At 32.3% G+C, this 230,686-nt stretch carries 204 protein-coding genes and 3 tRNA genes (2 of these 207 cut by a window edge); 106 read left to right on the top strand and 101 right to left on the bottom strand.

Annotation, left to right across the window (positions count from 1 at the left end; genetic code table 11):
- Positions 1-77, bottom strand: the start of a protein-coding gene (locus tag CELLY_RS04525; protein ID WP_013620478.1) for a thioredoxin family protein. Its footprint begins 553 nt before the window's first position; 77 of the gene's 630 nt are visible here — the first part of the coding sequence; the start codon lies at positions 75-77; its stop codon lies off the left edge, out of view.
- Between the two features lie 290 nt (positions 78-367).
- Here CELLY_RS04525 and CELLY_RS04520 point away from each other — a divergent pair, with 290 nt between their 5' ends.
- Positions 368-952 carry a Crp/Fnr family transcriptional regulator gene (locus tag CELLY_RS04520; RefSeq protein ID WP_169309916.1) on the top strand — a complete coding sequence of 195 codons (585 nt, stop codon included), beginning with the start codon at positions 368-370 and terminating at the stop codon, positions 950-952.
- Here the strand turns inward: CELLY_RS04520 and CELLY_RS04515 are convergent.
- Together CELLY_RS04515 and CELLY_RS04510 are read right to left on the bottom strand one after the other, a co-directional pair.
- On the bottom strand, positions 922-2,274 hold the full coding sequence (locus CELLY_RS04515; protein WP_013620476.1) for an alkaline phosphatase family protein: 1,353 nt from the start codon (positions 2,272-2,274) through the stop codon (positions 922-924). The two genes, CELLY_RS04520 and CELLY_RS04515, sit on opposite strands and share 31 nt — an antisense overlap.
- Before the next feature lie 74 nt (positions 2,275-2,348).
- Positions 2,349-5,510, bottom strand: coding sequence for a TonB-dependent receptor (locus CELLY_RS04510; protein ID WP_013620475.1), 3,162 nt, complete (start codon positions 5,508-5,510; stop codon positions 2,349-2,351).
- Positions 5,511-5,712: 202 nt separating this feature from the next.
- Between CELLY_RS04510 and CELLY_RS04505 the strand changes: the two genes are divergently transcribed.
- Together CELLY_RS04505 and CELLY_RS04500 are read left to right on the top strand one after the other, a co-directional pair.
- Positions 5,713-6,276, top strand: a complete 564-nt coding sequence (locus CELLY_RS04505) for a DNA-3-methyladenine glycosylase I (protein WP_013620474.1) — start codon at positions 5,713-5,715, stop codon at positions 6,274-6,276.
- Between the two features lie 52 nt (positions 6,277-6,328).
- Positions 6,329-6,868 carry a hypothetical protein gene (locus CELLY_RS04500; protein WP_148228885.1) on the top strand — a complete coding sequence of 180 codons (540 nt, stop codon included), beginning with the start codon at positions 6,329-6,331 and terminating at the stop codon, positions 6,866-6,868.
- Position 6,869: 1 nt separating this feature from the next.
- On the opposite strand, the gene CELLY_RS04495 is transcribed toward CELLY_RS04500, so the two are convergent.
- From CELLY_RS04495 to CELLY_RS04475, 5 genes are all read right to left on the bottom strand, one after another.
- Positions 6,870-7,847: a LuxE/PaaK family acyltransferase gene (locus CELLY_RS04495; protein WP_013620472.1), complete on the bottom strand. Its 978-nt coding sequence runs from the start codon at positions 7,845-7,847 to the stop codon at positions 6,870-6,872.
- A gap of 102 nt (positions 7,848-7,949) precedes the next feature.
- Positions 7,950-8,282, bottom strand: a complete 333-nt coding sequence (locus tag CELLY_RS04490; protein WP_013620471.1) for a T9SS type A sorting domain-containing protein — start codon at positions 8,280-8,282, stop codon at positions 7,950-7,952.
- 160 nt (positions 8,283-8,442) lie between these two features.
- Entirely contained in the window at positions 8,443-8,754 is a 312-nt protein-coding gene (locus tag CELLY_RS04485) for a T9SS type A sorting domain-containing protein (protein ID WP_013620470.1), read from the bottom strand.
- 202 nt (positions 8,755-8,956) lie between these two features.
- Entirely contained in the window at positions 8,957-11,182 is a 2,226-nt protein-coding gene (locus tag CELLY_RS17145) for a hypothetical protein (RefSeq protein ID WP_013620469.1), read from the bottom strand.
- Positions 11,183-11,275: 93 nt separating this feature from the next.
- Positions 11,276-14,101, bottom strand: a complete 2,826-nt coding sequence (locus tag CELLY_RS04475) for a TonB-dependent receptor (protein ID WP_013620468.1) — start codon at positions 14,099-14,101, stop codon at positions 11,276-11,278.
- Between the two features lie 179 nt (positions 14,102-14,280).
- Between CELLY_RS04475 and CELLY_RS04470 the strand changes: the two genes are divergently transcribed.
- Positions 14,281-14,970, top strand: coding sequence for a response regulator transcription factor (locus CELLY_RS04470; protein ID WP_013620467.1), 690 nt, complete (start codon positions 14,281-14,283; stop codon positions 14,968-14,970).
- Positions 14,970-16,025 carry a sensor histidine kinase gene (locus tag CELLY_RS04465; RefSeq protein WP_013620466.1) on the top strand — a complete coding sequence of 352 codons (1,056 nt, stop codon included), beginning with the start codon at positions 14,970-14,972 and terminating at the stop codon, positions 16,023-16,025. The genes CELLY_RS04470 and CELLY_RS04465 overlap by 1 nt, the downstream gene beginning before the upstream one ends.
- Here the strand turns inward: CELLY_RS04465 and CELLY_RS04460 are convergent.
- The gene (locus CELLY_RS04460) at positions 15,950-17,053 is read right to left on the bottom strand and encodes a glycosyltransferase family protein (RefSeq protein WP_034646077.1); all 1,104 of its coding nucleotides are present in this window, start codon (positions 17,051-17,053) and stop codon (positions 15,950-15,952) included. The genes CELLY_RS04465 and CELLY_RS04460 overlap by 76 nt on opposite strands.
- Before the next feature lie 70 nt (positions 17,054-17,123).
- Here CELLY_RS04460 and trmB point away from each other — a divergent pair, with 70 nt between their 5' ends.
- The 7 genes from trmB (at position 17,124) to CELLY_RS04425 (ending at position 21,776) form a co-directional block, all read left to right on the top strand.
- Complete coding sequence (gene trmB / locus CELLY_RS04455; RefSeq protein WP_013620464.1) at positions 17,124-17,795, top strand: tRNA (guanosine(46)-N7)-methyltransferase TrmB; 672 nt, start codon at positions 17,124-17,126, stop codon at positions 17,793-17,795.
- A 3-nt stretch (positions 17,796-17,798) separates the two neighbouring features.
- Positions 17,799-18,431 (top strand): LysE family transporter, encoded by a 633-nt coding sequence (locus CELLY_RS04450; protein WP_013620463.1) that lies wholly within the window; start codon positions 17,799-17,801, stop codon positions 18,429-18,431.
- A 1-nt stretch (position 18,432) separates the two neighbouring features.
- Entirely contained in the window at positions 18,433-18,768 is a 336-nt protein-coding gene (locus CELLY_RS04445) for an MGMT family protein (RefSeq protein ID WP_013620462.1), read from the top strand.
- Between the two features lie 158 nt (positions 18,769-18,926).
- Positions 18,927-20,069 (top strand): Mrp/NBP35 family ATP-binding protein, encoded by a 1,143-nt coding sequence (locus tag CELLY_RS04440; RefSeq protein ID WP_013620461.1) that lies wholly within the window; start codon positions 18,927-18,929, stop codon positions 20,067-20,069.
- A gap of 4 nt (positions 20,070-20,073) precedes the next feature.
- Entirely contained in the window at positions 20,074-20,313 is a 240-nt protein-coding gene (locus CELLY_RS04435) for a NifU family protein (protein ID WP_013620460.1), read from the top strand.
- Between the two features lie 75 nt (positions 20,314-20,388).
- Positions 20,389-21,447: an NAD(P)/FAD-dependent oxidoreductase gene (locus tag CELLY_RS04430; protein ID WP_013620459.1), complete on the top strand. Its 1,059-nt coding sequence runs from the start codon at positions 20,389-20,391 to the stop codon at positions 21,445-21,447.
- The gene (locus CELLY_RS04425) at positions 21,447-21,776 is read left to right on the top strand and encodes a 2Fe-2S iron-sulfur cluster-binding family protein (protein ID WP_013620458.1); all 330 of its coding nucleotides are present in this window, start codon (positions 21,447-21,449) and stop codon (positions 21,774-21,776) included. The genes CELLY_RS04430 and CELLY_RS04425 overlap by 1 nt, the downstream gene beginning before the upstream one ends.
- 80 nt (positions 21,777-21,856) lie before the next feature.
- Here the strand turns inward: CELLY_RS04425 and CELLY_RS04420 are convergent, their stop codons facing one another.
- Positions 21,857-23,596, bottom strand: coding sequence for an ABC transporter ATP-binding protein (locus CELLY_RS04420; protein ID WP_013620457.1), 1,740 nt, complete (start codon positions 23,594-23,596; stop codon positions 21,857-21,859).
- 158 nt (positions 23,597-23,754) lie between these two features.
- Between CELLY_RS04420 and CELLY_RS04415 the strand changes: the two genes are divergently transcribed.
- The 3 genes from CELLY_RS04415 to CELLY_RS04405 all read left to right on the top strand — a co-directional run bounded on the left by CELLY_RS04415 (position 23,755) and on the right by CELLY_RS04405 (position 28,843).
- Entirely contained in the window at positions 23,755-25,938 is a 2,184-nt protein-coding gene (locus CELLY_RS04415; RefSeq protein WP_013620456.1) for an acylase, read from the top strand.
- 6 nt (positions 25,939-25,944) lie between these two features.
- Positions 25,945-27,027, top strand: coding sequence for a TPM domain-containing protein (locus tag CELLY_RS04410; RefSeq protein ID WP_013620455.1), 1,083 nt, complete (start codon positions 25,945-25,947; stop codon positions 27,025-27,027).
- A gap of 130 nt (positions 27,028-27,157) precedes the next feature.
- Positions 27,158-28,843 carry a helix-turn-helix domain-containing protein gene (locus CELLY_RS04405; RefSeq protein WP_013620454.1) on the top strand — a complete coding sequence of 562 codons (1,686 nt, stop codon included), beginning with the start codon at positions 27,158-27,160 and terminating at the stop codon, positions 28,841-28,843.
- Between the two features lies 1 nt (position 28,844).
- On the opposite strand, the gene CELLY_RS04400 is transcribed toward CELLY_RS04405, so the two are convergent.
- On the bottom strand, positions 28,845-29,477 hold the full coding sequence (locus tag CELLY_RS04400; protein ID WP_013620453.1) for a hypothetical protein: 633 nt from the start codon (positions 29,475-29,477) through the stop codon (positions 28,845-28,847).
- A 201-nt stretch (positions 29,478-29,678) separates the two neighbouring features.
- On the opposite strand from CELLY_RS04400, the gene CELLY_RS04395 reads away from it, so the two are divergent.
- On the top strand, positions 29,679-30,569 hold the full coding sequence (locus CELLY_RS04395; protein ID WP_013620452.1) for a DMT family transporter: 891 nt from the start codon (positions 29,679-29,681) through the stop codon (positions 30,567-30,569).
- Positions 30,570-30,572: 3 nt separating this feature from the next.
- Here CELLY_RS04395 and CELLY_RS04390 read toward each other — a convergent pair whose 3' ends face one another.
- The 6 genes from CELLY_RS04390 to CELLY_RS04365 form a co-directional block, all read right to left on the bottom strand.
- Entirely contained in the window at positions 30,573-31,355 is a 783-nt protein-coding gene (locus CELLY_RS04390) for a DUF3050 domain-containing protein (protein WP_038507265.1), read from the bottom strand.
- 125 nt (positions 31,356-31,480) lie between these two features.
- Positions 31,481-31,819 (bottom strand): avidin-fold protein, encoded by a 339-nt coding sequence (locus tag CELLY_RS04385; protein WP_013620450.1) that lies wholly within the window; start codon positions 31,817-31,819, stop codon positions 31,481-31,483.
- Positions 31,820-31,824: 5 nt separating this feature from the next.
- Positions 31,825-32,817, bottom strand: coding sequence for a UDP-3-O-(3-hydroxymyristoyl)glucosamine N-acyltransferase (gene lpxD, locus CELLY_RS04380; RefSeq protein ID WP_013620449.1), 993 nt, complete (start codon positions 32,815-32,817; stop codon positions 31,825-31,827).
- Between the two features lie 108 nt (positions 32,818-32,925).
- Positions 32,926-33,381: a tRNA (cytidine(34)-2'-O)-methyltransferase gene (locus tag CELLY_RS04375; protein ID WP_013620448.1), complete on the bottom strand. Its 456-nt coding sequence runs from the start codon at positions 33,379-33,381 to the stop codon at positions 32,926-32,928.
- 63 nt (positions 33,382-33,444) lie between these two features.
- On the bottom strand, positions 33,445-34,512 hold the full coding sequence (locus tag CELLY_RS04370; RefSeq protein WP_042256634.1) for a phosphotransferase enzyme family protein: 1,068 nt from the start codon (positions 34,510-34,512) through the stop codon (positions 33,445-33,447).
- Positions 34,497-35,384, bottom strand: coding sequence for a nucleotidyltransferase family protein (locus CELLY_RS04365; protein ID WP_013620446.1), 888 nt, complete (start codon positions 35,382-35,384; stop codon positions 34,497-34,499). The genes CELLY_RS04370 and CELLY_RS04365 overlap by 16 nt, the downstream gene beginning before the upstream one ends.
- 379 nt (positions 35,385-35,763) lie before the next feature.
- Between CELLY_RS04365 and CELLY_RS04360 the strand changes: the two genes are divergently transcribed.
- On the top strand, positions 35,764-36,921 hold the full coding sequence (locus CELLY_RS04360; protein WP_013620445.1) for a homogentisate 1,2-dioxygenase: 1,158 nt from the start codon (positions 35,764-35,766) through the stop codon (positions 36,919-36,921).
- 49 nt (positions 36,922-36,970) lie between these two features.
- On the opposite strand, the gene hutG is transcribed toward CELLY_RS04360, so the two are convergent.
- Positions 36,971-37,918 (bottom strand): formimidoylglutamase, encoded by a 948-nt coding sequence (gene hutG / locus CELLY_RS04355; protein ID WP_013620444.1) that lies wholly within the window; start codon positions 37,916-37,918, stop codon positions 36,971-36,973.
- A gap of 127 nt (positions 37,919-38,045) precedes the next feature.
- Between hutG and modA the strand changes: the two genes are divergently transcribed.
- The 4 genes from modA (at position 38,046) to CELLY_RS04335 (ending at position 40,977) form a co-directional block, all read left to right on the top strand.
- The gene (gene modA, locus CELLY_RS04350; RefSeq protein WP_013620443.1) at positions 38,046-38,816 is read left to right on the top strand and encodes a molybdate ABC transporter substrate-binding protein; all 771 of its coding nucleotides are present in this window, start codon (positions 38,046-38,048) and stop codon (positions 38,814-38,816) included.
- 80 nt (positions 38,817-38,896) lie between these two features.
- Complete coding sequence (locus CELLY_RS04345) at positions 38,897-39,652, top strand: ABC transporter permease (protein WP_013620442.1); 756 nt, start codon at positions 38,897-38,899, stop codon at positions 39,650-39,652.
- Positions 39,653-39,655: 3 nt separating this feature from the next.
- Positions 39,656-40,300, top strand: coding sequence for an ATP-binding cassette domain-containing protein (locus CELLY_RS04340; RefSeq protein ID WP_013620441.1), 645 nt, complete (start codon positions 39,656-39,658; stop codon positions 40,298-40,300).
- Positions 40,301-40,419: 119 nt separating this feature from the next.
- Complete coding sequence (locus CELLY_RS04335) at positions 40,420-40,977, top strand: helix-turn-helix domain-containing protein (RefSeq protein ID WP_013620440.1); 558 nt, start codon at positions 40,420-40,422, stop codon at positions 40,975-40,977.
- Between the two features lie 70 nt (positions 40,978-41,047).
- On the opposite strand, the gene CELLY_RS04330 is transcribed toward CELLY_RS04335, so the two are convergent.
- The 8 genes from CELLY_RS04330 to hutH form a co-directional block, all read right to left on the bottom strand.
- Positions 41,048-41,935, bottom strand: a complete 888-nt coding sequence (locus tag CELLY_RS04330; RefSeq protein ID WP_013620439.1) for a DUF808 domain-containing protein — start codon at positions 41,933-41,935, stop codon at positions 41,048-41,050.
- A 227-nt stretch (positions 41,936-42,162) separates the two neighbouring features.
- Positions 42,163-42,236 (bottom strand) — tRNA-Asp (locus tag CELLY_RS04325).
- 76 nt (positions 42,237-42,312) lie between these two features.
- Positions 42,313-43,236, bottom strand: a complete 924-nt coding sequence (locus tag CELLY_RS04320; protein WP_013620438.1) for a DUF58 domain-containing protein — start codon at positions 43,234-43,236, stop codon at positions 42,313-42,315.
- A gap of 3 nt (positions 43,237-43,239) precedes the next feature.
- A complete protein-coding gene (locus CELLY_RS04315) occupies positions 43,240-45,801 on the bottom strand; it encodes a M1 family metallopeptidase (protein ID WP_013620437.1) in 2,562 nt (853 codons plus the stop codon).
- 80 nt (positions 45,802-45,881) lie between these two features.
- Entirely contained in the window at positions 45,882-46,199 is a 318-nt protein-coding gene (gene trxA / locus CELLY_RS04310) for a thioredoxin (protein ID WP_013620436.1), read from the bottom strand.
- 160 nt (positions 46,200-46,359) lie between these two features.
- Positions 46,360-48,363, bottom strand: coding sequence for a urocanate hydratase (locus tag CELLY_RS04305; protein ID WP_013620435.1), 2,004 nt, complete (start codon positions 48,361-48,363; stop codon positions 46,360-46,362).
- 38 nt (positions 48,364-48,401) lie between these two features.
- Entirely contained in the window at positions 48,402-49,640 is a 1,239-nt protein-coding gene (gene hutI, locus CELLY_RS04300; protein ID WP_042257289.1) for an imidazolonepropionase, read from the bottom strand.
- Between the two features lies 1 nt (position 49,641).
- Positions 49,642-51,222: a histidine ammonia-lyase gene (hutH, locus tag CELLY_RS04295; protein WP_013620433.1), complete on the bottom strand. Its 1,581-nt coding sequence runs from the start codon at positions 51,220-51,222 to the stop codon at positions 49,642-49,644.
- A gap of 78 nt (positions 51,223-51,300) precedes the next feature.
- On the opposite strand from hutH, the gene CELLY_RS04290 reads away from it, so the two are divergent.
- Genes CELLY_RS04290 through CELLY_RS04280 form a run of 3 tightly spaced genes read left to right on the top strand, consistent with a single transcriptional unit; the run spans position 51,301 to position 53,294 of the window.
- Positions 51,301-52,194, top strand: a complete 894-nt coding sequence (locus tag CELLY_RS04290) for a LysR family transcriptional regulator (RefSeq protein WP_013620432.1) — start codon at positions 51,301-51,303, stop codon at positions 52,192-52,194.
- A gap of 36 nt (positions 52,195-52,230) precedes the next feature.
- A complete protein-coding gene (locus CELLY_RS04285) occupies positions 52,231-52,707 on the top strand; it encodes a hypothetical protein (protein ID WP_013620431.1) in 477 nt (158 codons plus the stop codon).
- Between the two features lie 35 nt (positions 52,708-52,742).
- The gene (locus tag CELLY_RS04280; RefSeq protein WP_013620430.1) at positions 52,743-53,294 is read left to right on the top strand and encodes a nitroreductase family protein; all 552 of its coding nucleotides are present in this window, start codon (positions 52,743-52,745) and stop codon (positions 53,292-53,294) included.
- A gap of 3 nt (positions 53,295-53,297) precedes the next feature.
- Here the strand turns inward: CELLY_RS04280 and CELLY_RS04275 are convergent, their stop codons facing one another.
- Together CELLY_RS04275 and CELLY_RS04270 are read right to left on the bottom strand one after the other, a co-directional pair.
- Entirely contained in the window at positions 53,298-54,233 is a 936-nt protein-coding gene (locus CELLY_RS04275; RefSeq protein ID WP_013620429.1) for a M28 family peptidase, read from the bottom strand.
- Positions 54,234-54,243: 10 nt separating this feature from the next.
- Positions 54,244-54,762: a DUF456 domain-containing protein gene (locus CELLY_RS04270; RefSeq protein WP_013620428.1), complete on the bottom strand. Its 519-nt coding sequence runs from the start codon at positions 54,760-54,762 to the stop codon at positions 54,244-54,246.
- Between the two features lie 165 nt (positions 54,763-54,927).
- On the opposite strand from CELLY_RS04270, the gene CELLY_RS04265 reads away from it, so the two are divergent.
- From CELLY_RS04265 to CELLY_RS04185, 18 genes are all read left to right on the top strand, one after another.
- On the top strand, positions 54,928-55,296 hold the full coding sequence (locus CELLY_RS04265; RefSeq protein WP_013620427.1) for a BlaI/MecI/CopY family transcriptional regulator: 369 nt from the start codon (positions 54,928-54,930) through the stop codon (positions 55,294-55,296).
- Between the two features lie 2 nt (positions 55,297-55,298).
- Positions 55,299-56,675: a M56 family metallopeptidase gene (locus tag CELLY_RS04260; protein ID WP_013620426.1), complete on the top strand. Its 1,377-nt coding sequence runs from the start codon at positions 55,299-55,301 to the stop codon at positions 56,673-56,675.
- Between the two features lie 17 nt (positions 56,676-56,692).
- Positions 56,693-58,423, top strand: a complete 1,731-nt coding sequence (locus tag CELLY_RS04255; RefSeq protein ID WP_013620425.1) for a M56 family metallopeptidase — start codon at positions 56,693-56,695, stop codon at positions 58,421-58,423.
- Complete coding sequence (locus CELLY_RS04250; RefSeq protein WP_013620424.1) at positions 58,416-59,573, top strand: tetratricopeptide repeat protein; 1,158 nt, start codon at positions 58,416-58,418, stop codon at positions 59,571-59,573. Before CELLY_RS04255 ends, CELLY_RS04250 begins: the two co-directional genes overlap by 8 nt.
- Positions 59,574-59,698: 125 nt before the next feature.
- Positions 59,699-60,718 carry a LacI family DNA-binding transcriptional regulator gene (locus tag CELLY_RS04245; protein ID WP_013620423.1) on the top strand — a complete coding sequence of 340 codons (1,020 nt, stop codon included), beginning with the start codon at positions 59,699-59,701 and terminating at the stop codon, positions 60,716-60,718.
- Positions 60,719-60,824: 106 nt separating this feature from the next.
- Positions 60,825-61,517, top strand: a complete 693-nt coding sequence (locus tag CELLY_RS04240; RefSeq protein WP_013620422.1) for a glycerophosphodiester phosphodiesterase — start codon at positions 60,825-60,827, stop codon at positions 61,515-61,517.
- Positions 61,517-62,797, top strand: coding sequence for a BaiN/RdsA family NAD(P)/FAD-dependent oxidoreductase (locus CELLY_RS04235; protein WP_013620421.1), 1,281 nt, complete (start codon positions 61,517-61,519; stop codon positions 62,795-62,797). The genes CELLY_RS04240 and CELLY_RS04235 overlap by 1 nt, the downstream gene beginning before the upstream one ends.
- Complete coding sequence (locus CELLY_RS04230) at positions 62,794-63,336, top strand: DUF1697 domain-containing protein (RefSeq protein WP_013620420.1); 543 nt, start codon at positions 62,794-62,796, stop codon at positions 63,334-63,336. The genes CELLY_RS04235 and CELLY_RS04230 overlap by 4 nt, the downstream gene beginning before the upstream one ends.
- A 74-nt stretch (positions 63,337-63,410) precedes the next feature.
- Positions 63,411-64,493 (top strand): diphosphomevalonate decarboxylase, encoded by a 1,083-nt coding sequence (mvaD, locus tag CELLY_RS04225; protein WP_013620419.1) that lies wholly within the window; start codon positions 63,411-63,413, stop codon positions 64,491-64,493.
- A gap of 23 nt (positions 64,494-64,516) precedes the next feature.
- On the top strand, positions 64,517-65,452 hold the full coding sequence (locus tag CELLY_RS04220) for a mevalonate kinase family protein (protein WP_013620418.1): 936 nt from the start codon (positions 64,517-64,519) through the stop codon (positions 65,450-65,452).
- A 21-nt stretch (positions 65,453-65,473) separates the two neighbouring features.
- The gene (locus CELLY_RS04215) at positions 65,474-66,379 is read left to right on the top strand and encodes a geranylgeranylglycerol-phosphate geranylgeranyltransferase (protein WP_013620417.1); all 906 of its coding nucleotides are present in this window, start codon (positions 65,474-65,476) and stop codon (positions 66,377-66,379) included.
- Positions 66,379-67,329 carry a carbon-nitrogen hydrolase family protein gene (locus CELLY_RS04210; RefSeq protein ID WP_013620416.1) on the top strand — a complete coding sequence of 317 codons (951 nt, stop codon included), beginning with the start codon at positions 66,379-66,381 and terminating at the stop codon, positions 67,327-67,329. Before CELLY_RS04215 ends, CELLY_RS04210 begins: the two co-directional genes overlap by 1 nt.
- 56 nt (positions 67,330-67,385) lie before the next feature.
- Positions 67,386-67,583 (top strand): hypothetical protein, encoded by a 198-nt coding sequence (locus CELLY_RS04205; protein WP_013620415.1) that lies wholly within the window; start codon positions 67,386-67,388, stop codon positions 67,581-67,583.
- Entirely contained in the window at positions 67,583-68,599 is a 1,017-nt protein-coding gene (locus CELLY_RS04200) for a hypothetical protein (protein WP_013620414.1), read from the top strand. The genes CELLY_RS04205 and CELLY_RS04200 overlap by 1 nt, the downstream gene beginning before the upstream one ends.
- 142 nt (positions 68,600-68,741) lie before the next feature.
- Positions 68,742-68,900, top strand: a complete 159-nt coding sequence (locus tag CELLY_RS17045; RefSeq protein WP_013620413.1) for a hypothetical protein — start codon at positions 68,742-68,744, stop codon at positions 68,898-68,900.
- A complete protein-coding gene (locus CELLY_RS04195; protein WP_013620412.1) occupies positions 68,897-69,922 on the top strand; it encodes a PQQ-binding-like beta-propeller repeat protein in 1,026 nt (341 codons plus the stop codon). Before CELLY_RS17045 ends, CELLY_RS04195 begins: the two co-directional genes overlap by 4 nt.
- A 464-nt stretch (positions 69,923-70,386) precedes the next feature.
- The gene (locus CELLY_RS04190; protein ID WP_013620411.1) at positions 70,387-71,457 is read left to right on the top strand and encodes a hypothetical protein; all 1,071 of its coding nucleotides are present in this window, start codon (positions 70,387-70,389) and stop codon (positions 71,455-71,457) included.
- Positions 71,458-71,646: 189 nt separating this feature from the next.
- A complete protein-coding gene (locus CELLY_RS04185) occupies positions 71,647-72,477 on the top strand; it encodes a pseudouridine synthase (RefSeq protein ID WP_013620410.1) in 831 nt (276 codons plus the stop codon).
- A 136-nt stretch (positions 72,478-72,613) separates the two neighbouring features.
- Here the strand turns inward: CELLY_RS04185 and argH are convergent, their stop codons facing one another.
- From argH to CELLY_RS04110, 15 genes are all read right to left on the bottom strand, one after another.
- Complete coding sequence (gene argH, locus CELLY_RS04180; protein WP_013620409.1) at positions 72,614-73,888, bottom strand: argininosuccinate lyase; 1,275 nt, start codon at positions 73,886-73,888, stop codon at positions 72,614-72,616.
- Between the two features lie 25 nt (positions 73,889-73,913).
- The gene (locus CELLY_RS04175) at positions 73,914-74,978 is read right to left on the bottom strand and encodes a M20 family metallo-hydrolase (protein ID WP_013620408.1); all 1,065 of its coding nucleotides are present in this window, start codon (positions 74,976-74,978) and stop codon (positions 73,914-73,916) included.
- Position 74,979: 1 nt separating this feature from the next.
- A complete protein-coding gene (argB, locus tag CELLY_RS04170) occupies positions 74,980-75,759 on the bottom strand; it encodes an acetylglutamate kinase (protein ID WP_013620407.1) in 780 nt (259 codons plus the stop codon).
- A 2-nt stretch (positions 75,760-75,761) separates the two neighbouring features.
- A complete protein-coding gene (locus tag CELLY_RS04165; protein WP_013620406.1) occupies positions 75,762-76,700 on the bottom strand; it encodes a Rossmann-fold NAD(P)-binding domain-containing protein in 939 nt (312 codons plus the stop codon).
- Complete coding sequence (locus CELLY_RS04160; RefSeq protein WP_013620405.1) at positions 76,700-77,833, bottom strand: aspartate aminotransferase family protein; 1,134 nt, start codon at positions 77,831-77,833, stop codon at positions 76,700-76,702. Before CELLY_RS04160 ends, CELLY_RS04165 begins: the two co-directional genes overlap by 1 nt.
- Positions 77,834-77,835: 2 nt before the next feature.
- Positions 77,836-78,633, bottom strand: a complete 798-nt coding sequence (gene proC / locus CELLY_RS04155) for a pyrroline-5-carboxylate reductase (protein ID WP_013620404.1) — start codon at positions 78,631-78,633, stop codon at positions 77,836-77,838.
- Positions 78,634-78,663: 30 nt separating this feature from the next.
- Positions 78,664-79,638, bottom strand: a complete 975-nt coding sequence (gene argC, locus CELLY_RS04150) for an N-acetyl-gamma-glutamyl-phosphate reductase (RefSeq protein ID WP_013620403.1) — start codon at positions 79,636-79,638, stop codon at positions 78,664-78,666.
- Positions 79,639-79,644: 6 nt separating this feature from the next.
- Complete coding sequence (locus CELLY_RS04145; protein WP_013620402.1) at positions 79,645-80,829, bottom strand: argininosuccinate synthase; 1,185 nt, start codon at positions 80,827-80,829, stop codon at positions 79,645-79,647.
- Positions 80,822-81,448, bottom strand: a complete 627-nt coding sequence (locus CELLY_RS04140) for a GNAT family N-acetyltransferase (RefSeq protein WP_013620401.1) — start codon at positions 81,446-81,448, stop codon at positions 80,822-80,824. The genes CELLY_RS04145 and CELLY_RS04140 overlap by 8 nt, the downstream gene beginning before the upstream one ends.
- Before the next feature lie 208 nt (positions 81,449-81,656).
- Complete coding sequence (mptB, locus tag CELLY_RS04135; protein ID WP_013620400.1) at positions 81,657-83,030, bottom strand: polyprenol phosphomannose-dependent alpha 1,6 mannosyltransferase MptB; 1,374 nt, start codon at positions 83,028-83,030, stop codon at positions 81,657-81,659.
- Positions 83,031-83,209: 179 nt separating this feature from the next.
- On the bottom strand, positions 83,210-84,694 hold the full coding sequence (locus CELLY_RS04130) for a cellulose synthase family protein (RefSeq protein ID WP_013620399.1): 1,485 nt from the start codon (positions 84,692-84,694) through the stop codon (positions 83,210-83,212).
- A 2-nt stretch (positions 84,695-84,696) separates the two neighbouring features.
- The gene (locus CELLY_RS04125) at positions 84,697-85,386 is read right to left on the bottom strand and encodes a glycosyltransferase family 2 protein (RefSeq protein WP_013620398.1); all 690 of its coding nucleotides are present in this window, start codon (positions 85,384-85,386) and stop codon (positions 84,697-84,699) included.
- Entirely contained in the window at positions 85,386-85,871 is a 486-nt protein-coding gene (locus CELLY_RS04120) for a toxin-antitoxin system YwqK family antitoxin (RefSeq protein ID WP_317043125.1), read from the bottom strand. The genes CELLY_RS04125 and CELLY_RS04120 overlap by 1 nt, the downstream gene beginning before the upstream one ends.
- Positions 85,872-87,452: a 4Fe-4S binding protein gene (locus CELLY_RS04115; protein ID WP_013620396.1), complete on the bottom strand. Its 1,581-nt coding sequence runs from the start codon at positions 87,450-87,452 to the stop codon at positions 85,872-85,874.
- An 11-nt stretch (positions 87,453-87,463) separates the two neighbouring features.
- Positions 87,464-88,807 carry an NAD(P)/FAD-dependent oxidoreductase gene (locus CELLY_RS04110; protein ID WP_013620395.1) on the bottom strand — a complete coding sequence of 448 codons (1,344 nt, stop codon included), beginning with the start codon at positions 88,805-88,807 and terminating at the stop codon, positions 87,464-87,466.
- A 215-nt stretch (positions 88,808-89,022) separates the two neighbouring features.
- Between CELLY_RS04110 and CELLY_RS04105 the strand changes: the two genes are divergently transcribed.
- From CELLY_RS04105 to CELLY_RS04080, 6 genes are read left to right on the top strand one after another with little or no spacing between them, the layout of a single operon-like run.
- A complete protein-coding gene (locus tag CELLY_RS04105; protein ID WP_013620394.1) occupies positions 89,023-89,742 on the top strand; it encodes a DUF547 domain-containing protein in 720 nt (239 codons plus the stop codon).
- Positions 89,743-89,779: 37 nt separating this feature from the next.
- Entirely contained in the window at positions 89,780-90,655 is an 876-nt protein-coding gene (locus tag CELLY_RS04100; RefSeq protein ID WP_013620393.1) for a hypothetical protein, read from the top strand.
- Positions 90,656-90,701: 46 nt separating this feature from the next.
- On the top strand, positions 90,702-91,703 hold the full coding sequence (locus tag CELLY_RS04095; RefSeq protein ID WP_013620392.1) for a glycoside hydrolase family 113: 1,002 nt from the start codon (positions 90,702-90,704) through the stop codon (positions 91,701-91,703).
- Positions 91,690-92,424, top strand: coding sequence for a hypothetical protein (locus CELLY_RS04090; RefSeq protein ID WP_013620391.1), 735 nt, complete (start codon positions 91,690-91,692; stop codon positions 92,422-92,424). Before CELLY_RS04095 ends, CELLY_RS04090 begins: the two co-directional genes overlap by 14 nt.
- A 6-nt stretch (positions 92,425-92,430) precedes the next feature.
- Entirely contained in the window at positions 92,431-93,693 is a 1,263-nt protein-coding gene (locus tag CELLY_RS04085) for a BamA/TamA family outer membrane protein (protein WP_042256621.1), read from the top strand.
- A 25-nt stretch (positions 93,694-93,718) separates the two neighbouring features.
- A complete protein-coding gene (locus CELLY_RS04080) occupies positions 93,719-94,735 on the top strand; it encodes an N-acetylmuramoyl-L-alanine amidase family protein (protein WP_013620389.1) in 1,017 nt (338 codons plus the stop codon).
- Here the strand turns inward: CELLY_RS04080 and CELLY_RS04075 are convergent.
- From CELLY_RS04075 to CELLY_RS04045, 7 genes are all read right to left on the bottom strand, one after another.
- Complete coding sequence (locus CELLY_RS04075; RefSeq protein ID WP_013620388.1) at positions 94,732-95,430, bottom strand: TIGR04283 family arsenosugar biosynthesis glycosyltransferase; 699 nt, start codon at positions 95,428-95,430, stop codon at positions 94,732-94,734. The two genes, CELLY_RS04080 and CELLY_RS04075, sit on opposite strands and share 4 nt — an antisense overlap.
- The gene (locus CELLY_RS04070; protein WP_013620387.1) at positions 95,417-96,163 is read right to left on the bottom strand and encodes a DUF547 domain-containing protein; all 747 of its coding nucleotides are present in this window, start codon (positions 96,161-96,163) and stop codon (positions 95,417-95,419) included. The genes CELLY_RS04075 and CELLY_RS04070 overlap by 14 nt, the downstream gene beginning before the upstream one ends.
- A 44-nt stretch (positions 96,164-96,207) precedes the next feature.
- Positions 96,208-97,023 (bottom strand): purine-nucleoside phosphorylase, encoded by an 816-nt coding sequence (locus tag CELLY_RS04065; protein ID WP_013620386.1) that lies wholly within the window; start codon positions 97,021-97,023, stop codon positions 96,208-96,210.
- Positions 97,016-97,669 carry a TIGR04282 family arsenosugar biosynthesis glycosyltransferase gene (locus CELLY_RS04060; RefSeq protein ID WP_013620385.1) on the bottom strand — a complete coding sequence of 218 codons (654 nt, stop codon included), beginning with the start codon at positions 97,667-97,669 and terminating at the stop codon, positions 97,016-97,018. Before CELLY_RS04060 ends, CELLY_RS04065 begins: the two co-directional genes overlap by 8 nt.
- Positions 97,650-98,147, bottom strand: coding sequence for a rhodanese-like domain-containing protein (locus CELLY_RS04055; protein ID WP_244847048.1), 498 nt, complete (start codon positions 98,145-98,147; stop codon positions 97,650-97,652). Before CELLY_RS04055 ends, CELLY_RS04060 begins: the two co-directional genes overlap by 20 nt.
- A gap of 282 nt (positions 98,148-98,429) precedes the next feature.
- Positions 98,430-98,717: a GIY-YIG nuclease family protein gene (locus tag CELLY_RS04050; RefSeq protein ID WP_013620383.1), complete on the bottom strand. Its 288-nt coding sequence runs from the start codon at positions 98,715-98,717 to the stop codon at positions 98,430-98,432.
- Positions 98,718-98,766: 49 nt separating this feature from the next.
- Positions 98,767-98,839, bottom strand: a tRNA-Phe gene (locus CELLY_RS04045).
- Between the two features lie 100 nt (positions 98,840-98,939).
- Here CELLY_RS04045 and CELLY_RS04040 point away from each other — a divergent pair.
- The 7 genes from CELLY_RS04040 to CELLY_RS04010 all read left to right on the top strand — a co-directional run bounded on the left by CELLY_RS04040 (position 98,940) and on the right by CELLY_RS04010 (position 106,661).
- Complete coding sequence (locus CELLY_RS04040; protein ID WP_013620382.1) at positions 98,940-99,668, top strand: type III pantothenate kinase; 729 nt, start codon at positions 98,940-98,942, stop codon at positions 99,666-99,668.
- Positions 99,669-100,946, top strand: coding sequence for a BamG family beta-barrel-assembly machinery protein (gene bamG, locus CELLY_RS04035; RefSeq protein WP_013620381.1), 1,278 nt, complete (start codon positions 99,669-99,671; stop codon positions 100,944-100,946).
- A gap of 37 nt (positions 100,947-100,983) precedes the next feature.
- Positions 100,984-102,372, top strand: a complete 1,389-nt coding sequence (locus CELLY_RS04030; protein WP_013620380.1) for a hypothetical protein — start codon at positions 100,984-100,986, stop codon at positions 102,370-102,372.
- A 1-nt stretch (position 102,373) separates the two neighbouring features.
- Positions 102,374-102,979, top strand: coding sequence for an LPS export ABC transporter periplasmic protein LptC (gene lptC / locus CELLY_RS04025; RefSeq protein ID WP_034646145.1), 606 nt, complete (start codon positions 102,374-102,376; stop codon positions 102,977-102,979).
- Positions 102,976-103,176, top strand: coding sequence for a hypothetical protein (locus tag CELLY_RS04020; protein ID WP_013620378.1), 201 nt, complete (start codon positions 102,976-102,978; stop codon positions 103,174-103,176). The genes lptC and CELLY_RS04020 overlap by 4 nt, the downstream gene beginning before the upstream one ends.
- Positions 103,177-103,178: 2 nt before the next feature.
- Complete coding sequence (locus CELLY_RS04015) at positions 103,179-104,468, top strand: hemolysin family protein (protein WP_013620377.1); 1,290 nt, start codon at positions 103,179-103,181, stop codon at positions 104,466-104,468.
- A 90-nt stretch (positions 104,469-104,558) separates the two neighbouring features.
- Positions 104,559-106,661: a peptidylprolyl isomerase gene (locus tag CELLY_RS04010; RefSeq protein ID WP_013620376.1), complete on the top strand. Its 2,103-nt coding sequence runs from the start codon at positions 104,559-104,561 to the stop codon at positions 106,659-106,661.
- A 53-nt stretch (positions 106,662-106,714) separates the two neighbouring features.
- On the opposite strand, the gene CELLY_RS04005 is transcribed toward CELLY_RS04010, so the two are convergent.
- A complete protein-coding gene (locus CELLY_RS04005; RefSeq protein WP_013620375.1) occupies positions 106,715-107,638 on the bottom strand; it encodes a GYDIA family GHMP kinase in 924 nt (307 codons plus the stop codon).
- Positions 107,631-108,950 (bottom strand): hydroxymethylglutaryl-CoA reductase, degradative, encoded by a 1,320-nt coding sequence (locus CELLY_RS04000; protein ID WP_013620374.1) that lies wholly within the window; start codon positions 108,948-108,950, stop codon positions 107,631-107,633. Before CELLY_RS04000 ends, CELLY_RS04005 begins: the two co-directional genes overlap by 8 nt.
- Positions 108,951-109,211: 261 nt before the next feature.
- Here CELLY_RS04000 and CELLY_RS03995 point away from each other — a divergent pair, with 261 nt between their 5' ends.
- Positions 109,212-110,744, top strand: coding sequence for a peptide MFS transporter (locus tag CELLY_RS03995; protein WP_013620373.1), 1,533 nt, complete (start codon positions 109,212-109,214; stop codon positions 110,742-110,744).
- A 78-nt stretch (positions 110,745-110,822) separates the two neighbouring features.
- Here the strand turns inward: CELLY_RS03995 and CELLY_RS03990 are convergent, their stop codons facing one another.
- From CELLY_RS03990 to CELLY_RS03980, 3 genes are read right to left on the bottom strand one after another with little or no spacing between them, the layout of a single operon-like run.
- On the bottom strand, positions 110,823-111,551 hold the full coding sequence (locus CELLY_RS03990) for an MIP/aquaporin family protein (protein ID WP_013620372.1): 729 nt from the start codon (positions 111,549-111,551) through the stop codon (positions 110,823-110,825).
- Between the two features lie 4 nt (positions 111,552-111,555).
- Entirely contained in the window at positions 111,556-113,052 is a 1,497-nt protein-coding gene (gene glpK / locus CELLY_RS03985) for a glycerol kinase GlpK (protein ID WP_013620371.1), read from the bottom strand.
- 37 nt (positions 113,053-113,089) lie between these two features.
- The gene (locus tag CELLY_RS03980; protein ID WP_013620370.1) at positions 113,090-114,670 is read right to left on the bottom strand and encodes a glycerol-3-phosphate dehydrogenase/oxidase; all 1,581 of its coding nucleotides are present in this window, start codon (positions 114,668-114,670) and stop codon (positions 113,090-113,092) included.
- A 108-nt stretch (positions 114,671-114,778) separates the two neighbouring features.
- Between CELLY_RS03980 and CELLY_RS03975 the strand changes: the two genes are divergently transcribed.
- Positions 114,779-115,534 (top strand): DeoR/GlpR family DNA-binding transcription regulator, encoded by a 756-nt coding sequence (locus CELLY_RS03975; protein WP_034646232.1) that lies wholly within the window; start codon positions 114,779-114,781, stop codon positions 115,532-115,534.
- Here CELLY_RS03975 and CELLY_RS03970 read toward each other — a convergent pair.
- From CELLY_RS03970 to surE, 5 genes are read right to left on the bottom strand one after another with little or no spacing between them, the layout of a single operon-like run.
- Positions 115,531-117,534 carry a ComEC/Rec2 family competence protein gene (locus tag CELLY_RS03970; RefSeq protein ID WP_013620368.1) on the bottom strand — a complete coding sequence of 668 codons (2,004 nt, stop codon included), beginning with the start codon at positions 117,532-117,534 and terminating at the stop codon, positions 115,531-115,533. The two genes, CELLY_RS03975 and CELLY_RS03970, sit on opposite strands and share 4 nt — an antisense overlap.
- Before the next feature lie 3 nt (positions 117,535-117,537).
- Entirely contained in the window at positions 117,538-118,095 is a 558-nt protein-coding gene (locus tag CELLY_RS03965) for a C40 family peptidase (protein WP_013620367.1), read from the bottom strand.
- A gap of 54 nt (positions 118,096-118,149) precedes the next feature.
- Complete coding sequence (lpxB, locus tag CELLY_RS03960) at positions 118,150-119,274, bottom strand: lipid-A-disaccharide synthase (RefSeq protein WP_013620366.1); 1,125 nt, start codon at positions 119,272-119,274, stop codon at positions 118,150-118,152.
- A 16-nt stretch (positions 119,275-119,290) separates the two neighbouring features.
- On the bottom strand, positions 119,291-119,575 hold the full coding sequence (locus CELLY_RS03955) for a hypothetical protein (RefSeq protein ID WP_013620365.1): 285 nt from the start codon (positions 119,573-119,575) through the stop codon (positions 119,291-119,293).
- Positions 119,565-120,347: a 5'/3'-nucleotidase SurE gene (surE, locus tag CELLY_RS03950; RefSeq protein ID WP_013620364.1), complete on the bottom strand. Its 783-nt coding sequence runs from the start codon at positions 120,345-120,347 to the stop codon at positions 119,565-119,567. Before surE ends, CELLY_RS03955 begins: the two co-directional genes overlap by 11 nt.
- 216 nt (positions 120,348-120,563) lie before the next feature.
- Here surE and CELLY_RS03945 point away from each other — a divergent pair, with 216 nt between their 5' ends.
- The 3 genes from CELLY_RS03945 (at position 120,564) to CELLY_RS03935 (ending at position 124,068) form a co-directional block, all read left to right on the top strand.
- Positions 120,564-122,690 (top strand): carboxy terminal-processing peptidase, encoded by a 2,127-nt coding sequence (locus CELLY_RS03945; protein ID WP_013620363.1) that lies wholly within the window; start codon positions 120,564-120,566, stop codon positions 122,688-122,690.
- 117 nt (positions 122,691-122,807) lie between these two features.
- Entirely contained in the window at positions 122,808-123,164 is a 357-nt protein-coding gene (locus CELLY_RS03940) for a lipocalin family protein (RefSeq protein ID WP_013620362.1), read from the top strand.
- Positions 123,165-123,261: 97 nt separating this feature from the next.
- Positions 123,262-124,068, top strand: a complete 807-nt coding sequence (locus CELLY_RS03935; RefSeq protein WP_013620361.1) for a DNA/RNA non-specific endonuclease — start codon at positions 123,262-123,264, stop codon at positions 124,066-124,068.
- Here CELLY_RS03935 and rodA read toward each other — a convergent pair.
- From rodA to CELLY_RS03900, 7 genes are all read right to left on the bottom strand, one after another.
- Positions 124,065-125,348, bottom strand: a complete 1,284-nt coding sequence (rodA, locus tag CELLY_RS03930; protein ID WP_013620360.1) for a rod shape-determining protein RodA — start codon at positions 125,346-125,348, stop codon at positions 124,065-124,067. The genes CELLY_RS03935 and rodA overlap by 4 nt on opposite strands.
- 35 nt (positions 125,349-125,383) lie before the next feature.
- Positions 125,384-127,264, bottom strand: a complete 1,881-nt coding sequence (locus tag CELLY_RS03925) for a peptidoglycan D,D-transpeptidase FtsI family protein (RefSeq protein WP_013620359.1) — start codon at positions 127,262-127,264, stop codon at positions 125,384-125,386.
- Positions 127,261-127,770: a rod shape-determining protein MreD gene (gene mreD / locus CELLY_RS03920; protein ID WP_013620358.1), complete on the bottom strand. Its 510-nt coding sequence runs from the start codon at positions 127,768-127,770 to the stop codon at positions 127,261-127,263. Before mreD ends, CELLY_RS03925 begins: the two co-directional genes overlap by 4 nt.
- Positions 127,770-128,582, bottom strand: coding sequence for a rod shape-determining protein MreC (mreC, locus tag CELLY_RS03915; protein ID WP_013620357.1), 813 nt, complete (start codon positions 128,580-128,582; stop codon positions 127,770-127,772). Before mreC ends, mreD begins: the two co-directional genes overlap by 1 nt.
- Before the next feature lie 65 nt (positions 128,583-128,647).
- Complete coding sequence (locus tag CELLY_RS03910; RefSeq protein WP_013620356.1) at positions 128,648-129,676, bottom strand: rod shape-determining protein; 1,029 nt, start codon at positions 129,674-129,676, stop codon at positions 128,648-128,650.
- A gap of 56 nt (positions 129,677-129,732) precedes the next feature.
- Positions 129,733-131,265: a bifunctional phosphoribosylaminoimidazolecarboxamide formyltransferase/IMP cyclohydrolase gene (purH, locus tag CELLY_RS03905; RefSeq protein WP_013620355.1), complete on the bottom strand. Its 1,533-nt coding sequence runs from the start codon at positions 131,263-131,265 to the stop codon at positions 129,733-129,735.
- Positions 131,266-131,360: 95 nt separating this feature from the next.
- Positions 131,361-131,813, bottom strand: coding sequence for a GAF domain-containing protein (locus CELLY_RS03900; RefSeq protein ID WP_013620354.1), 453 nt, complete (start codon positions 131,811-131,813; stop codon positions 131,361-131,363).
- A 177-nt stretch (positions 131,814-131,990) separates the two neighbouring features.
- Between CELLY_RS03900 and CELLY_RS03895 the strand changes: the two genes are divergently transcribed.
- From CELLY_RS03895 to CELLY_RS16965, 3 genes are all read left to right on the top strand, one after another.
- Positions 131,991-132,395 (top strand): HYC_CC_PP family protein, encoded by a 405-nt coding sequence (locus CELLY_RS03895; RefSeq protein ID WP_013620353.1) that lies wholly within the window; start codon positions 131,991-131,993, stop codon positions 132,393-132,395.
- Between the two features lie 123 nt (positions 132,396-132,518).
- The gene (locus CELLY_RS03890) at positions 132,519-134,768 is read left to right on the top strand and encodes a TonB-dependent receptor (protein WP_013620352.1); all 2,250 of its coding nucleotides are present in this window, start codon (positions 132,519-132,521) and stop codon (positions 134,766-134,768) included.
- A 12-nt stretch (positions 134,769-134,780) separates the two neighbouring features.
- The gene (locus CELLY_RS16965) at positions 134,781-135,134 is read left to right on the top strand and encodes a heavy-metal-associated domain-containing protein (RefSeq protein WP_013620351.1); all 354 of its coding nucleotides are present in this window, start codon (positions 134,781-134,783) and stop codon (positions 135,132-135,134) included.
- 74 nt (positions 135,135-135,208) lie between these two features.
- Here CELLY_RS16965 and groL read toward each other — a convergent pair whose 3' ends face one another.
- The 7 genes from groL to miaB all read right to left on the bottom strand — a co-directional run bounded on the left by groL (position 135,209) and on the right by miaB (position 142,033).
- A complete protein-coding gene (groL, locus tag CELLY_RS03880) occupies positions 135,209-136,843 on the bottom strand; it encodes a chaperonin GroEL (protein ID WP_013620350.1) in 1,635 nt (544 codons plus the stop codon).
- A gap of 105 nt (positions 136,844-136,948) precedes the next feature.
- Positions 136,949-137,227, bottom strand: coding sequence for a co-chaperone GroES (locus CELLY_RS03875; protein ID WP_013620349.1), 279 nt, complete (start codon positions 137,225-137,227; stop codon positions 136,949-136,951).
- A 140-nt stretch (positions 137,228-137,367) separates the two neighbouring features.
- Positions 137,368-137,718: a preprotein translocase subunit SecG gene (secG, locus tag CELLY_RS03870; protein WP_013620348.1), complete on the bottom strand. Its 351-nt coding sequence runs from the start codon at positions 137,716-137,718 to the stop codon at positions 137,368-137,370.
- A gap of 3 nt (positions 137,719-137,721) precedes the next feature.
- Positions 137,722-138,765 (bottom strand): hypothetical protein, encoded by a 1,044-nt coding sequence (locus CELLY_RS03865; protein ID WP_013620347.1) that lies wholly within the window; start codon positions 138,763-138,765, stop codon positions 137,722-137,724.
- Positions 138,766-138,769: 4 nt separating this feature from the next.
- Positions 138,770-139,300 (bottom strand): LptE family protein, encoded by a 531-nt coding sequence (locus tag CELLY_RS03860; RefSeq protein ID WP_013620346.1) that lies wholly within the window; start codon positions 139,298-139,300, stop codon positions 138,770-138,772.
- 4 nt (positions 139,301-139,304) lie between these two features.
- Positions 139,305-140,585 (bottom strand): sigma-54 interaction domain-containing protein, encoded by a 1,281-nt coding sequence (locus tag CELLY_RS03855; RefSeq protein WP_013620345.1) that lies wholly within the window; start codon positions 140,583-140,585, stop codon positions 139,305-139,307.
- A gap of 5 nt (positions 140,586-140,590) precedes the next feature.
- Positions 140,591-142,033, bottom strand: coding sequence for a tRNA (N6-isopentenyl adenosine(37)-C2)-methylthiotransferase MiaB (gene miaB / locus CELLY_RS03850; protein WP_013620344.1), 1,443 nt, complete (start codon positions 142,031-142,033; stop codon positions 140,591-140,593).
- Between the two features lie 143 nt (positions 142,034-142,176).
- Here miaB and CELLY_RS03845 point away from each other — a divergent pair, with 143 nt between their 5' ends.
- From CELLY_RS03845 to CELLY_RS03805, 9 genes are all read left to right on the top strand, one after another.
- Positions 142,177-142,938, top strand: a complete 762-nt coding sequence (locus tag CELLY_RS03845; protein ID WP_013620343.1) for a hypothetical protein — start codon at positions 142,177-142,179, stop codon at positions 142,936-142,938.
- A 59-nt stretch (positions 142,939-142,997) separates the two neighbouring features.
- Positions 142,998-144,230, top strand: coding sequence for an LVIVD repeat-containing protein (locus CELLY_RS03840; protein WP_013620342.1), 1,233 nt, complete (start codon positions 142,998-143,000; stop codon positions 144,228-144,230).
- Between the two features lie 118 nt (positions 144,231-144,348).
- Complete coding sequence (gene topA, locus CELLY_RS03835) at positions 144,349-146,859, top strand: type I DNA topoisomerase (RefSeq protein WP_013620341.1); 2,511 nt, start codon at positions 144,349-144,351, stop codon at positions 146,857-146,859.
- Between the two features lie 6 nt (positions 146,860-146,865).
- On the top strand, positions 146,866-148,023 hold the full coding sequence (locus CELLY_RS03830) for a formimidoylglutamase (RefSeq protein ID WP_013620340.1): 1,158 nt from the start codon (positions 146,866-146,868) through the stop codon (positions 148,021-148,023).
- A gap of 114 nt (positions 148,024-148,137) precedes the next feature.
- Positions 148,138-149,496 (top strand): T9SS ring complex lipoprotein PorK/GldK, encoded by a 1,359-nt coding sequence (gene porK / locus CELLY_RS03825; RefSeq protein ID WP_038504899.1) that lies wholly within the window; start codon positions 148,138-148,140, stop codon positions 149,494-149,496.
- Between the two features lie 63 nt (positions 149,497-149,559).
- Positions 149,560-150,213 (top strand): type IX secretion system motor protein PorL/GldL, encoded by a 654-nt coding sequence (porL, locus tag CELLY_RS03820; protein ID WP_013620338.1) that lies wholly within the window; start codon positions 149,560-149,562, stop codon positions 150,211-150,213.
- Positions 150,214-150,264: 51 nt separating this feature from the next.
- Entirely contained in the window at positions 150,265-151,824 is a 1,560-nt protein-coding gene (porM, locus tag CELLY_RS03815) for a type IX secretion system motor protein PorM/GldM (RefSeq protein ID WP_013620337.1), read from the top strand.
- A gap of 78 nt (positions 151,825-151,902) precedes the next feature.
- Positions 151,903-152,802 carry a type IX secretion system ring subunit PorN/GldN gene (porN, locus tag CELLY_RS03810; RefSeq protein ID WP_034646186.1) on the top strand — a complete coding sequence of 300 codons (900 nt, stop codon included), beginning with the start codon at positions 151,903-151,905 and terminating at the stop codon, positions 152,800-152,802.
- A gap of 111 nt (positions 152,803-152,913) precedes the next feature.
- Positions 152,914-153,975, top strand: a complete 1,062-nt coding sequence (locus CELLY_RS03805) for an NAD(P)/FAD-dependent oxidoreductase (RefSeq protein WP_013620335.1) — start codon at positions 152,914-152,916, stop codon at positions 153,973-153,975.
- Here CELLY_RS03805 and CELLY_RS03800 read toward each other — a convergent pair.
- Positions 153,959-154,357 (bottom strand): DUF983 domain-containing protein, encoded by a 399-nt coding sequence (locus tag CELLY_RS03800; RefSeq protein WP_013620334.1) that lies wholly within the window; start codon positions 154,355-154,357, stop codon positions 153,959-153,961. The genes CELLY_RS03805 and CELLY_RS03800 overlap by 17 nt on opposite strands.
- Before the next feature lie 65 nt (positions 154,358-154,422).
- Here CELLY_RS03800 and CELLY_RS03795 point away from each other — a divergent pair, with 65 nt between their 5' ends.
- Both CELLY_RS03795 and CELLY_RS03790 read left to right on the top strand, forming a co-directional pair.
- Entirely contained in the window at positions 154,423-156,333 is a 1,911-nt protein-coding gene (locus CELLY_RS03795; protein ID WP_013620333.1) for an ABC-F family ATP-binding cassette domain-containing protein, read from the top strand.
- Positions 156,334-156,488: 155 nt separating this feature from the next.
- Complete coding sequence (locus CELLY_RS03790) at positions 156,489-157,316, top strand: leucine-rich repeat domain-containing protein (RefSeq protein WP_013620332.1); 828 nt, start codon at positions 156,489-156,491, stop codon at positions 157,314-157,316.
- 132 nt (positions 157,317-157,448) lie between these two features.
- On the opposite strand, the gene CELLY_RS03785 is transcribed toward CELLY_RS03790, so the two are convergent.
- The 5 genes from CELLY_RS03785 to CELLY_RS03765 form a co-directional block, all read right to left on the bottom strand.
- A complete protein-coding gene (locus CELLY_RS03785; RefSeq protein WP_013620331.1) occupies positions 157,449-160,388 on the bottom strand; it encodes a serine hydrolase domain-containing protein in 2,940 nt (979 codons plus the stop codon).
- 12 nt (positions 160,389-160,400) lie between these two features.
- Complete coding sequence (locus CELLY_RS03780) at positions 160,401-161,852, bottom strand: sodium:solute symporter (RefSeq protein WP_013620330.1); 1,452 nt, start codon at positions 161,850-161,852, stop codon at positions 160,401-160,403.
- 4 nt (positions 161,853-161,856) lie between these two features.
- Entirely contained in the window at positions 161,857-163,410 is a 1,554-nt protein-coding gene (locus tag CELLY_RS03775; protein ID WP_013620329.1) for a glycoside hydrolase family 10-like protein, read from the bottom strand.
- A 111-nt stretch (positions 163,411-163,521) separates the two neighbouring features.
- Positions 163,522-165,234, bottom strand: a complete 1,713-nt coding sequence (locus CELLY_RS03770; protein ID WP_013620328.1) for a RagB/SusD family nutrient uptake outer membrane protein — start codon at positions 165,232-165,234, stop codon at positions 163,522-163,524.
- A gap of 17 nt (positions 165,235-165,251) precedes the next feature.
- Positions 165,252-168,476: a SusC/RagA family TonB-linked outer membrane protein gene (locus CELLY_RS03765; RefSeq protein WP_013620327.1), complete on the bottom strand. Its 3,225-nt coding sequence runs from the start codon at positions 168,474-168,476 to the stop codon at positions 165,252-165,254.
- Between the two features lie 280 nt (positions 168,477-168,756).
- Between CELLY_RS03765 and CELLY_RS03760 the strand changes: the two genes are divergently transcribed.
- Positions 168,757-169,506 carry a DeoR/GlpR family DNA-binding transcription regulator gene (locus tag CELLY_RS03760; protein ID WP_013620326.1) on the top strand — a complete coding sequence of 250 codons (750 nt, stop codon included), beginning with the start codon at positions 168,757-168,759 and terminating at the stop codon, positions 169,504-169,506.
- A gap of 73 nt (positions 169,507-169,579) precedes the next feature.
- Positions 169,580-170,398 carry an N-acetylmuramic acid 6-phosphate etherase gene (locus tag CELLY_RS03755; RefSeq protein WP_013620325.1) on the top strand — a complete coding sequence of 273 codons (819 nt, stop codon included), beginning with the start codon at positions 169,580-169,582 and terminating at the stop codon, positions 170,396-170,398.
- 9 nt (positions 170,399-170,407) lie between these two features.
- On the opposite strand, the gene CELLY_RS03750 is transcribed toward CELLY_RS03755, so the two are convergent.
- From CELLY_RS03750 to nirB, 5 genes are read right to left on the bottom strand one after another with little or no spacing between them, the layout of a single operon-like run.
- The gene (locus CELLY_RS03750; protein ID WP_013620324.1) at positions 170,408-170,770 is read right to left on the bottom strand and encodes a DUF7009 family protein; all 363 of its coding nucleotides are present in this window, start codon (positions 170,768-170,770) and stop codon (positions 170,408-170,410) included.
- Between the two features lie 10 nt (positions 170,771-170,780).
- Positions 170,781-172,628 carry a PAS domain-containing sensor histidine kinase gene (locus tag CELLY_RS03745; RefSeq protein WP_013620323.1) on the bottom strand — a complete coding sequence of 616 codons (1,848 nt, stop codon included), beginning with the start codon at positions 172,626-172,628 and terminating at the stop codon, positions 170,781-170,783.
- 27 nt (positions 172,629-172,655) lie between these two features.
- A complete protein-coding gene (locus CELLY_RS03740; protein WP_013620322.1) occupies positions 172,656-173,243 on the bottom strand; it encodes a DUF4202 domain-containing protein in 588 nt (195 codons plus the stop codon).
- Between the two features lie 23 nt (positions 173,244-173,266).
- On the bottom strand, positions 173,267-173,647 hold the full coding sequence (gene nirD, locus CELLY_RS03735; RefSeq protein WP_174258348.1) for a nitrite reductase small subunit NirD: 381 nt from the start codon (positions 173,645-173,647) through the stop codon (positions 173,267-173,269).
- Positions 173,648-173,676: 29 nt separating this feature from the next.
- Positions 173,677-176,190, bottom strand: a complete 2,514-nt coding sequence (nirB, locus tag CELLY_RS03730) for a nitrite reductase large subunit NirB (protein WP_013620320.1) — start codon at positions 176,188-176,190, stop codon at positions 173,677-173,679.
- 130 nt (positions 176,191-176,320) lie between these two features.
- On the opposite strand from nirB, the gene cobA reads away from it, so the two are divergent.
- From cobA to CELLY_RS16625, 18 genes are all read left to right on the top strand, one after another.
- A complete protein-coding gene (cobA, locus tag CELLY_RS03725; protein ID WP_013620319.1) occupies positions 176,321-177,091 on the top strand; it encodes a uroporphyrinogen-III C-methyltransferase in 771 nt (256 codons plus the stop codon).
- A gap of 58 nt (positions 177,092-177,149) precedes the next feature.
- Entirely contained in the window at positions 177,150-177,875 is a 726-nt protein-coding gene (locus CELLY_RS03720) for a Crp/Fnr family transcriptional regulator (RefSeq protein WP_013620318.1), read from the top strand.
- Positions 177,876-178,102: 227 nt separating this feature from the next.
- Positions 178,103-179,476 (top strand): CmpA/NrtA family ABC transporter substrate-binding protein, encoded by a 1,374-nt coding sequence (locus tag CELLY_RS03715; protein WP_013620317.1) that lies wholly within the window; start codon positions 178,103-178,105, stop codon positions 179,474-179,476.
- A 29-nt stretch (positions 179,477-179,505) separates the two neighbouring features.
- Entirely contained in the window at positions 179,506-180,606 is a 1,101-nt protein-coding gene (locus tag CELLY_RS03710; RefSeq protein WP_013620316.1) for an ABC transporter permease, read from the top strand.
- An 18-nt stretch (positions 180,607-180,624) separates the two neighbouring features.
- Positions 180,625-181,470, top strand: coding sequence for an ABC transporter ATP-binding protein (locus tag CELLY_RS17160; protein ID WP_013620315.1), 846 nt, complete (start codon positions 180,625-180,627; stop codon positions 181,468-181,470).
- Positions 181,471-181,482: 12 nt separating this feature from the next.
- Positions 181,483-182,310 carry an ABC transporter ATP-binding protein gene (locus CELLY_RS17155; protein WP_013620314.1) on the top strand — a complete coding sequence of 276 codons (828 nt, stop codon included), beginning with the start codon at positions 181,483-181,485 and terminating at the stop codon, positions 182,308-182,310.
- Positions 182,311-182,351: 41 nt separating this feature from the next.
- Positions 182,352-183,635 (top strand): alginate export family protein, encoded by a 1,284-nt coding sequence (locus tag CELLY_RS03695; RefSeq protein WP_013620313.1) that lies wholly within the window; start codon positions 182,352-182,354, stop codon positions 183,633-183,635.
- A 128-nt stretch (positions 183,636-183,763) separates the two neighbouring features.
- Positions 183,764-184,432, top strand: a complete 669-nt coding sequence (locus tag CELLY_RS03690) for a response regulator transcription factor (RefSeq protein WP_013620312.1) — start codon at positions 183,764-183,766, stop codon at positions 184,430-184,432.
- 179 nt (positions 184,433-184,611) lie between these two features.
- Complete coding sequence (locus CELLY_RS03685) at positions 184,612-188,142, top strand: nitrate reductase (protein ID WP_013620311.1); 3,531 nt, start codon at positions 184,612-184,614, stop codon at positions 188,140-188,142.
- Positions 188,143-188,152: 10 nt separating this feature from the next.
- Positions 188,153-189,589 carry a rubredoxin gene (locus CELLY_RS03680; RefSeq protein ID WP_013620310.1) on the top strand — a complete coding sequence of 479 codons (1,437 nt, stop codon included), beginning with the start codon at positions 188,153-188,155 and terminating at the stop codon, positions 189,587-189,589.
- Positions 189,590-189,704: 115 nt separating this feature from the next.
- Positions 189,705-190,109, top strand: a complete 405-nt coding sequence (locus CELLY_RS03675) for a DUF2452 domain-containing protein (RefSeq protein WP_013620309.1) — start codon at positions 189,705-189,707, stop codon at positions 190,107-190,109.
- A 9-nt stretch (positions 190,110-190,118) separates the two neighbouring features.
- Positions 190,119-191,237 carry an FAD-binding domain-containing protein gene (locus CELLY_RS03670; RefSeq protein ID WP_013620308.1) on the top strand — a complete coding sequence of 373 codons (1,119 nt, stop codon included), beginning with the start codon at positions 190,119-190,121 and terminating at the stop codon, positions 191,235-191,237.
- 27 nt (positions 191,238-191,264) lie between these two features.
- Positions 191,265-192,032, top strand: coding sequence for a M90 family metallopeptidase (locus CELLY_RS03665; RefSeq protein WP_013620307.1), 768 nt, complete (start codon positions 191,265-191,267; stop codon positions 192,030-192,032).
- Between the two features lie 77 nt (positions 192,033-192,109).
- On the top strand, positions 192,110-192,238 hold the full coding sequence (locus CELLY_RS16875; protein ID WP_013620306.1) for a DUF2256 domain-containing protein: 129 nt from the start codon (positions 192,110-192,112) through the stop codon (positions 192,236-192,238).
- On the top strand, positions 192,235-193,719 hold the full coding sequence (locus CELLY_RS03660) for a cryptochrome/photolyase family protein (protein WP_013620305.1): 1,485 nt from the start codon (positions 192,235-192,237) through the stop codon (positions 193,717-193,719). The genes CELLY_RS16875 and CELLY_RS03660 overlap by 4 nt, the downstream gene beginning before the upstream one ends.
- Positions 193,720-193,759: 40 nt before the next feature.
- On the top strand, positions 193,760-194,335 hold the full coding sequence (locus CELLY_RS03655; protein WP_013620304.1) for a Crp/Fnr family transcriptional regulator: 576 nt from the start codon (positions 193,760-193,762) through the stop codon (positions 194,333-194,335).
- An 82-nt stretch (positions 194,336-194,417) separates the two neighbouring features.
- Positions 194,418-194,957, top strand: coding sequence for a GlcG/HbpS family heme-binding protein (locus CELLY_RS03650; protein ID WP_013620303.1), 540 nt, complete (start codon positions 194,418-194,420; stop codon positions 194,955-194,957).
- Position 194,958: 1 nt separating this feature from the next.
- On the top strand, positions 194,959-196,485 hold the full coding sequence (locus CELLY_RS16625; protein ID WP_013620302.1) for a Dabb family protein: 1,527 nt from the start codon (positions 194,959-194,961) through the stop codon (positions 196,483-196,485).
- Between the two features lie 113 nt (positions 196,486-196,598).
- On the opposite strand, the gene CELLY_RS03640 is transcribed toward CELLY_RS16625, so the two are convergent.
- From CELLY_RS03640 to CELLY_RS03625, 4 genes are all read right to left on the bottom strand, one after another.
- Positions 196,599-197,348 carry a LytR/AlgR family response regulator transcription factor gene (locus CELLY_RS03640; RefSeq protein ID WP_013620301.1) on the bottom strand — a complete coding sequence of 250 codons (750 nt, stop codon included), beginning with the start codon at positions 197,346-197,348 and terminating at the stop codon, positions 196,599-196,601.
- 1 nt (position 197,349) lies between these two features.
- Positions 197,350-200,256: a sensor histidine kinase gene (locus CELLY_RS03635; RefSeq protein WP_013620300.1), complete on the bottom strand. Its 2,907-nt coding sequence runs from the start codon at positions 200,254-200,256 to the stop codon at positions 197,350-197,352.
- Between the two features lie 108 nt (positions 200,257-200,364).
- Positions 200,365-201,690: a hypothetical protein gene (locus tag CELLY_RS03630; RefSeq protein WP_042256572.1), complete on the bottom strand. Its 1,326-nt coding sequence runs from the start codon at positions 201,688-201,690 to the stop codon at positions 200,365-200,367.
- Positions 201,691-201,759: 69 nt separating this feature from the next.
- A complete protein-coding gene (locus CELLY_RS03625; protein WP_013620298.1) occupies positions 201,760-204,243 on the bottom strand; it encodes a choice-of-anchor D domain-containing protein in 2,484 nt (827 codons plus the stop codon).
- A 176-nt stretch (positions 204,244-204,419) separates the two neighbouring features.
- Between CELLY_RS03625 and CELLY_RS17335 the strand changes: the two genes are divergently transcribed.
- The gene (locus tag CELLY_RS17335) at positions 204,420-204,551 is read left to right on the top strand and encodes a Dabb family protein (protein ID WP_425304595.1); all 132 of its coding nucleotides are present in this window, start codon (positions 204,420-204,422) and stop codon (positions 204,549-204,551) included.
- Positions 204,552-204,642: 91 nt separating this feature from the next.
- On the top strand, positions 204,643-205,356 hold the full coding sequence (locus tag CELLY_RS03620) for an SDR family oxidoreductase (protein ID WP_013620297.1): 714 nt from the start codon (positions 204,643-204,645) through the stop codon (positions 205,354-205,356).
- An 85-nt stretch (positions 205,357-205,441) separates the two neighbouring features.
- Here the strand turns inward: CELLY_RS03620 and CELLY_RS03615 are convergent, their stop codons facing one another.
- The 6 genes from CELLY_RS03615 to CELLY_RS03590 all read right to left on the bottom strand — a co-directional run bounded on the left by CELLY_RS03615 (position 205,442) and on the right by CELLY_RS03590 (position 210,787).
- Positions 205,442-206,608: an outer membrane protein assembly factor BamB family protein gene (locus tag CELLY_RS03615; protein ID WP_052306516.1), complete on the bottom strand. Its 1,167-nt coding sequence runs from the start codon at positions 206,606-206,608 to the stop codon at positions 205,442-205,444.
- Complete coding sequence (locus CELLY_RS03610; protein WP_013620295.1) at positions 206,536-207,744, bottom strand: MFS transporter; 1,209 nt, start codon at positions 207,742-207,744, stop codon at positions 206,536-206,538. Before CELLY_RS03610 ends, CELLY_RS03615 begins: the two co-directional genes overlap by 73 nt.
- 118 nt (positions 207,745-207,862) lie before the next feature.
- On the bottom strand, positions 207,863-208,435 hold the full coding sequence (locus tag CELLY_RS03605) for a Crp/Fnr family transcriptional regulator (protein WP_013620294.1): 573 nt from the start codon (positions 208,433-208,435) through the stop codon (positions 207,863-207,865).
- A 255-nt stretch (positions 208,436-208,690) separates the two neighbouring features.
- Positions 208,691-209,107 carry a hypothetical protein gene (locus CELLY_RS03600; protein ID WP_013620293.1) on the bottom strand — a complete coding sequence of 139 codons (417 nt, stop codon included), beginning with the start codon at positions 209,105-209,107 and terminating at the stop codon, positions 208,691-208,693.
- 241 nt (positions 209,108-209,348) lie between these two features.
- Positions 209,349-210,404, bottom strand: coding sequence for a TM2 domain-containing protein (locus CELLY_RS16865; RefSeq protein WP_081457527.1), 1,056 nt, complete (start codon positions 210,402-210,404; stop codon positions 209,349-209,351).
- A 310-nt stretch (positions 210,405-210,714) separates the two neighbouring features.
- Positions 210,715-210,787 (bottom strand) — tRNA-Met (locus CELLY_RS03590).
- 241 nt (positions 210,788-211,028) lie between these two features.
- Here CELLY_RS03590 and CELLY_RS03585 point away from each other — a divergent pair.
- From CELLY_RS03585 to CELLY_RS03570, 4 genes are all read left to right on the top strand, one after another.
- On the top strand, positions 211,029-212,507 hold the full coding sequence (locus tag CELLY_RS03585) for a Na+/H+ antiporter NhaC family protein (protein ID WP_013620292.1): 1,479 nt from the start codon (positions 211,029-211,031) through the stop codon (positions 212,505-212,507).
- A gap of 50 nt (positions 212,508-212,557) precedes the next feature.
- Positions 212,558-213,442 (top strand): GTPase Era, encoded by an 885-nt coding sequence (gene era, locus CELLY_RS03580; RefSeq protein WP_013620291.1) that lies wholly within the window; start codon positions 212,558-212,560, stop codon positions 213,440-213,442.
- Between the two features lie 52 nt (positions 213,443-213,494).
- Complete coding sequence (locus CELLY_RS03575; RefSeq protein ID WP_013620290.1) at positions 213,495-214,103, top strand: hypothetical protein; 609 nt, start codon at positions 213,495-213,497, stop codon at positions 214,101-214,103.
- A gap of 124 nt (positions 214,104-214,227) precedes the next feature.
- Positions 214,228-215,745: a choice-of-anchor I family protein gene (locus CELLY_RS03570; RefSeq protein WP_013620289.1), complete on the top strand. Its 1,518-nt coding sequence runs from the start codon at positions 214,228-214,230 to the stop codon at positions 215,743-215,745.
- A gap of 54 nt (positions 215,746-215,799) precedes the next feature.
- On the opposite strand, the gene CELLY_RS03565 is transcribed toward CELLY_RS03570, so the two are convergent.
- On the bottom strand, positions 215,800-216,312 hold the full coding sequence (locus CELLY_RS03565) for a hypothetical protein (RefSeq protein WP_013620288.1): 513 nt from the start codon (positions 216,310-216,312) through the stop codon (positions 215,800-215,802).
- Between the two features lie 78 nt (positions 216,313-216,390).
- Here CELLY_RS03565 and der point away from each other — a divergent pair, with 78 nt between their 5' ends.
- Positions 216,391-217,695, top strand: a complete 1,305-nt coding sequence (gene der, locus CELLY_RS03560) for a ribosome biogenesis GTPase Der (RefSeq protein ID WP_013620287.1) — start codon at positions 216,391-216,393, stop codon at positions 217,693-217,695.
- A 42-nt stretch (positions 217,696-217,737) separates the two neighbouring features.
- Here der and CELLY_RS03555 read toward each other — a convergent pair whose 3' ends face one another.
- Complete coding sequence (locus CELLY_RS03555) at positions 217,738-218,763, bottom strand: LacI family DNA-binding transcriptional regulator (RefSeq protein WP_013620286.1); 1,026 nt, start codon at positions 218,761-218,763, stop codon at positions 217,738-217,740.
- A gap of 188 nt (positions 218,764-218,951) precedes the next feature.
- On the opposite strand from CELLY_RS03555, the gene CELLY_RS03550 reads away from it, so the two are divergent.
- From CELLY_RS03550 to CELLY_RS03530, 5 genes are all read left to right on the top strand, one after another.
- The gene (locus tag CELLY_RS03550; RefSeq protein WP_013620285.1) at positions 218,952-221,546 is read left to right on the top strand and encodes a TonB-dependent receptor; all 2,595 of its coding nucleotides are present in this window, start codon (positions 218,952-218,954) and stop codon (positions 221,544-221,546) included.
- An 83-nt stretch (positions 221,547-221,629) separates the two neighbouring features.
- A complete protein-coding gene (locus tag CELLY_RS03545) occupies positions 221,630-222,931 on the top strand; it encodes an MGH1-like glycoside hydrolase domain-containing protein (protein WP_034646437.1) in 1,302 nt (433 codons plus the stop codon).
- Between the two features lie 11 nt (positions 222,932-222,942).
- Positions 222,943-224,589, top strand: a complete 1,647-nt coding sequence (locus tag CELLY_RS03540; RefSeq protein ID WP_013620283.1) for a sodium:solute symporter family protein — start codon at positions 222,943-222,945, stop codon at positions 224,587-224,589.
- A 1-nt stretch (position 224,590) separates the two neighbouring features.
- Positions 224,591-225,778 (top strand): glycerate kinase, encoded by a 1,188-nt coding sequence (locus CELLY_RS03535; RefSeq protein ID WP_013620282.1) that lies wholly within the window; start codon positions 224,591-224,593, stop codon positions 225,776-225,778.
- A gap of 88 nt (positions 225,779-225,866) precedes the next feature.
- Entirely contained in the window at positions 225,867-228,620 is a 2,754-nt protein-coding gene (locus CELLY_RS03530; protein WP_013620281.1) for a TonB-dependent receptor, read from the top strand.
- Positions 228,621-228,704: 84 nt separating this feature from the next.
- Here the strand turns inward: CELLY_RS03530 and CELLY_RS03525 are convergent, their stop codons facing one another.
- The 4 genes in view from CELLY_RS03525 to CELLY_RS03510 are tightly spaced (at most 40 nt apart) and all read right to left on the bottom strand, a layout consistent with a single transcriptional unit that may run on beyond the window.
- Positions 228,705-229,493, bottom strand: coding sequence for a TPM domain-containing protein (locus CELLY_RS03525; protein ID WP_034646441.1), 789 nt, complete (start codon positions 229,491-229,493; stop codon positions 228,705-228,707).
- Entirely contained in the window at positions 229,474-229,911 is a 438-nt protein-coding gene (locus CELLY_RS03520; protein ID WP_013620279.1) for a TPM domain-containing protein, read from the bottom strand. Before CELLY_RS03520 ends, CELLY_RS03525 begins: the two co-directional genes overlap by 20 nt.
- Before the next feature lie 8 nt (positions 229,912-229,919).
- Positions 229,920-230,519: a LemA family protein gene (locus tag CELLY_RS03515; protein WP_013620278.1), complete on the bottom strand. Its 600-nt coding sequence runs from the start codon at positions 230,517-230,519 to the stop codon at positions 229,920-229,922.
- Positions 230,520-230,559: 40 nt separating this feature from the next.
- Positions 230,560-230,686 carry the 3' end of a MerR family transcriptional regulator gene (locus CELLY_RS03510; RefSeq protein ID WP_013620277.1) on the bottom strand. 203 nt of this gene lie beyond the right edge of the window, so the window shows 127 of its 330 coding nt (coding positions 204-330); its start codon lies off the right edge, out of view — the gene reads right to left on this strand; the stop codon is at positions 230,560-230,562.

Here is a 230,686-nt window from a genome sequence, read left to right as displayed (position 1 = left end):
GTATATGTGCTTGCAGTAGAAATAGCTTCTGTAATAAGCGATGTTACACTGCTGTTTAATGTATTTGTTGTACTCATAACTAAACTTGTTCTTTTGTTTTTCAAAAATAGGTTGTAAACTATTTATATAAGATGATAATCGTCATATTGGTAGTAGAAAATTATAAAAACTTACAATGTATGTTGTTAGGATAAGTTTAACAGTGTTGTGTTACAATTATTTAACATAGTAGAGTAAACTTAAACTTTAAATAATAGATTTCTAACATAGAAAAAATAGATTTGATTTTTTAAAAAATAAATAAAGTTTTATGCAGGTTTTACGTCCGGATTTTAGAAGTCAAAAAAAATTTTTGTTGTATGAATTTTTGAAAAAAGAAGTAGGTGATGATACGCTAGGAAATTTTGTTACCGAAATTATTTACAAAAAAAATGCCTACATATACCAGCCACCAATAGTTGAAAATTATATTTATGAAATTGTTTCAGGAGCTGTTAAGTTAGGAGGATACTCAGAAAAGGGAGAGGAGTATACTTATGATATTATACATACGGGAGATTTTTTTGGTAATTTAAAGTACCTAAACGGTCAGTTTTCTGAGTATGCTAAAACCTTAGTGGATGTAAAAGTTAGGTGTTATGATTTAAATTTTTTTAAAAATGAAGTAAAGGGGAATCCAGAAGCAGCTGAATGGTTTTTTGCTTACTTAACTAAGAGGTGGTGCTTAGCAGAAAAAAAATTATGTAAAGTAAATGAGCGTTCTATAATAGGTAAATTAAATTTTTTAAAAACCGTTTATACTATAGATGTTTTGGATGTAAAAGGTAAAGTACACAATATACATTGTTTGCTAACACAAAAAGATAAGGGTGACCTTATTGGAGCCACCCGACAAACTATTGCTAATGCTTTAAAAAATAATCAGTTTACTTTAGATAAAATTCCAGGGTAAAGAATACCGTCTTTTGCGGTAAAATTTAGTTTAAGTAACTGGCTAATTACAGGAGCCACATCTTCTAATCCCATTTTTTCTATGGTTTTACCTTTGTTAATACCTGCTCCAAAAGCAATAAAACCAGTTTCTATTTCTTTAAAGTCTGGAAAAAAACCGTGTGTACCTCCTCTTCTAGGAGATAGTATGTTGCCATTAGTTCTAGAAGACATTGCAATGCCAGGTATTGGAGCTAAAGCTAATACAGCATTTGGGTCTGCACCAATTTTATCTAGTTCTTCTCTATTTACCACTCTAAATAATTTTTTAATATTATCAGGTAAATTATTTAGTTTATTGCGGACTTTTTCAATAGTTTTTTTGTCTTTTTTATCCTTTACCATTAAAAAAGCAGAAGCTCCGGATGTATGAAAAGCAGCTTTCCAATTTCCTCTATCTTTTTTATCTTCCATTAAACCTTCCTCAACCAACCAAATGTTAGGGTTTAATGCAGAATGTATATCTACAAAACCGTGATCGCCAGTAATAATAAATGTTGTTTTATCTTCTATACCTGCTCTTTTAGAGGCTTCCATAATTTTACCAATAGCCCTATCTACTGCTGCAATAGAAGTGTATACTTTTTCGCCATCTCTGCCTTGCTCATGCTGAAAATGATCTACAGCAAACAAATGAATAGAAATAAAGTTTGGCTTATATTTTTCAAGCGTATAAGCAGCCATCTCTCCAATTCTATCTTCTCTATTTAAATAATCGCCATTAAATGTATTCTTATTTAATTTTCCCAGTACTTCTTCTTCCATTTCAGCTAAAAAACCTTTAGGAGTTTCAAAATCACGCATAGGTTTAATGCTACCGTAGCCTCCTTTTAAATACCAGTATTCTGGTATGTTATAGTTTACATCTGCGCCTACAGACACAGGCCAAAGAAAGCTAGCGCTTGTTTTGTTAGCTTCTTTAACAGCGGTCCAAAGTGTTTTTGTTTTTATAAGGTTGTTTTCCCAGTACCAACGGCCAGTTTGCCCTTTGTCTTCAAAAGGACTATTGTAGTAAATACCGTGTTCTTTTGGGTAAGCACCTGTAATTAATGTAGTGTGTGATGGGTATGTTACAGAAGGAAAAATACCTCTAACTCCTTTAGCAGAAACCCCTTCTTTAACCATTTTTTTTAAATTAGGAGCAGGCCATTTTTCTTCTAAATAAAAATCTGGTCTAAAACCATCTACAGAAATTAAGATTACATGTTCTGTGATTTGCTTTTCTTGAGCCTCGCAAATTTGAGCGGTAATTATAAGGCTTAGTATGTATATAATTTTTTTCATATCATTTTTTAAAATGAAGGGTTTGCTTAATTTAATCAGCAAACCCTTCCACTATTAAACAAAAATTAAAATTCTTAATTAAAGGTATATCTAGCTCCTAATTGTAACCTCCAAGGAGTTCCGTTTATAGGTTCTGTTCCGCTAGAAGTTTGTACAGAATAATCATAGTTTTGGTTTGTTTGATCAAAACCAGTTATTCTCATTAAATTTCTATTTCCAAAGTTGTGAGACTGTCCCCAATCTTTATTTAGCATATTGGCAAAGTTGAAAATATCCATAGATAGTTCTAAACCTTGTTTTTTGTTTTTAGTTTCAAAACGTTTTTGCAATCTTAAATCTACTACAGCAGAAAAAGGATTTTTTCCACCGTTACGCTCAGCAAAACCACCATAACTATCTTTAAGGTATTCTTTAAAACCATCTGGAGTTTCTGGGTCATTTAATATTTGGTTATAGCTATCTATAATAGATTGAGGAGTGCTTGGGTCATTTGGATCAAAAATGTAAGCAACATCATTACTTAAGTTAAAGTCACCGTTAGCACTAGTATTGCTGTTTACTTTAAAAGTGTATCTAGTACCTCCTTGGCCAATTACTTTTGCGCCTAATGTAAAACCTTTCCAGGTAGGTGTAGCACCGTTTACAACCAGTTTAGTATCAAAATGGTTATCTGCAAAACCATAATTTAAATCTCTAGGATCTCCAGATACTGGTAAAAAAGTAGAGGTGTTGGCAACACAGCAGTTGTAAGATGAGTTGTCTTTAGATCTATTAAAAGTAGCACTTGCGTTTAGGTAACCATCTTTACCAATTTGCGCAGAACCCTCTAATACAAAAGCAAGATTGTCTAACACACCATCAGAAGTCATTACCAAAGTTCTACCAACTTGGTCAGATATTCTAGAGTTTTTCCAGTCTGTAGATCCGTTTTCTGTAATTGTATTTGCAGGTACAAAAACCTCTCTTCCTTGTTCTGTAACAAAATAAGGCTCTTTAACTAAATTGGCTTCTTGGTATGTGTAGTTGTTTTTAGTATGACTAAACAAAGCATTAAAACCAAGGCTGTATTTGCTGCCAAAAAAGTGAGTATAGCTTAAGTTAGCTTTGTATGTTGTTGGTACTTCAAAATCTTTACCCACAGCATTTATTGTAGAAAAAGGAGTAACGCCAGCAGGTACACCAGGTACAGTGTTAGGGTTGTTTCTGTACGATGGAAAATCTGGCGTAGGAACATTGCTACCAGTAACATCTATAGCGCCTAAAAGTGTACCACTATTTTGAATGTTGTTTACTTGTGCGTAGTAGTGAGGTTGAGCAGAAAAAACGCCTCCTCCTAATTTAAACACATCTTTATTTTCTCCTTTTAAGTTGTATGTAAGCTGAAACCTAGGCTGTATGTTATTGTAATCGTCTAATTTTTCATTTGTATGTATACCTAGCTCTTGGTCTACTACCGGATTGTATTCTGCAGCATCTAAAAATTTAGTGGCATCCCAACGTACACCGGCTACCAAGTTTAAATCTGGAGTAATATCAAAATCTACTTGTGCAAATAAAGATAAATCTAAAACGGTTTGTTTAACAATTGGTAAACCTTGTAAAGGTACTTCTCTAGCGTATCTAGAAGGAGTTAAGTTCTCAAAATCATCTAAAGAATCAAAATAAAAACGACCATTTTGCTCGTTAGAAAGTAATGTCTCTAATGAGGTAATCATGTTATCTGTACCAAAGGTAAAGTTTGCATTATCTGTATTAATGTAGGTAGTATTTGTAAACTGTATTTGGTTTTCTACATTAGTTTCAGGAGAATAACGTTGCCCACCTAACTGTACACTTTTAGTGCTGTTGTTACCGTTTGGTAAAACAGAAGTTACTTGTACTATTGCTCTTGGTATATTAGATGACGGCAGTTGTGAGCTAGGTGTATAAGCTCTTTCTGCGTGCTGGTACTGAAACTTAAACTCATTAGTTACAGTAGGGCTAAACATAGAACGTAAAGAAAGCATAGTACTATTTTCTTTAGATGCAAAATCTGAATATGTTTCTGCTAATTCTATACTAGAGTTATCACTAACACTAAAAGGATTGTCCCATTTGTTGTATAAGTTACGTAGTGTAAGTCTATGCTTATCATTTATTTGCCAATCTAAACGAATAAAAAGGTTGTTTGCTTCTGTTTCACGGTCAAACTGACCTATTTGTTGTTGGTCACCCAAGCCATAAGAGTTTCTACCAATACTTAAATAGCGGTCTAAATTGTCTTGTGTTATGCCTAATCTGTTTTCATCATCTGTACTTTGTATATCAGCAATATATCTTGGTTCCCCAGCATCTTGCCTTTCATAAACAGCAAAAAAATGAAGCTTGTCTTTAATTATTGGTCCGCCTAAGCTAACACCATACTGAGAATTGTAAAAATCTGCAGTACGCTCTTGACCTTGAATGTTGTATTTACTTTGTAGACCATCTGCTCTGTGGTAAAAGAAAGTACTACCTTTAAATTCATTAGTACCAGATTTGGTTACAGCAGAAATAGATCCTCCGGCTTGCCTACCTTGTGTAACATTATAATCATTAGTAGAAACTTCAAATTCTCTAATAGCTTCTTGTGATATTGTGTACGGTCCGCTACCAATGTCGCCAGCAGTTAGTTGGTTTCTTGCATTTGTACCATCAATAGTTACATTGGTAGAAGTTCCTCTTTGTCCGCTTAAATTATAGCTTCCGCCACCTTGTAGTGGAGATAAACTAGTTAAACCAGTAAAGTTTCTTCCTTCTGTAGCAAGTTTTTTAATTTGCGTTGCGCCAATTTTAGTAGAAGCACCAATTTGTTCAATTCTTTTAGATAAACTGTTAGATGATACTACAACTTCATTTAATGTTGTAGAAGACTCTTGTAGTTCAAAATTAATAGTAACTGCATCACTTAAATTAAGCATAATGCCTTCTCTAACAGATTCTGAAAAACCTAGGTATTTTGCCGTAACCTTATATGGTCCGCCTAATGGGAGTTGTTGAAATTTAAAATCGCCATTTTCATTTGTTAATGTACCAGAGATAAAGCCTGTAGAAATATCTTTTATCACAATTTCTGCGCCCATAAGAGGTTCTCCAATATTATCTTTTACAGAGCCCTTAATAGTTGCATTTGTAGCTTGTGCATAGGAGTTAAGTGATGTTCCTAGTAAAATAAATAAAGCTATTACCCGTAAGTAATTCTTGTATTTTGTTTCCATTTTTTATAGTTTGTTATTTAATTGGCTGCAAAAGTAGTGGCAGCAACAAACTGAAAAATGTTAGTTTTTAACATTAAAGGTAGACTTAACTTTAACTTTAAATTTTGGTAATACTACTTTTGTCAACTACTTTTTAGAATATTCACTTTATTGTGTTTTTTTTACTTGTAGTTTTATATTTTAATTTTAAGTATTTATTCAAATGGAAAAACACAGATGTGGTTGGTGTGTAGGAGATGATTTGTATGAGGCATATCATGACAAAGAGTGGGGAACTCCTGTAAAGGATGATAAATTGTTATTTGAGTTTTTAATTTTAGAAACTTTTCAGGCTGGGTTAAGTTGGATAACAATTTTACGTAAGCGAGAAAATTTTAGAAAAGCCTTTGATAATTTCGATTATAAAAAAATTGTAAATTACAAACAAGATAAAATAGATGCTTTGTTACAAGATGCAGGTATTATTAGAAATAAGCTAAAAGTGAACTCTGCTATAACCAATGCAGCTGCTTATATTAAAATACAAAAAGAGTTTGGTAGTTTTAGTGCTTACATATGGAGCTTTGTAAACAACAAGCCAATAAAAAATGCGTTAACTAGTTATAAAGAAGGGCCTGCAAACACGCCTTTGTCTGACGCTATAAGTAAAGACTTAAAAAAAAGAGGATTTAAATTTGTAGGTAGTACGGTTGTTTATGCGTTTATGCAGGCAACAGGTATGGTTAATGATCATGAAATTAGTTGTTTTAGATATAATGAAGTGTAGTATGTTTAGATTAAAAAAGATTGGTTTCTCTGTTGTTCTACTTTTTTTTTGTGTGATAACAATTGTAGCGCAAAATAAAATAGAAAGAGAACACAGAATTTTAAAATCTCAGTTCCCAGAGGTTTTATATACTAAGGAAAAACTAGGTGATGATGTTAAAAAAATAAAATACTATAAGGAAGTTGGTCCGCAAGAAGTTGTGTATACTACCAAGTTTAAAAAGGTTAAGCTCCACTACCATATGCAATATTCTAACAATGGAGATTTACAAAATATTGGGTTTAGAATAAAGCAAGTAGATTTTCCTTTTGAAGCTTTTACGGCTATAAATAACCAATTGGTGTACTCTTATGATAAATTTAAAATTATAAGAATGTATCAGCAATATCCAGTACAATCTAAGGAAGATGAAGCTTCTGTACTTAAAAGTGCATTTATGAATTTAATGGAGCCTAATATGCAGTACAGACTTATTGTTAAGGGAAGAAAAGATGGTAAAAAAGTTCTAAAAGAATTCTGGTTTACGGCATCAGGATCTTTTGTAAAAGAAAGAAATATGCTGCCAGCAAATTATGATAGGGTTTTATATTAATTTACAAAACCAGTAAATTACAACCTCTAATATCAGAATTGTCAAACCTACCAATAATTTCAAAGCTTTGGTTTGTGTGTACTTTACCTAAATCTTGAGTAGCAATAAAAGCGCAAGAGTTTACATTTGCTAAGTCAATTACATTTATCCCTCCTGTTTTTCCATTTTTTTGAAGTGTTAATGGGTCTTCTGGATCTCTAGTTAAAATTTTCATCCAAGGTGGTGTATTAAAAATACCGTTTCCTTTAGAGTAACCTTGAGAAAGTAACTCGGTCATTCCGTACTCAGAATGTATTTCTGTAACACCAAACCCATTTTTTAACTCTTGGTGTAGTTCTTCTCTAATTAGTTCTTTTCTTCTACCTTTCATACCACCAGTTTCCATTATAATGGTATTTTTAAGATGTAAATTGTATTGCTCTGCCATATCTAACAAGGCAAAAGAAACACCAATTAAAAGTACTTGTGTGCCGTTTTCTTCTAGTAATTTTAATTTAGAAACAAGAGCGTTAATATTATGTAAGTAAAAGCCACTATCTGGGTGTTCACTTTTTTTAATAAGGTCATCTGCCATATAAATTAAAGAAGAACCTTTACGCTCTAAATATGATGGTAATAGCGCTAAAACACAATATTTTTTAATATCTCCGTAAAAATATTTAAAACCTTTTAGGTAACTATCTATATACACTTGTACGTTAGAAACATAATGTTTGCTTGTTACAGTGCCAGTTGTGCCACTACTGCTAAATGTAACTTCTGGCGTAGTGTTTTTTACAAGTACTTTTTTGGTTTTAAAAAACTGAATAGGTAAAAACGGAATATCTGTAAAATGGTTTACGTTGTGACTATTTTTATTTAAATGGTTGCAAAACTCACTGTAAACTAAATTGTTTTTATACTGAAAATTAAATACAGCTAGCGCAGCAGTATTAAAATCCTCTTTAGTTTTTATGTTAAAAATAGTTTCTGTATTCATTGTTGCAAATAATACTGCAAAAGTAAGCAACTACTTAGTTGTAAAAAACAAAAAGCCCTAACATATTGTTAGGGCCTTTATGTGGTTGTTTGGGCTTAATTTTTATTTCACGACTAATTTACGTGTCACTGTTTTTTTATTTTCTGTTACTTGCATTAAATACATCCCAGGAATTAACTTAGAGATATTTAATTGTTTAGCAATTAACCGTTGTTTTAAAACTACTTCACCAAAAATATTATAAACAACAATATCTTTAGCTTTGTTTTCTTTAGTAGTAATGTAAACGGTTCTGTCCGCTACCGGGTTTGGATATAGTTTAAAATCTGCAATTTGGGGAATATTGCTATTTTGCATAGGCAAGTTAACCACCTTTTCTTGGGCAGAAACTAGCAAGCAAAATGTCATTAAAAACAAAATGTAGATTTTCTTCATTTTTTGCTGATTTGGGATTAGCTCTGTAAATGTATGTTAAGTAAATACTTAAAAATATTTATTGTTGTGAAAAAGGATTATTTGTAGGTTAAATCACCTTTTTTTGTTTGTTAAGAAATAAATTTTGAAAAAGTACGTAGCTCGGATAAACTGCAAGTACTTATTTTATAATTAGTTTGCGAGTTGCAACTTTGTCTTTTTCAAAAACGCGAATTACGTATACACCTGCATCTAAATTAGATAAATTTAACTCTTTGCCAATTAATTTAGTTTCTAGTGCTTTATTTCCTAAAACATCAAAAATTAATATTTTTTTAGGGGCATTTTTCTTAGTACTAATGTATATTTTTCCACTAGTTACAGGGTTTGGGTAAAGCTTTAAACCTTCTATATCAGAGCTATTCTTGGCATCTTGCCCAAAAGCAACCACCGTAGAAAATACAAAGAATAAGACAAGGTATAAGTGTTTCATATATAGCTGTATGCAATAAATATACTACAAATATACTAAACTGAAACTTTTTACGTTACAATAAATTTAACATTTTCGATAAAAAGAAAAAACTTTAACAAATGAAAGAAAAAACATCATAATTTGTTGCGGCTGTTTAAGGTATAAAAAAAACCGCCTAAACTTAGTTTAGGCGGTTCATTTTAATGTATGTTTTTATGGCTTATAAACCAACTGTCCAACCAGTAGCCCAGTCAGGAGTAGCAGCGCCATTACCAGCACCAGTTGCAGTACCTTCTGTGTAGAAGTCTTGCTTAGCACCTGTGTAATCAGTTTCAACAAATCCAGTTGCTTTAGCGTCAAATTGGATGTTAGTAATAACTAAATCACCAGCTTCAATTCTTGTTGCTGCAGGAGCATCTGTACTTTTAACTTTAATTCCTAAATCAATTCCAGAAGTGTATAAGTTATCAATTGTGAATTTTCCACCACCTTCTTTGTAGTAAAGTGCACCTTCTGTAACAGGACCAACAACAGTAATGTTGCTTAATGTAGTTGTAGTTACAGGATCTACACCAACTGGCTCTTCTGCAAGGTTAGAACCTTCTATACCAGCAAAAGCAGCTCCAGAGATATACCAAAATTCTCCGTTACCATTCCATCCGTCAGCAAAGTCAATACCGTCATCACCAGAGTTAGTAGACACTAAGTATTTACCAGTAACAGTACCACCAAAGAACTCAATACCATCATCGTTACCGTTGTAAGACTGTACATACTCTACAGTAGTCTCAGAACCAACACCAAATAAAGATAAGCCGTTAAACTCTTTAGAGTTTGTAAAAGTTGCGCCAGTGTACTCTAAACGTAAGTAAGTAATAGAACCAGAATTATCATCTGCAACAGTACCACCATAAGTTAAATCTGCAACTTCAGAAGTAACAGCAGTACCTTTGTTTGTTGGAGCTTTACCACAAACAACTAAACCACCCCAATCACCAGGAGCAGGAGAAGCCTCACCAGAAGTCATAACTACTGGCTCTGTAGCAGTACCATTTACAAATATTTTACCACCTTGTGCAACTGCAATGTAAGAGCTAGTTTGTCCTGTAGCTTCAATAACAGTACCAGCAGGTATAGTTAACTCACCACCATCTAATATTTCTAATTTACTAGTAAGTAAGTATTTTACGTCTGCTTGTAAAGAAACAGCAGAAGTAATTGTACCTTCTAAGTTAGATTCTGTAACACCGCTGTTATCTAAACCTCTTGTCCAACCAGCAGCCCAATCAGGAGCAGCAGCACCATTACCAGCACCAGTTGCAATACCTTCAGATATAAAAGATTGGTTAGCACCAGTGTAATCTGTTTTTTCAAAACCATCTGCTACACTTGCAAACTGCATGTTAGTAATTTTTAAAGCTTCAGCTTCAATTCTTGTTGCTGCAGGAGTATCTGTACTTTTAACTTTAACACCTAAGTCTGTACCAGCAGTGTAAAAGTTATCTATTGTGAAGTTTCCGCCACCTTCTTTGTAGTAAAGAGCACCTTCTGTAACAGGACCAACAACAGTAATGTTGCTTAATGTAGTTGTAGTTACAGGATCTACACCAACTGGCTCTTCTGCAAGGTTAGAACCTTCTATACCAGCAAAAGCAGCTCCAGAGATATACCAGAAATCTCCATTACCATTCCAGCCATCAGCAAAGTCAATACCGTCATCACCAGAGTTTGTAGACACTAAGTATTTACCTGTTACAGTACCACCAAAGAATTCAATACCGTCATCACCACCGTTGTAAGACTGTACATACTCTACAGTAGTACCAGAACCAACACCAAATAAAGATAAACCGTTAAATTCTTTATCATTAGTAAAAGTTGCACCTGTGTATTCTATACGTAGGTATTTTATAACACCAGAATTATCATCACTAACAGTACCACCATAAGTTAAATCTGCAACTTCAGAAGTAACAGCTGTACCTTTGTTTGTTGGCGCTTTACCACAAACAACTAAACCACCCCAGTTACCAGGAGCAGGAGAAGCTTCACCAGAAGTCATAACTACTGGATCACTAGCTGTACCATTTACAAATATTTGACCTCCTTGAGCAACAGCTATATATGATGCTGTACCACCAGTAGCTTTAATTACAGTACCTGCAGGTATTGTTAATTTACCACCATCTAATATTTCTAATTTACCTTTTAATTCGTATTCTAATGAAGCATCTAAGGTTAATTCATCGCTAATTTCTCCTTCTAATGCTGTAGAAGCACATGGTTGACAAGAAGATCCTCCACAGTCAACTCCTGTTTCATCTCCATTTTGTATGCCGTCAGAGCAAGTATTTTTGTCGCCAGAGTCGTCATCACTACTACATGATACCATTACAGTTCCAAGAACTGAAGCGATCATCATAAATTTTAAGAAAGTTTTTTTCATTTTTCCGTTTGTTTAATAATTTAATGCGAATTAAGACTTTGGTTGTTAACCAGTTGTTAACTCAGTTTTATATAAGTGTAACTATACTATTAATTAAAAGTTATATGACAAAGAAAGTTTTACGTTAGCACCTCTTTTGTAAGATAGTACTGTAACATCTTGTTCGTCTTGGAATCTTTCTACAGATGGGTTTAATATATTTTTAGCAGAAAGTCCAATTCTAATGTTTTCATTTAGTTGTGCTTTTGCTATAAAATCTAAAGAACCAAAACCTTTATCAACCAAGTTGCCTTTTCCTTGTACTCCTAAAGCGTATATTCTGTCTGAAAAATAGTTGTAAGCAATTGTAGTTGTAATGTTTTTGTTTTTACTGTAGTCTTTAGAAAAGCTAATGTCTCCGTTTAGTAACAAATCAGATGCTCCAGTTAAGCCGTCTTCCTCATTAGAAAAGTTTACGCTTAATGGAAAGCCAGCAGCGGTAGTTTCTTCAATTATCTTATCAGGGTTTAGCTCTTGATTTGTATTCATGTAAGATGCATTAAAGCCTGCAGATAATACAGTTTTTAATACGCTGTCTTCAGTATCTTTTTCTGTAGCAAAAAGATCTTTTCTTACTTCTAGTTCTACACCGTATGCTTTTGCCCAGTCACCAGAGTTTACGTAGCTAATTACGTTAGATGCAGAGTTAATTGTAATTTCATTAATAGGGTTTTCAATATATTTACCAAAAACACCTAATGAAATAATTTCACTAGAGTTAGGGAACATTTCCCATTTTAAGTCAAAGTTGTAATCTGTAGAAGCGTATAAACTTGGGTTACCAGTGTAAGTTGTTGTAACATCTTCAAATAAGAATAATGCTCTTTCTTTAAATTGTGGTAAGGTATATGTTTTACTAGCTGCAAACTTTAAGTTTTGCTTATCGTTTAGTTCATATTTTAAAGATAAAGCAGGTAAAAATTCTGTTTTTTCAAATTCATTAGAATCTCCCGCTGGGTCTATAGATGTACTCCAATCTATACTTTGGTTAATTTGCTCTACGCGTAAACCTGCAATTAATGTAAATTTAGGATTAAAAGCATACTCTAAATTAGTATAAGCGGCGTGTATATCTTGGTTACCATTATAAGTTTGTGGTTGTAATGCAATTGGGTTATTGGCATTACCTCTAAAGGTACTTAAGCTAAATAAGCCTGCATTTAAGTTCTCTTGAGTAAAATAAGCATCTAAATTGTAAGGGTCAGTAATAATAGGTTGTGGTATTGTAGACCCATCATTATTTCTTGTATTTATATTAAAGTTAAATTGAGTAGCTTCAAAATCAACTTCTTTAAATCTTCCGCTATAACCAACAGTTAATTTACCGTCATATAAATCATCCTCATTTTTCTTAAACTTATAAGTTGCAGATAAATTAGCAGCTAATTCATCTTCAGTTAAGTCTTGATAAAACCTGTGGTTATCAGAGTTACTAATAGATCTACGGAAAGATTTTGGTCCGTTTGGCTCATCCCAATCATCAGGAGATAGTGTAGTTTGTTTTCTGTTAGGAATACTACTTTCTACAGTGTTGTATGATGCTCCCCAATTAACCTCTAATTGTTCTCCAATTTTATGATCTCCTAATAATTGATTTACAAAAAGAGAAGTTCTTTCAAAAGTTCCTCTTTGTATTAAACCACCGCCTTCTGGCGCGTAATCAAAAACATTAATAACACCATTGTATTCTTGTTGTTTTTGAGTAGAAGTGTTTACGTATAAAGAGTTGTATTTAATTGATGATCTACCTATTGTATAACCAATATTAGCCATTAATGTAGAGTTTGTGCTATACTCGTAACTAGTATAGTCAAAATCTTTAGCAATTAAGCCACTAGGAGAAGTGCTACCTCTTGCAACACCTTCTTTATATTTGTAGTCGTTATCAAAAGTACCAACAGCAAAAAAGCTTAATTTACTTTGCTCACCTAAGGTATAAGAATCGCCACCAGATAAAGATAGGCTAGTAACTATAGGTGTAGGAGCAGATTCTCTGTCCCAGCTGGTTGTGTAGTTGTAATTGTTTAATGGAAAATCTGGATAGTCATTAGTATAAAAACCATATACATCTGGGCCATCGTTTAAGTAAAAATCACTTTCGCCAATAGCTTCAGTGTTAATACCAGTACCAACTCCTAGTTGTAAAAAGCCAGATCCTTTATAGTTTTTTGAAGAAATATCAATATTTGCACCTGCAAAGTCACCGTAGTTTTTGGCGTTATATGTTTTATCAATACCAATATACTCAACAATATCAGTAGAAAAAATATCTAAATCAATGTTTTTTCTAGAAGGATTATTGGTTGGTAAAGGCAATCCATTCATTGTAGTAACGTTGTAACGATCTCCTAAACCACGTACAAAAACACTACCAGAACCTTCTTGTTTAGAAATGCCAGTTGTTTTGGTAACAGCAGTAGCAACATCACTAACACCTTTACGTGCTAATTCTTGTGCGCCAATTGCAGTTTTCATTTCTACAGCTTTCTTTTGATCTAGTAATAAAGCTGTTTCAGAATCTTTTCTTGTAACTGTTGTAATAACAATTTCATCTAACATCATTCCTTCGTTAGCTGCCATTGGTACATTTATTGTTGTAACCTTGCCAGCAACAATAGCTACATTAGGTATTTCTACAGTTTCATATCCAACATAACTAAATACTACGGTGTATGTACCCGGCTCTAAATTTGCAATCTCATATAAGCCATCAAAATCTGATGTTGTTCCTTTAGTCGTTCCTTTAATTAGTACGTTAGCAAATGGTAACGGGTCATTATTCATTTCTTTGTCGGTTAATTTCCCAACAACGCTTCCTGTTTCTTGTGCCTTTGATACTAAGCACGTTAGTAGGCAAAATGTCAATAATAAAAGTCTCATTAATTTCGTTTAATAGTTGGCGCAAAGAACGTGTCAACCTGTGAACGCGATGTTACCTATGTGTTAACAATTTAATTCTTAATTGTTATTTAAATGTTATGATATTAAATGAATGTTAAGCAGCTTTGAAGTATAAGTATTATCTTTACTTTTGGCGAACCAATCAATAAAATATAAAAATGAAAAAGAAGGATATTAAAATACTTTTAGTAGACGACGAACCAGACATTTTAGAAATTGTTAGTTATAACCTTTCGTCAGAAGGATATGAGGTTTTTACAGCAAAAAATGGGGTTGAAGCTGTTGCTAAAGCAAAGAAAAAACATCCTCACTTAATTATTTTAGATGTAATGATGCCAGAAATGGATGGCATTGAAGCTTGCGAAATTATACGCAACACACCTGGTTTGCAAAACACAATTATTACCTTTTTAACGGCTAGAGGAGAAGATTATTCTCAGGTTGCCGGGTTTGATGCTGGTGCAGATGATTGCATTACAAAGCCTATTAAGCCAAAAGTTTTGGTTAGTAAGGTAAAAGCTTTGTTAAGAAGGTTAAAAGAAGACAATGCTGCAGAGCAAGAAGATATAGTTAAAGTTGGTAACATTGTAATTAATAGAGAAGAGTACAAGGTTATTAATGATGGCCAAGAAATAGTACTGCCAAGAAAAGAGTTTGAGCTTTTAGCTTTGTTAACCTCTAAGCCTAATAAAGTGTACAAAAGAGAAGTTATTTTAGACAAGGTTTGGGGTAACGAAGTTGTTGTTGGTGGTAGAACTATTGATGTGCACATTAGAAAATTAAGAGAAAAAATAGGAGACGACCATTTTAAAACTGTAAAAGGTGTTGGTTATAAGTTTGTTTTATAATGGCAAAAAGACTAAAAAAGTCATATAAATTCGCATTCCGTTCGTCATTTTTTATTGTAATAACACTAACACTGTTGTTAGGATTATATATGTATTATGCAGCTACTGTAGAGTGGCTGTTTTTGTTATGTTTTGCACTTGTTAGCTTTAGTATATCGTTTTTAATTATACAGCATAGAGTAGAGCGTTTTATATACAGAAGAATAAAAAAAATATATGATGATGTTTCTTTACTAGAGTCTACTTCTTTTTCATCTGCTCCTATTACTACAGATATAAAAACCTTGACAGAGGAGATTGAAAAATTTGCCAAAGGAAAAAAAATAGAAATTGACACGCTTAAAATTAGAGAAGAATACCGAAAAGATTTTTTAGGTAACGTATCTCATGAGTTAAAAACACCATTGTTTACGGTACAAGGTTATATTTTAACGTTGTTAGATGGTGCTATGGACGATAAAAAAGTGCGCGAAAAATATTTAGAGCGTGCTAATAAAGGTGTAGAGCGTTTAATATACATTGTTAAAGATTTAGATATGATTACCAAGCTAGAGGCTGGTGGTTTAACAATGGAATTTGAAGATTTTGATATTGTAGAGCTCATACAAAATGTTTTTGATTTGCTAGAAATGCGTGCTGCTAAAAAGCAAATTACATTAACTTTTGATATGGAGTATAAAGAGCCAATACTAGTTAGGGCAGATAAGGAGCGTATGCAACAGGTGGTGTCTAACTTGTTGGTAAACTCAATAAAATACGGCCACACTAACGGTACTACAGAGGTTAGTGTAGAGAACCTTATAAAAAATAAAGTAATTGTACGTGTTACAGACAATGGCGAAGGTATATCTAAAGAACACCTATCTAGGCTTTTTGAGCGTTTTTACCGTGTAGAAAAAAGTAGAAACAGAGAGGTTGGTGGCTCTGGACTAGGTTTATCTATAGTAAAACACATTATAGAAGCACATAACGAAAAAATTTATGTAGAAAGTGTAGTCGATGTTGGATCTGAGTTTTCTTTTACTTTAGAAAAAATAGAGAATAAAGAAGAGTAGTCTACAGTACTTTTAAATTTGGTTAAACCTTTATAATCTTTCACTTTTTTTAATAATTCTAGTGTAAAGTCATCTTGTTGGCAAGTTGGTGCTATTTCTTTTTTATTTAATCTTTTGGCTAAATACTCCTGCTCAAACTGTCCAGGTGTTGGTATAAAAAACGCCTTTTTTTCTAGTTTGGCTAAATCCATTAAAGTAGTGTAGCCAGATCTGCAAAGTATTAGTTTGCTTTCGTTTATAGCGCGTTCTAAAGCTTTAGAACTCATAAAGTTGTATACAACAATGTTGCCTCTTAATGAAGATATTTTTTGCTCTTCCTCTATAATACCTTTTACAAAAAGTACATCATTAGGATAGCCAATAAGTTCATCAAATATTTTTTCTTCAAGCATAGAACGTTGTGGTTCTGGACCAGATAACAGCACCATTAAATCGTACTTTTTAGGTGTGTCAGTTTTACTAAACCTACTTAGTGGTCCCAAGTATTTAATTTTAAGGCTAGATTTTTTTAAATGGCCAAGTTTGCCAGATAGGTTAGGCTGTTTTTTAGTGTCTGGCACCCAACATTCATCAAATTTTTTAATAATATTTTGGTGCAATTTAGTGGTCATCCAAGTGGTGTTACCGGTCAGCACATTTAATTGGTGCGTAATAAAAACACTAGGTACTTTTTTGTAGCAAACACCTAAACGGTTGTCAGATATAATACCATCAATATTAAACTCTTTTACCAGTTTTTTAGTTTGTTTTTTCTCTTTTTGTATTGCTTTAAGCATTTTAGGAGAATCCCAAAGTAATTTTATTTTAAAGTTTTTTCCGTTTTTGGCATATTTTATTTTGTACGATGGCAATTCGTGAAACTCCAAGCCCGGAAATTCTTTTTTTAAAAGGTTAAGTGCGTCGCCATCAGAGGCAATAACAGGAGTAAAACCTTGGGTTAATAAAGCATTAATTATAGGAATACATCTTGTAGCGTGCCCTAAACCCCAGTTTAATGGGGCAACCAATATGCGTTTGCTTTTATTCATACCTATAAAGAAACTACTATAAAAACATAAATAGATTTCCTTAGCTTTGCCAAATCATTAAATTTATGTTGTGGGAAGTAAAAACAAGCTAAAGAGGTTTAAAGAAAATGAAACGTTTGATAACGTAATTCAGCCAACCAGAGAAGAAATAGTAGATGAAACATTTGCTTTAAAAGGCAAGTGGAATACTTTTTTTAAGAACGATAACCCAATTATACTAGAGTTGGGTTGTGGTAAAGGAGAGTATACCGTTGGTTTGGCAAAGCAAAGTCCTAACAAAAATTTTATTGGTGTAGACATAAAAGGAGCTCGTTTTTGGAGAGGAGCTAAAACAGCAACCGAAGAAAATATGGATAATGTTGGTTTTATTAGAACTCAGATAGAGTTAATAGATCAACTTTTTGCAGAAGGTGAAGTTTCTGAAATTTGGATTACTTTTCCAGATCCTCAAATAAAATACAAACGTACCAAGCACAGGTTAACTAACGAGGCTTTTTTAGCTAAGTATAGGCAAATATTAAAAGCAGATGGTGTTGTTAACCTAAAAACCGATAGCGAGTTTATGCACGGTTACACTTTAGGTCTTTTGCATGGTAAAGGTTTAGAGGTACTTTACGCAAATCATGATGTGTATAAAAATGAAGGAAGTCCAAAAGAAGTATTAGAAATTCAGACTTTCTATGAAAATCAGTATCTTGAGAAAGGAAAACCAATCACCTATATAAAATTTAGAGTCAATTAACCAATGACACACTTACTCATACTCTTTTTTGCAACATTTTCTGGGGCCTTTATGGCAACTGTGCCTCCTGGGTTGTTAAATATGAATGCTGCAAAAATTAGTGTAGAAAAAGGAAAGTTAAATGGTATAATATTTAGTATTGGCGTAGCTATAACGGTAATTTTACAAGCATACATAGCGGTAATAATATCTAAATTTTTACACAATAATCCAGATTTTGTTGGTGTACTGCTAAAAGTAGCTTTAGGAGTATTTGCCTTATTAGGCATTTATTTTTTTGCTATGGCAAAAGAGTGGATTAAACCTAAAAAGAAGGCCAAGCCTAAAATTAGTAAGCGTAATAGTTTTTTTAAAGGTGTTTTTTTAGCAGCAATAAACCTTCTTACAATTCCGTATTACAGTGGTATGAATGCAATGTGGAAGGCATCAGGCTGGATTAAATTTCAGGTTTGGGATATTTTGGTGTTTATACTTGCTGCAGGCTGTGGTACTTTTGCAGTGTTGTACTTATACACTGTTTATTTTAATAAACTAGAGAAAAAATCTAACGGGTTTTCTAAAAACTCTAATTACATTATAAGTGCCTTAATGCTGTTACTTTTTATTATAACTTTAATAAGAGTATATAATCATTAAAATGGCAACAGATAATCAGAATTTTTTTGAAAGAGTATATGCGGTAGCAAAACAAATACCCTATGGCAGAGTAACCTCTTATGGGGCAATAGCTAAATATTTAGGAGCTGCACGTAGTGCGCGTATGGTAGGTTGGGCTATGAATGCATCTCATTTAAAAGAAGAAATACCAGCCCACAGAGTAGTAAACCGTAAAGGGTTGCTAACAGGTAAGCATCATTTTGACGGAACCAACCTTATGCAACAGCTTTTAGAGAATGAAGGTGTTGTGGTTATAAACAATCAAATACAAAACTTAGAAACCTATTTTTGGGATCCTATAGAAGAACTAGAGTAGCCTTAGCTTTAAAATCTATATGCTGTCTAAATAATATATTTTAAACTTATAAAAGTATGTTATATTTCAATTCTGCTGCTTCTTAATCTCAGCCCTATACACTATCTTTGTAGTTTAGAATCAGTTTAAGTAAAAAGCTGAAAAAGAAAGTACTATAGATGAAGCTAAATAAACAAGATGTCTTAAAGGCATTAGAAAAGATAACAGTTCCTGGTGAAGGTAAAAATATGGTTGAAAGCGGAGCTGTAACCAATGTTATGGTTTTTGGTGATGAGGTAGTTGTAGATGTAACTATAAACAATCCTAGTTTACAAGCACGTAAAAAAACTGAGGTAGAAATTTTAAAAGCTATACACGCAGAAGTGTATGAAAAAGCTAAAATTAAAGTTAATATTAAGGTTGATGCAGAAGCTGCAAAGCCAAAAACTAACGAAATTAAAGGGAAGCCACTTCCTGGAATTAAAAATATTATAGCTGTTGCCTCTGGTAAAGGAGGTGTAGGTAAATCTACAGTAACAGCTAACCTAGCTGTAAGCTTAGCTAAAATGGGCTTTAAAGTTGGTTTGTTAGATGCAGATATCTACGGGCCATCTATGCCAATTATGTTTGATGTGGCTCAAGAAAAACCTTTAGCAGTAAATATAGACGGTAAGTCTAAAATGAAACCAGTAGAAAGTTACGGAGTTAAATTGCTATCTATTGGCTTTTTTACACAACCAAACCAAGCTGTAATTTGGAGAGGGCCAATGGCATCTAAAGCATTAAACCAAATGATTTTTGATGCACATTGGGGAGAAATAGACTTTATGCTTATAGATTTGCCTCCAGGAACAGGAGATATACATTTAAGTATTATGCAGGCAATGCCTGTAACTGGTGCTGTAGTAGTAAGTACACCACAAGAAATAGCTTTAGCAGATGCACGTAAAGGTGTAGCAATGTTTCAGCAAGATTCTATTAACGTACCTGTTTTAGGAGTTGTAGAAAATATGGCGTATTTTACTCCAGAAGAGTTGCCAAACAACAAATATTATATTTTTGGTAAAGAAGGAGCAAAACACTTATCAGAAGACTTAAAAGTGCCTTTTTTAGGAGAAGTTCCTTTGGTACAAAGCATAAGAGAAGCTGGTGATGTTGGTAGACCTGCAGCAATGCAAGAAGGTACACCTATAGAAACTGCTTTTAACGAGCTTACAAAAAATGTAGTGCAACAAGTGGTAAGTAGAAATACAGATTTGCCACCAACAGAGGCTATTAAAATAACAACTATGGCGGGTTGCTCGCCTGTTAATAAGCAATAAGAAAATGACAACAGAAGAGGTAAGAACTAACGTAGAGAAAGCATTAGAGGAAATCCGCCCATTTTTACAGAGTGATGGTGGTGATATTTCTCTAATTTCAATAGATAATGATACTTCTGTAAAAGTAAAGTTAGAAGGTGCGTGTGTTGGTTGTAGTGTAAACCAAATGACACTTAAAAGTGGTGTAGAAATGACCATTAAAAAGTATGTGCCACAGATTGAAGAAGTAATTAACGTTGGTTAATTTGTGCTGATAATTGTCATATTATAAGCATAATTACTTCTGTAATTTTACATTTATTTTTAAGACTACTTTTACATGATTAAGACAGATATATTAATTATAGGTGCTGGTCCAACAGGATTATTTGCTGTTTTTGAAGCCGGATTGTTAAAACTAAAGTGCCATTTAATAGATGCCTTGCCACAAGCAGGCGGACAATGTTCTGAGATTTATCCTAAAAAACCAATTTATGATATTCCTGGTTTTCCAGAAGTACTGGCAGGTGATTTGGTAGATAACTTAATGGAGCAAATAAAAGCGTTTCAGCCAGGTTTTACTTTGGGTGAACGTGCAGAAACTATAGATAAACAAGAAGATGGTTCTTTTATAGTTACAACAAATAAAGGTACAAAACACCACGCACCAATTGTTGCAATTGCAGGTGGTTTAGGTAGTTTTGAACCTCGTAAACCCTTGTTAGAAAACTTATCTAAGTTTGAGGACAATGGCGTTGCTTATATGATAAAAGATCCAGAAGTTTATCGTAATAAAAAAGTGGTTATAGCTGGTGGTGGAGATTCTGCTTTGGATTGGAGTATTTTTTTAGCTGATGTAGCTGCTGAGGTTACTTTGGTGCATAGAAGAAATGAGTTTAGAGGAGCTTTAGACTCGGTTGAAAAAGTGCAACAACTTAAAAATGCAGGTAAAATTAACCTTATTACTCCGGCAGAAATTGTTGGTTTAAAAGGAGATGATACACTTACTGCTGTAGAAATTAAAAAAACAGGAGAAGAAGAAAACCTTGTTTTAGAGGTAGATAATTTTATTGCTTTATTTGGTTTATCTCCAAAACTAGGTCCAATAGGAGATTGGGGATTAGAGATAGAGAAAAATGCAATAAAAGTTGATAATGCTTTAGATTACCAAACAAACATACCTGGTATTTATGCTATTGGAGATGTAAATACATATCCAGGAAAACTAAAGCTCATATTGTGTGGTTTTCATGAAGCTACATTAATGTGTCAGAGTGCCTACCAAAAAATATATCCAGATAAAAAATATGTTATGAAATATACTACCGTTGGTGGTGTGTCTGGTTTTGATGGTACTAAAAAAGAAGCGCCTAAAGCAGTTGTAAAAGCAATAGAATAATGAGTGATATTAAATTAAAAATAACAGACAGAGAAGGTGTTTTACACGAGGTAGATGCACCTACTGATATGAATATGAATTTAATGGAAGTTGTACGTTCTTACGAGCTTGCTCCAGAGGGTACAATTGGTATTTGTGGTGGTATGGCAATGTGTGCCTCTTGTCAATGTTATGTTAAGTCGGATCATGAGCTACCAGAAATGTCTGATGATGAAGATGCTATGTTGGCAGAAGCTTTTAATGTAGAAGATAACAGCAGATTAGGTTGTCAAATACATATGACGCCAGATTTAGATGGTTTAGAAGTTGAGTTGGCTCCAGAGAGTTAAAATCAATTTAATTAAAAATATAAAAAGCTCAAATTCTAAAATTAAGAATTTGAGCTTTTTACTTGTAATATTCTTCGTTATTATATTCTTGCTTGGTAGGTAAACAAGTTAAAGTAACGTCCTTCTTTAGCAATAAGTTCATCGTGAGTGCCGCTTTCTGCAATTTCACCATTTTCTATCACTAAAATCTGGTCTGCCTTGCGTATAGTACTTAGTCTGTGTGCAATAACAAAAGTAGTTCTGCCTTGCGTTAATGTGGCCAAACTTTTTTGTATTAAAGCTTCACTCTCTGTATCTAAATTAGAGGTGGCTTCGTCTAAAATTAATATTTTAGGATTGGCCAAAATAGCTCTAGCAATAGCAATACGTTGGCGTTGTCCGCCAGATAATTTAACTCCACGTTCTCCAATTAAAGTTTCTAAGCCATCATCAAATCTATCTGTAAATTCATTTACGTAGGCAGCTTCAACGGCGTTTAAAAGTTCTTCTTCTGTAGCGTTTGGTCTAGGAAAAAGGATGTTATTACGTATGGTGCCTTCAAACAAAAAGTCGTCTTGCAAAACCACACCTAAATGTTGTCTAAAACTGTTTAAGTCTATTTTAGATAAGTCGTTACCATCAATAGTAATTGTGCCGCCATCCGGATTTAAAAAACTTGCAGCTAAACCAGCAATGGTAGATTTTCCAGAACCAGAACTGCCAACCAAAGCAACCACCTTACCTGAGTTTACAGTAAAACTTACGTTGGTAATTACCTCTTTATCTTCTTCATAAGCAAAAGAGACGTTGTTAAAAGCTACATCACCTTTAATATCGTCTAATACAATTGTACGGTCTTTTTCATCTGCTTCTGCGGTCATATTCATAAGCTCCTCTGTACGGTCTAAACCTGCAAGGGCTTCTGTAAGCTGACTACCAACGTTACTCATCTGTACAATAGGGGCAACCATAAGTGCAAGTAAAAATGTAAACTGAAAATACTCACCCGTTGTTAAGTCACCTGTAATTAATAAATAACCACCATAACCCATCATAATCCCTGTTGTGGCAAGTCCTAATAAAAAAGTAGATGAGCTTGTCATTACAGCGGTTGCCGTTAAACTCTTTTTTACATTTTTATATAATTTAGCAACACCTTTTTCAAAAATTTTATTTTCTTGTTCTTCGGCGTTAAAACCTTTAATAACTCTAACTCCGCTTAAAGTTTCTGTTAACCTGCCTTTTACTTCAGCGTTTATTTTACCTCGTTCTCTAAAAACAGGGCGTATAATTTTAAATGCTTTTATAGAAATAAAGGCAAATAAAATTAAGGGTGCAAACGCCATTAGCGTCATTGTTAAACTAATTTGCACCAACAAAACAACAGATACTACAGCGGTAATAGTACCACCCACTAATTGTACCAAACCAGTGCCTATTAAATTCCGTACGCCTTCTACATCACTCATAATTCTAGATACTAATCCGCCAGACTTGTTATTATCAAAAAAACTAATAGGTAAAGACAATACTTTTTTCTGTACTTGCGCACGTAGTTCAGATATTAAATACTGTGCCTGTATACTTAATACTTTGGTAAGTAAAAATGATGTTATTGCTTGCACCAAAAAAGCAGCAATTACCAGCGCTACTAAAGTTTTTAAAAAGGGAATATCTTTATTTGGTACAATATCATCCATTAAATATTTAAGAGATATTGGAGCAACAAAACTTGCGGCCTTACTTATTACAATTAATAAAAGTCCTATAAAAACAAGTTTGCGTCTTGGCCAAATAATAGTTTTAAATGCGGTTAAAATGCTTACTTTCTTCTCTGCCATCGTTCTATTTTCAATTTGTATGCAAGGTAATTTAAATCTATGTTAATTTTAGTTATCTGCTTTTTTAATGAGGTTATCAACCTAAAAAAACCTTTAAAATTAGTTTTTAAAACAGAAGTCTAGTATTTTCACACAAACCATTTTAATAGTTCTTTTAGATGAAAATTAGCATATATACCCTTGTGTTTTTTAGCTTGTTAGTCGGTTGTAAACAAGCAACCAAACAAAATAAAAATGTAGATCGTTGGCAAGCACACGCAGATAACACCACTATAATTAGAGATACATTTGGTGTGCCACATATTTATGGTAAAACAGATGCTGATGCTGTTTTTGGCTTGTTGTATGCACAATGTGAGGACGATTTTAACCGAGTAGAACAAAATTACATATGGGCAACTGGTAGGTTGGCAGAGGTAGATGGTGAAGAAGCTTTGTATAGTGATCTGCGAGCTAAATTATTTATGACAGAAGAAGAGGCAATTGCTAACTACAATAAGAGTCCAGAATGGTTAAAAGAGTTGTGCAATGCATTTGCAGATGGTATTAATTATTATTTACACACGCACCCAGAGGTTACACCTAGGTTGTTGACAAAGTTTGAGCCTTGGATGCCAATGTATTTTAGTGAAGGCTCTATTGGTGGTGATATAGAACGAATTTCTACACGTAAAATAAAAGCATTTTATGAGGGTGATATGGAAATTCCTGAAGCAACAGAATTAAAAATTGAAGAAGAAAAAGCAGAGTTAGAACCGCAAGGATCTAACGGTATTGCAATATCTGGTAACTTAACACAGTCTGGCAATGCAATGCTTTTAATTAATCCGCATACCTCATTTTTCTTTAGGGGAGAAGTACACGTAGTTAGTGAAGAGGGTTTAAATGCATACGGAGCAGTTACTTGGGGGCAGTTTTTTGTGTACCAAGGGTTTAATGAAAAAACCGGTTGGATGCACACATCTACATACACAGATGTTATGGATGAGTTTAAAGAAACTATTGTAAATCTTAAAGGCGATTTAAAATACCAGTACGGAGAAGAACTTAGAGATGTTGTTGAAGATTCGGTTACCTTAAAGTACAAATCTGGTGAGTCTATAAAACAAAAAACGTTTAAAACGTACAGAACACATCACGGACCAATTACGCATAAAAGTGACGGAAAATGGACAGCCTCTGCTATGATGTGGGAACCTGTAAAAGCATTAGAACAATCTTACATTAGAACAAAACAAAACGGATACAAGGGTTTTAGAGAAATGATGAATATACGTACCAACTCATCTAACAATACGGTGTATGCAGATGCTGGTGGTAATATAGCTTATTTTCACGGTAATTTTGTGCCAGTACGCGATACTGTTTTTGATTTTACAAAGCCAGTAGATGGTAGTAATCCGCAAACAGATTGGAAAGGATTGCACACTGTAGATGAAAATATATTGCTTTTAAATCCTAAAAACGGATGGTTGCAAAACTGTAATTCTACACCTTATACTGCAGCGTTAGAAAACAGTCCAAAAAGAAAAAACTATCCTAAATATATGTCTAAAGACCAAGAAAACTTTAGGGGTGTACACGCAATACGTTTATTAACAGATAAAAAAGAGTACACATTAGATAGTCTTATAAAATTAGCACACGATCCCTATTTGCCAGCGTTTAAAGCTTTAATTCCTGGATTAGTAGAGGCATATGATACAACAGACAAAACAAAACTTTTAAGTTTGCCAATAGAGGAGCTACGCAACTGGGATTTTAAAACCTCAAAAGAATCTGTAGCAATGACACTGGCACACTATTACGGCACTATGTATGGTAGAAACGGGAAACGACCGCGTAAAATGAGTGATATGGAAGCAATGATTTATTTTGGATCTGCGTCACCAATGGCTGAGCGTTTGTCCGTTTTTAGAGCTGTAATAAAAAAGTTAGAGTCCGACTTTGGAACTTGGAATATTCCGTGGGGAGAGGTAAATAGGTACCAACGTTTAAATGGCGACATAAAACAAGCTTTTAATGATGATGAGCCAAGTGTTGCAGTTGGTTTTGCTTCTGGTCGTTGGGGAGCTTTAGCAGCCTATGGTGTTAGCTATACCAATAATACCAAAAAAATATATGGTACGCGTGGCAATAGTTTTGTTGCTGCGGTAGAGTTTGGAGAAAAAGTAAAAGCTAAAACAATTTTGGCAGGTGGACAAAGTGGAGATCCTGCTTCGGCACATTTTAACGATCAAACTGATGCATACATAAATATGCAATTTAAGACCGTAGCTTTTTATAAGGATGATGTTTTAAAACAAGCAGAAAAAACATACCATCCTGGAGAAGTAAAGTAATTGAATATGATTAAGAAAATAGTTTTTTTACTTTTTGTTTGTTTTACAGTTGTTGGTTCAGCACAAGATTATGAGTATCCTGTAATTAAAGATATAGTAACTGATAATGCAGGTATATTTGAGACAGAAGCAGCACAAGCTTTGCGTAATAAATTGACAAATTTTGAAACAGAAACAACTACGCAGTTGGTGGTGCTTACAGTTAATTCTTTAAACGGACAAAATATAGAAGATTTTGCAAATAAAACATTTAACCAAAATAAACTAGGGCAAGCAAAGGAAGATAATGGTATTTTAATTCTCTTTTCTAGTTTTGATAGAGAAGTTAGAATTGAAGTTGGTTATGGCTTAGAACCTTATATTACAGACATAGTGGCAAAACGAATTATAGAGGACACTATGATTCCTGAGTTTAAAGAAGGTGCTTATTTTACAGGAATAGACAAAGCTACAGACCAATTAATAAACTTTATTAAAAATCCCGGAGCACTAAAGAAGTTTAAAGAACTCATAAAAGAGAGAGATCGTAAGCAAGAAAGAATTGGAAATATATTACTACTCACCTTTGGTTTCTTTTTTTTGATTACAGGTTGTTTTGTTATTTATATTTCAGGAAAAAAGGGATTTAAAATTTTTAAAAAGTTTTTTACGGCAGAGATTGGACTTATCTTTTTTACAATAAACATACTAGTATATACAGTATATTTTTGTTTTGGTGTTGTATTGTTGGCAATTATTATTTTGACCTGTTTTAAAAAATATGGTTATCAGGTTGAACCATTCATAGAAACTAATTCCATTTTAATTTTTTGTGTTTCAATAGTATTATTTATTGCAACCTTAACAGTAATTACAATTAAAGATCTTGTTGTAAAAAATAAAACTAAATTATCTTTTTCGTTATTTAAAAGTGATTATGATTCTGTTATAAAAGCTATAAAAAGTATTGGTTCTTCAAATGGAAGAAGTGGTGGTTCTTCAAGTAGTTCATACAGTAGTTATAGCAGTAGTGGCTTTAGCAGTAGTTCTAGTAGTTTTTCTGGCGGAGGAGGAAGTTCTGGCGGCGGCGGCGCAAGTGGAAGTTGGTAGTGTAATTTGATTAAGATTGGTACGGGATTAAAACTACAGGAATTAGCACTCTAATTTTTATATCTTAAAATTTATAATGATATTGTGAATTGGAATAATAGTAAGATTATTCTAAATAACACACAAACCATTGCAACAACAAAAAGCTTTAGCATTATTAAAATCTGGTAAAAATGTATTTTTAACAGGTTCTGCAGGTACAGGTAAAACGTATGTTTTAAACCAGTACATTACCTATTTAAAAAAACGAAGAATACCTGTTGCTATAACAGCATCTACAGGTATTGCAGCTACGCATATGAATGGGATGACCATACACTCTTGGGCTGGTTTTGGTATAAAAGAACAACTTACCAGAGCTAATCTAAATTCTATGAAGGAGAAAAAGTACCTTAAAGAACATTTAGAAAATGCAAAAATTTTAATTATTGATGAAATATCAATGCTGCATAAAAAACAGTTAGATATGGTAGATACTGTTTTGCAATTTTTTAAAGAAAATGATGAGCCCTTTGGGGGCATACAAGTTGTGGTTTGTGGCGATTTTTTTCAGTTACCGCCAATTGGCAATCAAAATGAAAAAAGTAAAGATAAATTTGCCTTTATGTCTGCTGCTTGGGTTGCTGCTAAATTTAATGTGTGTTATTTAACGGAGCAATATAGGCAAGCAAATGAAGATGTTTTAAATACTATTTTAAATGAAATTAGAATAGGAAAAATATCTAAAAAAAGTATAGAAGAACTTAAAAAAGCAGAGCAGAATACGTTTAGTAAAGATGATGAGCCTACCAAATTGTTTACGCACAATTATGATGTAGATCAGATTAATAACGAGCATTTACTACAATTAAAAGGTAAGATAAAAAGATTTAAGGCTACCACTAAAGGAAACAAAAAACTGGTAGAAACTTTAAAAAAATCTGTTTTAGCTAAAGAAGAATTAGAGTTAAAAATGCATACCAAAGTTATGTTTGTGCGCAACAACCAAGAACAAGGGTATGTAAATGGTACACTAGGTACTATTGTTAGTTTTAATGATGATGGATTTCCGGTAGTAAAAACAGCCCAAGGAAAACGAATTTCTGTAAAGCAAGAGAATTGGGGTGTGCAGGACGATACCGGAAAAGTTTTGGCTAGTTTAGACCAAATACCATTGCGTTTAGCTTGGGCAATAACGGTACATAAATGTCAGGGTATGACGCTAGATGGTGCGCTCATAGACCTATCTAAAACTTTTGAAAAAGGCCAGGGTTATGTAGCTTTATCTCGTTTAAAAAATATTGAAAACCTAAAGTTATTAGGTTTTAACGAAATGGCTTTGCAGGTAGATGGACTAGCTTCTAAAGCAGACAAAAGATTTTTAGAACTATCTGATGAAGCAGATAAAAAATATGCCTTAGATAATTTAGAGGAAGAAGCGATTAAATTTGTAGTAGAGTGTGGTGGCTTAACCAATATAAAAGCTATAGAAAAGCACGCTAAAAAAATTATAGATAAGAAAATTAAAAAAGATTCTACCTATGATGTTACCCTAGATTATTTTAGAAAGAAACTAAGCATTGAAGAAATTGCAGATCAAAGAGGATTGTCTAGTGGAACTATAGCGGGACATTTAATTAAATTATGCAAAGATTACCCTGAAGAAGATTTTAGTTTTTATCAGCCTAAAGAACAAATAATTAAAGATGTAGAAAAGGCTAAAAGCAAGCAGAAAAAAGGAGAGCCTGTAAGTTTAAAAGCTATTTTTGAAGCCTTAAATAAAAAAGTAGATTATAACGATATTAAGCAGGCACTAGCTTTTATTGGTAGAGAGTAACTTACTCTTGTATTACAATAATAGTAGCTTTAGACCCTGTGGAAAGCAACCATTTTTTAGAAGATATCACTTTCCCGTTTTCATCATAAATGTTTACTTGTGCGGTATTTGGACCAGATGTACCTTGGTTTAATGCTTCAAAATCTATACGGTTAAAACCTTTTTTTAGTGTATAGTTTACTCCTTTAAAAGCGCCACCAAGCATTAAATTGTGCTCTATTACTTTTCCGTCTGCATAAATTTTTACGCGGTCACCATCTACATATTCGTGATCTCTACAAACAATACCAACAAATTTTCCGGTAGTTTTTACATCACCTAAATATTGATCTCCATGAAACGATTTAGAGTCTTTTTTTTCTTCAAAACCTAAACGAGGATTCAATTTAACATCACGCCCAGGTTTAACAAGTCTGTTGTCTGGAGTCATATCTATTCTAGGCTTCATCATAGAATCTAAAAAGTTTGTATTGTTAGGTTGCTTTTTAGGTTCTGGTATTATAATAGTTACAGGTGGTGCAGTTTTTACCTCTTTCTTTGCTTCAATTTTTAAAGGTATAACAGTCGTTTCCTGGGCTACAACTGGTGTAGCAAAAAACAGAATGGTTAATAATGTGAGTAATGAAAATCGCATTAAGTTACTTTAAAAATTTTAAGATAAAGATAGCAAATACCTTGCCATGTGGTAAATTTTTGTTGTTAAATTAACAGTTAAGAGTCATTTATTAGACAAACTACAAGTTTTTTTATAGGGTTAAGTTTTAACGCTAACTTTTTATAAAAAGTATTTTTTTATATCCTTTTTATTTTAAATTAGCCAGCTAATTTATGGCGTATGAAAAAGGCAAAAGTTGCTCTAGCTTTAGGTGTTTTATGCATCTCTATATTTCCTATTTTGGTTAAGTTAAACTTAACACCAGGTGTTATATCTGCTTTTTATAGGATGGCAGTAGCCACAGTATGTATTTTGCCATATGTTTTACTAACCAAACAGTTTAAAATTACAGCTAAAAAACCGTTTTACTTAGCAATGTTATGCGGAGTTATTTTTGGTTTAGATGTTGCTGTTTGGAACATAGCTATACAAGAGTCTACAGCTACACAAGCTACACTTTTAACCAATTTATCTCCGGTTTGGGTTGGTGTAGGGGCTTTTTTCTTTTTAAAAGATAAGCCTACTAATAATTTTTGGTTTGGTACCGTAATTGCAATTATAGGTATGGTGATGTTGGTTGGTTTTAAAACATTTGTTGCGTTAGATTTTAATTTAGCTTTTTGCTTTGCAGTGCTATCTGGTATGTTGTACGCAGTATATATGTTGCTAAGTAAAGATATTTTAAACCAAATAAATGTACTTACGTTTATGACAACAAGCTTGGTTGCATCTACTATATTTTTAGGGGTATTAAGTTACGCAATTAATGAGCCTTTTACGGGTTTTTCTAATGCAGGATGGTTAGTGCTATTGCTACAAGGTTTGGTGTGCCAGCTTTTAGCTTGGTTGCTAATTAGCTATGCAACTAAGCATATGCGCGCAACCAGAGTGTCGGTTAGTTTATTAGGACAAGCCATTTTAGCCTCTTTTTTAGCGTGGTTATTTTTAGATGAGGCTATTTCTACTCAGATGGTAGTGGGTGGTTTGGTATTGCTTTTTGGTATACGTATTACCTTTTACCAAAAAAGTATATTTGCTAAAAAAAGAGTTTTAAAAAGAAAATTGTCTTAGAAGTTATACTACTGCTACTGCATTTTTGTTAATTAGGTTGCTAATAGCATCCCATAAATTAATGCGCTGTTGTAGTGCTTCTTTGGCTACCGTTAAGGTTTCTTGCCACTTGGTGTCATCATTACCACATAACTCAGAAATCATTTGTAAAGATAGTGGTCCGTGCTCATCACCATCTAACTCTATATGTCTCTCTAAATAATACGTAAGTTTATTATAGTGTTTATTTTCACCATCAGCATTTTTAAGAATCTCAATAAACATATCAGGTATAAGATCTTCCCTGCCAAAAGTAAAAGCAGCGGCAATTAAATGTGGCTTATTGGTGTTAATTATTTTAAAAGTATAGTTTACAAAATCTGCTACAGTAGTGTCTAAGTTTACTTTTTTTAAGGCAGATGAAACAGGTTCTTTTTGAAGTATAAGATTGATAAAATTTTCAATAGAATTGGTGTTTGCTCCTATTTGATGCATTGCATCTAAGTACATTGTAAAATGACTTTTAGGTTCGCAAAGTTCATTAATGTCACTTTCTTCGCCGTGAACAATTTCATTAATAAAACGTGCTAATGTTGGATTACTAGCAGGTACCCAAGGAGTATCTGTACAGGTCAGATTTTTTTGTAACGCTTTTAAAAGAGACATAAAATCCCAAACCGCATAAACGTGGTTTTCCATAAAAACTTTAATGTCATTTACATCTTTTAAACTTGCATAAAGCTTGTGGTTTTGAAGCGCTTGTCTTAATTCAGAAATTTCATCTTCTATGTGCTCAATTCTGTTCATTCTTTCTAAAATTATATCTAACAATTGGTACTGTACTTTGCATACGCAAAAACAATAGTATTGGTTTTGCGCTGCAAAATTAATACATAGGTGTTATTTTAGATGAATTTTTATACAAAAAAACGCTATTCTTCATCTAAAATAGAGTTTCCTGTAGATTTGTCTCCAGAGGTCCATTGCCATTTTTCATGCAATCTAATTTTTCCATTTGGCAAAATTTCTGGTGTAGACGTACATTTTCCGGTCATTAATTGGTTGTTGGTATTTATCTGGTGGTATCTCATTTCTATAACACCAGTAGCATCAACCAAGCCAATTAAGTGTCCTTTTTTTATGTTACCACCTGCATAGTCAGCAGTTAAAATAGCACCGTTTTGTTTATATGTAAAAACGGTGTCATTAGAGGTTTCAGAATTTTTAGAACTATTAGCCGGTCTAAATATTTTACCGTTATAGTTTATCATTACTTCTAATTTCTACTAAGTTTTTTCATTACCACCCATTGTTTTAGCATATCTCTAGAATCTTGAGCAGGATAACCTAAAACAGTTTTGCCTGGGGCAATGTTACCCATAACACCAGATCCTGCGCCAACAATAGCGCCATCACCAATAGTAGTATGGTCTTTTATAGATGCACTACCACCAATAATAACGCCGTCTCCTAAAGTAACAGAGCCAGCTAAACCACTATGACCTGCCATAATACAAGACCTTCCCATAACACAATTGTGAGCAATTTGCACTAAGTTATCTATTTTACAACCATCACCAACAACTGTAGAACTAAATTTACCACGGTCTACACAAGAGTTGGCTCCAATTTCAACATCGTTACCAATAACAACATTACCAATTTGTGGTATTTTAACCAAACCTCTGCCATCATCACTTGGTCTGTAGCCAAAACCATCTGCACCAATACTTACGTTGATATGAAAAGTACAACGGGCACCAATTTCGCTACGTTCTCTAACAACAGTTCCAGGCCACATTACCGTTTGGTTGCCTACGGTAGAATCATCTAAAACAGTAACATTTGGGTATAAAACAACACCTTCCCCTAAAACAACATTTTTACCTATATAGCAGCCGGCTCCAATTTTACTTCCTACACCAATTGTAGCAGTACTGTCTATAACTGCTGTTGGGTGTATGTCTACATCAAAAACAGGTTTTCCAGGATCAAAAGCTTCTAAAAGTTTCGCTAAAGAAATGTCTGCATTTTTTACTTTTATTAGAGCAGTATTTTCTCTTGGCTCTATTTTTAAATTGTCATTTACAATAGCTACACTTGCGTTAGAATTTTTCCAAAGACGAACATATTTTACGCCACCAATAAATGTAATTTGATTTTCGGTAGCCTTTTCTATTTGTTCTGCGCCTTCTATTTTGTGTGTAGTGTTACCTACTAATTCTCCTCCTAAAAGTTCGCTGATTTCTTGTACTGTAAATGATTTCATTCTTAATTTATAAGGTATTATTGGTTAAGGTTATTTATTATGGAAAGCTTTAAAAGTACTTATAAAAAGTAATTAAAGTTTATATTTTGACTGTTTTTGTTATAAAAACTACAGTTTTTTAGATTTTATTGCATCGTAGATTACAATACTTACTGCATTTGCCAAATTTAGACTTCTTATATGTTCGCTAAAAAGGGGTATTTTGTAAAGGCTATTTTTGTGTTTTTCTACAACAGATGCGGGTAGGCCTACAGATTCTTTACCAAACACAAAAAACATATTATCTTCATAATCAATTTCATAATAGTTTTTTTCTGCTTTAGCAGATAAAAATGCGAACTTTTTATCAGAATGAACTTCAAAAAAATGAGTTATACTATCGTAGATTTTTAGGTCTAAATGCTGCCAATAGTCCAAACCAGCACGTTTAACCCTTTTATCATTTAACTCAAAACCAAATGGTTTAACCAAATGCAATGTAGAGCCAGAAGCCAGACTTAATCTTCCAATATTACCTGTATTGTTTGGTATTTCTGGTTCAAATAGTACAATGTTAAAGCTCATAAATAATTTTGCGTTTAAGCAAAGAAACGGATTGAATTTTTAAAATAAAAAGATTTGGTTTTATTAGCTGAATTTTTTCTTTAGAATAGCATTCATATAATCTACTTTGTCTAATGCTTTTTTAGAAAATTCAAAAAGACTAACACACCTATCTAAATTCTGATTAGGATAAGCAACCTTGTAGTAAGCATCATTCTGTAAATAATCTGTAAGTGCACGTAAGCCATGTATAAATGGCATAAACACGGTTCCCTGTGGTAAAGATGCTATTTCTTCTTTGGTTAATATACTGTTATGAGTGCTTAAACCGTCTACAAAGCTGGTAAAAAGGTCTTCACTAAAAGTTATTTTAGATAGGTCTTTCTCGTCCTCAGGAGCTGTATTTACAATAGTGCGTACGGCATCCCCAAAATCATAATAAAAATAACCTTTCATTAGCGTGTCTAAATCTATTAAACACAGAGCCTTATCTGTAGTTTTAGAAAATAAAATATTATTTAATTTGGTGTCGTTATGGCAAACTCTAATTGGTAATTCTGTAAAACAAAAATCTAGTAAATCTGGCAACAACTCTTCAGCAAATTCTATTGCATCTTTTGCGGCAGTTGTACGTTCCTTTTTAGCCTTTTCTAAAGCATCAAAAAACTGATTGTTTCTGTGTATTAAATTATGAAAATCCGGAATTGTATCTTGGTAATTTACAACATCTTCAGAACTTAAAAGCGAATGAAATTCGCCCACAATTCTACCAGCCTCAAAAGCAATATTATTACTTTTGGTGGTGTTATAAGTTGTGCTATTGTCAATATAAGAAAGTACTCTCCAAAAGCCATTTTCTTTATGGTAACTTGTGTCTTTTTTAGTCTTAACTACAGCTACACTACTATAATTTTTACTTTTAAGTACATGTAGTGCTGTTTCTATATTTTGCATTACGCCAGCTACATTTTTAAACACATTGTTGTTTATACGTTGTAAAATGTATGCAGGTTTGTTGGTTGTTAAAACCAAGTAAGTATCATTTATAAGTCCATTATTAATTGGCTCAAAAACGTACTCTTTTTTAGGAACAGAAAAATGACTTAATATTTTGGCAGGTTCTATTGGCATAGTTATTAGTTTATATTCCATAAATTATAAGGGTACTCCCCGTTATTAGTCATTTCTGCTAGTTTAGACACAGCCATTGCTCTGTCTTCTGCATAGGTAACGCCAAACCAATTGCTTTTAGAATTTACTACAGGTACATTTAATTTTTGATTACTAATCATTTCCTGAATAATAAAAGGCAAGAAAACTTCACTAGACTTAATTTTTTCTTCGTCTTGCAAGAATAATTTAAAAGCTTGCTCTATAGTTGAAAAAATAGATGTGTCACAAACCCAAAAATTCATACTAACTTCTTCGTTTCCTGTAAACTCAATTCCTGTATTGGTATCTACTATTTTTTCGCCTTGTTTTTCTAATTTCAAACGTTCTTCAACCTTAGTTAAAATACCATTGTTAATTTTACAAACACCTCTAGAAACAGAGCCGTGAGTAGACAATGTATCCTTTAGTGTGTAAGATATTAGTGCGTATGTATTAGCAGTACTAGCTTGCATAATTTTGGCGGCATTTTTAAAAGCTAAGCTACCATAAAAATCATCGGCATTTAATACTGCAAACGGACCGGTTATTACATTTCTAGCAGTCCAAACCGCGTGTGCAGTTCCCCAAGGTTTTAAACGTTCTGTAGTGTAACTTGTACCTTTTGGAACATCAGAAATTTCCTGAGCCAAAACATCTAATTTTACATTACTTGGTAGGCGTTTGGCTAAATGTTCTTGTAAAAAGGCAACCTTATCTTTTTTAGTAATAGCAACTATATGGGTAAAGCCATATTTAATAGCGTCAAAAATGCTAAACTCCATTAAAAATTCGTGATGGGGACCAAGATCATCAAATTGTTTAAGTTTTCCGTATCTGCTACCATTACCTGCAGCCATTAAAAGTAGTGTCATTTTTTATATTTTGTCTAACAAAAATAAGGTTTTGCAATGTGGCAATGGGTGGTATTTTAGTTAAATAGTATGGTATTTTTTGTTTTTTTGATTTAAAAATACAACCATAATTAGCTTTTAAAACGCTATTTTACGGTTAAAGTATTAAATATTAAAATGCTTTACTATCTTTGCGGCGTTGTGTTGTGTCTCAATTTTTTTTGAGGCAATGTTGAAAACCATTTTAGATGGTATCAACCAATGAAAGGCTTTCCTATTGGAAGGCTTTTTTTATATCCAAAACTCTTCAATTTATTAATTACATAATTTTAGGCTTATTTTTTAGATAAAGTTCAAATTATTGTACTTTTATTGTCTATTTACAAAGAACAATAGAAATATGCCGTTATATCATAAATTAGGTAAAATACCGCCTAAAAGACATACCATCTTTAAAAAAGAAGATGGCACTTTGCATTACGAGCAACTGTTTGGAACTATAGGTTTTGACGGAATGTCGTCCTTAATGTATCATAAACACAGACCAACTATGGTAAAAGAAGTTGGTGAAAGTATAGATGTGTCTCCAAAAGCTGCTGTGGCTCATAATATTAAATCTAGATTGTTAAAAGGTTTTGATATTAGACCAGAAGATGATTATTTAGAGAGTAGAAAAACTGTATTATTTAATAGTGATGTACATGTTGGTTTAGCTGCACCAAAAAAGTCGTTAACAACGTATTTTTATAAAAATGCAGATGCAGATGAGCTTTTGTTTATTCATGAAGGAACCGGAACATTAAAAACTATGTTGGGTGAAATCCCTTTTGAATACGGAGATTATATTGTTATTCCAAGAGGAATGATTTACCAAATAGAGTTTGATACAGAAGACAACCGTTTATTGGTAACAGAGTCTTACCACCCAATATATACACCAAAAAGGTACAGAAATTGGTTTGGTCAGCATTTAGAGCATTCTCCTTTTTGTGAGCGCGATTTTAAATTGCCGCAAAACTTACAAACGTATGATGAAAAGGGTGATTTTTTAATAAAAGTAAAAAAGCAAGGACAATTACACCACTTAACATACGCATCTCACCCGTTTGATGTTGTTGGTTGGGATGGTTACAATTTTCCGTATGCATTTTCTATACATAATTTTGAGCCAATTACTGGGCGTGTGCACCAACCGCCACCAGTGCACCAAACTTTTGAAACAAGCGCTTTTGTTGTTTGTTCTTTTGTGCCAAGGTTGTACGACTATCACCCAGAGTCTATACCAGCACCATACAACCACTCTAATATAGATTCTGATGAGGTTTTGTATTACGTAGATGGCGATTTTATGAGCAGAAAAAGCATAGATAAAGGCTATATTTCTTTACACCCAGCTGGTATACCTCATGGTCCTCACCCAGGTACTTACGAGGCTAGTATTGGCAAATCTAAAACTGAAGAATTAGCAGTTATGATAGATACTTTTAAGCCTTTGCAATTAACGCAATTGGCGTTAGATATAGATAATGGTACGTATTACCAATCTTGGATGGAGTAATGTGTTTTAAATTATAACATAAAAAAGGAGGTTTATTAGCCTCCTTTTTTTATATGGTATGTATAAGAGTATGTACCAAAGAGGCTGCTAATTTTGCAGTTTGGTTGTCAAGGTCATATTTTGGGTTCATTTCTGCAATGTCTAAACTAATGAGCTTGCCAGATTCTATAATGGTTTGTAAACATTGCAATGCAATATCAGGAGAAAAGCCCATTGGAGATGCAGCACTAACTCCGGCTGCATAAGCAGATGAAAAACCGTCTAAATCTACTGTTGTGTATACCACATCTACATTGGCTATAAAAGCAGAAATTTGTTCTAGTATTTTTATAGATTGATGTAGGTTAAAATCTTCATTTTTAATAACCGTAACCTTAAGTTCTTTTGCTGTTTTAAAAAGAGAAGCGTCATTGGCATCATCTCTAATTCCTAAACACAAATAATTAAACGGAATATTGTTGGTTTTACAATCTTCTGCTATTTGATAAAATGGTGTTCCAGAATTATTTCCATTTGTATTAGCTCTTAAATCAAAGTGAGCATCAAAATTAATAATACCAATAGTTTTGTGTTTTTCAACCGCATTTAAAATGCCATTATAATGTCCGTAAGCAATATCGTGGCCACCACCTAAAACAATAGGAAAAGTATTGTTTTTTAGTAAAGTAGTAACCGTATTAGCTAAAGTTTGTTGTGCTTGCTCCATATCATTATCAGCACAAAAAACAGTGCCAACATCTAAAAGCTGAGTATCTTTTTTTAAATGATTTGGCATTTTAGCCAATTGCCTTACAATAGCTTCTGGACCAGTAACAGCACCAACTCTGCCTTGGTTGCGTTTAACACCTTCATCACAAGCGTAGCTTAATATAGCAAAAGTTTTAGTGGTTTCTTGTTTTAAAGTATCTACGCAAATTACTTTTTCATGAAGATATAGATTGGCATTAGATTTTCGGCCTTGCCATAAAGAAGAATCTGGTTTTTTAAAGTTGTCCATTTTACAAATTTATAACTCAAAAGTAAGGTGTTATTTTAGTTTTTAAACTTCAAATTAAATAAAAAATAGATTAGACCAGGAAATACAATTGTTTTAGTGTAAAACTTTTAATTTAGTAGTTTAATTTATGCTAATGAAGTTTACTGGTACAACAAGAGTAATAGTGCTTGTATGTTTATTTTTTTTAATGATAGGCTGTAAAAACAAGCAGAATCAAAAAACACTATTAGTGTATTGTGCTGCTGTAGTAAAGCCTGTTTTAGAAGAAGTTGCAAAAGAATATTATAAAGAAACAGGTATACAAATAGATTTGCAATATGGAGGTTCTGGTACGTTATTGGCTAATATTAGAGTTGCCAAGCAAGGAGATTTGTACCTGTCTGCAGATGCAAGTTACATGCAGCAAGCAATTGCATACAATATAATACAGCAAAGTAAGCCATTAGTTGCTATAACTCCAGTATTGGCAGTTAGTGCAAATAACCCAAAAAATATAACAACTATTAAAGATGTGTGTAAAAAAGGTATTAGGTTTGGTATTGCTAACCCAGATGCGGCATCTGTAGGAACTGTAACTAAAAAAATACTGCAAGAATCTGGTAATTGGGATGCAGTTAAAAAATGCGTATATGTACAAATGCCAACAGTGTCTGACGTTGCTAATGCTATTAAACTAAATACTATAGATGCGGGTGTTATTTGGGATGTTACAGCTAACCAGTACAAAGAAATAGATGCTATAGAGTTAGCTAATTTTAAACAGCATAAAGAGCACGCAGTAATTGGAGTTTTAAAATGGTCTAAACAACAAACTGAGGCATTAAAGTTTACAGAATTTTTATTACAGAATGCAAAAAGTAAAAGTGTGTTAAAAAAATTAGGGTATAAAATGTACTAATATAATACGTAGTTATCAAAAAAGAAGAGCAACATATAAAACAGCATAAGGTTAGGTCTAACGTACCATTTTATTTGGTAATGGGCATTGTAGCGTCTACATATATAGTTTTAATATTAGCAATGGTGTTGGCCGATTTTTTTTATACCACACCAGATCATATTTTTAAGGCTTTAGCTAGTAAGGAAATACAGTATGCTATAAAATTAAGTTTGGTGAGCAGCACAATTACAATGTTGTTAAGCGTTATAGTGGCTATACCAATTGGCTATTTTATGGCGCGTTATAACTTTAAATTTAAAAAAATTATTGATGCTATTTTAGATATACCTATAGTGTTACCACCACTAGTGGTTGGTTTAAGTTTGCTATTACTTTTTCAGACAACGTTGGGGCAGTTTATAGAGAGTCATTTAAGAATTACCTATACAGTGTACAGTGTTGTAATAGCACAGTTTATGGTTGCTTGTGCCTTTGCTGTACGTACAATGTATGTTACGTTTTCGCAAATTAATAATAGACAAGAACAGGTTGCACTAACTTTGGGCTGTAACCAGAGACAGTCTTTTTTTTATATTTTACTACCACAAGCTAAAAGCGGAATTTTAACTGCAGCTTCTTTAGCGTGGGCAAGAGCTTTGGGAGAATTTGGCCCTATTTTAATTTTTGCAGGTGCTACAAGAATGCGAACAGAGGTGTTGCCAACCACAGTGTTTTTAGAAATGTCTGTAGGGAATATAGAAGCAGCTGTAGCTGTGTCTTTAATAATGATAGCATCTGGTTTTTTGGTGTTGCTGTTAGTTAGAATATATGGAACTAAAAAACATACTTTTTAGCCTATGTTACAATGTGTAGATTTAGAAATAGAACAAGGTGCTTTTAGCTTGTCTAATATTAATTTTAAAGTTGATAAAGGTGAGTATTTGGTGCTAATGGGTAAAACAGGTAGTGGTAAAACAACACTTATAGAGGCTATTTGTGGATTGCGAAAAGTAAAAAAAGGGCAAGTATTACTGCACTCTAATAATATAACAAACCTAGTTCCTGGTCAAAGGCAAATAGGATACGTGCCGCAAGACGGAGCTTTATTTTCTACAATGACAGTAGCAGAAAATATAGGCTTTGCACTAAAAATAAGAAAATGGCCTAAATTAAAAATTGAAGAAAGAGTGCAAGAGTTAGCTGTTTTATTAGGAGTAGAACAACTACTAAACAGAAGCGTAGATAACTTAAGTGGAGGAGAAAAACAACGTGTGGCACTTGGTAGGGCTTTAAGTTTTTATCCTCAAATTTTGTGTTTAGACGAGCCTTTAAGTGCATTAGACCAAGCTACAAAGTCAGAAATTATATTATTACTCCAAAATTTAGCACAAAAGTTACAACTTGTAATTGTTCATATATCACACTCAGAAAGTGAAGCTAAAAAACTAGCAACTAGTATTTTAAGTTTAAAAGACGGTATTTTAGAGAAGGTTAGTTTGTAGACTGTTTTTATTTTGTTAAATAAAACCCTAGCTGTAATACTAATACTATAAATAAATAATTCTTATTTTTGAGGTACATAAACTGTAGATAGTCATACTATTACACTAACCAATTATTTATGGATGACATTTTGATAAACATTGGCAGACAGCTAAAGCTGGCTCGCCAAAAGAGAAACTTAACCCTACAGCAAGTCGCCAAAAGAACGGGCGTAAGCGCAGGGTTAATTTCAAAGATTGAGAACCTTAGAACAACTCCCTCTTTACCGGTTTTGCTTAAAATTATGCAAACCTTGCAGATAGAGTTGTCTGAATTAGAACTTTCTTCTAGTATTGATGGAGATTATATTCTTATTAAAAAGGGTACAGGAACCAGAGAAGACCGAGAAGACTCTGAACAATTAGAGTATACACATTTATTATCTAATACTTCTAAAGGAGAAAGTATACGTGTATATTTAATAACGGTACTACCATTAGCGGTTAGAAAACCTATTTCTACCAATGCAAATGAACTTGTTTATGTGTTAAGTGGTTCGCCAACTTATACACTAAAAGGCAACGAGGTAACATTAGACCAAGGAGATTTATTATTTTTTGATGGTACCGTTGCACATGGTATATCTAACAAGTTTAATGAGCCTGCAGTATTGTTAAAAGTTTACTTACTGCATTAAATAGCTACAAGCTTAAAAAACAAAAACCTTCAGTTAACTGAAGGTTTTTTGTTTTGTATAAATATTATGTTTAATGTTTATCTTTCTTTTTGCCAAAAAGCTTTTTAAACAAGCCAATAATAGGTAAAGTTAAAAGTCCAATTACTAGTCCTAATAAAAATTCTTTTAGCATAGCTGGTAACGGAACATCTTCAATTAAGTGGTGTAAAAAGTCTATGTTGTGTGCAAATACGCCACCAGCAACAGAAAGTAGTGCTAGTGTGCCTACAACGGCTAAAAATTTAATTACCCAAGGTAAAGCGTTTACTAGCAGTCTGCCTACTTTGTCAGAAAAACTATTGTCTTGTTCGTTTAGGTTAATTAGTTTTAAACCAAATTCATCCATTCTAACAATTAGTGCAACTATACCATAAACACCAACAGTGGCAATAATGGCAATTACTGTTACCACCATTATTTGTGTAGAAATTGGCTGATCTGTAACTGTACCTAATGCAATAATTACAATTTCTACAGAAAGGATGAAATCTGTAAATATGGCCGATTTAATACGTCCTTTTTCAAGTTTTTGTAGTTCTTCAATAGTAATGTCTTCATCTAAAAGCTCATTACTCTCGTGTTTATGACCGGCTAAAAACTCATAAATTTTTTCTGCACCTTCATAAGCCAAATACAATCCGCCTAAAACAAGTATAATAGTTACCGCAATTGGTATAAAAGCACTTAATAAAAACGCAAAGGGAAGTATTATAAGTTTATTTAAAAACGATCCTTTTGTAATTGCCCAAAGCACAGGTAATTCTCTGTCTGATATAAACCCTGAAGCCTTTTCTGCATTCACCGCTAAATCGTCTCCAAGTATACCTGCTGTCTTTTTAGCAGCAACTTTACTCATTACAGCAACGTCATCCATAAGCGCTGCTATATCATCTAATAATGCAAAAAAACCTGATGCCATATATGTCTATCTTTTTTTAAAGTCTAAAATTAGAGTTTTTCTTTAAACTGATGAAGTCACAAATATAAATGATTAAAATAAAGTTTAATTTAGGAGAGATGTTTTGGCGAGTGATTTTGATAAAAAACAGAATTAGAGCTAAAAACTTTTATAAGATGATCTGATTTTTTTCACCTTAAAAAAGGTATAAAACCAAAAAAACCTTCAACAAATGTTGAAGGTTTTTGCGGTCTGGACGGGACTCGAACCCGCGACCCCCTGCGTGACAGGCAGGTATTCTAACCAACTGAACTACCAGACCGTGGCGTTTAGCGGTTGCAAATATACAGAGGTTATTTAATTCAGCAAAACTTTTTTGAAGAAATTTTCAAAAAAAATTAAAATTTTTGTCGCTCAACCATATACGTGTTAAAAACCGAAGCAAAATTTTTAGCAATATCTACGCCAACATATTTTATCTTGTATTGTGCGCATTTTAATTTAATGTCTGATAAGTAATTAGTTAGCTCTTTTTGGTAAGCTTCTTTTACGTTTTCAGCATATAAATCTATCTCTTGTTTGGTCTCTACATCTACAAAACGCTTTGGTGCATCATCAAAATTAAAAAAATGTTCTTTTTCTTTATCAAGGAGATGAAAAAGTACAACTTCATGTTTATTATATTTTAAATGTTGTAATGCTTCAAACAATTTTATGTCCTCTTCTTCGGTCTGAAACATGTCAGTAAAAAGAAAAACCAAACTACGCCTGTGCATTTTTTCGGCTATCTGGTGTAAATAGGTATATGTTTTTGTTTTTTGAGCCGGATTTTTATCTGTTACCACTTCTGTAAGCTTTGCCAACAACATTTGGTGGTGGCGTTCACTACTTTTTTCTGATACATAATAGTTGTAAGCATCAGAATAAATACTTAAACCAACAGCATCTCTCTGTTTTTTTAAAATATTCATTAATCCGGCAATGGCTAAAACGCCAAACCCTATTTTATTTAGGTTATTTACATCTAGTTTTTTTGTTTCAGGATAATACATAGAGGCAGAGTTGTCTAAGATCATATGACACCTTAAATTGGTTTCTTCCTCATATCTTTTAGTGTATAACTTATCTGTTTTTGCAAAAAGTTTCCAGTCTATATGCTTGGTGCTTTCTCCTTTATTGTAAATTTTGTGCTCTGCAAACTCGGCAGAAAACCCATGAAACGGACTTTTATGTATTCCGCTAATAAAACCCTCTACCACCTGTTTTGCTAGTAACTCTAGGTTTAGCAGTGGTTGCGCATTTAAATTGTCCTTTAGGTTCATAATTTACTTTTTTATGGTTTGCGCTCTTTCTAAATCATCTGTAGTTTGCAATAGTTTTTTTAGTAGAATAGGGTTAAAGTTAGGGTTTTTGCTTAAAAAATCTTCACGTATTTGGTAAGCATCTTTAGAGCTGTATTTACCAATACAACTTGCCAACCAGTTTTTTGGAAAAAATATATCTCCTGTAAGTTGCACCTCTTCTAACTTTTGTAAACATTTTGTCAAATGCTTTTTACTTTCATTTTGGCGTAGCGGATGGTGAATGTAGCTTAGTGCTGTTATAACCCAAGATTCTTTTTCTCTGTTTTTGGCATCAAATAATGAAACCATAAAAGCATCTCTTTGCTTTACATTGTTACTTATAGATGGTTGTAGCCATATAAATTTGGCAAGTTTATCTGGGTTGCTAATACGCTTTTCTTGTTCTTTTATAATTTCTGTAGCCTTTGGGTGCTTTTTTAAAGATAATTCGCTTGCAAGACTAGTGTAATCATCCTCATTTAAAAATAATTGTGGTATACTCAATTCTTTTGTCCAAATAGCGTGTAAATTTTCTAATGCTTTAGAAGATATGGCAAGCGATTTATACAGATTAAATATATCTTTTTTGAAAGCCTTTGGTTTAGAGCTATTTAATAATGCAAACAACTTACTTTCTGTTGTAGTCTGAATTTTTTCTTTATGTTTTTCTGATAAAAATTTCCAGTAAATATCTCTAGTTCTTCCTGTAATATAATTTAAAACAAGCTCATTTTTTTCTGATGCTACTCCGTTTAAAAATATATTAAAAGCATCTAAAGCTGGTACCTTATTATTTAAAAACACTTCATATAAATTTATATAGCTGTAACCACGAGCGGTAGCATCTTTAATTTCTTTTATTTTAGAAATATGAGCAACATTAACCGGAAAAACTCCATATCCAAAACCGTTAGCGTTGTATATAATTTGCTCTGGCTTTGCAAGTCCTATAGTTTCTTTTAGTTGAAGGTTTTTACTATTTATTGCTGCATTTATAGTTTTTACACTGTCTTTATACACAAGTTGTATAGCAAAAGATTGTGGCCATATTTTATCTGTACCATCTTCTGCCTTTTGCGTAATTGTAAAATTGGTTATTTTGTTATCCTTGTAGGTAATATTATCTGTAAAAACTGGTCTTCCAGGTTGGTTTACCCACACATTAGACCATTGTTTAATATCTACATCAGATTTTTTATCTAAAATAGAAACCAAGTCGTTCCAATCTGCATTGTCATTGGCATACGTTTTTATATACTCTTGCATTCCCTCTTTAAAAGCATCTTTTCCTAATACAGCTTCTAATTGCTGCATCATTATTGGTGCTTTGTTGTAAATAATACGACCATATAAAGAGCCTGCATTTTTTAAATTGCCCAAATGTTGCTTAATAGGATTTGTGCCTTTAGTACGATCTTCAGAATATGCACTAGGGTAGTGTGTCATCATAAATTTTAATTGATGATCTATATCTGGAAAAAGCGGATTCATAATCTTATCTGCCATAAAGTTGGCAAACACTTCTTTTAGCCAAACATCATCAAACCATTGCATAGTAACCAAATCTCCAAACCACATATGTGATGTTTCATGTGCAATTAACTTAGCACGAGATAACTTTTGGTTCTGCGTAGCATTCTTATCTAAAAATAAAGACGATTCTCTATATTGTATTGCGCCTACGTGTTCCATACCGCCATATTGAAAAGGAGGAATACTAGCAAAGTCCATTTTCTGAAAAGGAAAATCATAGTTGGTATAATCTATTAAAAAATCTAAAGACTGTTGGTGAATGTTAAAAACCTCATTTGTACTCTCTGCAATTTTTTCTTTATTATTTTCTCTGTATAAAAAGCGCATATCAAAAGCACCAGGGTTTTTTACTTCTTCAGAAAATTTACCAGCAACAAATGAAAACAAGTAAGTACTCATTTTATCAGTGGTATTAAAAATATGAGTAGTGTACTCTTCTTTTTCTATTTGTTCTTTTTCTGTACCACCGCAAAGCACTTTCCAATCTTTAGGAGCAGTAATGGTTAAGTCGTAAGTTGCTTTTAAGTTAGGTTGGTCTAAACACGGAAACAATGTGCTAGCCCTGTCTGGCACTAATAACGTATATAAAAACTCTTTGTTTCTGTTAAGTGATAACTCACCTGCGTTAAAAGAAATATCAATTTTATTTTCTCCTATTACTAATGCATTTTTATCTATAATTAAATGCTCGTTGGTATGGTTAATTGGAGTGCTTTTACCATTTACGCTAAGTGTTTTTAAATGATCTTTATTTTCATTAAAATCTAAAATTAGATCATATTGCAGGTCGGTAATGTTTGCAGCAAGTACTAATGTAGTAGGTATTGGATCTTCTTGACTTTTAGGAATAGAAAAATTTAGCGCATAATGCAAGTTCTTAATTTGTTCTTTTCTATAATTTGCAAGGTCTAAAGAAATTCCTTTTTCAACTTGTAAAGGTTTAAATTCTTTTTTTTGAGGACAACCAATTAAGGTTAAGGCTAGTAGTGTAAGGAGCGTAATTTTTTTCATAAATAAAAAAAGGTAAGTAGTAAAAATAAAAAAGGGTTTGACAAACGCCAAACCCTTTTTTATAATTGTATGTTTATAGACTATAATAAAGCGTCTATTGCGTCTGTGTAAACTTGTTTAGGAGAAACGCCAACTTGTCTGCTAACCATTTCACCACCTTTAAATACTAATACTGTAGGTATGTTACGTACACCATATTTAGCTGCAAATTCTTGGTTTGCATCTACATCTACTTTACCAACAACAGCTTTTCCTTCGTACTCAGAACTAACTTCGTCAATAATAGGACCAACCATTCTACATGGACCACACCAAGCTGCCCAAAAATCTACAACAACTGGTTTGTCACTTTTTAAAACAACTTCGTCAAAAGTTGCGTCTGTTATTTCTAATGCCATAATTTTATTTTTTAATATTATACAAAGTTAGTCAAATAAATTCCTATTTCCTTAACAACGAACTATACCTATTATCTATTGTTCTATTAATTATTTTTATAACAGAACATAAGGGGTATTGTTATTTTTTAATGTTTTAAAATTAATTGTAATTCTACGGCTACGCAAATAAATTATCTAATAAATGCTCTTCAACCAAATTAGGAACAGTAACCTTTAGTTCTGGTGTTCTTTTCATCTCTCGTTCTATGGCAAAAATAGCCTCTTTGTTACGTGCCCAGCTTCGTCTAGATATTCCGTTATTAACATCGTAAAAAAGCATATTTTTCAACTTTTTTGAAGCCTCTGTAGAACCATCTAACACCATACCAAAACCGCCATTAATAACTTCTCCCCAGCCAACACCGCCACCGTTATGTACAGATACCCAAGTTGCGCCTCTAAAACTGTCTCCAATTACATTATGTATGGCCATATCTGCGGTAAATTTACTGCCATCATAAATATTACTGGTTTCTCTAAACGGAGAATCTGTACCGCTAACATCATGGTGATCTCTACCTAAAACTACAGGGGCAGAAAGTTCTCCTGTTTTTATAGCTTTATTAAAAGCTTCTGCAATTTTAGCTCTACCTTCTGCGTCTGCATATAAAATACGCGCTTGTGAGCCAACAACCAGCTTGTTTTGTTCAGCTTCTCTAATCCAAGTAATATTATCTTGCATTTGTTGCTGAATTTCTTCTGGAGCGGTAGCCTTAATTTCTTCCATTACTTTTAAAGCAATAGCATCTGTTTTTTGTAAATCTTCAGGTTTACCAGAAGAACATACCCAGCGAAAAGGACCAAAACCATAATCAAAACACATAGGTCCTAATATATCTTGTACATAAGATGGGTACTTAAAATCTATATTGTTTTCTGCCATAACATCGCCGCCTGCACGCGATGCTTCAAGTAAAAAGGCATTGCCATAATCAAAAAAATAAGTACCATTTGCTGTATGCTTATTAATTGCAGCTACCTGTCTTTTTAAAGATTCTTGTACTTTTTGCTTAAAAGCATCAGGATTGGTACTCATTAACTCATTAGATTCTTTAAAAGAAATACCTGCAGGGTAATAACCACCTGCCCAAGGGTTGTGTAAAGATGTTTGATCTGACCCTAAATGAATAAAAATATTTTCATCATAAAAACGTTCCCAAACTTCTACAATATTTCCAATGTAAGCAATAGAAACAACCTCTTTATTCTCTTGTGCTTTTTTAGTTCTATCAACTAAATCGTCAATAGAGTCAATTAAAACGTCTACCCAGCCTTGTGTATGTCTTTTGGTGGCAGCTGCAGCATTAACTTCTGCACAAATAGTAATGCAACCAGCTATATTACCAGCTTTTGGTTGTGCTCCACTCATACCACCCAAACCAGCAGTTAAAAATATTTTTCCAGAAGGTGTTTCATTAGGTTGCAGTACTTTTCTAAAGGCATTCATAACTGTAATTGTGGTTCCGTGTACAATACCTTGTGGGCCAATGTACATATAAGAACCAGCAGTCATTTGTCCGTACTGGGTAACCCCAAGTGCATTGTATTTTTCCCAATCATCTGGCTTAGAATAGTTAGGAATCATCATACCATTAGTAACAACAACTCTAGGTGCATCTTTGGTAGAAGGAAAAAGTCCCATTGGATGACCAGAATAGATATGCAGAGTTTGTTCTTCTGTCATTGTTGCTAAATATTGCATAGTTAACAAGTATTGCGCCCAATTCTGAAAAACAGCACCATTACCACCATAGGTAATAAGTTCCTCTGGATGTTGTGCAACTGCAGGGTCTAAGTTATTCATAATCATTAATTGCAATGCAGCAGCTTGTGGTGTTTTTGCTGGATATTCTGATATTGGTCTGGCATAAATATCATATTTGGGCTTAAACCTAAACATATAAATACGTCCATAACTTAGTAGTTCATTAGCAAACTCTTTTGATAATTCTGCGTGCCAAGCAACAGGAAAATAACGTAAGGCATTTTTTAGAGCCAATTTTTTTTCGTCTAAAAAAAGAATGTCTTTTCTTTTTGGAGCGTGATTAGCATTTGTGGTGTAATTTTTTTTTGGAGGTAATAGAGATGGAATACCTTGCAGAATTTGAGATTTAAAATCCATTTTTTATATGTTATAATGAAGCTGAATTCGTTATTTTTTTAAGCTATTTTAGTTCCTTTTTTCCAAACCATATTTGGTTTTAGTTGTCCTTGTTGGTATAAAATTTCTTTATAGTTTGCTGTTGGAAAAGCAATAAAATCTGCCATAAACCCACTGTTTAACACACCTCTATCTTTAAGGCCTAGTGCCGCCGCAGCTCTAAAAGTAATACCAGATAAAACCTCTGCATTACTCAGTTTTTGAAAAGTTCCTAAGATTGAGGCTTGGGTAAGTAAGTCTCCCATAGGAGCAGAACCCGGATTGTGGTCACTAGCAATAGCAACTGCACCACCAGCATCTAATAACTTACGAGCAGGTGTAAACGCACAACCTAAACCAATACTAGCGCCAGGTAAAGCTGTAGCAATAACATTGCTTTTTGCTAAAATATTTATTTCTTCTGTAGTACTTGCTTCTAAATGGTCTGCACTTATAGCGTTAAAATCTACAGCCACTTTGCTACCACCTGTAGAAAACTGATCTGCATGTACCGTTATTGTAAAGCCCATTTCCTTTGCCTTTTTAAAGTAAGGTGCAATTACTTCTGCTGTAAAAGCACCTTCTTCAATAAAAGCATCAATTCTGGTTGTTAAACGTTCTTCTTTTAAAAGGGGGAAAAGGGAGATGCTTATTTCTTCTAAATACTCACTTGCCGTACCAGGGTAATCTTTAGGGTGCATATGTGCAGCCAAGCAAGTAGAGACTAAATCTGCTTTAATTCTGTTATCCACATTTTTTATAGCGCGTAGCATTTTAAGTTCTTCATAAACCGATAAACCGTAGCCACTTTTAACCTCTATAGTAGTAACGCCATTTTTTAAATGTTTGTTAGCTCTTTTAGTAATACCATCTTCTAATTCTAAAATACTAGCTTTTCTGGTTTGTGTTACTGTGTCCCAAATGCCACCACCAGCTTTAGAAATTTCTAAATAAGTTTTGCCGGCATTACGCATAGCATAATCATTAGCTCTGGTGCCACCAAAACAAATATGTGTATGAGAATCTATAAAACCAGGGAAGCAAACACTATCACCTATTACTTCTTCTAGCAAGGTATTTTTAATGTCTATTTGTTTTAATAACTCTTTGTATGTGCCAACAGCTATTATAGTATTATTTTCAACTATAATACCGCCATTTTCTATAACTACAAGTTCTTCATCCTTAACGGCACCTTTAACGGCAATGCCTGTCATTGGTAATAGTTGTGTAAACGGACCTATAAGTTTTTGTTTCATATTAGTAGATTTCAAATTCATCTGCAAACGGAATTTCCATTTCTAAATTTTCTCGTTCTTTTACCTCTTCAATAGCATTTAAAATGGTTTGGTTTTGTATCATTTCTATTCCTGCTTCAATATCGGTAGCAAACACACGATCTTTATCTGCAAAGGCAACTTTTTCTCTAATTTTTTTATGTACTTCTTCTAAAAATAAGCCCGATTTAAGTGGTTTTCTAAATTCAAAAGCTTGTGCAGCAGTTAGCATTTCTATAGCTAATATTTTTTCTACATTACCAATAACTTGTAGTGCTTTGCGTCCTCCAATAGATCCCATACTTACGTGGTCTTCTTGTCCTAAAGACGTTGGTATACTATCTGCACTAGAAGGAAAACAAAGACCTTTATTTTCACTAGCTAAGGCAGCAGTAGTGTATTGCAATATCATATAACCAGAGTTAATTCCGGTTTCATTCATTAATAATTTAGGCACTCCAGGGCTATTACCTTCTAAGGCTAAGTATATTCTTCGGTCAGATATGTTACCAACCTCAGACGCAGCTAAACAAGCATAGTCTAATGCCATAGCTAAAGGCTGACCGTGAAAACTACCACCACTAATTGTTAGTTCTTCATCTATAATAATAGGATTATCTGTAACCGAATTTAACTCAATCTCTAACAATTCTTTTAAATGCAACCACGCATTTCTAGATGCACCGTGAACTTGCGGAATACAACGCAAAGAATAAGGATCTTGTACCCTATTGCAATTTGCATGATCTTCCATTATCTCAGATCCTTTAAGCAAGCGTTTTACTTTTTTAGCAACATACATATTGCCTTTAAAAGGGCGTAATGCGTGCAGTTCATTATAAAATGGTTTAATAGAACCTTGCAAGCCTTCAATCATCATTGCACCAATAATATCTGCTTGTGCAAGGCAACTTTGCAATTTTTCTACCACTTTTACAGCGTGTGCAGCAATAAACTGTGTGCCGTTAATTAGCGCTAAACCTTCTTTAGGACCTAAGTTTATGCTTTGCATTTCTGTTTTATCAAACAAAGATGAGGTTTCCATAATCTCACCCATATAATTAACCTTACCCAAACCAATTAATGGTAAAAACAAATGAGAAAGCGGAGCCAAATCACCAGATGCGCCAACAGAACCTTGAGCCGGCACAACAGGAATAGCATCAGTATTTATATGCCATAAAATACGGTCTAAAGTTGCTTCTGCAATACCAGAATATCCTTGTGCAAGACTATTCATTTTTAAGATAAGCATAAGTTTAGCAATCTCTTTATCTATTGGTTCGCCAACACCAACACTATGACTTTTTAAAATGTTACTTTGTAATATTTTTGTTTCTTCTTTAGATATTTTAGTAGTACATAAAGGTCCAAACCCGGTGTTTATACCATAAACAGGATCTCCCTTTTCTACAATATTAGCAACAGTTTTACTGCTGTTTCTTATTTTTATACGAGAAAAATCTGAAATTAACCCTTTGGTTTTGCCTCTTGCAATTGAAAGAGCAATACCAGCCGTTAAATGATCTTCTCCAAAATTAAAGGTCTTAGGTGCGTTACGCATAGCATATATTTTAATACTATAAAATTATTGATTATGTTTGATGATTACCAATATCATATTTATCAATAATTAATAACTATGAGTTATCAAATAGAGTTACGCCATTTTAATTATTTTTTAGCTGTAGCAGAAGAATTACACTTTAGAAAAGCAGCAGAACGTTTGTTTATATCGCAACCAGGTTTAAGTAGACAAATAAAGCAAATGGAAGAAATTTTAGAGACACAGCTTTTTATTAGAAATAAAAAAAAGGTTTCCTTAACAGCTGCTGGAGTATACTTAAAAGATGAAATAGAGTTTATTTTAAACCATTTAGAGTTAACAAAACGACATATAAAATTGGTAAGTCAGGGTAAGTTTGGTGAGCTTAACATAGGTTTTTTGGGTTCTGCAATGCAAACCGTAATTCCGGATTTGTTATTAAAGCTGAAAGATGCTTTCCCAGAAATTAATACAAGTTTAGAAGAACTCTCTAACAATGCACAGTTAAATGCTGTTTTAAAAGATGGTTTAGATATTGGTTTTGTGCGTATGGTTAGGGTACCAAAGGGTTTGTGTATTAAACCAGTATTTAATGATACATTTTCTGTGGTTGTACCAGCAAACCATAAAATAACAGAAACTAAATTTAATGGAATGGAACAGTTTAAAGGAGAAAATTTTATTCTGTTTTCACAAGATTACAGTCCGCTGTATTATGATACGGTAATGAGTATTTGTGAAGATGCTGGTTTTACACCAAAGGTTTCTCATAAGTCTGTACATGCGCAAACTATTTTTACATTGGTAGAAAACAATTTGGGAGTTGCCATTGTACCTACATCTTTGCAACAAGGTTTTAATATGAATGTAAAATTTATAGAACTAAAAAAAATACCGCAGCGAGCCGTATTGTCTGTTATTTGGAAAGAAGACAATAGAAACCCGGTTTTAAAACATTGTATGCAGTTGTTGTTGGGTGATGAAAAATAGATATATTTGAAGTAAGTAATAACTCACAAATATTTTATGACTTTTTCAAAAAAAGAATTTTTATGGTTTTTAGGTGCTGTATTAACATCATTTTTAACCTTAGTATTGATATTTGGAATTGATGGATTTAAAGCTGATGAAACAATAGATATAAATATTCACGATACCTATTTTGTTTTTTCAAATACTCCTTTCTTTTGGTTTTTAGGAGCTCTTATTTTCTTTGTTATTTATTTTTTTAGAATGATAAGAGGGAAATTCAAAAATGTATTTGTAGGCATTTTAGTTCTGTTATTTTGTTTGGGGTTAATATTGCTGTTAAGTAAAATTATTTATGTTGTTGATTCTTTTTTACAATCAACCATAGGCTTTCAAGAAAGTGGAGGCGATAAAGAAATTTCTCCTGTAACTAAAATATTATCAGCCTTTACTAATGTACTCTTTGTAATTAAAGTTTTATTTTTACTAATACTATCTTATTCTGCCTACAGAATAGGTAAAACTAGAGGGTAGTTAAGTTTTATGTAAATTTTGATTAAAATTGAATTATGATTTTTGATATAATAAAGAAGAGGAGATCTGTGTTTCCTGCGCAATACAATAGCAAACCAATAGCTAAAGAATTAATTGAAAAGGTTTTGGAGGCAGGTAATTGGGCACCATCTCACAAAAAAACTGAACCTTGGCGTTTTAAAGTAATACAAGGAGAAACTAGAGCAAAACTAGGAATGTTTTTGTCTTTAAAATATATGGAAAACGACCCAAATCCAAAGAAATTTAAGGTAGAAAAACTAATAAACAATCCGCAAAAGGCAGGAGCAATAATAGCTATTTGTATGCAGAGAGACCCTAATGAGTCTGTGCCAGAATGGGAAGAAGTTGCGGCAACGGCAATGGCAGTACAAAATATGTGGCTTATGTGCACAGATTTAGGTATAGGTAGTTATTGGAGTTCTCCTGGCTTAATAAAACATATGGGCGATTTTTTTGCAATGGAAGAAGGAGAAGTTTGTTTGGGTTTCTTTTATATGGGGTACACAGATGATGAACTTCCGGAAGCAACTAGAGGTGCTGTTGAAGATAAAACAACTTGGCTTTAACTATTAGAGTTCCTTAATAGTAAAGTAGAGTTGCTGAATAACCGCACTCATCTTGTTTATGTTTAATGTTTCAAGAGAGTCCTTATTTGTGTGATAATTCTTGTTGCGGTAAAAAGAGGTATTGGTGATCATAACTGCTGGGTAATTTAAATTCCAGTAGTTTAAATGATCTGAAAAATCCACGCCAGTAACAAGAGAAGAGCCTTTAAAAGATACAGTAGGTATAAGTTTCTGTTTCTTCATTAAGTTTTCAATTTCAGCACCAAAATTGCCGCTTTTTTCATTTTGAACAACAGTTATAAAATTAGCACGATTGCCATAAATGGTGCTCATCTCTTTAATTGGGTAGGTTTGTGTATTGGGTTCGTCCTTATAATAACCAATCATTTCTAAGCAAATCATACCTTTTACGGTTATGTTGTTTTCCTTTAAGTAATTTGCATGCACATAACTTCCCATTTTCTCAGTTCTAAAAAAAGGAGGTTCTTCTAAAGTATAGGCAACAAAATCTATTCTATAATCAAGTTTCTCTTTGGCTAATAAACGTGCTAATTCTAATAATCCTGCAACGCCACTTGCATTATCATCTGCACCTTCTTGATCGCCGTATACATCATAGTGGGCACCAATAATTAACCGTTCTTTATATTCTGTGCCAATAGAGCCAAGGACATTTTTATAAGTTTCATTCTCAACCTTATATTCTTGGTAAGTAGTAGTGTCGCACACCTTAGCAAGTTCCACTTTAATGTAGCTAGCAATTGAGTTAAGAGTTTCTATATTTTTATAATTCCGGCTATTTTGTGTTTTTGTAATTTTTAGCAAGTCATTTTTAATACGTACCGTATCTATATTAGTTGCAGTTTGGGTGCTAACCTTTTTTTGTCCACAAGAAATTAAAAAGGAAAGTAGTAGAATGGCTGATAGTATTTTTTTCATACTTGTGGTTTTAATTATAAAAAAACGGAAACAACGCTTCACTATATTCCCATACTTTAGATACAAATAAACCAAGGTATACTATAGCAACAATAAATTTTAAAAAAGTACCTGTTAAAAAACCAATAAAGGAACCAAAAGCAGCTTTTAAAGCTGTTTTTTGGTCGGCTTTATTTAAAAGCTCACCTACTAAAGCACCAACAAAAGGCCAAACTACAATTCCAAATACTCCAAGAACAGGAAAAAATACAGCTACTAATAGGCCAATAGTTGTACCTATCATACCAGCTTTTGTGCCTCCAAATTTTTTAGTTCCAATTGCAGGAATAATATAATCTAATGCAAAAACTATTAGAGCTACGGCTAAAGTTATACCAAGAAAAACCCAATCGTTAGGTATAGCTTTGGTTAAATAAAGTACTAATAGACCCAACCAACTAATTGGAGGCCCAGGTAATACTGGTAAAAAACTCCCTATAATACCAGTTAGTATTAGAACAAAACCAATTATTAAAAGCGCTATATCCATACAATAGTTTACTTGTTTGACGAAGATAACAACAATTTGTTACAAATTTTTTACCTAAAAAATTAGTTTAAACTAAAATATTAGTTATATTAGCGAAAGAATATAAGATAAATAGTACTAATTTAATATTCAAAATATTCTAGAATATATATAAAATAAAAGAGAATGAAGCAATTAACAAAGGCAGAGGAAGAAATTATGCAAGTGCTATGGGAGTTAGAAAAAACAACTGTAGCAGCTGTTATAGAAAAATTGCCAACACCAAAACCAGCCTATAATACAGTATCTACTATTGTACGTATTTTAGAAAATAAAGGCTTTGTTGGCCACGAAAAATTAGGAAGAGGATATCTGTATTTTCCGTTGATAAAAAAAGCAGATTATAGCAATCAGTCTATAAATAAATTAATGGAAGGATATTTTCAAGGTTCATTTAAAAGTATGGTTTCTTTTTTTATGAAAAAGAACGATATGAGTTTATCTGAATTGGAATCTATTTTAGAAGATATTAAAGAGGACGATAAAAAAGAATAGTTATGATACAGTATATAGTTTTAGTAGTAACATTTCAGTTGTTGTTTTTGGCAATTTATGATTTGTTTTTAAAAAAGGAGACTTTTTTTCAAAGCAACCGGGTGTATTTAATAGGTACGTTTTTAGTGTCTTTATTTTTACCTTTTGTAAAGTTGCCAGTCTTTAAAACTGTAGTATCACAGCAATATGCAGCCATTGTTTTAGATGAAATTGTATTAACAGCAAATTCACCACAAGCTGCAGCAGAGAGCAGTTTTCCGTGGCTTAAAGTGGTATTTGTAATTGGCGTAGTAATATCATTTGCATTGTTTGTTTATAAAATTTATCAGATTATAAAATTGAAGCAAGCGGGAGAAAAGCAAAAATTTTCAGACTATATAAAAGTAACAATCCCAAAAAGTAATAATGCATTTTCATTTTACAACACTGTTTTTATAGGCGATGCGGTTACAAAAGAAAACGAAGAAGGCATTTTAGAGCACGAGTTAGTACATGTTAAGCAAAAACACACTTTAGATTTATTGTTTTTTGAGGTAATGCGCATTGCCCTTTGGTTCAATCCACTAGTATATATTTATCAAAACAGAATAGCAGAAGTACATGAGTTTATAGCAGACTCTAAAGTTAAAAAAACGAGTAAAAAAGAACAATACGAGTTATTATTATCTCAAATTTTTGAGACAAAAAATATCTCATTCATCAACCATTTTTATAAATCATCATTAATTAAAAAACGAATAGTTATGTTACAAAAATCAAAATCTGGTAAAGTTTTAAAGCTAAAATATTTAGCATTGGTGCCATTAGTTGCAGGTATGTTATTTTATACCTCTTGTGAAACAGAGAACAATGCTAAAATAGATGCGGTAGAGGCAAAAAGCGAAGTAAATACAACAGCTGCGTTAAGTGAAGTTGTTATTACGGCTCTAAAAATGCCAAGTTCATTTGAAACTACATCAGATTCAGAACTCAAAGAATTAGCACTTAATCGAGAAATAAAAAATACCGAAGTTTTTAATAAGGTTAATGGTGAATTAGTAGCTTTTTCTGAATTGGAAATTCTTCCAAGTTTTCCTGGTAGTGAAGAAGGAGTAAGCACTTTTGAAAGTTTTAATAAGCAAATGAGCAAACACATAAGAAGGCATTTTGCTTATCCAGTAGAAGCTCATGAAAAAGAAATACAAGGTGTTGTATCTATGAGGTTTATAATTGAAGAAGATGGCTCTGTAAAGAACTTACAAATGCGTGGTCCAGATGAATCTTTAGAAAAAGAAGCTGCTCGTATAATTAGTAGATTACCTAAAATGAATCCTGGGATGAAAGATGGTAAACCAGTTAAAGTTCCTTTTTCATTACCAATTACATTTAGATTACAGTAATAAAAATATATAAAACGATGGTACAGTACGTAATAGAAAGTCTTGCTTTTCAGTTAGTTTTTATAATTATTTATGATGTGTTTTTAAGAAGAGAAACCTTTTTTCAATGGAACAGATTGTATTTATTGGGTACGTGTGTGCTATCGTTTTTAATGCCATTAGTAGCTTTAGATATATTTAAAAGTAAGGTGCCAGATGCAGTTGCCGTTTACACACCATTTATGTTTTCTAATTACGATTTAGAAACAAATACAACTCTTTTAAATGAAACCAATGTAGCACAACAATTAACAATGCCTTGGTATGGTATTCTTTTTAGTATTGGAGTGGTAGTAGCACTTTTTTTATTTTTATTTAAAATACGTCAGCTTTACAAGCTACGTAAAAGAGGAGAAAAAACTGTTTATAGAGATTTTACAGAGGTTGTTTTAAAGCAAAGTAATAGTGCTTTCTCGTTCTTTAAAACCATTTTTCTAGGCGATGAAATAAAAACTAAAGAGTACCCTAATATTATTGCGCATGAGTTAGTACATATTAAACAAAAACATACGTTAGATTTATTGTTTTTTGAAGTAATGCGTATTGCCCTTTGGTTTAATCCACTAGTATATATTTATCAAAGTAGAATATCAGAAGTACACGAGTTTATTGCAGACGCTAAAGTGGCTAAGACTCATAGAAAAGAACAGTATGAGTTATTGTTGTCTCAAGTTTTTCAAACAGAAAATATCTCATTTATAAATCACTTTTTTTCATCATCATTAATTAAAAAACGAATTAAAATGTTACAAAAAAATCAATCTAAAAAAATATGGGCAAGCAAGTATTTGTTGTTGTTACCAACCATAGTTTGTATCCTTTTTTACACATCCTCTAAAGGTCAAGAAAAAGATACAGATAAAGAAAACGACATTATAGAAGTAAAAGAAGCTCCAGTTAAACAAGATGTAAAAGAAGTTCCTTTTTCTGTAATAGATGAAGTTCCTGTTTTTCCTGGTTGTGAAAATGCTACAGATAAAAGAGCTTGTTTTAATGAGCAAATGACTAAACACATAAGAAAACACTTTACATATCCAAAAGAAGCAGCAGAAAAAGGAATAGAAGGTAGAGTTTCTTCGCGTTTTGTTATACAAGAAGACGGCAAAATAGGTGAGTTGCAAACTCGTGGACCAGCTGTAATACTAGAAGAAGAAGCAATACGTATTATAAAATTATTACCAAATTTTAAACCAGGTAAGCAAAGGGGAAAAGCAGTAAGAGTTCCTTTTTCATTGCCAATTACATTTAGGTTAACGCCAGAGACTGATAAAGAAAAACTAACTAAAGATGTAAAAACAGCATTGCTGCGTAAAGAACAAGAAGAAAAGGACAGGTTGTATAAAGATGCAAAAGAAGTTCCTTTTTCTGTAATAGATGAAGTTCCTGTTTTTCCTGGTTGTGAAGATGCAACAGATAAAAAAGCTTGTTTTAATAATAAAATAAATGAACATATTAGAAAACATTTTAGTTATCCAGAATCTGCACAAAAAGAAGGAGTACAAGGTAGAGTTTCTGTGCGTTTTGTTATGATGGAGGACGGTAGCATTGGTAAAATTCAGATGCGTGGACCAGATGCTAGGTTAGAAGAAGTTGCGTTGAATATTATAAAAAAATTACCAAATGTTACACCAGGTAAGCAAAGAGGAAAAGCCGTAAAAGTTCCTTTTTTATTGCCAATTACATTTAAGCTGCAGAAAAAAAATGACTAAATTTTTTTATGCAATACAATTAATTGTTCTGTTTTTAACTTTAAAAGCTGGGGCGCAATCCTCGGCTTTTAAAATTGCAGACAGTTTGTATAATACTGGTAATTATACTGCTGCAATTAACCAGTATGCTAAAATAAATAATGCGAGTGCAAATCTTCAAATTGCAAAAGCATATAATGCTATTGGTAATTATGACAAAGCTATTGCTCAATACAATAGTGTTGTAACAAAAGATACAAGTTTATTGGTTGCAAGGTTTAACTTAGGTAAGCTGTATTTAAAAACCAATAAGTTTAAACAAGCAAATAGCCTTTTTGCTAAACTTGTAGCTATATCTAAAACTAACCCAGAGTACAGCTATAACCTAGCAAGATCTTTTAGTGCAATAAATGAAGATAAGAAAAGTGTACTGTGGTATAAAAAAACACTTGATGTAGATAGTACTCATTTACGAGCATTACAGCGCTTAAGTATACATTACGTAGGTGAACATGAAAACCATTTTGCATTAAAATATGCAGATAAAGGACTAAGTTTTTTTGAGAACGATCCTGTACTTATAAATGTAAAGGCATTAGCGTTATTTAATATGGGTAGTTATAAATTATCTATTAAATGTTATGAAAAATTACTAAGCCTAGGTAAAAAAGATCAAAAAGTATATCACAGATTAGGCTATGCATATAATAGTATAGAAAATTATGAAAAGTCTATAGAAAATTATAAGTTATTACTAGAGTATGATCTAGAAAACATAAAAGTTTTACGTATGATTAGTGAAGTGTACATGAAAGACAAAAAGCTAGATAGTGCAACGGTGTATATAAAAAGGGCAATAGAAGCACATTCTTATAAACTAGACAAAGAGTATGAGGTTGCTGCACGCATTGCTGTAAATAAGAAAGACTATAAAACGGCAATAAAATATTATAATATGGCTTATACTGAAAATCCAACTAAAGTATTGTATTTGTATCAAGCCTGTATTTATGCAGACAAATATTATAAAGATCCCAAGCTAAAGCTTAATTACTACACACAATTAAAGCAGAAATCAGAGTATAAAGGCTCTAATAGTCAGTATTTTGTAGTGTTTGCAGAAAAACGAATTTCAGAATTAAAGAGTGAGATTTTTGCGAAAGGCGAATAAATTCTGGTAGATAATTGTTAATTTCTTCAATCTAAGACAAATTTAAAATCACAATCTGCTTTTATTATTTTAGAATATTGTTTTTTATATGTACATTCATCTGTTAGAAAAAAACAAAGTTCATTTTGAAAAAAGTTATCACCCTTAAACACATAGCAAGAGAGTTAGAAGTGTCTATATCTACTGTTTCTAAAGCACTTAAAAATAGTGAAGAAATAAGCAGAGATACTAAAGAGCGTATACAAGCTTATGCAAAACTTTACAATTACAGACCAAACAATATTGCAATTAGCTTAAAAAATAAGCGAACAAAAAATATAGGGGTAATTATTCCAGATATTGTGCATCATTTTTTTACAACTGTGGTACGTGGTATAGAGAGTTATGCCAATTCTAAAGGGTATAATGTTATTGTTTGTTTGTCCGATGAGTCTTTTGATAAAGAAGTTATAAATATGGAAATGCTTGCCAATGGCAGTATAGATGGCTTTATCATGTCTTTGTCTGTAGAAACACAATTAAAAAACGATTACAACCACCTTAAAGAAATTACAGATCAAGGTATTCCTTTGGTTATGTTTGATAGGGTTACAGATGAAATTAAGTGCGATAAAGTAATTATTAATGATAGAGAAGGTGCTTACTTAGCAGTTAAAAAGTTAATAGCAAACGGACGTAAAAAAATAGCATTAATTACCACAGATAATTATTTAAGTATTGGTAAGCAGCGTACAGAAGGGTATTGTGATGCTTTACGTGACCACGGTTTAGAGGTAAATGAAAATTTAATTTTAAGTTTGCCTCAGATGAAAATGGATGAAAAAGCCATTAGTGATTTTTATGATAGAGAAGAGGTAGATGCTGTTTTGTGTGTGCATGAGTTATTTGCAATGTACAGTATGCGTGTAGCGCTTAAAAAAGGATTAAAAGTGCCAGAAGATATAGAATTTATTGGCTTTACAGATGGTAATTTATCTAAATACGCTTACCCAAGTTTAACCGCAATTGCACAGCATGGAGAGCAAATGGGAGAAATGGCTTCTAAAATGTTAATAGAGAAAATTGAAAGCGAAAAAGAAGAAGAAACCTATGTAACAGAGGTCTTACAATCTACATTGGTAGAGCGCGAGTCTACTAAAAATTAAGAATTTAAAACAGAAAGTAAAGGGCTAAAGCTAAGTTTTAGTCCTTTTTTTATGCAGTTTTTTTACAATTTTACTTTGTGTACTTTTACTATAAATACTTGTATGTATGATTAAAAAATTACTTGTTATTGGCCATAGAGGTGCCATGGGGCATAAGACCGAAAATACCTTGGCATCTGTTAAAAAAGCCTTAGAATTAAAGGTTGATATGATAGAAATTGATGTCTTTAAAATTAAGAGCGGAGAAATTATTGTTTTTCATGATGATGAGGTCAATAGGCTAACAAATGGTACAGGCAAGGTTGAAGATTATACGTGGCAACAATTGCAAGAGCTTACGCTTGTAGGTAATCATAAAATACCACTACTAACCACAGTTTTAGATACTATTAATGCTAAAGTTGCTGTAAATGTGGAGCTAAAAGGTGCAGGCACAGCAAATGATGTAAATGCAATACTAGAAGAGTATATTAATACTAAAAACTGGAAATTAGACCAGTTTTTTATTTCTAGCTTTAATTGGGATGAGCTAATAGCAATGAGAACAATTAATAGCAAAATAGCTATTGGTGTGTTAACAGAAGAAGATCCGTTACAAGCATTACCTATGGCAAAACAATTAAAGGCGGTAAGTATAAATGCAGATGAAAAAGATGTAACAAAAAATGTAGTTGAAGCTATACAATTACAAGGATTTAAATTGTATACGTATACTGTTAATGCTCCAGAAAATATAGTAAGGTTAAAAAATTTATTTGTAGATGGTATATTTACAAATTATCCAGAACGTGTATACTAATGTTTGATGTTATTATTATTGGCGGAGGCGCCGCAGGTTTTTTTACAGCAATACAAATTGCAGAACAAAACAGTAGCCTAAAAGTTGCTATTTTAGAACGTGGTAAAACAGTTTTAGCTAAAGTAAAAGTTTCTGGTGGTGGCAGGTGTAATGTAACGCATGCCGAGTTTAATCCGGCAGACTTGGTGCTAAATTATCCACGTGGGGAAAAAGAGCTTTTAGGACCTTTTCATAGCTTTTGCACAGGAGATACTATGGCCTTTTTTGAAGAAAGAGGCGTTCCTTTAAAAATAGAAGAAGACGGCCGTATTTTTCCGCAAAGCGACTCATCACAAAGTATTATAGACTGTTTTATTAATGAAACAGAACGTTTGGGCATTAAAGTAATGAAACTTTGTCCGGTTTCTAATATTGCTTATGAAGATAAAAATAAGCCAGAACAAGGATTTTTAGTAACTACTCCTAAAAAAGAATTTAAAGCTAAAAAAGTAGTTGTAGCAACAGGCAGTAATCCTAAAATATGGAACTTATTAGAAGGTTTGGGGCATAAAATTGTGCCGCCAGTACCATCGCTTTTTACATTTAATATAAAAGATAGTCGTATTACAGGTATTCCTGGTGTGAGTACCACAGCCAGAGTTACTGTTTTTGATTCTAAAAAAGGCAAAACAAAAGTATCTGGTAAAATAAAAACTACGGTTAGTAAAAAACCATTGTTAGAGGCAGAGGGTCCTTTGTTAATAACGCATTGGGGTATGAGCGGACCTGCAATTTTAAAATTATCTGCTTGGGGAGCAACGCTATTACACGCAAAAAATTACCAATTTGTGGTACAGGTAAATTGGTTGCCAGATATGGTTCCGGGTGCAGTTTTAGAGTATTTAAACTCGGTTAAAGAAACGGACCCCAAAAAAACAATTTTGCGTACCAAAATATTAGAAATCCCTAGGCGTTTATGGGTAAATTTGGTAAAAGCAGCAGACATAGATGAAACTGTAAAATGGGCTACAGCTACCAAAATACAGTTGCAAAATTTAGCAGACCAATTAACAGAAAGCGAGTTTTCTGTAAACGGAAAAAGCACCTTTAAAGAGGAATTTGTAACAGCAGGAGGCGTAGATTTAAAAGAAGTAAATTTTAAAACATACGAGAGTAAAGTGGCAAAAAACTTATTTTTTGCAGGCGAAGTTATAAATGTAGACGCCATTACAGGAGGTTTTAATTTTCAGAACGCGTGGACAGGTGGTTTTATAGCAGCACAAACAATAGCTAAATTATGATAACTTATATAGCGCTTTTAAGAGGCATAAACGTTAGTGGTAAAAATAAAATTGTAATGGCAGATTTAAAACAAATGCTATTACAATTAGGATTCTCTAATATTACAACCTACATACAAAGCGGTAATATTGTTTTTAGTAGTAAAGAGGTTGATGCAATTGTTTTATCAGAAAAAATACATAAACAAATTTTAAACACTTTTAAGTTAGATGTACCTGTTTTAGTATTGGCCTCATCAACCTTACAAACTATTTTTAATAACCACCCATACGCAGAGGAAGATGAAAAGCAAATTTATTTTGTATTGCTTAAATCTACGCCAAGTGCCGCACTTGTTGCAGAACTAAATAAAGGCACTTATGCTACAGAAAAATTTGTAGTAACCAATAATTGCGTGTACTTGTTGTGTTTAAATGGCTTTGGTAAGGCAAAATGCAATAACAATTTTTTTGAACGTAAATTAGGTGTACAAGCAACAACTAGAAACTACAAAACAATGGCTAAGCTTGTAGAAATAAGTAAAAATACAGAAGCTTAAAATTTATCTCTCATATTGCTAACAACCCAAATATGCTGGATATTTTCTTTTTATATTTGCTAAAATTTTAAAATATGACCCAAGAGGAGTTTGTACCCAAAAGCTATACAAATACAGTTTTAGAAGGTACGGTAAAATGGAAATCGCCCAGTAATATTGCCTTGGTAAAGTATTGGGGTAAAAAAGAAAACCAAATACCAGCAAACCCATCTATTAGTTTTACGTTAGATGCTTGTGCAACAACAACCTCTGTTACTTATAAAAAGTTAGATAGTAAGGCTGATAATTTTTCATTCGATTTATTTTTTGAAGGAAAACCTAAAGAAGATTTTAAACCAAAAATTGAAACTTTTTTAACTAGAATTGAAGCTTATCTTCCGTTTATAAAGGAGTATCATTTTAAAATAGAAACATCAAACTCTTTTCCGCACAGTAGTGGTATTGCTTCATCTGCAAGTGGTATGTCTGCTTTGGCATTGTGTTTAATGAGTGTAGAGAAAGAATTAAATCCATCTATAACAACAGCATTTTTTAATAACAAAGCATCATTTTTAGCACGTTTAGGCTCTGGTAGTGCTTGCCGTAGTATAGAAGGTCCGTTGGTACAGTGGGGAAACCACGCAAATACAAAGGGCAGTACAGATTTGTTTGGTATTAAGTACCCAAACGAGGTACATTCGGTTTTTAAAAATTACCATGATACTATTTTGTTAGTAGACAAAGGACAAAAGCAAGTAAGCAGTACAGTTGGTCATAATTTAATGCACAACCACCCATTTGCTAAAGAGCGTTTTGCACAAGCACATACAAATTTAGACGAGTTGCAAACAGTTTTTAAAGAAGGCAATTTAAAACGATTTGTAGAAATTGTAGAGAGTGAGGCATTAACGCTGCACGCTATGATGATGACAAGTATGCCGTATTTTATTTTAATGAAACCCAATACTTTGCAGATTATCAATAAGATATGGGAATTTAGGGCAATAAATAAGTCAAATATTTGTTTTACCTTAGATGCAGGTGCAAACGTACACGTATTGTACCCAGAAAACGAAAAAGAAGTAGTGTACCAGTTTATTAAAGATGAGCTTGTTGCATATTGTGAAAACGAGCAGTATCTTTGTGATAGAATTGGTTTAGGCGCTAAACAACTGTAAATTAGTAATAAGATATTTTTAAAATGAAAGGACCTTTATTTTACTCAAAAATTCTATTATTTGGAGAGTACGGAATTATAAAAGATTCTAAAGGACTTTCTATACCTTATAATTTCTTTAAAGGAGCATTAAAATCTTCTGATGAGTTGTCTGAAGAGGCAAAAAAATCTAACGAAAGTTTACAACGTTTTGCATTGTATTTAGAAAAAATATCTAAAGAAGACGATAGTTTTTCTTTTGATATTGAAGCTTTAAAAGCAGATGTAGAGCAAGGTATGTATTTTGATAGCTCTATACCACAAGGTTACGGCGTTGGTAGTAGCGGCGCATTAGTAGCGGCAATTTACCATAAATACGCGCATAATAAAATTACAGTTTTAGAGAACTTAACTAAAGATAAGCTATTAGTATTAAAAGGTGTTTTTGGGAAAATGGAATCTTTTTTTCACGGTAAATCTTCTGGTTTAGATCCTTTAAATAGTTACTTAAGCTTACCAATTTTAATAAACTCTAAAGACAATATAGAGTCTACAAGCATACCGTCTCAAAACAACCAAGGTACAGGAGCTGTATTTTTGTTAGACAGTGGTATAATTGGCGAAACCGCACCAATGGTACAAATATTTATGGAGCGTATGAAAGAAGATGGTTTTAGGCATATGCTTAAGGACCAGTTTATTAAACATACAGATGCTTGCGTAGAAGATTTTATTAACGGTAATGTAAAATCTTTATTTGGTAACATAAAGCAACTATCTCATGTTGTGTTAGACCATTTTAAACCAATGATTCCTTCTCAGTTTCATAAACTTTGGAAACACGGTATAGATACTAACAAATACTACTTAAAGCTTTGTGGTTCTGGCGGTGGCGGCTATATTTTAGGTTTTACAGAAGATATAGATGGCGCACGTAAAGAACTAAAAGATTACAACCTAGAAGTGGTCTATAACTTCTAAAAATAAAATTATATTTATTTTATGCTTAACAGAAAGAACAAACTTATAGTTTTAAAGTTCTTAAGTCTGTTTTCTGTAGTTAGAGGTTACAATATTTTGGTAATTGCTTTGGCTCAATATTTGGCATCAATTTATATACTAGCGCCAAACTTACCATTGCGTAAAGTAGTTTTTGATCTTAATTTATTTATAATAGTACTTGTCTCAGCAATGGTTATAGCATCGGGCTACATTATTAATAATTTTTATGATTCAGAAAAAGACCTTATAAATAAGCCCAAAAAAAGTATGCTAGACAGGTTGGTTAGTCAGCGTACCAAATTAACAACTTACTTTGTACTTAACTTTTTGGCTGTTTTTTTTGCCAGCTATGTATCATTTAAAGCGGTACTTTTTTTTTCATCTTATATTTTCGGAATTTGGTTTTATTCGCATAAATTGAAAAAAATACCATTTTTAGGTAATTTTATATCTTCTACATTGGCAATAACACCATTTTTTGTGGTTTTTGTGTATTATAAAAATTTTGAACCTGTAATATTTGTACACGCTATATTTTTGTTTTTACTCATTTTAGCAAGAGAAATGATAAAAGATTTGGAAAATATAGCAGGAGATTTAGCGCAAAATTACAAAACTGTGCCTGTACTTTACGGCGCAAAAACATCTAAAATTACAATTACTTTTTTAATAGTTTGTAGCTTAATACCATCTCTATTACTTATTTATAATTTTGATGTTGGCCATATGCACTACTACTTTAAATTGGCGGTTTTACTATTAATTATTTTTTTAATATTTCTGTGGAAATCAGATACCAAAAAGCAATACAATACATTACATAATATCTTAAAATTTGTAATTATAAGCGGTGTTTTTAGTATTTTGTTGGTCGATATAAATCTCGTCCTAAACAGAATTTTATAATGAACAACATTTTAAAAGTTGGTTTAGCTCAAATTTCTCCGGTTTGGCTAGACAAAGAGGCTACATTAAAAAAAATTGAACATACAATTGTTGCAGCCGCAGAACAAAAAACAGAGCTTTTAGTTTTTGGAGAAGCATTGTTACCTGGTTATCCTTTTTGGTTGGCACACACCAATGGTGCTTCATGGGATTTAAAAGTAAATAAAGAAATACACGCGCATTATGTGCGCAATTCTATACAAGTAGAGGCAGGAGAGTTAAACAGCATATGTACGTTAGCTAAAACTCATAAAATGGCTATTTATTTAGGTATTATGGAGCGCGCTAAAGACAGAGGCGGACACAGTATTTATTGTTCTTTAGTATACATAAATGAAAAAGGTGAAATAAAATCTGTACACAGAAAATTACAACCAACATATGATGAGCGCTTAACTTGGGCACCAGGAGATGGTAATGGTTTGCAAGTACACCCTTTAAAAGACTTTACGGTTGGGGGTTTAAATTGTTGGGAAAATTGGATGCCTTTACCAAGAGCAGCATTATATGGTTTGGGAGAGAATTTGCATATAGCAGTTTGGCCAGGTAGTGATTACAATACCAAAGATATTACACGTTTTATAGCACGTGAGTCTCGTAGTTATGTTATTTCTGTATCGTCTTTAATGAGAAAAGAAGATTTCCCTAAAAACACACCACATTTAAGTAAAATTTTAGAAAATGCTCCAGATGTTTTAGCTAATGGAGGCTCTTGTATTGCAGGTCCAGATGGTGAGTGGGTAGTAGCACCTATTTTACACAAAGAAGGAGTAATATGTCAAAAAATAGACTTTAATAGGGTGTATGAAGAACGACAAAATTTTGATCCCGTTGGGCACTACTCAAGACCAGATGTTACTAATTTACAGGTAAATAGAGAACGACAAAGTACTGTTACGTTTAAAGATTAATTTTTCAGTTTAATTATTTATTTAATGCTAATAGCTTAGATGAAATCCAATGGAGAATGGAAGGAGCAGAGTTTACTAAAGAAAAATTGACACAATGGATGACTGAAAATAAGTCCAGTATTAAAAATTTGGGATATGATAAGGTTAAATCTTTTTTTCCTTCAGATAACACAATAAATAGAATGAACTTTACTGATAAATTTATATCAAAATTCCAAGTTGATAGTTCTTATTATAATAAAATTTTTAAATAATGTACGAATTAAAAAAAATAAACAGTATAAAAGTATCAAATTTCCTAATTTATGAAAATGATATATATATATATAATGAATTTGAAAAAATCATATACAAATTAAAAGAAGACTATAATTTTGAGATCTTCCTACAAGATTCTGATCTTTTTTATTTGTCAATACAAGGTAATTTAATTCATATTATTAACAATAAGTTTTACAATATTGCTAAACAAAAAGTTATTTTTTTACGAGAAGTATTATTTGATGAAGGTGATTATTTAGAGTGTATTGGTCTTAATGATTCTCAAGTTATTCTTAAAAATTTTAAAAAGGATGGAACTCTTGAAATGTATAAGGTTAATGAAGATTTACATACTGTTTCAAGAATAAATTATATAGGGAATGTTTTTTTAATTATAGATAATGTATCAATTGAATTATATGAAGGAGGAATTCAAATTGTAAATATTTTATTTGGGAAAAAAATTTTGAAGCATTCCTATTCAGAACTTACAGGATCAAATAAAGCTAATTTACATAGTCAGGTTTTAAACAGTGATAGTAAGTTATTTTTTGTAATTACAGGAAATGATAAAAAAGGCCTTTTTGCGTTAGATATAGAGACAGGTGATGTGTTGAAGAAGTTTGATAATCTATGTTATGAAATTTTTAAAGATGGAGGTTATATCTATACCACCAAATTTGAAAATATACTTTGTAGGATTAATACTAGAACTTTAGAGCTTGAAGAATGGGATTGTAATGCTTTAATAGTAAAGAATGACTTTCATAGTATACACGACCACCGTTGTAATGTTATTGATGGTAAGTTTTGTTTTACTCAATCTCTTGGGGATAATAAATCAAAATTAGGAGTACTAGACTGGAAGAAAAAAGAATTAGTTTACAAATATAACTTTGAACCAGATAATGGAGCTATAGGAAGTATTCAAGTAAATAATACAAGAATGTTTGTCCATACTCAAGATAATACTCTCCATATATTCGAAAAAGAAGAAAAATCAATATAAAAACAAAAATCACCCCCGTTAGCGCGAGCGTCACGCTCGTGCCGTAACAGTATAAAGATAAATTAACAGTAAAAATAAGCAGTAGCAACACAAGCAATATGCTTACGCTAGCGATGGTAGAGTCTGTTTAAAAGATAACTTTATGAAAATGCTAAAATCTGATGAAGGCAGAAAGGCTTTGGAAGGTTTAGACAATGCTAAAAAGAAGTTATTTTTTAAAAATTATGATGAACTTATGGGTATCACAGATATTAATATTACCGAGTTTATAAATACAAATTTTTATAAAATTTTCGAATGAAATATTTAAAAAAAGAGGATAATATTCCTAGCGATTATGTTTTTTTGAGTAATAATTTTTATTACAAAAAAAATGATTCAATTCTTAAATACAATCTAAAAGTAGAATATTTATACATTGATGTTAATGAATCGTTTGCATTTGAATTTTTTAAATACAAATTTTTAATTAGAACAAGAGATAGTTTAAGGATTTATGAAGGTAATAATTTGGAATACGAAATAACCTTTGATAAAAGCAACATTAGACAAACTAAACTATTTAATAACCATAATATTTTAATTAGAGAAAATGATAATGACAATTGGTCATTATATTATTACCTATCAGGTAAGTTAATTTGGAAAAAAGAATGGATTGAAGATTCTCAATTATTTGTAATAAATGAAAGTTATTTTTTATCAAAAAATGAAAATTATTTAAGTTTTTGCAATTTATGGTCAGGAGAAGTGCTATGGAAATTAGATGTTTCTAAATTAGGAGAGTATCTACATTTAAAAGGTACAGAACATGAAGAATTACGTGTTGGTACTGTACATGAATTATACACTTACAATGCTATATTAGTAGCGCTATTGCGTAATGATACTATTATTGGTATTGATAGCGCTACAGGAGATGTGTTATGGCAAAAACCACTTTTTTTATTTATATCTAGACCAGTACAGTTAAATGATAAACTATATCATATTATTACTGGTGTTGATGTTAAAAATATGCTACAAGTATATGATTTGGCAACTGGCAAACTAGAACGTGAGGTAGAAATTACACACCAAGTTCTTAAGGAAAATACATTTTTTACCAAACGCTTTATTAATGATACGTATATAGCACTCACTGCTACCAAAACAGGTGAAATTTTAGTAATAAACCATAAAACCGAAATAGTTGAAGATTACGCTAAATTGCCAAACCTAAAAGAAAAAATACCTATAGACAATATACCGCAAGTTCATCAAAATAAAGTTTATCAGTTAGATGGAGAAGGAACTCTCTATATTCTTGAAAAAGAAGAATAAATTAGCTTAACTAAAGTGTAGTAGGAGCGTTGTAAAATTGAGTAAACTAAAATTGTATTCCAACTCAGATGTTACTAATTTACAAGTAAATAGAGAACGACAAAGCACTGTTACGTTTAAAGATTAATTTTTTAGTTTAATTATTTATTTAACGGCACAAGCAAGATGCTTGCGCTAGCGGGGCAGAGGGTGCATTTTCTGTAAAAACTAAATTATCAGATTATGAATGGAAAGTAAATCCTCTTAGAAAAAATGCCAATAAAAATAATTTAAAAGAACTTTGTAAAAAAGCATTTCAAAACACAGATGCTTCAAAAGGACTAACTAAGACACAGATTTTTAATAATATGAATGACGAATTAAAACAAAGTTTAAATCTTACAGGTTTAAATGCTCAATCAAAATTCACTGAACTAATTGATGATGTTAATTCTAACTTGTATAGTTTTATAAAATCAGAATAAATGAATTTTTACAAAAAAAAGGAGATATCGAAAGTAATTAAGTATTCGAAAAACAATAACTTATATTTTTTAACGAATAAAAAGTTATTTTTTAACGAAAAATCATTTTCGATATTTGACACACCTGTTGATGGTTTTGAAATATTTAATAATAAGGTATATATAAATGACTGGAATGGCAACTATAAAATTTATAAAACTTCTGGAGAAGTTATTGAAAAAGGAGAAGGAAAAGCATTTTTCCATTCAAGCAATTCATATTTAGGGTATCAATATCTAAAAGAAGGGAATATTCAAGAAGCATTGATTGATAAAAATGAAGTAATTCTTAACTTGGATATTATAGATAAAAAAAACTCCATTAATTTTTCAAATAAAAACATTTACTGTTGTTTAATAAACAACGAAATCTACGCCTATACTCTTCCTAAAGCAAAATTGCAATGGAAATTTGAATTATCAACACTAGGTAAGTTTGAAGACAGAGATGGCAACTTACAAAACTATGAAGTTCTTAAATTTATAGGCGCTTGGCAGAACTCTATATTAGTTGCTTGTTCTGGACAATTGGTTTTAGATATTAATAGTAAAACTGGTGAACTAAATAGAAAATGGCAAGCATTGCCTGGTTATGGAAGTTCTGCTTTTCAAGGGCGTTTGCAACATAAAATACCTTCTACTGATGGTTTTCAGCTGGATATTTCTAAATCGTACCTATACCACTTAGCAGGTGCTTTTTTAGTAACCATAAATTTAGTTACGGGCAAAGCAGATTATCAGTCATTAAAAAATACTTTAGAAGAGAACGTCTTTTCTGGTTTTAGATGGAGTACTGGCTACGCAGAAGATGAAACTCACATTTATACTATAGCAGAAATGAACCGTTTTGAGTTAGGTTTAGACTATATACCGCAATGTATTGTTGCTTTTAATAAAAAAACACTAAAAATAGATTGGCACTATAGGTTTGAAGGAGATTGGGTAAAAACTGATATTCCTCAACTAGCTAATAATAAACTATACCAACTTAGCGGAGATAACACATTGTATATTTTTGAAAAAGAAGAGTAAATTAGCTTAACTAAAGTGTAGTAGGAGAGTTGTAAAATTGAGTAAACTAAAATTGTATTCCAACTCAGATGTTACTAATTTACAAGTAAATAGAGAACGACAAAGCACTGTTATGTTTAAATATTAATTAGTTAAACTATTATATAGTTATTCAAATTCCTTTGCTACCTTTGCAAAAAATATAATACAATGGGTAGATCTGACTATAATAAGGACAGAAAATCTTCAGGAAAGGATAATGGAGGAACAAGAAAGAGGAATTTTACTGGTTCAGGTAAACCAAAAAGTACTCAAAAACCTTCAGATCCTAATTCTATAAGGTTAAATAAATATGTAGCTAATTCTGGAGTATGTTCTAGAAGAGAAGCAGATGTTTTTATTGCTGCTGGTAGTGTTACCGTAAATGGTAAAGTAGTATCAGAAATGGGGTATAAAGTTAAGCTTGATGATGTAGTTAAGTTTGATGGTAGACACCTTAATCCAGAAAAAAGAGAATACGTTTTACTAAATAAGCCAAAAGATTTTAGTACAACCGTTAGAAATGAACACGGTAAAAGAAATGTTGCTGGTTTAATTTCTAGCGCTTCTAAAGCTACTTTATTACCGGTAGATAAAATGGCTAAAGCATCTACAGGTTTATTGTTGTTTACTAATGACAAAGAACTTACAAGACGATTGCTAAACCCTAAAAATGGTTTGCGTAAAATATATCACGTAGAATTATCTAAAGCATTAAGTCCGGCAGATTTAAAAAAGATTCAAGACGGTTTGGCTATAGATGAAAAAGTAGTAAACGTACACGATATTAGTTATGTAGATAATGCACCTAAAAACCAAGTTGGTATAGAACTTTTTAGTAGTAGAAGTAATATTGTCACTAAAATTTTTGAACACTTAGGGTATGAAGTTGCTAAATTAGATAGAGTTGTTTACGGTGGTTTAACTAAAAAAGATTTACCACGCGGACACTGGCGTTACTTAACAAAACAAGAAGTTGTTAACCTAGGAATGGTTAATTAAAATGTAAAAGCTGTGTATGTAACACGGCTTTTTTATGCCTAATACTTTATAAGCTAATTTTTTTAAATAAAAATAAAACCCCTGATGTTCTAATGTTAGGGGTTTTATTTTGTTTTAGGGGAAAAGGTGTAAAATTTTAATCAATTAATTTATTTCTAATTTCTTGCAAGCATAAATTACCTAAACTGCCTTGGTGTGTGTGTTTAATATCTTTTTTAGGAGAAAAAGTACCTTCATTAATTTCTTTGCCCATTTTTTTATAAGCATCTCTAAATGGTATTCCGCTTAAAACCAACTCGTTTAACGTGTCTACACTAAATAAATAATCGTATTTAGGGTCTTCTAAAATGGCTTCATTTACACGTACTTCTTTTAAGCTAAAAGTCAGTATTTCTAAACAAGCTTTAATGTCTTGTATTGCAGGTATAATTACCTCTTTAACCAATTGTAAATCTCTGTGGTAACCACTAGGTAAGTTGTTTGTTATTAAAATTAACTGGTTAGGTATAGCTTGTAATTTATTGCATTTACCACGTATTAACTCAAAAACATCTGGATTTTTCTTGTGCGGCATAATGCTAGAACCCGTTGTAAGCTCATCTGGGAAAGAAATAAAATTAAAATTCTGACTCATATACAAGCAAATATCCATAGCCATTTTAGATAGGGTAGCAGCAACATTACTAATACCAAAGGCAGTAGCTTTTTCTACCTTACCACGTCCCATTTGTGCCGCTACAACATTGTATTTTTGAGTAGCAAAGCCCATTTCTTTAGTAGTAAAATCTCTGTCTATAGGAAAAGAACTGCCGTACCCAGCAGCACTACCAAGCGGATTTTGATCTGCTATTTTGTAGGCGGCATCAACAAAATACAAATCATCTATTAAGCTTTCTGCATAGGCAGAAAACCAAAGTCCAAATGAAGATGGCATAGCAATTTGCAAATGTGTATAACCAGGCAATAGCACATTTTTATATTTATCAGCAAGATTTAAAAGCAGGTTAAATAAAACTTTTACTTCGCTCTTAATTTCTTGTAATTCATCTTTTAAATACAAATGCATTGCAACCAAAACCTGATCATTTCTAGAACGTGCTGTGTGTATTTTTTTTCCGGTGTCACCTAATTTTTCGGTTAATACAAATTCTATTTTAGAGTGCATATCCTCAAAAGAATCTTCAATAACAAAAGAGCCTTCTTCTATGGTTTGTGCAATGGCATCAAGTTCTGCTACCAAATTCTCTGCTTCTTGTGCTGTAATAAGTCCTATTTTGCCAAGCATTTTTGCGTGTGCTTTAGACGCAATAACATCGTACTTAGCAAGTAGCAAATCTAACTCCCTGTCATTACCAACAGTAAAATGATCTATTTTTTTATCGGTACTAAATCCTTTGTCCCAAAGTTTCATAATCTTGTGTTTTTTAGGTAATTACTTATTGTAGAAACCCATTTAATATTTTAATGTATAAACCTATACCTTCTTCAATTTCGTTTACATAAATAAATTCATCTGCAGAATGTGATCTTGTGCTATCTCCTGGTCCTAGTTTTAAAGACTGACACGTAAGCGCTGCTTGGTCTGATAATGTAGGAGAACCATAAGTTTCTCTCCCTAAAGCAATGCCAGATTGTACTAAAGGATGGCTAATATCTATAGCTGATGAATTTAACTTTAAACCACGAGGAGTAATTTTGCAAGGAGCTTCTTTTTGCAGCATTTCTGCAACTTCTTTATTTGTGTATTTATCATTAACCCTAACATCTATAACCAAGTCTACCTTAGCTGGTACAACATTGTGTTGCTTGCCTGCATTAACTTGTGTTACTGTAAGTTTTACTTCGCCTAAAACATCAGAAACCTTATTAAAGGTGTAATTTTTAAACCACTCTAGTACTTTTATGGTATTGTAAATAGAATTGTCATTATTTGGGTGCGCTGCATGAGATGGTGTTCCTTTAACTTCGGCATCAAAAACAATAAGTCCTTTTTCTGCAATAGCCAACTGCATTAAAGTAGGTTCGCCAACAATAGCAACATCTATTTTTGGTAACTTAGGTAACAAGCCTCTTAAGCTATTTGGTCCGGCAGATTCTTCTTCCATAGAAGCCACCATAAGTATGTTATGGTTTAAGTTCTCTGCATTGTAGTAGTGAACAAATGTAGCTAGTAAAGACACCAAACAACCACCAGCGTCATTACTGCCTAAGCCATACAATTTACCATCTTCTATATGCGGATTAAAAGGGTCTTTTGTATAAGCTGAATTTGGTTTTACAGTGTCATGATGCGAGTTTAAAAGCAACGTTGGTTTGCTAGGATCCCAATGTTTATTTTTTGCATAAACATTGTTATTATCTCTAGTAAACGGAATGTTAAAACTTGTAAACCAGTTTTCTATTGCGTCTGCAGTTTTATCCTCCTCAGAAGAAAAAGACTGTATAGATATTAACTCCTTTAATAAATTTATGGCCTTTTCAGTAAGCAGTTTTTGTTCCATGTTATAGTGTTATAGTGGTGTAAAGCGTTTCATTTTTATCTAACATAGAAACATCTCCTATGCAAACCGTAGTTACTTTTTTGTGTAAAGCATTAAAGCAGTTTTCAAGTTTGGGTAACATACCATCTGCAATTACCTTACTATCTAAAAGTTCTTTATAGGTTTCTGTATTTATTTTTTTTACTACAGAATTTTCATTTGTTATGTCTAATAAAACACCTTTTTTCTCAAAGCAATAATACAAGGTAGTGTCATATAAACTACTCATAGCAATAGCAATTTCAGAGGCAATGGTATCTGCATTGGTGTTTAGTAATTGCCCGGATTTATTATGGGTAAGTGCACAAAAAACAGGCGTCCATTTATTTTGTAACATTGTATTAATGGCGTTGCTGTTAACAGCTACAATATCACCTGCAAAACCATAATTTATATCTTTTACAGGGCGTTTTACTGCTTGTATAACATTAGCATCTGCGCCACTTAATCCTATGGCATTGCAGTTTACACCTTGTAATTTAGACACAATGTTTTTATTAGCCAAACCACCATATACCATTGTAATTAATTCTAAACTTTGTGCGTCTGTAATTCGCCTTCCGTTAATAAGTGTAGATTCTATCCCTAGTTTTTTTCCAAGTTCTGTAGCTAATTTTCCGCCACCGTGAACTAATATTTTTAGACCTTCAATTTTAGAAAAAGCAGTTAAAAACTTACTCAGTTCTTCTTTGTTTTCTATTACGTTACCGCCAATTTTTACAATGGATAATTTTTGTGCCATAGTTATTGGTTTTCTAATATTTTTTTTAATGCTATTTGTGCAGCAAAAGTTCTGTTGTTGGCTTGTTCTATTACTAAAGATTGGTTGCTGTCTAAAACAGCATCTTCTACAATTACATTTCTACGTACAGGTAAGCAGTGCATAAATTTAGCAGCTCCTAATTTTTTTAAAGTAATTGTCCAGTTTTTATCTTGATTTAAAACCTGACCGTAATTTTGGTAACTACTCCAGTTTTTAACGTACACAAAATCGGCATTTTCTAACGCCTTTTCTTGGTCATATTCTATAGTAGCACCTTTTGTAATATTAGTATTTAACTCGTATCCTTTTGGGTGTGTAATTACAAAGTCAGCATCTTGCAAATGCATCATTTCTATAAAAGAATTTGCCACCGCATGTGGTAAAGCCTTAGGATGTGGAGCCCAAGAAAGTACAACTTTAGGTTTAGGTTTTGTGTTGTTTTCTGCCAAAGTAATAGCATCTGCCAATGCTTGTAACGGGTGTCCTACAGAACTTTCCATATTTAAAATAGGAACCGTAGCGTGTTTTATAAATCCGTTAATAACCAACTCTGCCTCGTCTTCTTCTTTATCTTGTAAATTGGCAAAGGCTCTAATACCAATAACATCACAGTACTGAGAAACCACTTGTGCAGCTTCTTTTACGTGTTCAGATTTGCCTTGGTCCATAACAGTGCCATCTGTAAATTCTAGTGTCCAACCTTCAGAACCAAAATTCATAACAATAACTTCCATACCTAAGTTTTGGGCTGCTTTTTGTGTGCTTAGCCGTGTTCTTAAGCTGTTATTAAAAAATAATAATACAATGGTTTTATCTTCTCCTAAGTTTTTATATTTCTTCGGATTTTTCTTTATTTCTAGGGCTTCATCAACCCAATTGGGTAGTGAATCTATGTTTGTTATGGATACGTAATTTTTCATTATAATTCTTTTAACTCTGCTTGTAAGGCATCAAAAAATACATCTATTAAAGCTGTTGTTATGTTTAGTGCAGGTAAAATACGTAATAGTGTTTTGTCTTTAGCACCGCCTGTAAATACAAACTGATTGTATATTAATTTTTTTCTAAGTTCTCCAACTTCAAAATCAAACTGAAGTCCTAGCATTAACCCGCGACCTTTTACTTTTTTAATTTGTGGTATGGTAGCAGCTTTTTGCAAAAAGTAAGAATTCATTTTAGCAGCATTGCGTATCAAATCTTCCTGTTCTATAACTTCTAAAACAGCTAAGCAAGCCACGCAAGCCAAATGGTTGCCTCCAAAAGTAGTACCTAACATACCGTAAGAGGCTTTAATTTTTTCTTGTATTAGAACACCACCAACCGGAAAACCATTGCCCATACCTTTGGCAATTGTTACAATATCTGGTTTTATGTTATGGTGCTGATAAGCAAAAAACTCACCTGTTCTTCCGTAGCCAGATTGTACTTCATCTGCAATTAAAACAACATTGTGTTTTTTACATAAAGCTTCTATTTTTTGGTAAAACTCTGTAGTAGGCTCGTCTAAACCACCAACACCTTGTACAGCCTCTAAAATAACCGCACATACATCATCTTTTTCAATTTCAATAGTAAAAGCTTCTATATCATTAAAGGCTAAAAAAGTTACTTTTTGTTGTTTGTTTATAGGCGCATTTATTGCAGTATTATCTGTAGCAGCTACAGCAGCAGATGTTCTGCCGTGAAATCCGTTATTAAAAGCAATAACTCTAGATTTGTTGGTGTAGAATGATGCTAATTTTAATGCATTTTCATTGGCTTCTGCACCAGAGTTACATAAAAACAAATTGTAGTCTGTACAGTTAGACAGTTGCACTAATTTCTCTGCTAACTCACCTTGTAATGGGTTTTGTACAGCATTGCTATAAAAGGCAATTTTATCTAATTGCTCTTTAATTCTGCGTACGTAATGCGGGTGAGAATGTCCTATAGAAATTACTGCATGGCCACCATAAAAATCTAAATATTCTTGAACTTTATCATCTATTACCTGGCTACCTTTTGCAGAAACAGGAGTAACATTATATAAAGGGTATACATCAAATAAATTCATACTTAATTTTTTACTTTAAACTCACTTATTTTATCAAACGAAGCTACAATTCCTCTAATTAAAGAAGAACTTAATCCTTGGTGCTCCATCTCATTTAAACCTTTAATAGTACAGCCCATAGGCGTTGTTACACGATCTATTTCTTGCTCTGGATGATTGCCAGATTCTATTAATAAACTAGCGGCACCGTTACACGTATGCATTGCCAATTCTTGTGCTTCTTTAGCATCAAAACCTAGTTGTATTGCTCCTTGTGTAGTAGCGCGTATTAGTCGCATCCAAAAAGCTATTCCGCTTGCGCATATAACAGTTGCAGCTTGCATTTGACTTTCAGGAATTTCTAACGAATGTCCCATTCTATTAAAAATGGCCTTAGCCAGTTCTATTCTTTTTTTTCCCATTTCGTTGCTACAAACGCAGGTCATAGATTGCCCTACAGAAATAGCTGTGTTTGGCATACTTCTAATAATATAGGTGTCTTTACCTAGTACAGCTTCAATTTTTTTAATGCTAAAACCAGTTATGGTTGATATTACAATATGCTTTTCTGTAAGCAAGTCTTTAACATCATTTAAAATAGCTTCAAAATGATTGGGTTGTACAGCAAAAATTAGGACATCAGAATTTTTTACTGCCTCTCTATTGTCTGCAGTAACAGTTACGTTGCCATAAGTTTTATACTCTTCAATACTTTCTGTACTTCTTTTTGTTAAGTACATTGTTGTTGCTCCATTAGAGTTTAAAATACCTTTTGCAATAGATAATCCTAAGTTTCCGGCACCTATAATAGCTAGTTTCATAGTTGGTTTTTTTATTTTTTTAGATTGATGTTAAAATGCGGATGCTTTTAGTTTTAAACCTTCATCTTCATTAAAACCGTACATTAAATTCATATTCTGTACCGCTTGCCCAGATGCACCTTTTAGTAAATTATCTATAGCAGATGTAACTAATAAATTGCCATTATGTAAGTGTAAGTGCAAATGGCATTGGTTGGTGTTTACTACTTGTTTTAAATGAATTTCTGTATTAGAAACATTTGTAAATTTCGCATCAGCATAAAAATTAGTGTATAGCTCATAAGCATCTTCTATACTACCTTTGTATTTGGTGTAAGCAGTTGCAAAAATGCCTCTGGCAAAGTTTCCTCTTTGCGGAAGAAACAGTAACTCTCCAATTTCATAGTTGTAGCTCATTAAACTTTCACCAATTTCACCTAAATGTTGGTGTGTAAATGGTTTGTACCAAGAAACATTATTATTTCGCCAACTAAAATGGGTAGAGTCACTTGGTTTTACACCAGCACCAGTACTACCAGTTACAGCATTTATATGCACGCTATTGTGTAAAATATTTGCTTTTGCTAATGGTAGTAATGCAAGCTGAATTGCTGTTGCAAAACAACCTGGATTAGCTATGTAATTAGCTGTTTTTATTTTGTTCTTATTGGTTTCTGGTAAACCGTAAATAAATTCTTTTTTGTTTAGAATAGCATCATTATGTAATCTAAAATCATTACTTAAATCTATAATTTTAGTGTTACTTGAAAATGAATTCTGTGTTAAAAAAGTGGTAGAGTTGCCGTGTCCCAAGCATAAAAAAACAAGGTCTACATTTAAATTTACATCACCAGTAAACTTAAGATCTGTTTGTCCTAATAAATCTGGATGTGCTGTTGTAATATCTTTACCAGCTCTAGTAGTACTGTAAATAAAATTTATGTTTGCTTTAGGGTGATTTAAAAGTAACCTTATTAACTCGCCACCTGTATACCCAGAACCACCAATAATACCTATGTTAATCATCCTATTTTAATTTTTATTTACGTGATTGTATATTTTACCAGAGTTAGATAAAATTTTAATAAATCCTTTAGCATCGTCAGCAGTCCATCCTTTATTCATTTCACCGTAACTACCAAAAGAAGCGTTCATAAGGTCGTGTTTAGATGCTATACCATTAAGCTCAAACCTGTACGGATGTAGTGTAACAAATACATCTCCAGAGACATTTTTTTGCGTGTCTTTAAGAAAAGCCTCAATGTTACGCATTACTTCATCTAAATAATTGCCCTCATGCAATAACATACCATAAAAATTACCTTGTTGTTCTTTTTGGTATTGTTGCCATTTTGTAAGCGTATGTTTTTCTAGTAAATGGTGTGCTTTTATAATTAGTAATGATGCAGCAGCCTCAAAACCAACTCTACCTTTAATACCAATAATTGTATCGCCAACGTGTATGTCTCTACCAATAGCAAATTTAGAAGCAACATCATTTAACTTAGTGATATTGTTAATTGGTTTACCTTGTTCATCATTAATTGCAGTAAGTTCTCCTTTTGTAAAGGTTAGTTTTACATCTAAAGGGTTTCTTTCTTCAAGCTGACTAGGGTATGCGGTGTCTGGTAGCGGAGAATGTGACGTAAGTGTTTCATCACCGCCAACAGAAGTTCCCCAAAGCCCTTTGTTAATAGAGTATTTGGCTTTTTCCCAAGGATAGTCAACACCATTTTCTTTTAAATATGCAATTTCTACTTCTCTAGATAATTGATTGTCTCTAATAGGAGTAATAATTTCTATTTCTGGTGCAATGATCTGAAAAATCATATCAAACCTAACTTGGTCATTACCAGCGCCAGTACTACCGTGAGCAATATATTTTGCGCCTATTTTTTTAGCGTGATTTACAATTTCTATAGCTTGTACAATACGCTCTGCACTAACAGACAATGGGTATGTGTTGTTTTTTAAAACATTACCAAAAATTAAATATTTTACAACTTTAGTGTAAAAAGTCTGCACAGCATCTATAGAAGTATAGCTGCTTGCGCCTAATTCTATGGCTTTCTTTTTAATGTTAGAAATTTCTTGTTTAGTAAAACCGCCAGTATTTACACTAACAGCGTGTACTTCAAAACCTTTGTCTTTTGATAAATATTTTGCGCAGTAAGACGTATCTAATCCACCACTATATGCTAAAACTAATTTACTCATCTTTATTTTTCTTTTTTAAGAACAATTGCTCTTTTATACTTTTTAATCTTTTAAATACTTTACCATCTACCTCTTTTTTTTGGGTAGCTTTTTGCTTTGCAGCAGGATCATATAACATCCCTGTACAAAGACACATTTTTTGTTCTGTTCTGGTTAATACATCAAAATTTTTACAAGTTTGGCAGCCTTTCCAAAATTCAGGGTCATCTGTAAGTTCAGAAAAAGTAACAGGCTTGTAACCAAGTTCGTAGTTCATTTTCATAACAGCTAAACCTGTAGTAATACCAAATATTTTTGCATCAGGAAATTTTTCTCTGGAGAGTTTAAAAATTCGCTCTTTTATTTTTTTTGCAAGTCCTAGATTTCTAAAATCAGGATGAACAATAAGTCCAGAATTGGCAACAAATTTATTATGTCCCCAAACCTCTATATAGCAAAATCCTGCAAATTTTTCTCCGTCTAAAGCAATAACAGCATTACCATTTTGTAGCCTTTTTAAAATATATTCTGGCGTACGTTTGGCAATACCAGTACCGCGTACTTTAGCAGATTCTGTTATTGTATCAGAAATTATTTGCGCATATTTTATATGCGATGCATTAGCAATTACAATTCTCATTGAATGTTGCTTTAATGTTAGTATTGTAAAATTTTATGTCTTGAAAAACGGAATTGGACTCACCTAATTCCAAAATAGAAGTAATACCCTTACGGGCGGCGGCGTGTAGGAACAAGCGTAGCTAAGGGTGTAGAAACCCCGCTAAAAAATAATATGTTTGTGTTGTTGCTCATTACAGGGTCAAATGTACAAATTATATTGAGCTAGCCTAATTTAGAAGTTTCTTTTTTGGATATAGTAGGTTTTGCCTTTTTAGTCTAAGTATTTCGTAAATAATAAAGCTAAAAATTGCAATATACTCAATAGTTAAAATTCCTAAATGCTCTTTAAAGTCCGGATTTGAATATGCCCAATAACTTAAAAAAACAGCGGCAGACCATAAAATAGCATATCTAAACTTGGTAAAAATACTTAATAAAACTAAAAAAATAATGTACCAAGGATGTATGGTTGTAGATATAAAATAATAAATGGTTAAAACCCATAACATACTGGTAAATAAGTTGGTAATGGTTTTGTTGTTTCTTAAAAAAGAGAAAAGTAATACCATAGCAATAGTTACATAAGGAGATATTTTGCCAAATGCTTTTATGGTTTCCCAATCTCTACTACCATTAGCTTCTGCTACCTTTTTAATTATGTTGTAAATGCTAGCGTTAAATTCAAAATTATTAAACCAAAGTCCTATTGTAGTAGCGTAATTATTTATAAATTCTGGTGAATAAAAAGGGAATAAGAGAACTAGAATAGTGGTGCCTATAATTACGTAAAAAGGAACAGCCTTTTTTATGCCTAAATGTCTAATAAATAGAGGTAAAAACATAAGCGGAACCAGTTTTACTGCTATAGATAATGCTAATATTGGAGCTGCAAGCAGGTATTTTTTTTGAGAAAGTAAATACATACTCCAAATAAAAAAGAAAAGCATTACACCTTCAAAATGAAGGTTTCCAGTTAATTCTATAACAACTAAAGGATTTAAAAAATACCAAAAGACTAGGTGTGATGATAAATTAAGGTGTGTTAATAATTTTCTGCCAAAGTATACAACACCAATATCTGCTAGGAGTATAATTATGCGCATTGTAATAATGCCACCAACCATACTTTTGCCAGAGAAAAATGCAGCTAAAGCAAATATAAGCTGATTTAAAGGAGGGTAGTTGCTAAAGTTCTTTGCGCTAATTTCTCCCATACTAGCGTATAAGTGAGCAGCATTATTGATACTAATTTTGCCTAGTTCTACAATAGTATCTGGTGTTTGTAGGTATGGGTTTAACCCTTGTAAAACCAATTCTCCGTCCCAAATAAACCTATTAAAATCCTGCGAGAGCATTGGCTCTACACATAAAAAAACAAGTCTAAATAGTATACCAGCAGTAAGTAAAAATTTAAAGTTCCATTTTTCAAACTGTATAAGTTTATAGCATATAAAAAATAGAGCAGTGGCTAAAGTAATAAGCTTAACAAAATCTGTGCGTACCAAATGGTAAGCAAAGGTGTAGTAAAAAAGTATGCTTGCAAGTGCTAATAATATAGGTATTTTGTGTAACCTATAATATGATAAAATTTTTACTTGCATTACAAAAATTATAATTTACATTAACTGCTCTAAAGTACTAAAAATTATACAATTCTTTTTTTCTAATTATTGGTGTTAGAAATATGATGTATAAAAACAATAGTCACAAAAACTAGCGTGTCCTAACAAAAAGTTAGTATAAATGTAAATTGAAAATACAGTGTTAGCTGTGTGCTAATTTATACTTTAGCTGTAAGCGAGTTAAAGAAAACGTATCCAAAGCCTAAAAATAGCATAAAATGGAACGGAAACAATCCAAAATCGTTTAAGGGAATTGCAGAGTACATACCAAACAAGAAATATAACATTAGGCCAAATTCCAATATCATATTAGGAGATAGCTTTTTAGTAAGGTATTTATTTCCTTTCCAGCTATCAGAAATATTATTTATATTAAATTTTGGAGTACGTACAAATTCACTTCTTTTACCTCTGTGACCTTCTAAAACAGCAAGTGTGTTGTGTAAAGAAAAACCAAGAGCTACAGAAAAGAATGTAAAAAAGAGTCTTACATAGTCTATAAACTTACTAAAACTGCTGCCTTGTATACTTTTAAATGTAAACCAGTAGCAAACAAATAGTATAACTGTACTTAAAATAAAAAAGCTTGTTACTTCAAAAACCCAACCTAAAGATTCGTTTCTGTTTTTAATATAAAGCATTGGTATACTTAAAAGAGCAACCAAAAACACACATAAAAACATTGAGCTGTTTAGCAAGTGCATTACACCGTGAAACTTAGTTTTAAAAGAGATGTTTTTAGCCGTAACAACGCTAACTACAGATTTTCTAAAGTTTTCTGCACCACCTTTGTTCCATCTAAATTGTTGAGAACGAGCAGCAGAAATAACAACAGGTAATTCTGCAGGTGTTTCTACATCTTCTAAGTATTTAAATTTCCAGTTTTTTAACTGCGCACGGTAGCTTAAATCTAAATCTTCAGTTAATGTATCACCTTCCCAGTTACCAGCATCAATAATGCAAGTTTTTCGCCAGATACCAGCCGTACCATTAAAGTTTATAAAGTGTCCTTTTGCATTACGGCCAACTTGTTCTAATGTAAAGTGTGCATCTAAAGCAAAGGCTTGTATTCTTGTTAAAACAGAATAATCTCTGTTAATATGTCCCCATCTAGTTTGTACAACACCTATTTCTTCATCTTTAAAGTAAATAACGGTTTTCTTTAACCAGTCTGAGTCTGGTAGAAAATCGGCATCAAAAATGGCAATAAAATCTCCTTTTGCAGATGTTAACCCTTCTTTTAAAGCACCGGCTTTGTATCCTTGTCTGTTAGTTCTTCTAATGTGTTGTATGTCTAAGCCAGTTTCTTGTAAGGCCTTTATTTGTCTTTCTGTTTCTATAACAGAGTCATCTGTAGAGTCATCTAAAACCTGAATTTCTAATTTGTTGCTAGGGTATTCTATTTTAGCAATGTTTTCTAAAAGTCTTTCTACAACATATTCTTCATTGTAAATAGGAAGTTGTATGGTTACATAAGGTACTTCTTTAGCATCTAAAAGATTGTATTTAGGAGCTTCTTTATTTCTTCTTCTGTACCCTAAATAATTAACAAGTAAGTTAAGTTGAGCTAAACTGTAGAAAAATATTAACAATAAAGCTAAACTGTATATACCTATAATTATGTATGTAATTGCAATTTCCATATTTACTTAAAACTGTATTTAAATATCCAACCAAGGATCTTTACACCGGCAAATATAGTACCTTTTACTGTGCCTGAGACCTTTGATACGCCAATTCTTTTTTTATAACGTACAGGAACCTCTAAATATTTTAACTTTTTCTTTAGAATTTTAAGTTGCATTTCAACAGTCCAACCATAGGTTTTGTCTTGCATATCTAGGTTTAGGAGCGTTTTGTACTTAATTGCTCTAAAAGGGCCTAGGTCTGTAAACTTAGCATTAAAAAAAATTTTCATTAATACCGTTGCGAGCCAGTTTCCAAACACTTGTTGGGGCGTCATACTACCTTTTTCTCTTCCTTTTTTTGTTCTGGCACCTACAACAAAGTCTACTTTGTTTTGCATAATTGGCGCAACAATTTTTGTTAATTCCTCTGGATAGTCAGAGTAATCTCCGTCTAGAAATACGATAATATCTGGTTTGTTGGATTTTTCAGCAATGTAATCCATACCTTTTAAACAGGCATAACCATATCCTTTTCTGTTTTCAGTAAGCACAGTAGCTCCTGCTTTTTCTGCATTGCCAACTGTATTATCTGTAGAGTTATTATTTACAACAATAATTTCGGAAACAATTGATGGTATATCTTTTATAACCTTGCCTATAGAATTAGCTTCATTATAAGCCGGAATAATTACGTTTATTTTTGTCATTACCTTAAATCGGATAAATTGTTTTCCTTTTTAAAACCTGCAAAACTAAACCATTCTTTAATTTTTTTGCCATTTTTATATTTTTCAGCAGATGAGAGCTTTTCATTTTTATATTTAAGACAGTAGCCATTTTTTACATCGTGGTCTAATTGGCATTTGTGATTTATTTTTCCATCACTGGTATAAAATAACCACCAACCTGTTTTGCTATTATTTTTATAATGGCCTTCTTTTTCTATTTTGCCATTGGCGCTGTAAATGTACCAATAGTTTTCTTTTTTATTATTGGTATAATGTCCTTGTTTAGCTAAAGTTTTATTCTCATTGTAAAATTTCCAAAAGCCATTTTTACTTCCATTTTTAAGCCAGCCTTCTGCTTTTAAAACACCAGAGGCATAATACTGTTTGCTATATTCTTTAGAGTCTGTATTGTTTGCACTAATAAATAATGCAATAGAAATAAGAAGTAAACGTAAATGCATCATTTATTTTTTATTTACTAATTCCATTAAATCTACATCATTACCCAATAAAACTTCAGTTGGGTTAATACGGCCTTCTTCTGGTCCGTTTTCTAGTTTTAAAACACCACGTGGACAAACAGCAGAACACACACCACAACCAACACAGCTAGAGCGTACAATATTTTCTCCTTTTTGTGCATATGCGCGTACATCTATACCTTGCTCACAATATGTAGAACAGTTACCACAAGAAATACATTGTCCACCATTAGTTGTAATTCTAAATCTAGATTTAAAACGTTGTACAAAGCCTAAATATGCAGCTAATGGGCAACCAAACCTACACCAAACTCTGTTGCCAAAAATTGGGTAAAAACCAGTGCCAATAACACCGGCAAAAATAGCTCCTATTAAAAGGCTGTATACATTTTGTACACTTTGTGTTTTTATGCCTAAAACAGTACTAGATTCGCTAAAAAAGCTATAAAGTGTCATAAGCGTCATACCAACAGCAAAAACCAATACGCCGTGTATTAACCAGCGCTCTACTTTCCAAGAAAATAAAGATTTACTAGAGTGTTGCCTGTATGGGTCTCCTAATGTTTCTGCTAAACCACCACAACCACATACCCAAGAGCAATACCATCTTTTACCAAAGAAATAAACCATAATAGGTACAATTACTAAGGTTAACGCAATACCCCATACAAGAATAAAAATACCAATACCACCGTTAGCAATAAGATCTTTTAAATTCCATTGAAAAAAGAAATCATAATCTAACGGAAATGCATTTTTAAAGTCGTAATAAGGCATTTGCAAGCGCACCATAATTTCTGGTATTAAGAATGCAAATACTATTTGAAAAAATAATACAGATGTTGTGCGGAATATTTGGTACATATTATGTCTGTATTTTATGTACATACGTACAGCCATAACTGTCATAACCACACAATACATAAAACCATACACAAACCAATGTCCTGCAGCATTTCCGCTAAGGGCTTCACTAATAGGGTCTACTAAAAATGTCCAGTTTACTGCGTACTCAGAATAAAAATATAGTATAATGTAAAAACTTACTAAAAAGAAGAAGACCAACCAAGCAATAAGTCCGCGGTTTGTAGCGCTTTTTAAATAAATACCATCATTTTTTATTCCTTTTTTGCCTAGTAAAACTACATTAGGTAGTATAAACATTAGAGCGCCAATAATACCAAGTCCAAAGGTTAAAAACCACATTGTACCTTTGTTTTCTGGTATAAAACCATAGCTAGATGATTTACGAATTGCTGCGGCCATATTGTCTCCGCTTGCGTATACTTTTTTACCCCATTCTTTATTTTTTATGTGCGTGGCATTTGCTTTGTCAATAGCATTGTTAAGTACAGGAGCTAAAAATGTAGCACTAGAAAAATCTTTGTCTATTAATTTGGTGCTAAGATCTTCAATTAATAGTTCACTTTTAATGCGTTGGCTACTAATTAGCTCATCAAAACCTTTTTGGTCTAGTTTAAAATTTCCTAAAAACGGAGTTACAGTAAAAATGCCTAATCCTATTAAAAAGATAACAAGGCCTAAATATTTAATTGTTTTCATTTTTTTATAATTTAAGCTATGTTGAATATTCTTTTTAAACTTTTCTTTTTTGCTGATAAATTTGAGTTGAATTCAGCATTGTACTTTGCTATAATTTCAGCTTCATACTGTTTGTAAAACTCTGGGTCAAAATTGGCATCTTTTAAATGTTGAAGCACAAATTCTATATCCTTTTTTTGAGTAAGCCATTTGTTAAAAACCTCGTGACGCATACGTATGCCAAATGTATTTATACCTAAAAATTCCTTTGTGTCTTTATGGTAGGCAACTGTAATGCAAATATTTTCTGTAGCGTGTCTCCAATGAAAATGCGCTTCATAATCTTGCTTATTACGCTCGCTAAAAACCCAGCCGTATGTTTGGTATTCTACATCTAAAAACTTTGCAGAATTAAACCAGTGTCCGGGTTTGTATTCTATTCTGTTGCCACAAATAGTTTGCGCAAGTGTTTCGCCCATCATTCTTCCGGTATACCAAACAGCTTCAATAGGTCTTCTGTTTCCTATGCCCTTGTGTTGTTCTGCACAATCTCCAATGGCATAAATATCTTTAATGTTTGTTTCTAAATAACGATTAACTTTTACACCGCGACCTAATTCTATACCAGATTCTTTTAAAAAATCTACATTAGGAGATACACCTGCTGTTAAACCAACAACAGTACACTCTATAGTTTCTCCTTTGTCTGTAGTAATAGCTTTAGCACGTCCGTTTTCATCGGCAATAATTTCTACTAAATTGGTGTTTAGGCGTAAATCTATATGATGGTCTAAAATATGTTCGTTAATAAGTTCAGATTCTCCTTTTGGTAAAACGCCATTCCAAAAACTAGTTTCTCTAACTAAAAAGGTAACCGGAATTTTACGTGTGCGCAGCATTTCTGCCATTTCTATACCAATTAATCCGCCACCAACTATTACAGCTCTTTTACACGTTTTATTATCCGGAGCATTTTTTTGTAGCTGTTCTAAATCTTGTTTAGAGTATAAACCTTGCACACCTTTTAAGTCTTGTCCTGGCCAACCAAATTTGTTAGGTTTAGAACCGGTTGCAATAATTAACTTATCATAAGAGATAGATGAATTTTCTAAATCTACCTTTTTGTTAGCGTGGTCTACATTGTTAACATATCCGTTTACAAGATCTATTCTGTTTTTTTTCCAAAACCAGTTTTCATAAGGCTGTGTATGTTCAAACTTCATATGACCCATATATACATACATAAGCGCAGTTCTAGAAAAGAAATACTCAGATTCTGCAGAAATGATCGTAATTTTTTTGTCGGATAATTTTCTAATATGCCTTGCAGCAGTTACGCCTGCAATACCATTACCAATAATAACAATGTGTTCCATAGATTTTAAAAATATTAAAGTTTCTGTCGGTGTATAAGAGCTAAACTTAACTGTTGGGTATCTATTTATATGGTTTCTAAATAAGAATAAACTTGATTTTCTTTTGTTATCAAAATGTGATACTTAACAAGTTACTTTGCTTAAAATTAATTTAATAGCGCTGTGTAGGTTTTAATATTAAATGTCGACACACCTATTAAATAACACCAAAAATTATGAAAACTATAACAAAAGCAACCGTAATACTGTTTCTTTTTGGTATTACCACGGTACAGGCACAAGCTACAGAAATCTTTTTTACTAAAGCTAATACTTTTTTTAATTCTTATGTGAGCAACGGTAAGGTAGCTTACCAAGAAATAAAAAAACAACCAAAACATTTAAATGAGCTGGTGGCTTTATTAAAAACAACCAATGTTACCGAAGATAACGTTAAAAACTATCAAGCATTTTGGATTAATGCATACAATATTAGTGTTATAAAAAATGTGGTAGAAAATTATCCGTTAAAAACCCCGTTAGATAAGGCTGGTTTTTTTGATAAAATAAAGCACAATGTAGCCGGTAAGGAACTTACGTTAAATGATATGGAGCATAAAATGTTACGCGCTGTTTTTCCTAAAGAAGCACGTTTCCATTTTGTATTGGTTTGCGCAGGACTTGGTTGCCCACCAATTATTAATAAAGCGTATATACCAAGTATGTTAGAAGACCAGTTGCAGAAGCAAACTGAGATAGCTATTAATAATCCAAATTTTATAATGGTAAATAAAAATAAAGTTAAGCTTTCTCAAATTTTTGAATGGTATAAGGGAGATTTTACACAGGGCGGTAAATCGTTAATAGACTTTGTAAACCTATACAGAAAGGAAAAGATAAACGCTAAAGCAAAAGTATCTTTTTACCCATACGATTGGACATTAAACAGGCAATAAAAACAAATAAGTAAAACAACAATCAACAACTAAAAATATGAAAAAAATTAAAAAAATAGCCCTAGCATTAGGATTACTAACAGTATTTGCAGGGTATTCTCAGGAAAATGATGATGTGCAAAAGAGTAATATACAACAATACACACCATCTAAATTAATAGGTAAGGGTAAGTTTGATATTAAATGGTTTAATAATATTTATACAGAAACTAAAAGTACATTTACAAGTGGTGAACAGCCTAGGCAAACCTTTTTTACATCTACCTTAGAAGGATATACAGGGGTAGGAGAAAATAATAGATGGAATTTAGGTGTAATATTAAAAATACGCTCTAATACAATTGGTGGAACCAAAACTTTAGATGCTTTAAAATTTAAGAATAAAGACGGGGTTGCTAGAGCTGGTTTAACATCATTTGCCCCATCTGTAAAGTTTGTGCCTTTTGAGTCTGTTGGTAATTTTTCTATTCAGAGTTCTTTGTATATACCTTTAGTAGATAACGAAACTGAGAATGGTGTTTTTCTAGATCAAAACGGATTTATTTGGCAAAACAGATTTTTTTATGATTATACTTTTCCAGGAGATAAGTGGCAACTATTTACAGAGTTAAATACAGAGCTTAATTTTGGCGACAAAGAAAAAAGTTTTGCAAATAACAGTTTAGGGTTAACTCCGGGTGTTTTTTTAAGTTATTTTCCTACTAGTAAGTTTACAGTATTGGCATTAGCACAGCACTCACAACGTTTAGACTTAGGAAACAATTTTAGTCAGAATTACACAGCATTAGGTGGAGGTACAAAATACCAGCTAACAAATGCGCTAAACTTAGAGTTGTTGTACACAAATTTTGTTGGAGGAGATAATACAGGCTTAGGAGAAACATTTAACTTGGGTTTAAGAGCAATTTTTTAAGTCTAAAATTAAATAGTGTAATTTAGGAGACTTAAAAATATGGTTTGTGAAAAAAATTGGTCTACTATTATTATGTTGTTTGCAGTTTTCTTGCAATAGTCAGGTTTCAAAAAAAATAAACGGAGTAAGTTTTGTGTCTTCTAGAGATAAGGTAACACAAAAAAATATTACTCCTATATTAACTATAAACGCCAATGCGGCATCTGTTATGCCATTTGGTTTTATAAGAGATATTAATGATTCGCAGTTAATTTTTAATTCGGATAGGCAGTGGTTTGGAGAGCGTAAAGATGGTATAAAACATTACACAGATATTCTGCATAAAAACGGAATAGGTGTAATGTTAAAACCGCAAATATGGATTAGGGACGGAAAATTTACTGGTACTTTAGAAATGGATTCTGAAGAACATTGGCTAACGTTAGAAAAATCTTATTTAAACTTTATACTTACCTATGCTACGCTGGCACAAGAGGTTAATGTAGATGTTTTTTGCATTGGTACCGAGCTAGAAAAATTTGTACTACAAAGGCCAGAGTTTTGGAGCAAGCTTATTGTAGAGGTAAAAAAAGTATATAAAGGTAAATTAACCTATGCAGCCAATTGGGATGAGTATCCTAAAGTGCCATTTTGGAGTAAATTAGACTATGTAGGTGTAGATGCATATTTTCCGCTGTCTAAAGAAAAGCATCCAACTGTAGCGCAGTTAAAACAAGGATGGCAGCCACATAAAAAGGCGTTAAAACAAATGTCGAGCTCTGTAAATAAGCCAATTTTATTTACAGAATATGGTTATAGAAGTATGGATTATACAGGCGAAAAACCTTGGCTGGTAGACCGTAACAAAACAAACGTAAACCTAGAGGCACAGTCTAATGCTACTAAAGCTATTTTAGAAATGTTTTGGACAGAAGATTGGTTTGCTGGTGGCTATGTTTGGAAATGGTTTATAGATCATGACAATGTGGGTGGCGAAGATGATAATAGGTTTACACCGCAAAATAAACCAGCGGAATTGGTTTTAAAACAATATTATGGATTTAAGTAAATTAAACTTTTTTCTTCTTTTTTTAATTTTGATAACCTGCGGTTGTTCTAAAGATAAACTAACCAATTTATCTACTTTGCAAGCAGTTTTAGATGAAGAAACTGTTGTTATAGATAATGTTATTGCATGCGCAGCCAGTGCAGATAAAGCACATACCGTAAATGTGTTTTTTTATCCTAGAGAGGGCGCTACTAATTTTAGGTATTTTGAGACAGAATCAATTAACGTAGATAAAAATAATTTTGAGTCTTACACAGAAAAAACACCTGAAATATTAGATGTTTTTAATGGTAAAATAAAACGATTTTTAGTCAATCCTATTCAAGAAAAATGGGTGATAGTTAGTTTTGTTGAGGATGGTAAAATGCATATTTGTAATCCAATTTATTTAAAACACATTAGCAAACCAACAGAAAAAATTAACACGTTAACTATAGATAACAGTACATCTACAATGCCAATTTTTTCTTGGAAAGACGGTATGTATACAGATTCTGCTATTTATTTTCAGGTAGTAACAGACAATGAAAACAATTTTTTGTCGGGCACATATACCTATGACAAAATGTTTAGGTATTACAAACTAGACAATGTAGTGCTAAACATTACAACTAAACAACCACCAACTTTAAATAAATCACTAACCTATGGTTTTACTTTAATGGCAGTTAGCCAAGATAATTGGGTAAACTTACTTACAGAAACCAGCTTTTCACCTTAAAAAACTATGAAAAAACTAGTCTCGTTACTTTGTTTGCTTTTTTGTACTATGGTTTATTCTCAAAATATAACTATAGCAGATGTTAGTTTTATTGGCGCTAAAAAAACTAAAATATCGTTCTTAAAAAAAGTGGTGCCAATTGTTGCTGGCTCTGTTACAGATTCTACAGCAATTTTAGAAACAGTTAATCAGTTAAAAAGGTTGCCATCTATAGCAAATGCTTCATTTAAATTACGCAAGAATACAGTAGGTAGTAGTTATAATTTGGTTTATATGGTAGAGGAAAATTTTACCATAATACCATTTGCTAATTTATACACGTCTTCTAATGACGATTTTGCGTTTAGGGTTGGTGTGCAAGAGTTTAATTTTACAGGACGCAATATTACTATAGGTGGTTTTTATCAGAAAGATATATTTAACTCTTATGGCTTGTTGTTTAGAGCTCCTTATTTATTTAGTGCAAATGCAGGTTTAGCTGTAAGCTATAACAATTTAAAAACACAAGAACCTATTTTTTTTGATGATACAACGGCAGATTATAAGTACCATAATGAAGCTATAGAAGTTTTAGGATTGTATCAATTTAACCAGCGACATAGTGTAGATTTAGGAATTAATTTTTTTACAGAAAAATATAACTACATACGTGGCGCAACTAATGAAAATGTGCCACAGGCATTAGATGTTAACAAATTCTCATACAAGGCTATATATAAATACAGCAATATAAAATACCATTACCAATATTTAGACGGGTTTAAAAGTACTTTAAACTCTCAGTACGTGCATAGCTCTACAAAAGAGTTAGATAATTTTTTGGTAGCTTTTAATGATTTTGTGTATTACAAAAGAGTAGGTGAGCGTGGCAATTGGGCTAACAGGTTAAGAGTTGGTTTGGCTACAAATGATGAAACACCTTTTGCGCCTTTTTCTGTAGATAATAATATAAACCTAAGAGGTGTTGGTAATATTATTGATAGAGGTACGGGGTCTATAGTTTTAAATACGGAGTATAGGTATACATTAATAGATAAAAATTGGTTTGTATTGCAAGGAAATACATTTGTAGATGCTGGTACATGGCGTAACCCTGGAGGAGAGTTAAAAGACTTTGTAAATTCTGATAATTTAAGGGTGTATCCAGGTTTGGGTGTGCGTTTTATTCATAAAAAGATTTTTAATGCCATTTTTAGGATAGATTATGGTTACGGAGTAACAAAAAATGCTTCAAAAGGGCTGGTTTTTGGAATTGGGCAGTATTTTTGATAATATTTGCTTAAAAGACCATTAAATGATATTGAAAAAAATACTTGTTTTAGTTGTAATGCTAGTTTTTAGTAGTGTTCAGCTATATTCTCAAGATAAAGAAAAAACGGTTGTGGCTCAAAAAGGAGAGGGTATTTATACTTTACTTCGTAAGTTTAATATGAGTCCGTCTAAATATTATTCAGATTTTATTGCTTTAAATAAAGATAATTTAAGAAACGGTAAGCATTTGTATGAGGGCAAAACATACATTATACCAGATAGACTAATAAAAGTAGATGGAAAGGAAGAGTTGCCAGCCATAGTAAACGGGTATCCTATTTTTGGAAAAAAACACGCTACAGTACAACGCAAAAGTAACAAGCTTAAAGGTGCTGTTTATTATTTAATTTCTGGGCACGGTGGGCCAGATCCTGGTGCTGTTACTAAATACGGAAAAAAACTAATTTCTGAAGACGAGTATGCTTATGATATAACATTACGTTTAGGTAGAGAACTAATTTCTCACGGAGCGTTGGTTTATATTATAATTAGAGATGAAAATGATGGTATTAGAGATGGTAAAATACTACCTGTAGATTATGATGAGGTTTGTTACCCAAATAAAACAATACCTTTAAACCAAGTGGCTCGTTTAAAACAACGTGTAGATGCGGTAAATGATTTGTACATAAAAAACAAAGGTAAATACCAAAGGTTAATTGTTACGCATATAGATAGTAGAAGTGTAGGGCAAAATATTGATGTTTTCTTTTACCATCATGAAAAAAGTAGTAACGGAAAAAGGTTGGCAGAGAGCATACATAAAACTTTTGACTCTAAATACAGAGAATACCAGCCAAACAGAGATTATACAGGTACTTTTTTAGATAGGAGCGGATTGTATTTGGTTAAAAACACAATACCTGCAATGGCTTATATAGAAATAGGAAATATTAAAAACAAAAAAGACCAAAAAAGAATATTAGTTGCAGAAAACAGACAAGCGCTTGCAAAGTGGATTAGCGAGGGTGTTTTGTTAGATCATTCTAGAAACAACTAATTAGCTATGTTTTTTTTGTAATAATTGTGTAATTCTTGCGGAGTTTTACCTAATATTTTTTTAAGGTGAATAACACCAAAATGATACTGTAATTTTACCATTCCTTTTTGTTGGTATTTACGTGCAGATGTAGTTACCTTGTCTTGTATTACACTAAAATTTGTGGCTTTATATAAACGCTCTATAAACTCGCCATCTTCATAAATAATATATTCTTCATTAAAACCATTTAGTTTAAAAAATAAATCCTTGGTAATAAATAAAGATTGATCACCGCCTCTGCAAATTTTATGGTTAATACGAGTAAACCAAGCAAAAAATTTTAGAAAAAAACTGTCACTGTCAAACTGCATTCTAAAGCTGCCAGCAAAGTTGTTTTTGCTAATAGAGTCTAATATTTTACAATCAAAATTATAAGGAGGAATAGTGTCTGCGTGTAAAAAATAAAGAATATCTCCGTTAGCCGCTTTTGCACCAGTATTCATTTGCTTGGCACGCCCTTTGTCTGAAGAAATTACAGTAACATTTAAACTAGTTGCAATAGTGGTAGTATTATCTGTACTACCACCATCTACTACTATTATTTCGTCTATTTGCTTAAATGTGCTACGTGTGTTAATTTCTTTAATTAATTTAGCAATAGATGCCTCTTCATTTAAAACGGGTATTATAATGCTTAGCTTACTTTGCTTCATTTAAGCTCCAATTATAATCTATATACTTAACCTTGGCACCATCTTTTACTTGTGTTGCAGAGTATTTGTTTATAAAACCAACTAAGGTTGTGTTCTCTGTAAAATCACTCTTAAACCATTTAAAAATTTCAGACAATTCTACTTTATTAGGGGTAATAACATTACGTTTTTTATCAGCAATAAAATCTATAGCCGCACTTTTTAACTGTGCGTCCATACTATCTGCTAAAAAGGCCTTGTTAACTAATTTAGGGCAAGAGTAAGATGCGCAGTTAATGGCAAAATGTATGCGAGGTTCATTCATTTTACGTAACACTTTGTGTTCTACATATCCTAAAGAATACATTTTGTTGCCAATGGCAACTACCTCTTTATCCCAAGGAGACTTAATGTCTTTAATGCTTTTAACAGGGTAGTTGTCTACTATTAGTTTAACAGTGCCAGCATTATAAAGGTTTATATAATAAGCAAGCTTATCGTTTTTAGACCAATTTTTGGCAGGAGAATTATCTTGCAATAGTTTAAGATAGGCCTCTAATTCTGCTTTGTTTTTTACAAAAGCTTTGTAATTAACGTCTCCGTTAGTATTTACATTTTTTTGTAATAAAGCATTCCACTTTTGGTGACTAGGAACTTTGTTAAAAGCTTTTTCAGTAATTTTTGGAGTTGAGCCAAAATAAAAGAAACCAACTAGTGTTAAAAGTATTGCTACTGCAGATATTTTATAAGCCATGTTAAAAGGTATTTTTTTAATTTGTCTTTTTTAGGTTTTAAAACTTACAACGTTTTAAGTAATTCTCTAAAAAGCTTAATCATTTTAGGCTCAGTTTCACTTGCTATTTTAATGATTTCTTTAATGTCTGCAGTCTCTAAATTATCTGGGTCGCACTCATCTGTTAAGACAGAAACGGCTACTATAGGTAATTTTAAGTGGTTTGCCACAATTACTTCTGGTACTGTACTCATACCTACGGCATCTGCACCAATAATTTTTAGCATTCTGTATTCTGCTTTAGTTTCTAGTTGAGGTCCTAGTACAGCTGCGTAAACACCAGAGTGCATAGTTATATTCTCTTTTTTAGCAATGTTTTTTATAGCGTTGCTCATTTCAGTGTCATACGGGTTTCCCATATCAACAAAACGCTCACCAAATTGAGAAACACCTTTAAAAGCTAGCGGAGAACCCCCTAAAAGATTTATGTGATCTTCTAATAACATTATGTCTCCTTTTTTAAAGTTTAGGTTAATAGCTCCGGCAGCATTAGAAATAAATAATTTTTTTATACCAAGCTTGTGCATTACGCGTATTGGATAGGTAACATCTTGCAGGTCATAACCCTCATACATATGAAAACGCCCTTGCATAACAACAACTGTTTTACCTTCTAGTGTGCCATAAATTAATTTTCCTGAGTGAAATTCTACAGTTGCTAAAGGAAAAAAAGGAATATGATTGTAATGTGCCTCAATAGGATTTTCTATTTCATTTGCTAAATTTCCTAATCCAGTACCTAAAACTATTCCAATTTCGGGAGCGTTAAAGCCTTTATTTTGTAAATACGCTACAGAATCTTCAATTTCTTGTTTAATCATTTTTTATGTTTTTTAAAAAAGGTTTAAAAGCATCAATGTCTTTTATATCTTCATAATAATCAACATCGTTTTTTGCTTCAAGTAACTTTATTTTTTCGTCTTTTAAGTTATTTAGTGTGTCTTTAAGCACAGTATTGGTTCCCCAATCTTTATTTTTAAAAACCGAACTATTAAGTTTTTTCATTCCTAATAAATAATAACCGCCATCAGTTGCTGGGCCTATAACAAAATCATTTTTAAGTAAATGGTCAAAAGCATTTTCTATATCTGTTGTGGTTATATCAAATAAATCGCTTCCAATAATAATAATATTTTTGTAACCATCTGCAAAACCTTGCTTAAAAGCATTCATCATACGGCTACCAAGATCGTTACCATTTTGTAATTTTTTATGATAAATATTATTGCTCCAAATGTCATTATCTCTAATGGCTACAGAGTAGTGTACTTGTTTGTCTGCATTTAAATTTTGAGTAATAGCAATAGTGTGGTTCAATAAAAATTTGTAAATATCTAAAGCAATTTTGTCTCCGGTTTTAGCTGCTAAACGTGTTTTGCATTTTCCTAGTTCTGGGTTTCTTGTAAAAATTAACAGTAAGTTTTTATTCAATTTGTTCAAAATATAATTAATAAATTTTCTCGGCATTGGTCACTAATTTAGACCAATACTTACTGTGTGTATGTAATTTATTTGTTATCGAGTTGTTATTGTTGTAAATGGGATTATTGTTGTTTTTCCACATAAAAATACCTCCGTATAGGTTTTTTACATTGGTATAGCCAGCTGCAATTAGTTTTTCTCCAATATCTTCAGAGCGTATGCCAATAGAGCAATATACTATAATCTCGGTGTCTTTATTTTGTATTTCAGATGTTACTTTGTTGATGTCAAAAAAATCATAGCCAACACAAATTGCATTTTTAATATGACTAATATTAAATTCAATTTCTTCTCTTGTATCTAATAAAACTACATTTTTTTTAGTTAAAAGTGAGTCTACAGAAATGTATGTGACACTCTCTGTGTTATTTTTTTTAAGTAGTTTTTTTATTGTTGGTTGTGCAGATCCTAAAAATGATATCAGTAAAAAAAGAACAATGTATAATGTAGGTTTTTTTATCACAAGTAAACGTATTTTAGGTAAAGATAAGTTTTTGTCTATTGTTATAAAACCATTAAAAAATAAAATAATGCTTGGTTTAAGAAAAAAATAAAGGGGCAGTGTATTTTTTAACCTATTTTTAAGCTTAGAAGTTTCTCCAATATAGAATCTATCAATAGATTTACTGTAAAGAAAATAGATAAAGAGCTGTTGCATAGGGTAAAGAAAAGAAAAAACCCGAACATTTCTGATCGGGTTTTTAAAGTGGTGCCTCCAGTCCCGACGCTTCGGGAGAACCAGGGGCTATTTATTGTTTAATATATCGTCTAAAATTTCAGGATTTTTAATCACTTTTAAAATAAACTTTTTGCTTTTCATTCTTTTAATAAATTTTTCAAGAAAAAGAGCATCTTGTTTAGAGTCGCATTTTTTTGAGAATACAATTTCCCAATCTTTAGCACTTTTAGTGAAGCTGCCTTTGTAATGCTGTTTTTGGTGTAGAATTAACCTATTTTTAAGATTAGAAGTTTCTCCAATATAGAATCTATCAATAGATTTACTGTAAAGAAAATAGATAAAGTGCTGTTGCATAGGGTAAAGAAAAGAAAAAACCCGAACATTTCTGATCGGGTTTTTAAAGTGGTGCCTCCAGGAATCGAACCAGGGACACATGGATTTTCAGTCCATTGCTCTACCAACTGAGCTAAGGCACCATGCCGTTAAGCGGGTGCAAATATAATTTCTATTTTCGTATATCCAAACAAAAATTGAAAAAAAGATTAAACTTTTTTTAATATTTATAATATTTGTAAAATGAATTTAATTGTTGATGCAGGGAATACCTCAGTAAAACTAGCGGTTTACAAAGGAAAACAACTTGTTTTTTCTGATGCCGTAGTGCTTAAAAATTTTTTAGATTTAGTAAAAGAAACTTTTTTGGCCTATCCAGATATTAAAGATGCTATTGTTTCATCTGTTGGTTTTTTAGGTGAAGAAGAGGTTACTAAGCTTGCCGTGTACTGTAATGTGCACACTTTAAGTGCGCTAACCAAAATACCTTTTAAAAACTTATATAGTACCCCAAAGACATTAGGAGTAGACCGTATTGCACTTGCTACAGCAGCGTTTTATAATAATGCAAGTGAGAATACTTTGGTTATAGATGCAGGTACTTGTGTTACGTATGATTTTATAGATAAAAACGGCGCTTATTTAGGGGGAGCTATATCACCTGGTGTAGCAATGAGATTTAAAGCTATGCATAATCAAACGGCTAAATTGCCATTATTAGATAAAAATGGTGAAATTGAGTTAATTGGGAATTCTACAACATCTTGCATGAAAAGTGGTGTAATTAATGGAATTTGTTTAGAAATTGATGGTGTAATTAAAGAATATAAGGTTAGATTTGCAGATTTAACAGTTATTTTAACAGGCGGCGACGCTCATTTTTTGTCAAAACGATTAAAAAATACCATATTTGCGCATTCCAATTTTCTCCTTGACGGACTTAATTATTTGCTGGAATACAACAAAGACTAAATGATAAGAAAAATAATTATTGCAATAGTATGCTGTATGGCAGGTACTATTTACGCTCAAAACGGCACAGTTTCTCCATACTCTTATTTTGGAATTGGAGATTTAAGATCTATAGGTTCAGTAGAAAATCAAATGATGGGTGGTATTAGTATGTATGCAGATAGTATACATATAAACCTAAATAACCCAGCGGCTTATGCTAGGTTAAGACAAACTACATACACTGCTTCTTTATCTAGAAAAGATATAAACTTTAAAGGGCAAAATTTATCAGATAACTCATCTGTAACTAATTTAGATTATTTAGCAATTGGTTTTCCAATTATTGATGACAGGTTGGGTGTAGGTTTTGGTATAAAGCCATTTACTTCTTCTGGTTACGAAATAGAGGAAAGCTTTACAAGCGCAGACAACGGAGAAATTACAAACGTTTTTTCTGGAGATGGCGGTGTAAATTCGGTTTTTTTCTCAGCAGGAGTTAAAGTAATAGAAGATTTTACGGTTGGTGTTACTGCTAATTATTATTTTGGTGTTGTAGACAGTAGAAGAGTGCAAGACGTGGAAGATGTACAATATGGTACTTTTGACTTTAGAAACTCTAGAGTAAACGGAGCAAACTTTAAAATATCTGCTAATTACACTCCAATGCTTACAGATAAAATAAGAATGAATACTTATTTTGGTGTAGAAACACAGAATAACCTATCTTCAGAGAACACAAAAACTATTGGTTCTTTTTCATCTAGTACAGGACAAGAAATAGAAACTATAGAAGTAGACTTAGATAATGCAGGTTTAGCTAACAGAGGTGTTACAATACCAACAACAACTACAGTTGGTTTAGGATTTGGTCAAGATAGAAAATGGTTTATTGGTACAGAATATAGTGCGCAAAACTTAGAAGATTACAGAGCCCCATTTTTTACAGTAGGTAATTTAACGTACAAAAATGCTTCTAAAATTGCTTTTGGTGGTTTTTATATACCAGATTATACTTCTTTTACAAGTTACTATAAAAGAATAACATACAGAGCAGGTGCAAGATTTGAGAACACCGGTATGGTTGTTAATAATGAAGATATTAAAGACTTTGGCATAACTTTTGGGTTAGGACTACCATTGAATGCAGTTAACGATCCTTTTTCTAATATTAACATAGGTTTTGAAATAGGAAAAAGAGGAACAACAAATGCAGACCTTATTCAGGAAAACTATTTTAAAGTTAACCTAGGAATATCTCTAAATTCTAAGTGGTTTAGAAAAAGAACAATAAATTAAAAAAGTTTATAACCATTAATAATAAAAACCAATTAAGATGAAAAAGAAACTTTACTTTATAGCGATTGCTTTTATAAGCGTTATGGGTGTAAGCTATGCTCAGGAAACAGCTGCTGCTACAGTTGATAAGTCGGAATGCTCAAATAACTTTCAATTATATGCACAGGATGCAAAAGTTAAAAATTATGATGCTGCATACGGACCTTGGAAAAAAGTTTATGATGTATGCCCAGATTATCATCAAGCAAATTTTCAGTACGGAGAGCGTATTTTAAAGCATAAAATAAAAAATACTTCAGGAGCAGAAAAAACTGAGTTTATAAATATGTTATTAGGCTTGTATGATAATTACATTAAATATTATCCTACAAAAACATCTAAGGCAGAAGTAATCATAGACAAGCAATTGTTAAAGTATGATAACAAAATGTCTACTGATGAAGAAGATTATGCTGCGTTAAAAACAGCTTTTACAGAAGATAGAGCTCACTTTAAAAGTGTAAAAGCATTATACTTATATTTTTCTAGCCTTGTAGACCTGCATAAAGCTGGTAAAGAGGAGTTACAAACTGTTTTTGATGTATATGATGATGTAACAGAAAAAATTGAAGAAGATAACAAAGCTTTAACTGCTAAAATTAGTACATTGTTAGCTAAGGAAGATGCGGGTACAATTACTAAAAAAGAAGCTAATAACTTAAGAGTTTACAGTGCAAACTCTGGTAACTATGGTAAAGTATCTGCTAGTATAGACTCTAAATTAGGAGATTTAGCTAATTGTGAAAACTTAATACCATTATATGAGAAAAACTTTGAGGCCAAGCAAAATGACCTTAAATGGGTAAAAAGAGCAGTAGGAAGAATGTATTCTAAAGATTGTTTAGATTCTCCAATGTTTAAAAAATTATTTGAAAAGCAATTGGCAATGGAGCCATCTGCAAGTGCTTACTTATACTCAGCTTCTTTAAAACTAAAAGCAGGTGATAGTAAAGGTGCATTAAGTGATTTTACACAAGCTAGTGAGTTAGAGACAGATCCTTACAAAAAGGCAGATATTCTATACAAAATTGCAGCTAGGTATAGCAGAATTAGCAAGTCTACATCTTACAAATATGCTAACAAGTCATTACAAGCAAACCCATCTAACGGAAAAGCTTACTTATTAATGGCGAGCTTAGTGTCTAGTAGTGCTAACGATTGTGGTTCTACTAAATTTGAAAAATTAGCTGTAAACTGGAAAGCTGCAGAATTAGCAAGAAAAGCAGGTAGAGTAGACCCATCATTAGGTTCTACTGCAAAATCTGCTGCTAGTAGATACTTGCAAAGAGCGCCTACTAAAACAGATATTTTTTCTAACAACATGCAAGGCAAAACAGTTAGCTTTAAATGTTGGGTTGGTGGTAGTGTAAAGGTGCCTAACCTATAAGATGATCACAAGAAAAACATATAAATTTTTAAAAAGCATTGCCATAATTTGTTTTATGGCAATGCTTTTTTCGTGTAAAGATAGCTACAAACGTGTAGGAGTAGAGGCAACTAAATTGGTGTATCCGCAAGGTGTTGCTAATGATTTAGTTTTTACGTACACAGAAACCAAAGACCCTGTTAAAAATAAAGAAGAGGTAACCTCTAAAGTTTTAGCAGTGTTAACAGCACCTGTTAGAGAAGATTTTAATAACTTAACATTTCCTAAAGAGGTATTTCCTAAGGGGCTGCAGGTAGAGTTTTTTGATGATAAAAACCAAAAAAGTATTATAACAGCAGATTATGGTATTAGTTATTCTTCTACAAAATTAATAAGTTTACGAGGTAATGTTGTTATACACACACATGATGGTAAACAGTTTAAAACACCACAGCTGTTTTATGATCAGGTTAATAAATGGATTTTTACACAAGAAAAATTTGAATTTATAAACCCAGAAGATGAATCTGTAATGTATGGTGAGGGTTTTGATTCTGATAAAGATTTAAAACAAGTTAATGCACATAAAACAACAGGCTTAAAAACAATAAAAGACGAGGAAATATGATGAAAATTTTAAGGTATACAGAGGTTTTGTATTTGGTAGTAGCTATACTGGCAACTTATAAAATGTATACACTTTGGAGAGCTAATGAGGACTATTTTTTATTTGCTTTTTTTGCAGTTATTTCTGTTGGTATGTTCTTTTTTAGAAGACACTACCGTAAAAAGTTTGAAAAAAGAAAACAAGATAACAACTCGTAACCTTGGTAACATCAATCATTATTATTGTTGTATCATTATTACTTTCTGCATTTTTTTCAGGAATGGAGATTGCTTTTATATCTGCTAATAGAATACATTTAGAAATAGAAAAAAAACAAGAAGGTTTTTTGCCTACTGTTTTATCTAAATTAACAGCAAAACCATCTAAGTTTATAGCTACAATGCTTATAGGCAACAATATTGCCTTGGTGGTATATGGTATGTATATGGGAGACTTACTTATGAGTTGGTTTGTAAACATGTTACCTACAAGTAGTAGCTTTTTAGATTTGTTGCTTACAGATTTTGGACTCCTATCACAAACTGTAATTTCTACATTAGTGATCTTAATTACGGCAGAGTTTTTGCCAAAAGTATTTTTTCAAATTTATGCCAATTCATTTTTAAAAGTATTGGCAATACCTGCATATTTTTTCTACGGATTATTCTCTTGGATATCCAATTTTGTAATTAGTGTGTCAGATTTTATCTTAAAAACTTTTTTTAAAACAGATGGTGATCATAGTCAGCTTGCGTTTAGTAAAGTAGAGCTAGGAGATTACATTACAGAGCAGCTAGAGACTGTTAATACTGAAGACGAGGTAGATTCTGAGATTCAAATTTTTCAGAATGCATTAGAATTTGCAGCTGTAAAAGCAAGAGAAGTTATGGTGCCACGTACAGAAATAGTAGCAGTAGAGCTTCATGATACTCCTAAAAATTTAACCAAATTATTTACAGAAACAGGTTTTTCTAAAATAATGGTTTATAAAGAAACTATAGATAATATAATAGGTTACGTGCATTCTTTTGAGCTTTTTAAAAAACCTAAAACCATAAAAAGTATTTTACTGCCTATAGAATTTGTGCCCGAAACTATGTTGGTTAGCGATATTTTAGATTCGCTTACAAAAAAGAGAAAAAGTGTTGCTGTAGTGTTAGATGAATATGGTGGTACAGCAGGTATAATGACGGTAGAGGATATAGTAGAAGAATTATTTGGAGAAATAGAAGATGAGCATGACTCTACAGATTTGGTAGAAGAGCAGTTGTCTGAAGATACATATAAGTTTTCTGCAAGGCTAGATGTAGATTATATAAATGAAAATTATAAGTTAGAACTTCCAGAGAGTGATGAGTATGAAACTCTAGGAGGTTTAATAGTAAACGAAACAGGAGAAATACCCGAAAAAGATTCGGAAATTAAAATTGAAAACTTCAATTTTAAAATAATAGAAGTGTCAAATACTAAGATAGATTTGGTAACCCTGCATATACTTGAAAAAGAGTAGGTTTTTAGTGTTAAAAATTTGATAAAAATTAAATTTTAAAACCCAAAAAGAAATGGTATTTTTGCCCACTGATTTTAAACATTTTATAAAATGGCGATTTTAGAGAACATAAGAAAGAGAACAACTGTATTAATCCTAATTATAGGTTTAGCCTTATTTGCATTTGTAATCTCTGGTATTTTTAGTGCAGATGGTATGTCTGGTGTAAAAACAGGTACTACCGTTGCAGAAATTAACGGAAAAGATATTTCTATAGACAAATTTAGAAGAGAGGTTGAGGCTGCTTCTAATCGTTTTGGAGCTGGCGCAACTTCTATGCAGGTTGTAAACAGTGTATGGGATCAAGAAGTGAAAAACGCTATTTTAAGTGATGAGTTTGATGATTTAGGGATTTCTATAGAGCAAGACCAAATTATTAACTTTATAGCATCTAACCCAGGATTTTCTCAAAACCCACAGTACCAAAATGAGAACGGTGTTTTTGATGAGTATATTTTTAAAGAGTTTATTTCTACTTTAAAAACAGAAAACCCTGCACAATATGCACTATGGCTTCAGCAAGAGCAAGCTATTATGCAAGCAGCTAAAGAGCAAACTTACTTTAACTTGGTTAAAGCTGGTTTAGGCGCTACATTAAAAGAAGGTGAGTTAGATTATAAATTAGCTAATGATAAAATTGATATTAAGTATGTAAGAGTACCTTATACTTCTATTGCAGATAGTTCTGTAGCGGTAAGTAAAGATGAAATTGCAGCTTATATAAAAGATCACGAAGAAGATTTTAAGCAAGAAAAAGCAAGAGATTTTCAGTTTGTATACTTTGAAGAGAAGCCATCTTTAGAAGATGAAAAAGCTGTTGAAGCTAAAGTAGTTTCTTTACTAAATGATAAAGTAGAGTATAACGATACTATTTTAGGTTTTAGAAATACAAAAAATATTGAAGAGTTTTTAGATCGTAATTCAGATTTAAAGTATGATACTATCTACAAAACTAAAAACGTATTATCTCCAAAATTTGCAGACACTTTAATGGCATTAAATATTGGTGATATCTATGGTCCTTATCGTGATGGTAACTATTTTAAAGTTACTAAAATGATGGATAAGAAAAAAGATGGTAACGTTAAGGCTAGTCATATACTTGTTGCTTGGGAAGGTGCAGAAAGAGCAAACCCTGAAGTAAAAAGAACAAAAGAAGAGGCTAAAAAAAGAGCAGAAGAGTTATTAAAAGATGCTAAAAAAGGAGATGTAGAATTTTCTGTTTTAGCTCGTGATAATTCAGATGGTCCTTCTGCATCAAGAGGTGGAGATTTAGGATATAGCCAACAAGGTAGAATGACTCCTAAGTTTGATGAATTTATGTTTAGTAACAATGTAGGTACTATAGGTATGGTAGAAACAGAATTTGGTTTCCACATTGTTAAAATTGATGATAAGCAAGATTTAGTTCGTGTTGCTACTTTAGCAAGAGCTATAGAGGCGTCTGAAGCTACAATAAACTCTTTGTTTACTGAAGCTACTCAGTTTGAAAGTGACGCAAAAGATTCTGACAAAACATTTTTAGAATTATCTAAAGAGAAAAAATACGTTGCAAGACCAGTAAATAAAATTAAGGCTATGGATGAAAACCTTCCTGGCTTAGCTGCACAAAGAGCAATTGTACAATGGGCTTTTAATGATGATTCTGAAGTAGGAGATATTAAACGTTTTCCTGTAAACAACGGTTACGCTGTAGTACAATTAACAGGTAAGTATAAAGAAGGCTTAATGTCTGTAGAAGATGCTTCATTTATGGTGTTACCTAAATTAAGAAAAGAGAAAAAAGCAGCACAAATTATTGCCGCTAATAAAGGTAAAAGTATAGATGCTATAGCTAAAGATAATAATGTATCTGCTTCTACTGCATCTGCATTAACTATGAAATCACCAACAATACCTGGTGCAGGTAGAGAACCATTTGTTGTAGGTAGTGCTTTTGGACTTAACCAAGGAGACACTTCTGGTTTACTAGAAGGAGAAACAGGAGTATTTATGTTAACTGTAACTAAAAAAGAGGAAGCTCCTAAATTAGATAATTACAGTACTTATGCAAATATGGTGCAAACAACAGCTATGCAAAGAGCAAATTCTGCTGTATTAAATGCATTAAAGAAATCTGCTGAAATTGAAGATAACAGAGCAATGTTCTACTAGTAGAAATTGTTTAATAATCATATTTTAAAAAAGCCTCCAATTTGGAGGCTTTTTTATTTTATTAGATCGGTATATCTAAAAATAGTATTGTACCCTTTTTGCTTAAAGTAGTTGGGAGTAGTTTTATTACCTGTGGCCAATATAAAATCTCCACCCCAAGCACCTAAGCTTTTTATAGCGCCAGTAAAGTCTTTAAATAGTAAGTCTTTAACTGTTTTTGTTTTTAAGGCTATAGATAGTAGTTCTTCGTGTTTAGTAATAAATGCTTCAAAAGAAGATAAAGAACTTGTATTAGCTATGTTTTTGCTTATTTCAGTAATGTTTTTAACTAGTTCATCTTTATTAAATGAACATTTTTTATATGCAGCAATAGCTTCTCTACTGTTCTGCTTTTTGTTTAAATGAATAAAGTATAAATTGTCAACAAAAAGAGGATTAAAATTTATGGTAGTAGTGGTGGGTATTTTGTTTATTTTCTGATAAAAAATTGGTGTATTGTTTTGTGCGCAAGCAATATCATACCCACTGCCACCCATTGTATTTTCTAATAACTTAAAAGCATCTACATTTGCCCATTTTGCAATGTTGTTTATTAGAGTAGATGAAGACCCAAGTCCCCAATCTCTGTTGAAATCTAATTTTGTTTCTACAGCTAACCCTTTCGTGTTTTTTAAAAAGTTAGGATTTAGTAATTGTGCTTCTTTTAAAATTTGTTGTAAAGTTTTTGCTGTATTAATCCAAGCTTCATCGTTTAGTTTATCATTTAAAACAGTAAAAGTATCGCTGTTAAAAGTTGCGTTAAACCAAGTGTTATTAGCTACGTCTATACTGCTCCAAGTAATGCTATTGCTATTAGTTTGTGTTACTCTTAAATTTTGACCATAAATTGTTGGTACTGCTAAGCTAAGTGCGCCATCTAAAACAACATACTCTCCTGTGAGTAGTAATTTTCCGTTGCTGTAAAATTCTTTAGTCATTTTTTAAATTGTTGTATGCAGTAACTACAGCGCTATGCGTAACAGTATTGGTTTTAAAGTGTGCTGTTAGTGTCTTTTTTTCACTATCTGTGGCGCCAAGTTGATTTAAAATGTTTAGTAAGTGCATTTTCATATGTCCTTCTTGTATACCAGTTGTTACCAAAGAGCGTACAGCAGCAAAGTTTTGAGCCAATCCGGTGGCAGCTACAATTTGCATTAATTCTGTTGCAGAAGGTTTTTGTAAAATTTCTAAAGCAGTTTTTACTAGTGGATGTAAGTTTGTTAAGCCGCCTACAGTACCTAAAGCTAAAGGTACATCTAACCAAAACTTAAACACACCATTATCTACGCTAGCATTAGTTAGGCTACTGTATTTTCCGTTTCTACTAGCGTATGCGTGTACACCAGCTTCTATAGCTCTAAAATCATTTCCAGTAGCTAAAATCACAGCGTCTATTCCGTTCATAATTCCTTTATTATGTGTAACAGCTCTGTAAGGTTCTATTTTGGCAATGTTAACGGCCTGTACTATTTTTTCAGCTAAATGTTGTGCATCTTCAGTATTTCCTTCGCTAAGCTCTTCAACTGTACAGCTAACTTCTGCTCTAACAACACAATTAGGTACATAGTTAGATAAAATACTCATTACAACTTCTATATTTTTTTCTTTATCAGAAAAATCAGTATAAGCCAATGCTTCTCTTTTTAGTGTTTTTGCAAATTGCTCTAAGCAAGAGTTTATAAAGTTGGCACCCATTGCATCTAGTGTTTCAAAAGTGCAGTGTAACTGGTAGTAGTGTTCTAAATCTTCAGTTTTATTACGTAGCTCTATATTTGTAATTCCTCCACCACGTTTTTTCATACTGGTGGTAATACTATCAGAATCATTAAAAAGTACAGGTTTAATAGCCGTAAAAAATGATTCTAACTTTTTTTCATCACCCTTAAAAATAAAATGCACCTGTCCTACTTTTTCAGTTCCTAAAATAGTGGTTTTAAATCCGCCACGTGTTAACCAAAATTTAGCAGCCTTACTAGCGGCAGCAACCACAGAGCTTTCTTCTATAGCCATTGGTACAGCATAAAGCTTGTTATTAATTAAAAAGTTTGGAGCAATACCTAAAGGCAGGTAATAATTTGTTATCGTATTTTCTATAAACTCGTCATGCAGTTTTTGCAGTTTAGCATCAGAATTCCAATACACTTTTAACACCTCTTTTGTTTGTTGGGTATTGTGTGTGTAATTGCTAGCAATCCAGTTTATTTTTTCGTCTTTACTTAGTTTAGAAAATCCTTGTATAGGGGTAATCATAGTTGGTTTTTTACAAGTGCCAAAGATAAACATTATGTGGCAACTTTTTTTGACTGATATATCTGTGAGTTTTGCCTTTATAATTGCAATATTTAAGATAAAAATTTTACTATTTATTAACATTATTAGCAAACTTGAAATTTTTATCTCATTTTTGATAAAATCGTAATAGTGTAGATTTATATACTGTATCAATGGGGTGTAGTTTTGCTAATGGTTTTAGTTATTGCAACCCCACTAATAAATTAATTTTTTATAATTATGGAAAACACTGTTAAATCAGTTGAAGAACAAGAGCTTTTTGGACATCCAAAAGGATTGTTTTATTTATTTTTTGCGGAGTTATGGGAGCGTTTTAGTTTCTATGGAATGCGTGCTTTGCTAACACTATATATGGTAGATGTTGTTTTTGCAGCTTTAGCATCTAGAGATTTTGCAGCAGCAGCAGTATACGCATCTTACGGCTCTTTGGTTTATGCTTCTACGGTAATTGGAGGTAGAATCTCTGATAAGATATTGGGAATGCGAAAGTCTATTTTTTTAGGAGGTATTTTAATGTCTATAGGACATTTTGTTTTAGCTATAGAACATGATATTACTTTCTTTTTAGCACTTGCATTAATTGTTGTTGGTAATGGTTTTTTTAAACCAAATATATCAACATTTGTTGGCTCGTTATACAAGGATGGTGATAGTAGAAAAGATTCTGGTTTTGTAATTTTTTATATGGGGATTAATATCGGAGGTTTTGTTGCACCTTTAATTTGCGGTTATTTAGGTAAAACTTTTGGTTGGCATTATGGATTTGGACTGGCAGGTATTGGTATGCTATTGGGGCTTATATTCTTTTATAGTGGAATTAAAAAGAATGTTTTTGGTGATAGAGGTTTGCCACCTGTTAAAGGAGTTTTGGAAAAGACAATTTTAGGTGTTAAACAAGGTATAATGATTCCTATTTTGGCTGTTTTATCTGCTCCTGTTATTGCTTATTTACTGTCTTCTTATAAGTCTTTAGGAGAAAAGGGTACTTTTTTAGAAGATGATAACATTGTTAATATTATATTTTATTTAATTGCTATTGGTATTGCGGTTTTTTTAATAAATGTTTTAATAAAAGCTACAGTAGATGAGCGTAAAAAGCTAGTTGTGGCTATTTTAATTACGTTTTTTATGACACTGTTTTGGGGTTTTCATGAGCTTTCTGGTAGTGTAATAACGTTGTTTGCAGAAAGAAATGTGAATCTTACCTTTATAGATGCATCACAAACTAATGCGTTAAATTCAATGTTCATAATTATATTATCAATTCCAATATCAATGCTTTTTGCTTATTTAAGAAAAAAGAAAATGGATCCTAGAACACCATATAAATTTGGTTTAGGACTTGCTTTTGCCGGTATAAGTTTCTTTATACTTTCTTTAAGTAGTGGTAGTGCAAATGCAGAGGGGATGGTTCCTTTTTCTTATTTGTTAATTATGTATTTTCTAATTTCTGTAGGGGAGTTGTTTATGTCTCCAGTAGGTTTATCTAAAATTACAGACCTTTCTCCAAAGCGTATTGTAGCTTTTATGATGGGAATTTGGTTTTTAGCTTCAGCATTTGCATTTCAAATTGTTGGTTTTATTAGTAAGCAATTGGCTGTTGAAAGTGATGATAAAAACGTAGGAGGGTTAGATACCTTGGGTATATACACAGACGGTTTCTTGTTAATATCTAAATATGCACTAGGGGCAGCTGTTATAGTTTTAGTGCTTTCTCCTTTAATTAAAAAGCTAATGGGTAAAGTTCATTAATTTTAATAAATACAAAAAAACAAAATCCCTTTTTACAATCTGTAAAAAGGGATTTTTAGTTTAAATAACCTTATTTAGTTAGCTTAATGCAAGCATTAGAAAAGCTGCTAGTGAAGCACCTAAAATAGGCCCTACCACAGGTATCCAAGCATAGCTCCAATCACTTTTAGCTTTATTTTTAATAGGAAGTAAAGCGTGTATAATTCTAGGTCCCAAATCTCTAGCAGGGTTAATAGCATAACCTGTAGTGCCGCCTAAAGAGAGCCCAATTGCCCAGACTAAAAATGCTACGGGTATAGCGCCAACCGAGCCTAGTCCAATTATAGTATTAGGCTCTGTTAGTGTAGCATCTGTAAAATAGAAAATAGTAAGTAACAGCACAAAAGTGCCTATGGCCTCACTAAATAAGTTGCTAAATGTATTTTTAATGGCAGGAGCAGTGCAAAAAACAGCCTTTTTAGCATCTTTATCTTCTGTTTCATTAAAATGATGTTTGTATGTAAGCCAAACAAAAGTAGCGCCAACCATAGTACCAATAAATTGCGCAAGTACATACATAGGTACTTTATACCATTCAAATTTGTTTGCAATAGCCAAACCAATACTAACAGCAGGGTTTAGATGAGCACCACTATAAGGCCCAGCTATAACCACACCTACATAAACAGCAAGTGCCCAGCCAGTGGTAATCACAATCCAGCCACTGTTATTACCATTAGTTTTATTTAATACAACATTTGCAACTACGCCACCACCAAGTAAAATTAGAATGGCACTACCAATAATTTCTGCAATAAAAGGAGTCATTTTTTTAGTTTAAGGTTGTCCAATATTCAAGTGCTTTAATGGCCTTGTACCAACCTTTAATGCCTTCTAAAATTTCTTCATTTTCTATAACTGGTTCAAAACGTTTATCTGTTTGCCAAATTTCTTCAATTTCTTTTGGACTATCCCAGTAGCCTACAGCTAGGCCTGCTAAAAAAGCAGCTCCCATAGCAGTGGTCTCTACCACTTTAGGTCTTATAGTAGTAGTTTGTAAAACATTTGCCTGAAACTGCATTAGTAAATTATTTACAGTAGCTCCACCATCTACTCGTAACTCTTTAATTAAAATGCCAGAATCTGCCTCCATAGCTTTTAAAATATCCATTGTTTGGTATGCAATAGACTCTAAAGCTGCTCTTGCAATATGTGCATCTGTGCTGCCTCTTGTTAATCCAAAAATAGTACCTTGTGCTTGTTGGTTCCAATGAGGAGCCCCCAAACCAGCAAAAGAAGGAACAAAGTAAACCCCTTCTGAGCTTGTAATGCTGTTAGCTAACGTTTCTGCCTCTGAAGATGTTCTAATAATTTTTAAAGAATCTCTAAGCCATTGTACAACAGCTCCTCCTATAAAAATACTGCCTTCTAATGCATAATGTGTTTCTCCGTTAATTTTCCAACCTATAGTGGTGAGTAAGTTATTTTTAGATAATGTTGGTTTTTTACCAATATTCATAAGCATAAAACAACCTGTGCCGTATGTGTTTTTTACCATTCCGGGCTTGGTACACATTTGTCCAAATAACGCAGCTTGCTGATCTCCTGCAATGCCAGAAATAGGAATTTTAGAATCATAAAAAACAGATTGTGTATGACCGTAGACCTCGCTAGATTCTTTTACCTCTGGTAACATACTTTTAGGAATGGTAAGTAGCTCTAATAGCTCATCATCCCATTCTAAAGTATTAATGTTAAATAGTAACGTTCTAGACGCATTACTAACATCTGTAACGTGTTTGTTTCCTTTTGTAAAGTTCCAAATAAGCCAAGAGTCTATAGTGCCCATTAATAGATCACCAGCCTCTGCACGTTCTCTAGCGCCTTCTACGTTATCTAAAATCCATTTTATTTTAGTTCCAGAAAAGTAAGAGTCTATTACAAGGCCTGTTTTTTGTTTAATAAGATCTGTGTGTCCTGCTTTTTTTAATTCATCACAATATGCAGCAGTTCTTTTGTCTTGCCAAACAATAGCGTTATAAACAGGTTTACCTGTTTTTTTATCCCAAACAACTACAGTTTCTCTTTGGTTTGTAATGCCAATTGCAGCAATATTTTTTACATCTAGTCCTTTTTTTGTAATAGCTTCTGTAGCAACACCAGCTTGTGTAGACCAAATTTCGTCAGGGTCATGTTCTACCCAGCCTGGTTTGGGAAAGTACTGTGTAAACTCTTTTTGAGCAACAGATATAATGTTTCCCATTTTATTAAATACAATTGCTCTAGAGCTTGTTGTGCCTTGGTCTAATGCTAATATATATTTCTCCATGTTTTGTGTGTAAGGTTGTTTGGTTTTAAGTGAAATCTTAATGTTTTAAAACATAAACTTCAGCAACTTTTGTAAAGTTTTCAATTTGATTTTGTTTCCAGGCATTATCTTTATTTAGTTCCTTAGCTATAATATCTGCAACTAATGGTGCTATTTCTATTGCGGCTTTGGCGTCTAAAAATAATACTCGTACACGCCTAGCTAAAATATCTTCAATGGTTCTTGCCATTTCATTTTTAACTGCCCAAACTACTTCGGCTTTTACAAACTCTAAATTAGGATGCAATTTTTCACCTAAACTTGGGTCATGTTGTACCATTTCTAAAATACTGGCTTCATCAGACCCATAAAAGGATAAATGATTAATTATATCATTGTTGGCAACCGCGCCATGCAATTGAAGATCTTCTGTAACACATTCCTTTTTGGCAAGCTGTCCTACTTCTATAGCTTTGTTTATGGTGTCTTGTGCCATTCTTCTATAGGTTGTCCATTTACCGCCAGTAATTGTAATTAATTTAGAGTTAGAAACTAAAACTTTATGACTTCTAGATATTTCTTTTGTTTTTTCAGATTTATCTTTTGGTGCAGCTAAAGGACGTAATCCAGAGTACATACTTAATACGTCTTTACGACTAACATTTTTGTTTAAATACTCGTTGGCATTTGCTAGTATAAAATCTATTTCTTCTTCTAAAGGTTTAGGCTCTAAACTATGGCTGTCTATAAGGGTGTCTGTTGTTCCTAAAATTACTCTGTTGTGCCAAGGCACTAAAAATAATACCCTACCATCTGTAGTTTTTGGTATCATTATGGCTTCATTACCTGGTAAAAATGACCTGTCTACAACTAAGTGAATACCTTGACTTGGACGTACAAGGTTTTTGGAAGCAGCATCATCCATTTTTAATATTTCATCAGTAAAAACACCTGTAGCATTTATTATTGTTTTAGCAAAAACAGTATACTCTGTATTTGTTTCTGTGTCTAAAACTACCACACCATTGGTATTGCCATTAGTGTCTTTTGTAAGCTTTATAACTTTAAAATAATTTAAAAGTGTTGCGCCTTTTTCAATAGCTGTTTGTGCTATATTAACAGCAAGTCTAGAATCGTCAAACTGACCATCATGGTATAAAACACCACCTTTTAGTCCGTCTGTCTTTATTGTTTTTAATTTCTGAATAGTTTTTTTTCTAGAAAGTGAAAACGATTTTCCAAAACTTAGTCTACCAGATAAAATATCATACACTTTTAAGCCAATGGTGTAAAATGGAGTTCCCCACCATTTGTAATTTGGAATTATAAATGAGAGATTGCTAACCAAATGCGGTGCATTTTTAGCTAATAATCCTCTTTCATGCAAAGCTTCTCTTACCAAATCTACATTGCCCTGAGCCAAATAACGTACCCCACCGTGTACTAGTTTTGTACTACGGCTACTAGTTCCTTTTGCATAATCTATCTGTTCAAACAATACTGTTTTGTACCCTCTAGTAGCACTATCTAGTGCAGCTCCTAAACCAGAAGCACCACCGCCAATAATTAATACATCCCAGTTTTTTTCCTGTTGTAATTGTGCTATTAATGCTTCTCTGTTAAATATGTTTTTTGTCACTTTCTTTTGATTTTGATCAAAACTAATAAATTTTTAAAACAAAACGAAAGTAAACGAAACTAAATTATGTTAATTTTTTTTCATTTTTTAACTATATTTGATCATTCTATGAAAAGACATCAGATTATATTAGATATTCTTGCAAGAGAAAAACATGTGGAAGTTGTAGATTTATGTGAGCAACTTAATGTTTCTGCGGTAACAATTAGGAAAGATTTACGCCTGCTTGAAGAAAAGGGGTTGCTTTTTAGAACTCACGGCGGAGCATCATTAGAAAATCCGTATATAAATGAAAGAGCAGTTGGCGAAAAAGAAAAAATTTCTGTTGAAGAAAAAAAAGGAATAGCGCAAACCGCATCTACATTAATAGACGAAAATGATTCTATAATGATTGCATCTGGTACTACAGTGCAAGCATTGGCTAAGTTTATAGAACCTAAAAAGAAACTAACCGTAATTACTTCATCTTTACATGTTGTTTTGCATTTAATACATAATAAAGACATACAAATTTTGCAACTTGGAGGGTATGTTAGGCATAGTTCTGCTTCTGTTATTGGTAATTATGCAGTACAAATATTAGATAACATTTCATGTAGTAAGTTTTTTTTGGGAGTAGATGGTATAGATTTAGAGTATGGTTTATCTACCTCTAGCTTAGAAGAAGCTCAGCTTAATAAAAAAATGTTGGGTGCCGCGCAAAAAATAATTGTTTTAGCAGATTCATCTAAGTTTGGTAAAAAAAGCTTTGCTAAAATTTGTAATCTAGATCAAATTGATGAAATTATTACGGATAGCGGAATAGCTCCTAATATGGTAAAAAATCTGGAAAATAAAGGTATAAAAGTTAGTGTTTGTAATTAATGAAAGGTATAATAGCCATTTTCTCCTGTATAGTAAAAAGGAATTTTTCTTTTTAAGCAAGTAGCTTTCCAAAGGGCAACTGTGGTTTTGTAATTGCTACCGTCGGCAATTATTTGTTTTGGATGTATGTCTGTAATTAAACGATCTAAATTTAGCTTAGCAGACTGTGTGAGTAGTACAATGCTGTTTTTATTTTTAGGGTAAACTGCTAAACTATCTACAATAATTAGTAGCTTGTTTTTATAACTGTAGTTATTTTTTAGTTTTTGGTTAGATATTGAATTTACGCGTTCTGCAATTGCAATATTTTGAATGGATTGCGGATTTATGTGGCTATTATTAGTGTAAACTTTTAATTCTTTTCCTGTTTGGTGGGTTAGTACCGTATGTTTACTTTGGTGTAATATGTGTAATTCTTCTTTTTGTAATGCTTTGTAATTATAGTAAATTATGCATGATTGAAAAACTAGAACACTAGCCAGTAACCAAGCTGTTCTTTTAAAGGTTTTTTTAGTCATATATAAAAGCAATATTAGCAGAATAAGGTAGCTAAGTATTATTTGTATCTTGTTAAATGAAATGGCTTTAATTAAAAAATCTTCCTGTGTAGCAACCCATTTTACAACACTGTTCATGCTAAAAATGATACCGTTGTAAAGTGTAACTAAAAAATTTGGTAAAGCATTAAAAAGCGCTAAAATTACAACCACAATACCTACACTTAAAATAACTCCTAAAAACGGAATAATAGCTAAGTTGGTAATAAAAAACAAACTAGGAAACTGATGAAAATAATATAGGCTAATAGGTAAAACTCCAAGTTGAGCAGCTAAACTAACAGTTAACAATTGCCATATTTTATTAGTAAGGTAATATTTAGGTTCCCATAATTTTTTAAAAATAGGATTAAATAGTACAATAGAAAATACAGCGGCATAGCTCATTTGTAAGCCTACGGAAAACAATAAGTTAGGCTTGCATAAGAGTATAAAAAATAACGATAATGCTAAAATGTTAAAAGAACTCGTTGGCCTGTTTAAAAACATAGCGTAGGCAACAAATGTAAACATAGTTACTGCTCTTATTAATGAGCTAGATAAGCCTGCAATGAAAGCAAAACTCCAAAGAAATAAGACTATAATAATAAGTTTAATTGTTTTGCCTTTTGGTAAATACTCTAAAGGAGAAAGTAAAAATTGTAAGACCAATAAAAGTATTCCAATATGTAAACCAGAAAGTGCTAAAATGTGTATAGCGCCAGCATTTTTGTATGCATCTAAGGTTTTTGTTTGTACGGTATTACGTTCCCCCAGCAATAATGCTTTTATAATGCTTAATTCTTCTGGGTTAAAACCCGCACCATTAAGTTTGTTAATAATATTATTTCTAATAATTGCAGCTGTACCAATTAGGGTTTTATTGTTTAATAAAAGTAGTTTGTAATTGTCTTTAGCTTCTATTTTATGGTAAATGCCTAAATCTTTTAAGTATAAAGCATAGTTAAATTGATGCGGGTTTAAAGGGGAGTTAACAGGAGAAAGCTTTGTGTATACAACAAGTTCATCATCAACATTAAAAATTGTTTTAGCACTATTTATTGGTGTCTCTAATAAAAATTTTCCTGTAGCATTTTGGTTGTCCAGAGTAACAAGGGTTGCTACATACTTATGGTTGTAAGTGTTAGATTTTAAAACCTCGTGTATTTTTAAATGCCATAAATGTGTATTGGTGATAGTTTTATTACTGTAGTGTAATGTGTTATTTTTTGGTGTGGCAAAATTTGCAGTAGTTACCCCCAACAATATGCTTGCAAAAGCAGCTACAATGCCAAAAACTAATGCTCTTTTTTTAGATGTTTTTAATAGTATACCAAGAATTAGTAGTGATGTAATAAGTGCGTATAAGCAATAAAAAGCAGAAAAATTAAAAGCAGTTTGTATCAGTATTCCAGTAATTAAACATAGTGTAAGTTTTACTGAAATAAACTGAAACGGTTTCATAAATTACAGTACTCTAGTAGCTTTTACAAAAGCATAATTCCAATAGCCTTCTCTTAAAGATGAAACAATTACACCTCTAGAGGTGCTAGCGTGTACAAACTTAATTTCGTTATTATCTGTTGCAACTACCAAACCAACATGGTTTATACGTTTTCTTTTTTTTGAGGTTCTAAAAAAAAGTAAATCTCCTTTTTCTACATCTTTAACTCGTATTTCTTTGCCTTCATTAGCCATATTGTAAGACACTCTAGGAAGAGTGATGTTATGTTCAGAAAAAGCAACATAGAGTAGTCCAGAGCAATCCATTCCTCTTTTTGTGGTTCCACCAAACTTATACGGCGTGCCAGAAAAAGCCAAGGCAGAATTTATAATTTTGTCTGCTTTACGCTCAACAGCAATTTCTTCTGCTTTTCTTTTGGCTTTAGAAGAGGCTCCTTTTTTTATGATTACTTTAGATGGTGCTACGCTTACTTTGCGATCTTTGCTGTAGGTGGTTTTCTTTTTAGAGACACAGCTGCCTAGAGAAAGAATTATTAGAAAAAAAGTTACTTTACGGATCATTCCAAGAAAAATTTAGGACACTTGGTTACCAAATTTAGTAAATTTTATTGGTTTTTATGTTTTAGCTTTTGTATTGGAAACAATTAATTCTGCCGCTTTTTTACTAGCACCTACTCCTCCTAGTTTTTTTTCAAGTTGGTAATATTCCTCAAAAACTTTTGTTCTGGTGTCTTTAGATAATATTTTATTCAGTTCTAAAGTAAGGTTGTTTGTATTTAAATCGTCTTGTATTAATTCTTTAATTACTTCTTTGTCCATTATTAAGTTCACTAATGAAATGTATTTAAGAGTAATTATTTTTTTTGCAATGTAGTAAGACAGCCAATGAGCTTTATAGCAAACCGCTTGTGGTACTTTAAACAATGCAGTTTCTAATGTTGCTGTACCACTTGTAACCAAAGCAGCAGTAGACAACGCTAATAAACTATAAGTTTGGTTGGCTACAAAGCCTACTTGAGGATTTTTTAAATAGGGCTTGTAAAAGTCTAAATCTAAACTTGGTGCACCAGCTATAACAAATTGGTAGTTTGTAAAGGATTTTGTTACAGATAACATTACGTTTAGCATTTTTTGAACCTCTTGCTTTCTACTACCAGGTAATAAAGCAATAATTTGTTTTTTAGGATCTAAATTATTGTTGGCTCTAAAATTTGCTTCATTAGGAAGTGGTTGTTTGTTAATGGCATCTAACAAGGGATGGCCAACAAAATGTACTGGATAATTGTGTTTTTTTTCGTAAAAATCTTTTTCAAACGGAAGAATAACGTGCATAGCATCTACATCTCGTTTAATTTTAGAAATTCTACCTTCTCTTGAGGCCCAAATTTGTGGAGATATATAATAGTTGGTACGGTAATTATTTTCTTTAGCCCATTTTGCAATACGCAAATTAAATCCAGAATAGTCTATAAAAACAATAGCATCTGGTTTAAAAGCATCAATATCTTCTTTACAAAATTTTAAGTTTTTAGATATTTTATTAATATTACTTATAACCTCAATAAAGCCCATAAAAGCCATACTCTTGTAATGTTTTACAAGATCTCCACCAGCTTGTTGCATAAGGTCTCCACCCCAACACCTAATATTTGCGTTAGTGTCTGCAACTTTAATAGCTTTTATAAGGTTAGAGCCGTGTAAGTCTCCAGAAGCTTCACCGGCAATAATGTAATATTTCATGTAGTATGTAACTTATTTAAAAAACCTTGTAATATAAAATAACAAGAGCAGTTAATAATGTAGCTATTAATACACCTCTGGCTCTATAATCTCTTTTAATTTTTAAAAAAAGAAAAAAAGCAATTAAATTTAATATAGCTCCAAGTGCTAGTAGACTGCCAATATGGTCACTTTCTACAGCTGCTTTGTATGTTTCTACAATACTTAAATCAGAAAAAAGTAAAATATATGCTAATGTACCAATAGTATTAGCAATTATACCTACAAGAAATCCAATTATAACTTCTTTTTTAGTGTTCATTTAAATTCCAATTGTTTAGTTGTTGTATGGTGTGGTGCGCTGTTAAGTCAAACTGAGTTGGCACTACAGAAATATAATTATTAGCAAGTGCAAATTCATCTGTGTCCTCGCCTTTATCAAGCAATTCAAATTTACCAGTTAACCAATAATAATCTTTTCCCATTGGGTTGGTTCGTTTATCAAATTTTTCTTTCCAGTTGGCACGTGCCTGCCTACAAATTTTAATCCCTTTTATTTTTTCATTTTCAATAACAGGAATGTTTACATTTAAAACAACTCCTTTAGGGATACCGTTTGCAAGTGCTTGTTTTACAATTTTTTGTACAAAAGGTTTGGCTTCTTCAAAATCTGCATCCCATGAAAAGTCACACAAAGAAAAACCAATAGCAGGTATGCCTTCAATTCCGGCTTCAATAGCAGCACTCATTGTACCAGAGTAAATTACATTTATAGAGGAGTTAGACCCGTGATTAATACCACTAACACATAAGTCTGGTTTTCGGTCTAAAAGCTCCTGAAGTCCCATTTTTACGCAATCTGCCGGTGTTCCGCTACAGCTATACTCTTGTTCTGCACCATCAATATCATCTACAGTTACTAAGTTAGCATGTAAAGTGTTGTTAATAGTAATTGCGTGTCCCATACCAGACTGCGGACTATCTGGTGCTACAACAACAACATCACCTATCTCTTTCATAAATTTTACCAAAGATCTTAATCCCGGAGCTGTAATTCCGTCATCATTGGTAACTAATATTAATGGTTTTTGCATCTAACATATAATTTATACCGTAAAAATACGTTTTTATAATGTTTACAAGAATGCTTTTTAAAAATCTATCTTATAATTATCATAAAAAGGTTAAAAAACTACTGCTAACTTATAATGTGGCATAGTTTTTTCAGTATCTTGGTAAAATAATTAAGATTTACATTGTTTAATGTAATTTTAAGAGTCCAAATTCTACTAAAGTTAAAATAATAATAGATGAAAAAGAATTTAATTGTTATGTTATTGGGGATGCTATTTGCAGTGGCGTCTTGCAGTTTCACAAATAAATCTTTAGACACTGTTAATGACGGTGATAAAGATAAATTACTGATAGAGATAATTGCATATATGTTAGAAAAGGGGCATTATGAACCTAAAGATATTAATGACGATTTTTCAGTGTCAGTTTTTGAAGAGTTTATAGATGTCTTAGATCCAACAAAAAGATATTTTTTAGAAAGTGATATAAAAGAATTTGAAAAGTATAAGTTTCAGATAGATGATCAAATAAAAAATACTGACATTAGTTTTTTTGATTTGGTACACAAAAGATTGATGAAGCGTATGGATGAAGCTTCAGACATTTACAAAGATATTTTAAGTAAGCCTTTTAATTTTGATACTGCAGAGAAAATAGATATCAATTATGAAGATCAGACTTTTGTTTCGTCAAAAAAGGAATTAAGAGAAAGGTGGAGAAAACAATTAAAGTATGCTACAATTAGCACTTTTGATGATAAACTTACAGATAAAGAAAAGCCATTATCTAAAACTGAAGCAGAAAAAGCTGCTAGAGAGTTAACAAAATCTACGTTAGATGACTTTTTTGATTTTGTGAATAATGAGTACGACCGTGAAGATTGGTTTGGACAATACATTAACACAATAGTAGAAGGGTTTGACCCACATACATACTACTTTGCACCAGAAGACAAAGATAAGTTTGATGTGAGTATGTCTGGTAAATTTGAAGGAATTGGAGCTAGATTACAGAAAAAGAAAGACCAAATAAAAATTGTAGAAGTAATTTCTGGAGGTCCTATTTGGAGAGATCAAACTATTGAAGTTGGTGATGAAATTATAAAAGTTGGTCAAAAACCAGATGAAGAACCTGTAGACGTTACAGGAATGCAATTAAATGACGCAATTAAATTAATGAAAGGTCCTAAGGGAACTAATGTTTATTTAACTGTTAAAAAGGTAGACGGTTCTACACAAGTTGTAAAAATTACTAGAGATTTAGTAGAGATGGAAGAATCTTATGCTAAGTCTGCTACAGTAAAAAAAGAAGATCATACCTACGGAATAATTAACCTACCTAAGTTTTATGTAGATTTTAAAGATTATAGTAACCGTAATGCTGCTTCTGATGTAGCAAAGGAAATTGAAAGATTAAAGCAAGCCGGTATGGAAGGTTTAGTTTTAGACCTTAGAGATAACGGAGGAGGGTCTTTGCGTACCGTTGTAGAAATGGCTGGTTTATTTATTAAAGATGGTCCTGTGGTACAGGTAAAATCTTCAGGCAGTACAGAAGAAAAAGTAGTACATGAAGATAAAGATGAGCGTATACAATGGGACGGTCCTTTAGTGTTATTGGTAAATGAATTGTCTGCTTCTGCTTCAGAAATTTTAGCAGCTGCAATGCAAGACTATAAAAGAGGTGTTGTAATTGGTAGTAAGCAAACTTTTGGTAAAGGAACGGTTCAAAACTTATGGTCTTTATCTGATATTGTCCGTAATAATGAACACGGAGATTTAGGAGCTTTAAAAGTAACTACGCAAAAGTTTTACAGAATTAATGGTGGATCTACTCAGTTAGAAGGTGTTAAGAGTGATGTAGTAGTTCCAGACAAATATAGCTATATAGATTTAGGTGAAAGAGATCAGCAAAATCCATTAGCTTGGGATAAAATTAGTCCTGCAAATTATAAGACTTGGGATGGTTATATAGATTACAAGCAAACTATAGCAAATAGTGCTAAGCGTATGGCAGCAAACTCTCAATTAAAATTAATTGAAGAAAATGCAAAATGGTTAAAAGAGCAGCAAGATGAAAATGTGGTATCTTTAAGCTATAGCGATTATAAAAAAGAAAAGGAAAAGCTTTTAGAAAAATCTAAACACTTTAAAGGTATTTATGATTACAAAACAGGTTTAACTTTTGAGTCGTTAAAGTATGAAAAAGATTTATTTGTAAAAGACACTATTTTAAAAGAAAAAAGAGAAAGATGGCATAAAGATTTAGCTAGAGACGTTTACGTAGAAGAAGCTATTAGTGTGCTTAAAGATTTAAAAATTAATAATATTAAAAATAACAATAAACTAGCCGCAATTAAAGGGTAAGTTTTTGTTACAGTATTTTTTTAAGCCTAGTTTTTTAACTAGGCTTTTTTTATGCATTATACTATTGTAAAAATAAACACGTTAAAAAAGTATAATTAACCTAAACCATAATTTATTTTGAAAAAACTATTACTTATTTTATTTGCCGTTGTATTAACAACAAGTTGTTCTAAAAATGAATCTTCTGCCATAGTTGGTACTTGGTCAAGTGATTTTTCTGTTTCTTTTGAGGGGCAAGAAGAACAAAGTTCTAAAGATGAATGGAAATTTGACTCAGATAAAATGGGGACTTTTAAAAAGTTCACAAACGGAGACTTAAAATCTAGCACAACATTTACTTGGTCACAAAGCGGAGAAAAGTATACTGTAGAGTATGTAGAGGGGAGATCTAATGATGTTTTTAAAATTGTAAAAGTAGCAGGTTATACAACCTTAGAAGATTCTAACGGATATACAGCAGCTATTAAAGAGTAGCTATTTTATATAAACAACAATAGTAAAGCTTTCAGATTTTTTATCTGGAAGCTTTATTTTTTATTTAAATTGGATGTAAATAATTAGAATTTTAAAAATGACTAAAAAAACAACATACTTAATTTTAATGGTAATTTGTACAGTAGGTTTTTGGCTGTTTAATAATTTTTATACGCCAGATACTTATACAGATGCCAGTGTAGTAAAAGATAATAAGCAAGTTAAATTAGAGAACTATTTGCAACCATCATCTACTACAGGAGTTGTTGTTAAACACAATTATTTTACCTTGTCATATAATGAAAAATATGAGCAAGCAGAGTGGGTTGCTTATCTGTTAAACAAACAACATTTAACCTATGAGGATAGAAAAAGACCTTATTTTATTGAAGACCCAAAAGTTAAAACAAAATCTGCAGATTGGCGTAATTATAAACGCTCTGGTTATGATAGGGGGCATCTTTGTCCTGCCGGTGATCGTAGGTTTGCATTACAAGCGTATAATGAAACATTTTACACAAGTAATATAACCCCTCAAAAAAACGATTTTAATGCTGGTGTATGGAATCGTTTAGAGAAAAAAGTAAGACAATGGGTAAAGAGAGATAAAGAGCTGTATGTTGTAACAGGAGGTGTTTTAAAAGGGCATATGGATGAGATAGGAGATGAAGATGTAGCTGTTCCAAATTACTTTTACAAAATTGTAGCTAAAGGAAAAGGAGATAACTTAAATGTAATAGCTTTTTTGTTTCCGCATAAAGAGAGTAAAAAAGAGCTGAGTTCTTTTGTGGTTTCTGTTGATAAGATAGAAAAAGAAACTGGGATAGATTTTTTTGAAGCATTACCAAAACAGACTCAAGATAAGCTAGAGGCTAAAGTAAATGTTACAAATTGGGCTCTTTAGCCCCATTCTTTTAAACGGTTTGCATCTAACTTTAAAAAGATAAAAAGCAACAATGTAAAACCAAGTAAGCCAGAGCCTCCGTAACTCATAAATGGTAACGGAATACCAATTGTGGGTACTAAGCCAATAACCATTCCTATGTTTATTAAATAATGTATAAATAAAATAGATATTACACCGTAGCCATATATTCTACTAAAGGCATTTTTTTGGCGCTCTGCTATGTATACCAGTCGTAGTAGTAATACAGAAAATAATAAAACAACAGTGGCGGTTCCTAAAAAGCCCCATTCTTCTCCTACAGTTGTAAAAATGTAATCTGAATGTTGTTCTGGTACAAAGTCACCCTTTGTTCTTGTTCCTTGTAAAAAACCTTTTCCAGTAAAACCACCAGATTCAATTGCTTTTTCAGACTGGTATGTGTTATAACCTATGGTTTTTCTAATGTCTTCTAATTTTTTTGGATCTTTTTCTAGACGCAACCAAAGATTAAATCTGTCTCTATGATGTTGTTTTAAAACCGAATCAAAAACAAACCTTACAGATAAAGAAATGGTTACAGATGCTATAAAGAACAGTATAATTGGTAATGGAGATATTTTTACTCTTTCTTTTTTTGTTAAATAAAATAAAGCAATTAAAATACTAACAGCTATAACTACCCAAATAGTGCCAAATTTAAGCGTAGCTACAAAAATAAGAAGCATTACTAAACCAATAGCTAAGTAGTACAACGGCAAACCTTCTCTAAACAAAACAAATGTTAAGGCTAAAAATACAACGCCACTACCAGGATCTGGTTGTAGTACAATTAATATTGCAGGTATTATTAAAATACCAAAAGCATACAACTTATCTTTTTGTTTTTTAAGGTCTGTTTGTATATCACTTAAGTATTTAGCTAAAGCAAGTGTTGTGGCAACCTTTGCTATTTCTGATGGTTGTAAATTAAAAAAACCTAAATTATACCATGATGTTGCTCCGGCAATAGTTTTACCAAACGGAAATAACCCAACTAGTAAAACAATGCTACATGCGTAAATAATGCCAGAAAACCGTTCAAAAAGATTAGCCTCTGTAGCAAAAATAAAAACCACAGTTAATATACTAACTCCAATAAAAAAAGCCTGTTTACCGTAAAAGGTTCCAAAATCTAATATAGATGGGTTACTCTCTGAAAATGTACTAGAATATATGCTTACCCAACCAATAATGGTTAGCGCTAAGTAAATAAAGATACTAAGCCAATCTATTCTTTTTAAAAAAGTGTTTCCAGACATAAAGGAGTTTTCTTGTTTTTTTGCTTTTTAAAAAGTTACCAAACTCTTTCGTTAATAGGAAAAGGCTCGCCGCTATATGGCTTTGCATATTCTTTTTCTAAAGTTTTTTCAAGCATTTTCTTTTCTAAGTCTTTACGAGTAATTTCTCCTTTTAAATATTTTTCAATCATTAACGAAGCTATATGTCCGGCATATCTTCCTCCAAAATAACCGTGCTCTATAAAAATAGCTAAAGCAATTTTTGGGTTTTCTACAGGAGCAAAAGCAACAAAAATAGAGTGGTCTGTAAGTTGTGTTCTAACGCCATTAATTCTGGTAAAGTTTTCTACAGTACCAGTTTTTCCGGCAATGTTAATACCAGGAACTTGTAGCCAATGTGCAGTACCACCTGGGGTTTTGTACACAGCTTCCATACCTTTAATAACTGGCTCAAAATTTTCTTTATCTATAGTAGTATATTTTCTTTGGGTGTATTTTGGGTCTGTAATTGGTTTGCCTTCTACCTTTTTTAAAATATGTGGGGTATAGTAATAACCTTTGTTAGCAATAGCAGCGGTCATATTAGCTAATTGTATAGGTGTAACAGCAACTTCACCCTGTCCAAATGATATAGAAACAATATAAGACCACGTCCATCTATTATCTCCATAAACCCTATCATAATATTCTTTCCCAGGAATTCGTCCTCTGCTTCCAGTAGGTAAATCGGTTCCTAAATATTCTCCAAGTCCAAAACTTTTAACGTGTTTTTGCCACACATCCATAGCTTCATCTGTAGTTTCAAACTTGTCAAAAATTTGTTTAAAAGTCCCAGCAAAATAAGCGTTACATGATTTGTAAATTCCGCTATACATATCTCTTAGACCTCCACCGCAATGGCATCCTCTTTTGGTTCTGTTTTTTCCAACGTAAAAACCATTATAGCAACGTATTTTATCTTCTGGTGTCATAACATCTTCTTGTAAAGCTACAAGTGCGTTAATTACTTTAAAAGGAGAACCTGGAGATTCTTGGGCAAGTAAACTTCTATCCCAAGTTGGTTTGGCAATACTATCATAATACAGTTTGCTGTAATTGGCAGAACGTTTTCTGCCTACCAATAAGGCTGGGTCATAAGTGGGGCCAGAAATTAATGATAATATTTCACCAGAATTAGGATCTAGCGCTACTATACCTCCATGTTTACCAACCATTAATTTTTCTCCGTATTCTTGCAGTTCCTTATCTATGGTTAATTGTATTTCTTTGCCAGGCTCTGGTAAAGTATCTAGTGCGCCGTTTTTATAAGGGCCAATATCTCTGTTAAATCTATCTTTTTGTATATATTTTACGCCCTTTCTTCCTCGTAATATATCTTCATATTGTTTTTCTACTCCGGTTTTTCCTTTTAATTCACCCTGACTGTAATATGGAAACTTTTTTAAGTCGCCAGGTGTTACTTGGCTAATATATCCTAAAGCATTTGCAGCACTTTTGGTATCATAATAACGCTGAGAACGTTTTTGAATATAAAACCCTTCATACTTTCGCATTTTTTCTTGTAGCTTGGCATAATCTTCTTTAGATAATTGTGAAACCATTACGTATGGCAACCTAGGGGAATGTTTGCGTGCATTTTTAAGGTTCTTTATAAATGTACTTTTATCAATGCCAATTAAATTACAAAACTCCAGAGTGTCTAACGGTTTAACCTCTCTTGGTATAACCATAACATCATAAGCAGCTTGGTTAGCCACAAGCAATTTTCCGTTACGGTCATAAATGTAACCGCGTTCAGGAAAATCATACAAAGTTTTTATTGCAGGGTCTTCTAATATTTGATTAGGAGAAAAGCTAAAAATTTGTAAATAGGATAACCTTCCTAAAAAGGATAGTCCTATTAAGATGATGAAAGATGAAAGTAGGAATTTTTTCATTTTTTCTGGGTACTAAACAATGATTTTATTAATAGGCAAAGAAGTAAGGTTGCACTACCAACAATTAAAACTTTCTTTAAAATTAGCAACAAATTACTGAAACTAAAAATTTCTAGCGAAAAGAAAATTAAATGATGAAATAAAATTAATAAAGCTAAAAAAGTAACCTGTTGTAATGTTGTTGTAGAGGTCATTTTAAAGTTTTGAAAATCATAGTTTACGCCAAAACAAAAGCGCATAATGCCAGACCTTAGATATGCAATTGTTAAGCATGCAGCTGTATGTATTGCCATTGTGTCTGAGAAAAAATCTATTGTTAATCCAAAGAAAAAACTAACAATAAGCAAAATAGATTTATTTTCTTTTACAGGATACCAATAAAAAAATAACACATAAACCATAGGGTTTACAAAACCTAAAAAGTTGATATTATTAAAAATTAATACTTGTGCAAGAACAAGAAAGAAAAACCTAATAATATGTATTGTAATTTTATTATTTAGCATTATTTAATTTTCTTTTCTAATTCTTTAATCTCTGCAATATCTTTGTTTTTAATAATGTATACATTTTTAATGTTAGCCATATCCTGAAAAAGACTAATGTTAATGTGGTATACATTTTCAGATTTTTTTAAACTGTAATCTTTTATAACACCAATAGGAATATCTTTTGGGAAAATACTAGAACTTGCACCAGTAACTATAGTATCTCCTATGTTTAATTTAACTAGCCTAGGAATATCTGTTAGCTGTGCAGTGTTAAAATCTTTGGTATCCCATACTAAAGAACCAAAATATTCTTCGTTTTTAAGTTTGGCATTAATTGTAGACTTTGTATTTAGTATACTTTGTACTAGTGAGAAATTGTTAGATGTATGATCTATAATGCCTAAAATACCATTAGACGTTATAACACCCATATCTTCTTTTACGTTTTGATTTTTACCAGCGTTAATAGTAATGTAATTTTTAGATAGTGAATAACTATTTTTAATAACGTTGGCAGTTACTATGTTGTAGGTAGAAGAGGAGTCTGTTTTAATACTATCTGGAGCAACAATGTTTTTATTAAAAAGTAAGTTGCGTAGCCTTTTGTTTTCTTCTACCAGTATATTATTTTCATTTTGTAATGAAAAATAGGTAGATATATTGGTAGATGTTTGGTAAATATTACCAGTAAGCCAACTGGAAGAATTTAAAAATTTAGATTGATGATAAGAGTTTGCTTGTACCGTAAATCCCAACGCAATTAGTAATAAAAAAACATACAGTAGCCCGTTTTTGTTTCTTATTAAAAAGTTGATAATTTGTTGCATTCATTTTACATATTTGGCGGTATAAACTTAAGCCTATACTTATGTCATAAAAACATCCTAACTAATTATTTAATTAGGATATTTTTATAACGTTCTAAGTTTTTAAGAGCAATACCTGTTCCTCTAACAACTGCGCGTAAAGGATCTTCTGCTATATATACGGGTAAATCTGTCTTTTGGGATAACCTACGGTCTAATCCTCTTAGCATAGATCCTCCACCTGCAAGGTAAATACCTGTGTTATAGATGTCTGCAGCTAATTCTGGTGGAGTTTGAGATAAAGTTTCCATCACAGCATCTTCAATTCTTAAGATAGACTTGTCTAAAGCCTTAGCTATTTCTCTGTATGAGATAGATACTTGCTTAGGCTTACCTGTTAGTAAATCTCTACCTTGTACAGACATTTCTTCTGGTGGTTCTTGTAAATCTTCTGTAGCAGAACCTATTGTTATTTTTATATTTTCGGCAGTACTTTCACCTACATAAAGGTTATGTTGTGTACGCATATAGTATATAATATCATTTGTAAATACATCACCTGCAATTTTCACAGACTTATCACAAACAATACCACCTAATGCAATAACAGCAATTTCTGTAGTACCACCACCTATATCTACAATCATGTTACCTTTAGGTTGCATAATATCTAAACCAATACCAATAGCTGCTGCCATAGGTTCATGAATTAAATAAACCTCTTTACCGTTTACACGTTCACAAGATTCTTTTACTGCTCGCATTTCTACTTCTGTAATACCAGAAGGAATACAAACAACCATACGCAATGCAGGCGGAAACCATTTCTTTTTTAATGCAGGTATGTTTTTAATAAACATATTTATCATCTTTTCAGATGCATCAAAATCTGCAATTACACCATCTTTAAGAGGTCTAATTGTTTTTATATTTTCATGGGTTTTACCTTGCATCATATTGGCATCTTTACCAACTGCAATTATTTTTCCGCTAATTCTATCTCTAGCAACAATAGAAGGGCTATCTACAACAACTTTGTCTAAATGTATTATTAGCGTATTGGCTGTTCCAAGATCTATAGCTATCTCTTCTGTAAAAAAATCAAAAAATCCCATGTATTATAAATTGGTTTCTGGACTAAAAGTAAGTTTAATCGACGAATGTAACAAAATTAATGTTTAAAATGACGTGTGCCAGTCATTACCATAGAAATTTTGTTTTCGTTGCAATAATCTATGCTTAATTGGTCTTTTATAGATCCGCCAGGTTGTATTACACTTGTAATGCCATTAGTACCTGCTATTTCTACACAGTCTGGGAATGGGAAAAAAGCATCACTAGCCATTACCGCTCCGTTTAAATCAAAATTAAAAGACTTAGCTTTATGTATAGCTTGGTTTAAAGCATCTACTCTAGAGGTTTGTCCTGTTCCGCTAGCACATAATTGTTTTCCTTTAGCAAGTACAATTGTGTTAGATTTTGTGTGTTTGCATAATTTAGAGGCAAATATTAAATCTTCAATTTCTTCTGCTGTAGGTTTTGTGTCTGTAGCATTTTGTAAATCTGCAACAGTATCTGTTTTATGGTCTTTATCTTGTACTAGTACACCATTTAAACAAGTTCTTACCAATGTTTCTGGTAAGGCTACATCATTCTGCACTAAAATAATTCTGTTCTTTTTACCTTTTAATACTTCTAAAGCATCTGCTGCATAGCTAGGAGCTATAACAACCTCACAAAATAATTTGTGTATTTCTTCTGCTGTTGCAAGGTCTATTTCTTTGTTTGCAATTAATACACCGCCAAAAGCAGAAACAGGATCACCAGCTAGGGCATCTACATAAGCTTGGTGTAGTGTTTCTCTAGAAGCTAAACCACAAGCGTTGTTGTGCTTTAAAATAGCAAACGTAGGTTCATCATTTTTAAATTCCCCCATTAAATTCACCGCAGCATCTACATCTAACAAGTTGTTGTAACTTAATTCTTTGCCGTGTAATTTGTTAAACATTGCTTCAAAATCTCCAAAGAAGAATCCTTTTTGGTGTGGGTTTTCTCCGTAGCGTAAAACTTTACCATTAGTTTCGCTAATTTTTAAAACAGTTTCTTCTTTTTCTTTATTAAAGTAGTTAAAAATGGCAGTATCGTAATGAGAAGATACATTAAAAGATTTAGCAGCAAAACGCTTACGATCTTCTATAGTTGTTGTGCCATTACCGGCAGTAATAATATCTAAAACTTCACTGTAATCTTCCATAGAAGAAACACAAAGTACATCTTTAAAATTTTTGGCAGCGGCTCTAATTAAAGAAATACCACCTATATCAATTTTTTCAATAATATCTTGTTCTGGAGCGCCACTTGCAACTGTTTTTTCAAAAGGGTATAAGTCTACAATTACAATATCTAACTGAGGAATATCAAACTCAGCTAACTGTGCTTGGTCGTTCTCGTTTTCTTGTCTGTTTAAAATACCACCAAAAACTTTAGGGTGTAAGGTTTTTACACGTCCTCCTAAAATAGATGGGTAGCTAGTTACATCTTCTACAGGTATAACATCAATTCCTAATTCTTTAATAAATTTTTCTGTGCCTCCAGTAGAGTAAATTGTTATTCCAAGTTCGTTAAACTTTTTTACTAAAGGTTCTAAACCGTCTTTGTGAAAAACAGAAATTAATGCTGATGTAGCTTTTTTTGTGGTACTCATTTTATGTGCTTATTGTTAAAAGATTGAATAAGGACACAAAAGTAATTTTTTTGCGATTAAGAACAGCAATGGTTTATTAACAAAAACACAAAGTTTTAAAGAATTTTAGCAACTTCTGCACATACAAACTCTAAAAAGTCTTCATCTTCTTTAGAAAAAGGGTCAGGAGTGTTAGAGTCTATGTCTATTTGCCCAATGTTTTCTCCGTTTACAAAAATAGGAATTACTATTTCTGCTTTTACAGTTATGCTGCAAGCAATGTAATTGTCTTGTGCTTGTACATCTGGTACAACAAAATTTTCATTAGACACTGCAACTTGTCCACATATGCCTTTGCCAAACGGTATAATTACATGATCTGTAGGTTCACCTACATAAGGACCTAATTTTAATTCATTTTTATCACCATTTTTAAAATAAAAACCAACCCAATTATAGTAAGGCACGTTTTCTTCTAATAATTCGCAAATTGCTAAAAGACTTTGGTCTCTATTGCCTTTGTTTTCTTCTATGATGTTTAAAACTGATGATTTTAGATCTTGTAACATTTTTGTAAACTAAAAATTTTATGCAAAAATATGCCTTAATTTTTAATTCTACATTATTATTTTTTTGAATAAAACCAATTGTTAAATAACAAAACTAGAAGAGCCTACCACATTTAACGTTGGTTTGGCAACCAAATCTGTGTAAATAAGAGTTTTTTATTTACTTTTGTGCTTATAATGAAACAACTACTACATAAAATAACAACTATTGCACTTGCATTGTTAGTGCTGCTTTCTACAGTTTCTTTTGCTGTAGAAAAACATTTTTGTTGTGGAGAGTTAGTTTCAGTTTCTGTATATCCAGAAGATTTTGGCTGCGGAGAAAGCGCTTTTGTGCAAACGTCTAACACTTCAGAAGACAATTGTTGTAAAGGTATTCTAGAAGCTGTAAAAGGTCAGGATAGATTAACAGTAGCATCAGACCAAAAAGAAAAAGTAATTACGCAATATGTTGTTACTTCAATTTTAAGCTTAACTGCTAGTGATTTATATGTTTTAAAGCAAAAAACTAGCGAAAAAAAATATGCGCCACCACTTCTGGTGCAAAACTTACAAGTATCCCATCAGGTTTTTATAATTTGATTTTTTTAAATAATTGATTGTGATTTTACAACACAATGCACACAAGTGGCATAGTGTTGCAAAAGTTTATGTTATGTAAACTTTTAAAAAATATATTTCAAGTTTTAAAAATTGATTTTAAAAATGCAAAAAATACTATTTACTTTTCTTTTATTTCCCTTATTTATGTGCGCTCAGGACAAGGTTAGTGGTGTAATAAATGAAGAAACGGCTAATGGGCAAATTCTGCCCTTAGCAGGTGCAAATGTGTACTGGCATAATACTAAGGTGGGTGTTATAACAGATTTAGATGGTACGTTTTCTGTGCCTTACAAAAAAGAATATTCTAAATTAATAATAAGTTATGTTGGGTTTAAAACTGATACACTTACCATAACTAAACCAGGGAAAATTACCCATAATTTACAATCTACAAGTACTTTAGATGAGGTTACAATTACTGCAAAAAAAGAAGCTACAACCAAACTGTATTTAAAAGCAGAAAATACAATGGTTGTAAGTAGTGATGAGTTGCTTAAAGCTGCTTGTTGTAATTTGTCTGAAAGTTTTGAAACCAACCCATCTATAGATGTTAACTTTGCAGATGCTGTGTCTGGAACAAGGCAAATAAAAATGTTAGGCTTAACAAGTCCTTATATTTTAATAGCTACAGAGAACATACCATCTGTACGTGGTGCATCACAAGCGTATGGGTTAAGTTTTATACCTGGTACTTGGGTAGAGAGCATACAAATTACCAAAGGTATGGGAAGCGTAATAAATGGCTACGAGAGTATAGCGGGGCAAATAAATGCAGAGCTTAAAAAACCTATTTCAGATGATGCTTTATTTGTGAATTTATATGCAGCAAGTAGTGAGCGTTTAGAGCTAAATACCCATTTTAATACTAAGGTAAGTGACAAATGGAGTACAGGCTTGTATATACACGGTAATAAGCATAATAAAAAGCATGATGTTAATAATGATGGCTTTATGGATATGCCAATATACAACCAAATTAATATCATGAACAGGTGGCAGTATATAGATATGGAAAAAGGAATTGGATCCTTTTTTAATATTAGGTATCTAAATGATGATAAACAAACTGGGCAGTTAAATTTTGATCCAGATACAGATAAATTAACAACCAATGCTTGGGGCAGTGAAATTAATACAGAGCGTATAGATTTTTCTGCTAAGTTTGGTTATGTTAATCCAGAATTGCCTTGGCAGGTTTTAGGTGCACAGTTTGCAGTAAGCAACCATAAGCAAGATTCATATTTTGGCTTAAATGTATATGATATAGAGCATAGCAGTGTATACTCAAACATTAATTACAACTCTATAATAGGAGACTCTAGACATAAGGTTAAAACCGGAATTAATTTTACGTATGATAAGTATGATGAGTTAGTACTTACAGATAATTATGCGCGTATAGATAACTCTATAGGAGGTTATTTTGAGTATGGTTATGATAATTTAGAGAAGTTAAATATTACAGCAGGTGTACGTGTAGACAACCATAATAGACTTGGCTTTTTTGTAACTCCTAGGTTTCATTTGCGTTATTCTCCATGGGAGAAATCTGCTCTTAGAGCTTCATTTGGTAGAGGTAAACGTACAGCTAATATTTTTGCAGAAAACCAACGTATGTTTGCAAGTGGTAGAGTTATAAATATTGATGATGATGGCGGTAATATTTACGGTTTAGATCCAGAAATTGCTTGGAATTATGGCGTGTCTTATTTACAAGGTTTTAATTTATTTGATAAAAAAGGTGATATCTCTGTAGACTTTTACAGAACAGATTTTGAGAATCAGATAGTTGTAGATTGGGAAAACCCGCAAGAGGTTAGTTTTTATAATTTAGAAGGAGATAGTTATGCAAATAGTTTTCAGACAGAGTTAAACTATAATGTGTTTGGTAATTTTGATTTGCGTGTGGCTTATAAATTATATGATATTAAAACGCAATACAAATCTGCAAAGCTAGAAAGGTCTTTAACGCCTAAACATAGGTTTTTTGCAAATGCATCATACCAAACAAAAGGTCACGGTTTTATTAAAAAATGGAAGTTTGATGCTACCTTTAATTGGTTAGGTACACAACGTTTTTCTTCTACAGAAACTAACCCTGAAGCATATAGGTTGCCAAGTTACACGCCAAATGTAGCAACTGTAAATGCGCAAATTACTAAAGTGTTTTCTCCTAAGTTTGAGGTGTATGTAGGCGGTGAAAATATAACTAATGTTAGGCAAGATATGCCAATTGTAGGAGCAGATGACCCTTTTGGCTCTAATTTTGATACTACTTTTGTATACGGACCAGTTTTTGGAAGTATGTACTACGCAGGGTTGCGATTTAAAATAAATAAGTTTAAAAAATAAAATATAAAAATTATGAGAAAAATAGCTGTAATAGTAATGATGTTGTTTGCTTATGTTTCTTTTGGGCAAAACAAAAATGCAAAAGCAAGTTTAGAGGTAGACGGGGTTTGCCAAATGTGTAAAGATCGTATAGAAAAAGCTTGTATAAAAACTAAAGGAGTAAAAAGCGCTATTTGGAATGTAAAAACACATGAGCTTAAAGTTATTTTTGATGAGCGAAAAACAAATTTAGACGCTATAGAGAGTAGTGTTGCGGCTGTAGGTCATGATACTAAAAACTTAAAAGCTCCAGATGAGGTTTACAATAGTTTGCATGCATGTTGTTTTTATAGAGATATAGATGTGCAAGAAGACCATAAAGAATAGTGTTATAATAACTATAAAAATAAAACGCTCCAATGAAAATTGGAGCGTTTTTTAGTATTCTTATATTTTAAAGATTACATCATACCTGGCATACCGCCACCCATTGGAGGTGCAGCAGCAGCTGGTGTATCTTCTTTAATATCTGTTAAAGCACACTCAGTAGTTAAGATCATACCAGAAACAGAAGCAGCGTTTTCTAATGCAACTCTAGTTACTTTTTTAGGATCTATAATACCAGCTTTAAGCATATCTGTATAAGTTTCAGATTTAGCATCATAACCAAAATCTCCTTTACCTTCAATAACTTTAGCAACAACAACAGAACCTTCTCCACCAGCATTTTCTACAATTGTACGCAATGGAGCTTCAATAGCTCTAGCAACAATTTGTAAACCAGTTTCTTCGTCTGCGTTTTCTGCTTTTATTTTAGATAAAACAGCTTTAGCTCTAACTAAAGCAACACCACCACCAGCAACAATACCTTCTTCTACGGCAGCTCTTGTAGCGTGTAATGCATCATCAACTCTGTCTTTCTTCTCTTTCATTTCTACCTCAGAAGCAGCACCAACATAAAGTACGGCAACACCGCCAGCTAATTTAGCTAAACGCTCTTGTAATTTTTCTTTATCGTAGTCAGATGTAGTAGTTTCTATCTGAGATTTAATTTGGTTAACTCTTGTGTCAATGGTAGCTGCATCACCAGAACCATTTACTATTGTAGTGTTATCTTTGTCTATAGATACTTTTTCACAAGTACCAAGCATATCTAAAGTAGCGCTTTCTAAAGAAAAACCTCTTTCTTCAGATATAACAGTACCGCCAGTTAAAATGGCAATATCTTCTAACATTGCTTTACGTCTGTCTCCAAATCCAGGAGCTTTTACAGCAGCAATTTTTAAAGATCCACGTAACTTGTTAACTACTAAAGTAGCTAAAGCTTCACCATCTACATCTTCAGAAATAATTAATAAAGGTTTACCAGATTGAGCTACTGGTTCTAATACAGGTAAAAGATCTTTCATTGCAGATATTTTCTTATCAAACAATAAAATGTATGGGTTTTCTAACTCGGCAACCATCTTTTCAGAATCTGTTACAAAATAAGGAGAAAGGTAACCTCTGTCAAACTGCATACCTTCTACAACATCTACATAAGTATCTGTTCCTTTAGCTTCTTCTACAGTAATAACACCTTCTTTACCAACTTTACCAAAAGCTTGTGCAATTAGTTCGCCAATAGTTTCGTCGTTATTTGCAGAGATAGATGCAACTTGTTTAATTTTATCAGATGAATCACCAACTTTTTTAGATTGTTTAGCCAGGTCTTCTACAATAGCTTCAACAGCTTTGTCTATACCTCTTTTTAAATCCATTGGGTTTGCACCTGCTGCAACGTTTTTAAGACCTTCTTTTACTATAGATTGTGCTAAAACTGTAGCGGTTGTAGTACCGTCACCAGCTAAATCATTAGTTTTAGAAGCAACTTCTTTAACCATTTGTGCTCCCATATTTTCTAAAGGATCTGCAAGCTCTATTTCTTTAGCTACAGATACACCATCTTTAGTTACTGTTGGAGCTCCAAAAGACTTGCTAATAATTACGTTTCTTCCTTTAGGGCCTAATGTTACTTTTACTGCGTTTGCTAAAGCGTCTACACCTCTTTTAAGGCCGTCTCTAGCTTCAATGTCAAATTTAATATCTTTTGCCATCTTTATTTATGTGTTTTTTAAGTTTAGTCTTTAGTTTTAACTAAAGACATAAGTTTGATTATTAATTTAGAGCTAAAAGCCATAGGCTATTAGCAAATAGCTGTTTTAGATAATAGCTAAAATGTCGCTTTCTCTCATCATTAAATAGTCAGAACCTTCTAACTTTAACTCTGTACCGGCATATTTACCGTAAAGTACAGTGTCACCAATTTTTACAGTTATTTTTTCATCTTTAGTTCCTGGGCCAACAGCAACTACTTTACCTTGTTGAGGTTTTTCTTTAGCAGTGTCTGGAATTATTAATCCAGAAGCTGTTTTAGTTTCTGCTGCCATCGGTTCAATTAGCACTCTATCTGCCAATGGTTTAATGTTAACTTTAGCCATATTTTATGATTTTTAATATTAATTTTTCTGGTGTTACATAGGCAGAAATTGTGCCATAGCGTAAAACTGACAAGTTGTAAAACAAAAAATGCCAGCTTGTCATAAGCTGGCATTTTTGATATATTTTAAAAGGTACGTTTTTACTTAATGCTGTCCATTAAGTTAGTGTCTGTACTTGAAGGAGCAGCTGTATTTGTAGTAGCAGGAGCTTCTGTATTTTTTTCTTGTAATAATTTAGAATCAGAGTTGCTTCCTTTGCCTGGTAATGCAACGTTAGACATTAAAATTAGTATAACTAATAGTGCAGCTAAAGTCCAAGTACTTTTATCTAAAAAATCCCCAGTCTTTTTAACACCACCAACTACTTGGTTGCCACCACCACCAAAAGAAGAAGATAAACCACCACCTTTTGGGTTTTGTACCATAATTACCAACATTAGTAAAAGTGATACTATAATAATAAGAACTAAAAATATTGTAAACGTACTCATCTGTTATATGTTTTCTTTTTGAATTTTTTCTACCGATTTTATTCGGTTTGCAAAGAAACTACTTTTTTCTGGATATTTCAAACTTAAAATCTTATAAGCTTGAATTGCCTTTTTGTATTTTTTTTGCTCTAAATATACCTTTGCAAGAGTCTCGGTCATTAACTCATCTTTATTAAGTTTTACAGAGCTAGAAATATCTACTTTGGTTTCTATGTTTTTTGTAGGTGTAATTTTAGGATTGGTTTTTATAAACTTATCTATTAAATCAAATTTTTTATTTTTTTTTTGCTTAGGCTTTTTGTTTTCTAAAGTTGTTTTAGTTTCCTCTTCTTGGGTGTTTTCTTCTTTAGTAGTTTCGGTTGTTTCTTTATTAACCTTAGGGTTTGTAAGCTCTAACCATTGAGCAAAAGAGTATTTTTCTTTTTTTGTAAAGTGTAAAGGTTCTCCAATATTTAATTTTTCAGCTTCAGTTTTTTCTTCTCCAAGTTTTTCTGTTGGAATAACCTCTCTAGTTTCTTCTGCATTGTTTTTTAACGCTTCTTCTTGGGTTTTAATTTCTAACTCTTGGGTCTCATTAGAAATTTCTAATTCTTTTTCAGTTTCAACAACTTCTTCTTTAATTACCTCTTTGGTTTCAAAAAGAGTGTCGTCTAAAATTTTTTCTGCATCGTCTATGTTTTGTGGTAAAGGTTTGTCTTCACTTTCTTCTAACATATTTGGTGGCGAGGCAACTTCTTCAGAAACTACATTTAATTTTTTTAGATTAGCATTTTCTCTAATCTCCTTTATAGTGGTTGTATTGTTTAAAAATTCTGGAGAAGTAATAAAATCGAATAAGACATCTCTATTAGCAGTATGTGCAGCAGTAACTTTTAGTGCTTTGTTATACTTAAAACTATTGGTGTTTTTTAAGCCTTTTAAGTGTATTGCGTGTGCTGCCTGAAAATAAGGGTAGTCTGTAATAATTTCTTCTAGCTGGTTAATTTGCGCTACAGAGCTAATACTTTCTGGCTTTTGTAATAAATGTGTAAAATCTGTTACTTTCATAAAACTACCAGTCTGCTAATGATTTGCTAAAAATATCTTGTGTAATACGCTCAAATAATTCTGCGTGCGCTTCAGATTTTACAGAAGCTAATAAAGAGTTAGCATCATAATCATAGAAGAATGAAAAACGCTGTTCAAAATCTGAATCTTCTTTTGTTTTATTGTAAAAACGTACATTAACCGTCATTGTTAGCCTGTTTTGTGCAGCAGTTTGTGCCGCTGTAGCTGTCATAGGAGAAATGCGGTATTCTACAATTTCACCTTCGTACACTAAATCTCCGTTAGATGGAGTTAGACTAAGACTAGTTTGACTTCCTAATAAATCTTGTAAGGCATTTGTAAAGTCTCTATCTAAACCTGGTTCTACTGTAGACCCTGGGCTTTGTGAAGCATAATTTTGAAAAAAGTTTACCTGAAAAGATTTTGCGTCTCCAGTGCTACCTCCAGTAAAATTATAGCCAACACTTTTTAGTCCGCAAGCTTGTACAGTGCTAATTATTAGGAGTACAGCAAGTATGTTTTTTATGTTCTTCATCAAATTATAAATCAAACTGTTTTATTTTTCTATATAAAGTACGCTCAGAAATACCTAATTCTGCAGCTGCGGCTTTTCTTTTTCCTCTGTTTCTTTCTAAAGACTTTTTAATAAGCTCTATTTCTTTGTCTTGTAAAGATAGCGTTTCTTCCTCTTCTATTTCTTCTGCAAAGTGGTATTTGTCATCCTGTGGTATTACTGGTGAAATAACTTCTTCTCTTTCTCTTGAAGGATTTGGTAGATGTAATATTTCTGAAGGAGTGCTGTCTGCCTCTTCAAAATCATCATCATCGTGATTGCCGTATATTTTCTGAATTAAATGTTCGTTTTCTTCTTGAACCTTTTCACTATCGTTATTTTTCATTAACTCCAGTGTTAGCTTTTTTAGATCGTTAAGGTCTGCTTTCATATCAAAAAGAACTTTGTATAAAATTTCTCTTTCATTGCTAAAATCGCTCTCTTTTTTTTCTTGATTTACAACTGCAGGTAGGTTGGTATTACCACCATTTGGTAAGTAAGAGTGTAGCGTAGTGGCAGAAATATGACGTTCTGACTCTAAAACTGAAATTTGTTCTGCAACATTACGTAATTGCCTAATGTTACCAGCCCAACGGTATTTTTGTAATATTTGCACAGCATCATCAGACAAGCGAATAGTTGGCATTTTGTATTTTTGACTAAAATCTGATGCAAATTTTCTAAAAAGTAAATGAATATCTTCTAAGCGTTCTCGTAAAGGAGGAAGGTTTATTTCTACGGTGCTTAATCTGTAATATAAATCTTCTCTAAATCTATTTTTTTTAATAGCCTCAAACATATTTACGTTTGTAGCAGCAACAATACGCACATTGGTTTTTTGTGTTTGTGAAGAGCCAACTTTTAAAAATTCCCCGTTTTCTAATACACGTAGCAAACGTACTTGTGTTGTTAAGGGCAACTCTCCAACTTCATCTAAAAAAATGGTTCCGCCATCTGCAACTTCAAAATATCCTTTACGGGTAGTTGTAGCACCTGTAAAGGCTCCTTTTTCATGGCCAAAAAGTTCACTGTCTATTGTGCCCTCTGGAATTGCACCACAGTTTACAGCAATATATTTTGCGTGTTTTCTGTGAGATAATGAGTGTATTATTTTAGGAATAGACTCTTTACCAACACCACTTTCACCAGTAACTAATACAGAAATATCTGTAGGTGCAACTTGTATCGCTTTTTCTATAGCTCTATTAAGTTGTACATCGTTTCCAATGATCTCAAATCGTTGTTTTATTGCTTGTACAGATTCCATTATATTTATTTTTTTACAATACTACCTAAAAGGGTTCCTGTTGTGCAATCTTCAATTTTTACTTGTACAAATTCTCCAACTTGGCTACCTTCTTCTTTAGGGAATACAACAACAGCATTTTGTGAGTTTCTGCCCATCCAATGTTCTGTAGATCTTTTAGATTCTCCTTCAATTAAAACTTCATCAATTTTACCTAAACGTTGTTGTAGTCTGTAGCCAGAGTGTTGTCTTTGTAATGCTATAATTTCTGCTAATCTTCTTTTTTTGTCTGCTTCAGGTACATCATCTTCTAGTTTACGTGCAGCCATTGTACCTGGTCTTTCAGAATAAGAATACATATAGCCAAAATCGTACTTTACGTATTCTAATAAGGAAAGTGTGTCTTTATGGTCTTCTTCCGTTTCTGTTGGGAAGCCGGCAATCATATCTTGTGAAATAGCACAATCAGGAATAATTTGTCTAATATTATCTATTAATGTAAAATATTCTTCTCTTGTGTGTAAGCGGTTCATAGCTTTTAAAATTCTATCGCTTCCGCTTTGTACTGGTAAATGTATGTGTTTGCAAATGTTATCATATTTGGCCATTGTTTTAACCACGTCTAACGTTAAATCTTGTGGGTTAGATGTAGAAAAACGAATTCTCATTTTGGGTTGTGCAATTGCTGTCATCTCTAATAAATTAGCAAAGTTAACAGCCGTAGCTTTTTGCATTTCTGTAGCTTGGTTAAAATCTTTTTTTAAACCGCCACCATACCAAAGGTAGCTGTCTACGTTTTGCCCTAAAAGTGTAATTTCTTTGTAACCTCTGTTCCAAAGATCATTTACTTCTTCTAAAATAGATTGTGGCTCTCTACTACGTTCTCTACCACGTGTAAAAGGAACAACACAAAACGTACACATATTATCACAACCGCGAGTAATAGATACGTAAGCAGAAATTCCGTTTGTGTTTAAACGTACAGGGGCAACATCACCATAAGTCTCTTCTTTAGATAAAATTACGTTTATAGCATTACGGCCTTCATCTACCTCTTTAATTAAGTTAGGTAAGTCTTTGTAAGCATCTGGGCCTACAACCATATCTACAATTTTTTCTTCTTCTAAAAACTGACTTTTTAAACGCTCTGCCATACAGCCTAAAACACCTACTTTTAAGTGTGGTTTGGTTCTTTTAACAGCGTTAAATTTCTCTAACCTTTTGCGTATAGTAAGTTCTGCTTTTTCTCTAATAGAGCAAGTGTTTACTAAAACAAGGTCTGCATCTTCTAAAACCTTTGTAGTGTTAAAACCCTCTTCTGATAAAATAGAAGCAACAATTTCACTGTCAGAAAAATTCATAGCGCAACCATAACTTTCTATGTATAGTTTACGTTTATTGTCTTTTTTGTTCTTTAGTGTTAAAGAATTACCTTGTATTGTTTCGTCTATTACTTTCTCTTCTGCCATATCTAATTCTACTACTAGCTTGTAAAAGCACAAAGATAGTACTAAATATAAAAATGTGACAATTTGACAGTTAAATTTAATAGTTTTTTAGTAGTAAAATCCCAGTTAAGTTTATTTTTGCTTTTTTTAAACAAATTATAGAGATGAATTTTTACAACGTAGAAGGGAAAATAATTACAAAACCAGCATTAGATTTTGGTGATATTTTTAATAAAAGTATAGAATTGTTTAAAGTGGTTTGGTTGCCAGGGTTTGTTACGGTGCTGTTTAGTGCATTGTTAACATTATTGCTTGTTTTAGTTATGTACACGCCTTTAATAGCACTTGGTATTTTTAATGCAGAAGCATTTGAAAGACAAGACCCACCTATTATTTATACTTTGTTTTCAATGGTTATAATGCCAATTATAATGATGTGTATTTTTGCTGCAAACCTGTTATTAATGGCTGGTTTCTATAGAATATGCAGGGCTAAAGATGCAAAACTAAACACAGATGGTCATTTTTACTACTTTAAAAAACAATATATGGTAAAAGCTTTTATTTTGGCTTCAATAACTATTGGTTTAGCTATAGTAGGTATGCTTGCTTGTGGTGTAGGTTTAATTTATTTAGGTGTGCCATTGGCTTTACTTCCTGTGTTTTTAGCTTTTGAAGAAGAATTGTCTGCCCTAGAAATAGTAAAGGCTAGTTTTGCTTTAGGTAATAAAAATTGGTTGGTACTTTTTGGAGTTACCTTTGTAATGGGGTTAATAGCACAACTTGGTGTAATACTATGCGTAGTAGGAGTTTTGTTTACGGCAATGCTAGCAAGAATTCCTATTTACTACGCTTATAAAAATGGAGTTGGTTTTGCAGATGAAACAGAAGATAGATTAAAAGCGCTTGCACCTGATTTTGAGTAACCTACGCAACCTTTGTGTTTTTTGTGTATCTATTTTGTAACAACCAAAAAGATATGAAAATGAAAAAACACTTTAGTTTATTGCTGGTACTTATAGCTACACTTTTTAGCTGTACAGATGATGAAAATAGTGATAAGTATGCAGATTTTTTAGTGGCAAAACCATTAAAAATTAGCTTGTCTGAGTTTGAGAATAGTGGAGATATTATTGCGCCAAAACCTATTGAAGAATCTGGTAAAATATATGCATATAACAATTACATTTTTATAAATGATAAATATAAAGGTGTACACGTTATTGATAATAAAAATCCAGAAAGTCCAATAAAAATTGCGTTTATTAAAATTGCGGGTAATGTAGATATTTCTGTAAAAGACAACTACTTGTACGCAGACAGTCTTGGAGATTTATTGGTTTTTAATATTGCTAATAAAGATAATATTAAACTGGTAAATAGATTAAAAAATGTACTTAAAGAAAATATTATTTGGCCTCTAGCCGATATTTATGAGTGGGATAATGCAACTACAGATGACGAGGTTTTAGTTGGTTGGCAAGTAGTTACAGAACGTAGGTTAAAAGAAGAGGTGCAATTAATGTTTGAAGATGTAGCAGTAAACAATGCAACAGGTGACCGTAGTGTTGGTCAAGGTGGCTCTTTAGCGCGTTTTAAAATTGTAGAGGATTATTTGTACGCAGTAGATAACCACAATATAAATGTGTTTAATATTAAAAATTTAGAAAACCCTGTAGATTTAGAAGATGTATATGCTGGTTTTGATATAGAAACTATTTTTAATAGAGATAATCATTTATTTTTAGGGAGCAAAAGTGGTATGTATATATATGATATAACAAATCCGGAAACGCCAACATTTGTGTCAGAGTTTCAGCACGGTACAGCTTGTGATCCTGTTGTTGTAGACGGAGATTATGCATACGTAACTTTACGTGGAGGCAATACCTGTGGGGCAACAGAAAGTGGTTTGTATATAGTAGATATAAGTACTATTGCAGATCCAGTATTGGCTAAACAATATCCTTTAGATGGCCCTTATGGGTTGGGAATAAAAGGTAATACTCTTTTTATATGCGATGGAGAATCTGGTTTAAAAGTTTATGATAAAACAGATGTAAACAACCTAAAAGAAATTAATCATTTTAAAGATATTGTAACTTTTGATGTTATTCCTAGAGAGGATAACCTATTAATGGTTGGTGATAATACATTGTATCAATACAAATATTTAGAAAATAATATAAGCTTGTTAAGTAGCTTAAATCTAGATTAATTTAATACAAAAACAGACAAAAGATCGCTAATTTAAGCGGTCTTTTTTTGTTGGTTTCTACCTTATAACGTATTAAATAAAAAAATTGCTATACTTTTGTACAACCAAAAACCAAAAAATGGCGAAGAATTTAGTAATTGTAGAGTCACCTGCAAAAGCAAAAACAATAGAGAAATTTTTAGGAAAAGATTACAAGGTAGAGTCTAGCTTTGGACACATAGCAGATTTGCCATCTAAAGAGTTAGGAGTAGACGTAGAAAACGATTTTACCCCTAAGTACGTAGTAGATAGCGAAAAGAAAAAACTTGTAAAAAAACTTAGAGATTTAGCAAACAAGGCAGAAGTTATATGGCTTGCAAGTGATGAGGATCGTGAGGGAGAAGCTATTTCATGGCATTTGGCAGAAGAATTAAAATTAGATAAAAGCAAAACAAGAAGAATTGTTTTTAACTCTATTACAAAATCTGCAATACAAAAAGCAATTGAAAACCCAAGAGAAATTAATTATAACTTGGTAAATGCACAACAAGCTCGTAGGGTTTTAGATAGGTTGGTTGGTTATGAATTATCTCCGGTGCTTTGGAAAAAAATTAAACCAGGACTTTCTGCAGGTCGTGTGCAGTCTGTAGCGGTGAGGTTAATAGTAGAAAGAGAAAGAGCAATAGAAGCTTTTACGCCAGAGGCTTCATTTAAAGTAGTTGCAGAGTTTAAAACAGAATCTGGCAGTAGTTTTTCTGCAAAAATTAATAAAACATTTTCTAGTAAAAAGGCAGCTCAAGATTTTTTAAATAAAAATATTGGTGCTAATTTTTCTATAGCTAACTTAGATAAAAAACCAGCTAAAAAATCTCCTGCAGCGCCATTTACAACATCAACCTTACAACAAGAGGCTGCACGTAAATTGTATTTTTCTGTGGGAAGAACAATGCAAGTTGCACAACGTTTATATGAGGCAGGTTTAATAACCTATATGAGAACAGATAGTGTAAACTTGTCTAAAGAAGCTTTAGATGCAGCTAAAGAAGCAATAATACAAAACTACGGTAAGGAATATAGTGAGGTACGTAATTATGTAGGTAAAACCAAAGGTGCACAAGAAGCGCATGAGGCGGTTAGACCAACAGATATGAAAAGGCAATCTCCTTCATTAGAAAGAGACCAAGCAAGACTTTATGAGCTTATTTGGAAACGTACTTTAGCTTCGCAAATGAGTGATGCACAATTAGAGCGTACCAATGTAAAAATAAAAGCAGACAAACATAAAGAAGAATTTACAGCTAACGGAGAGGTTATTAAGTTTGATGGTTTTTTAAAGGTATATTTGGAAGGTCATGATGATGAAGAAACAGAGGAGCAAGAAGGAATGTTACCAGCAATGAAGGTTGGGGAAGCATTACTTAACAACTACATTACAGCAACAGAACGTTTTTCTAGAGCTCCGTACAGGTTTACAGAAGCATCTTTAGTTAAAAAACTAGAAGAATTAGGAATAGGAAGACCATCTACCTACGCGCCAACAATTTCTACAATACAAAACAGAGGTTATGTAGAAAAAGGAACTATAGAAGGTGTAGAGCGTAAGTATACACAATTGGTGTTAGAGGCCAATAATGTAGAAGAAAAGAACTTAACAGAAACAGTTGGTTCTGATAAAGGTAAAATGGTACCTACAGATATAGGGATGATTGTAACCGACTTTTTGGTAAATCATTTTGAAACAATTTTAGATTATAATTTTACAGCTAAAGTAGAAGAAGATTTTGATGAAATTGCAACAGGAGATGAAGACTGGGGTAAAGTAATGAAAGACTTCTACAAAGATTTTCATCCTAAGGTTGAAGATGTAGAGCAAAATGCAGATAGAGCAAGTGGAGAACGTATTTTAGGTACAGACCCAAAAACAGGCAGGCAAGTTTCTGTACGTTTAGGTAGGTTTGGGCCAATGGTGCAAATAGGTACAGCAGAAGAAGAAGAGAAACCACAATTTGCAAGTTTATTACCAGAGCACTCCTTAGGTACTATTACTTTTGATGAGGCAATGGAGCTTTTTAAACTTCCAAAAGATTTAGGTACGTATGAAGGTGAAGAAGTATCTGCAAACGTTGGTAGGTTTGGTCCTTATGTAAAATTTGGTAAAAAGTTTATCTCTATGGAAAAAGGAGAAAGTGCTTTAGATATTACCAAAGAAAGAGCAATAGAGTTAATTAAAGAAAAACAAAAGGCAGATGCACCAATAGCTTCTTATGAAGATATGCAGGTTACTAAAGGTGTAGGGCGTTTTGGTCCGTTTATAAAGTGGAACGGAATGTTTATTAACGTAAATAAAAAATACGATTTTGATACACTTTCTTATGAAGATATTGTAGAACTTATTGAAGCTAAAAAGCAAAAAGAAATAGATAAGCTAATACAAGAATGGCCAGAAGAAGGTATACGTATAGAAAAAGCAAGGTGGGGTAGACACAATGTTCTTAAAGGTAAAATAAAAGTAGAATTGGCTAAAACAGTAGACGCTACTAAAATTACTTTAGAAGAAGCTAAAGCAATGATAGAAAAGAAAACCCCAAAGAAAAAAACCAAAGCAAAAGCAAAACCTAAGGCAAAAGCAAAACCAAAGACTAAGAAGTAAAAATATATGGCGTTCGATTTTTTGACTCCAGTGGCAGATAAAGTAATAGCTCATTGTGAGCTATTACCGTCGCAAGCATTAGGAAAAAAAATATATAAACACACAAAAAAAGAAGGATTGCCAGTTTTGGCAATGGCATCTATAGCTATAATTGGTGTAAACGAAGCCAGAAATGCTTTTGAAAAAAAAGCAGAACCTTTAGATTTATCTGGAGTTAGGCTAGAGCTATACAAACTAATGGTAGGTAATTGGAACTCTACCATTATAGATTTAGGAGATGTAGAGCCAGGCGAAAAAGTTAGTGACACATATTTTGTAGTAAAAGAAGTAATAGCTGGCTTAATAGAAGAAAATATAGTGCCAATAGTAATTGGTCCTACACAAGACCTAACATACCCTTGTTACAGAGCTTTTGACGGACTCCGAAATATGATTAACCTAGTAAATGTAGATAGTAGGTTTGATTTTGGAGATCATGAAGAGCTTATTTCCTCTCATTCCTATATGAGTAAAATTATTACAGATAAGCCCAATAATTTATTTAATTTTTCAAATATTGGCTATCAAAGCTATTTTAACTCTCAAGAAGAAATAGACTTAATGGAGCGTCTTTTTTTTGATGCTTATCGTTTAGGAGAGGTAACATCAGATATTACCTTGGTAGAGCCAATTCTACGAAATGCACATATTGTTAGTTTAGATGCACGAGCTGTGCGCGCAAGCGAAATGGGAATGTTAAATAATTTTTCTCCAAACGGATTTACAGGAAGAGAAATTTGTGCCATTGCAAGGTATGCAGGTATAAGTGAAAAATTAGCAGTGTTTGGCGTTTTTGAAAGCGAAAACTCAAACCAATCATTTCAGTTAGTAGCCCAAATAATATGGTACTTTATAGAAGGATACAACTTTAGAGTACAAGAACTACCTTATTTAAATAAAGAAGCATTTACAAAGTATATAGTTCCGTCAGACTTAGAGGAACTAGTTTTTTATAAAAGTAATTTAACAGAAAGATGGTGGGTAGAAGTGCCATCAATTTTAAATTCATATAATAAAAACGAAATGCCTGCGTTATTACCCTGCACCAAGGCGGATTATGTTGAGGCTACCAACCAAAACATTCCAGAAAGGTGGTTTAAGGCATTTAAAAAAGGCCTCAATTAAAAAAATAACAAAATAACGTGTCTTAATACAATATTTCGTTTAAAACGCTGTTTTAATGATTGAATATATATGTTTAAGAACTAAATATCTTAAATCGAAATTTAACCTATAATTATGAAGAAACTATTGTTAATGTCCATGGGATTTGTTCTTTTACTTGGCAGTTGTGGTAAGTCAGGAACAAAAGGAGAATTGGTAGGAGCCCAAGGAAAAAAATGGTATCCGGAGAAACCTTATGGTATGGAATTGATCCCAAGAGGATCTTTTATCATGGGTAAAACAGAAGAAGACCAAGCGCAGGTTTTAAATGCGCCAACTAAAACTGTTACAGTAACTTCTTTTTATATGGATGATACTGAAATAACAAATAGTGAGTATCGTCAGTTTGTAGAATGGGTTAAAGATTCTATCACAAGAACAAAATTGGCAATACTGGCAGACGAGTTAGGCTTAGGCCCAGAAGATGGTGGTATTGGAGATTATGCATTTAAAGATGCAGATACAACTAAAATGTCTGAGTATGATAAGTATATGATGGACAACTACGGAGGTGGTGGCCCATTAGGATATGAAGGTAGAGCTTTAAATAAGGATGAAAAACTTATTTGGGACACGTCTGAATTTCCAGATGAGTACTATGTAGAGGTAATGGATAAATTATACATACCTGAAGAAGAAGCATACAACGGCCAACGTACTATAGATGTAACACAACTTATATACAAGTATAGTTGGATGGATATTGACGCAGCTGCAAGATCTAAAACTGGAAGCAGAAAAGATTTTATTAAGCAGACAGAGTTACCAATATACCCAGATACAACAGTTTGGATTAAAGATTTTGAATACTCTTATAACGAGCCAATGCATAACGATTATTTTTGGCATGATGCTTATAGTGAGTACCCTGTAGTTGGTGTTACTTGGGATCAAGCAACAGCTTTTTGTAACTGGAGAACAAAATTAAAGAACGACGACCAAAAAAGTAGAGGTAAACAACCAGTAAACAAATTTAGATTGCCTACAGAAGCAGAGTGGGAGTACGCTGCAAGAGGCGGTATTGAAGGTGGTATGTACCCATGGGGTGGTCCTTATGTTATTAGTGACACAGGTTGCTATATGGCAAACTTTAAGCCACAAAGAGGAGATTACGCTGCAGATGCAGCATTATATACAGTAGAGGCTAAATCTTATGAGCCTAACGACTTTAACTTGTATAATATGGCTGGTAACGTGTCTGAATGGACAAGCTCTAGCTACGACCCAAGTACTTATGATTTTGTATCTACAATGAATCCTAACGGAGGAGATAGTGGAAACGCAAGAAGAGTAATACGTGGTGGTTCTTGGAAAGATGTTGCTTACTTCTTACAAGTATCTACAAGAGATTATGAATACAGAGATTCTGCCCGTAGTTATATTGGCTTTAGAACTGTACAAGATTATATGGGAGAAGAAGATTCTACCGACTAAAAAACCGAATAAATTTAACCTTAAATACTTATAATTAATAAACCCAAATTAAAATTAGAAATTATGGCACAATCAAAATCAACAAAGAAATTATTTAATATGGCCTATGGCCTTGGAGCATCTGTAGTAATTATTGGAGCATTGTTTAAAATTCTTCACTGGGAGTTAGGTCCATTAAACGGTGGTGTATTATTAGCAATTGGTCTTATTACAGAGGCACTTATTTTTGCCATTAGTGCATTTGAGCCAATAGAAGACGAGTTAGATTGGTCTTTAGTATACCCAGAGTTAGCAGGTGGTGAAGGATCAGCTAAAAAGAAAAACGAAGCTTTAGAAGTTAAAGAAACAGAAGCATCTTTATCTAAAAAATTAGATGATATGTTAAAAGAAGCTGGTGTTGATGCAGAATTAATGGGAAGCCTTGGTAACAGCATTAAAAACTTTGAAGGTGCTGCTAAAGGAATTGCTCCTACTGTAGACGCAATGGAATCTACTAGAAAGTATTCTGAAGAAATGGTACAGGCTGCTACGCAGATGGAATCATTAAACAGCTTATACAAAGTACAATTAGAGAGTGCTAGCAGACAAGCTTCAATTAATGAAGAAGTAGTACAAAACTCTTCAGCATTAAAAGATCAAATGGAATCTTTAGCTACTAACTTATCTTCTTTAAACGGAGTATACGGTGGTATGTTATCAGCAATGAGTAAAAACTAATTAGTTAATACTTAACCCCAAATCAATTATTAACTAAAATTAGTAGAAAACATGGCAGGAGGAAAACAGTCACCACGTCAGAGAATGGTAAACTTAATGTACTTAGTGTTCATTTGTATGCTGGCGTTAAATATGAGTAAAGAAGTTCTAGCTGCATTCGGCTTAATGAATGTAAAGATGGAAGCTTCTAACAAAAAAACAACAGAAAACAACGTAGCTTTTTTAGAAGGTCTTGGAACAAAGGCTGAAGAAAACGCAGCAAAATATGCTGAGGATTACAAAAAAGCACAAAAAGTACAAGCAATATCTCAAGAGTATTATGACTATTTAGAAGGTCTTAAGAAAGAGATGACTAAGAACGTTGAGGATCCTACAGATTACCAAGTTATGGATAAGTCTGATTATTTAGATCAAAAATTCTTTAGCGGAGAAAATTTAGCTCCAGGTGGTAAAGAGTTCATGAAAAGAATTAAAGACTACCGTGAGCAAGTATCTAGCCTTGTGCCAGATAAAATTAAAGGATCTGTAAAAGCTAGATTTGAAACTGGTGACGCTAATGGTAAAGTAGAGAAGAAAGATAAAACCAAGCAAGATTGGATTAACTATCACTATGAAGGTTTTCCTTTAATAGCTTCTTTAACTAAAATTACAGCTTTACAGTCTGATATTAAAGCAACTGAAGAAGACGCTTTAAAAGCAATGTTAGAAGGTAATTTAACAGACCAAGTTTCTTTAAAGAAATTTAAAACATCACTTTTTGGATCTAAATCAGCATTTTATGCAGGTGAAAAGTATGATGGTAAAATTATAATTAGCAAAACTGATGATACATCTACTCCAGTAAGAGCAGAGTTAACATTAGATGGTAGAAAATTAAAAGAAGGTACAGATTATCAGCTAGAAGCTGGAGGTGTTAAAATGTTAATTGGTGCTGGTAACCCAGGAGATCACGAAGTAGCAGGTACACTTTTCTTTAAGCAAGATGGTGAAGAAGTTCCAGTAGAAGTTAAAAATTCTTTTGCAACTATATCTAAGCCAAGTGCAGCATTAATTGCAGCAGATAAAATGAACGTTGTTTACCGTGGTGTTGCTAACCCAATGACAATTTCTATACCTGGTATACCAAACAATAAAGTAAGAGCTTCTGCTCCTGGTTTAAAGCCTGTAAGTGGTAGCAAGTATGTTATGACTCCTGGTTCTGGTAGAACAGTAACAATTAAAGCTTCTGGTACATTACCAGATGGCAAACCAGTTAGTTCTTCTTCAGAATTTAGAATTAAAGATATACCAAGTCCAACAGGTTCTATTAGAGGAGAAACTGGTAGCGTTAAAATGCCTCGTAAAAACTTAGAAGTTTCTACAATAGGTGCAATATTAGAAGATTTTGATTTTGATTTAAATATTGGTGTAAGCGGCTTTAGCTTTAAAGTTCCAGGACAACCAACAATAAGAGTTAATGGTAGAAAATTAGACAGTAGAGCTAAGTCTGCATTAAAAAGAGCAAAAAGAGGTGATATGGTTCAGATATTTAATATCCAAGCTTATATTACAAATAACAAGAGTTACAGATTAAAGAAAGTTTCTAGTGTACTTGTAGAAATTACAAACTAGAATAAATGAAACTAAACGGTAAGTTGCTATTGTAAAATGGCAACTTACTTATAGCTTCAAAACAAAATTATTTAAATGATGAATTGGAAAAACATTTTAGTAGTAGGATTTTTAGCAGTGTCTTCAATATCTGCTATGGCGCAATCAAACGTATTGAATGCAAAAAAGCCAGAAGAAATAGGTGTAAAAACTGAGGCACAAATTAAAAAAGATAATGACGGACCTTTAAAGTATGGTTACGTAGACGACAGAGATGTTTTATGGTCTACAACTGTATGGGAAGTTATAGATTTAGATGAGCGTGTAAACTTTCCGTTATACTACCCTATAGATACAATTGATATAGGAAAAAACAGAAGGTCTTTATACCACGTTTTAATGAAAGCTATTAAAAGCGGAGAATTAGAAGTTTATGCAGATTCTTACTTTACAGAAAAAAGAAAGTTAGAAGATTTAAAAGCTTCTATGCAAAAAGTAGATACAACAGATTACGGTTATGACCAGTACAATGCTGGTGAAGAAGTATCTGAAGAATACATTAATAAAAGAGATCTTGTAGCAGCAGATTTAGAAGAATACCTAATTAAAGGAATGTGGTATTTTGATAAAAGACAAGGTGAGTTAAAATATCGTTTATTAGGTATTGCACCAGTTGCACCAGATGTTAACTTTATAGATGATGAATCTGTAGATATAGATGGTAATAAAATTCCTTTATTTTGGGTTTGGTACCCAGATGCCAGAGAAATATTACATAAAGCAAAAGTCTTTAACCAGCGTAATTCTGCAAGTCCAATTTCTTTTGATATGTTGCTAAACTCTAGAAGGTTTCATGCAACAATTTACAAAGAAGAAAATGTACACGGAGATCGTAAAATTAAAGATTACATTTCAGACAACGCATTGTTCCAGTTACTAGAAGCCAAAAGAATTAAAGAGGTTATTAGAGACAGAGAACAAGATATGTGGAGCTATTAAAAAAATTGCTTTAGAATTCCAATTCAAATAAAATAAGCAAACTCCTTAGGATATTTATCCTAGGGAGTTTTTTTATGCTTTAAATTAAGCTACTTTATCTACTTTTGTAGTATGGTAAATTATGTAATTGTAGGTCTTGGTTTGGCAGGTATATCTTTTTGTGAGACACTAGAGCAAAACAATAAAACGTTTAAGGTAATTGCAGATAGTTCACAGACATCTTCTGTAGTTGCTGGCGGGTTGTATAATCCTGTAATTTTAAAACGCTTTACGTTAGCTTGGAATGCAAAACACCAATTAGATATTGCTTTGCTATTTTATAAAACACTAGAAAAAAAATTACAAGTACAGTTAGACTATAAAATACCAGTGCTACGTAGGTTTGCATCTGTAGAAGAACAAAATATGTGGTTTGAGGCTATGGATAAACCTAGTCTTAGTTATTTTTTGTCGCCTAAAATTATTCAAAATAAAAATGCTAATATAGATGCTAATTTTGGCTACGGAGAGGTTTTACACACAGGTAGAATAGATACTAAAGAGCTTTTATCTACCTATAAAAATTACCTTATTTCTAAAAATGCTTTGCTGCAAGAAACTTTTAATTTTAATGCACTAACAATTGAAGATGATTGTATAAACTACAAAGGCATAAAAGCAGAAAAAATAATTTTTGCAACTGGTTTTGGGCTAAAAAACAATCCATATTTTAATTATTTGCCTTTAAATGGAACCAAAGGCGAGCTTTTAACTATAAAAGCACCAGATTTAAAGGAAGAAAGAGTTATAAAGTCATCGGTTTTTATTATTCCAATGGGTAATAATTTATACAGAATTGGAGCTACATATAACAGAGATGATAAAACTAACAATACTTCACAAGCAGCTAAAGAAGAGTTGTTAACTAAGCTTCATACATTTTTAAAATGTAATTATGAGGTGGTAGACCACAAAGCAGGCGTAAGACCCACGGTAGCAGACCGTAAACCACTTGTAGGTGAGCACCCCAAACATAAAAACATATTTGTGTTAAACGGTTTTGGCTCTAGAGGAGTAATGGCTGGGCCATATGCAGCACAGCAGTTGTACAATTTTATAGAAAATAATAAGCCACTTGCAGCAGAAATAGACTGTAAACGTTTTGTAAAAAGGTATCTTACTTCTGTTTCTTAAAGTTAGCAACTGCGTTTTTATCGTAATGCATAAACATATTAATCCATATATTACGAGAAAGTCTCATAATTATAGGCATAAAACCAATTAACGTAGCAACAATACAAATAAAACTTACTAGCAGACTTGTTTTAATAAACAAATATGAAATAAAAAATGCAGCAACAGCAAAGGCAATACCAACGCCATAACTAACATACATTGCACCATAAAAAAAAGAAGGTTCCATTTGATATTTGGTACCACAATGAGAACAGCGCTCGTGCATATCGTAAACATTTGATAAATGGTAAGGGTTTTTATCCTTATACATACTCTCAGAATGACATTTAGGACAAGTTCCTGTTAAAATACTGCCAAGTTTGTTTCCTTTTTTTAACATTTGCAAAAAGTTTTTACAAAAATACTATATTCTATAATTTTCATCTGTAACATTAGTCACAATTTATGCTTAATATTCACAATTTATCTGTCTCTTTTGGAGGAGAATTTTTATTCGAAGAAATTTCTTTTAGACTAAATCCTGGAAACCGTGTTGGGTTAATAGGAAAAAATGGAGCAGGTAAATCTACACTGTTAAAACTACTTTCTAAAGAAATGCCAATAGATAGTGGTACAATAGCCGCAGATAAAGATGTAAAAATTGGTTTTTTAAAACAAGATATAGATTTTGTAGAAGGCAGATCTGTTTTAGAAGAGTCTTACCAGGCGTTTGAAGAAATAAAAGCATTAGAGTTAAAGTTAGATGAAATAAATCATCAGCTAGCAGAACGTACAGATTATGAAAGCGAAAGTTATAGTCAGCTTATAATAGACTTAAATGATATTACGCATCATTATGAAATTCTTGGAGGTTATAACTACCAAGGAGAAACAGAAAAAGTGTTACAGGGTTTAGGTTTTAGTAGAGAAGATTTTGATAAAAAAACCGAAACATTTTCTGGTGGTTGGCGTATGCGTATAGAGTTGGCTAAATTACTATTACAAACCAATGATGTATTGTTGTTAGATGAGCCTACCAACCACTTAGATATAGAATCTATTATTTGGTTAGAGCAATTTTTAAAAGGATATTCTGGTGCAGTGGTAATTGTATCGCATGATAAAATGTTTTTAGATAATGTTACCAACAGAACCATAGAAATATCTTTAGGTAGAATATACGATTACAATAAACCTTATTCAGAATACCTAATTCAGCGTAATGAGCTTAAAACACAACAATTAAGTGCGCAAAAAAATCAAGAAAAGCAAATACAGCAAACAGAAAAGCTGATAGAGAAATTTAGAGCAAAAGCATCTAAGGCAACTATGGCACAATCTTTAATTAAAAAATTAGATAAGATTGATAGGATAGAGGTAGATGAGGATGATAATAGTGTTATGAATTTACGTTTTCCGATATCTATAACTCCTGGAAAAATTATTGCTGAGATTGAAAATTTATCTAAAAACTACGGAGAAAAGCAAGTATTAAATAATATAGATTTATTAATAGAACGCGATAGTAAAACTGCATTTGTTGGACAAAACGGACAAGGTAAATCTACTTTGGCTAAAATTATGGTGGGTGAGTTAGATTATACAGGCCATTTAAAACTAGGACACAATGTACAAATAGGGTATTTTGCGCAAAACCAAGCAGAGTATTTAGATGGTACCAAAACCATTTTAGATACTATGATTGATGCTGCTAATGAAACCAACCGAAGCAAAGTTAGAGATATTTTAGGATCATTTTTATTTAGAGGAGATGATGTAGATAAGTATGTAAGAGTATTGTCTGGTGGTGAGCGTAACCGTTTAGCATTAGCTAAAATGCTGTTGCAACCGCTAAATGTTTTGGTAATGGATGAACCTACCAACCACTTAGATATAAAATCTAAAAACGTTTTAAAACAAGCTCTGCAAAATTTTGAGGGCACATTAATACTTGTATCTCATGATAGAGATTTTTTACAAGGCTTAACCAATAAAGTATACGAGTTTAAAGATCAAAAAATACGCGAGTATTTAGGAGATATAGATTATTATTTAGAACAACGTAAAGCAGAAAATTTTAGGGCTATAGAAAAAAAGACCAAGGTAAAGCAAGAAGTAAAAAAAGAGGAGAATAAAAAAGTAGATTATAAAGATCAGAAAAAAATAAAATCATTAAAAAATAAACTTAGTAATGTAGAAAGTGAAATTTCTACCTTAGAAAGTACTATTAAAAAGATAGATGAAAAACTTTTATTGGAGTATGAAGCTACCATTGCTGAGCCAGATTTTTTTGATAAATATGAAGCCAAAAAGAAAAAATTAAAAGAATTAATGGCTACTTGGGAAGATTTAACCCTTAGTCTAGAAGATATGTAAGTAAAATAAGTATTTGTAAGTAGATTTGCTAAACCACAAAAAAAGCGCATTTCACAACAAAAATGAGCTAAGTGCCTGTATTTCATCTAATAATTTTGCCAGTTGTCTATAATTAGTTTCTATTTGTATCACAATACTTGCAAACTAGTATACAAATGAAAAAGAATTTTACTTACACAATTATAGCTTTTGTAGCCATTACGTTACAGGCAGTTACAGCACAAATTTCTTCAAAAGAGAAAGCGGTGTTAATAGATTTGTACAACGCTACAAATGGTAGTGAATGGACAACTAAGTGGGATTTAAATAAACCGGTTTCTACTTGGAAAGGAATTAAAGTAGAAGATAATAAAGTTGTTGGTATAAATTTGTTTAGAAATAATTTAGATGGAACTTTACCAAAAACAATATGTAAGCTAAAAAACTTACAAGATTTAAATTTAGCGTTTAATAAAATAAACGGAGAAATACCAGAAACAATTACTAAGTTAAAGGAGTTAAAAACACTTCATTTAGAAATGAACTTGTTAACTGGTGAGTTACCTACTAAACTGGGAGACTTAGCCAATTTAGAAAATCTAATTTTATTTAATAACCTAATAAAAGGCGAGATTCCTAAAAGCATAGGAAAATTAAAAAAATTGAAAGAGTTAAATGTTTCTAGCAATAAGTTAACAGGTATAATTCCTGATGAGTTAGGAAGTTTAACTAAGTTAGAAAGCCTAGGACTTTTTGAAAACACTTTAGTTGGTTTTGTGCCAAGAGAGTTGGGTAATCTAGTAGAGTTAAAAGAGTTGGTAATTGCCAATAACCAATTAATGGGAGATATACCTCAAGAATTTGGACAATTGGTTAACCTTAAAGTATTACAATTACAAAATAATAAATTTAATAGCTTTAAAAGTTTAGACTTTATGCAGTCTAAAGAGATTTTAGTTTTTGATTTTGACGGAAAAAACCAAGCTTACAGTTTAGAGACTTAAACACAGCAAAAACTGGTGTTGCAGAAACTGAGTTTGAAGAAGATAAAGAAAATTAATTACTATATTAAGTATTTAGTTGGTTAGTTAAAAAGAGTGCCTTTTAGGCACTCTTTTTTTGTTTTAGTGATAATGCTATTTAATAGCATCATAAATAACTTGCTGTATTTTAGTTCTGGTGTTTAATTTGTAAAGTGTTCTGTTTTCTCTAGTAGGAGTTACCCTGTTAGATAAAAAAACAAACAATACATTTTCTTTAGGGTCCATCCATACCATTGTGCCGGTAAACCCAGTATGTCCAAAACTTTCTTTACTTGCGTCTTTGGCAGTGTTACTGTTTTCCCCTTTGTAAATTAAGTATGGTTTGTCAAACCCAATGCCTCTATGGTTATTATTGTCTGGAAATTGTACACTAGTATATTGTTTTAATGTGTTTTTAGAAATAAACTCTTCATTACCATAAGTTCCCATATCTAAATACATTTGCATTAATTTTGCAAGGTCGTTTGCATTAGAAAACAAGCCCGCGTTTGCAGATATACCTCCCATCATAGCGGCTCCTTCATCATGTACTGTTCCGTGTATTGTACTGTGCCTAAACAAAAAATCATTTTCAGTAGGTATAATTTTGCTATGACTAAATTTTTGTTCTGGGTTGTATGTTAGTGTTGTGGCACCTAATTTATCATAAAAATTAGCGTTAATATAGTCTACAAAATTTGTACTTGTTATTTCTTCAACAATAGTAGGTAGCAAGTAAAAGACTAATCCAGAGTATTTGTATTTTTTTACATCACTTACAGGTGATTTTTTAATAGCTTTAAAAACCTTCTTTTTGTAGTTGCGATTTAACCACATATTAGATGTTATTTTTATAGGGAAACGAGCAGATGAATCTCTTTTAATAGTGTGCCATTTGTAACTCCCGTTTTTGCGTAAAGTGTTTTGCCAATACGGGATCCAAGGAGAAAAACCAGCTTGGTGTGTTAGTATTTCTCTAAAAGGAATACCTGCTTTGTTAGAGCCTTTAAAATAAGGTAAATAATCATCAATAGTTTTTTCTGTACTAAACTTGTTAGCATCTTGTAAATGCATTAGCGCAGGCAGGGCAGATGATATTTTGGTAACTGAGGCAATATCATATAAATTAGATAATTTAACCTTAGTTGTGTCACTATACGTGTGGGTGCCGTAAGCTTTGTGTAAAACAACTTTACCATTTTTTGCAATAAGCACTTGTGCGCCAGGAATTGCTTTGTTAGATATGGCTTGTTGTATTAAAGAGTCTATCCCAGAGTTTAATGTTTTGGAGTTTAAACCAGCATCTTCTGGTAATGTGTATTTAAATCTAATTTTTTTAGCTGTTGTTAATCCTGCTCCTGCTTTAAATTTTGATCCTATACTAACAGGTAGTTTGCCGTTTGCAGAGGCTCCTCCAAATATAAGTTGGGCAGCAATGTCTTGTGTAGTTTTACTATCTTGGTAGGTTAGTATTAAGCTCTTGGCTTTTTCTATATTTTTAATTTTGGCTATTGAATATGGATTTTTAAAGTAAGTAACCACTGTTTTATTAAAGGGTAAGCCTTCAATAAACTTTAATAGTGTATTAGAAAAACTAATTTTATTTTTTGGAAAAGCGCTAGAGTCGTGTATACCTAACAAAATTAGATTATGGTTGTTAATAGCCTTTTTTAATTTGTCTATTGTAGCAGGGTTGATATCATTGCCAATATTAAAATGTTTTACATTGTCATATAAACCTAAAGTTTTTTGAAACTTTGTAGTTAAAGAGTCACCAATAGAAATAGACATAATATTTAAAGTGTCTAATTTTTGTAATGGCACTACGTCGTCGTCATTTTTAAGTACCGTTAAAGAAGCTTCTACCAATTGTCTTTTTAACAATTTAGCATTAGCATTATTTAAGTTATGTACTAAATTTTTGTTAGGAGTGGGTTTGTAGTTATGGAGTCCGGCCCATTGTTTTGCGGCTAATATTTTACGAACTCTATTGTCAATATCGGCTTGTAAAATACTATTGTTTTTAACTGCATTTTCTATCTCTGTAATTGCTTTAGCAACATTTTGTGTAAGTTCTAATACATCATTACCCGCTTGTACTGCTTCTTTATCTACAATACCAGGTTTGTTGTTGTTAGTAACACCTTTCATACGCATTGCATCGGTAATAATTAAACCACTAAAACCTAGTTTGTTTTGTAATAAGTCTGTTACTATTGCTTTAGAAAGAGTAGAAGGTTTTTCAGATGCATCTAGTGCAGGAATATTTAAATGAGCAACCATAACACCATTTAATCCTGCATTTATTAGTTCTTTAAAAGGGTAAAGTTCTAAATTATTTAAGCGTTCTAATGAGTGGTTAATTTGTGGTAATTTGTAATGAGAGTCAGTATTAGTATCTCCGTGTCCAGGAAAGTGTTTAGCTGTAGTTAACAGGCCTGCATTTTGCATACCTTGCATATAAGCAATACTTTTTTGAGCCACTTTGTATTTATCTTCACCAAAAGAGCGGTAGTTAATTACAGGATTATCTGGATTATTGTTAACGTCTGCAACAGGAGCAAAATTTAAATGTAAACCGGTATTTTTTATTTGCCTCGCAACCTCAGTACCCATTTTGTAAATTAAGTTGTTGTTTTGTATAGCGCCAAGAGCCATTTGATAAGGGTAACTAATTGTGCTATCTAAACGCATACCCAAACCCCATTCTGCATCAATAGCTCCTAGTAAAGGAGTTTTAGCTTGTTTTTGGTAGCTATTCATTTGTTTAACTTGAGTAACAGGATCTCCTTGAAAAAATACCAAACCTCCAATATTCCATTTTTGTATTGTTTCTAAAATTTCTTTCTCATGTTCAATTCCCTTGTTAGAGTAGGCAGCAACAAACATTAGTTGACCAATTCTTTCCTTTGGAGTTAAACTTTTCATTACAGAGTCTACCCATTTGCTATTTGTATATTTTAAAAACTCTGGTGAGGTAACTTTTTCTTGTCCTTTTACGGCTATGCCTAAAAGTAGGGTAAGTAAAAAAGTGGTTACTATTTTTGTTTTCATTTGTATAGGTGTTTAGTTCAAAGAAGTTTTAGGTTTTATAGTTATTAGCCATAGGCCCAGCATAGTTAAAATTGCATTTACTATTAAAATCTCAAAGCCAAATTTAAAGCCGTTAAACCATTTTTCTGAATTGTAATTTAAAATGATAGATAGTATAGGGGCAATAATGCAAATTAAAGGTACAAGTTTATCTTTTACTTTTTTGCGTGTTATTAAACCAAAAGAATACAAACCTAAAATTGGGCCATAGGTAAAGCCTGCAACCTTAAAAACAGCACTAACAACGCTAGCATCGTTAAAAGAGTTAAATACAATAATTACTAAAAACATTAGCATTGTAAACCCTATGTGTACGTAAAGTCTAGTTTTTTTCTGCACCGTTTTTGTTTTTCTGATGTTTAAAATATCAATACAAAAAGAAGTGGTTAATGCAGTTAAGGCAGAGTCTGCACTAGAAAATGCAGCTGCAATTATCCCAAGTAAAAAAACAATTCCGACAAGGAGCCCAAAATAGTTTAAAGCAAGTAATGGGTACAAATCATCTGTACGTTCTGGAATTGGAATATTGTTGGCTAATGCATATTGATAAAGTAATACACCAAGAATTAAAAATAAAAGAGTTGATATTAAAAAGGTAATAGAAAACCATAGGATGTTTTTTTGAGCATCTTTTACGTTTTTGCATGTTAGGTTTTTTTGCATCACATTTTGGTCTAAACCATTCATTGCAATGGTAATAAATATACCAGCAGTAAAGGTTTTAAAAAAATTACGGTCAGATAACCAATCCCACTCAAATAATTTAGATTTAGGACTTGTAGTAACTAATTTAATGGCATCATCAAAAGATAGGTTTAGTTGACTAAGAATTACAATAATGCTAATGGTTACAGCTAAAAGTAAAAAAGTTGTCTGTATAGTATCTGTCCATACAATAGTTTTTATTCCACCTCTAAAAGTGTACAACCATATTAAGGAAATAGTAACTAAGACGGTTACCCAAAACGGAATACCAAAGGAATCAAAAAAAGCAATTTGTAAAACAATAGCAGCTAAAAATAGCCTAAAAGAAGCGCCAATTGTTTGAGAAATTAAAAAGAATGATGCTCCAGTTCTATAAGATTTTAATCCAAAACGGTCTTTTAAATATTCGTAAATTGAAATTAGGTTTAGTTTGTAGAATAAAGGAATTAATACAAATGCTATTATTACGTAACCTACAATATTACCAAGTACAAATTGTAAATAGGTCCAGCCAGTATTAGCCACCTCACCAGGTACAGAAATAAAAGTAACACCAGATAAAGAAGCACCAACCATACCATAGGCAACTAGGTACCAAGGAGATTTTCTGTTTCCTGTAAAAAAAGTGTCATTGTCAGATTTTCTGGAGGTTAAGTAGCTAATAAGCATTAACAATCCAAAATAACCTGTAATTACACTAAAAACTATAATCGGAGTCATATTTTTAATTAATTATAAGTTCAAAAAATTCACTTTGGTTTCCAGTTCTATCTAAAGCTGTTAAGCCAATTTTATTTAAGGTATTTGTGTTGTTTTTAAGAGTAAGAGGAATGTTGTAATTTCTATTTCTACGATTTAAAATAGTGTGTTGCCATTTTTTGCCATTTCTTTTAAAATAAAGCACCCATCTAAACACATCTGTAGTATTGTTATGTTCCCAACTAATTTGTACGGTGTTTCCTTTTTTTGTGGTTTTCACTATTGGTTGTAGTGGCGGAGTATTATCTAACCAAGGAGATGGTGGTACTAAGGTTTTGTTTTTGTATGGTTTGGCTAACAATCCCTTAGATAATGTATCATATTTAATTAGCGGACCAATACTCCAATGTACAGTGCCTTTGCTTTTTGGTAGCATACCTCTAGTAATCATGATCTGATTAAAAACCTCATCTAGGTTTTCTTTAGTACCACCTAAATCTACTTTTATACCTGGCCATAAGTGCATTTGTTTGCTGTTTTCTGTTTGCCACCAGCCTAATAGTTCAGGAAAACTTTGTCCTATTTTGTTTGTTGTCCAATAAAGTTGAGGTGTAAAATAATCTACCCACCCATTGTTTATCCATAATTTGGCATCTGCATATAGTTTTTCATACTGATCATAACCTACAACAGATTCTGGGTAGCCAGGTCTCCATATTCCAAACGGACTTAAACCAAATTTTACGTGAGGTTTACTTTTCTTAATTTCGGTATATACATTTTTAATAAAAGTATTCACACTTTGTCTTCTCCAGTTAGATTTGCTTAGTTTTCCTCCATTACTAATGTATGCGCTCCAACTTTTGTTATCTGGAAAATCTTTGCCGTTGTTGTAAGAATCGTAAGGATAAAAATAATCATCAAAATGTATTCCGTCTACTTCGTACCTGTTAACAATGTCCATAACAACAGCTAAAGAACGGTCTTGGGTTTCTTGTAAAGAAGGATCCATCCAATACATTCCATTTTCTAAACCAACAACTAATTCTGGATTGGTTTTTACAACAGATGTATTTTTAATATTACCTCCTTGTGTATGGTGTGCTCTGTATGGGTTTAGCCATGCGTGTAGCTCTAAGCCTCTTTCGTGCGCAGCATAAATCCAAAACTTTAAAGGATCATAAAATGGTTCCGGAGCTTTGCCTTGTTCACCTGTTAAGTAATAAGACCAGGGTTCTATACTGCTTTGGTAAAGAGCGTCTGCTTGAGGCCTAACCTGAAAAATTACAGCATTAAAATTATGATCTTTTAAATAATCTAAAAGAGCTAAAGCTTCTTTTTGTTGTTCATAAATAGATAAGCCTGGTTTACTGGGCCAATTAATATTAGCAACAGTAGCAACCCAAGCAGCCCTAAATTCTTCAATATTATAAGGTGTTTTTGGATCCCATTTTGTGGTTTTTTTAGTTTTTCCTAAAGGGGTTTTATTAAAAAATGATAGTTCTTTTGAAGATTTGCAACTAACAAACAGTAACGCTATAGTTGCTATAAAAAAATATCTAAAAGAATAAATTTTCATACGATGTGATTTATGTTTTTTTTTGAAAAATGCTACTAGGTATTAAAAAAGTCCTTCAGAAATAAACCTGAAGAACTTTTTTTGAAAAACTAAAAAACTATAATTATTTAGTTACCAGCCAGGATTTTGCTCTAGCTCTACACCTTGATTTTTATACAGCGTAATTTGATCTAAAGGAATAGGGCTTAAGTAAACTCTTGGGTTGTCAAAAACACGTAAAGATTCTGCCGCAGAGGCCGGAACTATGTATCCTTCATCTCCATTTGTTAATGTAATTTCATCTAAGTTGTTATCTGGGTAATCTGCCTTAACAATATATGCACCTTGGTTAATTTCAGGATTATCAACCATATCTACATACTCAAGTTTTTTCCATCTTTTAAGATCGTCAAGTCTAAAGCCTTCCATCATTAACTCAACTCTTCTTTCTCTTCTAATTTCCCATAATAAAGCTGGTACAGATGCATCTCTATTAGGGTCATCATAAGTTACACCACCAACCGCTGGTAAATCTCCAGCAACTTCTAAATGTGGAATTTCAACACCAGGTCTGTCTCTTAAAACATTGATAGATTTATCTACATCTGCTTGTGTTATAGCAGCACCACCAACAGTTCCTATTTCTGCAGCAGCTTCTGCGTAATTCATTAAAACTTCTCCATACCTAATAATTGGAGCGTCTGTAGGGTTTAAGTTAGAGCTACCTATTGGATCATCTTTTATAGACTCATTTAAAAATTTGTGAGTAGCAAAACCAGATGATGAGTGGTTAGATGCGATGCCGTTTAAACGTAATTCATAAGAAACAAATGTTTCATAAATTCTTGGATCTCTGTTTGCCATAACATTATCTATGCCTTGGTCTCCTTGGTATTCAGACGAAACTGTTATAGGTAAACCGTCATTGGCTAAATATGCATTAATAGCATTTCTAGAGACACCAACTTGTGGCTCTTTGTTATTATAGCTGTTTAAGGCGTGTGTTATTAGTCCTTCTTGGTATTCTTTGTATAAGATAACCTCAGGATTTCCAGATAAGCTTAAAGAATTAAATACTTCTCTATAATTGCCTAAACTATAGTTGCCAGAACTTATAACTTCATTAGCAGCCCATTTTGCAGCAGTTAAGTACTCTAAAGCTTTTGTTGTGTTCCCTTCATGATATTTTTGCCAAGTACCTTCATACAACATAATACGAGACATATAAGCTAGTACAACATATTTATTTACTTCTAAACCATTGTCATCTACAGAAGCTCTAACATTGTCTGCTGCATATTGTAAGTCTTCAAGTACTTTATCCATTACAAAAGTGCGCTCATCTCTTTTTTTGTATAATTGTTCATTATCATTTTCAGATAGCTCAGTGTCAAAATAAGGAACATCTCCAAATCTACTTGTTAAATCGTGGTATTCTAAAGCTCTAAAAAATCTACCAATACCAGTCCAGTGGTTAATAGCTTCTTGCTCCATAGGAACTGTTTGTACACGATTTATAAAAATGTTTGCTTTACGTACCCAACTAAAGCCCCAGCCGCCACCAGAGGTAGGTACTTGTTGTGTAAATCTAGACGGGTTTGTAGAAGCAAAATCATCATTTAAAGATTGTCCAGAAAAATAATTTCCCCAGCTATAGCTAGATCCGTATCCTCTAAAATATCCATTATAGAAGCCAAAAGCAAAAGCCTTTACATTGCCTTCACTAGTCCAGTATGTTTCATCTGTAAGTAAATCTTGTGGGGGAACATCAAGGTAGTCATCTTCACACCCTACAAATGCAACAATGCAAAGAAAAAGCAGTATTAATTTATTTGTTACTTTCATTTTTTTAGTTTTAAAATTTATAGAGATATTTGAAGTCCAAAAGAATAACTTCTTCTAAAAGGATAAACTCTACCAAATGTAGATGTGTCATTAGTACCAGCGTTTGTGTAGTCTACTTCTGGGTCTACAGGAATTTCTACACCGCTTATTTCAAATAAGTTTTCTCCACTTACATATAATCTAAATTTGTTTACTTTAAGCTTATTGGTGATAGACTCTGGTAAAGAATAACCAAGAGTTATGTTTTTCATGCGTAAGTAAGACATATTAAGTAAGTACTTTGTTTGCGGTAAAAAATTCATTTGAGAATTACTTTGTTGCTGGTCATTAGGTCTTGGGTAATATGCATTAGTATTTTCTGGCGTCCAGTAATCTAACTGATGGTCATACCAAGCCTCTGCATAGCGGTAACCAGGGATAAATACAGGTCCGTTTGCCCAAAAATCTCTTTTACCAACACCTTGCATAAACATATTAAGGTCAAAACCTTTCCAATCTGCACCAAGTTGTATGCTGTACTGATATCTTGGTGTGGTGTTACCAATCACTTTCATATCTCCTGAGTCTCCAACTGTGTTAGAGCCATAGTCAATAACACCATCACCATTAATATCTTTGTATTTAATATCTCCAGGACCATATTTAAACCACCCGTTAGTTTCGTACAATTCTTGACTAGGAACACCTGCAGCGTAAGATCCGTCTGCATTAAAATCATCCTCAGTAAAAAATCTATCTGTTTCATAACCCCAAATTTCACCAATTACTTTTCCTTCGTAATTAGAGTAAATGCTTTTGGTGTCATTAGCGTACTTTGTAATTTTTTCTTTAAAGTCTGATAAAGTTGCTGTTGCATTAATGCGTAAATCATTATCAAATTGATGATTAAAATCTAAAGCAAGCTCCCAACCATTAGTTTGCATTTCACCAAAGTTTCTTCTTGGAGAAGAGGTGCCAAAAGTGTTAGGTAACGTTACACCAGAGCTATGCATATCACTTACCGTTCTTCTGTACCAATCAAAAGTTAAACCTAGTTTGTTATTTATAAATTTAGCATCTAAACCAAAATCTAAAGTTGTTACAGTCTCCCACGTTAATGAAGAAGGTAGTGCACCAGGTGTGCCAACGGTTAATTGGTTTTGTCCGTCAATTAACCAACTAGATGATGTAGAGGACATGATTCTATAAATACTAGATAAGTACGTGTTTTGGTTACCAACAGAACCGTAAGAACCTCTAAACTTTAAAAATGATAAAGCAGGATCTAAGTTTTTCATAAAATCTTCTTCTGTCATTACATAACCTGCAGATACAGATGGAAAATAGCCCCATTTTTTGTCTGATGATAATCTAGAAGAACCATCATAACGAGCATTAACCTCTAGTAATAATTTGTCTTTATATGAATAGTTAACACGACCAAAGAAACCTAAGGTTGTCCATTTGTTTCTATCTCCTCCTACAAATTGGTCTCCTGTTGCTAAGGCTAGTTCACCCTGGTCTGGGTTTAGTAACTCTCTTCTTTGAGAATAGTGAAACCAATATTCATATTCTTCCATATCACCACCAAAAGTAAATTTGAACTTATGATTGTTAAATTCTTTATCATAATTTAAATAAGCTTTAGCGGTATTTCTTCTGCTCCAGTCCGAGTTGTATTGTACGCGGTCATATGCAGAACTACTATAAGGTACATATGAGAAATCTGCTCCTTGTCCCCAAAAATTATACGCATAAAGAGTGCCTCCCACTTGCTTTTCATGTTCTTCTACTCTGTCATGTGTAAAGTCAAAGTTTATAGCTAAATCTTTAATAGGTGTTAAAGTAGTACCTAAGTTAATTCTAGATAAAGAGTAATTAGTTTCATTCATTTTTGCTTGCTCTACTTCAGAAATATGGTTTCTAAAAGGTTTGCCATCTACAGTTCCGTATGGGTAAAAAGCTGGCCATCTGGTAGTGTAGAACCAAGCATCATAAGTAGCAGAACCAAATTTAAAAGGTTCTGTAGTTTTAGAGTTGCTATGTAAAACTTTGGCTCTAACATCTACCCAGTCGTTAATAGTAGAGTTTACACTTAAATTTACATTGTAACGTTGGTATTTATCAGGATTGGTTTTGTATACACCACCTTGGTCTAAATAACCAAGACCTAAATAATAGTTGGTTTTTTCACTACCACCAGATAAAGAAAAATCGTGTTTTTGTTGTGGAGCCCATTTTTCTACAAATTGTTCTCTAGGATCCCAAGATCTGTAAAAGAACAAGCTACCATCTCTAATTTCATAGTCACGGCCCTCTACCATTTCATTGCCTAAGTTTTGGCCTCCATATAGCTCTTCCCATTCTCTCATTTTTTCAATAGCAAGTTGGTCTATACGCATACCTACAACACCGTAAGATTGTAATGATGGTATTCTGCGGTTAACAGCAGCAAATGCCATTTCTGCACCTTCGGCAGCAGGAGCTACTTTTGGAGTGTTTGTAGGTGTTGCCCAAGAAAAGTTATTGGAGTAACTTATAGAAGGAGCCTGGTTTCTACGCCCTTTTTTAGTAGTAATTAAAATTACACCCCAAGCACCTCTTGCACCATAAATAGAAGTAGATGCAGCATCTTTTAAAACAGATATTTCATCAATATCTTCAGGGTTAATAGATTGTAAACTTGGAATTTCAACATTATCAACCAATATTAAAGGTTGTGCACCGCCACCAGTACCTAATGTGCCAACATTACCTCTAAGCTTAATAGTTGGGTTAGTACCTATTTGTCCGCTTGGAGTAGTAATTGTTAAACCAGGTGTAACCCCTTGTAAACCACGTGCAACATCTGTAATAGGTCTAGATGCAAGTACGTCTGTGTCTACAGAAGCTACAGATCCTGTTACACTTCTCTTCTTTTGGTTACCGTAACCAACCAACACAACTTCATCTAACCCTTGTACGTCAGTTAAAAGTGTAATATTAAAAAAGCTTTGGTTGCCTACCGGTATTTCTTGTTTTGCATATCCTAAATAAGAAAAAACAAGAATTGTGTTTTCACTATCTGATAAATCAATGGTAAATTTTCCATCAAAATCAGTTTCAGTTCCGTTGCTTGTGTTTTTTGCAAAAACACTAACTCCAGGAATGGGCACTCCTTCTGGGTCTTTTACTTCACCCGTAACTGTTTTAGACTGTCCAAACATCTGTAAGGAGCATAAAAACAGAAAAAATAAGATTGATTTTTGAAATCCTTTTTTCATAATTAGAGTTTGTTTTAAATTACTTTTTTGGTTTTAGTTAGTAGGTAAATTCTAGGGTTTAATATTTTACTATGCTTATAAATTAATAGTCTTTAAAAATCTTATGTTAATAGTTTTAAACTTTAAGTTAACTCATTGTTAATCTTTTCAAACTTATGCAAAAAAATGCAAATAATTGCATTGTTGATAATAATTTTTGCAATTTTATGCTGTTTTGTATGTAATATTGTTTTTTCTTTGCAGTTATTAGCAATATTTTTATTGCATATATTTGCCTAATATGTTAAAAGAAGAAAGACAACAGTTTATTTTAAACGAGGTAAGAGTGCACAATAGAGTGCTCTTAACAGATATGGCAGACCTTTTAAAAGTATCTATGGATACAATTAGAAGAGATATTAAAGAGCTTCATAAAGAGAAAAAGTTAAAAAAAGTGCACGGTGGTGCTATCTCTTTAGGCTTTAATAACTATAGTTTTCAGTTTAATGAAGTATATTCTTTAGAAAAAAAGTCAAAGATTGCAGTAAAATGCATAAACCTTTTGCGTAACGGGCAAGTACTGTTATTAACTGGCGGAACAACCAATATGGAACTGGCAAGAATGCTGCCTACAAATTTATCATTAACCTGTTTTACGCCAAGTTTACCAGTTGCTAATCAATTAATGTCTAAGCCAAATGTAGAGGTAATTTTTATAGGGGGTAAGGTTTCTAAAGATGCACAAATAACAATGGGTTCTGCTGCTGTTAATATGTTAAATAGCATAAAAGTAGACATCTGTTTTTTAGGAACACACTCTATAGATTTAGATGAAGGGTTAACAGAGTTTGACTGGGAGATTGTGCAAATGAAAAAAGCTATGATGCAGTCTTCAAGAAAGGTTATAGCACCTGTTATTTCTGAAAAATTAAATACAAAGCAACGTTACAAAATTTGTGATATTCAACAAATAGATATGCTAGTTACAGAACTAGACTCTACCAATGAAAAACTAGTAGAATTTAAAAATAAAAATATAGAAGTGTTGTAGTTTTTAATGTGTTTTTATGCATTTAATATAATTCTGCAGCCTTATCAACCAAAAAAAATAATAATAAGATTTTATGTCAGATTATATTAAAATTACAGAACAGCCATCAAACTATAATGCATTGGAAACAATGAGTAGTAAAGATCTTTTGTTGGGTATTAATAACGAAGATCAAAAAATAGCAGAAGCTGTTAAGTACATAATACCTTCAATAACAAAATTGGTAGATAGTATTGTGGAGCGCTATAAAAAAGGAGGAAGATTATTTTATATAGGTGCAGGTACTAGTGGTAGATTAGGAATTTTAGATGCTTCAGAAATTCCGCCAACATTTGGTGTTATAGACAGGGTAATAGGTATAATTGCTGGTGGCGATAAAGCCATAAGAAATGCGGTAGAAAACGCAGAAGATAATTTACAGCAAGCATGGAGAGATTTAGAAGAATTTAATATTACAAATAATGATGTTGTAGTAGGGATTGCAGCATCTGGCACAACCCCATATGTTATAGGAGGTGTTACTATGGCAAATGAAAAAGGATTGTTAACTGCTTGCATTACTAATAACCCAGGTTCTCCTTTAGCAAAATCTGTTGCTATTCCTTTAGAAATAAATGTAGGGCCAGAGTTTGTTACGGGTAGCACAAGAATGAAAAGTGGTACATCACAAAAAATGGTGTTAAATATGATTTCTACAGCTTTAATGATTAAAGCTGGTAGGGTAGAAGGCAACAAAATGGTTAATATGCAGCTAAGCAATATTAAGTTGGTAGACAGAGGTACGCGTTATTTAGTACAAGAATTGCAAATTAATTATAATGAGGCAAAAGCAATACTAGAAAAGTATGGCTCGGTAAAAAAGGCTATAGAAGCATTTAAAAAAAATGTTTAAAAAATACTGTTAAGCATTAGGGTTTGGGTAATTGTCAGACTGGTCTTCTACAGTTTCATCCATACAAACAAAATCTTTTTCTACTAAAATAAAAAGCGTTTTACCTTGTGGTGTAATGTAATTGTTATTAAAACCAACTACAGAGTTAGTAGCCCAGTCTTTGGTGTAACTGTTAGGGACGTAAATAGTTATTGTATTGTTGGCAAAGTCTGTTTGTAGACTGTTTATATTTTTTTTTATTTTTATTTCATAACAGAATAGCGTTGTGTTAAACTCCGTTTTTTGAGCAAAATAACCAGTTTTACAAAATGCTTCTACTTCACTTTTAGTAAGTCTGTACCTAATAGAATTTCCTCTAATTCGTATTTTCATAATATTGGTTTTACGGTTGTTGCTTAGTAGTTTTTTCTGGTTTGTAATTTATAGTTACCCTTGTTCCTTTACCAGGTGTAGAGTTAATAAATAGCCTGCCATTTATATAGTTTATACGTTCTTTCATATAAAATAATCCCATACCACCTTCACTATTATTTTGAGGTGTTTTGTTTAAAATAGAATTATCAAACCCTTTACCATCATCATCAATTAAAACACTTAATGTATTTTGGTTGTAGTTTATACTTAGTAAAATATAATTAGCATCAGCATATTTAATAGCATTGTTTATTGCTTCTTGTGCAACCCTATAAATATTAGTTTCTGCTAAGGAACTAAACCTAATGTTTTTTTCTGTTTTGTTCTCAAAAAGTATGTTTTTTCCGGTGAGTTTAGATAGTTCTACGGTCATTTTTTGCAATGCAGGTAGTATGCCGTGGTCTTTAAGTTCTGGCGGTGTAAGGTTAAAAGTAGCTGTACGCACACCTTTTATTAAGTCTGTGCATAACGATTTTAAGTACGCTATTTTTTCTTCTGTTTTATCTGTGTTTTCAAGGTTAATAGATTCTATGTTAAATTTTAGCGCAGTTAACATTTGTCCAATACCATCATGTATGTCTTTTGCAATACGTTTGCGCTCTTCTTCTTGGCCTTCTACAATTAGGCTAGCTTGTAGTTTTCTTTGTAGTATTTTGTCTTCAAAACTTTGTTTGGTTAGCAGTTCTAGTTTTTGCTGGTTTTCTATACGCTCTGTAATATCAGAACATAAAATTAAAATGCTTTGTTGTTTTGAAGATTTATGAAGAGGAATTATGGACATATCTAACCAAATATCTTCCTCTTTTTTTGTTCTTATTTTTATCTCCTCGTTTCTAATATTTTTTCTATTGCTTTTAAAAACTTCTTTTAGATATTGTTGTTGGCCTTCATTTGTTGTGAGTATTTCAGACAATGGCTTGGCTAAATCCTGAGTGTTACAGCCCAATAGTTCTTGAAATTTTTTACTAATAAAAACAACACTTTCGTTATTTTTAATACTCGCAAACAGGGCAGCATTATCTATAACAAAATTCAACTCTTGCAACTCTTGTAAAGAGCGCTCTTTTTCTTGATATAACTGCTCTATTTTTAAAGTGTTTTCTTCAGATTCAATTTTACTTTTTAATAGTTTCGTTATTGTGTTTCTAATCTGTATAGATAAGGGTCTAAAAATAAATAGAATTTCTAATAGAAGAATTACTAATGAGAAAGCAACAAGTATGTGCTCTTTTTGCTTTAATTTTTCAAGTTGAGTTTTACTAATACTATCATATTTGTTTACAATAGCATCCATTGCTTCTAAAAATATTTTCTCATTTTTTAAAATGATATCTATGTTTTTCCTTAAGCTTAAAGTGTCTTCTGCTGTAGCGTTAGTTTTAAGTGTAATAATGCGTTCTGCAGCATTAATCATAGCATTGTGGTGTGGTGTAATTTTTTGTAGTAATGCTAATATATCTTTATTATCTTCTTTGGGTATGCCCATAGAATCATTACCAAATTGTAATGCCTTGTGAGAAATACGCCAAACGTCTAAAGTATTTTTTGTGTTTTTTAAAACCAGATTTTTTTCTTTTTTTAAATTGGTTCTGTCTAGTAATAAAATGTCTTTTACTAATTTTTGACTGTAAGCACGTTGTCTACCAGCAACATTTATTACTCTAGAGTCGTTTAGTTGTGAGTTTAAATGCATTTGTATTAATACCTGAGAAAATACTATAGAAAAAGCAATGGCTAACAAAGCCAATAAGTACCACTTTCTAATTCTTAAAAAGGTGGTGTTGTCTAAAGATTTCTCAAGTTTATTATAACTCATAAATTGGTCTTGTAAAAGGAAAAATAATTAAGATAATGCCTTACCTACAAGTTCTAAAGACGATTTAGATAGTGGTAATTTTAAAGCAGCATCTTGACCTTCTTTAGACATTTTACGCCACGTTTTTTGTAAAATATCAATAAGTTTTTCTTCTGAGTATTTTTTAGCAAAAGGTTCAAAATAATACTCTAAAAACACTAAGCAGATAACATCTTCTAGTGTCTGTGTTTCTTCATTTTTTTTTAATTGTTTTTTTTCAAGTAAAAAAGCAACTTTTTCAATGGTATTTTGGTCATATCCAACAGCGGTTAAAATTTCACTTGCTTTTTTAGCGTGATATTTTTTTAGGTCTTGTCTCCATTTCAAATACCCTGTTCTGTTCATTTCATAAGAATCTCTAGGTATTTCCCATCGGCATATATGCTGGCAACGTGCAGTTAATTTTAGTGTTTCTGAAGCATTAGGAGCAAAAGAGTTTAATTTTTTTGTCATACGCATAGCATACAAAACCTCTTTAGCATACGTTTTACCTTGGTATGTTTCTTTATTAGGGTCTTGTTCGTTTGCTTTATCAAAAAGATCAAAAGCTTGTTTTAGTTTATTTACTGTTGCCATATGTGGTAAGGTTTGTTTCAAAGCTATTCAGAAAACCCAATATACACAAAACCATCTTCAATTTTTACAGGATATGTTGCAATAGCATCTAAAGTGCCATTTAAATTTTCTCCGGTTTCTAACGAAAACGTATTTTTATGCAGGGGACAAGCCACTTTAGGTGTGCCCATATCTTCGCCAATCATTCCGCGAGAAAGTACCATTTCCATTTTATGCGGACATAAGTTTTGGCAAGCATACCATTTGTTTTCTCGTGTAAAATTAAAAACAGCAATTTGTTTGTTTTTATATTTTACACAGGCCCCACCGTTTTTTGGAAATTTAGTTATTTCTGCAGCTTTAAACCACGTAGTTACATCGTCTAATGCAGTAGGCGAGTACTCTTTTAAAATTGATGTTATCATCGTTATATATTTTAGTTCTGTTTTTATGGTTACACCCAAGGAGTTGGCATTTTTTGATCTCTTAGTGCTACAAATTCAATGTTTTCATCCTCTTCTGTAGAGTTTACAAAATGTGTGTATTTGGCTCTTATTTCAGGGGTTTCTATGGCTTCTTTCCATTCGCATTTGTAAGTTTCTACCAAATGTTGCATATCCTTGTCTAACTGGTCTACAATGCCTAGACAATCATTAATTACTACATCTTTAACATAGTCTATACCACCTTCTAACTTCTCTAACCAGGCGGCAGTACGCATTAGTGGCTGTGCTGTTTGTATGTAGTACATTAAAAACCTGTCTACATATTTAATAGCAGTTTCTTTATCTACTTTTTCTGCCAATAAAACAGCGTGTTTAGGAGTAGCGCCACCGTTACCGCAGATATAAATATTCCAGCCGCCTTCAACAGCAATAAAACCAAAATCTTTTCCACGAGCTTCTGCACATTCTCTAATACAGCCAGATACGCCACCTTTAAATTTATGAGGAGAACGTATGCCTTTGTATCTGTTTTCTATTTCAATGGCAAAACTTACACTTTCATCCATACCATATCTGCACCAAGTAGATCCAACACAGCTTTTTACGGTACGTAAAGATTTTCCGTAGGCTTGCCCGGTTTCAAAACCTTCAGCAATTAATTCTTCCCAAATAAGTGGAAGTTCATGTAGTTTTGCTCCAAACATATTTATACGTTGACCGCCTGTAATTTTGGTGTATAAATCATATTTTTGAGCAATTCTGCCCATCGCAATCATTTGTTTTGGAGATATTTCTCCGCCAGCAACACGTGGCACAACAGAGTAGGTTCCGTTACGCTGAATGTTAGCTAAATACCTGTCATTAGAGTCTTGTATGGTGTCTTGTCTATTAGCGGTTTCATTATAAATACTTGCAAATAATGATGCAGCTAAAGGCTTACATACTTCGCAACCATTGCCTTTTCCGTGGGTATCTAGTAGCTCATCATAATCTTTAATGTTTTTCATTTTTACAATATCATATAACTCTTGTCTAGAGTAATCAAAATGTTCGCAAATACGTTCTTTTACAACCTTGCCTAAAGATTTTAAAGTTTCGTTTATTAAATCTGTTACCATTGGTTTACAGCCACCACAGCCAGTAGTTGCTTTGGTTGTCTTTGCAATATCTTTTACTGTCTCTTTACCATTATCTTTTACAGCACAACAAACTTCTGCTTTAGTTACGGCTTCACAAGAACAAACAACAGCAGCATCTGGTAAATCTATAACGCTACCAAAAGAAGCTGCACCATCACCAGCAGGTAGTATTAACTGTGATGGATCTGATGGAATAGGCATACCATTTAAATATATTTGATGTAGCATACTATAATCAGTAGCATCGCCAACTAATATTCCGCCAAGTAATTTTTTACCATCAAGACTTACATTAATTCTTTTGTATAAATGTTGTGTTTTGTTTTCAAATATTACAGAATGTCCTTTAGTTGCTGGCATAAAAGGGTTTCCAAAGCTTGCCACATCTACACCAATTAATTTTAATTTGGTAGACATATCTATACTTTCAGACATAATGTTGTTTGCATTGCCTATAATTTGGTCAACGGCAACAGATGCCATTTCATATCCAGGAGCTACCAAACCATATATCATTTGGTTGTAAAGAGCAATTTCTCCAATAGCATAAATATATTCATCAGAGGTTTGCATTTTGTTGTTAACTACAATGCCGCCACGTACACCAATTTCTAATCCACAAGCTTTTCCTAACTCGTCTCTTGGTCTAATACCAGCAGATATTATAAGCATATCTACATCTAAAATATCATCTTCTCCAAATTCCATTCCGGTAATAAATTTATCTCCTAGTATTTGGTTGGTAGCTTTGCTAAGGTGTATATGTAAACCAATAGATTCTAATTTTAATTGTAATACTTGGCTGCTTCTACTATCTAATTGTCTTGGCATTAGTTTTGGTGCAAACTCAACTATATGAGGTTCTAAGCCCATATCCATTACGGCTTTACCAGCTTCAAGACCTAATAGTCCGCCTCCTAAAACCGCAGCTTTTGCTTTAGGTTTAGTAGATTTTAATTTAGCTGCATAGGCCAACATACTTTCTAAATCTTCAATAGTACGGTATACAAAAACACCTTCTTTTTCTACCCCTTTTATTGGAGGTACAAAAGCAGAAGAACCAGTTGCTAGTACTAGATAATCATAAGAAAAATTACGATTGTTAGCTGTTGTAATTGTTTTGTTATCTCTGTTAATGTCTGCAACACGCTCATTTATCATTAGTTCAATTCCGTTTTTTGTATACCAATCTTCAGAGGCCATTTCTAACGCTTTTGCATTTTGGTTTTCAAAAAACTCACTTAAATGTACGCGGTCATAAGCAGGTCTTGGTTCATCACCAAAAACTAATAGCTTAAAATTTCTATATTCTTTTTGGGCTACAAACTTTTCGCAAAATTTATAACCAACCATTCCATTTCCTATTACAATTACGGTTTTCATACGTAGGAGTTTATCAGATTACTTAGCAAACATACGTATTATTACGTATATTTTATCTATTTTTATCAAAATAAATACGTAGTTTTGTTGTGTTATTAATAATTTTTGACTTTAATAATTATATATTATGATGTTAGCAAGTACTCCAAAAGTTAGTTTAGTAGGTGCAGGTCCCGGTAGTGTAGACCTTATTACACGTAGAGGATTTAAGGTCTTGCAGCAGGCATCTGTAGTTTTGTATGATGCACTGGTAAGTAAAGAATTACTAAATGAAATAGATATAGAAATACCAAAAATATACGTAGGGAAACGATGTGGAGAACATTCTTTTACTCAAAATGATATTAATAAGTTGATTGTTAAAAATGCGTATGCATACGGACACGTTGTACGTTTAAAAGGCGGAGATCCTTTTGTGTTTGGTAGGGCTAGTGAAGAAATAGAGTATGTAGAGTCTTTTGGTATACCTGTAACTGTTGTGCCAGGTGTAAGCAGTGCTATTTCTGTACCAGCTAGTCAAGGTATACCTGTTACACGCAGAGGAATTAGTAGTAGTTTTTGGGTAATGACAGCTACAAAAAAAGATGGTTCTTTTTCTGGAGATTTAACTTTAGCAGCAAAATCTTCTGCAACATTAGTAATATTAATGGGTATACGTAAGTTTGAAGAAATTGTGCAAGAAGTTGCAAAACAAAGAAATAAAACAACACCTTTTGCTATAATTCAAAACGGAACTTTAGATAAAGAAACCTGTATAACAGGTACTTTATTAAATTATAAAACAGTTAAAAAGGATATTAATACTGCGCTTCCTGGTGTTATAGTTATTGGTGATGTTGTTGCAGAACACCCCTCCTTTTTTGAAGAAGAATTGCAACGAGTACTTCAGTCTGGCTTATAAGTAAAGTCAATTTAAAAAGTAGTTTTCATATTTTATTTAAAAATTTAAACCAAATATTATGTCTGGCAAGTATACATTTTTAGCTACTTCTTGTAAAAACTGTGTTAATACAGAGTGTTTGGTAAAAAGAAGTGTTTTAACAGAACAAGATGATTTTTTTTCTTCATTAAAAACTGAGATTAGTTGTAAAAAAGGGCAGCAGTTTATAATAGAAGGAGCGCCAGTAAACGGTCTCTTTTTTATACTAAAAGGCAAAGTAAAAGTTTATAGAACAGGAATAAATGGAAAAGAGCAAATTGTAAGATTTGCTAAAGAAGGAGAAATAATAGGTCACCGTGGTTTTGGAACCGAAGAGTATTATTCTATAGGAGCTATAGCACTAGAAGATACTGTTTTATGCTATTATTCTAAGAATAGTTTACAGCAAAAACTTAAAAGTAATGCAACTTTTACCTATGATATGATGCTATTTTATGCAAACGAACTAAATAGGAGTGAAGCAAAATTAAAAACCATTTCACAAATGACGGTTAGAGAGCGTGTGGTAGATTCGTTACTTTACATACATAGAAAATTTAAAGACTATAATGGTTTTTTAAACTTGCAACTAAGTAGAAGGGAATATGCAGATTATGCAGGTACTACAGAAGAACAAGTAATAAGAGTTTTTTCTGCCCTAAAAAAGGAAAGTTTAATTTTTACTAAAGGAAAAAAAATAGGAATAACTAACATAACCTTACTTAAAAAAGAAATATCTGAACATAATTATTATTTAGATTTATAAATAAATTTAAAATTCACCAAAAACAAAAGCTGCGTATTTATACGTGGCTTTTGTTTTTTATAAAGTGCTTGTTAATAGTTAATTATACCTTTTTTATGTTTTAAGACAGGTTTTTTAATGGTGTAAAAGGATGTTTTGTTCTGTGTAATTTCATAAAATTTTACAAAGTATACGTATACTTTTGTTTTATTAAGTATTAATACGTAGAACACACTAAATAATTAACTATGAAAAATACAGTAAACAATGTACTTCTTTATTTAATAGCACTAGCTTTTCTATCGGCTTGTGGTGAAAAAGATAAAAAAGCAAGTACTACTACAACAGAAGAAGTAACAGGGTCAGCATTTGAAATTGAAAAACCACAATTAACTTTTGGCTTTATAAAGTTAACAGATATGGCTCCTTTAGCTATAGCAAAGGAAAAAGGTTTTTTTGAAGAAGAAGGGCTTTTTGTTTCTGTTGAGGCACAGTCTAATTGGAAAAATGTTTTAGACCGTGTTATAGATGGCCAGTTAGATGGTTCTCATATGCTAGCAGGACAACCAATAGCAGCAGGAGTAGGGTTTGGTAGACGTGCAAAATTAGTTACTCCGTTTTCAATGGATTTAAATGGAAACGGAATAACAGTATCTAATGATGTTTGGGCAAAAATGAAACCAAATGTGCCTTTAGATGATAACGGAAAAACAATACATCCAATAAAGGCAGATGCTTTAAAACCAGTAGTAGCTGAGTATAAAAACAGCGGAAAACCATTTAAAATGGGAATGGTTTTTCCGGTATCTACCCACAATTATGAAATAAGATATTGGTTAGCAGCAGCAGGCATACACCCAGGGATGTACACAGCAGACAATGTGCAAGGACAAATTGATGCAGAAGTTTTATTATCTGTAACACCACCACCACAAATGCCAGCAACACTAGAGTCGGGCACAATATATGGCTATTGTGTAGGTGAACCATGGAACCAGCAAGCAGTTTTTAAAGGTATAGGTGTACCAGTTGTTACAAATTATGATATCTGGAAAAATAACCCAGAGAAAGTATTTGTAATGACAAAAAAGTTTGTAGATGAAAACCCAAACACAGCAGTAGCGGTTACAAAAGCTTTAATAAGAGCTGGTAAGTGGTTAGATAATCCTAACAACAGAAAAGAGGCCGTTAAAATATTGTCTATGTCACAGTATGTAGGAGCTCCAGAAGAAGTTTTAGCAAATTCTATGACGGGTACTTTTGAGTTTGAAAAAGGTGACAAACGTTCTATGCCAGATTTTAATGTGTTTTACAAATACAATGCTACTTACCCTTTTTATTCTGACGGAATTTGGTTTTTAACACAAATGAGAAGATGGGGGCAAATTTCAGAAGCAAAACCTGCCGCTTGGTACAAGGAAACTATAAAAGAAATTTACCGCCCAGATGTTTGGAGAAAAGCTGCAGACTTATTGGTTGCCGAAGGCAAAATACCAAAGCAAGATATACCAGATACAGATGGTTATAAGCCAGCAACAACAGATTTTATAGACGGTACTCTTTATGATGCAAAAGATCCTATTGGTTATATAAACAGTTTTTCAATAGGTAATAAAGATTAACTACCACTACAACCCAAAAAGAATATACTATGAAACAAGAAATTACATTAAAGAAACAGCACTCTGGTTTTGCTTTTTTTAAGCAAATAGCTTCAATTGTTAAATCTAAATTTGAAAAAGAGGCGGTATCAAAATCACTAAAAAAAACAGCTATAACCATTGTTTCTATCCTTTTATTTTTAGGGTTGTGGCATCTTGGTTCTAAGGCGTTGTATAATAAAGAGGCCGCATACAGAATAGAAAAAGCATTGGTAGAACAAGGCCAAGCTGCTGCAGATGCAGAAAAGGCTTGTATAGCTTCTGGCGAAAGTAGGTGTCAGCCAAATACACTACCATCACCAACACAGGTTTGGGCATCGTTTATGTCTTTAATTGCAGATCATCAATTAATACAGGCTAAAAAAGAGGCTTTTAATTTAAAAATGGAAGCAACTAATACAAAGTTAATTGCACAAGGAAAAAAGGCAATTGTTTACACAGGAAGAGCATCTTTTATAGACATTGTTTTAACTAGTATAAAAACGGTTTTTGCAGGTTTTTTGCTTGCGCTTATTATAGCAGTTCCTATAGGTGTTATTATAGGATTAAGTCCGTCTCTTAGAAGTGCATTTAATTGGTTTATTCAGATATTTAAACCTGTGTCTCCAGTAGTATGGTACTTGTTAGTTTTTATGATTGTAAAAACATTATACATAGGAGCCAGCTCAGATAATGCATTTGTAATTTCTTTTGTTAGTGTTGGTTTGTGTGCAATGTGGGCAACTTTAGTAAACACAGCAATGGGTGTTTCTTCTGTAGATAAAGATTATATAAATGTTGCTAAAGTTTTAAAATTAGGAACTTTTCAAAAAGTATTTAAAGTTATTTTACCCTCTTCTTTACCATTAATATTTACGGGGCTTAGAATTACACTTTCTGTTGCTTGGATGGTTCTTATTGCCATAGAGTTACTGGCTCAAAGTCCAGGTTTAGGATTGTTTGTTTGGGAAGAATTTCAGAATGGAGCAAACGATTCTAATGCCAAAATTATAGTGGCAATGTTTGTTATTGGGATTATAGGCTTTTTGTTAGATAGGTTAATGTTAACCATACAACAAATGGTGTCTTTTAATAAAAACGAGGGCATTTAATTTATAAAAACAAGCACTATGGCATATTTAGAATTAAAGAATGTATGTAAAACATATGGGCAGAGTAACAATAGTACAGAGGTACTTTCTAACATCAATTTAAAAATTGAAGAAGGAGAATTTGTTGCCATTGTAGGTTTTACTGGAAGTGGAAAAACTACACTAGTAAATTTAATTAATGGTTTAATAAAACCAACCAGTGGAGAGGTGCTTTTTAAGGGAGAACCTGTAGTTGGTACAAGTCACAAACGTGGTGTTATTTTTCAAAATTACTCACTACTACCTTGGTTAACAGTATATCAGAATGTTGCAATGGCTGTTAAGGAGGCTTTTCCAAAGGAAAGTAAAACAGAGATTAGGGAAAGAGTTGTTAGTTTTATAAAAATGGTAGGTTTATCTCATGCAATTGATAAAAGACCAAAAGAATTGTCTGGCGGAATGAGACAGAGAGTTTCTGTAGCTAGGGCATTGGCTATGAAACCAGAGATGATAATTATGGATGAGCCTTTAGGAGCTTTAGATGCATTAACCAGAGGTAATTTACAAGATGAAATATTAAACATTTGGAGTAAAGATAAAAGAACCGCATTGCTAATTACAAATGACGTGGATGAGGGAATTTATATGGCAGATAGGATTATTCCTTTAAAACCAGGACCTAAAGCTACATTGGGCCCAGAATTTACTATTGATATTGAACGTCCAAGGGACAAAACCAAATTAAATGATAATATAAATTATATAGAAACAAGAAATAAAATTATAGCCTATTTAATGGCTATAGGAGAAAACAGAAAGTCCGTTTCTAACACAGAGTATGTATTGCCAGATGTAACACCAAAAAGCTTTGTTGGTCAATTTTAAAACTATAGAAAAATGAATTCTACCATATCAAAAACAGATAATACAAACTTTGAAAACGGAATTTTCTATCCATCAAAAGTTATGTTAGACCTTATTAATTTAAAAAAGGTTTACCCAACACCAAAGGGAGATTATGTGGTTCTTGAGAACCTAAATTTACAAATAATGAAAGAGGAGTTTGTTACAATTATAGGTCACTCTGGTTGTGGAAAAACAACAATGCTCTCTATGATAGCTGGTTTAAATCCTATTTCTGGCGGAAACATATCTGTTTTGGGTAATCCTGTAAAAGGACCAGGTCCAGATAGAGGAGTAATTTTTCAGTCGCCAAGTTTAATGCCTTGGATGACAGCCTTACAAAATGTTCTTTTAGGGGTAAATCAAGTTTTTCCTCATGTACCCAAAAAACAACGTGTAGATATTGCCAAATATTATTTACATAAGGTTGGTTTAGATGGGGCTTTTAATAAAAAAGCAACAGAGCTATCGCAAGGTATGCAACAAAGAGTTGGTATTGCAAGAGCCTTTGCTATTAAACCCAAGGTATTGTTGTTAGATGAGCCTTTTGGAATGTTAGATTCGTTAACAAGAGGAGAGCTTCAGGATATTTTAATAGAAATATGGAACAAAGAGAAAATTACAGCAGTAATGATTACTCATGATGTAGATGAAGCTATTTTTTTAGCAGACAGAGTAGTTATGATGACAAGTGGCCCAAGGGCAAAAATTGGGGACGTATTAACTGTAGATTTTGAAAGACCTAGAACAAGAAAATCTGTTTTAGATCATAAGGATTACTACGCTTGCAGAAAGCATTTAATAGATTTTTTAGAACACTAAAATTAATTAAGAACACTATAACACCACCAAAAAAATAGATTATGAAAAAAAATCAATATATAACAATAGCACTCTTTTTATTTATAACGCAATACATATCAGCACAGTTTACAATAGATGGCGAGTTTAGGCCAAGAACAGAGTACCGCCATGGCTACGGAAACATAATTTCTGAAGATACAGATGCTGGTTTTGGCATATCTACTAGAGCACGTATAAATTTTGGTTATGCAGACCAATCTTACAAGGTGTATGTAAGCCTGCAAGATGTAATGACATGGGGAGAAAACAGGCAACTTTTACCTGCGGATGCTAATAATTCTTTTGCAGTTTTTGAAGCTTGGGGAGAGCTAAATTTAGGAGAAGGTTTCTCTACAAAAATAGGAAGGCAAACAATAGATTATGACGATCAAAGAATATTGGGTTCTGTAGGTTGGGCACAGCAAGCACGTAACCATGATGCAGCATTGTTAAAATATAAAAAAGACAAATTTTTATTGGATGTAGGTTTGGCATTTAATCAAGATAAGGCAAACTTATCGGGCTTTTCATCTGTTGGTACAGCGTACAGCACTACAGGTTTTTTCTCTTATAAAACAATGCAATATTTGTATCTAAAGCAAAAATGGGACGCTTTTTCTGGTAGCTTTTTACTTTTAAATAATGGTTTTCAGGAGTATGAGGATGATGAAACAACACCAGATGGTACAAGTAGTTTGTTAACACTTGGTACACATTTAGCATACAAAAAAGGAAAACTAGGTGTTAGTAGTAATCTATTTTTACAAACAGGTAAAAGACAAGGAGAAGTAGATGTAAAAGGAGCTTATTTGGCAAGTTTAGATTTTAGCTTAAAAGCATCAGATAAAATTACTTTAGGTGCGGGCTTAGAGCTTATTAGTGGTAATGATGCAGATGCTGGTGAAACAGGCGCCTTTTTTCCACTTTACGGAACCAATCATAAATTTAATGGCTTTATGGATTATTTTTATGTAGGCAACCACGCCAATTCTGTAGGTTTACTAGATGTACACATTAGCGCTAATTTTAAACTAAATGATACCTCTAGCCTTATGGTAAAAGCGTTAAATTTTAGTGCAGAACAAGAGTTAGCTAGTGGTGACAAATCTTTAGGTACAGAGGTAGACCTAGTTTTTTCAAAAAAGTTTAAAGGGTATGGTTTGGCTATAGGATATTCTCAAATGTTTGCAAATGATGGTATGTATGAGCTAAAAGAAACAACTAAAGATGCTTCTGCTGGAGGTCAAAATTGGGCATGGGCAATGTTAACCATCAAACCAAAATTTTTAAATACAACAAAATAATCATCAATTAAATAACTGTTCATTAGTCGCTACAGTATTATGTGGCGACTTTTTTTATAGTATTGCCTAAGTATATTACGTATGTCACTACGTATTTTTAAATTATATTTGTAAAAATATTTTGATGAATGAGTAGCACTATAAGTATTGTATTGGCAGATGATCATTCTTTAGTAAGAGACGGAATACGTTCTTTACTAGAAGAAGAAAAAGATTTGGTTGTAGTAGCAGAGGTGTCTAACGGTAAAGAAGCCATTGATATTGTTGAAGAAAAAAAACCAGACCTTTTAATTATAGATATTAGAATGCCAGTAATGAATGGTATAGATGCTGTTGAGGTTTTAAATAAAAAAGGATCTATAACTAAAACCATTATTTTGTCTATGCATGATTCAGAAGAATATATTCTTAAATCTGTAGATGCAGGTGCAAACGGTTACTTATTAAAAGATACAGGTAAAGTAGAGTTTATAAAAGCAATACACACTGTGCAACAAGGAGGCAAGTATTTTAGCGGAGACATATCTAATGTATTGGTTAATAATTTACTTCATAATAAAACAGCATCAGAAACAGTAAAAACTTCTAAAAATAATAGTAATCCTTTTGATCTTACAAGTAAAGAATTACAGGTGTTAGAATTGGTTTTAACAGGTTTAACTAACAAACAAATTTCAGAAAAACTACAAAATAGTAAACGTACTGTAGAAACGCATAGGTTTAATTTAATGCGTAAAATGGAAGTTAAAAACCTTATAGATTTATCTAAAAAAGCACAACAGTATAATTTAGTTTAAAACTACCAACAGCGTATGACAAGCTGCAACAATAGTTAACCTACTATTTTTAAGGGGTTTATTTGTAAATTAAACAATTTCATCCCCTTATTATTATCATATCGTTACTACGTATTTATACGTAATTCTGTATCTTTCCATAGTTTAAAAAGATGTTTACGCATCTGTTATTTAGAACTATGCAAAAAAATACAACACATAAAACTATTTGCTGTTATTGCGGTGTAGGTTGCGGAATAATTGTAGAAAAAGATGCTAAAAACGTACTAACTGTATCGGGTAATAAAAACTATCCGGTAAACAAAGGTATGTTGTGTTCTAAGGGTAAAAATTTAAACTACGTAGCTCAAGACACCACAGATCGTATTTTGTATCCAGAAATGCGTTGGAGTAAAAACCACCCTTTACAAAGAGTTTCTTGGGATGATGCTTTTAAAAGAGGAGCAGCAGTTTTTAAAAGTATTATAGATAAGCACGGGCCAGATAGTGTAGGTTTTTATGTGTCTGGTCAGTGCTTAACTGAAGAATATTATTTGGCTAATAAATTAATAAAAGGTTTTATTGGTAGTAATAATATAGATACCAACTCACGTTTATGTATGAGTTCTGCTGTTGTTGGTTATAAAAAAACAGTGGGCGAGGACTCTGTACCAATTGCATATGCAGATATAGAGTTGGCAGATTGTTTTTTAATTGCTGGTGCAAACCCTGCCTGGTGTCACCCAATATTATTTAGACGTTTAGAGAAGCATAAAGAAGAAAACCCAAATGTAAAAATAATAGTAGTAGACCCAAGAAAAACACAGACTTGTGCCTCTGCAGATTTGCACTTACAAATTTTACCAGGTACAGATGTAATTCTCTTTAATGCTATAGCACGTGTGCTTATAGAGAAAAAGAAAATAGACAAGAGTTTTATAAAAAAGCATACCATAAATTTTGAAGAATGCAAAGCAAGTGCTTTTCAACTTACAATAAATACTGCTGCTAAAAAATGTGGAATTAAAGCAGAAGATATAAAAAAAGCAGCACTATATATTGGTAATGCAAAAGGCTTTATTAGTATGTGGACAATGGGGCTTAACCAAAGTGTAATTGGAGTTTCTAAAAATGTAGCATTGCTAAACATATCACTACTTACAGGTCAAATTGGTAAGCCAGGTTCTGGTCCGTTTTCTTTAACAGGGCAACCAAATGCAATGGGTGGTCGTGAGGTTGGTGGTATGGCAAATTTGTTGGCAGTACATAAAGATTTAAATAATCCTGAACACAGAAAAGAAGTATCGGATTTTTGGGGAGGTAAACAAGTACAAGCAAAACCAGGCTACACCGCAACAGAAATGTTTAATGCTTTAGATAATGGTGATTTAAAAGCTATTTGGATTATTTGTACAAACCCCGTGGTAAGTATGCCTAACGCAACTAAAATTGAGCAAGCACTAAAAAAGGCAAAATTTGTTGTAGTACAAGATGTTTCTCATAATTCTGAGACCACAAAATTTGCAGATTTACTTTTGCCAGCTGCTGGTTGGTTAGAGAAAGAAGGCACAATGACAAATTCTGAAAGACGAATTAGTTACTTGCCAAAAGTTATTAATGCACCAGGCGAAGCATTGCCAGACGCAGAAATATTATGGCGTTTTGCTCAAGAAATGGGATACTCTGGCTTCAATTATAACAATGCTAGTGAGGTGTATGATGAGTACTGTTTACTTACTAAAGGCACAAGTATAGATGTTTCTGGTTTATCATACAATAGGCTAAAAACCGAAGGAAGTTTTCAGTGGCCAGTACCAGATAAAAACCATCCAGGAACACCGCGCCTGTTTACTAATTTTGCTTTTAATACCCAAGATGGCAAAGCACATTTTAATGCGCCATCAGAAACCTATAACCAGTCTGAGGAAACAAGTGTAGATTACCCATTAATTTTAAACACAGGTAGAGTAAGAGACCAATGGCATACCAGAACAAAAACGGGTAAAGTAAAACGTTTGCTTACGCACATACCTATGCCTTATTTAGAAATGAATATGGTAGATGCCTTTTTAAGAAAATTAAAAGAAGGAGATATTGCCGTAGTAAAAAGTAAAAGAGGTAAAGTACAGGTTAAAGTAACTATTAATTTTGATATTAGAGAACAGGTGGTTTTTTTACCAATGCATTGGGGGAAAATATTAAATAACGATTTTGGAAGGGCAAATAATTTAACTAATGATATTGTAGACCCAGTATCTAAAGAGCCCGACTTTAAGTACTGTGCAGTACAAGTAGAAAAATACGTAAAACCCAAACAAAAAGTTATAATTGTTGGCGCGGGTGCTGCAGCATATAGATTTATACAAACTTATAGAGAAAAAAATACGGTAGATGAACTGCATGTTTTTTCTAAAGAGAAAGATCCTTTTTATAACAGAGTATTATTGCCAGAGTATGTTAGTAATGAGCTCTCATGGCAATCTTTAGAAAAACTTAAAAAAGGAGAACTAAAAAAATTAAATATTAAACTACATGCTGGAGTTGGAGTTTCTAAAATAAACGATGACAAAAAACAAGTTACAGATGCTAATGGAGTAACCCACAATTACAATTTACTAATAATGGCAACTGGTAGTAGAGCTTTTGTACCTAGTGATGTGCCAATTAACCTGCCAGGTAGGTTTACTATGAGAGAACGTGGAGATGCAGATAAGTTAAAAAAGTACTTGTATGAAACAGGCTTGCCTAATAATGCACAACACGTGGTTATAGTAGGAGGCGGACTTTTAGGTTTGGAGTTGGCAGCTGCTTTAAAAAAAATTAATGTAAATATTAGTATTATACAAAGAGCTCCAAGGTTAATGGAGCGTCAATTAGATAATGTTGCAAGTAGGTTATTAGCGCAAGATGTTTTAGAAAGAGATATAAATTTATATTTTGATAATGAAGTTAGTACTGTTTTTGATGAAAAAACAACTAGTCATAGTATTTTGGTAAACCTAAAAACAGGAAAAACTATAAAATGTAACGCTATAGTTTATGCTATTGGTACAAGGCCAAATATAGAGTTGGCAAAACAAACAAAGTTAAAAACTAGGCGCGGTGTTGTGGTAAATTCTTATATGCAAACCAGTAATCCATCAATTTTTGCATTGGGTGAAATTGCAGAGTTTAACAACTCACTTTTTGGTATTACATCTGCCGCAGAACAACAGGCAGATATTGCTGCAAATTATATTTTAGGAGATTACAGTAGTATTTATAATGGCTCAGTTTTAATGAATATTTTAAAGTTTGAAAACTTAGATTTATGTAGCATTGGTATGGTAAACTCTCCTGCAGGTGATAACAGTTATGAAGAAATTATTTTAATGGATGTAAGCAAGCGCTTTTATAAAAAATGTATTGTTAAGGATGATACATTAAAAGGAGCCATTTTAATGGGAGATAAAAATGAATTTGCAGAATTTAAACGTTTAATTGAAGAGGAAATAGAACTATCGGAAAAACGAAATGAGCTGCTAAGAGGTGCCTCTAACTCTGTACCTTTAAAAGGTAAATTAGTTTGTTCATGTAGTCAAGTTGGTAAAGGTAATGTTACAGATGCAATTAAAGACGGCTGTACAGATTTTGCCAAGCTGTGTTCACAAACAGGAGCAGGTTTAGGTTGTGGTAGCTGCAAGCCAGAAATTAAAGAAATACTTAATAGTCAGCTTTTACTAGCAAATTAATAGTTTTATTATGAATGATGATTTACATAGAATTTTAATTAAAGGTGGCGTTACTTCTCCAGGAGAATTAAAAGATAGTATAACAATGTTAGAGGCAGCTGGCCTTAAAGAAGTTTATTTTGGTTCTAGGCAAGATTTGTTGTTTCCGTTAGAAAACACCAAAGAAGAACAGTTAGAGCGTATTTCTGAATATAATACAGATATCATTGGTACAAGAGCTTACCAAAATATAGTGTCGTCTTACGTATGTGCAGATATTTTTGATATGACCTTTTGGTTAAAAGGATCTACCTTTTTATATATTTTAGAACGATTTAATTACCTGCCTAAATTAAAAATAAATATAACAGACCCAAAGCAGCGTCTAGTGCCTATTTTTAGTGGTAATTTAAATTTTATAGCATCAGAGAGCGAAGATTATTGGTATTTAAATATAAAATTGCCACAGTGGGAAAAAGGAGACTATTACCCAGTATTAGTGTATAGTTGGGATATTAATATTATATCTAAAGCCATAGAAGATATTTATGAAGATGTAGAAAGTGTTGAAGAATTATTTTTTGTACTTAGTAAAAAACTAGACACCAATAATAAAACCATAGAGAAAGACTTAGAAGTGCCTTACCTTACTTTTCCGTATTATGAGGGGATGAACCGTATGGGACTAGACCAATATTGGCTTGGTTTGTATTGGAGAAATAATAAATATGACCTTAATTTTTTAAAAGAATTTTGTGGTTTTTGTTTAGACAATGGTATTGGTAAAATATGCATAACTCCTTGGAAATCTCTTATTGTAAAGGGTATTAAAAAGCAAAGTAGGCCAAGTTTAGAACGTTTTTTAGGGCAAAGAGGTATAAATATTAGGCATTCTCAATTAGAAATGAATTGGCATTTACCGGTTGATGATATAGAGGCTCTGGACTTAAAAAACTTTTTGGTATTAAGTTTAAACCAAAATGATATTAGCACCTACGGTTTAACCTTTGGCTTAAGTAATGAATCTGGTAAAAGATCGCATTTTGCATCTGTAATTATAGAAAAAAATACAACACCAACAATAGCTAAAGATTTTGTAATTAGGCCAACGTATAATGTATTACACTTTAAAAATTTTGACCCAAATACACATATTTATAAAGCTTATGCATTAGATGTAGATAAAATAGAACTGCCAGGTTTACTAATGGAACTTAGTAAAAAATACTTTAAACAATTAGGACGTACAGATGTTGTTGCCGTAGAGGATAGTAACAAGGCAGAGCAATTAGTAAAAGCGGTACACCAATGTGTTTCTTGTTTTACCGTTTATGATGAAGAGTACGGAGATACTACTTTTGGAATCTCTCCTAATACCGCTTTTACAGACTTGCCAGAAAATTATAAATGCTCGGTTTGTGATGCTCCAAAATCTAATTACAAGAGTGTAGAACTGTCAGTTTTGTAAGAACGCCCGTTCACTTTTAGTTCTGTTAATTATGATACAATGCTTATCTTTATAAAGTAAAAGAGGATTTCTTTTTTTAATTCTTTTTTAGTTATTGATAAACAAGTTATTATAAATGAAGGAGAGTAAAAAACCTGATAATGTAGTTTTTAATGTAGAAAACCAAAAGTATGATGCTGCACTTAAGCCATATGCAACATCTGTTGGTGCACCAGTTATTACCACTACAGATAATATAGCCTGGAAAAATAGGAGTATAAATAAAGTAAACCACAAGTTAGAGGCAAGGTATTTAGAGCTTAAAGCTGAGTATGATGCTATGCTAGAGCAATACGAGTATAACAAACTAATTTTTGATGCTAAGTTTACTTTTGAACCTATTGTAGGCCAGACCTATCATTTATACAAGAGAGAGAATAATGAAACCTTCTTATCTATTATAAAGCCTAATGAATGTAATTTTAATTTTATAGGTAGTTTTTATTTAAACGCAGAGCTAATCTGGGAGAAAGTACAATAACAGCGCAGTATGAAGTTATTTGAAGATGAATCTGCCTTTTTTCCAACCACTATTGATGAAATTTACAAGCGAGTAAATCAAATAAATCCTATAGAATATGCTTCTACAAGAAATTATATTAACGGAGCAGTAACCCATTTATCGCCCTATATTTCTAGAGGTGTAATTTCTACTAAATATATATTAAAAGAAGTTTTATCTCAAGGACATAAACCTTTAGAAATTGAAAAATTTATACAGGAATTAGCTTGGAGAGATTATTGGCAGCAGGTTTGGATAGCAAAAGGAGATGAAATTAATACAGATTTAAAACACACACAAACACCTGTATCTAATATACAAATACCAAAATCAATTGTAGAGGCAAATACAGGAATAATAGCTGTAGATAACGCAATAAGAAAATTAGAACAAACAGGTTATATGCACAACCATTTGCGTATGTATGCAGCATCTTTGGCGTGTAATATAGGGCAAAGCCATTGGTTGTTACCTGCAAAATGGATGTACTATTACTTGTTAGATGCAGATTGGGCAAGTAACGCTTTAAGTTGGCAATGGGTGGCAGGTTCAAATTCTAATAAAAAATATTATGCCAATCAAGAAAATATTAATAAGTACTGTTTTACAGAACAGAATAATACTTTTTTAGATATTCCTTACAGTGCTTTTGAGACCTTAAAAATACCTGAAGAGCTAGAAAAAAATATAGATATAGATTTAACAATTGCACTTCCTAAACCTTTACAAATAGAGTTAAATGAAGAATTACCAACTTGTATTTATAATTTTTACAATCTAGATCCTAATTGGAGAAAAGAAGAAGTTGTAAATAGAGTTTTGTTATTAGAGCCTTCTCACTTTAAAAAGTATCCGGTATCTAAAAAGAGTATAGATTTTATGCTAAAATTAGCAGAAGATAATATAGGTAATGTACAAATTTATGTTGGGGAGTTTGCAGACTTAGTCGCAACTTATAAGCTCAACAATATTTACTTTAAAGAGCATCCAACAGCAACACACTATAAGGGAGAGCAAGATGCAAGAGATTGGATGTTTACAGTTACCGGTTATTACCCTTCTTTCTTTGCTTTTTGGAAAAAATGTAAAAAAGAGCTGTATGTTTAATAAAGCACTTTTACCTAATTTATAAATATGATATATACTATTGGATTTTTACTGTTAGTAGCCTTTATTATTTATGGTTTTATGTTAACCAGAAAGAAAAAGGCACAAGCTTTTCCTGCCAATTGGCATACTATTTTATTAAAACACGTTCGGTTTTATAAAAACTTATCTGTAGCAGAACAACAACGTTTTCAAGCACGTATAATGCTGTTTTTAAGTGAGGTTAATGTGGAAAGTGTAGGTTTTAAATTAGAAGATGTAGATAGGGTTTTAATTGCATCTAGTGCTGTAATTCCTGTTTTTAATTTTAATGAGTGGTATTACAAAAACTTAAGTACAGTATTGGTTTACCCAGACCATTTTAATGAAGATTTGGGTTTTGCACAAAAAGATAAAAACAGAAATATTGCAGGTATGGTGGGTAGTGGGCAATTTAAAAATCAAATGCTTTTATCTAGAAAAGCACTTCATCAAGGATTTCAAAAAAAAGCACATGTTCATAACACAGGTATTCATGAGTTTGTACATTTAATAGACAAACAAGATGGTGTTATTGATGGTGTGCCAGAACGATTAATACAAGAACCTAATGTTATACCTTGGTTAAAAATTATACATAAAGAAATGGAAGCCATTAATGATAATAAGTCTGATATTAGAAATTATGGAGGAACCAATGAAGCTGAGTTTTTAGCAGTAGCTGCAGAATATTTTTTTGAAAAGCCCAAACTAATGAAGAAAAAACATCCAGACTTATACCAAATGCTTAAAGTTTGTTTTCGTGTAAAAAATTAATAAAAAAAATAGTTGTGTAATGCTACATTACCTAATTGGGTTGTAAAACTACTAATTGGGAAGAAAAAATAATAAAAATGAAAAAACAGCACCTACCACAAAAAATATGTATTGTTTGTGAACGTCCATTTACTTGGCGTAAAAAGTGGGAGAAAAATTGGGAAGAGGTTAAGTATTGTAGTCAACGTTGTAAAAGAAATAAATGAAAAGTATAAGTATTGTTTTTCCGCATCAATTATTTAAAAAATCACCCATATTAGGTAAAGATGAAACCATTTATTTAATAGAAGAATATTTATTTTTTAAACAGTACTCTTTTCATAAACAAAAAATTGCTTTTCATAGAGCAACAATGATGAGGTATAAAGATTTTTTAATTGAGAAGCATAAATGTGATGTAACATATATAGAATCAATTAAAAAAAAATCTGATATAAGAGTATTTATACAAGAATTACAAAACAATAATGTTGAGCATATAAATTATATAGACCCAACAGATAATTGGTTAAAAAAACGAATTGAAGAAAGTGCTGAAAAAGCAGGAATAAAAACCACAGTACATACATCGCCTTTATTTATAAATACAGAAGATGATTTAGAATCGTTTTTTACAGCAGACAAAAAAAAATATCATCAAACTACTTTTTACAAAGAGCAGCGTAAAAAATTAGATATTCTTATTGATGAAAACGGAGAGCCAGAAGGTGGTAAATGGACGTATGATGCCGAGAATCGTAAAAAATACCCAGCTAAAAAAACGCCTCCATCAATTCAGTTTCCAGACGTAGATGAGTATTATAAAGAAGCAAAAGAGTATGTAAATAAAAATTTTGCTGATAACTTAGGAAAACTAACAGAGCAATCTCTTTACCCAACTAGTTTTAAGGCAACAGAGGATTGGTTGCAACAATTTTTTGACCAACGATTTATGGAGTTTGGTGTGTATGAAGATGCCATTGTAGCAGAAAACTCTATACTTAACCACAGTGTATTAACACCTATGTTAAATGTGGGGTTAATTACACCAAAAGAGATTATAGACAAAGCACTAGATTATGCCAAGACTAATAATGTACCCATAAACTCTACAGAAGGTTTTGTAAGGCAAATTATAGGTTGGCGAGAATTTATTAGAGGTATGTATATCACTAGAGGTGCAGAAGAGCGCACTACCAACTATTGGAAGTTTACACGTAAAATACCGGCATCTTTTTATAACGGAACAACAGGTATACCACCAATAGACCAAACTATTAAAAAACTACTACAAACAGGCTATTGCCACCATATAGAACGTTTAATGGTGTTAAGTAATTTTATGTTGTTGTGCGAGTTTAATCCAGATGAGGTTTACCAATGGTTTATGGAATTGTTTATAGATTCTTATGACTGGGTTATGGTACCCAATGTGTATGGTATGAGTCAGTTTGCAGATGGCGGATTAATGGCAACCAAACCCTATATAAGTGGTAGTAATTATGTAATTAAAATGAGTAATTACAAAAAAGGAGAGTGGCAAAATATATGGGACGGACTCTTTTGGAGATTTATGCATACACATAGAGATTTTTTCTTGTCTAACCCTAGATTAGGAATGTTAGTGCGTATGTATGATAAAATGGATGAGGAGAAACAAAATACACACCTAACTAATGCAGAAGAGTATTTAGCTACCTTTAATTAGCTGTGAATAAAAAAAGCATTAAAACTATTTTTTTTGAAAGATGCCATACCAATTATTAAAAGATAATTTAAAACAAAACTTAGACCTTTCTAGTAAAGAGCTAGAACAAATATGTTCTTATTTTACAACTAAAGAAATAAAGAAAAAAGAGTTTTTATTAACTCAAGGTAGCATTTGTAAGTTTGAAGGTTTTGTAGTACAAGGTTGCTTTAGAGTGTTTTCATTAGATAAAAATGGTAATGATAATACTTTATATTTTGCAGCAAAAGACTGGTGGTTAATGGATATAGATAGTTTTATGAATCAGTCTCCATCAGAATTAAATATACAAGCTTTAGAAGATAGTAAGGTGTTGTTAATTAGTAGAGAAGACAAGCAGACATTATGCAACTCACTCCCAATTGTAGAAAAGCTTTTCAAAATAATGTTTCAAAAAGCAATTGTATCATGGCAAAGAAGGTTAATACGCAACCATTCCCTAACAGCTAAAGAAAGGTATTTGTATTTTATAAATACATATCCAGATATTTCTTTAAAATTAACAGATAAACAAATAGCAGGTTACCTTGGTATTAGACACGAGTTTTTGAGTAAAATTAAAAAAAGCGAAAAATAATTTTTTTAAAGTTGAACTTGTTCAACTTTTTTTTCATTTTCATTATGGAGATTTGCATTTATTGTAACTGTAATAACCAATAATGATGAATTTTTATAACCATAAAACTGCCTCTAAACCAAAAGAAAAAACTTTAAAACACAGTAGACTTTTATTTGTACTCCTAATTTTTACCTCACCTTTTTTAGTGGCGCAAAACACAACAGATGTTACAGATAAAGATGCTTTAAGTGCTGTTTTGGCAGCAAAAGAGAAAGCAGAGACTATGGGAGTTTTGGTAAATATTGCAGTGGTAGATGCAGGAGCAAATTTAAAAGCCTTTATACGTATGGACGATTCTTTTTTAGGTAGTATAGATGTAGCTATAAAAAAGGCAAAAACCTCTCGTTATTTTAATATCGCTACGGGAGATTTAGGTAAACTTACCCAACCAGGTGGTATTATTTACAATATAGAACTCTCTAATAATGGGTTAGTCAGTTTTCCAGGAGGAGTTCCTATCAAAAACAATAAAGGAAAAATAATAGGAGCCATAGGAGTAAGTGGTGGTACAATAGAGGAGGATCATAAAATAGCGACTTACGGAGCAAAATCTATATTAACAGAGAAAAAAACAAAATAAAATGAATTGGATTAAAAGTATATTTTTTGTTATTGTAAGTTGTAATTGCCTGCTTGGTTACGCTCAACTTACAAAAGGTAACCTTACCATTTTAGAACAAACAGATTACAAAACAACTAAGTACAACACAGTAACAGCTACTACTTATAAGAAAAACGGAGTTAATTACGTGTTTTCTGGGGGAGATGGTGCATTTATAAATGTATTTAAATTAAACGCTACCGGAGAATTAATGCCAGTTGGTGCTTATGAGTTGCAGAATAAAAAAGGACCAGCAAGAGGTTTGGTAGCCCACAATATTAAAGGAACAGATTATTTGTTTGTTGGCAATAAAGGAGGCAACAGTGTAGAAGTTTATAGCATAGAGGATAACGGAAGTTTACAAAGGGCATTTGTTTTAAACGATACGCCAGAAACATATTTAGGCACAGTTATTACCCTTAAGGTTATTCATATAAAAAATAATTTTTACCTTTTTGTTGGTGGGTTAGAGAGCACACCTGGTTTAAGTTGTTTTAAAATACATAAGAACGGAAAACTTAGTCATATACAATCGCTTGCAGATGATGATCTTATACATACAGACGGTATAATTGGTATGTATTCTCATAAAATAAATGGCAAAACGTATCTTATTACAGGTGGTTTTCAAGACAATGGCATTAGTAGTTTTGAGGTTTTTAACAATGGTAATTTTAAAAATATAAATAACATTGCAGACAATACCACCAACCGTTACTTAACAGGTACATATCCTGTAAACGGAGTTACTTTAGGAGGTAACCATTATATTGTTGTAGGGCATAGACATCATAAATATTATAAAAGAGGTAATTTTATAAAGAAGAAAGATTTTATTTTTCACGGTGATGGTGTAAGCGTTTTTAAAGTTAATGAGGCAGGAGAGCTTATTCCTCATTCTGTTTTAGTTAATAATGCTGCCACAAAATTAGCAGGACAAACACGTATTGAAATATTAAAAATTGATGATTCTGAAGCATTGGTAGCAATAGGTACACGTGATGATAACAGTATACAATTATGTAAGTTAAACGCAAATGGCGTATTAAAACCTTCTAGCGTGTTAGATACTAACTACCCTATTTATTACGGTTTAACATCAATAAAAATTAAAGAGAATTTCTTTTTTCTATCTGGTTCTGTAGATCCAAAAGTAAAAAAGATGTTTGCGTATAAAGTCAATTTTAAGCCAAAAAATGGCAAAAAACTTAGACATGTTATAAATTTAAAATATAAAGATGCAGCTACACCAAAAGAGGTAAATAGGGCAGTAGAGAATTTTGTAGCGTTAAAAAATAAAATTCCTGAGATTATAGATTTTGAATGGGGAATTAACAATAGTAAAGAAGGAAAAAGTAAAGGGTTTACCCATAGTTTTATGCTTACTTTTAAAGATGAAAAAGCACTAGAGGCATATTTAGTTCATAAAGAACATTTAGCACTTATTAATGATATAGGTTCGTTAATAGATGATGTTTTTGTTATGGATTATTATACCACAGAATAAAACAGAATTTCTTATTAATTTTAGAAATAATTGTAAATAATTTAAAAATGAAAAAAACAGCATACATAACAGGCGGATCTAAAGGAATTGGATTAGGAATAGCGTAGGCATTGCTAAAACACCTCTTTTACTATTTTTAAAAATTCTTGCTTTTTTGTTTTAGAAATAGGAATAGCTATTTTATTTTCCATTTGTAAAAAGTCGCCATCCTTTTTTACATATTTTTCTAGGTAATGCAGATTTATTAAATAAGATCTATGACATCTAAAAAATAAATGATTTCCTTTTAATTGTGTTTCAAAATAAGATAATGGTTTACATATCAATTCTTGTTTATTGTTGGCAAGGTAAACATTAGTGTACATTCCATCTGCTTCTAGGTATAAAATATCATCATGTGATACAAAAATTATCTCGCCAGGAATTTCTAAAGCTATTTTATGTGAAGAAAGTGATTGTATAGCCTTTTTTAATTCTTCAAACTGAAAAGATACCTTTTTAGACTCAATATTTACTACTGCTTTTTGAATGGCTGTTTTTAACTCATCAATTGCTATTGGTTTTACTAAATAATCAACAGCTGATAATTTAAGCGCATCTAACGCATATTGTTGATAAGCTGTTGTGAAAATCAATTGAAAATTAATTGGTTCATTAATAAAATCAAGTATTTCTAAACCAGAATATTCTGGCATCTCAATATCTAAAAAAACAATATCAGGTTTATAATCCTTAATTACCTTTACACCTTCCATTAAATTCTCAGCTAATTTAATACCTGTTATTTCTGTAAAAAATTCAGAAAGCATTGTTTGTAAAACACTCCTAGCCTTAGCTTCATCATCAATAATTAGTGCTCTCATTTTAAAACTTTTTAATGGTTATGGTTACTTTAGTTCCTGCGGGCTGTTTATTTACATCTTTTTTATCCTTAAAATCTACCTTAATCACAAATAACTTTTCTTTTTTGTACAAAGCTATCCTTTCTTCGGTTGCACTAACTGCAAAAGATTGATGTCCTCTTCTTTTTTTATTTATTTCTGCAGATTTTTTTCTTCCAATTCCATTATCTTCAACAATTATTTGAATAATATCACTTGCAAGATGATTTAAATGAATCCATAAGTTACCTGGATTTTTTTTATGAATTAAACCGTGTTTTATTGCATTTTCAACAAAAGGTTGAATAAATAATGGTGGTACTTGTATTTGGTCTTGCTGTAATTTTGAGTCAATATTTAAATGTACTTCAAACTTTTTTTCAAATCGAAGTTGTTCTAAAGCAATGTATATTTCTAGAGAATTGATTTCTTCCTTTAAAGAAATAGAATTCAGTCGGCTATGATCAAGATATAAGCGTATTAAACGAGAAAATTTCACTAAATAATCACTAGCTAAATATTTTTCGTTCTTCATAACATAGTCTTGGATAGCACCTAAAGAATTAAAAATAAAATGCGGATTCATTTGAGAGCGCAAGTTTTCTAGCTTTAACTTACTAATTCTACTATCTAAAATTACTTTTTCTAATGTTCGTTGTCCTTCTTCCTCCTTAATTCTCATTTTAATTTTAAAATAAAGAACTGTTCCTATTACAGCAACTATTATGGCTAACGCATAAAACCACCAAGTATCCCAAAAAGGCTTTTCAACATTTATAATTACTGGCTCGCTTATTGTACCAACATCCCCGTTTAAAGCTTTACTTCTAATTAAAAATTGGTACTTTCCAGAAGGTATTCCAATATACCTTACAATATCCTCGTTAAGCTCTGCAGTTTGCCAATTAGCATCATAGCCTTTAAGTTTGTATTGAAACACAAGCTGTTTGTTTGCTAAAAAACCATTTGCCCTAAGCAGAAAAGTGATGTCATTAGTATTATATGGTAACAAATAAGATGTTTTATAAGGAGAAGGTTCTCCTCCAACGGTAACCTCGCTAATATATGCGTTAGGAATTTTATTTTGTTTAAATAAATCCTCGCCATCATTATTTATTACGCACAAGTAATTGTTTCCAGGAATCCATAACGATTTGTTGGCATAAATAGGTTGTTTAAATTTTATAGAGTTTTCATCTTTTAATTTAATGGTGGTAATTTCTCTGGTTGCTTCATTAAATTTTTGAATTCCTTTTTCTGTAACAATCCAAATTTGATTATCAACACCTAAAATTCCTTGAATTTGAGAATTTAGCAAACCCTCTTTTGCAGTTATGCTATCTTTTATTTGAGCATTATTTAAATGATATAATTTATTATTAGACAAGGCCCAAACATTGTGAGTTGTTGATGTATAATTAGAGAATATTATTGGTTTTTTATTATAATAAACAGGTGTAGTTTTAAATTGATGATTGTAAGAAACCGTTCCATCTATATAACTAATGTAAGATTTTTTACTATTTGTGTCATAATGCACACTTATTGGGCGTTTTGTGGCTATTTCCTGGTGCATTGTGCTCTTTTGAATATTGTTATAAAGCAAAACACCTCTGTAAGAAAGGTATAGTAATGAATCCTTATTTATTTCAGCAAAACCCTTAGCTGTAGTAAATTCCGTTTTTAATGTAACTAACTTTTCATCATGTAAAGAATAGGTATAACTATTGGTTCCGTTAGTACTTATAAAAGCTTTTTTAGAAGCCGAATTGTAATAAATTCTATTCACCGGTCGTGAATTAGGTATTTCTATTTTTTTAAAAGATTTTTCTTTAATGTTATAGACTACAAAATATCCTTTTTGCGTACCAAGTAATAAAATATTTTCGGATGCTTTTTCTACAAAAATAATATCATCGTCTTTGGGTAAAACATAGTGTTTAGTTACTGCTAAATTTGGCATTACTAAAACGCCGTTGTATAATGTTGTACACCAATAATTACCTTCGTTATCAACCTGTAAATCTGTAATTTGGTATTGTTTTAAAAAATGATTTTTAACAATAAAACCGGTTTTATTTTTAACTAATTGTACAATGCCTTTTGAGGTTAATAACCAGGTAGTATTACCAATTAATTTAGATGTGTAGATCTGTAATTGTTGTACTGTTTTTGGTAGTGTAATAGATTCTAACTCTTTAGTTTTTGCTTTAATTAAAAATACTTTTTTGTCGCTATCTCTTACAAAAGCAGCATTATTAAATAATTTTAGAGTTTGGAATTTACCAAAGTCAAATTGTTTATTTTCTTTTAGTATGGTGGTTTGTATTTCATTATTAATTTCTTCTACTAACGTTAAAGTATTTACAGAATTAATGTTATAATAATAAAACCCATTATTTATTTTAATAACTTTTGATACTTTGGTATTGAGTTTTTTTTTGATTTCAGCAGTCTGTTTGTCTAACTGAAAGCTCTCTGTTTGCGAAAGAAAGAAAATATTTTTTTTGAGAATACATAAATGAGCAAAAGCTCCTTTTAATTCTGAAGATAAGTCTTTAAATAAAACTAATTTTTTATTCTTAACCTTATAAATATGTCCAGATATTGTGGAGCACCATAGGTTTCCGTTTTCATCTTTTTGTAAATTAAAAATACCTTTAGTTGTGGCTTTTTCATTTTTAACCAAGGTAAATTGTTTTCCGTCATAGTAAAACAAACCCTTTTCACTTCCAATCCAAATTAAATTTTGATCATCTTGAACTACATTAAAATTAGCTAAAGCAACCAAACCTTCATTAGATCCAAAATGGGTAAAAAAAGGATCTTGAGCAAAAGCTATGCTGTTGCAAAAAAAGATAAAAACTAGTATGTAAAGGTAATTTTTCACAAAATATAAACTATGTCAAAAAAAAAGACGGTATTGCAATATAAACAAATCACCGCCTTTTCTTTTAAAATATAAATCTAAAAATTAGTTGCTTTTAATTGTTAGTATTTAATTATTTGGCCTTGCATCACACTTTACATAATCTCCATATGGTGCTCTAATACTACCGCGGTTTATTCCGTTAAAATACGGATTTCCGTAGTTGCCACCACCAGTATAATCTCTTCTTACAATAAATTGGTTTAGCATACATTTCCCACTTTTATTTTCTTGTATAACAGCACCAACCGACCATTGATATAAAGGCACGCCTGTTACTTTATGTTTTACAGTAGACCATTTATTAGATGTCATGTATTGATATAAGTTTTTCATACTCATTTTACCATAGTATGTATTTAATCCACTTACAGCTGCAGTTTTAATTGCTGAGTTTTTATCAAAACTTCCTTTTACTGGCATTGTTACACTATTTAACTTTGCTCCTAACCAGTCTTTACGTAAATCATCAAACTTTGCAAAAGTTGCCTTAGAAGTTACCTCTGGGTTTTTATAATACTTTTTTATTAAATCAGGATTTTTAGCTGCAATAACAAACTGTTGTGGTTGTGCGTTATTCATCCATTTATGTCCTTCTTCATCATTTTTATGATACACTTCTGCTCCAATTAATAGTACACCCGGTTCAAGTAAAAGCACGTTGGCATTGGTCCACTCTGGTCCGTCTCCCATACCAAACTGAAACTGAATATTTCCTTTATTAGCAGATTTTCTATACTGTTCAGGAACCACACCGTAACGCTTTTTATCGGCAGAAAAATATGCGTTTACTTCATAAGATTCAGGGTTGTATTCTAAAGAAAAACCTTCATAAATATCACCTGGGTCACTATCAAAATGGTTTGCAGGGTTTCTAACAAAATATTGTGATAAATGGTAGTAACCAGACAGTTTCATTTTATCTGAAAAACCACCATCATAAGCAGGTATTTTTTTAAACTTTGTTCTGTTTAACACATAAATTTGATTGTCTTTAAATTTATCATCTTCACTACTTTCTACCGGGGAAGGAATTTCACTCACAACCGTTCCTTTACTATTTTCTTTAGCTAATAAAGCTTCTTTTTCTGCGGTTTGTTTTTGTTGGTATTCTTTATACTTTTTAAAATAGTACTCTTGCTTTTCCTTATCGTTAGGGTACTTTTTAGCTAGTTCTTGTTTAAATTCTTCGTCTGTGTATGATGTTTTTTCTTCTGAATTGGTCTGACTATTAGAGTCGCTAGTACTGTTTTTAGCGCTTATTTTATTTTCTGCCTTTTTAGCTATATTTTTTTTAGCTTTTTTAAGCATATTTCCAAATTGCGCGTGTGCAGAAAATTGCGTTAAAAAACCCAAAAAAAATAGACATATTATTTTTGATGTTGTAAGTTTCATAATAACATATTTAGTTGAGTAAAGTTGCCTGTAACTACAGGCAACTTCTGTATATTTAGTAAATTTTGTTTATTGACAGCTAGTAGTACTCCAAGAGGCTCCGCTTGGCTTTGACCATTGATTTGCTGTAGTATTTGGTGGATTTAAAGGATCAAAACCTGCATCATGTTGAATACACGTTAAGTTAGCATTTCCATCTGCAACCATATAAATGAAATTTACATTATTACCATTTGCTACGTTTAAACTTGTTAAATTATTATTTCTTACATGCAATGAGATTACTCTTGAATTATTAGAAATATCCATACTTGACAAGTTGTTATTATACGCAACAAGTGTTCTTAAATCTGGATACATAGAAACATCTAACGTACTAATTTGATTTTCTTCTAAATATAAAGTTCTTAAACCGTTTGCAGTAGTAGGTAACACTAGCGTAGAAATATTGTTGTCTCCACATTGAAAGTTCACTAAGCTAGAATGATTTGTTAAATCTATTGTACTAATACTATTTTGCTGAATTAATATAGTTTCTAGTGCTAAATTAGCAGAAAGATCTAAGGCTGTTAAACTATTTCCTTTTAAGGTTAACCTTGTTACTGCTGTATTTTGACTTAAATCTATACTTGTTAACGAATTATTCTCTGCATGAAACTGTGTAATATTCACAAAAGCCTCCAAACCCGTTACATCTAAAATATTTAATCCGTCTACTCTAATTTCACCCGTGAAAGCTTGAGCTTCTGACACTTGAATTTCACCATCTCCGTTTGTATTGATTGATGAATTCCCTACTAATGCTGCTTTAAAGTTAGCATCTGGTATATTAACAATAGTACCTGTAGTAGCTTGTAATCCATTTCCTTGAGCTATAATACCATAATTAGGTTTTGTAGGATCATTGCTTTCTACAACAATTTGTGCGTATTTTTGGCCTACGCTTTGTGGTGTAAATCTAACATTAACAGTATAATAACCGTTTGTCATTACAGTTTGTGGTGCAGACACATTAATTAAACTAAAATCACTTGCGTTAGCTCCGTTAATTCTAATAGTGCTTACCTCTAAATTTCCTTGACCATTATTTTGAATATCAAAAGTTAAATCGGTTCCTGAGTTGCCAACTGTAACGTCTCCAAAATTTAATCCTGTTTCACTAAATGCAATTGCAGGTTGTGCTGGCGCTGTTCCTGTTCCATTCATTGGTAAAGACACTTCATTTTCACTAGAATTATTACTAAATCTAATAGAACCAGAAGCAAAACCTTCTGAACTTGGAGTAAACTTTACTTCAAATGTATAACTACCTCCAGGAGCAATTGTTCTAATTAACGAACTTGTTCCTCCTATTACTGTGAAAGATGATGCAGAACTACCTCCAATAACATTTGCATTAGTAATCTCTAAATCTGCAGTACCTGTATTAGAAATTGTAATGTTTTTAGACAACTCTTGTCCTACGGCTACATTTCCAAAACTAATTGGTGATTCACTAAACTGCATCACAGAAGTAGCTGCTGCAATTCCTGTACCTGTTAAACTTACAGAAGCATCTGCCACATTTGAATCTATAACTAATACCGCAGATTTTGCTCCTTCAGAAGTTGGACTAAATTGTACAGTTACTGATGTATTGGTTCCTGCAGCAATGGTTAAAGGTGTAACTACGTTTTGTACTGAAAATTGAGACGCATCTGTTCCGTTAAACGTAAAATTAGTAATAACTAAATCTGCAGATCCAGTATTTGATACTACCAATATTAAATCATTATCCGTATTTAGTTCAACATCTTCAAAATCTAATGAAGTGTTGTCTAAAGAAATAACAGGCATTGGTTGCGCAGTTCCATTTCCTTCAACAGCAACATTAAAAGTTCCTGCATTCGTTTCTATTGCTAACACAGCAGATTTTACACCTTCAGATTGCGGTGTAAAAGTTACCGAAACATCTGAAGTTTGGTTTGGACTTACTGTTGTTGCTGTTCCGTTTGTAGTAAAATCACTTGCATTAGCTCCAGAAAAAGAATATCCAATTATTTCTAAATCACTATCTCCAGTACTTGTAATTGTAAATGGTAAAGAACTCGATGCTCCTATTTCTACATTGGTAAAATCAATGTTTGTAGTACTCAAAGTAGCAGCAGCCACTAACTGAGGAGATGCTATACCTGTTAAGTTTATAGTTTTTTTTCCATCATTAGTTAATATAACAAGGTCTGCGTTTTTTTCTCCTTCTGATTGCGGCTCAAAAACTACATCAAACACGTAACTATCTCCTGCTGACAATGAATTTTCTGAAGCATTTGTTGAAAAATCTGCAGAGGCATCTCCTGTTAATGAAAAAGAAGTTAATTCTAAATCTCTACCTCCTGTATTAGTTATGGTAAAACTCTTTGATGAAAATTCAGTTACCATAACACCTGCATAATCAAACATAGTTTCATCAATAGAAAATTCTGCAGGTAAAATTTCTTCATCTTTACTACAACTTATTATACTAATTAGCATAAAAACTATAACACTTGTATACGCTGTAATTTTTTTTCTCATTTGGTTTTATTTTTTGGTTTTTAAATAGGTTTACTGGTATATGAAAGCAAATGTAAAAGTGCTGCGCTTATGTATTTAAAAATTTTTCTAAACGGTTTCTTTTCTTTTCTAAAAGACTATATTTTTAAAATAAAGGGAAATGTAAAAGAAATTAACTTGATGAATTCTTTGTATTTATTAAGTTATTAGTTACTATAATAAATAAAGGGTTTACCCATAGTTTTATGCTTACTTTTAAAGATGAAAAAACACTAGAGGTATATTTAGTTCATAAAGAACATTTAGCACTTATAAAAAATATAGGTTAGCTAATAGATGATGTTTTTGTTATGGATTATTATACCACAGAATAAAACAGAATTTCTTCTTAATTTTAGAAATAATTATAAATAATTTAAAATGAAAAAAACAGCATACATAACAGGCGGATCTAAAGGAATTGGATTAGGAATAGCAGAAGCGTTGCTAAAAGAAGGAGTTAGTGTAGCTATTACTGCTAGAACACAGAACGATTTAGTTGAGACAGAAAAACACTTAAAAACAATAGGAGATGCAGAGGTTTTAATTATTAAATCTGATGTTAGGAACTTAGCAGATGAAGAAAAAGCTATACAGCAAGTTGTAGACAAATGGGGTGGTTTAGATTTTTGTATTGCAAATGCAGGAGTAGGGAGGTTTTCTCCTATAGATGAAATGAGTGCAGAAGACTGGAACTCGGTTATAGATATTAATTTAACTGGTGTTTTTAACACAGTTAAGGCAGCAATACCAGCACTTAAAAAGTCTAAAGGATACATTTTTACAATATCTAGTTTAGCAGGTACCAATTTTTTTGAAAACGGAGCCGCATATAACGCTAGTAAATTTGGTGTAGTTGGTTTTTCACAAGCAATTATGTTAGATTTAAGACCGTATGATATTAAAGTAACTACTATTATGCCTGGTTCTGTAGCTACGTATTTTAACGGACACACACCTACAGATGCAGATGCTTGGAAAATTCAACCAGAAGACATAGGTCAAATGGTAGTAGATTTAATACGTATGAACCCTAGAACCTTACCAAGCAAAGTAGAGGTTAGACCATCTGTTCCGCCATCTGCACGTAAATAAAAGGAGAATTAATAGCTAAAAAAGAAAGACAGTATCATAACAATGATACTGTCTTTCTTTTTTAATAATAGGTTTATGTAAATAATTAATTAGCTTTTACAATTTCAAAATATAAATTAAAAGCATCATTAACCTCATATTTAAGCTTAATATCTTTGTAAGTGTACTTGTTTGCTTTAAGGTTGTAGGTTACAAAATAGTTTTTTGTTAAAAATGACAAGTCACCATTATAAACAAAAATGTTAGATAATATCTTCTCTTTAGGCTGTCTTATTTTTAACTGTTTACCATCTGTAGCGTTTAACATAAAAAAAGCATTGTCGTCTGCTTTTGTAAAACCAAAAATATAGTTATTGTATTTGCTAAAGTACCTAACATCATCACCCTCAATGTTTAAACTAGTTTTCCATATTAGTTCTCCATTATCACTATTTAAAGCAATAACATCTAATGTTTTACTATCTGTTTCAGATGCAAAATAATAATTTCCACCGTCTAGTATAGTGTTACTATCTATATTAGCGTATTTACCCTCGGTTTGGTATTCCCAAGCTATAGACGCCATATCGTCAATATTTAGAGCATATACTTTATTATATTCGTTAGCAACGTAAGCTTTTTTATCATCAATCTGCATTAAAGAATACATAGGAGTATTACCAAAACCTCTTTGCCAAATGGCTTGTCCTGTTTGTGATTTAAAAGAGTACACATAAGGCGCGTTAGATATTACAAGATTCTCTTTGTTTAAAACAGGCGTATAGTTATTGTAAGGAAACTGTAGTTTGTAGTTCCATACTTTGTCTCCTGTATATTTGTTAAAAGCGTATAATTGTTTGTTGTTAGAAGCTAAAAAAATTAAATTTCCTTGTATTGGTAAATGCTGACCACTAATTACATACCTCTTATCTACGCCAGAGTGCATACCAATTTCTGTTTTCCAGTAATGACTACCATCATTTACATTAGCCGCAATAATTTCTTTCTGTGTACTAGTAGCATATAAAATAGAGTTTTCAATTTTAAACTGATTCCTCATTTTATTATAAGAGCTATCTGTAAACTTAATATTCCATTTCTGGTGTAAAGTTTCTAGGTCGTAAGATGTTATTTCTCCATCGTTTTTTAAAACAATAATAAGGTCTTCCTCTACTTTTTCATTACCTAAAATATCCTTATTTATATTTTTTCTTTTTTGAATAAAACTAAGGTTAACAAGAATCCCACAATTACTAGAATACCACCTACCCAAGGAGTCGCTTCAATACCTAAGCTCGATTCTACAACCATTCCGCCTACATAGGCACCAATAGCAATACCGACGTTAAAAGCTGCAATGTTTAAGGCAGATGCTACATCTTCGGTTCCTGGTAAGTGTTTTTCCGCCATTTTCACCACGTATAATTGCAATGCAGGTACGTTTGAAAAGGCTAATATTCCCATAAAAAACAAGGTTACTATAGCAAAACTCTGACTAGAAGCTGTGAAGTATAACACAAACAATACGATGGCTTGTAACGCAAACATTACTAATAATGCTTTGCCTGGTTTATTGTTAGATACTTTACCACCAATAATATTTCCTATTGCTATGGCAATACCATAAATTAAAAGGAATACACTAGTCATATTTGAAGAGAAACCAGTTACTTCTTCTAACAGCGGAGTTAAGTAGGTAAAAGTGACAAACGTACCACCATAACCAAATGCAGTAATGGCTAACACCAATAAAATAGACGGATTCTTAATCACTTTTAATTGGTCTATAAGACGTAATGGAGCCGATTGTTTGATGTTTTTAGGAACCAAAGTTAAACTAGCTATTGCACCTACTAATCCTAAAAGGGCAACACCAATAAAAGTAGCTCTCCATCCAAAATTCTGACCAATGTATGTTCCTAAAGGCACACCAGTTACAATAGCCACAGTAAGACCTGCAAACATTATAGAAATGGCAGTTGCTCGCTTATCTTTTGGAACCAAACTAGCAGCAATGGTGGACCCAATAGAAAAGAATACACCGTGAGCAAAACCTGTTACGACTCTAGATAATAGCAACAACTCAAAACTTGGTGAGATAGCTGCTAAACCGTTACCAATTATAAATAGTAACATAATACCCATTAGTAATTGTTTCCTTGGAATTTTACCTGTTAAGGCAGTTAAAATGGGTGCACCAATAGCAACACCAATGGCGTACAGACTAACTAATAATCCTGCTGACGTTAATGATGTGCCTAGGTCACTTGCAACGGTAGATAATAAACCTACAATTACAAATTCCGTTGTTCCTATGGCAAATGCACTTATGGTCAATGCCCATAATGCTGCTGGTAGACTCTTCTTTTTGGCTACCGTTTGGGAGCCCTGTATTGTTTTAGTTTTCATAGTATATTGTATTTAATTGTTCGATACAAAATTCTATGAAAACAAAGGGGTGTGCGAGGACATACATCACGGATTTTTTGTGATGTACATCAATATTGAAAAGTGATTTAGGTCACTTTTAGCTGTTAAAACGACTTAAAGTCTCTCTGGATACGCCTAAATAAGAAGCTATTAATTTTTTAGGAACGCGTTGTATTAATTTCGGAAGTTTGTTTAATAGATACTCATACCTACTTTCTGCTGTCATTGTAAGCAAAGACAAGATTCTTTGTTGCAGATTGATGTAACCGTGGTTTGATTTAATTCTGAAAAAGTTGGCAACGGCAGGCACTTCAAAACAAATTTTTTCCCTGTTCTCTAAAGACAAACAGAAAAACTCAGAATCTTCAAGACAATCTACAAAAATAGTACCTGGTTCTTGATGCTGAAAAGCACAATGGTCGCTCACCCAATAGTTTTCCATAGCAAATTGAAGAATGTGTTCTTTGCCTTTTTCGTTTATGGAATACGCTTTTACCAAGCCTTTGATAATCCAATATTCAAAATCTACAGGTTGCCCCACTTGTATTAAGAATTGGTGTTTTTTAAGACTTTTAAATTCAAAGTGCGATTGTATAAAGTTCCACTCCTCATCAGTTAAAGAAACGATTTCTTCAAAATGTTGTCTTAGTAACTGTAACTGGTCTTCCATAAAGCAAATTTATCTTTACTTAATTAAAAACAAAAATAAACATTGATTTTTTATTTTATAGAGTAGAAGTGCCCACTTAAATTTAGCGCATAAAAAAAGCTCATAGAACCTGTTTTAAAGTTTATGAGTTTTTACCACAGTACTTTGTTGCCAAACGTTTTTTAACTTTTGTTATTTTGGCAAGAGATAATAATTTAATTAGAATTAATGATAAATGTAAAACTTTCTTTGCTTGGGTAGCTTTTGTACTACCTATTATCTTATTAGTAACGAAAGGAAATATCCTAAAAATATCCCAATGGCTATTATGAATCCTATATACCATTTGTAGGCTTTTATTAAGTTTATGACTAATAATTGTTCTTTTAGACTTCTTATAGTTTTTTCATATTTCAAATTATCTATTTGCAACTTTTTTAGTTCCGTTTCTAAATTTTTATTCTCATTATTTTTATATGAGTAATTTTTTAAACCATTAGCGTTTATAACATCATATCCTTTTTTGCTTAACTCAAATTGGTTTTTTACTCTAACTTGTATAAACCCCATTGATTTACAATAGTTAATAGACTTTCTTCTTAAATCAGATAAATCTTTATTTGTGCCGCATAAATTACCATTAGACATCCATTTTAGCAAATCATCAATATCTTTATATTCCTTATTAGTCATTCTCTTTTTTATTTTCTTCCCAACAGTGGTTTTAAATGTGTGTTAACGGTCTTGTGTATGAAACGTAGCGTCTAAATAGACACTAACTTTTCGGATTTAGCACGAGCCGAATTTTTTATTTTTATGTTTAATTTTCTTTTATAAATATAACCAAATAAAAAATTTGGCGTACTTTGTAAATAAGCAAAAACCTCTCGAAAAACCTGTAATAGCAGTTGTTTATATCTATTGTTGCCAGTAGTTATTTTTCTATTAATTCAACTATTTCGTAAGCTCTTTTTTCAAAGCCGTTTTCAGATTCTTGTCGAACAAAGCAGTTTTTATTAATCTGTTGATTATTGACTAAAGAAATTAATTTTTTCCCAGTAATTGGTCCAAATGTAGTACCTCTTTCCATATAGTAAAATTTAGTATCTAACGAAAGGTCTTTTTGTCGATTAACATTCCCGGAAACCATATTATTAATGACATTGTCAACTGCATTTTTATATTCAGGGTCTGAATTATATCTTTTATTTGAATCTTCCCTAATCTGATTTTGTAAAATCGCCCTTTCTCTTGTGGTTTTGTCCAAAGTTTCGTCGTTCAAGTCGACTTCTGTTACAACTCGACCTCCGTTTTCATCACGATAGCTATATAGTACATTGTTAGATGTCGATTTCCTGTTATACTCTTTTTCAATTTCATTGACCATTTTTATGAATTCCGCCTTTAGTAGGTCTTTGAATTTTGTTTGATTTGCAAATCTCAAAATTCTATTTTCGGAAACTTTGTTTAAGAATAAAAAATCATTTTGTACTAACACAATATTGTACAATTCTGTTTTTTCATTGTCGCTAATAAGGATACTATTGTTGTCAATTATCAATTCGTAAGTTCTTTTGTCAACAAGTCCATTTTTTGATATGAGAAGACTGTTGTTGTCTCTAAAAATATATTGGATATTGTCTGTTTCACTTGCCAATGCCCAGGTGCAACCAGTTAAATATGATTTACTAATATTCTTTTGAGTGAATTTTTTTGCTTTTACCAAGTTAGAATTAATAAAAGAAGAAGATGATTCTACAATAGTTTGGGTCGTGTTAGAATCAGAAAATCCGTGTTTAGCATTGAATTTTTCATCTGATTGTGTTAACCAAATTATCCCCTGAATAACACTTATTATAGTTCCAAGAGGAAATAAAATTATTAGTAATAAAAATAGAATTCCATATAGGTTTTGTCCAAGATAAAATTTATGAACTCCTAATGTTCCTAAAAATATTGCTAATAGTCCTGCTGTTTGTCGGTCTTTCATAATTACTGGCAACTAGTGAGTAAACGCAATTTATTGCGTTTATTCACCCATATTGGTGTAATAAACGCATATTTCTATTTTTAGCGCTTAATTTTTTCTTACAATGTAAAACTATTTTTTTTATTGTAATTACAGATATGTGTAATTGGGCATTAATTATTTATAAATGGTATAAAATTAATGGTGAGTAACTTTTCTATTTTAAGTGTAAATAGAAAGTATGTGTAAAATAAAATAATAGAGTAGAAGTGCCTATTTAAATTTAGCGCATAAAAAAAGCTTCACATTTCTGTGAAGCTTTTAAACTTTGTAGCGGGAACTGGACTCGAACCAGTGACCTTCGGGTTATGAGCCCGACGAGCTACCTACTGCTCTATCCCGCGATTTGCGTTTCCAAAATAAACAACTTAGCTTTTAACTTTCAGTTCATAACTGCTGACTGTCATATTTCGGACTGCAAATATACAACCTTTTTTCTATCTAACAAGCCAAAATCAAAATAATTCTAAAAAATATTTATTTAGCATTTTTTAAGTGTGTTTTTTGACGCCTAAAACAGCTAGTATTCTATAAAATCTTACTATTTTGTAACGTTTTATAAAACCTTTACTAAACCTATTTTTTATGGATAATTACGGTTGGCTATCAATATTACCTCCAATAATTGCAATTGTACTAGCATTACGTACCAAACAAGTATACATAGCGTTGCTTTTTGGTATTTGGTTTTCGTGGATAATTATAAACGATTGGAACTTTTTAACGGGTACTTTAAGCGCCATAGAAGGTATGGTAAATGTATTTAAGTCAGAAGGGAATACAAGAACCATAATGTTTAGTGCCTTGGTGGGTGCGTTGCTCTTATTTATTCAGTACTCAAAAGGAGTAGAGGGCTTTATAAATCAGCTTAACAAAGTAATTGCGTATTTCGAGAAAAAACAAAAAGGCTACAGCAGAGTAATTGTACAGTTACTAGCATTACTTACAGGTATTTTGTTATTTGTAGAAACCAGTATAAGCTCTTTAACGGTTGGTACGTTGTACAGACCAGTTTTTGATAAACTAAAAATACCAAGAGAAAAACTAGCGTATATAGCAGATTCTAGTTCTGCGCCATCATCTATATTAATCCCTTTTAATGCCTGGGGAGCTTTTATTATGGGCTTGTTGGTGACACAAGGATTAGACAATCCGTTTGGGTTAATGCTATCATCTGTAGCGTATAATTTTTATCCCATTTTAGCCATTGCAATAGTAATAATTGTAATTGTGTCTAAAAAAGATATTGGTCCTATGGCCAAAGCAGAAAAAAGAACACTAGAAACAGGTAAGCTTTTAAACGACAATTCTAAACCTATGTTATCTAGTGAGGTTACTTCGTTAGCACCTAAAGAGGGTATTAAAGCAAAGGCGTATAATATGATTATTCCTTTGGCTACAATGGTGTTTATGATGCCAATAAATTTGGTGTACACTGGTTGGGGTAATGTTACAGATGCTGTATCAACATCAGACCATATTTTTAAAGCAATTGGTCAAGGCTCTGGATCTTCTTCTGTGTTATACGCTGTATTAACCGCTATTTTGGTGGCAATGGTGTTGTACAGGTCTCAAAAAATAATGAAAACCAAAGAAATGATAGACTTGGTTTTAAAAGGTATTAGTGAGCTTATGCCATTAGCATTACTTATGTTATTGGCATTTGCAATTGGCGATGCTTGTAACGAGTTGGGTACAGGTAAATTTGTAGCAGAATGGTCTAAAGACTGGTTGTCTCCAGAGTTTTTACCAGCCATAATATTTGTAATTAGCTCTTTTATAGCATTTTCTACAGGTACATCATGGGGTACATTTGCAATAATGATGGCTATAGCAATACCAATGGCAGAGGTGCACCAAGCACCTATAACGCTTGTAATTGCAGCAACTTTAGGTGGTGGTATTTTTGGTGATCATTGTTCACCAATATCAGACACCTCTATAATATCGTCAATGTCTTCTGCCAGTGACCATATAGATCACGTAAATACGCAGTTACCATATGCATTAATTGGTGGTATTATTACAATTATATTATACTTAATTTTAGGGTTTGCATTATAGTAAAGCCGTACAATAGTGTACCTTTGCATTTTAAATGATAAAATAGTAAAATGACTCATAAAGCCGGATTTGTAAATATTATAGGAAACCCAAATGTGGGTAAATCTACTTTAATGAACGCCTTTGTGGGCGAAAAACTGTCTATTATTACCTCTAAAGCACAAACTACAAGACACCGTATTTTGGGTATTGTTAATGGTGATGATTTTCAGGTAATACTTTCTGATACACCTGGTATTATAAAACCAGCTTATGAATTGCAAAGTTCTATGATGGATTTTGTGAAGACTGCTTTTGAAGATGCTGATATTCTTATTTATATGGTAGAAATAGGAGAAAAAGCATTAAAAGATGAAGCGTTTTTTAATAAGTTGAAAAATAGTAAAATACCGGTACTATTATTATTAAATAAAATTGATGCCTCTGAGCAAGAAAAACTAGAGGAGCAAGTACAATATTGGCAAGAGCAATTGCCAACTGCAGAAATACACCCAATTTCTGCCTTAATGAACTTTAATGTAAAAGAGGTTTTTCTTAGAATTATAGAGCTGTTGCCACTGTCTCCTGCGTACTACCCTAAAGACCAGTTAACAGATAAGCCAGAACGTTTTTTTGTAAACGAAACTATTAGAGAAAAAATACTTCAATTTTATAAAAAAGAAGTTCCTTACGCTGTAGAAATAGATACAGAAGAGTTTTTTGAAGACGAAGATATTATTAGAATGCGTGCCGTAATTATGGTAGAAAGAGATTCGCAAAAAGGTATTATTATTGGTCACAAAGGTTCTGCTTTAAAAAGAGTAGGTGTAGAGGCACGTAAAGACTTAGAAAAGTTTTTTGACAAGCAAGTACACTTAGAGCTTTACGTTAAAGTAAATAAAAATTGGCGTAGCAATGCAAACCAGTTAAAACGTTTTGGTTACAATAAAGGCTAGTATTTAGGTTGAAAATTCTTACGTTTGTAATATTATAGTGGTTAATAATATTATGAGGGTTAAAAGAATAATACACAGTAAAGCATTACTATTTATATTGCCATTAATTTTTGGTATTAATAGTATGTTTGCCCAGTCTAAATGGTCAAAATCAGCTCAGGTAGATTTAGTTTTTCCTGGGAAAAGCGAATATTTTTACAAAAATTCAGAAAATGTCTTTTATGATGAAGACTATGAATATGATGGTTTTTTACTCCGGTCGTATGGTTTACAGTTAGATGTAAATTACTTTTTATTTAAAAAACTAAGTATAGGTGCTTTGGGAGGTTTTCAAACACAATTAAAACCCAATTATTCTTTTTTAAAACTAGGCGGAGTTTTAAAGTATTATTTCGTAAATAAAGATGAAGTATACGTTTATTTACTTGATGCCAATAACTTTAGTTTAAACAGCGATAAATTTAATAAAGGAAATAATTTTAGGTTAGGATTAGGAGTGCCTTTTTCTCAAAAAAAGTCATATAATATGGTATTGCACTTATTTTTTGAACAGAATTTTTTCCGGTTAGAAGGTTCAAAACCATTGTTAGGTGTGGCAGATGAGATTCCGAGGTCATTAACTGTAAAATCTTTTGGAGTTAGCTTTGGTGTTAATTTTTAATAATAACCAGTTAAAACGTTTTGGTTACAATAAAGGCTAAAAGCTAACCTTTCTTTGTTTTTAAGTTTACAATAAAGTTATATTACATTATCATTTTTGGGAGAACTATATAATCAACCAGAAAATGAAAAAATATGTATTAAGCGCCGCATTATTTGTTGCGCTATTTGTTTCTTGTGATAAAGACGATAACAGTGGCGGTGATACTCCTATAGACACATCTGCCTTAACATTTAACAGAGTAGGTGGTTTTACCAACGGAACCGGAGATGAAGGTTTTGCAGAAATTAGTGCCTATGATAAGGTTTCTAAAAAACTGTTTGTTGTAAATCCTAATAATAATGAGGTATCTGTTTGGGATATATCTTCTCCTGAGTCGCCATCTAAATTAAACTCTATAGCATTAACAGGCACACCAAATAGTGTGGCTACTTATAATGGTTTGTTGGCTGTTGCAGTAGAGAATGCTAATAAACAAGCAAACGGACAAATTGCAATTTATAATACAGATACACAATCTTTAGAAAACACCTATACAACTGGTGCTTTACCAGATATGGTAACTTTTAGTCCAGATGGTAATTACATTATATCTGCTAATGAAGGGGAGCCAAATGATGATTATACTGTAGATCCAGAAGGGTCTATAACTGTTGTAGATTTAAAAAAGAATGAAGTTGTACAATTAGGTTTTGCTGGTTTTAACAATCAAAACATAGGTGATAATTTTAGAGTATTTGGTCCTGGTGCAACTGTTGCACAAGATATAGAGCCAGAGTATGTAGCGGTTTCTAAAGACAGTAGGTTTGCTTACGTTTCTTTACAAGAAAATAATGGTATAGCTGTAGTTAACTTAAACTCTAAAAGTATTACTCAGGTTTTTGGTTTAGGCATAAAAGACCATATGCTAGCAGATAATATGTTAGATGCTAGTAATAAAGATGATATTGTTGGTAATTTTAAAAACTGGCCAGTAAAAGGTTTTTATATGCCAGATGCTATAACGTATGCATCTATAAACGGAGCAGGTTATATTATTTCTGCTAATGAAGGTGACTCTAGAGATTATGATGGGTATTCTGAAGAAGAGCGTGTTAAGGATGTAACTTTAGATCCTACAGTTTTTCCTAATGCAGCAGATCTTCAGTTAGATGAAAATTTAGGCAGACTTAAAATTACTACGGCAAATGGTGACACAGACAACGATGGTGATTTTGATGAGCTATATTCTTACGGAGCAAGATCTTTTACAATTTGGAATACAGATGGTTCTTTAGTTTATGATAGTGGAGATGCTATTGGAAGAAAAACGTTAGAAGTTAATCCTGCTTATTTTAATGCAGATGAAGGCGAGGCAGATGGTAGAAGTGATGATAAAGGAGCTGAACCAGAATCGGTTGCAACTTTAAAAATTGAAGATGCTACCTTGTTATTTGTTGGTTTAGAGCGTACAGGTGGTGTAATGGTTTATGATATTAGTAACCCAGCGGCACCAGAATATGTACACTGGATTTTTAATGGTAGTGATGTAGCACCTGAAGGCTTACTAACGGTATCTGCAGATGATAGTCCGTCTGGAGAAAATTTAGTGATAATTACCAATGAGGTTTCTAACACTGTATCTATTTACGAGGTTAAATAAGTATAATTTATATTCTACAAACACTAAATCCTTAATACTACATTTTTGTAGTTGTTAAGGATTTTTTTGTGAGGAGTAATTGTTAATAGTTTGCTGCATAAAGCTATAAAGTTCTTTCATTTGTGGCTTACCTTTTTGTTTTCCTATACGACCAAAAATATAGAGCGACACCCATATTACAGCCATAAAAAATACAGATGTTAACTGTAAAAAGTAAGATTTGTTTAAAGACCAGTTGGTGTATCCCCAAACAGCAAAAACTAAAAATGCAATAGCAACACTAAAATGAATAAACATAAAAAATGTCCAGAGAGATGGGTTTGGTCCAAAAACACCATATATTTTGCAGTTGTCTTTGTTAATGTTTTCTACCTCTAAATGAAGCTGAGGAGACCAAAAATGAATGTTTTTAGGTTTTATTTTTAAATACAAATGCATATCTAACCTTTGGCAATTTATACTGTTGCTAGTAGCTTGTTCAAATTCATTTAAAATTGAAGAGCTAGATAAGTTTAATTTTAGAACAAATCTGGGTCGTAAAACAAGGTTGTTGGGTAAAGTTTTCATTATGTAAATAGATAGTAAACAAAAAGATACTGTTTTTCTTCAGATATTAATAGTACTTTTGCAAAAAAATAAAAGAGAATGAGTGCTATTGTTGCCATCGTAGGAAGACCAAATGTAGGGAAGTCCACTTTTTTTAATAGATTAATTCAACGTAGAGAAGCAATTGTAGATGCTGTAAGTGGTGTTACAAGAGATCGTCACTACGGTAAAAGTGATTGGAATGGGGTTGAGTTTTCTCTAATAGACACTGGTGGGTACGTATTAGGAAGTGAGGATGTTTTTGAAGCAGAAATTGATAAACAAGTAGAATTAGCTATAGATGAGGCAGATGCCATTGTCTTTATGGTAGACGTAGAGTCTGGTGTAACTGGTATGGATGAAGATGTTGCTAAGTTGTTACGCAGAGTAGATAAGCCTATTTTTTTAGTAGTTAATAAGGTAGATAATGCTAAAAGAGCAGAGGATGCCGTAGAATTTTATTCATTAGGTTTAGGAGATTATTTTACTATTGCTAGTATTAACGGTAGTGGTACCGGAGATTTATTAGATGCAGTTGTAAAAGTATTGCCAGAAAAAGAAACAGAAAATGATGATTTGCCAAGGTTTGCTGTAGTTGGTAGACCAAATGCCGGTAAGTCTTCTTTTATAAACGCTTTAATTGGTGAAGAGAGGTATATTGTTACAGATGTTGCTGGTACTACCAGAGACAGTATAGATACAAAATACAACAGATTTGGTTTTGAGTTTAATTTGGTAGATACTGCAGGTATACGTAGAAAAGCCAAAGTAAAAGAAGATTTAGAATTTTATTCTGTAATGCGTTCTGTTAGAGCAATAGAGCACGCAGATGTTTGTATTTTAATGCTAGACGCCACTCGTGGTTTTGATGGTCAGGTAGAAAACATTTTTTGGTTAGCACAGCGTAATAATAAAGGTATTGTTATATTAGTTAATAAGTGGGATTTGGTAGAGGACAAAGAAACAAATACCATAAAAGAATACACTACACGTATTAAGCAAGCCATAGCACCTTTTACAGATGTGCCTATAATTTTTATATCTGTACTTACTAAGCAACGTATTTTTAAAGCTATAGAAACTGCTGTTGAGGTATACAATAATAGAGCAAGAAAAATACAAACACGTAAGTTTAATGATGTTATGTTGCCTATTATAGAAAACAATCCTCCACCAGCATATAAAGGTAAATTTGTTAAAATTAAATTTTGTACGCAATTGCCAACTCCTTACCCGCAGTTTGCATTTTTCTGTAACTTGCCACAATATGTAAGAGACCCGTACAAGCGCTTTTTAGAAAATAAATTAAGAGAGAATTTTAATTTTGAAGGAGTTCCTATTTCTTTATTTATGAGAAAAAAGTAAAGAATTTATTTTTTTTAGAATAAAACTTTAGTTGTTAGTGGTTTATCCTTTAAAGGTAGACTCTCTAACAACTAAATTTGTTTTTACCTCTATGGTTTTGGTTACCATATTTTCTTTTGGGTTTAATATTTCATGCAATAAATAATTAACAGCAGTTGCGCCAATTTTACTTCCTGGTTGGTTTACGGTTGTAAGGCTAGGAGATATAATTGTTGCTTTTGTAGAGTTGCTAAAACCTACAACAGCAATTTCATCAGGAATTTTAATATTGTGCTCTTTTAAGGTTTGTATGGCTCCAATTGCTGCATTATCAGTAATAGCAAAAATGGCATCGGGTTTAGTTTCCATAGCTGCAATTTGTTTTGTTATTCGCTTTCCACTTTCTAACGAAACAGCTTCAGCATTAAAAATTAAAGTGTCATCCAACGTAATATTAGAAGCTGCTAAGGCACGTTTGTAACCACTAAATCTTTTTTCAGAGTTGTATGAGTTTTCTGTTTCTTTTAAAATAGCAATTCGTTTTTTACCCAGTCCAATTAAATGCATAACAGCGTTGTATGACGCTTCTTCATCATCTATAACAATTTGCGAACACGGGATTTTATCAGACACTTTATCAAACAACACCAAAGGAATACGGTTTAAAATACCTAAAATGCCATCCATAGATTTTGTTTTTCTAGCCAAAGACATTAATACACCATCTACTCCAAACTGTATCATAGTTTTTAGCATTTCTATCTGTTTCTCTTCATTATTTTTAGATTCAGATATAATAACTCTGTAACCTAAAGATTCTGCTTGGGTTAAAATGCCTTTTAAAATGGTAGAGGTGTATATATGGCAAATGTTTGGTACTACAACACCTAATGTATTTGTTTTTTTAGCTCTAAAACCTTTTGCAAAAAGGTTTGGTATATAGTTTAATTGCTTAGCAAGGTCCTGTACTTTTTTAATTGTAGCCGGACTAATATCTGGATGATTATTTAATGCTCTAGAAACTGTTGATACAGATACATTTAGCCTTTTTGACAGTTCTTTTAACGTTATGTTTCCTTGTTTAGCCATTTACTTTGGGGTTTGTAAGTTAATATAGTCAAAAAAAAACATTTATGCAATCGATTGCACAAACGTTTGCGTTATGTTTTTGCAATAAAATTGCTCATTTATTACGATTATCGTTATAAATTTACTTTGCAATTGTACATTATATAAATAACTGACTACAAACTTAACATTATTAAAAACTCAACAAAATGAAAAACTTAATTATTGCATTTGCATTAATTTTTAGCGTTACAGGAGTGTTTGGTCAAACAGATATTTCTGGTACGGTTAAAGATGCAGACGGTGTTCCAATAGATGGAGCAAACATTATTATTAAAGGCACAAGTGAAGGAACAACATCAGATTTTGATGGAAACTATACGTTAAGCACTGGTTTAAGTGGTTCGCAAATAGTAAGAGTAACCTATATAGGATATACTACAGTAGAAAAAACAGTTAATTTATCTGGGTCGTCTGTTACATTAAACTTTGTTTTAAATGCAGATGGTCAGCAGTTAGATGAGGTTTTACTTACAGCAACATCTACAAAAAGATCTCAAAAAGAAACGCCTTTATCTGTAACCTCTTTAGGGGCAAAACAATTGGCAAAAGTAAATACAAGTAGCCAGGCAGATGTGCTACGTAGTGTACCGGGTATTACCGCAGAAGGTGGTGGTGGTGAGGTAGCATCTAACATTTTTGTTAGAGGTTTGCCTTCTGGTGGCCAATACCAGTTTAACCCATTACAAATAGACGGTATGCCAGTGTTAAGTACATTTGGTTTAAACTCATCTGCACATGATGTGTATTTTAGGAACGATATAGGTATTAAAAGTTTAGAATTTGTACGTGGTGGATCATCAATATTATATGGTGTAGGTTCTGTTGCAGGTATTATAAACTATACAAGTATTACTGGTACAGTTCAGCAAAAAACTACATTAAGAACCGAGTTTGGTAGCAACTCTAGGTACAAAGCAGATTTTGTTACTAGCGGTCCATTAGGTGGTGAAGATTCTAAAACCTTTTATGCATTATCTGGGTTTTACAGGTATGATGAAGGACCAATTATTACAGGTTTACCAACAGAAGGTTTTCAATTAAGAGGTAATATTAAGCACGTTACAGAAAAGGGTTCAATTACAATTTCTGGTCAATATATAGATGATCAGGTGCAGTTTTTCTTGCCTTACCCATTAGAAGGTGGCTCTAGAGAAAGACCTTATGGTAATGATGGCAACGAAATTTTTACGCTACAAACAGCTGCAGCTCAAGACATATCTTACAGAACTCCAGACGGTATTTACACATCTCCAATACAAGATGGTGTGTCTACTAAAGGATCTTACATAATGGCAGACTTTAAGCATAGGTTTGATAGTAGCTTTAAACTAGATGCAAAACTACGTTACTCTAAATATGCGCACCAGTTTAATTTGTTTTTAGACGGTAGTGGTGTAGACGGAGCTAAAGTTGTAGAAACACAACAAGAGTATTTAGATGCAAGAAGCTTGGCAAGTGGAGATTTTACATACTTAAATGGGCAGCCTTTAGCTGCAGATGCTCTGCTTTTTGAAAACAGAATTTTAGATAGAGATAGACCTTTGCGTGAGCTTATGGCAGATATAAAACTAACCAAAACAGCAGGCGTGCACAACCTAACTTTTGGTACTTTCTTTTCTAGATCAGAGGCAGGAGATTTTAATGTTATAACAAGGTATTTAGGAGAATACAATAACAGACCTAGCTTAGTAAATGTTTCTGGTTATAGTGTAAACGGAGTTACAAACAGAGGTTTAGCATATACAAACCGTAATATTTCTAGTAATAAAATAGCAGCTTTTATAGCAGATGAAATTAAACTAGACCGATGGAATTTAGATTTTGGTATTAGATATGAGAGAGCTTCTGGTGATATAGAAAATGAAGGTACAACATCATACCTAGTAGATAATACAGGTATAGCAGGTTTAGATAACGTTACTTGGGGAGATGGTAGTTATACAAGAGGCCATGTGTATGCAGATGATTTTGCAGTGGCAGCAGCGGCATTATATAAAGTAAATGATAACTTAAGTGTTTATGGTAACTTTTCTAGAGGGTATTTCTTTCCTGAATTAAGAGGTACAAAGTTTGATGATTTTGGAAATCCTTCTTCATATGATACAGAAAAAATCCTTCAAGGAGAGTTAGGTATTAAATACGGCGTTCCTGGTTTTTCTGCAACAGCAGCAATATATGATGTTAGTTTAAAAGACAGACGCTCTGTTAGCTTTGTTAATGCTCCAGATGGTGGTTTTATAGAAGAAGTAGATAAGCAAGATTCTAATACATATGGTTTTGAGGGTACTTGGAACTGGAGTTTTGCAGATAACTTTGCTTTTACAGGATCTTTTACATACCAAGATCATGAGATTACAAAATCTGAAAATGACCCTGCTATAGAAGGAAACGAGTTAAGAAGACAACCAAACGTTATTAGTGCTTTAGGCCTTAGTTATGATGATGCTAAGCTAGATGCTAGTTTTGATTTTAACTACACAGGTAAAAAGTTTACTAATGAAACAAATACAATAGAATTAGACGCAATAGGTATTTCTAACCTTAATTTAGGATATACTTTTAGTTTAAGTGAAGAAGGAGAAACATTAAGAATAGGTACACAGGTATTTAATCTTTTTAATTCAGATGGTATTACAGAGGGCTCACCAAGGTTAGGTAACAACCAAACAGATGAGGAGTTTTTTGTAGGCCGTCCAGTGTTGCCAACAAGAGTATTTTTAAACGCAACATTCAAATTTTAAGTTAGTAGTTTTTTGTTTATAATTATTAAAAAACACATTGGCGGATGTCAGTGCCGCCAGTGTGTTTAATTCAACATTTTTTTATGAAAGAGAGGTTAATATCGCAAGCCATTAATGTATTAGATGAAAATTTTCAACCAGGAGGATTTACAATTCCGTGTAAGGGGTTGTATCCTTTTCAATGGAAATGGGATAGTGGTTTTATAGCTATAGGTCAGGCTTATTATGACGTATCAAAGGCAAAGCAAGAAATAGCAACTTTGTTAGACGCACAATGGGATAATGGTTTTATACCACACATTGTTTTTCATAACGAAAGCGATACCTACTTTCCTGGAGCAGATGTACACAGGTCTGATTTAAGTCCTGTATCATCAAAAAAATACAAATCTACAGGAATGACGCAACCTCCTGTAACAGGTTTTGTGCTAGAAGAAATGTACAGAATAGCAAAAGACAAAGAAGATATGTTTGGCTATATTAAGAGCCAAATAGATAAGGTTTATGACAATCATAAATATTTTTATGAAAATAGAGATGTAAATGATGAAGGCTTGGTATTTATTTACCACAATTGGGAGTCAGGTACAGATAACTCTCCTATTTGGGATGATATTTGGGAAACTATGAATCCGCCAGAGTATACTTTTGAACGTAGAGATACTACACATGTAGATGCCTCACAAAGACCAAGTAAAAGAGAGTATGACCATTACTTGTACATTATAGAAATAGCAAAAGAAAACAACTATAATGATGCTAAAATAGCAGAGTTATCTCCTTTTTTAGTAATAGACCCATTGTTTAATGCTATGTTAATAAAGTCTAACCAGGCATTAATTAACTTGTATACACTTATAGGTGATAATGATGATAAAATAGCACAACTTGTAAAATGGCAAGTAAAAAGTATAAAAGGATTTAATAAAAAACTTTGGGATAAAGAATTGGGTGCGTATGTGCATTATGATTTAAGAAAAAATAAGCCTATAAGTTTTGTAACATCATCATCTTTTTCGCCATTGTATGCTAATATACCAAGTAAAGAAAGAGCAGATATATTGGTAAATACAATGATGACAAAGTTTGGAGGAGAAGACAAATACTTATGTGCTTCTTTTGATCCAGAAAGCGATCGTTTTGATCCTAAAAAATACTGGAGAGGTCCTGTTTGGATTAATATGAACTGGATTTTATTTAATGGATTAAAAAATTACGAATACAATAATATTGCAGAGCGCGTAAAAGAAGACTCAATAGAACTTATTGAAAAATATGGTTTTTACGAGTACTTTAACTGTAAAAAAGGAACTGAAAATGCAGGGTATGGAGGAGATAATTTTTCATGGAGTGCTGCACTGCTTATAGATTTTTTAAATAATTAATTAAACAGAGTATGAACTATATAGACTATGCAATTGTTGGGCTTTACCTTTTTGGTTTCTTGGCAATGGGCTATTTTTTTAAGGAAAACAAAGATTCTAGCGATTACTTTTTAGGAGGTAAAAGCTTAGGGTGGTTTCCTTTAAGCCTATCTACTATGGCCACACAATTGTCTGCTATTAGTTTTATATCTGCACCTGCTTTTGTAGGTTTAAAATTAGGAGGAGGGATGAAATGGTTAACATTTGAATTTGCTGTTCCCCTTGCAATGATTTTTATAATGGTCATTATAGTCCCTCCTTTATTTAGATCTGGAGTGGTAAGTATATATGAGTTTGTAGAAAGGCGTTTCCATTCTTCTACTCGTATGATTTTAAGTGTTGTTTTTTTAATAAGTAGAGCGTTAGCCACTGGTGTAATGGTGTATACCATTTCTATAATATTACAAGCCGTATTAGATATAGATTATGTATACACTGTATTAATTATAAGTGTAATAACCATAATATATTCATGGCAAGGTGGTATGAAAGCTGTTGTGTGGGGAGATGCCATACAAATGATAATTCTTTTTGTAGGTTTAATTGTGTGCCTATTTTATGGTTGGTCTTTACTAAATACACACGGAGGCATAGGAGAAGGCTTTGCTACAGAAAGGCTACAGGTAGTAGATTTTAATTGGGGCATAGGAGAAGGGCAAGAGTATGGCTTATGGCCAATGTTAATAGGTGGTTTTTTTCTGTATGCGTCTTACTATGGGTGCGACCAAACACAGGCACAACGCTTACTATCTGCTAAAGATGAAGGTACAATACGTAAATTGTTACTGGCTAACGGTTTATTGCGTTTTCCTGTTGTGTTATTGTACTGTACAATTGGTTTAGTAGTGGGTACGTTAGTAATAAAAGCTCCAGACTTTTTTAATGATATTGCGGTAATGACAGAAAAGTATTTCCCAGCAGAATATGCCGCTTCTGGTGCCAAAGCAGATTTAATGATACCTATTTTTATTACCAAATATTTACCCCACGGGTTAATTGGTTTGTTAATGGTGGGAATACTTTCTGCAGCAATGTCTACTTTAAGTTCTACAGTAAACTCTTTGTCTGCTGTAACAGTTGAGGATTTTTTTAAAAGAGGCAATAAAAAAATATCATCAAAAAAATACATGTTAGTTTCTAAAATGTCAGTAGTCTTTTGGGGATTGGTATGTATGGCTAGCTCATTTTTATTTGGAGGTAGTAAAAGTGCAGTAATAGAAATTATTAATGCAATTGGATCTGTTTTTTACGGACCAGTTTTGGTTACTTTTTTATTAGCTATGTTTTCTAAAAAAGTAAATTATAAAGGTATAAATGCAGGTATTTTAATAGGTGTTTTGGTAAATCTTATTTTTTCTAAAACAATGCAAAATATTGTAGGTATAGATCTAGGAATACATATTTTTTGGATTTGGTTAAACTTTACTGGGGTATTACTCACATTAAGTATTAGTTATTTGGTAAGTTACCTAACAGGGTGGCAAAAAAGCAATACTGGTTTACTAATAAATGTATTCCCTAAAAAGTCAGATTTTTTAATAAAAGAAGTATACATATTATTAGGCTTTTTTGTCCTAATACTAATTTTAAGTTTTTTAATCCCCCATATATATAGTTAGTATGAATTATTTAGTTATTCCAGACAAGTTTAAGGGCTCACTTACTGCTAACGAGGTAATAAAATCTATTACTAATGGTTTGCAACGAGTAGACAAATCATCTTCTGTTAAATCAATTTTAGCATCAGATGGTGGCGATGGTTTTTTAGAAGCTGTTGCCTGTAAAATTATGGTGCAAAAAATATATGTAGACACCGTAAATCCATTAGGAGATAAATTAAGAGCATATTATTTATTAAATAAAGATACCAAAACAGCTTACGTAGAGTTAGCAAAAGCATCTGGTTTAGAGTTGTTAAAAGCAAAAGAACGTAGTGCTAAAAATACATCTACCTTTGGTACAGGTTTACTTATAAAAGATGCCATTAAAAAAGGAGCTACAAATATTTATATAGGTTTAGGGGGTAGTGCAAGTACAGATGCTGGTATGGGTTTGGCTGCAGCACTAGGGTACTCTTTTGTAAATGAAGATGGTATGTTGCTTAACCCAATAGGAGACAACTTGTCTAAAGTTTTTAAAATAGAACGTAATGCCACGGTTACAATATTAAACCGAATAAAATTTTATGCTGTAAATGATGTAGACAATCCGTTGTTTGGAGAAAATGGTGCAGCTAAAGTGTATGCAAAGCAAAAAGGAGCAACAGAAAAAGATATAGAAAGCTTAGATAAAGGTTTAGAGTATTTTAACTCGGTTATTAAGCATTCTTTGTTATTAGATCATTCATTTGTTCCAGGTGCAGGAGCTGCTGGTGGTACTGCTTACGGATTAAAAACATTTTTTAATGCAGAGTTTATTAGTGGAATTAAATTTTTGTTAGAGTTGGCAGAGGTTCCTAAAATATTAAAAAGTAATAAAATAGATTATATAGTTACTGGAGAAGGTAAAATTGACAGTCAAACTAACAATGGTAAATTAGTAAAAGGAGTGGTAGATTTGGCAAACCAATATAATATTCCGGTAGTAGCTATTTGTGGCAAATTAGATGCCAATGAGGCAGACTTAAATGTTATGGGGTTAAATAATGTTTTGGAAATTTACAATCCTAAAAAGGGTGTAAATTATAGTATTAATAATGCGGCTAAACTTGTAGAAGACGGTATCTTCAATTTTTTTTCTGCCAGTAGGCGAAAAACACAAAAAAAAGTTAAGGTAAGTAATATCTTTACAAAATTTAATATATTTTAAGAGTTGTTGTAGGTTTTTTAGGTTTTTATTAAGAAGGATAGTTTTTGATAAAATTACATTTGCTTTTATCAAACTAAGCTAAACTTACATGAAATTATTTTTATCGCTAGTAGTAATGCTAACCACATTAACTAGTTATTCTCAATCAAAACAACAACCATTTACTGTTACAGGTACTATTATTACAGCAGATAATAACCAACCACTAGAATCTGCAACTGTTTATTTACAAAGAGTAAAAGATAGTTCTTTAGTTACTTATACAATTACAGATCAAAAAGGAGCATTTACATTAGAGGGTAAAACCTATGATGCTACTTTAAATATGTTTATTTCTTATATAGGCTACAAAACTTATACTAATAAAATTACAGTAGCAAAAAACAAAATTAATTTAGGGCAAATTAATTTGCAACCAGATGAAAATTTGTTAGATGAGGTAATTGTCAAGGCTACAGCACCAGTAACTGTAAAAAAAGACACCTTAGAGTTTAATGTCAATTCTTTTAAAACAAAAAAGGATGCCAATGTAGAAGATTTGTTAAAAAAATTACCAGGTGTAGAGGTAGATGAAAATGGTAAAATTACAATAAATGGTAATGATGTTAGTAATATTTACGTAAACGGAAAACCTTTTTTTGGTGACGATCCTACAATTACTACTCGTAATTTAACTAAAGATCTTATAGAAAAAGTACAGATTACAGATACTAAAACAAAATCGCAAGCATTTACAGGTGAGGAGTCTGAGTCTGATGCTAAAACAATTAATCTAACAATTAAAGAAGAAAAAAACAAAGGAGTTTTTGGTAAAGCTTCTGCTGGTGGCGGTACAGATGAACGGTACGAAGCAGCTGCAATGGTAAATCTTTTTGATAACGAACAAAGATTAAGCTTACTCTTTGGCGGTAATAACATTAATTCTGCTGGTTTTAGTTTTGGAGATTTAAGCAATATGTTTAGTGTTGTTGGCGGCGGCGGAGCAGGTAGTGGAATAACAACTTCTAAAAATGCCGGATTAAATTATACTGATAAGCTAAATGATAAAGTAGATATTTCTGCAGATTACTTTTATAAAGAAAGTAATACTGAGAATGATAATTCAAGTCAGCGTGAAAATATTTTGCCAGACTCTAGGTATTTTACTGATTCTAGATCTAACTCTGTGGTAGATAACTATGAACATGATGCTAATTTAGAATTAGAAGTTGAGTTAGACTCAACACTTCGTATAGATTTTGAACCGACTTTTACTTACGGAAAAAATACAAGTTCATACACAAGTATGGAGGAATCTAGAAATGATGATAATTTTGTTACCAATGAGTCAGCTTCTAATTCTTTTTCTGAAGGCACAACTAATAATTTTAGAAATGATTTAGATATTACTAAAAAATTAGGGTCTAAGGGTTCTTTTATTCGTGTGAGTGTTACTAATGGAATTAGAGAAGCTAACACAGAAAACTTTCTTAATTCACAAACAGAAATATATGGTGATAATGCAGAATCTATTAGCAGAGACCAATATACAGATGGAGAGCAAAAAACAACAACCTTTAATACAGGACTTACTTATAGAATTCCGTTAATAAAGGAAGAACTTTCTTTGGATCTTAAATATGATTATAGGTCCGATAAAGACGAAGATGTAAAAAGTACTTTTGATTTAGATAACACATCACAACAATTTACCAATTTTAATGAAGCTTTAAGTACAGATTTTGAGTATAAAAATTACAGAAGCACTTCTGGTTTACGTATAAATTACAAAAAAGATAAATTAAGGCTAAACTTTGGAGGTAGTTATATTTATAGAACATTAGAGAATAAAGATGCGTTAAGACCAGAACTTAACTTAAAGCGTAATTTTGAAGCCTTAGAGTTGTATTCTAGATTTACGTATAGGTTTAGTCCTAAATCCAGAATATTTGCTCGTTACTCTTTAGATAATAATACGCCAAGTTTAAACCAATTACAACCTTTTGAAAATGTTAGTGACCCATTAAATACCGTAGTTGGTAATCCTAGTTTAGAGCCAACAACTACTCATAGGTTAAATTTAGGTTTTGGCAATCACAATTTTCAAAAAGGATTAACAATATGGTCTTATGCTAGTTTAAATTTTGATAAAAACCAAGTAGTTGCTAAAACAACTATTAATGATGACTTTGTACGAAGAACAACGTATGCCAATGTAAATGGTGGCTACAGCGCAAGGGGTAATGTTTTTGCAAGCAAAACAAAAAGGTTAGATACTTTAAGAACATTAAAATTTGGAGTAGGATTTTTTGGTAACGTTAATAAGTCTATTAATTTTAATAATGACGTTAAATATAGTGCAACAAATACCTCATTAAACCCTTCTATAGAGCTTACGTTTAATTGGAAAGATGTTATGGAGATTATACCTAGATATTCAATATCTTTTACAGAGAATAAGTTCGATTTAGATCAGTTTAATAATCAAGATTTTAAATATCAAACTCTAGGTATAAGAACAGCTACTTTTGTGCCTAAAAAATTAGAATGGCGTAATGATGTTAACTATACATATAATCCAAATGTAGGGCCAGGTTTTCAAAAAAGTGCTTGGTTCTGGAATACAACTTTAGCGTATTCTATTTTAAAAGACAATGGTACAATATCAATAAAAGCGTATGATTTGCTTAACCAAAACACTAATGCAAGGCGTATAGCAACGGGCAATTATATACAAGATAGTCAGAGTACAGTATTGCAACGTTATTTTATGTTAACCTTTAGTTGGAAATTTAATAGCCTTGGAAGTGGTAATATGCCACAACAAAAAGGAAGAAGAGGGTCTTACCGTCACTACAGATAAAAGAAATAAAAGAATAGTAGCGTATAAAAAAACTCCCCTAGCTTAATAGAAGTTAAGGGAGTTTTTTTTATTTTTTAAGTTTGGTTACCAACCTCCAGAAGCACCACCGCCACCAAAGCCACCGCCACCAAAGCCGCCGCCAAAACCTCCTGTGCTGCCTCCACCAAAGCTTCCGCCTCCGCCAAAGCCACCAGATGATCCTCCACGGCCAAGATTACTTAGTATAATTATATCTAACAAGTCTATTCCTGTAGACCTGTTACCACCGTTATTACCGCCGTTGTTTCTTTTTTTATTTATCAATATTAAAATGATAATAAAGAAAACAATAAATGGCAAAAAAGATTCTAATCGAAATTTAGTAAGGTTTCTATCTTCTTTAAATTCACCTTTTAAAGCACTAAAAATGGCGTCTGCGCCATAGTTTAAGCCGTTATAATAGCTACCAGACTTAAACTCGGGTATAATTACATTATTAATAATTTGGTGTGCTGTAATGTCTGGTAATCTACCCTCTACACCGTAACCAGTGTTTATGGCTATTTTTCTGTCATTTTTAGCCAATAATATTAAAATACCGTTGTCTTTTCCTTTTTGGCCAAGACCCCATTTTTGTCCCCATTGTGCCCCTAAAAAGGTGATATTTTCACCTTCTGTACTAGGTATTATAGCAATAACTATTTGTGTAGATGTGCTATCAGAATAGCTAATAAGTTTACGCTCTAAGCTACTTTTTTCTGTATCAGATAAAAGCTTTGCATAGTCATATACACTAGTTTGTAGCTTGGGTTTTTCTGGTATTTTATATTGAGCTAAAGTAAAATTAGCAACAAATAAGATTAATAAAAATAAACTATCCTTTAGATATTTCATTGCTAAGTTCATTGGTGTCTGTATGTAACCAAGGAAAATGAGTTTCTAACTCTTTTCCGGCTTTTAATACACCATTAATAATTCCTTGTTTAAAATTTCCTTTAGTAAATTCAGCCTGTATGGCATCTTTGGTTGTATTCCAAAAATCTTTAGGTACGGCATTATTTATACCTTTATCGCCATATATAACAAATTTTTTGTCAAGTACAGCAATGTAAAGTAATACGCCATTTTCTGCTTTAGTATTATCCATTTTTAAAAAATGAAACACTTCTTGAGCTCTTTTGTAATGGTCTATTTTACTTGTAGCTTCAATATGCACTCTTATTTCACCAGAAGTATTTTTTTCTGCAGAAATAATAGCATTAACAATTTCTTGTTCTTCCGCTGTGGTTAGAAAATCTTCAACCTTAGACATAGTGTTGTTTATTTAAAATCAAAACTTGCATCTGGTGCTTTTTCTGATCCTTCATCAGCACTAAATAATGCCATAGGTTCAAAATTAGCTATTGCAGCAATAATATTTGTAGGTATTTTTTTTATATGGATATTGTAGTCACCAGCTATGTCATTAAACCTATTGCGTTCTACATTAATTCTGTTTTCTGTGCCTTCTATTTGTGCTTGTAATTCTAAAAAGTTTTTATTAGCTTTTAAATCAGGATAACGTTCTACAGAAACCAGTAATTTGCTAAGCGCACCAGTTAAACCGCTTTGCACTTTACTAAATTGCGCTATCTGTTCTGGTGTCATATTAGAAGGGTCTATGTTTATAGACGTTGCTTTAGCTCTTGCATTTATAACACCAGTTAAAGTGCTTTTTTCAAAATCTGCTGCACCTTGTACTGTTTTTACTAAGTTGCCAATAAGGTCATTTCTTCTTTGGTAAGAGCTTTCTACATTTGCCCATTGTTTAACCGCTTGTCCTTTCATTTCTACTAACTCATTATTTGCGCTAACGTACCAACCACCTAGGGCTAGTAACAATACAACAAAAACGGCAAGTACAATTAATAATTTTTTCATAGTTAAGTTTTTTAGTGTTTAGTTTATAGGTAATTAATGGTTATAATTGATCTTTAATTTTTAGAAGCTCTGATTTTACATTTTCTAATTTTGTAATAATATCAAAATTAGAAAGTGTTTTTTTCTTTTCTTCTTTAAGGTGTGTTTTTGCACCATCTAAAGTAAAG

Source organism: Cellulophaga lytica DSM 7489, from assembly GCF_000190595.1.
GTDB lineage: Bacteria > Bacteroidota > Bacteroidia > Flavobacteriales > Flavobacteriaceae > Cellulophaga > Cellulophaga lytica.
The sequence above is the reverse complement of the archived record's forward strand: the minus strand, read 5'-3'. Positions and strand labels throughout refer to the sequence as shown.

What these genes read in the sequence shown, in the direction of transcription:
- CELLY_RS04175 (WP_013620408.1), bottom strand. Translation starts at nt 74,978, where the DNA reads ATGGAACAAAAACTGCTTACTGAAAAGGCCATAAATTTATTAAAGGAG.
- CELLY_RS04010 (WP_013620376.1), top strand. Translation starts at nt 104,559, where the DNA reads ATGGCGATTTTAGAGAACATAAGAAAGAGAACAACTGTATTAATCCTA.
- CELLY_RS04250 (WP_013620424.1), top strand. Translation starts at nt 58,416, where the DNA reads ATGACTAAATTTTTTTATGCAATACAATTAATTGTTCTGTTTTTAACT.
- CELLY_RS03665 (WP_013620307.1), top strand. Translation starts at nt 191,265, where the DNA reads ATGATATATACTATTGGATTTTTACTGTTAGTAGCCTTTATTATTTAT.
- CELLY_RS03540 (WP_013620283.1), top strand. Translation starts at nt 222,943, where the DNA reads ATGAACTATATAGACTATGCAATTGTTGGGCTTTACCTTTTTGGTTTC.
- CELLY_RS03790 (WP_013620332.1), top strand. Translation starts at nt 156,489, where the DNA reads ATGAAAAAGAATTTTACTTACACAATTATAGCTTTTGTAGCCATTACG.
- CELLY_RS04210 (WP_013620416.1), top strand. Translation starts at nt 66,379, where the DNA reads ATGAACAACATTTTAAAAGTTGGTTTAGCTCAAATTTCTCCGGTTTGG.
- CELLY_RS03600 (WP_013620293.1), bottom strand. Translation starts at nt 209,107, where the DNA reads ATGACTAATAAGGAATATAAAGATATTGATGATTTGCTAAAATGGATG.
- proC (WP_013620404.1), bottom strand. Translation starts at nt 78,633, where the DNA reads ATGAAACTAGCTATTATAGGTGCCGGAAACTTAGGATTATCTATTGCA.
- hutG (WP_013620444.1), bottom strand. Translation starts at nt 37,918, where the DNA reads ATGGACAACTTTAAAAAACCAGATTCTTCTTTATGGCAAGGCCGAAAA.
- nirB (WP_013620320.1), bottom strand. Translation starts at nt 176,190, where the DNA reads ATGAAAACCGTAATTGTAATAGGAAATGGAATGGTTGGTTATAAATTT.
- CELLY_RS04495 (WP_013620472.1), bottom strand. Translation starts at nt 7,847, where the DNA reads ATGAATACAGAAACTATTTTTAACATAAAAACTAAAGAGGATTTTAAT.
- CELLY_RS03585 (WP_013620292.1), top strand. Translation starts at nt 211,029, where the DNA reads ATGGATAATTACGGTTGGCTATCAATATTACCTCCAATAATTGCAATT.
- mreC (WP_013620357.1), bottom strand. Translation starts at nt 128,582, where the DNA reads ATGCAACAAATTATCAACTTTTTAATAAGAAACAAAAACGGGCTACTG.
- CELLY_RS04230 (WP_013620420.1), top strand. Translation starts at nt 62,794, where the DNA reads ATGATAACTTATATAGCGCTTTTAAGAGGCATAAACGTTAGTGGTAAA.
- porL (WP_013620338.1), top strand. Translation starts at nt 149,560, where the DNA reads ATGGCACAATCAAAATCAACAAAGAAATTATTTAATATGGCCTATGGC.
- CELLY_RS04335 (WP_013620440.1), top strand. Translation starts at nt 40,420, where the DNA reads ATGGATGACATTTTGATAAACATTGGCAGACAGCTAAAGCTGGCTCGC.
- CELLY_RS04445 (WP_013620462.1), top strand. Translation starts at nt 18,433, where the DNA reads ATGGCAACAGATAATCAGAATTTTTTTGAAAGAGTATATGCGGTAGCA.
- CELLY_RS04360 (WP_013620445.1), top strand. Translation starts at nt 35,764, where the DNA reads ATGCCGTTATATCATAAATTAGGTAAAATACCGCCTAAAAGACATACC.
- CELLY_RS04125 (WP_013620398.1), bottom strand. Translation starts at nt 85,386, where the DNA reads ATGACAAAAATAAACGTAATTATTCCGGCTTATAATGAAGCTAATTCT.
- CELLY_RS03535 (WP_013620282.1), top strand. Translation starts at nt 224,591, where the DNA reads ATGAATTATTTAGTTATTCCAGACAAGTTTAAGGGCTCACTTACTGCT.
- CELLY_RS03770 (WP_013620328.1), bottom strand. Translation starts at nt 165,234, where the DNA reads ATGAAAGTAACAAATAAATTAATACTGCTTTTTCTTTGCATTGTTGCA.
- CELLY_RS04340 (WP_013620441.1), top strand. Translation starts at nt 39,656, where the DNA reads ATGTTACAATGTGTAGATTTAGAAATAGAACAAGGTGCTTTTAGCTTG.
- lptC (WP_034646145.1), top strand. Translation starts at nt 102,374, where the DNA reads ATGATCACAAGAAAAACATATAAATTTTTAAAAAGCATTGCCATAATT.
- CELLY_RS03660 (WP_013620305.1), top strand. Translation starts at nt 192,235, where the DNA reads ATGAAAAGTATAAGTATTGTTTTTCCGCATCAATTATTTAAAAAATCA.
- CELLY_RS03860 (WP_013620346.1), bottom strand. Translation starts at nt 139,300, where the DNA reads ATGAAGAACATAAAAAACATACTTGCTGTACTCCTAATAATTAGCACT.
- CELLY_RS03655 (WP_013620304.1), top strand. Translation starts at nt 193,760, where the DNA reads ATGCCATACCAATTATTAAAAGATAATTTAAAACAAAACTTAGACCTT.
- CELLY_RS04275 (WP_013620429.1), bottom strand. Translation starts at nt 54,233, where the DNA reads ATGAAAAAAATACTATCAGCCATTCTACTACTTTCCTTTTTAATTTCT.
- CELLY_RS04390 (WP_038507265.1), bottom strand. Translation starts at nt 31,355, where the DNA reads ATGAACAGAATTGAGCACATAGAAGATGAAATTTCTGAATTAAGACAA.
- der (WP_013620287.1), top strand. Translation starts at nt 216,391, where the DNA reads ATGAGTGCTATTGTTGCCATCGTAGGAAGACCAAATGTAGGGAAGTCC.
- CELLY_RS04145 (WP_013620402.1), bottom strand. Translation starts at nt 80,829, where the DNA reads ATGAGTAAATTAGTTTTAGCATATAGTGGTGGATTAGATACGTCTTAC.
- CELLY_RS04465 (WP_013620466.1), top strand. Translation starts at nt 14,970, where the DNA reads ATGGCAAAAAGACTAAAAAAGTCATATAAATTCGCATTCCGTTCGTCA.
- CELLY_RS03745 (WP_013620323.1), bottom strand. Translation starts at nt 172,628, where the DNA reads ATGAGTTATAATAAACTTGAGAAATCTTTAGACAACACCACCTTTTTA.
- CELLY_RS04470 (WP_013620467.1), top strand. Translation starts at nt 14,281, where the DNA reads ATGAAAAAGAAGGATATTAAAATACTTTTAGTAGACGACGAACCAGAC.
- CELLY_RS03555 (WP_013620286.1), bottom strand. Translation starts at nt 218,763, where the DNA reads ATGGCTAAACAAGGAAACATAACGTTAAAAGAACTGTCAAAAAGGCTA.
- CELLY_RS04165 (WP_013620406.1), bottom strand. Translation starts at nt 76,700, where the DNA reads ATGAAAAATTACGTATCCATAACAAACATAGATTCACTACCCAATTGG.
- CELLY_RS03955 (WP_013620365.1), bottom strand. Translation starts at nt 119,575, where the DNA reads ATGAACACTAAAAAAGAAGTTATAATTGGATTTCTTGTAGGTATAATT.
- cobA (WP_013620319.1), top strand. Translation starts at nt 176,321, where the DNA reads ATGTTAGCAAGTACTCCAAAAGTTAGTTTAGTAGGTGCAGGTCCCGGT.
- CELLY_RS03970 (WP_013620368.1), bottom strand. Translation starts at nt 117,534, where the DNA reads ATGAAACCGTTTCAGTTTATTTCAGTAAAACTTACACTATGTTTAATT.
- CELLY_RS04330 (WP_013620439.1), bottom strand. Translation starts at nt 41,935, where the DNA reads ATGGCATCAGGTTTTTTTGCATTATTAGATGATATAGCAGCGCTTATG.
- hutI (WP_042257289.1), bottom strand. Translation starts at nt 49,640, where the DNA reads ATGAAACAAAAACTTATAGGTCCGTTTACACAACTATTACCAATGACA.
- CELLY_RS03775 (WP_013620329.1), bottom strand. Translation starts at nt 163,410, where the DNA reads ATGAAAATTTATTCTTTTAGATATTTTTTTATAGCAACTATAGCGTTA.
- CELLY_RS04345 (WP_013620442.1), top strand. Translation starts at nt 38,897, where the DNA reads ATGGGCATTGTAGCGTCTACATATATAGTTTTAATATTAGCAATGGTG.
- CELLY_RS04420 (WP_013620457.1), bottom strand. Translation starts at nt 23,596, where the DNA reads ATGGCAGAGAAGAAAGTAAGCATTTTAACCGCATTTAAAACTATTATT.
- CELLY_RS03890 (WP_013620352.1), top strand. Translation starts at nt 132,519, where the DNA reads ATGCAAAAAATACTATTTACTTTTCTTTTATTTCCCTTATTTATGTGC.
- CELLY_RS04425 (WP_013620458.1), top strand. Translation starts at nt 21,447, where the DNA reads ATGAGTGATATTAAATTAAAAATAACAGACAGAGAAGGTGTTTTACAC.
- CELLY_RS04305 (WP_013620435.1), bottom strand. Translation starts at nt 48,363, where the DNA reads ATGGATTTTAAATCTCAAATTCTGCAAGGTATTCCATCTCTATTACCT.
- CELLY_RS03550 (WP_013620285.1), top strand. Translation starts at nt 218,952, where the DNA reads ATGAAAAACTTAATTATTGCATTTGCATTAATTTTTAGCGTTACAGGA.
- CELLY_RS04370 (WP_042256634.1), bottom strand. Translation starts at nt 34,512, where the DNA reads ATGGAATATAAACTAATAACTATGCCAATAGAACCTGCCAAAATATTA.
- CELLY_RS17155 (WP_013620314.1), top strand. Translation starts at nt 181,483, where the DNA reads ATGAATTCTACCATATCAAAAACAGATAATACAAACTTTGAAAACGGA.
- CELLY_RS16865 (WP_081457527.1), bottom strand. Translation starts at nt 210,404, where the DNA reads ATGAAAGACCGACAAACAGCAGGACTATTAGCAATATTTTTAGGAACA.
- CELLY_RS03610 (WP_013620295.1), bottom strand. Translation starts at nt 207,744, where the DNA reads ATGAAAACTAAAACAATACAGGGCTCCCAAACGGTAGCCAAAAAGAAG.
- mvaD (WP_013620419.1), top strand. Translation starts at nt 63,411, where the DNA reads ATGACCCAAGAGGAGTTTGTACCCAAAAGCTATACAAATACAGTTTTA.
- CELLY_RS17145 (WP_013620469.1), bottom strand. Translation starts at nt 11,182, where the DNA reads ATGAAAAAAACTTTCTTAAAATTTATGATGATCGCTTCAGTTCTTGGA.
- hutH (WP_013620433.1), bottom strand. Translation starts at nt 51,222, where the DNA reads ATGCGTAACGCACCTAAGACCTTTAATTTTGGAGAAGATCATTTAACG.
- CELLY_RS04050 (WP_013620383.1), bottom strand. Translation starts at nt 98,717, where the DNA reads ATGCAACAGCACTTTATCTATTTTCTTTACAGTAAATCTATTGATAGA.
- CELLY_RS04320 (WP_013620438.1), bottom strand. Translation starts at nt 43,236, where the DNA reads ATGAACCTAAAGGACAATTTAAATGCGCAACCACTGCTAAACCTAGAG.
- CELLY_RS04105 (WP_013620394.1), top strand. Translation starts at nt 89,023, where the DNA reads ATGAAAACTATAACAAAAGCAACCGTAATACTGTTTCTTTTTGGTATT.
- rodA (WP_013620360.1), bottom strand. Translation starts at nt 125,348, where the DNA reads ATGTCTGGAAACACTTTTTTAAAAAGAATAGATTGGCTTAGTATCTTT.
- CELLY_RS03900 (WP_013620354.1), bottom strand. Translation starts at nt 131,813, where the DNA reads ATGTTACAAGATCTAAAATCATCAGTTTTAAACATCATAGAAGAAAAC.
- CELLY_RS04400 (WP_013620453.1), bottom strand. Translation starts at nt 29,477, where the DNA reads ATGCGATTTTCATTACTCACATTATTAACCATTCTGTTTTTTGCTACA.
- CELLY_RS03800 (WP_013620334.1), bottom strand. Translation starts at nt 154,357, where the DNA reads ATGTTAAAAAAAGGAAACAAACTTGGCAGTATTTTAACAGGAACTTGT.
- purH (WP_013620355.1), bottom strand. Translation starts at nt 131,265, where the DNA reads ATGAGTACCACAAAAAAAGCTACATCAGCATTAATTTCTGTTTTTCAC.
- CELLY_RS04080 (WP_013620389.1), top strand. Translation starts at nt 93,719, where the DNA reads ATGATATTGAAAAAAATACTTGTTTTAGTTGTAATGCTAGTTTTTAGT.
- CELLY_RS04185 (WP_013620410.1), top strand. Translation starts at nt 71,647, where the DNA reads ATGGGTAGATCTGACTATAATAAGGACAGAAAATCTTCAGGAAAGGAT.
- CELLY_RS04020 (WP_013620378.1), top strand. Translation starts at nt 102,976, where the DNA reads ATGATGAAAATTTTAAGGTATACAGAGGTTTTGTATTTGGTAGTAGCT.
- CELLY_RS03750 (WP_013620324.1), bottom strand. Translation starts at nt 170,770, where the DNA reads ATGAAAATACGAATTAGAGGAAATTCTATTAGGTACAGACTTACTAAA.
- CELLY_RS04040 (WP_013620382.1), top strand. Translation starts at nt 98,940, where the DNA reads ATGAATTTAATTGTTGATGCAGGGAATACCTCAGTAAAACTAGCGGTT.
- topA (WP_013620341.1), top strand. Translation starts at nt 144,349, where the DNA reads ATGGCGAAGAATTTAGTAATTGTAGAGTCACCTGCAAAAGCAAAAACA.
- CELLY_RS16875 (WP_013620306.1), top strand. Translation starts at nt 192,110, where the DNA reads ATGAAAAAACAGCACCTACCACAAAAAATATGTATTGTTTGTGAACGT.
- CELLY_RS03925 (WP_013620359.1), bottom strand. Translation starts at nt 127,264, where the DNA reads ATGAAAAAATTCCTACTTTCATCTTTCATCATCTTAATAGGACTATCC.
- CELLY_RS04075 (WP_013620388.1), bottom strand. Translation starts at nt 95,430, where the DNA reads ATGAAGCAAAGTAAGCTAAGCATTATAATACCCGTTTTAAATGAAGAG.
- CELLY_RS04515 (WP_013620476.1), bottom strand. Translation starts at nt 2,274, where the DNA reads ATGAAAAAAATTATATACATACTAAGCCTTATAATTACCGCTCAAATT.
- CELLY_RS04430 (WP_013620459.1), top strand. Translation starts at nt 20,389, where the DNA reads ATGATTAAGACAGATATATTAATTATAGGTGCTGGTCCAACAGGATTA.
- argB (WP_013620407.1), bottom strand. Translation starts at nt 75,759, where the DNA reads ATGGCACAAAAATTATCCATTGTAAAAATTGGCGGTAACGTAATAGAA.
- CELLY_RS04460 (WP_034646077.1), bottom strand. Translation starts at nt 17,053, where the DNA reads ATGAATAAAAGCAAACGCATATTGGTTGCCCCATTAAACTGGGGTTTA.
- CELLY_RS03895 (WP_013620353.1), top strand. Translation starts at nt 131,991, where the DNA reads ATGAAACAACTACTACATAAAATAACAACTATTGCACTTGCATTGTTA.
- CELLY_RS03685 (WP_013620311.1), top strand. Translation starts at nt 184,612, where the DNA reads ATGCAAAAAAATACAACACATAAAACTATTTGCTGTTATTGCGGTGTA.
- CELLY_RS04315 (WP_013620437.1), bottom strand. Translation starts at nt 45,801, where the DNA reads ATGAAAAAAATTACGCTCCTTACACTACTAGCCTTAACCTTAATTGGT.
- CELLY_RS04395 (WP_013620452.1), top strand. Translation starts at nt 29,679, where the DNA reads ATGAAAAAGGCAAAAGTTGCTCTAGCTTTAGGTGTTTTATGCATCTCT.
- modA (WP_013620443.1), top strand. Translation starts at nt 38,046, where the DNA reads ATGCTAATGAAGTTTACTGGTACAACAAGAGTAATAGTGCTTGTATGT.
- CELLY_RS03630 (WP_042256572.1), bottom strand. Translation starts at nt 201,690, where the DNA reads ATGAAACTTACAACATCAAAAATAATATGTCTATTTTTTTTGGGTTTT.
- CELLY_RS03740 (WP_013620322.1), bottom strand. Translation starts at nt 173,243, where the DNA reads ATGGCAACAGTAAATAAACTAAAACAAGCTTTTGATCTTTTTGATAAA.
- CELLY_RS04435 (WP_013620460.1), top strand. Translation starts at nt 20,074, where the DNA reads ATGACAACAGAAGAGGTAAGAACTAACGTAGAGAAAGCATTAGAGGAA.
- CELLY_RS03785 (WP_013620331.1), bottom strand. Translation starts at nt 160,388, where the DNA reads ATGAAAACAAAAATAGTAACCACTTTTTTACTTACCCTACTTTTAGGC.
- nirD (WP_174258348.1), bottom strand. Translation starts at nt 173,647, where the DNA reads ATGATAACATCAATTTTAAAAGAGTACTCGCCTACTGCATTAGACGAT.
- glpK (WP_013620371.1), bottom strand. Translation starts at nt 113,052, where the DNA reads ATGGAGAAATATATATTAGCATTAGACCAAGGCACAACAAGCTCTAGA.
- miaB (WP_013620344.1), bottom strand. Translation starts at nt 142,033, where the DNA reads ATGGCAGAAGAGAAAGTAATAGACGAAACAATACAAGGTAATTCTTTA.
- CELLY_RS04220 (WP_013620418.1), top strand. Translation starts at nt 64,517, where the DNA reads ATGAAAGGACCTTTATTTTACTCAAAAATTCTATTATTTGGAGAGTAC.
- CELLY_RS03995 (WP_013620373.1), top strand. Translation starts at nt 109,212, where the DNA reads ATGGAAAACACTGTTAAATCAGTTGAAGAACAAGAGCTTTTTGGACAT.
- CELLY_RS04100 (WP_013620393.1), top strand. Translation starts at nt 89,780, where the DNA reads ATGAAAAAAATTAAAAAAATAGCCCTAGCATTAGGATTACTAACAGTA.
- CELLY_RS03780 (WP_013620330.1), bottom strand. Translation starts at nt 161,852, where the DNA reads ATGACTCCGATTATAGTTTTTAGTGTAATTACAGGTTATTTTGGATTG.
- CELLY_RS04140 (WP_013620401.1), bottom strand. Translation starts at nt 81,448, where the DNA reads ATGAGAATTGTAATTGCTAATGCATCGCATATAAAATATGCGCAAATA.
- CELLY_RS03640 (WP_013620301.1), bottom strand. Translation starts at nt 197,348, where the DNA reads ATGAGAGCACTAATTATTGATGATGAAGCTAAGGCTAGGAGTGTTTTA.
- CELLY_RS03760 (WP_013620326.1), top strand. Translation starts at nt 168,757, where the DNA reads ATGTTAAAAGAAGAAAGACAACAGTTTATTTTAAACGAGGTAAGAGTG.
- CELLY_RS04060 (WP_013620385.1), bottom strand. Translation starts at nt 97,669, where the DNA reads ATGCCGAGAAAATTTATTAATTATATTTTGAACAAATTGAATAAAAAC.
- CELLY_RS03620 (WP_013620297.1), top strand. Translation starts at nt 204,643, where the DNA reads ATGAAAAAAACAGCATACATAACAGGCGGATCTAAAGGAATTGGATTA.
- CELLY_RS04205 (WP_013620415.1), top strand. Translation starts at nt 67,386, where the DNA reads ATGGAAGGAGCAGAGTTTACTAAAGAAAAATTGACACAATGGATGACT.
- porN (WP_034646186.1), top strand. Translation starts at nt 151,903, where the DNA reads ATGAATTGGAAAAACATTTTAGTAGTAGGATTTTTAGCAGTGTCTTCA.
- CELLY_RS03855 (WP_013620345.1), bottom strand. Translation starts at nt 140,585, where the DNA reads ATGGAATCTGTACAAGCAATAAAACAACGATTTGAGATCATTGGAAAC.
- CELLY_RS04375 (WP_013620448.1), bottom strand. Translation starts at nt 33,381, where the DNA reads ATGAGCTTTAACATTGTACTATTTGAACCAGAAATACCAAACAATACA.
- CELLY_RS04260 (WP_013620426.1), top strand. Translation starts at nt 55,299, where the DNA reads ATGATACAGTATATAGTTTTAGTAGTAACATTTCAGTTGTTGTTTTTG.
- lpxB (WP_013620366.1), bottom strand. Translation starts at nt 119,274, where the DNA reads ATGAAATATTACATTATTGCCGGTGAAGCTTCTGGAGACTTACACGGC.
- CELLY_RS04190 (WP_013620411.1), top strand. Translation starts at nt 70,387, where the DNA reads ATGAATTTTTACAAAAAAAAGGAGATATCGAAAGTAATTAAGTATTCG.
- CELLY_RS03965 (WP_013620367.1), bottom strand. Translation starts at nt 118,095, where the DNA reads ATGATCCGTAAAGTAACTTTTTTTCTAATAATTCTTTCTCTAGGCAGC.
- CELLY_RS04505 (WP_013620474.1), top strand. Translation starts at nt 5,713, where the DNA reads ATGGAAAAACACAGATGTGGTTGGTGTGTAGGAGATGATTTGTATGAG.
- CELLY_RS04485 (WP_013620470.1), bottom strand. Translation starts at nt 8,754, where the DNA reads ATGAAACACTTATACCTTGTCTTATTCTTTGTATTTTCTACGGTGGTT.
- CELLY_RS03845 (WP_013620343.1), top strand. Translation starts at nt 142,177, where the DNA reads ATGAATTTTTACAACGTAGAAGGGAAAATAATTACAAAACCAGCATTA.
- CELLY_RS03710 (WP_013620316.1), top strand. Translation starts at nt 179,506, where the DNA reads ATGAAACAAGAAATTACATTAAAGAAACAGCACTCTGGTTTTGCTTTT.
- CELLY_RS03545 (WP_034646437.1), top strand. Translation starts at nt 221,630, where the DNA reads ATGAAAGAGAGGTTAATATCGCAAGCCATTAATGTATTAGATGAAAAT.
- CELLY_RS03840 (WP_013620342.1), top strand. Translation starts at nt 142,998, where the DNA reads ATGAAAAAACACTTTAGTTTATTGCTGGTACTTATAGCTACACTTTTT.
- CELLY_RS03605 (WP_013620294.1), bottom strand. Translation starts at nt 208,435, where the DNA reads ATGGAAGACCAGTTACAGTTACTAAGACAACATTTTGAAGAAATCGTT.
- porM (WP_013620337.1), top strand. Translation starts at nt 150,265, where the DNA reads ATGGCAGGAGGAAAACAGTCACCACGTCAGAGAATGGTAAACTTAATG.
- CELLY_RS04410 (WP_013620455.1), top strand. Translation starts at nt 25,945, where the DNA reads ATGATTAAGAAAATAGTTTTTTTACTTTTTGTTTGTTTTACAGTTGTT.
- CELLY_RS03570 (WP_013620289.1), top strand. Translation starts at nt 214,228, where the DNA reads ATGAAAAAATATGTATTAAGCGCCGCATTATTTGTTGCGCTATTTGTT.
- argC (WP_013620403.1), bottom strand. Translation starts at nt 79,638, where the DNA reads ATGATTAACATAGGTATTATTGGTGGTTCTGGGTATACAGGTGGCGAG.
- CELLY_RS04070 (WP_013620387.1), bottom strand. Translation starts at nt 96,163, where the DNA reads ATGGCTTATAAAATATCTGCAGTAGCAATACTTTTAACACTAGTTGGT.
- CELLY_RS03565 (WP_013620288.1), bottom strand. Translation starts at nt 216,312, where the DNA reads ATGAAAACTTTACCCAACAACCTTGTTTTACGACCCAGATTTGTTCTA.
- CELLY_RS04005 (WP_013620375.1), bottom strand. Translation starts at nt 107,638, where the DNA reads ATGACTAAAGAATTTTACAGCAACGGAAAATTACTACTCACAGGAGAG.
- trxA (WP_013620436.1), bottom strand. Translation starts at nt 46,199, where the DNA reads ATGGCATTAGAAATAACAGACGCAACTTTTGACGAAGTTGTTTTAAAA.
- CELLY_RS04160 (WP_013620405.1), bottom strand. Translation starts at nt 77,833, where the DNA reads ATGAATTTATTTGATGTATACCCTTTATATAATGTTACTCCTGTTTCT.
- CELLY_RS04120 (WP_317043125.1), bottom strand. Translation starts at nt 85,871, where the DNA reads ATGATGCATTTACGTTTACTTCTTATTTCTATTGCATTATTTATTAGT.
- CELLY_RS03650 (WP_013620303.1), top strand. Translation starts at nt 194,418, where the DNA reads ATGATGAATTTTTATAACCATAAAACTGCCTCTAAACCAAAAGAAAAA.
- bamG (WP_013620381.1), top strand. Translation starts at nt 99,669, where the DNA reads ATGATAAGAAAAATAATTATTGCAATAGTATGCTGTATGGCAGGTACT.
- CELLY_RS03690 (WP_013620312.1), top strand. Translation starts at nt 183,764, where the DNA reads ATGAGTAGCACTATAAGTATTGTATTGGCAGATGATCATTCTTTAGTA.
- CELLY_RS03515 (WP_013620278.1), bottom strand. Translation starts at nt 230,519, where the DNA reads ATGAAAAAATTATTAATTGTACTTGCCGTTTTTGTTGTATTGTTACTA.
- CELLY_RS04270 (WP_013620428.1), bottom strand. Translation starts at nt 54,762, where the DNA reads ATGGATATAGCGCTTTTAATAATTGGTTTTGTTCTAATACTAACTGGT.
- CELLY_RS04235 (WP_013620421.1), top strand. Translation starts at nt 61,517, where the DNA reads ATGTTTGATGTTATTATTATTGGCGGAGGCGCCGCAGGTTTTTTTACA.
- CELLY_RS04195 (WP_013620412.1), top strand. Translation starts at nt 68,897, where the DNA reads ATGAAATATTTAAAAAAAGAGGATAATATTCCTAGCGATTATGTTTTT.
- CELLY_RS04280 (WP_013620430.1), top strand. Translation starts at nt 52,743, where the DNA reads ATGATTTTTGATATAATAAAGAAGAGGAGATCTGTGTTTCCTGCGCAA.
- CELLY_RS03910 (WP_013620356.1), bottom strand. Translation starts at nt 129,676, where the DNA reads ATGGGATTTTTTGATTTTTTTACAGAAGAGATAGCTATAGATCTTGGA.
- CELLY_RS04490 (WP_013620471.1), bottom strand. Translation starts at nt 8,282, where the DNA reads ATGAAGAAAATCTACATTTTGTTTTTAATGACATTTTGCTTGCTAGTT.
- CELLY_RS04065 (WP_013620386.1), bottom strand. Translation starts at nt 97,023, where the DNA reads ATGATTAAACAAGAAATTGAAGATTCTGTAGCGTATTTACAAAATAAA.
- CELLY_RS04110 (WP_013620395.1), bottom strand. Translation starts at nt 88,807, where the DNA reads ATGGAACACATTGTTATTATTGGTAATGGTATTGCAGGCGTAACTGCT.
- CELLY_RS03670 (WP_013620308.1), top strand. Translation starts at nt 190,119, where the DNA reads ATGAAGTTATTTGAAGATGAATCTGCCTTTTTTCCAACCACTATTGAT.
- CELLY_RS04450 (WP_013620463.1), top strand. Translation starts at nt 17,799, where the DNA reads ATGACACACTTACTCATACTCTTTTTTGCAACATTTTCTGGGGCCTTT.
- CELLY_RS03875 (WP_013620349.1), bottom strand. Translation starts at nt 137,227, where the DNA reads ATGGCTAAAGTTAACATTAAACCATTGGCAGATAGAGTGCTAATTGAA.
- CELLY_RS03575 (WP_013620290.1), top strand. Translation starts at nt 213,495, where the DNA reads ATGAGGGTTAAAAGAATAATACACAGTAAAGCATTACTATTTATATTG.
- CELLY_RS04285 (WP_013620431.1), top strand. Translation starts at nt 52,231, where the DNA reads ATGACTTTTTCAAAAAAAGAATTTTTATGGTTTTTAGGTGCTGTATTA.
- CELLY_RS03755 (WP_013620325.1), top strand. Translation starts at nt 169,580, where the DNA reads ATGTCAGATTATATTAAAATTACAGAACAGCCATCAAACTATAATGCA.
- CELLY_RS04290 (WP_013620432.1), top strand. Translation starts at nt 51,301, where the DNA reads ATGAGTTATCAAATAGAGTTACGCCATTTTAATTATTTTTTAGCTGTA.
- CELLY_RS17160 (WP_013620315.1), top strand. Translation starts at nt 180,625, where the DNA reads ATGGCATATTTAGAATTAAAGAATGTATGTAAAACATATGGGCAGAGT.
- porK (WP_038504899.1), top strand. Translation starts at nt 148,138, where the DNA reads ATGAAGAAACTATTGTTAATGTCCATGGGATTTGTTCTTTTACTTGGC.
- CELLY_RS04215 (WP_013620417.1), top strand. Translation starts at nt 65,474, where the DNA reads ATGCTTAACAGAAAGAACAAACTTATAGTTTTAAAGTTCTTAAGTCTG.
- CELLY_RS03975 (WP_034646232.1), top strand. Translation starts at nt 114,779, where the DNA reads ATGAAAAGACATCAGATTATATTAGATATTCTTGCAAGAGAAAAACAT.
- CELLY_RS03675 (WP_013620309.1), top strand. Translation starts at nt 189,705, where the DNA reads ATGAAGGAGAGTAAAAAACCTGATAATGTAGTTTTTAATGTAGAAAAC.
- CELLY_RS03525 (WP_034646441.1), bottom strand. Translation starts at nt 229,493, where the DNA reads ATGAAATATCTAAAGGATAGTTTATTTTTATTAATCTTATTTGTTGCT.
- CELLY_RS04440 (WP_013620461.1), top strand. Translation starts at nt 18,927, where the DNA reads ATGAAGCTAAATAAACAAGATGTCTTAAAGGCATTAGAAAAGATAACA.
- CELLY_RS04085 (WP_042256621.1), top strand. Translation starts at nt 92,431, where the DNA reads ATGAAAAAACTAGTCTCGTTACTTTGTTTGCTTTTTTGTACTATGGTT.
- CELLY_RS03625 (WP_013620298.1), bottom strand. Translation starts at nt 204,243, where the DNA reads ATGAGAAAAAAAATTACAGCGTATACAAGTGTTATAGTTTTTATGCTA.
- argH (WP_013620409.1), bottom strand. Translation starts at nt 73,888, where the DNA reads ATGAAACTTTGGGACAAAGGATTTAGTACCGATAAAAAAATAGATCAT.
- CELLY_RS03765 (WP_013620327.1), bottom strand. Translation starts at nt 168,476, where the DNA reads ATGAAAAAAGGATTTCAAAAATCAATCTTATTTTTTCTGTTTTTATGC.
- CELLY_RS04130 (WP_013620399.1), bottom strand. Translation starts at nt 84,694, where the DNA reads ATGGAAATTGCAATTACATACATAATTATAGGTATATACAGTTTAGCT.
- CELLY_RS03935 (WP_013620361.1), top strand. Translation starts at nt 123,262, where the DNA reads ATGACTAAAAAAACAACATACTTAATTTTAATGGTAATTTGTACAGTA.
- CELLY_RS03830 (WP_013620340.1), top strand. Translation starts at nt 146,866, where the DNA reads ATGGCGTTCGATTTTTTGACTCCAGTGGCAGATAAAGTAATAGCTCAT.
- CELLY_RS03715 (WP_013620317.1), top strand. Translation starts at nt 178,103, where the DNA reads ATGAAAAATACAGTAAACAATGTACTTCTTTATTTAATAGCACTAGCT.
- lpxD (WP_013620449.1), bottom strand. Translation starts at nt 32,817, where the DNA reads ATGAAATCATTTACAGTACAAGAAATCAGCGAACTTTTAGGAGGAGAA.
- CELLY_RS04365 (WP_013620446.1), bottom strand. Translation starts at nt 35,384, where the DNA reads ATGACACTACTTTTAATGGCTGCAGGTAATGGTAGCAGATACGGAAAA.
- CELLY_RS04510 (WP_013620475.1), bottom strand. Translation starts at nt 5,510, where the DNA reads ATGGAAACAAAATACAAGAATTACTTACGGGTAATAGCTTTATTTATT.
- CELLY_RS03720 (WP_013620318.1), top strand. Translation starts at nt 177,150, where the DNA reads ATGTCTGGCAAGTATACATTTTTAGCTACTTCTTGTAAAAACTGTGTT.
- CELLY_RS03945 (WP_013620363.1), top strand. Translation starts at nt 120,564, where the DNA reads ATGAAAAAGAATTTAATTGTTATGTTATTGGGGATGCTATTTGCAGTG.
- CELLY_RS04090 (WP_013620391.1), top strand. Translation starts at nt 91,690, where the DNA reads ATGGATTTAAGTAAATTAAACTTTTTTCTTCTTTTTTTAATTTTGATA.
- CELLY_RS04000 (WP_013620374.1), bottom strand. Translation starts at nt 108,950, where the DNA reads ATGATTACCCCTATACAAGGATTTTCTAAACTAAGTAAAGACGAAAAA.
- CELLY_RS16965 (WP_013620351.1), top strand. Translation starts at nt 134,781, where the DNA reads ATGAGAAAAATAGCTGTAATAGTAATGATGTTGTTTGCTTATGTTTCT.
- CELLY_RS04385 (WP_013620450.1), bottom strand. Translation starts at nt 31,819, where the DNA reads ATGATAAACTATAACGGTAAAATATTTAGACCGGCTAATAGTTCTAAA.
- CELLY_RS03530 (WP_013620281.1), top strand. Translation starts at nt 225,867, where the DNA reads ATGAAATTATTTTTATCGCTAGTAGTAATGCTAACCACATTAACTAGT.
- CELLY_RS03805 (WP_013620335.1), top strand. Translation starts at nt 152,914, where the DNA reads ATGGTAAATTATGTAATTGTAGGTCTTGGTTTGGCAGGTATATCTTTT.
- mptB (WP_013620400.1), bottom strand. Translation starts at nt 83,030, where the DNA reads ATGCAAGTAAAAATTTTATCATATTATAGGTTACACAAAATACCTATA.
- CELLY_RS03520 (WP_013620279.1), bottom strand. Translation starts at nt 229,911, where the DNA reads ATGTCTAAGGTTGAAGATTTTCTAACCACAGCGGAAGAACAAGAAATT.
- CELLY_RS03695 (WP_013620313.1), top strand. Translation starts at nt 182,352, where the DNA reads ATGAAAAAAAATCAATATATAACAATAGCACTCTTTTTATTTATAACG.
- CELLY_RS04030 (WP_013620380.1), top strand. Translation starts at nt 100,984, where the DNA reads ATGAAAAAGAAACTTTACTTTATAGCGATTGCTTTTATAAGCGTTATG.
- CELLY_RS04415 (WP_013620456.1), top strand. Translation starts at nt 23,755, where the DNA reads ATGAAAATTAGCATATATACCCTTGTGTTTTTTAGCTTGTTAGTCGGT.
- CELLY_RS04255 (WP_013620425.1), top strand. Translation starts at nt 56,693, where the DNA reads ATGGTACAGTACGTAATAGAAAGTCTTGCTTTTCAGTTAGTTTTTATA.
- mreD (WP_013620358.1), bottom strand. Translation starts at nt 127,770, where the DNA reads ATGCTAAATAATAAAATTACAATACATATTATTAGGTTTTTCTTTCTT.
- CELLY_RS03990 (WP_013620372.1), bottom strand. Translation starts at nt 111,551, where the DNA reads ATGACTCCTTTTATTGCAGAAATTATTGGTAGTGCCATTCTAATTTTA.
- era (WP_013620291.1), top strand. Translation starts at nt 212,558, where the DNA reads ATGACTCATAAAGCCGGATTTGTAAATATTATAGGAAACCCAAATGTG.
- CELLY_RS04475 (WP_013620468.1), bottom strand. Translation starts at nt 14,101, where the DNA reads ATGAGACTTTTATTATTGACATTTTGCCTACTAACGTGCTTAGTATCA.
- groL (WP_013620350.1), bottom strand. Translation starts at nt 136,843, where the DNA reads ATGGCAAAAGATATTAAATTTGACATTGAAGCTAGAGACGGCCTTAAA.
- CELLY_RS04265 (WP_013620427.1), top strand. Translation starts at nt 54,928, where the DNA reads ATGAAGCAATTAACAAAGGCAGAGGAAGAAATTATGCAAGTGCTATGG.
- CELLY_RS04115 (WP_013620396.1), bottom strand. Translation starts at nt 87,452, where the DNA reads ATGAAAACAATTAAATATTTAGGCCTTGTTATCTTTTTAATAGGATTA.
- CELLY_RS03680 (WP_013620310.1), top strand. Translation starts at nt 188,153, where the DNA reads ATGAATGATGATTTACATAGAATTTTAATTAAAGGTGGCGTTACTTCT.
- surE (WP_013620364.1), bottom strand. Translation starts at nt 120,347, where the DNA reads ATGCAAAAACCATTAATATTAGTTACCAATGATGACGGAATTACAGCT.
- CELLY_RS04200 (WP_013620414.1), top strand. Translation starts at nt 67,583, where the DNA reads ATGTACGAATTAAAAAAAATAAACAGTATAAAAGTATCAAATTTCCTA.
- CELLY_RS16625 (WP_013620302.1), top strand. Translation starts at nt 194,959, where the DNA reads ATGAATTGGATTAAAAGTATATTTTTTGTTATTGTAAGTTGTAATTGC.
- CELLY_RS17045 (WP_013620413.1), top strand. Translation starts at nt 68,742, where the DNA reads ATGAAAATGCTAAAATCTGATGAAGGCAGAAAGGCTTTGGAAGGTTTA.
- CELLY_RS03795 (WP_013620333.1), top strand. Translation starts at nt 154,423, where the DNA reads ATGCTTAATATTCACAATTTATCTGTCTCTTTTGGAGGAGAATTTTTA.
- secG (WP_013620348.1), bottom strand. Translation starts at nt 137,718, where the DNA reads ATGAGTACGTTTACAATATTTTTAGTTCTTATTATTATAGTATCACTT.
- CELLY_RS03865 (WP_013620347.1), bottom strand. Translation starts at nt 138,765, where the DNA reads ATGAAAGTAACAGATTTTACACATTTATTACAAAAGCCAGAAAGTATT.
- CELLY_RS04240 (WP_013620422.1), top strand. Translation starts at nt 60,825, where the DNA reads ATGATTAAAAAATTACTTGTTATTGGCCATAGAGGTGCCATGGGGCAT.